A 230,686-nucleotide genomic window follows, 5' to 3' on the forward strand; every position below is an offset into this window, starting at 1 on the left:
GTTCGCCGTCGCCGGCCAACGCTTCACGCCAGCGGCGCGGCATGTCGGCGATGGCCTCCGAAGCACCGGTCAACGCACCGTGCAGCGCGTATTTGGCGCCGCCGTGGATGATCCCTTGGGACTTCACAGTCTGCCCGCCGCCGAGGCTGGCGCTTTCCACCAGCACGGTCGAAAAACCCTGACGGCGCAGACGCGCATTCAGCCAGAGGCCGGCGACACCAGCGCCGACAATCAGAACGTCGGTGGAAATAACGGATGGCATGCAGCGACCTCGGGGCTTAGAGAAGCCGCAAGTTTCAAGCTTCAAGCCGCAAGCTGCAACCCGGCGCTGGAAAATCAGCTCTGCTTGCAGCTCGGGGCTTGATGCTTGTCGCTGCTTTTAATGGCCGGCAGTTTTCGAGAACAGCTGGATAACGACGACGCCCAGCACAATCAACGCCATCCCCAGCATCGCCGGCACATCCAGCTTCTGCCCGTAAATGAACAGCGCCGCGACGCTGACCATCACAATCCCCATCCCGGCCCAAACGGCGTAAGCGACGCCGACCGGCACCGTGCGTACCACCAGCGTCAGCATCCAGAACGCAATCGCGTAACCGACGATGACCAGCACCAACGGCAGCGGCGTACTGAAGCCTTTGACGGCTTTCATCGACACAGTGGCGATCACTTCGGCGCAGATGGCGATGGCCAGATAGGCGTAGGCGTTCATGGTTCATACCCTCAAGTGAAACGTTGCTTTCTGAGGCGGCATTCTAGAGATTCCTCAGATGGGGTAAAGTCATTACCTATCTGATTTGAAGATGGGTTGGTGGGTCAGCATGCAATGGAATCTGGAGCAACTTCGGCTGTTCGTCGGCGTTGCCGAGCAGCGTTCGTTTTCAGCGGTGGCACGCCAGCAGCGCAAGGCGCAGTCGGCAATCAGCAGTGCGATCGCCATGCTTGAGGATGATCTGGGCGTCAGCCTGTTCGAGCGTAGCAGTGGCCGTCAGCCGACTCTCACTGAAGCGGGGGAGGCGTTGCTGGAGGAGGCGCGGGAGGTGTTGCGCCAATGTGAGCGCCTCAACGGTCGGGCCATGGCAATGATGCGCGGCGAGGAAGCGCAGTTGCGCGTGGCCCAGGATGAGGCAATGCCGTATCAGGCGCTGGTGGAAAGTTTCGGCGCACTGGCCGAGCAGTTCCCCAGTCTTGAAGTGCAACTGACCAGCGCCGCCCAAGGCGAAGTCGCGCGCAAACTGGTGGAGCGCCGCGCCGATCTTGGCCTGCTGTTCTATCACGACGAAATCCCCGAAGCGCTGGAGCGACGCGTGCTCGGCAGCGTGGAAATGGTCACGGTCTGCGGGATCAATCATCCGCTGGCGACGCAGTCCTACGTCACCTGCGAGCAACTGGCGCAGCATCGGCAACTGCTGATGTCGACGCAAACCAGCGTCTACCCCGGCAACGAACCGGCCAGCCCGCAAGTGTGGCGCGCCGACAGCTTCTACGTGATGGCCGAATGGCTGGTGCGTGATCTCGGTTGGGCGTGGCTGCCCCGGCATGTGGTGCAATATTCGGCGTATCAAGGGCTGATGGTCGAACTCGACAGCGAATGGACACCGCCGGCGCTGGTGGTCGAACTGGTCTGGCGCCGCGACGAGCCCCTCGGCCCGGCCGCGAGGTGGCTGGCCGAACGTTTTGCCGTGCACTTGCGGGCGATCGGCGACAAAAGTCGATAAACTCCGCCGCCATGAATAGAACTCTCTACACCGCGCTGTTTTATCTGGGGCTGCCATTGGTGGCGATTCGGCTGTGGCTGCGGGCGCGCAAGGCGCCGGCATACGCCAAGCGCATTGGCGAACGTTTCTCCTACGGGATGCCGGCGCTGCAACCGGGTGGCATCTGGGTGCATGCGGTATCTGTTGGCGAGAGCATCGCCGCCGCGCCAATGATCCGTGCTTTGCTGCAACGTTATCCACAACTGCCGATCACCGTGACCTGCATGACCCCGACCGGTTCGGAGCGGATTCAGGCGTTGTTCGCCAACGAGCCGCGCATCCAGCATTGCTACCTGCCATATGACTTGCCATGTGCAGCGGCGCGCTTTCTGGATCGCGCGCAACCGAAGCTCGCGGTGATCATGGAAACCGAACTGTGGCCCAACCACATTCACCAGTGCGCCAAGCGCGGCATTCCGGTGGCGTTGGCCAACGGGCGTTTGTCCGAGCGCTCCGCCAAAGGCTATGGCCGCTTCAGCAAACTCACCGCGCCGATGCTTGCCGAGATGAGCCTGTTCGCCGTGCAGACCGAAGCCGAAGCCCAGCGTTTCCGCGATCTCGGTGCGCGACCGGAAACGGTCGAGGTCACCGGTTCGATCAAATTCGACCTGACCATCGACCCGCAATTGCTGCAACGCGCCGCCGAGTTGCGTGGTCAGTGGCAAGCGCAGGAGCGCCCGGTGTGGATCGCCGCCAGCACCCATGAAGGTGAAGACGAAGTGGTGCTCAGCGCCCATCGTCGCTTGCTGGCCAATCACCCTGACGCGCTGCTGATTCTGGTGCCGCGTCATCCCGAGCGTTTCAATTCGGTGTTCGAGCTGTGCCAGCGCGAAGGCTTCGCCACGGTGCGGCGTTCGACCGGGGTCAATGTCGATGCGCAGACTTCAGTCCTGCTCGGCGACACCATGGGCGAATTACTGTTTCTCTACGCCCTGGCGGACAGCGCATTTGTCGGCGGCAGCCTGGTGCCTAACGGCGGGCACAACCTGCTGGAGCCGGCCGCGCTGGCCAAACCGGTGATCTGCGGCCCACACCTGTTCAACTTCCTCGACATTGCCGCGCAGTTGCGTGAAGCCGGGGCGTTGGCGGAAGTGGACGATGCCGAAGGGTTGGCGGTGGAAGTGCAGCGGCTATTCGAGTTGCCGCGTGATGCACAGCGCATGGCCGAGGCCGGGCTGGCGGTGATGCGCCGTAATCAGGGCGCGTTGCAGCGGTTGCTGGATGGCTTGGCGCGGCTGATCAAATAAAGCAAAAAGATCGTCCGATCGCGGCCCGAGCCTTCGGCAGCGCCTACATTGGAATGCATTTTCCTGTAGGAGCTGCCGAAGGCTCGGGCCGCGATCGGACGATCTTTTGCTTTTAAGGCCGGGCCTTGAGCTGAGCTTCGGCTGCCTTGGCCAAATCCGGCGGGAGGAAATCCTTGTCCGGGTTGTAGTCGGCCTTCAGATAACGCCGCAGATCTTCCAGATCCCCCGGGTTCAACGTCCCCGCCGCCTGCTTCAAACGCAGGTTGTCGAGAATGTAGTCATACCGCGTGTTGTTGTAGTTGCGCACCGAGGTGTACAGCTGACGCTGCGCATCGAGTACGTCGACGATATTGCGCGTACCGACCTGATAACCGATCTCCGTTGCTTCCACTGCACTCTGGTTGGAGATGATCGATTGTTTGCGCGCCTGGACCTGCTCGACGTCGGTGTTCACCGCGCGATGCAGGTTGCGGGTGTTCTCGACGATCTGCCGACGCAGGGATTCGCGCTGCTGCTCGCTCTGATCCAGCTGCGCATAGGACTGACGCACTTGCGAACTGGTCAGCCCGCCGCTGTAGATCGGCACGCTCAGTTGCAGGCCCACGGTGGTCTGTTCAACGTTGCCACCGTAAGGCGCGCCGAACGAATTCGGGTTGCCGAAGCCGAGGGCGTCGTTGTCACCCTTTTCGTATTTAGCTACGGCATCGAGGGTCGGCAAGTGACCGGCCTTGCGCTGTTTCAAGGTCTCTTCCGCCGAGCTGACGGCGTAGTTACTGGCCAACAAATTCAGGTTCTGACGCGCCGCCGTATCAACCCAGGATTTAGCATCGTTCGGCGCCGGCGGCAGAATCGGCAGCGAGTGGACGATGCCCTGAATCGAGTTGTACTGACGGTTGGTCAGGGTGATCAGCGCTTCGAACGCATCATCAACCTGACGCTGGGCAACGATACGGTTGGCCCGTGCGGTGTCGTAACTGGCTTGCGATTGCAGAACATCGGTCTTGTCCGACAGGCCGACATCGAAGCGCTCGTTGGATTGGTCGAGCTGGCGCTTGAACGCGGCTTCTTCGGCCTTGGTCGAGGCCAGGTTGTCCTGGCTGCGCAGCACGTTGAAATAGCTTTCGGCCGATTGCAGGATCAGGTTCTGTTCGGTCGCCGAGAGTTGCAGCGCTGCCTGTTCGTTGACGTCCTTGGCGGCCTGATACTGGAACCAGCGATCGGCACGGAACAACGGTTGGGCGAGGGTCGCCTGATACGAGTGAGCGCTGCGATTGGCAATGGCTGAAGGCTGATCGATCGAAGTGCGCACATTGGCGGTTTCGGCGCCGCCCGACAGGTTTGGCAGCAAACCCGCGCGGGCCTGTGGCACCACTTCTTTCTGCGCGCCGTACTGGGCACGGGCGGCGGCCAGATCGGCATTGTTGTCGACCGCTTCCTGATAGACGCTGACCAGATCGGTTTTGGTCGACAAGGGCGCTTCGGCTGCCCAGGCCATTGCGTTGGACGCACAAGACACGGCAAGAGCCAGTGAGAGTTTGCGCAGCATGAGGCGATCCCTAGCATTAATATTATGGAAGTAATCCGGGCGCCAAAGGTACGGCGCAGGCCCCGCAGCGTCAAGGCGTGGCAGGGCAAAGCGAGTGTAGTTGCGCAATCGGTTCACAACAATCGGCCAAGCCCCTGTATTTGCGCCATTCATCATGGTGATTGCTGCGGTGTTGGCGTTCTTTGCCAGTTGTGTCTAGACTGGCCGGGTTCTTGTCGGGGTGCCTTGCTATGAGGCTGAGATCGAATAATTTCGGATCCCGTTGAACCTGATCAGGTTAGCGCCTGCGTAGGGAACAAGATTTCTCGTCACCCGGCGAGTCCTCTTGTGCTTCGTCCGGGAAATTGTTCGACAATCGAAAGCTCGACGACGATGCACAGCACCAGCCATGGTGCGTCCGTGCCTTTCAGGTTCTGCTCCGACAATCCACTGCCTGGATGCTGTCTGGAGAGCCCGTGATGACTACTACAAAATCAAAAAACGCGATCAACCTGAGTGACTCGGCCAAGGTCGACGAGCAATCGGTCAAGCCGTTCACCCGTTCGCAAAAAGTCTACGTTCAGGGCTCCCGCCCGGACATCCGCGTGCCGATGCGCGAAATCACCCTCGACGTGACGCCGACCGACTTCGGCGGCGAAATCAACGCGCCGGTCACCGTCTACGACACCTCGGGTCCGTACACCGATCCGAACGTGATCATCGATGTGCGCAAAGGTCTGGCCGATGTGCGTTCGGCGTGGATCGACGACCGTGGCGACACCGAGCGTCTGACGGGGCTGAGTTCCAACTTCGGCCGTGAGCGCCTCGCCGACCCGGAACTGACCAAACTGCGCTTTGCCCACGTCAACAACCCGCGCCGCGCCAAGGCCGGTGGCAACGTCACGCAAATGCATTACGCGCGTCAGGGCATCATCACGCCCGAGATGGAATTCGTCGCCATCCGCGAAAACATGAAGCTCGAAGTGGCCCGCGCCGCCGGCTTGCTGGATCAGCAGCACCCGGGTCATAGCTTCGGCGCCAGCGTGCCGAGAATCATCACCCCTGAATTCGTGCGTGAAGAAATCGCCCGTGGCCGCGCAATCATTCCGGCCAACATCAACCACACCGAACTGGAGCCGATGATCATCGGCCGTAACTTCCTCGTGAAGATCAACGGCAACATCGGCAACAGCGCGCTGGGTTCGTCCATCGAAGAAGAAGTGGCGAAACTGACCTGGGGCATCCGCTGGGGCGCGGACAACATCATGGACTTGTCCACTGGCAAACACATTCACGAAACCCGCGAGTGGATCATCCGTAACTCGCCAGTGCCGATCGGCACGGTGCCGATCTATCAAGCCCTGGAAAAAGTCGGCGGCGCGGCCGAAGACCTGACGTGGGAGCTGTTCCGCGACACGCTGATCGAGCAAGCGGAGCAGGGCGTCGACTACTTCACCATCCACGCCGGCGTGTTGCTGCGCTACGTGCCGCTGACCGCCAAACGCGTGACCGGTATCGTTTCCCGTGGTGGTTCGATCATGGCCAAGTGGTGCCTGGCGCATCACAAAGAGAACTTCGCCTACACGCATTTCGAAGAAATCTGCGAAATCATGAAAGCCTACGACGTCAGCTTCTCGCTGGGCGATGGCTTGCGTCCGGGTTCGATTGCCGACGCCAACGATGCCGCCCAATTCGGTGAGTTGGAAACCCTTGGCGAACTGACCAAGATCGCCTGGAAGCACGACGTGCAAACCATGATCGAAGGCCCGGGCCACGTGCCGATGCAGTTGATCAAAGAGAACATGGACAAGCAGCTGGAGTGCTGCGACGAGGCGCCGTTCTACACCCTCGGCCCGCTGACCACCGACATCGCACCGGGCTACGACCACATCACCTCCGGCATCGGTGCGGCGATGATCGGCTGGTTCGGTTGCGCCATGCTCTGCTACGTGACGCCGAAGGAACACTTGGGCCTGCCGAACAAGGATGACGTGAAGACCGGGATCATTACCTACAAGATCGCCGCGCACGCCGCGGACTTGGCCAAAGGACACCCGGGTGCACAGATTCGCGACAACGCCTTGAGCAAGGCGCGTTTCGAATTCCGTTGGGAAGACCAGTTCAACCTCGGTCTCGACCCGGACACTGCCCGTTCGTATCACGATGAAACCCTGCCGAAGGATTCGGCCAAGGTCGCGCATTTCTGTTCGATGTGCGGGCCGAAATTCTGCTCGATGAAGATCACCCAGGAAGTCCGCGAATACGCGGCCAACCAGCGGATCGAAGCGGTCGACGTGGACGTCGCCAAAGGCCTGGCAGAACAGGCCGAGCGGTTCAAGAAGGAAGGCAGTCAGCTTTATAAAAAAGTGTAAGCGGCAAGCTGCAAGCTGCAAGATAAAAGCAGATGCGAAACCTGCTTTTTCTTGCAGCTTGTGGCTTGCAACTTGTAGCTATCACTCCTGTGAGATCAACACCCTTGAGCATTCAACCCAGCACTTACTCCCCCGACCTCGCCGTGCCCGCCGACAAGCGTGTGTTTGGCGGTCGCGATCTGTTTTCCCTGTGGTTCTCCCTCGGCATCGGCCTGATGGTCCTGCAGACCGGCGCATTGCTTGCGCCGGGTCTGGGCCTGTCCGGTTCGTTGCTGGCGATTTTCCTCGGCACGCTGGTGGGCGTGCTGCTGCTGGCCGCCGTCGGCGTGATCGGCAGCGACACCGGCCTGTCGTCGATGGCCGCGCTGAAACTCAGCCTCGGCAGTAAAGGCGCGAGCCTGCCGGCGTTGCTCAACCTGCTGCAACTGATCGGTTGGGGCTCGTTCGAAATCATCGTCATGCGCGATGCCGCCAGCCTGCTCGGCACCCGTGCGTTCAGCGAAGGATCGCTGTGGTCGAACCCGATGTTGTGGACGCTGTTTTTCGGTGCGCTGGCGACGTTGCTCGCCGTTAGCGGCCCGTTGACTTTCGTGCGGCAGATCCTGCGCAAGTGGGGCATCTGGCTGCTGTTGGCCGCCTGCCTCTGGCTGACCTGGAACCTGTTCGCCAAAGCCGATCTGGCCGATCTCTGGTCGCGTGCCGGTGACGGTTCGATGCCGTTCGCCGTGGGCTTCGACATTGCCATCGCGATGCCGCTGTCGTGGCTGCCGCTGATCGCCGATTACTCGCGATTCGGCAAGCGTGCAAAGAACGTTTTCGGTGGCACTGCGGTCGGTTTCTTCATCGGCAACTTCTGGCTGATGAGCCTTGGCGTCGCTTACACCCTGGCCTTCGCGCCGAGCGGTGAAGTCAATGCATTGCTGCTGGCATTGGCCGGGGCCGGTCTGGGCATTCCGCTGTTGCTGATTCTGCTGGATGAGTCGGAGAACGCTTTCGCTGACATTCATTCGGCAGCGGTTTCGAGCGGGATTCTGCTGCGCCTGAAAGTCGAGCACCTGGCCTTGGCCATCGGCGTGATCTGCACGCTGATCGCACTGCTGGCGCCGTTGGCGCAGTATCAGAATTTCCTGCTGCTGATCGGTTCGGTGTTTGCGCCGCTGTTCGGCGTGGTGCTGGTGGATCACTTCATTCTGCGCAAGCGCAGCGCTCAGGTCGCGTCAGCCGCATTGCGCTGGCCGGCGTTGTTGGCGTGGCTGGGTGGCGTGAGCACTTACCACTTGCTGGCGAATCTGTATCCGGATGTCGGTGCAACCCTGCCGGCGCTGGTGCTGGCAGGGCTGTTGCAGCTAGTGCTGGGCCGGGCTTTCAGTTACGGCCGGGAAACAGCTCAGGCTTGAGAATGCCGTTCAGACGCGGGTAAGGAATCTTCAGTTCGACGTGGCCCAGCGCGTAAGGCGCAATGGTGGTCACGTCGTACTTGAGGATCACGCCGCCATAGGTCAGCGCCACGTTGGGGGTCTTCACGAACGGCCAGTTCGCCACGAACTCAGGCTCCTGATCGAGCTTGGTGCTGATCAACCAGCTGTTGTGCGCGACCTGCGCTGCCTTCCAGAAAGCGTCTTCCTGACCCGGCACCAGCATGTCGGACAGGTTCAGCACCTTGTGCTGCTGGCGCGAATAGTTGATGAAACCGCGACCCGGTGTGCCATGGGCGCCGCCGGTATCCAGGTAACTCGACACCTCGATGATCACCAAGCCGTCATGCTGCTCACGTACTTTCGCTTGCAGATAGCTGCTGTTGCGCGGGCCGGCAGTGGCCAGGAATTGATCGCGATAGGCCGCCAGAGTCGGCGCTACCGGGGCGTTTTTCTCGGTGCGGGTCATTTGCAACAGACGTTTTTCGATGATGCCGTCCAGTGCAGGTTCAGCCGGGAAGCGCAGGGTGTCGATGTTCACCAGCGGGCAATCGGGGTTGGAGCAGCCCGGTTTCAGTTGCTCTGATGCATCGCGGGTGGTTTCCAGCGGTGTGCGGTAGTTGGGCTGGAACAGGCTGGCGCACGCGCCCAGGGTCAGGGCGATGGCGGCCACGGAGGCAATTTTGAAAAGCGACATGGGCGTCCTTTCGAAAGCAAGGGAAGGCAAAAAGTTACCGCTTCGACTCTCAACGAAGCAGTCAGTTCGCCACTAAGCTAATTAGAGTGGGTTTCGCCGCCACCGTCCATCCCGCTGACGGTAAAGGGGCTGCATCAAACCATTCCGGCGCGTTAGGATGGCGCGAAGTCGAGGTTGCCAATCACGCAAAGCAACTTCGTAATGGACGTGCTGTAAAGAGGAAGCTTATGACTGATTTTGCCAACGCCATTCCGACCGCCGTCGATATCGTGCGGCGCGAAAAATGCTATGAGGGCTTTTACAAGCTCGACCGTGTTCACCTGCGCCATGAATTGTTCGCCGGTGGCATGAGCCGCGAAATCAACCGTGAAATCTTCGTGCGCCACGATGCCGTGTGCGTGCTGCCTTACGATCCGCAGCGCGACGAAGTGGTGTTGATCGAACAGTTTCGCATCGGCGCGATGGGCAAGACTGACAATCCGTGGCTGGTCGAACTGGTCGCTGGTCTGATCGACAAGGATGAGCAACCGGAAGAAGTTGCTCACCGCGAGGCGCAGGAGGAAGCTGGGCTGGACATCAAGGCCTTGTGGCCGATGACCAAGTATTTCCCGTCGCCGGGCGGCAGCAACGAGTTCGTGCATTTGTACCTGGGGCGTTGCAGCACCGACGGCGTTGGCGGCCTGCATGGCCTGGAAGAAGAGGCAGAAGATATCCGCGTCACGGTCTGGGCCTTTGAAGATGCCTTGCAGGCCGTCCGTGATGGACGCATTGCCAATGCGGCGAGCATCATCGCTCTGCAGTGGCTGGCGCTGAACCGCGCCGAAGTGAGGGGGTTATGGTCGTAAACAAGTTGCGCGATCGCTATCGAGTCGACCTCGTGGGGCTGCAAGCCGCCTGCGAGGCCAACTACGCGCGCCTGATGCGACTGGTGCCGGACATGCGCAACGAGCCCGAGGCACGGCGCATCGCCGTGACTCAGGGCGAGCAGATGCTCGGCGTGCTGGCCCTCGAAGTGCTGCAAACCTGTCCGTACACCACCACGTTGCAGGTACGTCAGGAGCACAGCCTGCCTTGGCTGCCGGTGCCGCAACTGGAAGTGCAGGTCTATCACGACGCACGCATGGCCGAAGTGGTCAGCGCCGAACATGCACGACGCTTTCGCGGCATCTATCCTTACCCGAACGCAGCCATGCACCAGCCGGATGAAAAGGCTCAGCTCAATCTGTTCCTGGGGGAATGGCTGAGCCATTGCCTGGCGTTGGGGCACGAGTACGAAGTCGTACGCTAGTTGTGAACTGCGTCCGGTTCGGCGGTTTCCTCTTTTACTGATCCCCCAGCATAATTGCGGCACTTGATCGATTCCGTGCTTTTGCCTTGGGAGAACGCCTTGCCGAGCGTATCCACGTTGACCTCCGCCGATCCGGCGTTGCTGGTGCAGTTGTCCGACAGCCATCTGTTCGCCGAAGCGGACGGCGCGCTGCTGGGCATGAATACCCGCGACAGCCTGCAAAAGGTCATCGAACTGGTGCTGGGGCAGCAGCCGCAGATCGACCTGATTCTGGCCACCGGCGATATTTCCCAGGACGGCACGCTGCAGTCGTACCAGCAGTTTCGCCAGATGAGCGCGCAGATCGATGCCCCAGCGCGGTGGATTCCCGGTAATCACGACGAACCGTTGATCATGGCCCAGGCCGCCGTGCAGAGCACGCTGCTGGAGCCGGTGGTCGATATCGGTAACTGGCGGGTGACGATGCTGGATTCGGCCGTGCCGGGTTCGGTGCCGGGGTATCTGCAGGACGATCAACTGCAACTGTTGGCGCGTTCGCTGAGCGAAGCGCCGGAACGCCATCATCTGGTGTGCTTCCATCATCATCCGGTGTCGATCGGCTGCGCGTGGATGGAGCCGATTGGCTTGCGCAATCCAGAAGCGTTTTTCGACGTGCTGGATCGTTTTCCACAGGCCCGCGCGGTGTTGTGGGGGCATGTGCATCAGGAAATCGACCGCGAGCGCAATGGCGTGCGCTTGATGGCCTCGCCGTCGACTTGCATTCAGTTCGAGCCGGGGAGTGAGGACTTCAAGGTCGGTGAGCAGGCGCCGGGGTATCGCTGGTTGCGGTTGATGCCGGATGGGCGGCTGGAAACCGGGGTTGAGCGTGTCACCGGTTTCGCCTTCACCGTCGATTACGGCTCCAACGGTTATTGAAAATCCGCGTAGGAGCTGCCGGAGGCTGCGATCTTTTGATCCTGTTTTTTAAAATCAAAAGATCGCAGCCTCCGGCAGCTCCTACAGGATGCAGGCAGGCATCATTTGGATGGCCCTTCCTGCCCTGACTCCCTGTAAACTCCGCTATCTTTGGCCGACACTCAGGGAGCTCAAATGTCCGGTTCGATCCTCTATATCCACGGTTTCAACAGCGCCCCGGCCTCAAAAAAGGCCTGTCAGCTGGTAACGGTGATGGAGCAACTGGGTTTGAGCGACAAACTGCGTGTTCCGGCCCTGCACCATCACCCGCGCGAAGCCATCGGTCAGTTGGAGCAAGCGATTGCCGAACTGGGCCGGCCGCTGCTGGTGGGAAGCTCCCTCGGCGGCTACTATGCGACTCACCTGGCCGAGCGCCATGGCCTGAAAGCCCTGCTGGTCAACCCGGCGGTCAGCCCGCACCGGATGTTCGACGGCTATCTGGGCACGCGGAAAAACCTGTATACCGATGAAACCTGGGAGTTGACCCACGACCACGTCACGGCCCTGGCCGAACTGGAAGTGCCGGCGCCGCAGGATGCCCAGCGCTATCAGGTATGGTTGCAGACCGGCGATGAAACACTGGATTATCGCCTCGCCCAGCAGTATTACCGCGCCTGTGCCTTGCGCATTCAGGCCGGCGGCGACCACAGTTTCCAAGGCTTTGCCGGGCAATTGCCGGCGTTGCTGAGTTTTGCCGGCATTGGTGCCGATGTGTATCAGGCAATCGATTTCACCGCACTGTGAAGTCTTGCCCCTATTTCATGAATGACTGACGACGAGACCCTATGGCCACTCCCAGCGCTAGCTCTTATAACGCCGACGCCATCGAAGTCCTCTCGGGCCTCGACCCGGTGCGCAAACGCCCCGGCATGTACACCGACACCAGTCGGCCGAACCACCTCGCCCAGGAAGTCATCGACAACAGCGTCGACGAAGTCTTGGCCGGCCACGCCAAATCGGTACAGGTCATCCTGCACGCCGACCACTCGCTGGAAGTCAGCGACGACGGCCGTGGCATGCCGGTCGACATCCACCCGGAAGAGGGCGTTTCGGGCGTCGAACTGATCCTCACCAAGCTCCATGCGGGCGGCAAGTTTTCCAACAAGAACTACCAGTTCTCCGGCGGTCTGCACGGTGTGGGTATTTCCGTGGTCAACGCCTTGTCGACCGAAGTGCGCGTACGCGTAAAGCGTGACGGCAACGAATATCAGATGACCTTCAACGACGGCTTCAAAGCCTCGGAGCTGGAAATCGTCGGCACGGTCGGCAAGCGCAACACCGGCACCAGCGTGTACTTCGCGCCGGATCCGAAATACTTCGACTCACCAAAATTCTCCATCAGTCGCCTGAAGCACGTACTCAAGGCCAAGGCTGTGTTGTGCCCGGGCCTGCTGGTCAGCTTCGAAGACAAAGGCACCGGCGAGAAAGTCGAGTGGCATTACGAAGACGGCCTGCGCTCCTATCTGGTCGACGCCGTCAGCGAATTCGAACGCCTGCCGAACGAGCCGTTCTGCGGCGCTTTCGCCGGTAATAAAGAGGCGGTCGACTGGGCGCTGCTGTGGTTGCCGGAAGGTGGCGACGCAGTGCAGGAAAGCTACGTCAACCTGATCCCGACGGCGCAGGGCGGTACTCACGTCAATGGTTTGCGTCAGGGTTTGCTCGACGCGATGCGCGAGTTCTGCGAGTTCCGCAGTCTGCTGCCGCGTGGCGTGAAGCTGGCGCCGGAAGACGTCTGGGAGCGTATCGCGTTCGTCCTGTCGATGAAAATGCAGGAACCGCAATTCTCCGGCCAGACCAAAGAGCGACTGTCGTCCCGTGAAGCGGCGGCGTTCGTCTCCGGTGTGGTCAAGGACGCCTTCAGCCTGTGGCTTAACGCCAACCCGGAAACCGGTCTGGCCCTGGCCGAACTGGCGATCAACAACGCCGGTCGTCGTCTCAAGGCGAGCAAAAAGGTCGAGCGCAAACGCGTCACTCAGGGCCCAGCGTTGCCGGGCAAACTGGCGGACTGCGCCGGGCAGGACCCGATGCGTTCCGAGCTGTTCCTGGTCGAGGGTGATTCCGCTGGTGGTTCCGCCAAACAAGCTCGGGACAAGGAATTCCAGGCGATCCTGCCGTTGCGCGGCAAGATCCTCAACACTTGGGAAGTCGACGGCAGTGAAGTCCTGGCCAGTCAGGAAGTGCACAACATTGCCGTGGCCATCGGTGTCGATCCGGGCGCGGCGGACATGAGCCAGCTGCGCTACGGCAAGATCTGCATCCTCGCCGACGCCGACTCCGACGGTCTGCACATTGCGACATTGCTCTGCGCCTTGTTCGTCCAGCATTTCCGCCCGTTGGTGGATGCCGGTCACGTTTATGTCGCCATGCCGCCGCTGTACCGCATCGACTTGGGCAAAGAGATCTACTACGCCCTCGACGAAGCCGAGCGCGACGGCATTCTCGACCGTTTGGTCGCCGAGAAGAAACGCGGCAAACCACAGGTCACCCGATTCAAAGGTCTGGGTGAAATGAACCCGCCACAGCTGCGCGAAACCACCATGGACCCGAACACCCGGCGTCTGGTGCAACTGACGCTGGGCGAAGACTTCGCGCAAACCTCGGAAATGATGGACATGCTGCTGGCGAAGAAACGCGCCCCTGACCGCAAGAGCTGGCTGGAATCCAAAGGCAACCTCGCCGAGGTGCTGGCCTGATGCGGTTTGGCTGGGCCTTGGCGGGTGCTTTGCTGCTGAGTTCGATGGGTGTGTCGGCGGAACCGTTGCAGGAATTGCGTGTGCTGTCCGAGCATCCGGTCGAGGGCATGCGCGGCGGCAACCTGTCGGGGCTGGCCTTGTGTGGCGGCGAGTTGTGGACGGTGTCGGACCGCGATGATGATCAGATCTACCGGCTCAATATCGCCGATCAGGTCTGGCAGGCCGAAGCCTTGCACATCGACGTGCCACTGGTGCCGGACACCGGTTTGCCATGGGGCTTGCGTTCGCGCAACTGGGCCGCGTCGTTCGTGCGCGGTGGCGATCTGGATTTCGAAGGCATCAGCTGCGACAGCGCCGGCAATCGTTACATCGTCAGCGAAGGCCATGCGGCAGTCTTGCAAGTGCCCGTCAGCGGCCCGGCCAACTGGCTGAAAATCTCGCCGATGATGGTGCGCGAAGCGCGGGCCAGCGGCATGCTCCTGCATTTCAATGCGATCTTCGAAGGCCTGGCGATCAACCCGGCGGGCGATCAAATGTGGTTGGCCGCTGAACGGCAAAGCCGCGGTTTGTTGCTGATCAAGCGCCAGCAGACGGTGTGGGATTGCGACGGTCGCTGCGTGCTGCTCAGTGAGGGCGGCAAAGAGATGCAACCGCCGCAGTTCCCCCACGCCAAAGCGGTCGATAAGGACTTTTCCGACATTTCGTTGTTCAACGGCAAACTGTTTACCCTGGAACGCAACGCCTTCCAGATTTGCCGGCGCGATGCGCAGACCTCCAAGGTCGAGCATTGCTGGTCGTACGCTGCCGAACTGCTACAGGCCAACCGCCGTTACGCGCAGAACTACGGGTTGGAAGAGGCATTGATCGTTGACGCTGAAGGCGCGTGGATCGGCGTCGACAACAATTTTGGCCCGCGCGCCGACGGTGAGGTTCGCCCGATCGTCTGGCGCTTCGCCTCGCCTGACGGTGGCTGGAGCGCCAAGCCGTGAGCCAGCAACCTCCAGGCAAACGCGCCGGCCGGGTGCTGATGATACTGGCCTGGTGCGCGGCGCTGTTTCTGGCCACGCGGTTTTTCGGCCAGTGGGAGCAGCGTCAGCAGAATCCGAACGTGGTGGTCAGTTCGGAGCAGGGCGAAGGTTTTATCGAAGTGAAGCTGGCCGGCAACGCCCAAGGGCATTTTGTCGCCAGCGGCCAGATCAACGGCGAGCCGGTGGAGTTCATGCTCGACACCGGCGCCACTGACGTGGCGATCCCGGCGGATCTGGCCAAGCGGTTGAAGCTGGAAGAAGGTTTCGGTGTGACCCTGAGCACGGCCAACGGCCTGAGCCAAGGCTATCGAACCAAAATTGCCCGCCTGCAACTGGGCGACATCGTGCTGCGGGATGTCCGCGCACTGGTGGCGCCGGGGTTGCATGGCGATCAGGTGCTGCTCGGCATGAGCGCCCTGAACAAACTTGAATTTACTCAGCGCGGTGGCACCATGCTGCTGCGCCAGACAACGAACCGATGAGGCCCGCATGAGCGACATCCTTGCAGACAGCTTAGACGGCGTAGAACGCCGGTCGCTGGCTGACTTCACCGAAAATGCCTACCTCAACTACTCCATGTACGTGATCATGGACCGTGCTCTACCGCATATCGGCGACGGCCTGAAACCGGTGCAGCGTCGCATCATTTATGCGATGAGCGAGTTGGGCCTGGACGCCGATTCCAAGCACAAGAAATCGGCGCGTACCGTCGGTGACGTGCTCGGCAAGTTCCACCCGCACGGCGACTCGGCGTGCTACGAAGCGATGGTGCTGATGGCCCAGCCGTTCAGCTATCGCTACACGCTGGTCGACGGCCAGGGCAACTGGGGTGCGCCGGACGATCCGAAGTCCTTCGCCGCCATGCGTTACACCGAAGCACGCCTGTCGCGTTATTCCGAAGTGCTGCTCAGCGAGCTGGGCCAAGGCACTGCCGACTGGGGCCCGAACTTCGACGGCACCCTGCAGGAGCCGCTGGTGCTGCCGGCGCGCCTGCCGAACATTCTGCTCAACGGCACCACTGGCATCGCCGTGGGCATGGCCACCGACGTGCCGCCGCATAACCTGCGTGAAGTGGCGACCGCTTGCGTGCGTTTGCTCGATGAGCCGAAAGCCACGGTCGAGCAGCTCTGCGAACACATTCAGGGCCCGGACTATCCGACCGAAGCGGAAATCATCACGCCGCGCGCCGACTTGCTGAAAATGTACGAAACCGGCAAGGGCTCGGTGCGCATGCGCGCCGTGTATCACGTTGAGGACGGTGACATCATCGTCACCGCGCTGCCGCATCAGGTGTCCGGCGCCAAGGTGCTGGAGCAGATCGCCGCGCTGATGCAGGCGAAACCGTCGAAAGCCCCGCAGATCGCTGACCTGCGTGACGAATCCGACCACGAAAACCCGTGCCGCATCGTGATCATCCCGGTCAACAGCCGCGTCGATCACGACGCGCTGATGCAGCACTTGTTCGCCAGCACCGAGCTGGAGTCGACCTACCGGGTCAACGTCAACATCATCGGTCTGGACGGCAAGCCGCAGCTGAAAAACCTCCGCGCCTTGCTGGTCGAGTGGCTGGAATTCCGCGTGCAGACTGTGCGCCGCCGCCTGCAATTCCGCCTCGATAAGGTTGAGCGTCGGCTGCACCTGTTGGACGGTTTGTTGATCGCTTACCTCAACCTCGATGAAGTGATTCACATCATCCGTACCGAGGAACACCCGAAAGCCAAGCTGATCGAGCGTTTCGCCCTTAGCGAGATTCAGGCCGATTACATCCTCGACACCCGCCTGCGTCAGTTGGCGCGACTGGAAGAGATGAAGCTGCGCGACGAGCAGGACGAATTGCTCAAGGAACAAGCCAAGCTGCAAGCGCTGCTGGGCAGCGAAGCCAAGCTGAAGAAGCTGGTGCGTACCGAACTGATCAAAGATGCCGAAACCTATGGCGATGATCGTCGTTCGCCGATCGTTGAACGTGCCGAAGCCAAAGCGCTGACCGAACACGATCTGCTGCCGAACGAGAAAGTCACCGTCGTGCTGTCGGAAAAAGGCTGGATCCGTTCGGCCAAGGGCCACGACATCGACGCCACCGGCCTGTCGTACAAGGCAGGCGACGGCTTCAAAACCTCGGCGGCGGGGCGTTCCAACCAGTCTGCTGTGGTGATTGACTCCACTGGCCGCAGCTATTCGGTCGCCGCGCACACCTTGCCGTCGGCCCGTGGCCAGGGCGAACCGTTGACCGGTCGTCTGACCCCACCGCCGGGTGCGACGTTTGAATGCGTGCTGATGCCGGAAGACGACGCGCTGTATGTGATAGCCTCGGACGCCGGTTACGGTTTCGTCGTCAAAGGTGAAGACCTGCAAGCCAAGAACAAGGCCGGCAAGGCTTTGTTGAGTCTGCCGAACAACGCGAAGGTGATTGCCCCGCGTCCTGTGACTGATCGAGAGAATGATTTGCTTGCCGCCGTGACAAGCGAGGGGCGTATGCTGGTCTTCAATATCAGCGATTTGCCGCAGTTGGCGAAGGGCAAGGGCAACAAGATCATCGGTGTTCCGGGTGACCGAGTCGCCAGCCGTGAAGAGTTTGTCACGGACATAGCGGTTATCCCGGCGGGCGCCACGCTGATCCTGCAAGCGGGTAAACGCCCTTATAAACTGAAGGCCGAAGACCTCGAACACTACAAAGGTGAGCGCGGTCGACGTGGTAACAAGCTTCCACGTGGCTTTCAGCGGGTCGATGCGCTGCTCGTCGAAAACCTCAATTAAGCGTCCTAGAGCGCTCGATCTACGATTTAACGCGTAGATCGACGCTTTGGCGCTGGAGTCGGAACGCATATTCACGGATGATATGGCCTTTCCAAGCGCCGGCGTGGCCGAGCGTTCTTCATAATTATTGAGTATTTTCACTGTGGTCAGCCTTGTGGCGGCCACCTGGACGGGATGATGACTGCGCTGCGCCTTCCACTTATTTTGTTACTCGCTGGCGTTCTTGGCCTGGCGGGTTGCAGTGTTCACCAGCCGGTGTCGCTGTATCAACTGGACAGCGGAAGTCCGGTTCAGCCTGCGCAAAGCGCGGGCATGGCGGTTTTGTTGGGCCCGGTGGTCGTAGCCGACTACCTGCAACGTGAAACCCTGCTGCAACGTCAACCGGACGGTAGTCTGCAAGCGGCGACCGATGGTCGTTGGGCTGGTAGCCTTTCGTCGGATATTGATCAGTTGCTGATGCGTCAGGTGGCTGGCCACCTGGATAGCCAACGTGTGGTGCTGGCACCGGCCACGACCGGGTTTACTCCGGATGTGCAGGTGCTGCTGACCATTACACGTCTGGATTCCGGTGCGAAACAACCGGCGATTCTCGACGCGCAGTGGCGTTTGATCGACCGTCGTGGTCAGGTGCGCGATAACCGTATCGTCCATCTGCAAGAGCTGCATGCCGGCAGCACGGCTTCGCAGGTACAGGCGCAAGGGATTCTGTTGCAGCGTCTGGCCGAGCAATTGTCCGTGGCACTCAAGCCGCTGGCCAATCAGCCGCCAGTAGCCGAAGCACCGCGCAAACAGGCCGCGAAACCAGCAGCGCCAGCGGCAGAAGCCGAGAAGCAGCCGAAGATTCCGATGGCGTCGCCGATTCGTACAGATATGGAAGTGTTCCGCTTCTAAGCCAGGATCGAGTTAAACAGAGCCCGCCTTGTGCGGGCTTTGTTGTGTCTGGGCTTCCAGATCTTCGTCGTCAGAGCTGCCCTCATCGCGGGCAAGCCCGCTCCCACAGGGTCTTCGGCTGTCTGCTCTTTTGTGGGCTCCCACGACCACTGTGGGAGCGGGCTTGCCCGGGATGGGGCCAGTGTGGTCCACAAAAAAAGCCCGCAGACAATCACTCGTCTGCGGGCTTCTTCACATCAGGCCTAAAACTTAAGCCCGGCGCTCATGCATCCGCGCCAATTGCCGTTCCAGCATTGACGGATAAGGCTCCATCAACCGCTCTACGCAGCAAGCGCCTTCAGGGCTGGCGATCGGGCGGATTCGCGCACGTTGGCGGATCAGCGTGTCGTCGCTGATCTTGCGCTCGACCAGCAGCAGGTTGCGGCTGTGTTGCGACAGGGCCAGTGCATCCTGCGCCGAGTCGGTCAGCAGCAGATCAATCTGGCTCAGGCCAAACAGTTCGTCACCCAAAGTCAGACCCAACTGCAATTGCAGGGTGATGCCGCTGTCGGCGACTTCGATCTGCAATTGATGCCCCAGCGCCCGCAGCAGCTCACCACAGCAGATCGCATTGGTCAGGTAATCGTCGCCGCTGTCTTCGGTGTGGAACAGCATCAGCGTGCTGCCGTCGTTCAGGGTTTCAATTTCGCCCTGATACAGCGAGGCGGCCTGATCGAGGCAATCGCGATAACGCTCCAACAACTCTTCCAGACGCGCACGCGGCAGGCGGCGCAGTTGTTCCTGCGAACCCAATTGCACCGCCAGCACCGCGCTGTGTTGCGGCACGCTTGGCGTGGCCTTGCGGGTTACCGGTTGCGGCGCGTTATCGAGCGATTCGTCGCGCAGATCGGCAAAGGCGTCGTCATCATCATCGTCTTCAACGGTGCTGACCACGTGGCGAGGCGCCGGTTTCTGCGCGGCCAGCGGACGGCTTTCGTCAAAGCTCGGATCACGCAAGTTGCGCACCTCGAACTCTGGCTCGTCGTCCTCTTCCTCTTCGAACTCGGGTTCCGGCTCAGGCATTGGCGCGGGTTCCGGGGCGAAGTCGGCGTGCAGCTGCCGCGCCAGATCGCCGATCTCGTCCTGACGATCGGTGCCCGGCGTATGTTCATCGATATGGCGCAGCCAGACGCGCAATTGCAGCAGCGGCGTCGACAGGTAGCGGCCCATGCGCAGGCTCAGGGCCAAGGAAAGCGCCAGCAGAATCCCGCTGAGAATGCCCATGCTTTGCAGGCTGATGGTCATCGGCTGCTGGAACTGATCCATGTCCAGACTGATGCGCAGTTGCCCGGCGGTCACGTCCTGGAAAGTGATCTTGCTCTCGTACATGCCTTCGGCTTCGCCCAGCAGGCTGTGCTTGGGGCGCTGACCGGACTCGGCGAGGATGCGGTTATCCACGCTGTAGATCGCCGCGTGGGCGACCAGTTTGTTCTTGGTCAGGTTGTTGAGCAGCACGTTGAGGCTGAGGATGTCGTTGGACACCAACAGCTCCGTGGCCGAGGTTGCGGTCTGCGTGGTCAGGCTTTCGCCCAGCGCATCGGCCTGCTGGTGCATGGCCTGCTTGAACTGCAGGCCCATCACGCAGGCATAGATCACCAGGGCCAGAGCGACCAGGATCACGTTATGGCTGGCAATGCGCAATGCAATCGGTACACGGCGATGACGCAGTGCACGGAAGATCAGCAGGAAGAAGTTATCGGTTTTAACTGGCGTGGGCCGGTTCACTGAGCTCGGCTCTTTTGTCCGTGAAGTTGACGCGCAGTATAGCGACAGGCCCTAGACCGGCAAAGCGCTCGCGGTGCCCGATGGTCACTGAAAGTGGGTAGAATGCGGTTTTTTTCCAGTTGCGGGGGTGCGCGTTGCGCGAAATCGTCCTGATTAACATCACGGGAGTCGACCGTCCGGGTCTGACGGCAGCCATTACCGGCGTTCTGGCACAAGGTGGTGTGAACATCCTCGACATCGGTCAGGCGGTGATCCACGACACCCTGTCGTTCGGCATCCTGGTGGAAATTCCCGACACCGAGCAGGGCAAGTCCGTACTCAAGGACATCCTGTTCAAGGGCTACGAGCTCGACCAGCAGGTGCGCTTCACCCCGGTGTCCGAAGAGGATTACCAGCAATGGGTGGGCAATCAGGGCAAGAAACGCCACATCGTCACCCTGCTGACCCGCAAAGTGACCGCCGGCCAGTTGCAGGCAGTGAGTTCGATTACCGCCAAATACGGTCTGAACATCGACCACATCGACCGTCTGTCGGGTCGCATGCCGCTGGACACGCCGGCCGACAAGGGCAAGGGCTGCATCGAATTCTCCGTGCGTGGCGAAGCAGCAGATCCGCAGGCGCTGCGTGCAGAATTCCTCAGCGTCGCCCAAGAGCTGAACGTCGACATCGCCTTCCAGGAAGATTCGCTGTTCCGCCGCAATCGTCGTCTGGCGGTGTTCGACATGGACTCGACGCTGATCGAAGCCGAAGTCATCGACGAATTGGCCAAGGCTGCCGGCGTTGGCGAGCAGGTGTCCGAAATCACTGAGCGGGCGATGGCCGGCGAACTGGACTTCCGCGCCAGCTTCAAAGAGCGTCTGGCCTTGCTCAAAGGTCTGGACGTCAGCGTGCTGGATTCGATTGGCGCCTCGCTGCGTCTGACCGAAGGCGCCGAAACGCTGTTCGCCGAGCTCAAGCGTCTGGGCTACAAGACCGCGATTCTGTCCGGTGGGTTCACCTATTTCGCCAAGCAATTGCAGGCCAAACTCGGCATCGACTACGTGTTCGCCAATGAACTGGAAGTGGTCGACGGCAAGTGCACCGGCGTGGCAATCGAGCCGATTGTCGATGCGCAGCGTAAGGCTGACCTGTTGAAAGAACTGGCGCACAAGGAAGGTTTGCGTCTGGAGCAGACCATTGCCGTGGGCGATGGCGCGAACGATCTGCCGATGCTGGCGATTGCCGGGTTGGGCGTGGCGTTCCGTGCCAAGCCGTTGGTCAAGCAGTCGGCGAAGCAGGCGATCTCGACGCTGGGTCTGGATGGGGTGCTGTATTTGCTGGGCTTCCGTGATCGTGATGGGCAGTTGTAAATAAAGATCAAAAGATCGCAGCCTTCGGCAGCTCCTACAGAGGAATATGCATTTCCCTGTAGGAGCTGCCGAAGGCTGCGATCTTTTGCTTTATAGCGATTTCCACAGCGAATCAAAATCCTCCTCGCTCCCGCCATTTTGCGCGGTCTCCAGCGAGCGGTAAGCAAACTGATTGAAACTGTGGGTGCTCGCCACCCGCCGATCCAGCCCGGCGCGGTGCTCCTCGCCTTGGGTATTGATCAGCACTTTATTGCCTTCCTGAAACGGCAATCGCGGTGCGAGCAACGTGGCGGGAAGATCAATCGCACTGATTTCCGGCAGTAACAACCCGCGTAAATACTGACTGTGATCGTCACGCGAGCGCACCAGTTGCAGGCCGCACGGCTGGGCATGGGGCGCCACCAGTTCGACGCCCATTTGTGTGCCGCCGCCGCGCACCTGACGAATCCAGCGGATCACCGCAATGCTCCAGCCCAGACTGGCGCTGTCCTGAATCCCGAGCATTTCCCCGGCCTGCAGTTCGGCAGGCACCTCATTTGGCCATGCCAGGCAATAACCACCGGGGCTGTGATTGATCACCGGCAAGGCATAGGTCGGGTAATGCGGTGCGCTGTCGGTGCTGCTTTCGTCATCGACCAAGTGGTCGTACTGGATTTCCTCGTAGGGCAAGAATTCATCGGCGTTGTTCTGTGGCGCGGCATCGAAGGCTTGGCTCCAGCTGTCTTTCTCGCCTTTGGCCACCGCACTGCTGAAATTCGCCGCACGGGCGCCGGGGTGTTTGAGCATATCGCTGAAACTGCGCTCGCCGCCGAGGTAGAAGTGCAGGGCGCTCATGCCGACGCACACGGTCAGATGGCCCTGGCCCACGGTGCGCTGGAAACTGCGTTCAGCCGCCTCGCCCCACGTCGCGTGCAAGTGTTGCAGGGTGTCGAAGCTGAGCCCCGTCGGAATCGGCAAAGGCGTCGAGGTGTCCTGATGCAGCAAGTGCGCTTCGAGGGTGTTTACCAGCGGTTGCGGATCGAAGCCGAGCAATCCGGCCTGCTGCTCGCTGCGAAACATGTTGCGATATCGCGGCCCGGCATCGATTTCTGCGCTGACCGCAAACAAGCCAGCGTCTGCACGCGCAGGGTGCAGTTTGAGCAGGGCACTCCACGGTTCAAGCACTTCGGCGAGGCGGGCGATCTGATTCTGCCGCAGTTGATTGCAACGAGCGCTGCCCAGCAGCAGGGCGGCGATGTAGGTTTGTTCCAGGCTCAACTCGGTGGTCAGGCTGGCCAGATCGTCATGCACCCGCCGCTGTTGCAGCTGCAACTCACACGCTGTGCGATACAGCTGATGAAGCTCCAACCACAGGTGTTCCGGCGGCGGGCTGTACAGTTGCGTGGCGCGCACGAGTTGGCCCTTCAAAGCATGGGCCGCGCGTTGCAGGGCGGTGCTGAGCAACGCTGCGCGATCCTTGCTGTATTTCGGTGCAATGCGCAGGACGATTTGTTTATAGCCGATGGCCAGATGGCTTTGCAGGGCCTGACACAGGTTGCTGATCTTGCGCGAGCGTTCGTCGAGCATGATCGCCTGATGCAGAAAGTGCCGCTCCAGATGTTGGCAGACGAAGTAAACCTCGGGCCGTAACAGCTCGAGCAGTTGCAGACGGTTGTCGCTGGGGGTGAGCAATTGATTGAGTTCGCCCAAGCCTTGGTAGAGCTGGCGGGCGGTTTCGCCGATATTGGCTTTGGGCAGGCCGGCGATCCAGCGCTTGAGGTCGCGCGGGCTGGCTTCGCAAAATGACAGGCGCGGCTGACTCGGGGTCGGGGCGCGCAGCTGTGGGGGAGAGATGGTCTGGCTCATGCCAAAAACCATAGCAGCAAAATTCGCGATCCGTCGGTATGACGCAACCTGTAGGAGCTGCCGCAGGCTGCGATCTTTTGATGTTGATTGTGAAAACCAGGATCAAAAGATCGCAGCCTTCGGCAGCTCCTACAGGGATTGCGTGTTTCTAGAATCAGGCTTTTGGCAGTGCCAGGCCTTGGCCCATCTGCACTGGCGAACCGGCGACCAGTTCTTCAGCCCACTTCACTTGATCCGGGCCAAACAGCACGATCGCGGTCGAACCCAGTTTGAAGCGGCCCAGTTCGGCGCCTTTTTCCAGATGGATCGGCGCACGCGCGGCTTCGTCGTAGCGGAAGGTTTTCAGCTCGCGCTTCGGCGGCGTGACCAGACCGGCCCACACGGTTTCGATCGAAGCAACGATCATCGCGCCGACCAACACTACAGCCATCGGTCCGCGCTCGGTGTCGAAAATGCACGCTACGCGCTCGTTGCGGGCGAACAGCTCCGGCACGTTTTCAGCGGTGGTCTGGTTGACCGAGAAGATCCGGCCCGGGATGTAGACCATTTCGCGCAGGGTGCCGGCCAGCGGCATGTGCACGCGGTGGTAGTCCTTCGGCGACAGGTAAATAGTGGCGAAGTCACCGCCCATGAACGGCGCAGCATTGGCCGCGTCACCGCCGAGCAGTTCCAGCACGCTGAAGCTATGGCCCTTGGCCTGGAACACGCGACCGTGTTCGATCGGGCCGAGCTGGCTGACCGCACCGTCGGCCGGGCTGAGGATCGCGCCCGGGGTTTGGTCCAGCGGACGTGCGCCGTCTTTCAGGGCGCGGGTGAAGAACGCATTGAAGTGCTCGTAAGCGGTCAGGTCTTCGACCAGCGCTTGCGACATGTCCACCTGGTAGCGTTTGGCGAACCATTGGGTGAAGGCATTCTTGAACCAGCGCACGCGGCACTCGGCAACACAGCCGGCCAGGCGCGACAGCAGGTGATGCGGCAGCAGGTACTGACTGAGGATAAACAGACGCTCTTTCATTAGTTGTCCTTAAAAACCTTAAATCTCTACAGGCGTGTCAGGGTGGTTGCCCCATTCGCCCCAGGAACCGGCGTAGCCCTTGACCCGCGGATAACCGAGGGACTTGGCCACCAGATAAGTGAAGCCCGACCGGTGATGGGTCTGGCAGTGGGTAATGATTTCTTTGTCCTTGGTGATCCCGAGGTCTTCGAGGATCTGCGGCATGTCCGTGCGGATGCGCAGCTGACGCGACTTGTCCATGCCCGCCGTCCATTCGAAGTTGACCGCGCCAGGGATGTGCCCGGCCTTGGCGGCCAGCACTTTCTCGCCGGAGTATTCCAGCGGTCCGCGCGCATCCCAGATTGCCAGATCGGCAGCGCCGAGACGGCTCTGCAGGTATTCGCGGGTCGCGGTCGGCTCTTCGTGCAGGGTCAACGGCAGTGGACCACCGCCGGCCGTGGGCAACTGGATCGACATCGGCATGCCATCCGCCAGCCAGGCCGGCAGACCCCCGTCTATATAGTGGTACTTGTCGTGACCGATCACGTCGAGCAGCCAGATAAAGCGTCCGGCCCAACCGCCGCCCTCATCATCGTAAACCACATAGACCGCGTCCTTGCGATGGCCCAGCTCTCCGAACAACGCTTCCAGATCGGTTTTCGCTGGCATCAGGCCCGGCGCCGGCGGCTGGCCGAGCTGGGTGCGTTTCGGGTCGACAAAGCGTGCGCCGGGAATATGGCCCTCGGTGTAACGCGCAGGACTGGTCAGGTCCACCAGAATCAGTTCGCCGGACTCCAGGCGCGGGAGCAGGTCGCTCGGTTCGATGACGAGCGGCAAGCCAGAGAAGTCAGACATGTGAGGTCTCCAGAGCACAAAGGGGAGGATTGTAGCGCAGCCTCATCGGCCACGGCTGCTAAAGCTGTGCAGGGCTTTTTCAATGCACTGCGCGGTTTTGCCAAAGGCTTGCACGGTGATGTCGGCAAACGGCCCGCCGCCCTGATCTGCGACAACGATCATGATCACCCGGCCATTGTTGACCAGTGAACGCAGGAACAGGTGTTCACCGCGAAACAGTGTGCGCAGGCTCGGCGGCAGCAGGGCGGAGAACTGGGCGTTGTTGTCCGGGTTGATGCGCACCTGCGCCTGTTGCGCGAGCAGGCGCTGCAGCACACTGCTTTGGCCGACGGCGAACGTGAGTGCCGCAGCTTCTTTTGGCAAACCATAGGTTTGCTGCACGCGCAGGCTGGATTGCGTGCGGTCGGCCATCAGGATCAGCACCCGGCGCATGCCGCTGGCGGCCAAGGCATCGCGGGCGGCGACGGTCAGGCTCATCGCATTGGTGAAGCGGCTTGGCTCGGCGAGCAGCTCGGCGCACTGCTTGCGCCATTGACCGAGGTCTTCAGCGGAGGGCGCAGCGGCGGGCAACATCCCGGCCGGCAAGCGCCGCGTGCCCCACGGCCACAGCAGCGAAACCGCCGGGTGCCACAGATCCGGCATCGCATGATAACGGGCGCTGTTGGCAGCCTGCTGGTGCAGTTGTTGCTGCACTTCATCCATCGAAATCTGTAAGTAAAGGCTGGTCAGATACTGCCAGCGCTCGCTGTGCGGACTGTCCCAGGCCTGTTGCGCCGACAGCGCCAGACCGTTGGCCAGCAGCACCGTGTTGGCCGGCTGATTGAGCCAGCGACGCAGGGTCGGATCTTCGTCGAGGCGGTTTTGCTGGCGCAGCGGATGCTCGCTGTCGCGGGCAATGCGCAGCACTTTCACCAGTTCACGCTGTTCACTGAGCAACAATTTATAGCCCTGCTGCACCCAGATCGGCAGATGCCAGGCCTCGACCAGCGCTTCTGCGATTTTCAGCAGGCGTACACCGAACAATTGCTTTTCGACCGTGCGCGCCGATTCGCCCTTGTGGATAACCCGCAACTCCCATTCTTCGAGCAACTGCGGAAAGGTCAGCGCCAATGGCCACAGCGGCGAGAGAAACAGCAGGCTGCCCCAATGAATGTCCTGCCACAGCCGCGCCAGGCGACTTGCAAAGAAACCATTGGCCTGTTGCGTCGCGTGCTGGCTGATCATTTGCAATTGGCGCAGGGCCTTGGGGATTTGCATCTGCGGTTGAGCAGGCAGGCGCGCGAGCAATTCTTCGGTGCGGGCAAGGCCCAGACGGTTGATGGCGACCTCGAGATTTTCCGCCGGCGCGGCCATGTTGCCGTGGGTGTGACGATTCGCCTCACGGATGATGCTCAAGGCCAGCGCCGGGCTGTCCTGCATCAGGTCGGCGATGTCGCGCAGAGAACTGCGGTTATCGCGGATGGCGCGGCAGACTTTGTCGTGAGCCTCTTGCGGCACGGGCAATAGAACGCCATCGAGCAGCTTTACCCAGCCGTCGAGGGTGGTCGGTTTTGCGTGTGGGACGTTCGTTTCATTAGCCATGTCTGGACGGGATCTTCACTGACTGTAGACGCGCCCGGCATGGGCTAAATTGGCTTTTCGCCTGAACTGGCTATAGTCTGGCGCAGTTTTGCCGATAAGTAGAAGAAGAGATTTTTTAACTTCCGAATATGACCTTGAACCCGACTCAGTAAGTACTTTCTACCTATGGCTAAAATTATCGGCATCATCGTCGTATTCGCGAGCGTGCTCGGCGGATACGTGCTCTCCCACGGCAAGATTGCCGCCCTGATCCAGCCCTTCGAGGTGTTGATCATCGGTGGTGCTGCACTGGGTGCTTTCCTGCAGGCCAACCCTGGCTACATGACCATGCACGTGCTCAAGAAATCCCTGAGCATGTTCAGCTCGCGCTTCAGCCACACGTTCTATCTGGAAGTGTTGGGGCTGATCTACGAGATCCTCAACAAGAGTCGCCGCGAAGGCATGATGGCCATCGAAGGCGACATCGAAGACGCCGCCGCGAGCCCGATTTTCGCCAAGTACCCGGCGGTGCTCAAGGACGAACGCATGACCGCGTTCATCTGCGATTACCTGCGCATCATGTCGTCCGGCAACATGGCTCCACACGAACTCGAAGGCCTGTTCGACATGGAGCTGTACAGCCTCAAGGAAGACCTCGAGCACCCATCTCACGCTGTGAACGGCATTGCCGACGCCATGCCCGGTTTCGGTATCGTCGCGGCGGTACTCGGTATCGTGGTGACCATGGCCTCCCTGGGTGAAGGCGATCAGAAGTCCATCGGTCTGCACGTGGGTGCGGCACTGGTAGGTACTTTCTTCGGTATTCTCGCGGCGTACGGTTTCTTCGGCCCGTTGGCGCACTCCCTGGCCCACGACGCCAAGGAAGAACTGAACGTCTACGAAGCCATCAAGGCTTCGCTGGTGGCTTCGGCTTCCGGCATGCCGCCATCGCTGGCGGTCGAGTTCGGTCGCAAGGTTCTGTACCCGGCCCACCGTCCAAGCTTTGCCGAGCTGGAACAAGCCGTTCGCGGTCGCTAAGCCATGGAAAATAATCAGCCGATTATCATCAAGCGCGTCAAGCGCATAGCCGGCGGGCATCACGGCGGGGCGTGGAAAATCGCCTTCGCCGACTTCGCCACGGCGATGATGGCGTTCTTCCTGGTGTTGTGGCTGCTGTCCACCGCGACGCCTGAGCAGAAGATCGCCATCGCCGGCTACTTCAAAGACCCGGTCGGCTTTTCCGAAAGCGGCACGCCGTACATCATCGATCTGGGCGGTACACCGACCTTGGCGCCGGAAAACACCCTCAACCCTGAGGTGAAGTCCCAGCCGCAACCGGACAAGGTCACGGTCGACACCGAACAGGTCGAAGGCATGGCCGAGCAGGTCGAGAAAGAACGTCTGGAACTGCTCCTGCAAGAACTGCAAAACAAAGTCGACGAGAACCCGCAACTGCAGAAATTCAAGGATCAGATCCTCTTCGAGATCACGCCGAACGGCTTGCGCATCCAGATCATGGACGCCGAGAACCGGCCGATGTTCGACTCCGGTTCTGCACGCCTGAAGCCGTACTTCGAAGACATCCTGCTGGCCATGGCCGACACCATCAAAGCGGTGCCGAACAAGATCAGCATCAGCGGCCACACTGACGCCAAGCCTTATATTGGCACTGGCGACTACGGCAACTGGGAGCTTTCGGCCAACCGTGCCAACGCCGCACGTCGTGCATTGGTTGCTGGCAGCTATCCGGATGCACAGGTGGCGCGGGTCGTCGGTTATGCCTCGTCGGCGCTGTTTGACCGGGAAAACCCGTTCAACCCGGTCAACCGTCGCATCGACATCGTCGTGCTGACCAAGAAAGCCCAAGCGGCCATCGAAGGTGCGCAAGGCGCCGATGCTGCGAAGCCGGCGGATCAAGGCCAGAACGGCGCCGCTCCGGCGACGCCGGTGGATCCGAACGCTCTGCCGGCGGATCAGCAACCGGTGCCTGCACACGAGTTGCGCGAACGCTTGAACCTGTTCGACGACGCCGCACCGAAACCGGCGGAACCGGGGAGTGCGGCGCCAGCGCCAGCGCCGGCTCCTGCGCCGAAGCAGTAAGAGACAAAAAAGCCGACAGTGATGTCGGCTTTTTTGTGGCTGGAATTTCACCTCGCCGATCAATTGCGTAACGTTACGAAATTGATCCGGAGCCAGGCAAGTGAGGTCTTAGAACCCTCGTCGAATCCTGCTCTTCAACTGATCATGAAACTGCTCGGCATTCCTCTTGTAAGTCCCCTTCATCGACTCACTCATCGAATCCAGCGTCATCGAGCGCTTGCTCGACACCTCTTCACGATACGCGTCGATAAAGAAATTCAGATCACTGTCCGTGCTCAGCTTCGGCCACTTGTCCAGGTACAACGGCAATTCCGCAGGGCCGGTCTTGAACGAGCAGATCCGGCGGTTGCTGATGGTTGCCTCACCAATTTCGAACGGCACCCACCACGACAAAGCGGTCCTCTCCGACACTACCGCGAGCAAGTGCGTGCACTCGGTGATGTTGCGCGTGATGACGCCGGTGATGTCGTCGGTGGTCTGCGATTCCGGGTCGAGCACATCCAGATAGGTTTTGATGTTGGCCTGTTTCAGGCGACTGTTGATCGCCATGGCCTGTATGCGATCCATATGGCGGTAGCTGATAAAGACGGGCATCAGAAGTGTCCTTTGATGGCGAGTTCGCGGTAGTAGGCGCCGAGCGCGGTGAGGCGGCAGCCGGTGGAGTTGATCGCCGCGTAATACATATGCTCGGCGTCGACCGGCTCGATCAGGCTGTGGCGATTGCACTTCTGCAGTTGCGCGAAGATCTCGCCGTGTTCAGGGTCGAAGCTGGCTTCGGTCGGCTCGTAGCTCGGGTCGAGCGGGTAGATTGATTCGGCTTCGGCGAACCATTCGGGCAGTTTGCGCAGGATCTCCTTCGGGATCAGCGGCGAGACTTCCCGCAGGGAAATGAACTGCGACACATTGGTCTTGAACACCGGACGTTGTTCCCAGGCGTCGAGCGCGTTGTCGACGAAGGAATACAGGCTGCCGGGAGTGATCTTGCCGAGGATGTTCGCCGCGCCACCGTGCAAAGCCTGTAGCAGCAGCCCGGTGAATACACCGTGTTGCGCGCCCTCCATCGCGGGCTCTTCTTTTTTGCACGCGGTCAGAATGGTCATGCCTTCGCCGACCACGCTGCTTTCACTGCGCAAAGCGCGCACCTCGCCGGCTGATCCGCTTTGGCAGCAGTCAAGAATGATGACTTTGTTTTTGATGCGGGTGGCTTTGGTGGCCCAATTGAGGATATCGCTGATGCGAATGCCATCCTTCGGGGTACGAAAGTCCTGCGGCAGCAGCATGCCTTCATCATTGTCGTTATCGAAGCCGCCATGCCCGGCGAAGTACAGGAGGGCGACGTTACAGTCGCCGGAAAACAACTCGCGGATCTGGTCCTCAAGTTTCTCCCGGCTCAGATAATCCTCAGCGGAAGTCAGCACGATGTTCTTGAAATTCGGATCGCCGTTGGCGTCGGTTTTCAACACCGAAGCCATGGCCATCGCGTCGTTGCTGCAACCACTCAGGCGCGAAATATGTTTGTAGTCGTTTATCCCGATAAACAATCCCTTGCGCATGATCAGGCCGCCGTATGCAGGCGGATCGCGCCGACGATGCTATTGGTGTTCCACGCGCATTCGGCGTGTGCGGCGTTACGCACTACCGTGGAAATGCGCTCGGCGCCGAAGGGTTTCACCGCAATGATCACCTTGCCCATGCGCTTGGCGATCTCGATTTCCTTGTTGATCCACTTGCTGTAGGTCGAGTACATGCCGGCCATGATCAGCACCGCCGAGCAGGGGCGGATCTTGTTTTCGATGGCTGCTTCAAGCTGTTTGTCGGTCAGCGCGCCCATGATCGGGTTGTGCGGCGGCACCGAAAAATTCTTGTAAGTGAAGGTCGGATGGGCGCTGAGCAGGCGCACCAGATTGTCGTGGGCGTGGGAGTAGTTCCACGAATGGCTGATGAACAAATGGTAGGTTTGCATGGGGTTCCTCGGAAGTCGCGGGCTGCGAGAGAGGAATCCAATGGTAGGCCTCTGGAGGGCGCCTACAAGGGCTGCGCGGCAAACCAGAAACGCCCTGCAAGCAGGCGCGCAAAGTCCTACAGGTAAGGCTGATGTTTAAAAGGTGAGCAGTTTTGTCAGGCGACATCCGACATCCGGCAGCACCTGGGGAAGGTGCCGCCGGCGCAGATGTTTAGTAACCGTTTTCCGGCAAACTGGCGATGATCGAGCGGTAGCTGTTCATCCGTTGCTGCTGCACGCGGCCATCTTCCAGTGCTTTGAGCAGTGCACAACCCGGTTCACGGTCGTGCTTGCAGTCGCGGAAGCGGCAGGTGCCGAGCAAATCATTGAACTCGATGAAGCCGGCTTCAACGTCGGCGCGGCTGACGTGACCGAGGCCAAATTCACGGATACCCGGGGAGTCGATCAGCTCGCCGCCGCCAGGGAAGTGGAACAGGCGCGCGGTGGTCGTGGTGTGCGTGCCCTGACCGGACAACTCGGACAGCGGCCCGACGCGGGTTTCCACTTCCGGCAGCAGGCTGTTGACCAGCGACGACTTGCCGACGCCGGACTGGCCAACGAAAACGCTGATGCGCCCGTCGAGCTGCTGTTGCAGTTGTTCCATGCCATTGCCGTGGTGCGCCGAGACTTCCAGCACCGGATAACCGAGCGTGCGGTACACCGCCAGCAGCGCATTGAGCGCCGGGGCGTTCTGCTCGTCGATCAGGTCGAATTTGTTCAACAGCAGCAACGGACGGATACCGGCATGTTCTGCCGCGACCAGATAACGGTCGATCAGGTTGGCGTGAGGCTCGGGCAGCGGCGCGAAGACGATGACAATCATGTCGACGTTGGCCGCAACGGGTTTGAGCTGGCCGCGGCTGTCCGGACGGCACAGTTCGGTGGTGCGCGGCAATTGCGCGACGATCACACCGATGCCTTGGTTGCCGGCGCGCCAGACGACCGTATCGCCGGTTACCAGCGCTGGCAGGTTGGCGCGCAAGTGGCAGCGGAAGACCTGGCCGGCCTGATCGCCGTCAACCGCCTCGACCTCGACCTGCACACCGAAGTGGGCGATCACCAGGCCGGTCTGTTCCGGGCCCAGGTCGCCGCCCTCCAGGGCTTCGACAGCCGAGGACTCGCGTTTGGCGGCGCGTGCGGCGCGCTCGCCTTGAATCTTTTCGATGCGCCAGTTTTGACGACGATTGAGTTGGCGTTTGGCCATGGGTGTTCCGTCTGAAGGATGCAGCGATTAGGTAAAACGGCCGCGAGTTTAGCACGCCCGGCCACCGGCCTAGGCTAAACTGCGCAGCATTGCCTAGGAGCCGAAATATGCAAAACCCGCAGAATCTGATCTGGATCGACCTGGAAATGACCGGTCTGGACCCGGACAACGACGTCATCATCGAAATGGCCACTATCGTCACCGACAGTGACCTCAACACCTTGGCCGAAGGTCCGGTGATCGCCATCCATCACAGCGACGAAGTCCTCGCGCGCATGGATGAGTGGAACACCCGCACCCACGGCAATTCCGGCCTGACCCAGCGCGTGCGCGAGAGCCGCATCAGCATGGCCGAAGCGGAAGCCGAAACCATTGCCTTCCTGGAAAAATGGGTGCCGAAGGGCAAGTCGCCGATCTGCGGCAACAGCATCTGCCAGGACCGTCGCTTCCTTTATACCCACATGAAAGGGCTGGAAAGCTACTTCCATTACCGTAACCTCGACGTCTCGACGCTCAAGGAACTGGCGGCACGCTGGGCACCGGACGTACGCGACAGCTTCAAGAAGGGCAGCACGCATCTGGCGCTGGACGACATTCGCGAATCCATCGCCGAGCTGCAGCATTACCGCAAGCACTTCATCAAGTTCTGATGCGATCCCTGTAGGAGCCTGCGGCAGCTCCTACAGGGATTTGTGTTTGCTGCGACGCCCTCTTTTGGTGCCGCCGCGAAATGGCTAGACTGCGCGCCTTCTTGCCTGGATCGCCACCATGTTGCTGATGCTCTATCTCGTCGCCATCACCGCTGAAGCCATGACCGGCGCACTGTCTGCCGGGCGTCGCGGCATGGACTGGTTTGGCGTGGTGCTGATCGCGTGTGTCACGGCGTTGGGCGGCGGTTCGGTGCGCGATGTGCTGCTTGGGCATTATCCGCTGACGTGGGTCAAACACCCGGAATATCTGGTGCTGACCTCGGTCGCCGCGATGTTCACCGTGTTTACCGCCCGCTGGATGCGTCACCTGCGCTCACTGTTTCTGGTGCTCGACGCGGTCGGCCTGGTGGCCTTCACCCTGATCGGCTGCATGACTGCACTGGAAATGGGCCACGGCATGCTGGTGGCCTCGGTCAGCGGCGTCATCACCGGGGTCTTCGGCGGCATCCTCCGTGACATCTTCTGCAACGACATCCCGCTGATCTTCCGCCGAGAACTGTACGCCAGCGTCTCGTTCGCGGCGGCGTGGTGCTACATGCTGTGCCTGTATCTGAACGTGCCGAGCGAGCAGGCGATTTTGATCACGCTGTTTGGCGGCTTCCTGCTGCGCTTGCTGGCGATCCGTTTCCACTGGGAAATGCCCAAGTTCGTTTACAACGATCAGCCCTGACGCGATCCCTGTGTAGGAGCTGCCGCAGGCTGCGATCTTTTGATCTTGCCCTTGAAAACAAAGAGCAAAAGATCGTCCGATCGCGGCCCGAGCCTTCGGCAGCTCTTACAGGGGTATTACGCGATTCCGTGTTGTTTCAGGGCCCATTCGACGTGTTCTTGCACCAGCTCCGACGGATAATCCCGCCGCGCCTTCAACGCTTCCAGTACCGGAATGCTCGACGGCGCGTTACCCAGTCCCACCGCCAGATTGCGCAACCAGCGCTCATACCCGGCGCGGCGCAGCGGCGAGCCTTCGGTGCTGCTGAGAAACTTGTCTTCATCCCACAAAAACAGCTCGGCCAGTTCAGCGTTGTCGAGATTGTGCCGTGGCTTGAAGTCGCTTTCGCCAGAGGGTTTGGCGAAGCGGTTCCACGGACAGCAAATCTGGCAGTCATCGCAGCCGAACACGCGGTTGCCGATCAGTGGGCGCAGGTCTTCGGGGATCGCGTTTTTCAGTTCGATGGTCAGATAGGAAATGCAGCGCCGCGCGTCCAGCACATACGGGCCGACGAAGGCGTTGGTCGGGCAGATGTCGAGACACGCGGTGCAGCGCCCGCAATGTTCAGTGCTGTGCGGCTCATCCACCGGCAGCGGCAGGTCGACGAACAGTTCGCTCAAGAAGAAATAACTGCCGGCCTTGCGGTTCAGCACCAGGGTGTTTTTGCCGATCCAGCCCAGTCCAGCCTGCTCGGCGATGGCTTTTTCCAGCACCGGCGCGCTGTCGACAAACGCACGAAAACCGAACGGGCCGATCTCGGATTGAATCTTGTCGGCCAATTGCTGCACACGTTTACGGATCAATTTGTGGTAATCGCGGCCCAAGGCATAACGCGACACGTAGGCTTTTTCCGGTTGCGCCAGACGTTTGGCCATTTCGGTATCGCCCGGCAGGTAGTCCATGCGCAGCGAGACCACGCGCAACGTGCCCGGCACCAGCTCTTCCGGGTGCGAGCGTTTGCTGCCGTGGGCGCCCATGTAATCCATTTCACCGTGGTAGCCGGCCTCGAGCCAGCGCTGCAGATGCTGCTCATGCTCGGCCAGATCCAGGCCGCTGATGCCGACTTGCTGAAAGCCCAGCTCGCGGCCCCAATCCTTGATCGATTGGGCGAGGGCGGGCAGGTCTGTGGTGATGGCGGACATGAGGCGAGAGAAACCGGAGCTGAGGTGCGTATAATTCTGCCAGACATCGGAGCCCGAAGACGCATGCCGCACACGAAAGATCAATTACCCGACGCGCTGTATGGCGCCGCACAGGTGCGCGAACTCGATGCACGGCTGATTGCCGCCGGCACGCCGGGCTTCGAGTTGATGCAGCGCGCCGCCCATGCAACGTGGCGCGCACTGGTTCGACAATGGCCGTCGGCGACCGAACTGACGGTGCTGGCCGGGCATGGCAACAATGCCGGCGACGGTTATCTGGTCGCGGCGATGGCGCAGCGAGCAGGCTGGCAGGTGCGGGTGTTGGCCGTCGGCGATCCGCAGCGTTTGCACGGCGATGCGGCGCAGGCCCATGCCGAGGCGCTGGCTGAAGGTGTTGCGGTGCAAGGTTGGCAGGCTCAAAGCGAACTGCGCGGTGTCCTTCTTGATGCCTTGCTCGGGACGGGTCTGAACGGTGAGGTTCGCGAGCCTTACCTCTTGGCGATCAACGCGATCAACGCCAGTGGTTTGCCGGTGACAGCCGTCGATATCCCTTCCGGGCTAAGCGCTGACACGGGGCAAGTGCTGGGCGCCGCCGTGCAGGCCGATCTGACCGTGACCTTTATCGGGCTGAAAATCGGTCTGTTTACCGGAGACGCGGCGGATCACGTCGGCCAACTGCTGTTTAACGATTTGCAGGCCAGCGCCGACATCTATCGTGACATTCCGGTCATCGCCCGACGGCTCAACCCGGCTAATCTTCCGAGGCTGGCGGCGCGTGCGACGACGTCGCACAAAGGCCGCTTCGGTCATGTGTTGCTGATTGGAGGCGATCACGGCTTTGGCGGGGCGATTCTGCTCAGTACGGAAACGGCTCTGCGCAGCGGCGCAGGCATGGTGTCGCTGGCGACCCGACCGGAGCATGTTCCGGCCGCACTGGCGCGAGTGCCGGAAGTCATGGCGCTCGGCACGTCATCGGCCAATCAGTTGATGGGGGTGCTGGAGAAAGTTTCCGTGCTGGTGGTCGGCCCGGGGTTGGGGCAGGCCAGCTGGGGCCGCGCGCTGTTGTCCGCCGCCGCCAATGCAGCCTTGCCGCAAGTGTGGGATGCCGACGCGTTGAACCTGTTGGCGAGAGATTTCGTCACATTGCCCAAGGATTGCGTGATCACGCCGCATCCGGGGGAAGCGGCCCGGTTGCTGGGAATCAGCACTGCCGAGGTTCAGGCGGATCGACCGGCAGCGGCGCTGGCATTGAGCAAAAAATACTCAGCGGTTGTCGTGCTTAAAGGTGCCGGCAGCCTGATCGCCCACCCCGATGACCGATTGGCTGTGTGTCATCAAGGTCATCCGGCCATGGCCACGGCCGGTCTCGGTGATGTGCTGGCCGGCTTGACCGGTGCGCTGTTGGCGCAAGGCATGGACAGTTTCGAAGCCGCTTGCCTGGCGGTCTGGCTGCACGCCAATGCGGGAATGCAGCAAGGTAAATTCGGCCGTGGGCTGGCGGCCAGTGATCTGATTCCAGCCATTCGTCAGTTGTTGGAGGAGCAAGCACCGTGTCTGAAGTAACCCTGTACCTGGCCGATGAACAGGCCATGAGCGACTTTGGTGCACGGATCGCCCGCGTGACCCAGGGCCATGGTCTGATTTTCCTTGAAGGCAACCTGGGGATGGGCAAAACCACGTTGTCGCGCGGGATCATTCGCGGGTTGGGCCACGTCGGTGCGGTAAAAAGTCCGACCTTCACTTTGGTCGAGCCCTACGAGATCGGTGACATCCGCGCCTTCCACTTTGACCTGTATCGACTGGTCGATCCCGAAGAGCTGGAGTTTCTCGGCATCCGCGACTACTTCGAAGACGACGCGATGTGTCTGATCGAATGGCCCGATAAAGGTGCAGGCTTTTTGCCAAAGCCTGACCTGACCATTACCATTAGCCCGCAAGACAGCGGGCGTTCGCTGAAAATTTTATCCCAGGGCTCGCGTGGCGAGGCCTGGTGTGCCGCTTTGGCGTTGGAATCCAATTAAATGATGGGGTTAGGTATGCGCTTTCGCGCGATGGTGGCTGCCGCTGGACTGATGTTGATGGCAGTAACTGTCAACGCTGTGGCCGATTCAAAGGTCAACAGCGTGCGCCTGTGGCGGGCGCCGGATAACACGCGACTGGTCTTCGACCTGAGCGGCCCGGTGCAGCACAGCGTTTTCACCCTGACCGCGCCGGATCGGCTGGTGATCGACATCAACGGTGCCACCCTCGGTGCACCGTTGAATGTGCAGACCGCGAACACGCCGATCACCGCGATGCGCTCAGCCCAACGCACGCCGACGGATCTGCGGGTGGTCATCGACCTGAAGAAAGCCGTCACCCCGAAAAGCTTCTCGCTGGCGCCGAACGCGCAGTACGGCAACCGCTTGGTGGTCGATCTGTTCGACAACCCGGCCGACGCCGCGCCGCCGCCTGCGCCAAGCCCGAAAGTCGCGACGGTGCCTGCTGTGCCCGTAACGCCGACCGAACCTTCGATCAAGTTGCCACCGGCCCCGGCGGGCAAACGCGACATCATTGTGGTGATCGACGCCGGTCACGGTGGCGAAGACCCGGGCGCGTCCGGCTCGCGTGGCCAGCGTGAGAAAGACGTGGTCCTGCAGATTGCCCGCGAACTGCAACGTCAGGTCAACGGCATGAAAGGCTTCCGCGCCGAATTGACCCGTACCGGCGACTACTTCATCCCGTTGCGTGGCCGTACTGAAATCGCTCGCAAGAAGGGCGCCGACCTGTTCGTTTCGATTCACGCCGATGCCGCGCCGTCTGCGGCAGCCTTCGGCGCTTCCGTGTTTGCCCTGTCTGATCGCGGCGCGACTTCCGAGACCGCCCGTTGGCTGGCCGACAGCGAAAACCGTTCTGACTTGATCGGCGGTGCCGGCAACGTCAGCCTGGATGACAAGGACCGCATGCTTGCAGGTGTGTTGCTCGACCTGTCGATGACCGCTTCGCTGACCTCCAGCCTCAACGTCGGCCAGAAAGTCCTGACCAACATCGGTCGCGTGACCCCGCTGCACAAACAGCGCGTGGAGCAGGCCGGGTTCATGGTGCTGAAATCGCCGGACATCCCGTCGATCCTGGTCGAAACCGGGTTTATCTCCAACGCCAACGAGGCGAACAAGCTCTCGGCATCGAGCCACCAGCAAGCGCTGGCGCGTTCGATCAGCAGCGGCGTGCGGCAGTTCTTCCAGCAGAACCCGCCACCGGGCACCTACATCGCCTGGCTGCGTGATTCCGGCAAGATCGCCCAAGGCCCGCGCGACCACCGTGTCGGCCCGGGTGAGACGCTGGCGATGATTGGCGTGCGCTATCAGGTGTCGCCGGCGACGTTGCGCAGCGCGAACAACCTGAAAAGCGATGAGCTGAAAGTCGGCCAGCACCTGACCATTCCTGGCACCGAACTGGCGTCCAAAGAATGAACGAAGTGCTGAACGCCGCCGCGCGCATCGAGCTGCTCAGCCCTCGGCTGGCGAACCAGATTGCCGCCGGTGAGGTGGTTGAACGCCCGGCCTCGGTGATCAAGGAGTTGCTGGAGAACAGCCTCGACTCCGGCGCCAAACGCATCGATGTCGATGTCGAGCAGGGCGGCGTCAAGCTGCTGCGCGTGCGTGATGATGGAAGCGGCATTTCCGCCGACGACTTGCCGCTGGCCTTGGCCCGTCACGCCACCAGCAAAATCCGTAACCTCGAAGACCTTGAACAGGTAATGAGCCTGGGCTTCCGTGGTGAAGCACTGGCCTCGATCAGCTCCGTAGCGCGCCTGACCCTGACCTCGCGCACCCGTGGTGCCGAGCAGGCCTGGCAGGTCGAAACCGAAGGCCGCGACATGGCGCCTCGGGTTCAGCCAGCCGCGCATCCGGTCGGCACCTCGGTGGAAGTCCGCGACCTGTTCTTCAACACCCCGGCGCGGCGCAAATTCCTCAAGACCGAAAAAACCGAATTCGATCACCTGCAAGAAGTGATCAAGCGTTTGGCGCTGGCGCGTTTCGACGTGGCGTTCCATTTGCGCCACAACGGCAAGACCATCCTCAGCCTGCACGAGGCCCATGATGATGCGGCCCGTGCCCGGCGTGTGGCGGCGATCTGCGGCTCGGGTTTCCTTGAGCAGGCGTTGCCGATCGAAATCGAGCGTAACGGCTTGCATCTTTGGGGCTGGGTGGGTCTGCCGACTTTCAACCGTAGTCAGGCGGACTTGCAGTATTTCTTTGTGAACGGCCGGGCGGTGCGCGACAAACTGGTCGCCCACGCCGTGCGTCAGGCCTACCGCGACGTACTGTTCAACGGTCGTCACCCGACTTTTGCGCTGTTTTTCGAGGTGGATCCGGCGGCGGTCGACGTCAACGTGCACCCGACCAAACACGAAGTGCGCTTCCGTGACGGGCGCATGGTGCATGACTTCCTTTACGGCACGCTGCACCGCGCGTTGGGTGATGTGCGACCGGAAGATCAGCTGGCCGGTTCGGTGACCACCGCCGTCGTCCGCCCAACCGGCCTCGATGCCGGCGAATTCGGCCCGCAAGGCGAAATGCGTCTGGCCGCCAATGCGCTGCTCGAGCAACCGCAAGCGCAACCGGCGTTCAACACCTCGTCCGGTGCCAGCGCTGGCGGCGCTTACCAGTATCAATACACGCCGCGCCCGCAATCGGCGGTGCCGCCGGCCGCTGAAGCTCAAGCGGCGTACCGCGAGTTTTTCGCGCCGCTGCCCGAGGCCAATGCCAACGCGCTCCCGGCCGGGCAGGAAGACATTCCACCGCTCGGTTATGCACTGGCGCAGCTCAAGGGCATCTACATTCTGTCCGAGAACGCCCAGGGCCTGGTGCTGGTGGACATGCATGCCGCCCACGAACGGATCATGTACGAGCGCTTGAAGATCGCCATGGCCAGCGAAGGCTTGAGCGGCCAGCCGTTGCTGGTGCCGGAATCGCTGGCGGTGAGTCAGCGCGAGGCCGATTGCGCCGAAGAGCACGCGGCGTGGTTCCAGCGTCTGGGCTTTGAATTGCAGCGGCTGGGCCCGGAAACCCTGGCGATCCGCCAGATTCCGGCCTTGTTGAAGCAGGCCGAAGCCAATCGTCTGGTCGGCGACGTACTGTCGGACTTGATGGAATACGGCACCAGCGACCGGATTCAGGCGCACCTCAACGAACTGCTCGGCACCATGGCCTGCCACGGCGCAATCCGCGCCAACCGGCGCCTGGCCTTGCCAGAAATGAACGGCCTGCTGCGTGACATGGAAAACACCGAGCGCAGCGGTCAATGCAACCATGGCCGACCGACCTGGACCCAACTGGGCCTGGACGATCTGGACAAACTGTTCCTGCGCGGTCGTTGATGAACCAGCTCCCTCCAGCGATTTTCCTGATGGGCCCGACCGCTGCGGGCAAGACCGATCTGGCCATCGAGCTGACCAAGGTGCTGCCGTGCGAGCTGATCAGTGTCGATTCGGCGCTGGTCTATCGCGGCATGGACATCGGCACCGCCAAGCCTTCGAAAGAACTGCTGGCCGAATTTCCCCACCGTTTGATCGATATTCTTGATCCGGCAGATGCTTATTCGGCTGCGGATTTCCGTCGCGATGCCCTCCAAGCCATGGCCGAAATCACCGCGCGCGGGAAAATTCCGCTGTTGGTGGGCGGCACGATGCTCTATTACAAGGCATTGGTCGAAGGTCTGGCGGACATGCCGGCGGCAGATGCGGGAGTTCGCGCACAGATCGAAGAAGAGGCTGCGCGCCTTGGCTGGCAAGCCCTGCACGATCAATTGGCCGTAATCGACCCGGTGTCCGCTGCGCGCATTCATCCGAACGATCCGCAGCGCTTGAGTCGCGCGCTGGAAGTGTATCGGGTCAGCGGTCAGAGCATGACTGCCCTGCGCGAACAACAATCTGCGCAAAGTACTGAAGCAGCCGCTTCGGGACTGCAACAATTGCCCTATACTGTCGCGAACTTGGCCATTGCCCCGGCAAATCGTCAGGTATTGCACGAGCGCATTAAACAAAGATTCACAAATATGCTGGAACAGGGGTTCATTGACGAGGTCGTAGCCCTGCGTAAAAGAAGTGACCTGCATTCCGGGTTGCCGTCTATACGTGCGGTAGGCTACCGCCAAGTCTGGGATTATCTGGATGGCACGCTGTCGTTGGCTGAAATGCAGGAGCGCGGCATCATTGCCACGCGTCAATTGGCCAAACGCCAGTTCACCTGGCTGCGCAGCTGGGAAGATATACACTGGCTGGACAGTCTTGATTGCGACAATCTGCCACGCGCCTTGAAATACCTTGGGACCATCTCCATATTGAGCTGAGTCCTTGCAATTGCCGTCTATCCTTGGGGGTGTGACGGCCAAAGCCATCTGAATTACCTATTTTTTATTATTGAATCCTTAAAGGAGTGCGGCACATGTCAAAAGGGCATTCGCTACAAGACCCTTACTTGAATACTTTACGTAAAGAGAAAGTTGGGGTTTCCATCTACCTGGTCAACGGTATCAAACTGCAAGGCACGATCGAGTCGTTCGACCAGTTCGTGATTTTGCTGAAAAACACCGTGAGCCAAATGGTTTACAAACACGCTATCTCGACAGTAGTGCCGGTTCGTCCAATTCGTCTGCCTAGCGCAACCGAATCCGAAGCAGGTGACGCTGAGCCAGGTAACGCCTGATAGGAGTCTCCTTTGTTCTTTGAGCGCCACGGTGGTGGTGAACGAGTAATCCTCGTTCACTTGGATGGACAGGACCCTGAGGCGCGCGAAGATCCGCAGGAGTTTCAGGAATTGGCTAATTCGGCGGGCGCCGAGACCGTTGCGTTTTTTAACGTGCCGCGTCATCGGCCAACCGCCAAATTCCTGATCGGCAGCGGCAAGGTCGAGGAACTGCGCGACCTGGTCAAGGCTGAAGAAGCCGATCTGGTGATTTTCAATCACATCCTCACGCCCAGTCAGGAACGTAACCTCGAACGTGTTTTCGAGTGTCGCGTGATCGACCGTACCGGTCTGATTCTCGATATTTTCGCCCAACGCGCCCGCACCCATGAAGGCAAGCTCCAGGTCGAACTGGCCCAGCTTGACCACATGAGCACCCGGCTGGTTCGCGGCTGGACTCACCTTGAACGTCAAGGCGGCGGTATCGGTATGCGCGGCCCGGGCGAAACCCAGCTCGAAACCGACCGCCGTTTGCTGCGGGTCCGCCTGCGCCAGATCAAGGGCCGGCTAGAGAAGGTGCGCAGCCAGCGCGAGCAATCGCGACGCGGTCGATCCCGCGCGGATATCCCTACCGTGTCTCTGGTGGGTTATACCAACGCCGGGAAATCCACGCTCTTCAATAACGTGACGAAATCTGACGTCTACGCGGCTGACCAATTGTTCGCCACGCTCGATCCGACCCTGCGCCGTCTCGATATTGACGACCTGGGGCCGATTGTTCTGGCCGACACGGTAGGTTTCATTCGGCACTTGCCGCACAAGCTGGTCGAGGCATTTCGGTCTACGCTCGAAGAGTCGAGCAATTCCGACCTGCTGTTGCACGTGATCGATGCGGCTGAACCGGATCGCATGTTGCAGATTGAACAGGTAATGGTGGTGCTGGGCGAGATTGGGGCCCAGGACTTGCCGATCCTCGAGGTCTATAACAAACTCGATTTGCTTGAAGGCGTTGAACCGCAAATCCAGCGCGACGAGAACGGCAAGCCCCAGCGGGTCTGGCTGTCGGCGCGTGATGGTTCGGGTCTGGAGCTGCTTGAACAAGCCATCGCCGAATTGCTCGGCAGTGATTTGTTTATCGGTACCTTGCGTTTGCCGCAACGATTCGCTCGACTGCGTGCGCAGTTCTTCGAACTCGGTGCGGTGCAGAAAGAAGAGCACGACGAAGAAGGCATCAGTTTGCTCGCCGTTCGTTTGCCCCGTGTCGAGTTGAATCGACTGGTAAGCCGCGAAGGATTGCAGCCGATGGAATTCATCGAGCAACACACTTTGCAATAAAAGCCTGAAAAAGCGGTTGTGCCGTGACGGCAGGCATTCTGTAGCATTGGTCGGCGCGCCGTGGGTGCGTCTTTGCTTTATCAGATGGAGAGCGCTATGGCTTGGAATGAGCCGGGTGGCAACTCGAATAATCAGGATCCTTGGGGTGGCAAGCGCCGCAATAACGGCGACCGCAAGGGGCCACCAGATCTCGACGAGGCCTTCCGAAAGCTGCAGGAAAGCCTGAACGGGTTGTTCGGTGGTGGTAAGAAACGTGGTGATGACGGTGGTGGTTCGGGCAAGAGCAGCGGCGGCTTCGGCGGTCTGCTCGGCATCGGCCTCGTCGTGCTGGCGGCCGTCTGGCTGTACAGCGCGGTCTACGTAGTCGACGAGCAGGAGCAGGCCGTGGTGCTGCGCTTCGGCAAGTACTACGAGACTGTCGGCCCGGGTCTGAACATCTACTTCCCGCCGATCGACAAGAAGTACATGGAAAACGTCACGCGTGAGCGTGCGTACACCAAGCAGGGCCAGATGCTGACCGAAGACGAGAACATCGTCGAAGTGCCACTGACCGTGCAGTACAAGATCAGCAACCTGCAGGATTTCGTGCTGAACGTCGATCAGCCGGAAATCAGCCTGCAACATGCAACCGACAGCGCCCTGCGCCACGTGGTGGGTTCGACCGCCATGGACCAGGTGCTGACCGAAGGTCGTGAATTGATGGCCAGCGAAATCAAGGAGCGTCTGCAACGCTTCCTCGATACCTATCGCACCGGTATCACCGTCACTCAGGTCAACGTACAGAGCGCAGCGGCACCGCGGGAAGTGCAGGAAGCCTTCGATGACGTGATCCGCGCCCGTGAAGACGAGCAGCGTTCGCGCAACCAGGCGGAAACCTACGCCAACGGCGTCGTGCCGGAAGCCCGTGGTCAGGCCCAGCGCATCCTCGAAGATGCCAACGGTTACCGCGACGAAACGGTCTCGCGCGCCAAGGGTGAGGCTGATCGCTTTACCAAACTGGTCGCCGAATATCGCAAGGCACCTGAAGTCACCCGCCAGCGTCTGTACCTGGACACCATGCAGGAAGTCTTCAGCAACACCAGCAAGGTTCTCGTGACCGGCAACAAGAACGGCCAGAGCAACCTGTTGTACCTGCCGTTGGACAAGATGATTCAGAACAATCCGGGCAGCAGCGGGCCGGTGACCGGTTCGGCCGCCGCCAGCAACAACACGGATGTCACGCCGCACGTCACTGACCTGCCGCAGTCGCGCACAAGGGAGACCCGCTGATGAGCAATAAATCGCTGATCGCCCTGATCGTTGGCGTCGTGGTGGTACTGGTTGGCTGGAACTGCTTCTACATCGTCGCTCAAACCGAGCGTGCGGTGCTGCTGCAATTCGGTCGCGTGGTTCAGGCTGATGTTCAGCCTGGCCTGCATGTGAGGGTGCCATTCGTTAACCAGGTGCGTAAATTCGACGCGCGTCTGATGACGCTGGATGCGCCGACACAGCGCTTCCTGACCCTGGAAAAGAAAGCCGTGATGGTTGATGCCTACGCCAAGTGGCGCGTGAAAGATGCCGAGCGCTTCTACACCGCAACTTCCGGCCTCAAGCAAATCGCCGACGAGCGTCTGTCCCGTCGTCTGGAATCCGGTCTGCGTGACCAGTTTGGTAAGCGCACCCTGCACGAAGTGGTGTCGGGCGAGCGTGATGCGCTGATGGCTGACATCACCGCGTCGCTGAACAAGATGGCGGAAAAAGAACTGGGTATCGAAGTGGTCGATGTTCGGGTCAAGGCCATCGATCTGCCGAAAGAAGTGAACCGCAGCGTGTTCGAACGTATGAGCACCGAGCGTGAGCGTGAAGCTCGCGAGCACCGCGCCAAGGGTAACGAGCTGGCCGAAGGCATCCGTGCCGACGCCGATCGTCAACGCCGCGTGCTGCTGGCTGAAGCCTATCGTGAATCCGAAGAGGTTCGCGGTGATGGTGATGCCCAGGCCGCTGCGATCTACTCCAAGGCCTACGGTCAGGATCAGGAGTTCTACGGTTTCTACCGTAGCCTGCGCGCCTACCGTGAAAGCTTCGCGAACAAATCCGACGTCATGGTCCTCGACCCAAGCAGCGACTTCTTCCACTACCTGGAAAAAGCCAAGCCTTGATACGACGTTGACCTGAAGCACTCCGCCCGGCGGCTAAAACCTCGGGCGGGGTGATCCTTTGGGAAAACGTGTGTATGATGCGGCAGCCGGGAAATTCCCGGCTTTTTTGCGTCTGCACGTTTGATTGCTGTTTTTGGCTGCAGACATCGGGTTGAATGACCCGAGAGTAATTCGAGGAAAGTGATGGGCGAAGCCGGTAACAGGCCTTTCGCCGCGTCGTTCATGCGCGTGCGTTTTGAACGGATCGGTCATTTTCTGCTTCACTCAAGGCTCGCCCGCAGGCTGGCCGCCCGGATCAAAGGGGAATGGCGTAATGGCAACGGTAGACCGCTGGCTGCTGCCAGATGGCATCGAAGAAGTACTGCCACCGGAAGCGGCGCGCATTGAAGTCGCGCGTCGTCAGGTGTTGGATCTGTTCCAGAGCTGGGGTTACGAGTTTGTCGTGACCCCCCATATCGAGTACCTGGAATCCCTGCTGACCGGCGCGGGCCAGGACCTGGATCTGCGTACCTTCAAGGTCATCGACCCGCAATCGGGCCGGCAGATGGGGTTCCGTGCCGACATCACGCCGCAAGTGGCGCGCATCGATGCGCACACCCTGCGCCGCGAAGGCCCGAGCCGTCTGTGCTACGCCGGCAGCGTGCTCCATGCTCAGCCGCGTGCACTGTCGTCATCGCGCAGCCCGATCCAGTTGGGCGCCGAGTTGTACGGCGACGCCAGCCCGAGCAGCGACGTTGAAGTGATCAGCCTGATGCTGGCCATGCTGCAACTGGCCGATGTGCCGGATGTGCACATGGACCTCGGTCATGTTGGTATCTACCGTGGTCTGGCGCGTGCCGCCGGTCTGTCCGGTGAAGTCGAGCAGCAGTTGTTCGACGCGTTGCAACGCAAGGCCATCGACGAGGTCATTACCTTGACCGAAGGGTTGCCGACCGACTTGTCCGGCATGCTGCGCGCGCTGGTCGATCTGTGCGGTGGCCGTGAAGTTTTGAGCGCCGCCCGCGAGCGTCTGGCCAATGCGCCGGCGCCGGTACTGGAGGCGCTGGAAGACTTGCTGGCGATCGCCGAGCGTCTGTCGGCGCGCTTCCCGGAGTTGCCGCTGTACTTCGATCTGGGCGAGCTGCGTGGCTACCACTACCACACCGGTGTGGTGTTCGCGGTGTTCGTTCCGGGCGTTGGCCAGTCTATCGCTCAGGGCGGTCGCTACGACGACATCGGCGCCGATTTTGGTCGCGCCCGTCCAGCGACAGGCTTCTCCACCGATTTGAAAACCCTGGTGACCCTGGGGCGTGCTGACATCGAGCTACCGTCTGGCGGTATCTGGATGCCTGACAGTACGGATGCGGCACTCTGGCAGCAGGTTTGTCAGTTGCGCAGTGAGGGTCAGCGTGTCGTTCAGGCTTTGCCTGGGCAACCTTTGGCCGCCGCCCGTGATGCGGACTGCGACCGGCAATTGATTCAGCAGAACGGGCTTTGGCAAGTATCGCCACTGGCTTCTTGAGTTTTCCTGCCGGCCATCGCCGGCACCAAGTTTGCGCGAATGAGGACAAGTGTTATGGGTAAGAATGTCGTAGTCCTGGGCACCCAATGGGGTGATGAGGGCAAAGGCAAGATCGTTGATCTGCTGACCGAACATGCTGCCGCCGTAGTGCGCTACCAGGGTGGCCACAACGCTGGTCACACACTGGTGATCGACGGCGAAAAAACCGTCTTGCACCTGATCCCGTCGGGCGTGCTGCGCGAAGGCGTGCAGTGCCTGATCGGCAACGGCGTGGTGGTCGCACCTGACGCCCTGCTGCGCGAGATCACCAAGCTGGAAGAGAAAGGCGTACCGGTGCGTGAGCGTCTGCGTATCAGCCCGTCCTGCCCGCTGATCCTGTCCTTCCACGTGGCGCTGGACCAGGCCCGTGAAAAAGCCCGTGGCGAGCTGAAGATCGGTACTACCGGTCGCGGCATCGGCCCGGCTTATGAAGACAAGGTTGCTCGTCGTGGCCTGCGTGTTGGCGACCTGCTGAACATGCCGCGCTTCGAAGACAAACTGCGTGAATTGGTGGATTACCACAACTTCATGCTGGTCGGTTACTACAAAGAGCCAGCCATCGAGTTCGAAAAAACCCTGGCCGAGTGCAAGGAATACGCTGAGCTGCTCAAGCCGCTGATGCTCGACGTCACTGCCGAGCTGCACGACCTGCGTCGCGCCGGCAAAGACATCATGTTCGAAGGCGCGCAGGGTTCGTTGCTCGACATCGACCACGGCACCTATCCGTACGTGACCAGCTCCAACACCACCGCTGGTGGCGTGGCGACCGGCTCGGGCGTTGGCCCGATGTTCCTCGATTACATCCTGGGCATCACCAAGGCTTACACCACTCGCGTTGGTTCCGGTCCATTCCCGACTGAGCTGTTTGACGACGTTGGCGCGCACCTGGCCAAGCAAGGTCACGAGTTCGGTGCTACCACCGGCCGTGCCCGTCGTTGCGGCTGGTTCGACGCCGTTATCCTGCGTCGCGCTATCGATGTGAACAGCATCTCGGGCATCTGCCTGACCAAGCTGGACGTACTCGACGGTCTGGAAACCATCAACATCTGCGTCGGCTACAAAGATGCCGAAGGCAACGCTGTTGCTCCGACCGACGCGGACAGCTACGTAGGCCTGCAGCCTGTGTACGAAGAAGTGCCGGGCTGGACTGAATCGACCGTGGGTGCCAAAACCCTGGAAGAGCTGCCGGCGAACGCTCGTGCCTACATCAAGCGCGTTGAAGCGTTGATCGGCGCACCGATCGACATTATTTCGACGGGCCCGGATCGCAACGAAACCATCGTTCTGCGTCACCCGTTTGCTTGATAAGTCGTTGATGTAAAAAACAAAGGCCCCTTAATTGGGGCCTTTGTCGTTTATGCCTGTTGGACGGCATGACCTTTGCTGTGATTCTTCCTACAAGAGTGCCATCAAATTAATGGCGTCAGAAGTAGAGGTATTCACAGTGTCGGCCGTTCTCTCACTGTTACAAAGCCGTTTGTTGCGCCCAGTCTTCGTTACCCTTGGTATCGCTCTTTTGGTGCAAGTGTTGGTGGCTGTTGCCCTGACCCGGAGCACCGTCACGGCGCTGGAAGCTGATCTGGCCGTGCGCCTCGGTGCTGACAGCCAGAAACTCTCCGGCGAGCTGGAGCAGGCCGGGCGGGAAGTCACGTCGAGTCTCGATAATCTGTCCTCGAGTACGCGTCAGCGCCTGACGGTCGGTTTATCAGCGCGCCTGAAGGACGAGCAGGCGCAACTGCGGGCGACGCTGGAAAAGGATTTGAAGGATTCGGCCAATGACATGGCCCAGTTGCTCGCCTCGGTGGCGCCGCGCGCCATGTGGGACAGCGACGTGCCGACCCTGTCCGAGTTCGCCCGGCGTGCCCAGCGCAATCCCAACGTGTTGTTCGTGGTGTACGACGATGCGACCGGCCAGCACCTGACCCGTTATCTCAATCGCGAAAACCCGATCAACAAGGCCTTGCTGGAAAAAGGTCAGGGCGAGCGTGCGCTGGATAAAGTGCTGGATGCGGCGAAGAACGATCCGTCGGTCTACTACCTCGAGGCTTCGATCAATCCCAACGGCGTGGAAATCGGCAAGGTGCTGATGGGTGTTTCCACGGCCTCGGTGGAAACCGATCTGGCCGCGCTGGACAAGCGCTTCTCGGCGCTGATTGCCAGCAGCGATCAACTGGTCGGCGACAGCCTTCAAGGTGCCGCGGCTGATAGCGCCAAAGCCATGCAGGCACGTCTGCAATCGGCGCAATCCACCGCCGCTGAGATGAAGGCCAATACCGCGAGCACGGTGCAAGAAGCAGCGGCGACCCTGCGCTGGAGAATCGGCATGGGCCTGGCGCTGGTCGGTTGTGGCGTGCTGCTGTTGCTCGCCGTTGTGCTCGGCCATCGCGTGGTCAATCGCCTGAAGATGCTCAACGCGGCGATGGATGATCTGGCCGCGGGCGAGGGTGATCTGACCAAGCGCGTGCAGATCAACAGCAAGGACGAGATCGGCGACATGGCCTCGGCGGTCAATCGCTTTGTCGATAAGTTGCAGCCGATCGTGCGCGAGGCCGGCGATGTCGCTCAGCGTACTGGCGTCGAGATTGGTGCGATGACCCTGCGCAACGCCGGTGCCGATGCGGCTGCCGGCATGCAGCGTGACGAGGTCGCGGAAAGCCTGCGCGCACTGTCGCAAATGGCTGATGAGGCGCAGTCGGAAAGTCACGCGATGCAGGCCGCGTTGAAGCAGGTGGTGGATATTCGCCAAGCGACTGACGAAAACACTCGCACGTCAGCCAAGGTCGGCAGCCTGATCGAAGCGCTGGCCGGGCAGGTCGATACCGGGGCGAAAGTCATTGAGCGGCTGGCGCAGCAAAGTGAACAGATTGAAGTGGTGTTGACGGTGATTCACGGGATCGCCGAACAAACCAATCTGCTGGCGCTAAACGCTGCCATTGAAGCGGCGCGTGCCGGTGAGACCGGGCGCGGGTTTGCTGTGGTGGCGGACGAAGTCCGAGCGCTGGCGAGCAAGACGCAGAGCTCCACCGGCGATATTCAGGCGCACATCGTCGCGTTGCAGCAGGGCGCGCGTGAGGCGGTCGAGGCGATCGGCCAGGCCGGGCGGCAGGCCAGCGAAGGTTTGCTGGTGTTGCGCGACAGTGCGCGGTTGCAGCAATCGGTACAGGCTTCGGTTGAGCAAGTGCATGCGGCGATTGGCCTGGCGACGCAGGCGGCTGCGCATCAGGCGCAAGGTGCGCAGGCGGTGCGTGGGCGGGTTGAGACGATTCATGCGCAGGCCGAGAAAGCGGCGCAGGCGGTGGTGGAAACCACGGCGAGTGGCAAGGTGCTGGATGGTCTGGCGGCGCAGCTGAAAGCCAGTCTGGGGCAGTTCCGGGCTTGATGTTGTCTGGTCGGGCCCCATCGCGAGCAGGCTCACTCCTACAGGGGGAACGCATTCCAATGTAGGAGTGAGCCTGCTCGCGATAGCTATTTCAGCGGCTCAAATACATCCGAGTCGTCAGCAGATAGACCGGCAACCCGGACACCAAAATCAACAACGCCGCATAAGGCGCTGCCGCCGCAAACTCGACATTCGCGGTATGCGCCCAAACCTCGGTCGCCAAAGTATTGAGCCCGGTCGGGCTCAACAACAGCGTCGCCGTCAATTCCTTCATCGCATCGAGAAACACCAGCGCAAACGCTGCGCCCAATGCCGGGAAGATGATCGGCAGCGTCACGCGACAAAACGCTGTGAACGATGAAGCGCCCAGCGTACGTGCAGCCTCTTCCAGTTGCGGCGCGGCTTTGTTCAGCGCTGTACGGATCGGCGCCTGTGCCAGCGGCAAAAACAGCAGCGCATAGGCAATCAGCAGCAGCCCCGAAGTCTGGTACAGCGCCGGCACGTAATGCAGGGCGAAATACACCAGTGTCAGCGCAATCACCAGTCCCGGCAGGGCATGCAGCAGATACGGCAAGCGCTCGGCCCAGATCGCCAATTGGCCTTTGTAGCGCACCACCAGCAAACCGACCGGCACCGCCAGCACCAAGCAGAGCGCCGCGCCGCCGAGCGACAACGCCAGCGACGACAGCAGTGCTTCGGTAATTGCTGCCACCGGGAAGGCCGCCGAAGAGCCCACCGCCAGCCAATACGCCAACATCCCCAATGGAATCCCGCTGCCGACGATCGCCAGCATCAGGCAATACAACTGACCGACTGCTGCCCAAGGCCCGAGTCGAACCTGTTCCGCACGCCGCGCCGCACCTTGTCCGGTGCGCACATGCCGACCTTTGCCGCGTACGCGCAGCTCCAGCCACAACAGCGCCAGACACAACGCCAGCAGTACGGCAGACAGCATCGCCGCGTTGGCATTGCTGAATTCCAGCTCGAATTGCTGGTAGATCGCCGTGGTGAAAGTCTGCAGGCCGATGATCGACAGCGCGCCGAATTCCACCAACATGTGCAGGGCAATCAGCAGCGAACCGGCCAAGAGCGATGGCCACAGCAGCGGCAGGGTGACGCGGAAAAACACGCCCCAGCGATTCTGCCCAAGCGTGCGCGCCGACTCTTCAAGGGAAGGATCGAGATTGCGCAGGGTCGCCGCCACTGGCAGGAAGATCAGCGGGTATTTCGACAGGCTCATCACCAGAATCGCCCCGCCAAGGCCCTCAAACTGTGAACTCAGCGAGACCCAGGTGAAGCTGCTGACAAACGCTGGCACCGCAAATGGCAGGCACAAGATTACGCCCCAGAGGCGGCGTCCCGGTAGATTGCTGCGTTCCAGCAGCCAGGCCAACGACAGGCCGACCACACCGCACGTAAGGGTTACGCCAACCATCAGCGCCAGAGTATTGCGCAGCAGGCCGAATACATACGGGCGCCACAACAAGTGCAGCGCCTCGGCCCAGCCGGCCTGCCAGGCTTTGAGGCCGACATAGGCCAGTGGCAACAGGCTCAGCACAACCAGCAAAAGCACCGGCAGCACCAGCCAGATCGACGGCCGTTTGCCTCGTGGCACGTAACCCCCGCGCACGGCGGGGGCGGATAACGATGCGGCCATCAGTTCAACCCAACTTCACGTTCCAGTTCCAGCGCTTCTTCGGCATTGCCCAGATCGGCCGGTGTTACATTCGGCGCTTCCAGCTCGCTGAACGGCTTGAGCCCGCGATCCGATTCCATGCCTTTGTGCAGCGGGTATTCGGCGGTGGTCTGAGTGATCACGCGCTGACCTTCTTCGCTGGCCATGTAGGCAAGGAATTGCTGGGCTTCTTTTCGATGTTTGCTGGATTTGAGTACGGCAGCGCTGGATACGGTGATCAAGCCGCCAACGTCACCACCAGTGAAGTAGTGCAGTTTCGAATCAAGCTTGCCTTTCTCGCGCTGCAGGGCGAACCAGTAATAGTTGTTCACCAATACAGTGGCAACTTCGCCGTTTTCCACGGCTTTGAGGGCGACCATGTTGTTGCTGTAGGTCTTGCCGAACGCGCGCAGGCCGGTCAGCCATTCTTCGGCGGCATCACGACCGTGCATTTTTATGATCGCGACAGCCTGTTCCTGGAACGCGCCGCTGGTCGGTACGAAGCCGACCTTGCCTTGCCATTGTGGATCGGAGAATTCCATCACCGATTTCGGCAGGTCTTTTTCATCGACCAGTTTCGGGTTGTAGGCAACCACGCGAACACGCGCCGTTATGCCGATCCAGGTGCCGTTACCGGCGACATATTTTTCCGGCAGAACGGCCAGAGTCGCGTCATCGGTCTTGGCCAGCAGGCCCAGTTCGCCGAGATTGTTCAGCGGTGGCGATTCTTCGGTGTAGATCACGTCGGCGGGGGAGCGGTCGCCTTCTTCGATGATCTGGCTGGCCAGCTGATTGCTGCTGCCCTTGCGCACGTTGACGTGAATGCCGGTCTTGGCTTCGAAGGCTTTGGCGATCGCGTCGCCGACTTCCTTGTGCTGGCCGTTGTAGAGAGTCAGGGAAACCGCATCGGCAGCCTGGGTGAGGGGAGTGGCGAGCGCCAGGCCGAGGAGTGTAAAGGTCAAGCCTCGGCGCAGGGTATTTCGAAACGTCATTCGCAGGGTTCCTCACTGTCGCATTGCAAAAACTTGCAACAATGATAAACGATATTGTTTCTCAAGTGCGCCTTGCGGTGGGGCTGGCGGTTTGATAGGCGGGTGTGTTTGATTTTCTGGAAGCCAGAAACGCAAAAACCCGCTTTCGCGGGTTTCTGTGAAATCCAAGGTCGTAACCTTGAATTTGAATTGGTGCCCAGAAGAAGACTCGAACTTCCACGACCTTGCGGTCACCAGCACCTGAAGCTGGCGTGTCTACCAATTTCACCATCTGGGCAATCATCGCTAGCGTTGCCGCTGTTGATGTGGCGCACTATACGGAGCGTCTTTTGATCTGTAAACCCCTGATTTAATTTTAATAAATCAGTTTTAAGAAAACCCGGGCTTAGAATGCAAAAAACCCGCTTTCGCGGGTTTTGTGTGAGTCTTGAAACTGATCTAGTCTCAAACTCGAAATTGGTGCCCAGAAGAAGACTCGAACTTCCACGACCGTAAGGTCACCAGCACCTGAAGCTGGCGTGTCTACCAATTTCACCATCTGGGCAGTATCGGCAACGCTTGTACGTCGTCGATGGCGCGCACTATACGGAGCGTGTTTTTAACTGTAAACCCCTGTCAGCAAAAAATATGATTTTTTTTACCGGCGGTGGTCAAAACGGCTTTCGGGCGTCGATACAGGCCCTCAGTTGGGCCTTATATAGTCGGAAATTTCCCGTTTCATGGCGCCTATGCCAAACTAACCCGCATATAGACAAGGTGAAAACTCTCTAATGGCCGATTGGCAGTCCCTCGATCCCGAGGCCGCTCGTGAAGCGGAAAAATATGAAAACCCTATTCCTAGCCGCGAACTGATCCTGGCGCATCTCGCCGATCGGGGTTCGCCTGCTGCCCGCGAGCAACTGGTCGAGGAGTTTGGTCTGACCACAGAAGACCAGATCGAAGCCCTGCGACGCCGCCTTCGCGCCATGGAGCGCGACGCTCAACTGATCTACACCCGTCGTGGCACGTACGCGCCGGTCGACAAGCTCGACCTGATCCTCGGTCGCATCAGCGGCCACCGTGACGGTTTCGGCTTCCTGGTGCCGGACGACGGCAGCGATGACCTGTTCATGAGCCCGGCGCAAATGCGTCTGGTGTTCGATGGTGATCGTGCACTGGCCCGTGTTTCCGGCCTCGACCGTCGCGGTCGCCGTGAAGGCGTGATCGTCGAAGTGGTTTCGCGTGCTCACGAAACCATCGTCGGTCGCTACTTCGAAGAAGGCGGCATCGGTTTTGTCGTTGCCGACAACCCGAAGATCCAGCAAGAAGTGCTGGTGACGCCGGGTCGCAACGCCAATGCGCAGATCGGTCAGTTCGTCGAGGTGAAGATCACCCATTGGCCGACGCCGCGCTTCCAGCCGCAAGGCGACGTGGTCGAAGTGGTCGGCAATTACATGGCGCCGGGCATGGAAATCGATGTGGCCCTGCGTACCTACGACATTCCGCACGTCTGGCCTGAGGCCGTTCTGAAAGAAGCGGCCAAGCTCAAGCCGGAAGTCGAAGAAAAAGACAAAGAGAAGCGCGTCGATCTGCGCCATCTGCCGTTCGTTACCATCGACGGCGAAGATGCCCGCGACTTCGACGATGCGGTTTATTGCGAAGCCAAACCGGGCAAGCTGCGCCTGTTCTCCGGCGGCTGGAAGTTGTATGTGGCGATTGCCGACGTTTCCAGCTACGTGAAAATCGGTTCGGCGCTGGACAACGAAGCGCAAGTGCGCGGCAACTCGGTGTACTTCCCCGAGCGTGTTGTGCCGATGCTTCCTGAACAGCTGTCCAACGGCCTGTGCTCGCTGAACCCGCACGTCGATCGTCTGGCCATGGTTTGCGAGATGACCATCTCCAAGTCCGGCGAAATGACCGACTACTGCTTCTATGAAGCGGTGATCCATTCCCATGCTCGTCTGACGTACAACAAAGTCAGCGCGATGCTGGAAACGCCGAAAATCACCGAGGCGCGTCAGCTTCGCGGTGAATACAACGACGTTCTGCCGCACCTCAAGCAGCTTTATGCGCTGTACAAGGTGCTGCTGGCGGCCCGTCACGTACGTGGCGCGATCGATTTCGAAACGCAGGAAACCCGAATCATCTTCGGTACCGAGCGCAAGATTGCCGAAATCCGTCCGACCACCCGCAACGACGCGCACAAGCTGATCGAAGAATGCATGCTGGCGGCCAACGTGGCCACCGCCGAATTCCTCAAGAAGCACGAAATTCCTGCGTTGTATCGCGTCCACGACGGCCCGCCACCGGAGCGTCTGGAAAAACTCCGCGCCTTCCTTGGCGAGCTCGGCCTGTCCCTGCACAAAGGCAAGGACGGCCCGTCGCCGAAGGACTACCAGGCTTTGCTGGCGAGCATCAAGGATCGCCCGGATTTCCACCTGATCCAGACCGTGATGCTGCGTTCGCTGAGCCAGGCGGTGTACAGCGCTGACAATCAGGGCCACTTCGGCCTGAATTACGAAGCCTACACCCACTTCACTTCGCCGATCCGCCGTTACCCGGACCTGCTCACGCACCGCGCGATCCGCAGCGTGATCCATTCGAAACAGGACACCCCGCACGTTCGTCGTGCCGGTGCGATGACCATTCCGAAGGCACGCATTTATCCGTACGACGAAGCGGCGCTGGAGCAACTCGGCGAGCAGTGCTCGATGAGCGAGCGCCGCGCCGACGAAGCGACCCGCGACGTGGTGAACTGGCTCAAGTGCGAGTTCATGAAAGATCGCGTGGGCGAGTCGTTCCCGGGCGTGATCACCGCCGTGACCGGTTTTGGTCTGTTCGTCGAGCTGACCGATATCTACGTCGAAGGCCTGGTGCACGTCACCGCGCTGCCGGGCGATTACTACCACTTCGATCCTGTGCATCACCGCTTGGCTGGCGAGCGCACCGGTCGTAGCTTCCGTCTCGGCGATACCGTTGAAGTGCGCGTCATGCGCGTTGACCTCGACGAGCGCAAGATCGACTTCGAGATGGCTGAAAAAACCATCAGCGCGCCGATCGGTCGCAAAAAGCGTGGCGCTGAAACTGCTGCACCTGCCGCCAAGGTTTCGGAAGAAAAGGCTCCGGCAAAAACCGCTGGTCGCCGTCCGGCCAAAGAGAAGGCTGCCGAAGCCTATCGCCCAAGCGACGCCGTGGCGAAAAACGCCGAGCTGCGCAAAAGCCGTGAAATGAAGAAAGCCCTGCTTTCCGACGCCAAAAACGGTGGTAAAGCGGCGTCCGGGGGAAAGACCGGACGGTCGGCGCCTGAAAAGGCCTCCGGCGGCAAGCCAGCCAAACCGAGCAAACACCGTAAAGGCCCGCCAAAAGCGGGTTCGGCTCCAGCCAAAAGTGGCGGGGCACGTAAACCGAAGGCGAAGTCATGAGTCAGTTGGAAAAAATCTACGGCGTTCACGCGGTAGAAGCATTGCTGCGTCACCACCCGAAACGCGTCAAGCAGATCTGGCTGGCTGAAAGCCGCAACGATCCGCGGGTGCAGACGCTGGTTGAGCTGGCCAACGAAAACCGTGTGCAGGTCGGTCAGGCCGAGCGTCGCGAAATGGACGCTTGGGTTGAAGGCGTGCACCAGGGCGTGGTCGCAGAAGTGAGCCCGAGCCAAGTCTGGGGCGAAGCGATGCTCGATGAGCTGCTCGATCGTACCGAAGGCGCGCCACTGTTGCTGGTGCTCGACGGCGTGACCGATCCGCACAACCTCGGCGCCTGCCTGCGTTCGGCGGACGCTGCCGGTGCGATGGCAGTGATCGTGCCGAAAGACAAGTCGGCCACCCTGACGCCTGTCGTGCGTAAGGTCGCTTGCGGCGCGGCGGAAGTGATTCCATTGGTGGCGGTGACCAACCTCGCTCGCACCCTGGAAAAACTCCAGCAGCGCGGTCTGTGGATTGTCGGCACGGCAGGCGAAGCCGAGGTCAGCATCTATGACCAGGACCTGACCGGCCCGACGATTCTGATCATGGGCGCCGAAGGCAAAGGCATGCGTCGCCTGACCCGCGAACACTGCGACTATCTGGTGAAACTGCCGATGGCCGGTAGCGTCAGCAGTCTCAACGTCTCGGTAGCAACCGGCGTCTGCCTGTTCGAAGCTCAGCGTCAGCGTGGTGCGAAAGCCAAGGCAAGCGCTTCGCGCAAGCCATAAGCCTATAGCTGCAAGCCTCAAGCTAAAAGCGGACCCGCTTGCAGCTTGAGGCTCGATGCTTACAGCTGCTGTTCAAATATTCACCAATTGCCTTGCACCTCTTCTGTCCCTTCTCTACAATTGCGCCCCTTGCTGTGACGGCAGGTACGCATGTGCCCCGCGCCAGCAAGTCCATAAGTGTCATTCACTCCTTGTCTGACCGTTTTTGAGCGGCAGGCTACAACCCGTAAGGAGCATTCATGCGTCATTACGAAATCATCTTTCTGGTCCACCCGGATCAGAGCGAGCAAGTCGGCGGCATGGTTGAGCGTTACACCAAGCTGATCGAAGAAGACGGCGGCAAAATCCACCGTCTGGAAGATTGGGGCCGTCGTCAACTGGCCTACGCAATCAACAATGTTCACAAGGCTCACTACGTGATGCTGAACGTTGAGTGCACTGGCAAGGCTCTGGCCGAGCTGGAAGACAACTTCCGCTACAACGATGCAGTGATCCGTAACCTGGTCATCCGTCGCGACGAAGCCGTAACTGGCCAGTCCGAGATGCTCAAGGCTGAAGAAAACCGCAGTGAGCGCCGTGAGCGTCGCGACCGTCCTGAGCACGAAGGCGCTGATAGCGCTGATAGTGATGACAGCGACAACAGCGATAACGCTGACGAGTAATCCACGGACCTTTTAAGGAGCCTATCAAATGGCACGTTTCTTCCGTCGTCGTAAATTCTGCCGCTTCACCGCTGAAGACGTGAAAGAGATCGATTACAAAGATCTCAACACTCTGAAAGCCTACGTATCCGAGACCGGCAAAATCGTTCCAAGCCGCATCACCGGTACCAAAGCTCGTTATCAGCGTCAGCTGGCCACCGCTATCAAGCGCGCCCGCTTCCTGGCCCTGCTGGCCTACACCGACAGCCACGGCCGCTGAGACCGGGCAGTCGACAAGTAGCAAAGGATTGAATGCATGCGTGCCTTAGCTGAGTTCATCATGCGAGGCCGTATGCAGGCCACTCTCGTGGTGGCCGGATGTGCAACATTGCCGTTGTTGTATTGGTTGGGTGCTGCCGCCGGGAGCCTTGTGCTGCTGCGGCGCGGATTGATGGACGCCCTAGGCGTTCTGTCACTGGGACTGCTGCCGGCCTTGATCTGGTGGCTGTATGCCGATGACCCACGGGCACTTCTGGTGCTGCTGGGGTCTTCGGGACTTGCGTTGGTTTTGCGCGCAAGTGAATCCTGGGTTCGCACGCTGCTGGTCAGCGTAGTGATTGGAGTGGTGTTTTCGGTGGTGCTCGGGGCCGCGTTTGCAGCCCAGATCGAGATGCTCGCGCAGGCCTTGATAAAGGTCATGCCGGCGCTTCTCGGTGAGACTTACAAGCAATTGTCGGTCGAAGAGCAAGCGCGTTTCGCGTCCCTGATAGCGCCAGTCCTGACCGGACTGATTGCGGCGTTGTTGCAGATCGTCAGCGTGCTGAGCCTGATTGTCGGGCGTTATTGGCAGGCGTTGTTGTACAACCCGGGTGGTTTTGGTCGCGAGTTTCGCGCCATCCGGATCCCGCTGGGGCCGGCGATGTTACTGCTGGCGTTGATGCTTCTGGGCCCGAATCTCGGTGCACAGATGGCCATGTTGACGCCGTTGTGCAGTGTACCGCTGGTGTTCGCCGGACTTGCCCTGATTCACGGGCTGGTCGGGCAGAAGCGACTGGCCGGTTTCTGGCTGGTGGGGTTGTACGTCACGCTGTTGCTGTTCATGCAGCTGATCTATCCGTTGCTCGTGGTTCTGGCCATTGTCGACAGCCTGATTGATTTTCGCGGTCGTCACGTGTCGAAAGACACCGATAACGCGAACGGTGAAGGTTAAAAGTTAAGAGGATTTCCACATGCAACTGATCCTTCTGGAAAAAATCGCCAACCTGGGCAACCTGGGCGACAAAGTAAACGTTAAGGCCGGTTACGGCCGTAACTACCTGCTGCCTTTCGGCAAAGCTACCGCTGCGACCGCTGCCAACCTGGCTGCGTTCGAAGAGCGTCGTGCTGAGCTGGAAAAAGCTGCCGCAGACCGTAAAGCATCGGCTGAAAGCCGTGCTGCCCAACTGGCCGAGCTGGAAGTGACCATCACTGCCACCGCTGGCGACGAAGGCAAGCTGTTCGGTTCGATCGGTACTCACGACATCGCTGACGCACTGACCGCTTCCGGCGTTGAAGTGCAGAAGAGCGAAGTTCGTCTGCCGAACGGCACCATCCGCAACGTGGGTGAATTCGACGTGGCTGTGCACCTGCACGCCGAAGTTGAAGCCACCGTACGCGTTGTCGTGGTAGCAGCTTAAGCAACACCTGATCGGCTGGCGGCTTGCCCGTCAGACGGTTAACATCGGGCACGATCCTGTTTACAGGTCGTGCCCTTTGTCTTTCTGAATTCCCTGCTTTTCACTAATACTCAAGTGGCCATGAACGATATTTCCGCTCCCGAGCAATACGATCTGCAAACCGCTGCCCTGAAGGTGCCGCCGCATTCCATCGAGGCCGAACAGGCTGTTCTCGGTGGTCTGATGCTGGACAACAACGCCTGGGAACGCGTGCTGGATCAAGTCTCCGATGGCGATTTCTATCGACATGACCACCGTCTGATCTTCCGTGCGATCGCCAAACTGGCCGATCAGAACTCGCCGATCGACGTCGTGACCCTTGCCGAACAACTCGACAAGGAAGGTCAGACTTCGCAAGTCGGTGGCCTCGGCTACTTGGGCGAACTGGCGAAAAACACGCCGTCCGTCGCCAACATCAAGGCCTATGCGCAGATCGTCCGCCAGCGTGCGACGTTGCGCCAACTGATCGGCATCAGCACCGAGATCGCCGACAGTGCCTTCAACCCGGAAGGTCGCACCGCCGAGGAGATCCTCGACGAAGCCGAGCGGCAGATCTTCGCAATTGCCGAAGCCCGGCCAAAAACCGGTGGCCCGGTGGGTGTGAATGATCTGCTGACCAAGGCCATTGATCGCATCGACACGCTGTTCAACACCGACAACGCCATTACCGGTCTGTCCACTGGCTACACCGACCTTGATGAAAAGACCAGTGGCCTGCAGCCGGCTGACTTGATCATCGTCGCCGGTCGTCCGTCGATGGGCAAAACCACCTTCGCGATGAACCTGGTGGAAAACGCCGTCCTGCGCAGCGACAAAGCGGTGCTGGTGTATTCCCTCGAGATGCCAGGTGAATCGCTGGTCATGCGTATGCTCTCCTCGCTGGGCCGCATCGACCAGACCAAAGTGCGTTCTGGCCAACTGGAAGACGACGACTGGCCGCGCTTGACGTCGGCGGTCAACCTGCTCAATGACCGCAAGCTGTTCATCGACGATACCGCCGGTATCAGCCCATCGGAGATGCGTGCGCGTACCCGACGTCTGGCGCGGGAACACGGTGAGATCGGTCTGATCATGATCGACTACCTGCAACTGATGCAGATTCCAGGTTCCGGCGGCGATAACCGAACGAACGAGATTTCTGAAATCTCGCGTTCCTTGAAAGCCTTGGCCAAGGAATTCAACTGCCCGGTGGTGGCGTTGTCCCAGCTCAACCGATCCCTTGAGCAGCGGCCGAACAAACGTCCGATCAACTCTGACCTCCGGGAATCCGGAGCGATCGAGCAGGACGCCGACGTGATCATGTTCGTTTACCGCGACGAGGTGTATCACCCGGAAACCGAACACAAGGGTATCGCCGAAATCATCATCGGCAAGCAGCGTAACGGCCCGATCGGTTTTATCCGCTTGGCGTTCATCGGCAAATACACCCGCTTCGAGAACCTCGCGCCGGGCAGTTACAACTTCGATGATGACGAATAACCAGACGTAGCCCGTTCGTCGGAACTGTCAGAGTTGACAGTGTCGCCATCCTTTGAGAAGGCCTGATAGTTTCTGTCAGGCAGCTCAAAGGGACTGGTCATCATGAGTGAATGTTACCGCTCGCTCTGCAAACACCTTCAACCTCTGGTCAATAGGGAGCAATTGTCGGTTCGTGCATCCGCGCTTTTGCATCCCGACCCTGTTCTCTATCAGTCCCAAGCCCTCTCGGGCGTTTCGCGAACCTTCGCCTTGACCATTCCGCAATTGCCAGCCGAATTGGCGACGGTGGTCACCCACGCCTATTTGCTCCTGCGGCTTGCCGATACGATCGAAGACGAACCTGCATTGACTCCCGGGCAGATCCGGTTTTATGAAGACGCCTTCTTGGAGGTGGTGAGCGGACGGCAAGATGCTCGTCAATTCAGTGACCAGGTGTGTGCGTTGTTAACGGAGCAGACACAAGAAACCGAGCGGGCGCTCATGCATCATTTACCGTGGCTGATGCAGGTCGACCGGCACTTGAACGCGGTTCAGCGTGAGGCGCTACTTGATTGCTTGAGAGTCATGACCCATGGAATGTCGGAGTTTCGAGTCGGACTGGGGCTTGAGGGGCTGAAAACACGGCACGATCTTGACCGCCTCTGTTACTGCGTATCGGGCGTGGTAGGTGAAATGTTGACGGAGTTTTTCATCGATTTTGATCCGTCGCTTTCAATCAAACGCGCCACCCTGCAGCGTTTGTCGGTTTCTTTCGGCGCGGCTTTGCAACTGACGAACATCCTCAAGGACCAGTGGGAAGATCGCGCCCGAGGCGTCTGTTGGTTGCCTCAGGATTTATTTGCCGAGCATGGTGTGCAGTTGTGTTCATTGAACCCGGATCAGACAGATGTGCGCTTCGACAGTGCGCTCTCGGAGCTCATTGGCACCGCTCATGCGCATCTGCGGCAGGCTTTCCAATATCTTTTGCTTATTCCGTCCACGCTTCCAGGGATACGCCGGTTTATCGCCTGGACATTGGGACTGGCATTAATGACTTTGCGTAAGGTGCACGCAAACCCGGGTTTTGGTTCAGAGTCGCAAGTCAGGGTTTCTCATGCTGAAGTTTTCTTGATCATGCGTTCGGTACGTTGCGCACAGCGGTCGGATCGAGCCTTGTCAGTACTGTTCAAGCTCGCCTCACAGGGCCTTCCGTTTACTCCGCTGAGCGCGCAGTGGCAGGAGACAGCTTGGCTCGCCAACCCATGGCCGCGCCATTCAATTCCCTTCCTTGAGCAGCCGTTGAAGTAAACCCCGCAAGAGGCGGCCGTGAACCCGCGCTGGGCGAAAGCGTTCGCCCAGCACGGGGGGTGTGTTGTTGCGCGAATTACCGAGTTGCAGCAGCGGTTTTGCCGTCACTGTTCAGGGTCGAGTGTTCGCTCAGTTCCTGGCGAGTCAGCGTTTCGCTCAGCGCTGCTTCCTTGATTGCCAGCGAGGTTTGCAATGCCTTCGCCTGCGCTTCGTATTCGGCGAGCACAAGGGTTTTATCCGCGTACGAATCGTCGAGCGCCGCCTGCTGATCTTGAAACGGCTGGCGTTGCGCTTCGAATTGCGTGCGGTATTTATGCGTGATGAAGTCCTGCCAGAACTCCCTCGACATCAATGCCTCGAACTCCTCTGGCGAGTTGTCCAGCGCTTTGACTCGGGTGTACGCGGCATCGAGGGTCGCCTGCGAGACATTGGCCATGTGCGTATACGCCACTCGTTCGGGCTGGCCGGGCAACTGCAGTCGATCCTTCAGGCCATAGCGGTAGGCGAGCCTGATTTCGACTTCCTCGCTGACAAGATGCTCATGCGCGTCGCCCCCTGCCGCACCTGGCGATTGTCTGATGCTGGCTTCGCGTTGAGCGATGTCGGCGGAAGCGATTTTATCGACCTCATGCAAACGAAACAGTCCTCTGGACAGTGCGGACAGTTGCGGGCCTTGTGCCTGATCCCGAGCCTGCACGCGAGCGTTGTAGATCATGGTTCGGGTTTCAAGATTGGCAAATGTGAATGCCGCGCGATCACAGCAGGTAGCCGCTCCCGCACGATCAAACAGCTCCCTGCGCAGACTCTCGGATTCCGGGCTGTTTTCGGTAATGCTGTCGATGACTTTCCAGACCCTGCGCTGCAGTTCCTTGTGCCCGGCCGGGTCCTGAATCAAGCGCTCCAGCGTGTTGAACAGGCCGTCGGAGCCCTGCTGACCACGCAGCAGTTGCCATTGCCGTCTACGTGTCACCAGCTCTTCTGCGGAGAGATCGGCAGTCCAGCGCATCATCGAACCGGCCGCCGTCGTTCCGCCCGGATCGGTCTGGTGCAGGTTTCTGACCATGGAAGCCCACATCGCATCTCGAATATGCGTCTGGCTAAGGGCGCTGTCGATTAAGTTGTACTGCCCGGTCAGGGCTGTTCCGGCATCCCTCAGACGGTCGCCGTATTGAGTCAGGCGGTTGCGGGTTTCGGCGGACAGTGGATTGTTATTGATGCGGGTCACGTTGTTGAGTCGCACCGAGAGCACAAGGCGCTCGTCTGGTGGGTCGATAACCGCATCGGGAATATGGGTGATCCGGTTGTTGCTCAGATCAATGGTGTCCAATGACGGCTGCTCGGCGAGGCCGGTGGGGAAGGTGTCGATGCCTGTGTTCGCCAGCGTTAGCGTACGCATATCGGGTATTTGGCTGAAGTCCGGCGCGATGCCCAGTTGTGGATTGTGTTGCAACAACAATGCTCGCAAGGTCGTTCGGGTAGACAGGACCTGGGCGCTTTCAGCTGTCAGGGAAATTTGATTGTGTTCCAGGGACAGACGAGTCATTGCGTTCATTTCACCAATCGCTGGAGGCAATTCCCGTAGTTGATTGTGCGAAAGATCCAGCCAGCGCACATGACGGAATCGGGTCAGAAAACCTTCCGGTGATGTGCTCAGATTCATGTTGCTCAGCTTTAGCGAGCCAACATGGCTGAAGTCGACGTCGATGTCCGGCAGGCTCGGAAGCCGCAAGCCGCCAAGATCCAGTTCCAGGCCAATGGGAGTCTGATCGTTGGCCAGCATTTGCGGTGTTTCACGTCGCCAGCAGGCGAGGATTCGATCACGGGCCAGCGCACGATCGTCGCGCGTCTGCGCGTTGAACTGAATCTGATTGGCGCGGATGTACCGCCCCCGATCTCCTCCGCCCGAAAAGACCCATGCATCGAGCTGACCTTTGAGCAGGTTGAACGTTTGTTCAAGACTGGCGAGGCGGGTTTGTGCGATTTCCGGGTCGAGACCGTAGATGTAGTTGCGGCAATCTTCGATGCTTTTGCCCGGATAGAGGCGCCGATAACGCTGGCCGGCCGAGCCTTCCATATCGAAATTTTCGGGATGTGCCGATTTCAGCCATGCGGGATTCGCGGCGCGGATGCGTCGCCAGTAATCATCAAATTGATTCGAATACCCGGGCGGAAAGTCGTTGCCCGTGAGCCGTGTGACATTGTTGATCCGAGCAATTTCTGCGAGTTTTTCCTGTGTGGGGTTGAGGTGGGTTTGCGGCACTTCTGTGAGCTTGTTATTGCTCAGATCGATTTTTAACCAGGTTCGGTTGGCTTGCAGTGCGCTCGGCCATTGACTGATCCCGGTATGACTCAGATCGAGCAGCGTCAGTCGGGAAAAGCGGCTGAAGTCCGGCACCGTGTCCAAAGGATTTCTCGCAAGGTTGAGGCCTTTGAGGTCTTCAAGACTGCTCAGGCTGAAAGCACTGACAGGATCGAGCCGAAGATTGTTCGAACTCAGATCAAGGGTTTTCAGCTGACTCAGCTTGCCGATGGCGGCGGGGAGCTTGTCTAGTCCGCAATGGGTAATGGCCAGGTGTTCCAGCCCGCGGAAGTTGCCGAGAAAAGTATCGGCGTTGTCCGACCATGCCGCCGATTCCAGTTCGAGTGAACGCACATGGCTGAAATCCGCCGTCAACGCCGGTAGCGTCATGCCTTCGGCGGGCAGTCGCAACCGGGCCTTGGTTTCGTGACGCCAGCAACTGGTGATGAGCAGAGCGACTTGCCTGGCCTGGTTTTTTGCCGAAGCGGATGTTGCGGGAAAGTCCTTGGCCCAGTTGAACAGGTCTATTTTCAGGGTTTTGTATTCGGCCTCCTTCAGGCTCAGGGCTCCGCCGACGTCGTCACCCAATGTCTGCAGCCAGGTTTTGATCTGGGCGTCATTGAAGGTGGGGAACAATTGACGCACTCGTGCTTCGTGTCTGTGCGGCCGGTTGAGGAGCGCCGAGAAACGATCGGCCAGACGCTGGCGGAGCGACCGTTGCGGTTCGCTGCGGCGCATCCCGCCCTGGCCTGCGACGTTGACCCCGATCCAGCCTTCTTGAGGATCCAGTGCGACAGGTTCAGATCGTCCGGGGCGCGTGGCGACGTAGACGTTGGCCTCATCCATGGCCACGGGATCGTCGCTGCGCACGATCCGCATGACGGACACTTGCGGCGATGAAGCCTCGAGATCACGCAGGACCTGATACGCATGATCATGAATGACCACGTACAGCTTGCCGTTGTGATGAATCAGACCTTCGTTGTCGGCTTCGACAGTGGTGAGGTCCAGGTCCGTGCGAAAAGCCGCCAAACGAGTTTCTGACAGCGTGAAGATAATCGACTCAAGGTCATCCCGTGGCTGCCAGAGCCCGGAATCAGGATCGCGCACCAGCACCGGGCCGGAAGGGGATTGTTCGCTTTGCAGTTTGGCCCGGTAGAGCCCGGTTTGCCGGTCTACGCCGATCTGCGCGACTGCGCCGTCGGGCAAATCGACGAACTGGCGGCCCTTGAATGTACGCAGGCCTTGGGCGTCAGCGGCCGGCAGCGAAGCCGCTGGCATGTTTTTGTAGTGTTCGAGCGGCTTGTGCGGCGTTGTCGGGAGGCGATCTGCGCTTGCCAGTTCGCGAACGGTCACTTGCGGGGCCGGTTCGATAGCGTCTGCGTCGCTAGTGACAGCCCGGGTGCCTGCCTTCGGCAGCTGATCGGCTCCCGTTACGATATTCGGTTCGATGCGAACCCGAGGCGGATCGGGTATCAAGCGAGGTGGTTGCGCCGCAGGGTCCGGTCGGATGTGGACATCAACGGTTGTGACTCCTTTGACAGGCGGTTTGCTCTTCACTTTTTTCTTCCTTGTACAGGTATCCCTTCAGCGCCCGTTGAAGGGCGATGGCAGGATGTTCGGCGTCATTGCCTGATGAATCGTGGTTTTGCCATTTCAAGCGGTCAGTTCGAATATCTTTCGTGCTGTTCTTCCGTCGAACGTTTCCCGCCAGATGGCGACGTGTGGCAGCCCGGCGTTTTCGTCCCGGCGCTGTGAGCCTAGGCCCCGGCCAGACTGCTCCAGCGTTTTCAGATGGCCGCCCCTGACCGCGAAACCCATTGCAGGGCTGTCCTTTTTGTCGTAATGGAAATGTGCCTCCCACAACGGTGTATCGGTGGCGCGGTCCTTGATGACGTATACATCGAGAAACGATTTGCTCTGGCCCTTGCCCTGAGGTTTGCGCTCAACCGTGCGGAGTGCGCTGAGTTCTGCGTGATCAAGCAGATAGTTCAGGCGCAGGATGTCCAGCACCTCGCGATTTTTATACATGCGGATCAGAGTGTTTTGGCCTTCGCGGCTCAGGCGCTCGCTGGCCGATGCCAAGCGCTCGATCAACTGTGCAACATGGGCATCGTCGGACGCGGCGTTGGTCTCGCTTAGGCCTCGGGCCAGTTGCTCAAGCCTGTCGGCCCTTGCGGCGAGAAGCTCGACAATGTTGGTGGGGTTGGCTTTTTGCTGTTCCTGTATCTGGGCCATGCGCAGGTGTTCGTCGACCTGGCTCAGCGACTGGTTGGCATCACTGATCAACTGGCCTTTGTCGGGCGTCACGCGGCCGATGGTGATCGGGCGCCATTCCCCTTGATGTTTTTCGTAGCGCTGTGCCGGCATGTGAGGTTTGTACGGATCGGGAACCTTGACCGTGACACTGCCATCGGACGCGGTTTCCGTTTCTCCCACCAATACTTTGTAGCTGCCCTGCTCACGGGTTCGGAACACCTTGCGCGGTGCAACAGGGGGCGAGTCCTTGGGCTGTTCGGGCAGAAAGTCGAAATCGATATCGTGACCGTACTCGGGCAACTGCGTGTTGCTCTCCAGCGTTTGATAGATGTCCGCGAGCTGCTTTTCGATGCGCGCCTCGAAGGACTCCAGGAGGGGAATGATCTCTTTGATGTACTGGGCTTTCTCGGCAGGTTCGGATGCCAGCAGGATCTCGAAGCGGTTTTTCTCCATGTTGATCTGTTCCAGGAAAAGCCGTAATGCCAACGGATTACCCACCCCTTTGGCATTTCTCATGTCTTCGATGGCGCGCATCGCCCTGACCGTATACAGGCCCACGCTGGGCAGCGAGTCGAGATCCCCGGTCAGCAGGTGCAGATAGCAGTGGTATTTATGAATGCGGATTTTTTCCGCGTCGGGCACATCGCCGCTGAGCATTTCAAGATCGTGATCCGCATCGCGAAAGCCTTTTTTGATCTGGTCGATCACGATTTGGCGGTCCTGCAGCACCAGCAGTTTTTTGTCCAGCAGGGCCAGTTTGTGTTTGCTGGATTCCAGAGTGTTGCTGGCAATCATGGGCGCCGCTCGCAGATCCATGGTCGCCATGAGTTTGTCCATGTAATCAACCCGCAGCATTTGCTGTTCCAACAACTCCTTTTTGTAGATGCCACCGGCTTTCAGATAAACCAGCCACTCCTTGTGCTCGATGTACATGGCGACGAAGTCGGCCTGCATGCGGATGTGCTTGCGTACATGGACCTCCAGGGCGACCAGGGCTGCGGTTCGCTCCGGGCCCTCTTCGGCAATTTTGTAGGATTGATCGCGCAGCTGATTGAAGCGCACCGTGGATTGAATGAGGTCTTCACAGGCTTTCCTGATGGGTTCGTAGCGTTGCAGCAGGAGCGTCACACCCTCGGTCGTCGAAGGGTGGCGGCGCATCCCTCCGACCAGACCGACGACAACGGAAAGCCAAAGGCCCCGTGCCCCGCGCGTGATCGTCAGGGTCTCGCCGCTGCGACTGGCGTGGTAGACATTGTGAGCGTCATGAGCCACAGGGTCTTTCGCATTGACGATGCGCCATACCCGGCGCTCGGGGGATGAGGCGTCGGCGTCCCGCATGACTTGATAGGCATGGTGTTCGATGATCGCGTAGAGCTTGCCATCGAGCCGATAAAGGTTGTCTGCGTCGAGTCGGGCACCGTAGAGGTCGATAGCAGCCCGGAAGGGTTCCAGGCGTGAGGCGCTCAATGGAAGCGTCGGGGGCGTGTCGTCATCCAGCGCGAACCAGCGTTTGCTCTGCGGATCCTGGAGAAGCACCGGGCCCGAGGCGCTCGATTCGGTTGGCAGTTTGGCGCGAAACAGGCCGCTGCGCGGATCCAGCCCGGCATGCACGATGCCGCCGGGCACATCGACAAACAGTCGACCCTTGGCGGTTCGCAGCCCCTCGCTGTCTGGCGCCGGAATCTGATGGGTGGAGGTGACCCGGTAATCCTTCAGTGGGCGCTGTGCAGGCGCGGGTACAGCGGTTGGTGACGAGAGCTCGCTGACGGTGAGAATGGGGGCTGGCGTGATGGCATCCAGGTCCGCTGCCCGTGCAACGTTTTCGGGCTGTCGAGGGGGCAGCGGCATCCGCGGGAGGTCACTATGAAGTCCGTGATCGGGGCGAACCTGCGGAGGTTCGGGCAATCGGGGCGGTGTGTGTATCTCTACGGTGACAGTTGTTTTTGGCGGTTTTACAGTCATGAGTGTTCATCCTTGAACGGTTGTCACAGGGTGCTTCCACAATTGGAAACAGACGGAATCAACGGCTCGACTGCCGTTTTTGTGCGCGAAGCACACCGTGTATCGAGCGCGCTGGGGCGGCGGGGGGAGCGTTGCTAAAAACCGACCAGTGCCGTCGGAATTGGTCAAATTTTGTGCTATATTCCGCGCCCGCGATTTTTCACTTCAACACCGGTCGTCGACATGCAAGCAGCCAAGCCGTTATTTGACTATCCAAAATATTGGGCCGAATGTTTCGGGCCAGCGCCATTCCTGCCAATGAGCAGGGAGGAGATGGATCAGCTTGGCTGGGATTCCTGCGACATCATCATTGTTACCGGTGATGCCTACGTCGATCACCCGTCGTTCGGCATGGCGATCATTGGCCGGCTGCTGGAGTCGCAAGGCTTTCGTGTCGGGATCATTGCCCAGCCAAACTGGCAGTCCAAAGACGACTTCATGAAGCTCGGCGAGCCGAACCTGTTCTTCGGCGTTGCAGCGGGCAACATGGACTCGATGATCAACCGCTACACCGCGGACAAAAAAATTCGTTCCGATGACGCGTACACGCCGGGCGGTATGGCCGGCAAGCGTCCGGACCGCGCGAGCCTGGTTTACAGCCAGCGCTGCAAAGAGGCTTACAAGCATGTGCCGATCGTCCTCGGCGGCATCGAAGCCTCGCTGCGCCGCATCGCGCACTATGACTACTGGCAGGATCGCGTGCGTAACTCGATCCTGATCGACGCCAGCGCCGACATTCTGCTGTACGGCAACGCCGAGCGCGCGATCGTCGAAGTCGCCCAGCGTCTGTCCTACGGCCACAAGATCGAAGACATCACTGACGTTCGCGGCACCGCGTTCATCCGCCGTGACACGCCGAAAGACTGGTACGAAGTCGACTCGACGCGTATCGACCGTCCGGGCAAGGTCGACAAGATCATCAACCCGTACGTGAACACCCAGGACACCCAGGCCTGTGCCATCGAGCAGGAAAAAGGTCCGGTTGAAGATCCGCAGGAAGCCAAGGTCGTACAGATCCTGGCCAGCCCGCGCATGACCCGCGACAAGACTGTGATTCGTCTGCCGTCGGTTGAAAAGGTCCGTGGCGACGCCGTTTTGTATGCTCACGCCAACCGCGTGCTGCACTTGGAAACCAACCCGGGCAACGCCCGCGCGCTGGTGCAGAAGCACGGCGAAGTCGACGTCTGGTTCAACCCGCCGCCGATTCCGATGACCACTGAAGAAATGGACTACGTGTTCGGCATGCCTTACGCCCGTGTTCCGCACCCGGCGTACGGCAAGGAGAAAATCCCGGCCTACGACATGATCCGTTTCTCGGTGAACATCATGCGTGGCTGCTTTGGCGGCTGCACCTTCTGCTCGATCACCGAGCACGAAGGCCGGATCATCCAGAACCGTTCCGAAGAGTCGATCATTCGCGAGATCGAAGAGATCCGCGACAAGGTCCCAGGCTTCACCGGCGTCATTTCCGACCTCGGCGGCCCGACCGCGAACATGTACCGCATCGCCTGCAAAACGCCGGAAATCGAATCCGCGTGCCGCAAGCCGTCCTGCGTGTTCCCGGGCATCTGCCCCAACCTGAACACCGACCACTCGTCGTTGATTCAACTGTACCGCAGCGCCCGTGCGCTGCCGGGTGTGAAGAAGATCCTGATCGCCTCCGGCCTGCGTTACGACCTCGCGGTCGAGTCGCCGGAGTATGTCAAAGAGCTGGTGACCCACCACGTCGGTGGTTACCTGAAGATCGCCCCGGAACACACCGAGGAAGGTCCGCTCAACCAGATGATGAAGCCGGGCATTGGCAGCTATGACAAGTTCAAGCGCATGTTCGAGAAGTACACCAAGGAAGCGGGCAAAGAGCAGTACCTGATTCCGTATTTCATCGCCGCCCACCCGGGCACCACCGACGAAGACATGATGAACCTCGCGCTGTGGCTCAAGGGCAATGGCTTCCGTGCTGACCAGGTGCAGGCGTTCTACCCGTCGCCGATGGCCACCGCCACCGCGATGTACCACTCGGGCAAGAACCCGCTGCGCAAGGTCACCTACAAGAGCGACGGCGTGACCATCGTCAAGAGCGAAGAGCAGCGTCGTCTGCACAAGGCGTTCTTGCGTTATCACGACCCGAAAGGCTGGCCGATGCTGCGTGAAGCGCTGATCCGCATGGGCCGTGCTGATCTGATTGGTTCGGGCAAGGATCAGTTGATCCCGACGCACCAGCCGGCGACCGACAGCTACCAGAGCGCTCGTCGCAAGAACTCGACGCCGGCCGGCAGCCATAAAGTGGCGAAGGACGGCAAAGAGAAGACCACCAAGATCCTCACCCAGCACACCGGCCTGCCGCCGCGTGCCAGTGACGGTGGTAATCCTTGGGACAAGCGTGAGCAGGCCAAGGCTGCGGCATTTGCCCGTAACCAGCAGGCGGCCAAGGAGCGTAAGGACGCTGCGAAAGGCAAAGGGCCGAAGCCGACGCGCAAGCCTGTCGTCCCACGCTAAGTTGCTTTTTAGCTGAACAGAACGCCAACCTTCGGGTTGGCGTTTTGCGTTTCAGGCCTAAGGAAATGCAGTGAGCCTGGCCCCATCGCTGGCAAGCCAGCTCCCACAGGTATCTTCAGTGGCCACCGTTCTGTGAGCGACAGAGAAATCTGTGGGAGCTGGCTTGCCAGCGATGGGGCCCGCTCAGACATTCCCATCAATCAATGTCTGCCACAAATAGAAGCAAACTCGCCAAACCATTTCCCCGCATCGCCCGATTTTGGTGCTGTACTGCGCTAAGCATTCCGGGAAAGCGCCCAAGCCTATGCATGGCATAAGTCTTGCGCGCTTTCGAATACGCTTAGGCTCGCAGGAGGCACGCCGTGTCGATTCATGTCGCATTGCATCACGTCACGCATTACCGCTACGACCGCGCTGTCGAACTCGGCCCGCAGATCGTACGCCTGCGCCCGGCCGCCCACAGCCGCACGCGGATTTTGTCGTATGCGCTGAAAGTCTCGCCCGAGCAGCATTTCATCAACTGGCAGCAGGACCCGCAGGGCAACTACCTGGCCCGGCTGGTGTTCCCCGAAAAAACCGATGAGCTGCGGATAGAGGTGGATCTGCTCGCCGAAATGGCGGTGTTCAATCCGTTCGATTTCTTCCTCGAACCCTATGCAGAGAAAATCCCCTTCGCTTACGCGGCCGATGAGCGCAAGGAGCTGGCGCCGTATCTCGAAACCCTGCCGCTGACACCGAAATTCAAAGCCTATCTGGACGCCATCGACCGAACGCCATTGCCGGCGGTGGATTTTCTCGTGGCGCTCAATCAGCGCCTCAGCGAAGACATCGGTTACCTGATCCGCATGGAACCGGGCGTGCAAACCCCGGAACACACCCTTGAACATGCCTCCGGCTCGTGCCGTGACTCGGCGTGGTTGCTGGTGCAATTGCTGCGCAACCTTGGCCTGGCCGCACGGTTTGTTTCCGGCTACCTGATTCAACTGACGGCGGATGTGAAGAGCCTCGACGGCCCGTCCGGCACCGAAGTGGATTTCACCGACCTGCACGCCTGGTGCGAGGTGTATCTGCCGGGCGCGGGCTGGATTGGCCTCGATGCCACGTCCGGGCTGTTCGCCGGTGAAGGGCATATCCCGTTGGCCTGTAGTCCCGATCCGTCCTCGGCGGCACCGATCAGTGGCATGGTCGAGCCGTGCGAAACGCAGTTCAGCCACGAAATGTCGGTGGAGCGCATCTGGGAGGCACCGCGCGTCACCAAGCCTTACACCGATGAGCAATGGCTGGCGATTCAGGCACTCGGTCGCCAGATCGACGCCGATCTGCTGGCGGATGACGTGCGCCTGACCATGGGCGGCGAGCCGACCTTCGTGTCCATTGATGACCCGGATGGCGCCGAGTGGAACACCGCCGCGTTGGGTGCGGATAAACGCCGGCTCTCCGCCGAACTGTTCCAGCGCATGCGCAAACACTACGCGCCCAAAGGGCTGGTGCATTTCGGTCAGGGCAAGTGGTACCCCGGTGAGCAACTGCCACGCTGGTCGCTCAACTGTTACTGGCGCCGCGACGGCGTGCCGATCTGGCACAACGACGCGCTGATCGCCGACGAACAGCAGGATTACGGTGCCAATGGTGAGTTGGCCGGGCGTTTTCTCGCCAGTGTCGCCGAGCGCCTGAAATTGCCTACGCGTTTTGTGTTCCCGGCCTACGAGGACAATTTCTATTACCTCTGGCGCGAGGGCACATTGCCAAGCAACGTCAGCGCCGAAGACTCGCGTCTGGAGGAGCCGCTGGAGCGCGCACGTCTGCGCAAGGTCTTCAGTCAGGGCCTGAACAAGGTGATCGGCCAAGTGCTGCCGCTGGCGCGCACCGCCAAGGGCGATCAATGGCAGAGCGGGCGCTGGTATTTGCGTGACGAGCACTGCCGCTTGGTGCCGGGGGATTCGCCGCTGGGCTATCGCTTGCCGCTGGGTTCGCAGCCGTGGGTGAAGGCGGCTGAGTATCCGTTCATTCATCCTCAGGACCCGAATCAGGATTTCCCCGAACTGTCGGATGCCACGCAGCTCAACCATCACGCCGAACCAGCGACAGCCGATGAGCGTGCACCAAAAATCGATGAATCCGCCGACTGGCTGACCCGAACCGCGTTCTGTGCCGAAGCCCGCGAGGGGCGTCTGTACCTGTTCATGCCGCCGCTGGAGCAGGTCGAGGATTATCTGGAACTGGTCGCAGCCATCGAAGCCACCGCCGAAGAACTGCATTGCCCAGTGTTGTTGGAAGGCTACGAGCCGCCCAGCGATCCGCGCCTGAGCAACTTTCGCGTGACGCCGGATCCGGGTGTCATCGAGGTCAACGTGCAGCCCTCGGCGACGTGGGACGAATTGGTCGAGCGCACCGAGTTTCTTTATGAAGAGGCGCGGCAGACGCGGCTGACTACTGAAAAATTCATGATCGACGGTCGCCACACCGGCACCGGCGGCGGTAACCATTTCGTGCTTGGCGGCGCGACACCGGCGGATTCGCCATTTCTGCGGCGCCCCGATCTGCTGCGCAGTCTGATCAGTTACTGGCACAACCATCCGTCGCTGTCGTATCTGTTTTCCGGTCTGTTTATCGGCCCGACCTCGCAGGCGCCGCGTGTCGACGAGGCGCGCAATGACTCGCTGTACGAACTGGAAATCGCCTTCGCGCAGATGCCCGAACCGGGCGAGGAATGCGCGCCGTGGCTGGTTGATCGCCTGCTGCGCAACCTGTTGATCGACGTCACCGGCAACACGCACCGGGCTGAGTTCTGCATCGACAAACTGTATTCGCCGGATGGCGCCACCGGACGTCTCGGTTTGCTCGAGCTGCGGGCGTTTGAAATGCCACCCCACGCGCGCATGAGTCTGGCCCAGCAGTTGTTGCTACGGGCGCTGGTCGCACGGTTCTGGCGTGAACCCTATGCGCCGGAAAAATTGGCGCGCTGGGGCACTGAGCTGCACGATCGTTTCTTGCTGCCGCACTTTATCGAGCAGGACTTCGCTGACGTCATCGTCGAACTGAACAGCGCCGGTTATCCGCTGCGGGCGGAATGGTTTGCCGCGCATCTGGAATTTCGCTTTCCCAAGGTCGGCGATTACGCGGTCAATGGCATCGAACTGGAGCTGCGTCAGGCGCTGGAACCGTGGCATGTGCTGGGCGAGGAGGGCGCGGTGGGTGGCACGGTGCGCTACGTCGATTCCTCGCTGGAACGCTTGCAGGTCAAGCTCAAGGGCTTGCCGCCGCAGCGCTATCTGCTGACCTGTAATGGCATCGCAGTACCGTTGCATCCGACCGGGCGCGTGGGCGAGTTCGTTGCCGGTGTGCGTTACCGCGCCTGGCAACCGGCCAACTGTCTGCAACCGACGATTGCGGTGCACGCGCCGTTGGTATTCGACTTGCTCGACACCTGGATGGGCCGTTCGCTGGGCGGTTGTCAGTACCACGTCGCCCATCCGGGCGGACGCAATTACGAGACGCTGCCGGTCAATGCCAACGAAGCCGAGAGCCGGCGTATGGCGCGTTTTTTCCGCGTCGGACACACGCCGGGGAAACTTCCTATACCGAATGTGGAAATCAGTGACGAGCTGCCGATGACAATCGATTTGCGACGTTTCTAAGTCCTGCACGACACGCGGATTTTTCGTATATCCGCGCGTCATGTGCCTGCGTTAGTCTGACCGTTCCCTGCTGTCTGCCGAGCTTTCCATGCCTGACCTGCTAGACCGCTACCCGCTTACGGCGGGCACTTACCACGAACTGCTCGACGGCAGTGGCGCGGTGCGTCCGCATTGGCGACGGCTGTTCGATCAGTTGCAGCGCAGCACGCCAGCGCAACTGGTACAGCGGCAGGCGTTGCTGGCGCGGCAGATTCAGGAAAACGGGGTCACCTATAACGTTTACGCCGATCCAAAAGGCGCGGATCGGCCGTGGGAACTGGATCTGCTGCCCCATGTGATTGCAGCGGATGAATGGCAGCAACTGTCGGCCGGGATCGCCCAGCGTGCGCGACTGCTCAATGCCGTGTTGGCGGATCTCTACGGCCCGCAGCGCTTGATCAGCGAGGGTTTGCTACCGGCGGAACTGGTGTTCGGTCACAACAATTTTCTCTGGCCGTGTCAGGGCATCGCGCCGCCGGAAGGCGCGTTCCTGCACCTTTATGCGGTGGATCTGGCGCGCACGCCGGACGGCCGCTGGTGGGTCACGGCTGATCGTACCCAGGCGCCGTCGGGCGCCGGCTATGCGCTGGAAAACCGCACCATCGTCTCCCGCGCCTTTCCCGAGTTGTACCGCGATCTGAAGGTGCAGCATCTGGCCGGGTTCTTCCGCACCTTGCAGGAAACCCTCGCGCGTCAGGCGCCGGGTGACGATGAAACGCCGCTGGTGGTGTTACTCACGCCGGGGCGCTTCAATGAAAGCTATTTCGAACATCTCTACCTCGCGCGCCAGCTCGGTTATCCCCTGGTCGAGGGCGGCGACCTGACCGTGCGGGATGCCACGGTGTACCTGAAAACCCTCAGTGGCTTGCGTCGGGTGCACGCGATCATGCGCCGGCTCGACGACGATTTCTGCGATCCGCTGGAGTTGCGCACGGACTCGGCGCTCGGCGTGCCCGGTCTGCTTGAAGCGGTGCGTCAAGGACGGGTGCTGGTCGCCAATGCGCTGGGCAGTGGCGTGCTGGAGTCGCCGGGGCTGCTGGGTTTTTTGCCGAAGATCAATCAATACCTGTTCGGCGAAGAGCTGATCCTGCCCTCCATCGCCACATGGTGGTGCGGCGAACCGCCGGTATTGGCGCAGGCGCTGGAAAAACTGCCGGAGCTGTTGATCAAACCGGCCTTTTCCTCGCAAACCTTCGCCCCCGTATTTGGCCGCGATCTGAGTGAAAAGCAGCGACAGAACCTCGTCGAGCGCATACAGGCGCGGCCTTATGCCTATGTTGCGCAAGAATTGGCTCAGCTCTCTCATGCGCCGATCTGGCAGGCGGAAAACGGCCAGCTCCAACCGCGGGCCATTGGCATGCGCATGTACGCCGTTGCCAGTGCAGATGGTTATCGAGTATTGCCCGGCGGTCTGACCCGGGTAGCCGCCGAGGCCGATGCCGAAGTGGTCTCGATGCAGCGTGGCGGCGCGAGCAAGGACACCTGGGTGCTGGGTGAGCGCCCGCCGAGCGGCGAACAGTGGAAAACCCAACGCAATGTCGGGGTGCACGACCTCGTCCGCCGCGATCCTTATCTGCCCTCGCGGGTGGTGGAAAACCTGTTCTGGTTTGGCCGCTACTGCGAACGCTGCGATGACAGTGCGCGACTGCTGCGGATCATGCTCGCACGCTATGTCGATGGTGATGACCCGCAAGCGCTGCAGGCGGCTGTCGACCTCGGCGAGCGGCTGACGTTGTTGCCGGACGAGGGCGATTTGCCGGAGCGCTTGCTGGCCGCGCTGCTCGGCGATGACTGGTCGTTCAGCCTGCGCTCAAACCTGCAACGCCTGCAGTGGGCGGCTTCGCAGGTGCGCGGCAAGCTTTCGCGGGAAAACTGGCAGGCGCTGGTCGAATTGCAGCGTGAAGCAATGGAGCTGGACACCGATGAGCCGGATTTCGGCGAGTTGCTGGATTTCCTCAACCGCCTGGTGATGTCGCTGGCGGCGCTGTCCGGTTTTGCTCTCGACGACATGACCCGCGATGAAGGCTGGCGCTTTCTGATGATTGGCCGGCGTATCGAGCGCCTGCAGTTTCTCAGCCGCAGTCTGGCGGCGTTTCTGCGCGGTGCCGGGGCGTTCGATCAGGCCGGGCTGGAATGGCTGCTGGAGCTGGGCAACAGCAGCATCACCTACCGCTCACGTTATCTGGCGGTGGCGCAATTGATTCCGGTACTCGACTTGTTGCTGCTCGACGAGCAGAACCCTCACGCGGTGTTGTTCCAGTTGAAACTGGTGACCCGCACGTTGAAGCGTTTGAACGATGATTTCGGCGTCCCACGGGAGGCCGGGCTGGCGCGATTGGTCGAACGTCTGGCGCAGTTCGATCTGGGGTGTCTGGAGAACCCGCTGTTCGGCGAGTCCAGCGTGCGTGCAGCGCTCAATGGTCTGGCGGATCTGCTGCAGGAAATCGCCGAAGCCAGCGGTCAGGTCTCGGATCGTCTGGCCCTGCGCCATTTCGCTCACGTCGATGATGTCAGCCAGCGCACGGTGTCGGTCTGATGAGCGCGCATTATCAGATCCTTCACGACACCTGTTATCACTACGACAGCCCGGTGTCGCTGGCGCAGCAGCTGGCGCATCTGTGGCCCCGCGAGTGCACGTGGCAGCGCTGCACCGAGCAGCAATTGCTGATCAGCCCGCTGCCAACCGCTCGGCGGGATGAACTGGATGTGTTTGGCAACCCGCTGACCCGACTGGCGTTCGAGCGGCCCCACGACGAGTTGCAGGTCAATGCGCGGCTGACTATTGAAGTACTCGCGCGCCCGGCGCTGGATTTCAGGCAGTCGCCGGCCTGGGAGCTGACACGGGATGCGCTGACCTACAGCAGTCAGCCGCTGTCCGCCGATCTGCTGGAAGCCTGTCGCTATCGGTTCCAGTCACCCTATGTGCATTTGAAGCGCAGCTTCGTTGAGTTTTCGCACGACTGTTTTCCGCCGGGACAGCCGTTGCTGCTCGGTGTCCAGGCTTTGATGCAAAAGATCTTCAGCGAATTCACTTTCGATGCCGAAGCGACCCAAGTGGCGACGCCGCTGGTGGAAGTGCTGGAGCGGCGGCGTGGGGTGTGTCAGGACTTCGCCCATCTGATGCTGGCGTGCGTGCGCTCCCGGGGATTGGCGGCGCGTTATATCAGTGGTTACCTGCTGACTCAGCCGCCACCGGGGCAGCCGCGTTTGATCGGTGCCGATGCATCGCATGCCTGGGTGTCGGTGTTTTGCCCGGTGCTGGGCTGGGTAGATTTCGATCCGACCAACAATGTGCAGCCAGCGCTGGAGCACATCACATTGGCGTGGGGGCGGGACTTTTCCGATGTGTCGCCGTTGCGCGGGGTGATTCTCGGTGGCGGCAACCATGACCCGGAAGTGCGGGTTACCGTGATGCCAATCAATGAGTGATAAAAGAAACCTGTGGGAGCGGGCTTGCCCGCGATGGCGGAGTATCTGTGACGACTTTGTTGACTGTGCCGCAGTCATCGCGGGCAAGCCCGCTCCCACAGGGATTTGTGCCGAATTCTGATGGGAAGGGCTGTGAGGGCCGGCAGTGAAACCGCCAGCCCCGTCACAAATCCGCAGGGTCTGATTCGATCATCAAACCCGGTGGGGCTCAGGCGTCGGGCGCCTGATCTTTCGGTGCTTCAGTTGCATCGGTTGCATCAACATCGTCTTCCGTTGCCACTTCACCCTCAGGGTTCAGTGCTGCTTCTTCAGCTGTTTGTTTCTTGCGCTGAAGCTTTTCCTCTTTCTTCTGTTCCTTTGCCAGGTCTCGTTGACGTTTGGCGAAGGAGTAATTGGGTTTGGCCATGGGCGATCCTCTAGGGTCGAAGGTGAGGTTGAGCGGCACGTATTCTGCCCTGTATCGGTGCCCGACGGTTAACCGGGTTTTTGATCAACCCACTTTGGCGTCACGGTGGGCTTCCACTGATCAAGGGCATCGAGCAGCGTTTGTGGTGATTCGCTCACCTGCAGCATGTCACGGTGTGGCGCGCGAACGAAGCCTTCGCCGACGATGTGGTCAAGAAAAGCAGTGAGTTTGCTGTAAAAACCGTTCACTTCCAGCAAACCCAGCGGTTTGCCGTGGTAGCCGAGTTGACCCCAGGTCCAGACCTCGAACAATTCTTCGAGGGTGCCGAGGCCGCCCGGCAGGGCGATGAACGCATCGCTGAGCTCAGCCATCCGCGCCTTGCGCGCATGCATGCCATCGACCACTTCCAGGCGTGTCAGGCTTTTGTGGCCGATTTCCTTGTCCATCAGGCTCTGCGGAATGATGCCGATGACTTCACCGCCAGCGGCCAGCGCAGCGTCAGCGACAATCCCCATCAAACCTACGGCGCCGCCGCCGTACACCAGCGTCAGCTTACGCTCGGCGAGGGCGCGGCCAAGGGCGATGGCGGCTTCGGTGTAAGCCGGATCGGTGCCGGCGTTGGCACCGCAAAATACACAAACGGAATTCAGAGACATGCCTTTCTCCTGAGTCGATCCGCCACAGGGTAATGGCTGGCACGCCTTGTTCCAAGGGCTAAACTTCGCGTTCTGGCGATTCAAAGGTGCCGCTGGCGCCACAGGCGTAGGCGGCGAGCAAACTGCACAACAAACCGTTAAAAAACATGACAGGCACTCCGTTTCAGTAGGTGGGCCGATCATAGGGCCGGGCGGGAATTCTGGCCGTTAGATTGTGTCGATAAGGGTCATAGCCTGAAAGTTGTATACAATTTTTGACTCAAGTCATAGGAACTTGCGAAAATTTCAGGCAGTCTTTCCACCATTCGTGTGTTTGTTAACCCTGCCTTGGAGATTCACCATGTTTTCCAAAGTTGTTGCGGTATCCCTGCTGGCGCTGGCCAGCAGCCAATTGATGGCTGCCGAGTGCAAAACCACCGTTGACTCCACTGATCAGATGTCCTTCAACACCAAGGAAATCGTGATCGACAAGAGCTGCAAAACCTTCACCGTCGAACTGACCCACTCCGGCAATCTGCCGAAGAACGTCATGGGCCATAACCTGGTGATCAGCAAAGAAGCTGACATGCAGCCAATCGCCACCGCTGGCCTGGCCGCCGGTATCGACAAAAACTACTTGCCGGAAGGTGACGCGCGGATCATCGCTCACACCAAAATCATCGGCGCCAAGGAAACCGACTCGCTGACCTTTGACGTGGCCAAGATTGCAGACGGCGGCTACGGCTTCTTCTGCTCGTTCCCGGGCCACATCTCGATGATGAAAGGCACGATTACCGTCAAGTAATCGAGTCAGGCATAAAAAAAGCGTCCCTCGGGACGCTTTTTTGTTTTCTGTAGGAGCTGCCTCAGGCTGAGATCTTTGCTCTTGATCTTCAAAGCAAGATCAGAAGATCGCAGCCTCGTTTCACTCGACAGCTCCTACAGGGGCTTTCAACTTACGGCGCAAACGGCATCACGCGTTTGTGATGGGTCTTGTTGTAGGTCGCGACGATGATGTCGAACGCTTCCTGACGTACCGGCTCGCCATGCAGGAACGCGTCGATCTCGGCATAGGTGACGCCGTGGGATGCCTCGTCCGGTTTGCCCGGCGACAGGTCTTCCAGATCCGCCGTCGGCACCTTCTCGACCAACGATTCCGGCGCACCAAAGCTGCGGGCAATCGCGCGCACCTGATTTTTCACCAGACCGCTGAGCGGGGCCAGATCGCAGGCCCCGTCGCCAAACTTGGTGAAGAAGCCCATCACCGCTTCCGCCGCGTGATCCGTGCCGATCACCAGCCCCTGCGCCGCGCCGGCGATGGTGTACTGGGCGACCATACGCATCCGCGCCTTGGTATTGCCGAGCACGAAATCTACTGACACGGCGTGCTTGCCTTCGAACGCGGCGACTTCACTGGCCAGCGACTTCACTGCCGGGCCGATGTTGACGGTATGGCGTTCGTCCGGGGCGATGAAATCTACCGAGGCCTGCGCATCGTGCTCGTCGAACTGGGTTTCGTACGGCAGGCGCACGGCGATGAACTTGTAACTGTCGTCGCCGGTTTGATCGCGCAGCTCACGCATCGCGCGCTGGGCCAAAAGGCCTGCGGTCAGCGAATCAACGCCACCGCTGATGCCCAGCACCAGCGTCTTGAGCCCGGAATTGACCAGGCAATCCTGAATAAAGGAAACGCGCCGGGCGACTTCGGCCTGCAGGGCCTGGTAGTCGGCGAACGGCGGTTGCACCTTGAGCTGTTCAGCAATCTCACGCTGTACGGCTTGCATGAATTCACTCCTTGCTAGATAGACTGGAATCGGCAGGAACCTGGAAAACATGTCGCAAGTAGGCGACGAAATTCGGGTCTTTGCAGTGGGACTTGCCTGGCTCGTCGGAGATCTTCGCCACCGGTTGGCCGTTGCAGGCGGTCATTTTAAGCACGATGCTCATCGGTTCGACACCCGGAATGTCACAGGTGAGGTTGGTGCCGATGCCGAAGCTGACGTTGATCCGACCGTGCAGCGCGCGGAAGATCTCCAGCGATTTGGGCAGGGTCAGGCTGTCGGAGAACACCAGCGTCTTGCTCATCGGGTCGATGCCGAGCTTGTGGTAGTGCGCGATGCATTTTTCGCCCCATACCACCGGATCGCCGGAGTCGTGGCGCAGACCGTCGAACAGTTTGGCGAAGAACAGATCGAAATCGCCGAGGAAAGCGTCGGTGGTGATGCAGTCCGTCAAGGCAATCCCCAACAAGCCGCGGTATTCGCGGACCCAGCAATCGAGCGCAGCAATCTGGCTGTCGATCAACCGTGGGCCGAGCTGTTGATGGGCCATGATCCACTCATGGGCCATGGTGCCCAGCGGTTTCATATCGAGTTCGCGGGACAGATGCACGTTGCTGGTGCCGACAAAGCGACCGGGGAAATCGTGCTTGAGCACGTTCACCACTTCTTCCTGCACGCGGTAGGAAAACCTGCGTCGTGTGCCGAAATCGGCTACTTGCAGTTGCGACAATTCGTCAGCGGAAGCGTTGGCGGTCAGCCAGTCGAATTTGCGGTAGAGCTGCTCGCGGGCCTGTTCGAGCACGGTTTCTCGGTAGCGATAGCGGTTGCGCACTTCGCTGACGATCGCCAGTAGCGGCACTTCGTAGAGGATCACATGCAGCCACGGCCCGCGCAGGCGGATGAACAGCTCGCCGTTCTCGATGCCGGTGTGCACGTAGCGCAGGTTGAAGCGGAACAGGCCGAGGAAACGCAGGAAATCCGGTTTGAGGAAGCTGATGCGCTCAAGGAAACTCAACTGATCGGCGCTCAGGCTCAGTTCCGCCAGACGCTCGATCTGGTAGCGGATCTCGGCCAGATACGGGCGCAGATCCTCGCTGTTACGGCAACGAAACTCCCATTCGACTTCAACGTTGGGGTAGTTGTGCAGCACCGCCTGCATCATCGTCAGTTTGTAGAAGTCGGTGTCGAGCAGGTTCTGCACGATGCGATCGGCAAACACACTCTCGCTCATAACGGGGTCTCCAGGTGCGCCGCGCCGTGGCGCGGTCTCAATCAATGGCGCTAGTGGCGCATATCAGCGGTGGGGATTACCAGTAATTTCTGCTGTGCTTTTGTAGGAGCTGCCGCAGGCTGCGATCTTTTGATGTTGGTTTTGAAGATCAAAAGATCGCAGCCTTCGGCAGCTCCTACAGGGGATTGTCGATCTGCTCGAGCATCCATTTGACGAAGTCGCGCACCTTCGGCACTTCCGCCGCATGCTCCGGGTACGCCAGGTAATAGGCGTCGCTGCTCGGCATTGCATGCTGCCAGGGAATGACCAGTTTGCCGTCGGCCAATTCCTCTTCCACCAGAAACCGTGGCAACAGTGCGACACCACAGCCGACCTGCGCGGCGCGAATGCACATATAAAAGGTTTCGAAGCGTGGGCCGTGGTAGCTGTGTTCGGTCTGGTAGCCCTGACTGTCGAACCAGTCGTGCCACGCCTGTGGGCGCGAGGCATTTTGCAGCAGGACCAGCTCGGTGAGCTGCGTCGGATCAGTAAACGGGGTGTCCGGCAGACTGCCCGGCGCACACACCGGCACCAGCTCTTCGCCGAACAACTTCAGGCATTCCGTGCCGGGCCGCGAGCCCTGGCCGAAATAGAACGCCAGATCGCTGCGCCCCTGCAGCAGATCATCCGCTTCCTGTTCGTTGCACAAATCCAGATGAATCGATGGATGACGCAGGCGCCAACCCTTCAGACGTGGCACCAGCCAACGGGCGCCGAAGGTCGACGGTGTAGAAACGCGTAAGACTTCGGTCTCGCCGCCGTAGGAACGCAGGTAATGAGTCGACATTTCCACCTGCGTGAGGATTTTTCGTACTTCAACCAAGTACAAGTCCCCAGCCGGGGTCATCTGCAAGCGCCGACGCACGCGGCGGAACAACAAGTGCTGTAACAATTCTTCCAGCTGCGCGACCTGCTTGCTCACTGCGCTCTGGGTCAGGTTCAGTTCCTCGGCAGCGCGGGTGAAACTCAGGTGCCGGGTCACGGCCTCGAAGCACTGCAGGGCAGTGATCGAGGGCAAGTGGCGTTTGTTCAGCATGGCCGATCCTTTTCTTGTCTTTCTGTGCGCAGCATGAATAAACGGAATGATATCTCGCGTAAAGGTCGTTTGTTGCCTTGCCATTGTGACGCTACAACTAAAGGCCTGCCCGGTCGCGAAAAAGCGTCCGCACACATTCAGTTTTTTGCTTGAGGAGTGACCCATGGTTGCCGCATTGCTTGATCGTCTTGGTGTGAACCCGGCCCTTTATCAGAACGGCAAAGTGCCGGTGCATTCGCCCATCGACGGCAGCCGCATTGCCGCCGTCAATTGGGAGGGCCCGGCCGAAGTCGAGCAGCACATCAGTCGCGCAGATCATGCGTTCGAACAGTGGCGCAAGATCCCGGCCCCGCGTCGCGGCGAGTTGGTGCGCCAATTCGGTGAAGTATTGCGCGAATACAAGGCCGACCTTGGCGAACTGGTTTCGTGGGAGGCGGGCAAGATCACTCAGGAAGGTCTGGGTGAAGTGCAGGAGATGATCGACATCTGCGATTTCGCCGTCGGCCTGTCTCGTCAGTTGTACGGTTTGACCATTGCCTCCGAGCGTCCGGGCCACCATATGCGCGAAACCTGGCATCCGCTGGGCGTGGTCGGGGTGATCAGTGCGTTCAACTTCCCGGTCGCAGTGTGGGCGTGGAACACCACACTGGCGCTGGTCTGCGGCAACCCGGTGGTATGGAAGCCGTCGGAGAAAACCCCGCTGACCGCGCTGGCCTGTCAGGCGCTGTTTGATCGTGTGGTGAAGAATTTTACTGATGCGCCGGCGAACCTTTGCCAAGTGATCATCGGTGGCCGCGATGCCGGCGAAGCACTGGTCGATGACCCGCGGGTCGCGCTGATCAGCGCCACCGGCAGCACGCGCATGGGCCGCGAAGTGGCGCCGAAAGTCGCCGCGCGATTTGCTCGCAGCATTCTGGAGCTGGGCGGCAACAACGCGATGATCCTCGGCCCAAGCGCCGATCTCGACATGGCAGTACGCGCAATTCTGTTCAGCGCCGTCGGCACCGTCGGCCAGCGCTGCACCACGTTACGTCGCCTGATCGCTCATGAATCGGTCAAAGAAGAAATCGTCACCCGTCTCAAAGCCGCGTACTCGAAAGTCCGTATCGGCAATCCGCTGGAAGGCAATCTGGTCGGCCCACTGATCGACAAGCACAGCTTCGAAAACATGCAGGACGCGCTGGAACAGGCGTTGAGCGAGGGCGGTCGAGTGTTTGGCGGCAAGCGCCAACTCGAAGATCAGTTCCCCAATGCCTACTACGTTTCGCCGGCCATCGTTGAAATGCCGGAGCAAAGTGACGTGGTCTGCAGCGAAACCTTCGCGCCGATTCTTTACGTGGTCGGCTACAGCGATTTCCAGGAAGCGCTGCGCTTGAACAATGCAGTGCCGCAAGGCCTGTCGTCGTGCATCTTCACCACCGATGTGCGCGAGGCTGAGCAGTTCATGTCGGCAGTGGGCAGCGACTGTGGCATCGCCAACGTCAACATCGGTCCGAGCGGTGCCGAGATTGGTGGTGCGTTTGGTGGTGAGAAAGAAACCGGTGGGGGGCGTGAGTCGGGCTCGGATGCATGGCGCGGCTACATGCGTCGCCAGACCAACACCGTGAACTATTCGCTGGAGTTGCCGCTGGCGCAGGGCATTACATTCGATTAAGCAGCGGCAAGCCTCAAGACCCAAGCTACAAGCAGATCGGCTTGATGCTTGTAGCTTGGGGCTTGCAGCTGCTCCGACAGGAGCTTGGCAATGCCGTTACGCGAAGAATGTCTGTGGGAAAAGCTCACGCCGCAACGCCCGGATAACACCGCGCTCAGGGGCGAAGTCAAAGTCGATGTCTGCGTGATCGGCGCCGGGTTCACCGGGTTGTCGGCGGCACTGCATCTGTTGGAAAAAGGCAAGAGTGTCTGCGTGCTGGAAGCCCATCGCGCGGGCCATGGTGGCTCCGGACGCAACGTCGGTTTGGTCAACGCGGGTATGTGGATTCCACCGGACGAGATCGAAGCCGGTTTCGGCGAAACGGTCGGCAGTCAGCTCAATCGCATGCTCGGCGCGGCGCCGGCGTTGGTGTTCAGCCTTGTGGACAAGTACAACATCGATTGCCAGTTGCGCCGCGAAGGCACCCTGCACATGGCGCACAACGCCAAGGGCGAGGCGGATTTGCGCAGTCGTGAGCAACAATGGAAACGCCGTGGCGCACCTGTCGAGCTGTTGACCGGCAAGGCCTGCGAACAGGCCACCGGTACGCAAAAAATCGCCGCCGCATTGCTTGATCGCCGCGCCGGTACACTCAACCCGATGGCTTACGTCACCGGGCTGGCGAATGCCGTGATCGGCCTTGGCGGGCAGATGTTCGACCATTCCCCGGTTACCCGACTCGAGCGTCAGGGCGCGAAATGGTCAGTGCAAACCGAGCAGGGCTCGGTGCTCGCCGAACAAGTGGTGATCGCTTCCAACGCGTACACCGAAGGTGACTGGACCGAACTCAAACGCAACTTCTTTCCAGGTTATTACTATCAGGTCGCCTCGGTGCCACTGACCGAGGACGCCGCGCAGGAAATCCTCCCGGACGGGCAGGGCTCGTGGGACACCCGCCAAGTCCTGAGCAGCATCCGCCGCGACAAAGAAGGGCGGTTATTACTCGGCAGCCTGGGCAACGGCAATCAGAAACCGACCTGGTTTCTCAAGGCCTGGGCCGACCGCGTGCAGCAACATTACTTCCCCAATCTGAAGCCGGTCGAATGGGAATGCACCTGGACCGGGCGCATCGCGTTTACCCCCGATCACCTCATGCGCCTGTTCGAACCGGCGCCGGGGCTGGTGGCCGTCACTGGCTACAACGGTCGCGGCGTCACCACTGGCACCGTGGTCGGCAAAGCCTTCGCTGATTACTTGTGTAACGGCAATCCTCAAGCGCTGCCGATTTCTTTTGCACCGATGCAGCCCTTGGCCGGCGTGGGTTTGCGCAGTTGCCTGTACGAGGCTGGGTTCTCGCTGTATCACGCGGGCCAGTGCCTGCGCATTGTGATTTGAGTGTTGAAATATGTTGCCGGAAGCGGCGCTTTTCGATGCAGCGACTAGCCTGTAATGGTGCGGGTTGTAGCAGTCCCGCACCAGCAGTGTGCAGTTCGGTGACGCGGGCTGTTACAGGCTGGTTGCACGTCGTTTGGTGCCGCGGTTGCAATGATGGCGCAGGCGGGTTGCGCCTGAAAAAATAAATGGTTTCACCTTCCGCGGTTTAGACGGTTGCACGCCCAATGAAAATGGGAACGAAACAGTCGAAATAACAAGAAAGCAGCGACTTTTTGAAGAATAAAAAACCGATGGCACGGGCCTTGCTCTGAGGTTTCAGTGAAGTGAAGTCGCAGTGCCAACTAAAAAAACCTTGGAGCACCACCTCATGTCCCAGACGTTTTACAAGAAAGGCTTTCTGGCCCTCGCAGTGGCTACTGCGTTGGGTGTTTCTGCGTTTGCTCAGGCTGACATCAAAATCGGTGTAGCGGGTCCAATGACGGGCGCCAACGCGGCATTTGGCGAGCAGTACATGAAGGGTGCACAGGCAGCGGCTGACGCGGTCAACGCGGCAGGCGGCGTCAACGGGGAAAAAATCGTACTGGTCAAAGGCGATGACGCCTGCGAACCGAAGCAAGCGGTGACGGTCGCCAAGGACCTGGTCAACCAGAAAGTCGCCGGCGTGGTCGGTCACTTCTGCTCTTCTTCGACCATTCCAGCGTCGGAAATCTATGACGAAGCCGGCGTGATCGCGATCACCCCGGGCTCTACCAACCCGCAAGTGACCGAGCGTGGCCTCAGCGCCATGTTCCGTATGTGCGGACGTGACGACCAGCAGGGCATCGTCGCCGGCGACTACATCGTCGACGTGCTCAAAGGCAAAAAGGTTGCCGTGCTGCACGACAAGGACACCTACGGCCAGGGCCTGGCAGATGCCACCAAGGCTCAGCTTGAGAAGCGTGGCGTGAAACCGGTGCTGTACGAAGGTCTGACCCGTGGCGAGAAAGACTTCAGCGCCGTGGTCACCAAGATCCGCGCCGCCGGTGCCGACGTCGTCTACTTCGGCGGCCTGCATCCGGAAGCCGGTCCACTGGTCAAGCAACTGCGTACCGAAGGCCTGAAAGACGTGAAGTTCATGTCTGACGACGGCATCGTGACCGACGAACTGGTGACCACCGCAGGCGGCCCGCAATACGTCGACGGCGTGCTGATGACCTTCGGCGCCGACCCACGCATGCTGCCGGAAAGTAAAACTGTCGTGGATGCCTTCCGCAAAGCCGGCACCGAGCCAGAAGGCTACACCCTGTACGCCTACGCTTCGGTGCAAACCCTGGCTGCAGCGTTCAACGGCGCCAAGTCCAACAGTGGCGAGAAAGCCGCCGAATGGCTGAAAGCCAACCCGGTGAAAACCGTGATGGGCGAGAAAGCCTGGGACAAGAAGGGCGACCTGAAAGTCTCCGACTACGTGGTGTACCAGTGGGACGCGACTGGCAAATATCACCAGCTGGAAAAACAGAAGTAAGGGCTGACGCGATCAGTTGATCCCACCAATAACTGTGGGAGCGGGCTTGCCCGCGATGGCGTCAGGTCAGTCGACACACAGGTTGGCTGACCCTCCGCTATCGCTGGCAAGCCAGCTCCCACAGGGTGCGGTGGTGATCGGGTAAATCGCGCTCTGACATTGCTCCGACGTAAATCTGTATTTTCCCTAGAAGAACCGCCCACCCACAGGTGGGCAGGTTCTCACTGCGTGAGATTGCGTTATGGATGGTATTTTCCTGCAGCAACTGGTCAACGGTCTGACCCTCGGGTCGGTCTATGGCCTGATCGCCATCGGCTACACAATGGTCTACGGCATCATCGGCATGATCAACTTCGCCCACGGCGAGGTTTACATGATTTCCGCTTACCTGGCGGCAATCAGTCTGGCTCTGCTGGCTTACTTCGGTATCGAATCTTTCCCGCTGCTGATGCTCGGCACCTTGATCTTCACCATCGTCGTCACGGCGGTGTATGGCTGGGTCATCGAGCGAGTCGCTTACAAACCCCTGCGCAACTCCACCCGACTGGCCCCGCTGATCAGCGCCATCGGTATTTCCCTGATCCTGCAAAACTACGCCCAGATCAGCCAGGGCGCCCGTCAACAGGGTGTTCCAACGCTGCTCACCGGCGCCTGGCGCGTCGACATCGGCACCGGTTTCGTTCAGCTCACCTACACCAAGATCTTCATTCTGGTGGCCGCATTTGTCGGCATGGGTCTGCTGACCTACGTGATCAAGTACACCAAGCTCGGCCGCATGTGCCGCGCCACTCAGCAAGACCGCAAGATGGCCTCGATTCTCGGGATCAACACCGACCGCGTGATCTCTTACGTGTTCATTATCGGTGCAGCGATGGCGGCATTGGCTGGCGTGCTGATCACCATGAACTACGGCACGTTCGACTTCTACGCCGGCTTCGTCATCGGCATCAAAGCGTTCACTGCCGCGGTACTCGGCGGGATCGGCTCGCTGCCGGGCGCGATGCTGGGCGGGATCATCCTCGGCATCTCCGAGTCGCTGTTCTCCGGTCTGGTCAACTCCGACTACAAAGACGTGTTCAGCTTCTCGCTGCTCGTACTTGTTCTGGTCTTCCGGCCGCAGGGCCTGTTGGGCCGTCCTCTTGTGTCGAAGGTGTAAGCGATGTCTTCAACCACTAAAAAAACCATCGATATCAAAAAAAGCCTGGTTGAGGCGATTCTGGCCGGCCTGATTGCCCTGATCGTATTCGGGCCGATTGTCGGCGTCGTACTCGAGGGTTACAGCTTCAATCTTGAGCCGACACGCGTCGCATGGCTGATCGGCATTGTCATGATCGGCCGCTTTGCCATCAGCCTGTTCCTGCAAACGCCCAAGGGCCTGAAAATTCTCGATGGATTCGAAAGCACCGGTTCCGGCGTGCATGTCCTGCCCGCCGATCACAAAACTCGCCTGCGCTGGATCATCCCGCTGCTGATTGTGCTGGCTATCATCGTGCCGTTTGTTTCCAACTCCTATCTGCTGGGCGTGGTCATCCTCGGGTTGATCTACGTGTTGCTGGGACTGGGGCTGAACATCGTGGTCGGTCTTGCGGGTCTGCTCGACCTCGGTTACGTGGCGTTCTATGCCATCGGTGCCTACGGTCTGGCGCTGGGTTACCAGTATCTCGGTCTGGGTTTCTGGACGGTGCTGCCACTGGCGGCGATCACCGCGGGACTTGCCGGTTGCATCCTCGGCTTCCCGGTGTTGCGTCTGCATGGCGACTATCTGGCGATCGTGACCCTGGGCTTCGGTGAAATCATTCGCCTGATCCTCAACAACTGGTTGTCCCTGACCGGCGGCCCGAACGGCATGCCGGCACCGTTGCCGACCTTCTTCGGTCTGGAGTTCGGCAAACGGGCGAAGGATGGCGGGGTGCCGTTCCACGAGTTTTTCGGCATCGCCTACAACCCGGACGTGAAGTATTACTTCATCTACGCAGTGTTGTTCCTGGTGGTATTGGCCGTGCTGTACATCAAGCATCGTCTGGTGAAGATGCCGGTCGGTCGCGCGTGGGAAGCCCTGCGTGAAGATGAAATCGCCTGTCGTTCGATGGGCCTCAACCACGTGCTGGTCAAGCTCTCGGCGTTCACCATCGGTGCGTCGACGGCAGGTCTGGCGGGTGTGTTCTTCGCAACCTACCAGGGCTTCGTCAACCCGACCTCGTTCACCTTCTTCGAATCGGCGCTGATCCTCGCCATCGTCGTGCTCGGCGGCATGGGTTCGACCATCGGCGTGGTGATCGCAGCCTTCGTGCTGACTGTCGCCCCGGAACTGCTGCGTGGCTTCGCTGAATATCGCGTGCTGCTGTTCGGCATCCTGATGGTGTTGATGATGATCTGGCGACCACGTGGGCTGATCCGCATCAGCCGTACCGGGGTCACTCCACGCAAAGGTGCCATTCACTATGAGAGGACTGCGCCATGAGTGAAGTCGTACTCTCTGTTGAAAAACTGATGATGCATTTCGGTGGTATCAAGGCGCTGAGCGATGTCAGCCTGAAGGTCAAACGCAACTCGATCTTCGCCTTGATCGGCCCCAACGGCGCCGGCAAGACCACGGTGTTCAACTGCTTGACCGGGTTCTACAAAGCCACCGGCGGCAAGATCGAACTCAACGTGCGCGGCCAGCAGACCAATGTCATCCAGTTGCTGGGCGAATCGTTAAAGCCGACCGACTTTGTCTCGCCGAAATCCTTCCTCAGCCGCATGTACTACAAGATGTTCGGCGGTACGCATCTGGTGAACCGTGCTGGCCTGGCGCGAACCTTCCAGAACATCCGTCTGTTCAAGGAAATGTCGGTACTGGAAAACCTGCTGGTGGCGCAGCACATGTGGGTCAACCGCAACATGCTCGCCGGCATCCTCAACACCAAGGGCTATCGCAAGGCTGAAAGCGACGCGCTGGACGTCGCGTTCTACTGGCTGGAAGTGGTCGATCTGGTCGACTGCGCCAACCGTCTCGCCGGTGAACTGTCCTACGGCCAGCAGCGCCGTCTGGAGATTGCCCGGGCGATGTGTACGCGGCCGCAGATCATCTGCCTCGACGAACCGGCCGCCGGCCTCAACCCTCAGGAAACCGAAGCGCTGAGCGCGATGATCCGGCTGCTACGCGACGAGCACGATCTGACCGTGGTGCTGATCGAACACGACATGGGCATGGTTATGAGTATTTCCGACCACATCGTGGTGCTGGACCACGGCATCGTCATCGCCGAAGGCGGGCCTGAAGCGATCCGTAACGACCCGAAAGTGATTGCCGCCTATCTGGGCGCCGACGAAGAGGAGCTGGTATGACGCAACCGATCCTCGAACTCAAAGACCTCGACGTGTTCTACGGACCGATCCAGGCGCTCAAAGGGGTTTCGCTGCAGATCAACGAGGGGGAAACCGTCAGCCTGATCGGCTCCAACGGTGCCGGCAAATCGACGTTGCTGATGTCGATCTTCGGCCAGCCACGGGCGGCGGGCGGGCAGATCCTTTATCAGGGCGTCGACATCACCCAAAAGTCCTCGCACTACATCGCCTCCAATGGCATCGCGCAGTCGCCGGAAGGGCGGCGGGTGTTCCCTGACATGACCGTCGAGGAAAACCTGCTGATGGGCACTATCCCGATTGGTGACAAGTACGCCAAGGAGGACATGCAACGCATGTTTACGCTGTTCCCACGCCTGGAAGAGCGGCGCACGCAGCGGGCGATGACCATGTCCGGTGGCGAGCAGCAAATGCTCGCGATTGCGCGTGCATTGATGAGCCGGCCAAAGCTGTTGCTGCTTGATGAGCCGAGCCTCGGGTTGGCACCGATTGTGGTGAAGCAGATCTTCGCGACCCTGCGAGAGCTGGCAAAAACCGGGATGACGATTTTCCTTGTCGAGCAGAATGCCAACCATGCGCTCAAGCTGTCGGATCGGGCGTATGTGATGGTCAACGGCGAGATTCGCCTGACGGGCACCGGTAAGGAGTTGCTGGTGAACGAGGAGGTGCGTAACGCCTATCTGGGCGGGCACTGATTCTTTTACGTTATGCACAGCCCCGGCGACGCGAGTCCCGGGGTTTTTTACATCTGAAAACCACCACAACCCCTGTGAGAGCTGGCTTGCCAGCGATAGCGGTTCATCATTCAACAATGATGCCGGGGGTGACGGCCTCATCGCTGGCAAGCCAGCTCCCACAGGTTAAGCGATGACCTTAAGTGGAATTGTGGAAAACAAATTCCCCAAGCTGCCAAAGCGCGACATATAGACGCTGCAAATGGCTGTTTTTCCACAGTTTTGACTTGTCCCCGTTTGCTGTGGAGCTGGCTGTGAATAACGTGGGTGTATCTGGCTGCACGCCACGTATAACGTGGCTTGCGAAGGTGTGATTGTTTTTTGATCAGGCATTTTTACGGAGCTTGAAGTCGTCGTTGTCAACCTTTTTATCAAGGCGTCCAGCGAGATATTGAGCGGTGAGCAATCCTGTGGATAAGTCTGTGATTAAACTCTGGAAAGACTCCGCTAAGGGCCGTAATGACTGGCCTCGCGCAATCACTGTGCTGGCCGGGCAATCGTGCAAAATGCCATCTCCCGCACATCCGCTGCTTCAGGGTCAAGCAAAAAACTTTCTATTTCCGCCGCAAAGCCTTGTGTGGCGTGGCTTTGCGCGTTTCCACTTGCCCCCGGAAACTGTGGAAGGGACTGTGGATAACATGCGTGCACATGGCTACAGGCCACGGTGGCTGTGGCGTCGGCGGGGTTGGTTGTTTTTTGAACACTTTGTAGCGGTTGCCCGTAAGTGCCGGGCCGGGCATGCTGCCTGCTGATTTTCTATTCCAAGGGCTGCTCAGGCGGCCGAAGCAAGGAGAACACGATGTCCAACACCCTGTTTATCACCGGCGCAACGTCCGGATTTGGTGAAGCCTGCGCCCGCCGTTTTGCCGAGGCTGGCTGGAAACTGGTGCTGACCGGTCGTCGTGAAGAACGCCTCAACGCGCTGTGCGCAGAGCTGTCGAAGCAGACCGAAGTGCACGGCCTGGTACTCGACGTGCGTGATCGCAAGGCGATGGAGGAGGCGATTGCCAACCTGCCGCCGTCGTTCGCCAAGCTGCGCGGGCTGATCAACAACGCCGGTCTGGCGCTGGGCGTCGATCCTGCGCCGAAATGCGATCTGGACGACTGGGACACCATGGTCGATACCAACGTCAAAGGCCTGATGTACGCCACGCGCTTGCTGCTACCGCGCCTGATCGCCCATGGCCGTGGCGCCGGCATCGTCAACCTCGGCTCCATCGCCGGCAACTATCCGTACCCGGGCAGCCATGTGTATGGCGCGACCAAAGCATTCGTTAAACAGTTTTCGCTGAACCTGCGTTGCGACCTGCAGGGCACCGGCGTGCGGGTCAGCAACATCGAGCCAGGGCTGTGCGAGAGCGAGTTCTCGCTGGTGCGTTTTGCCGGCGATCAGGAACGCTACAACGCGACCTACGCCGGAGCTGAGCCGATCCAGCCGCAGGACATCGCCGAGACGATTTTCTGGGTGATGAATGCGCCGGCACATATCAACATCAACAGCCTGGAACTGATGCCGGTGAGCCAGACTTGGGCGGGTTTTGCCATCGAGCGTAACAAGGCCTGATACCGCGTCACGGCCAATCGCTGGCAAGCCAGCTCCCACAAGTACCGAGTCGCTCACAAGATTCGTGTGCACCGATAACCCTGTGGGAGCTGGCTTGCCAGCGAAGAGGCCAGAACAGGCAAAAAATGGCGATAAGGTAAACTCCCCTCGCAACAACCCAACCGCACCCCGCGGTTTTCAAGGTTTTCGAGGAGTCAAAGTGAGTAACCGAGGTGAGCAGGCACTGCTCAAACAATCGACCATTCTGATGTTCGCCGTGGCGATCGCCGGGATCGTCACCGGTTTTGTTTCTGGTTCGCAATCCATCCTGTTCGATGGTTTTTTCTCGCTGATCGCCACCTTCATCAAAGTCCTGATGCTGATCACTGCCAAGTTGATCGCCAAGGAAAGCAATCACCGCTTCCAGTTCGGCTTCTGGCATCTGGAACCGATGGTGCTGTTGATCGAAGGCAGTTTCCTGCTGCTGATCGCGATCTATGCGTTTCTCAACGGCGTGTTTGGCATCATCAACGGTGGGCGCGAGATCGAGCTGGGGCTGGTGATCATCTACGCAGCGGTGTTTACCGTTGTTGAATTCGCCTATTTCTTTTACGTGCGTCGGCGTAACCGCAAGCTCAAGTCGAGCCTGATCCAGTTCGATAACATCAGTTGGCTGGTGGACGCTATGTTGTCCGTGGGCCTGTTGATCAGTTTCCTTGCGGCGCTGCTACTCAAGTCTCAGGGCTATGGCGAGTGGGCGGCCTATGTCGATCCGTTGATCCTGATCGTGCTGGCACTGACCATGCTGCCGCCGGCGTTCAAGATTCTTGGCCCGGCGCTACGCGATGTGCTCGGCATTGCCCCGGACACCCTGGATGACCAGGTGCGCCAAGTGATGGATGCGGCGAAGGTCGAGCATGGTTTTGATGACTACGTGTCGTACGTGCAGAAGCACGGGCGCGCGCGGTTTATCGAGATACATGTGGTGTTGCCGGCGGACTATGCGCTGAGCCATGTCGGGCAGCTGGATGCCTTGCGCGAAGAGATTTCGTCGAAGCTGGGCAAGGCGGATGCGGCGCGGTGGTTGACCATCAGCTTTACCGGGGACAAGAAGTGGATTGCCTGAAGACCGTGTAACGGCTAAAAATCGCTAGCAGGGCTAGCTCCCACAGGGGAATCCATTTCAAATGTGGGAGCTAGCCCTGCTAGCGATGGCGGTCGAGCAATCAGCGAAGATATTCCGCCAGGCCGTGGTAGCAAGTCGCCAAGTGATAAGGCGTGGTCGAAGGCATGTCCTTGCGACTGACTTCCCCCAACTCATCCCGACACTCGTGCCAGCCACCGGCATGCAGAAACCGCTGCTGCAACGCCTGCAGTTGACGCAACACCACCGCTTCACTGCCCTGACGCAAGGTCAGCGCGCGCAGATATTCCGCCTGAGCCCAGATCCGTTGGGTCGAATCCCGTGGGCGTCCGTTGGTTTCCAGATCAAGCATCGCGCGCACCGCGCCAGATGGCTGCACCACACCGTATTGCTCGGTGAACGCAAATGCCCGATCCAGCGCCGCGTGAAGTTTCGAGCCGCGCAGCAGCGCAGACGATTCGAGCAGGAAGTACCACTCGAACTGATGCCCCGGCTCATACCAGTTATCCACAGCCCCGAGCGGCTTCTCCATCAAAACGCCATATTGGGGATCGACGAACTGCTTGTGCATGGCTGTGCATAACTCGAGCAGCGCCTTCTGCGTCTGAGCATCTTCACGCACTGCCAAAGTGGCGAGGAACGCTTCGGCCAAGTGCATCAACGGGTTCTGCAGCGGTCCGGTTTCGAGGGTTATCCAGTCGCGATTCAGGCACGCTTCGTACAGGCCATCGCCGGTGGCGAAGCGCCGACCAATGATTTCCAGTGCAGCATTCAGGGTCGACTCGACCAGCGGATCACCGGATTTTGCCCAGTAATGCGCGCAGGCAAACAGGATAAATGCGTGGGTGTAGAGATCCTTGCGCTGATCCAGCGGCTTGCCCTGCGCATCGATGCTGTAGAACCAGCCGCCATGCACGGCATCGTGGAAATGCCGTTGCAAGGAGCGGAACAGCGCCGCGGCGCGGACATCAGCGTTATCCACAACCCCGATCAGGCTGGAAAACAGGTACAGCTGCCGCGCGCAGGCCATCGCCCGATAGCGCTGCGGTGGCAGCGGCTGATGCGCAGCGTCCAGCGCCTCGTAGGGTAGCGCCATGTCAGCGTTCCAGCCCGGGCCTTGCCAGAGGGGCACGATCACGTTGACGAAGTGCTGCTGCACATCGCGAAACAGGGCGGTCAATTCAGGCAGGGCGGTGGAGCGGGAAGCGTGGGGCATGGGCGGACGTCGTCACGGGCAGGGGCGATTGCGCGACATGGTAGCAGAGCGGCGGCCTTTAGAGACGCGGTGTCTGTCAGACCGCTATCGCCAGCAGGGCTGGCTCCCACAGTGGATTTGCGCCCAACACAAAACCTGTGGGAGCTAGCCCTGCTAGCGATGAGGCCGGAACAGGCGATAAAGATCAGCCTGCCAGCAACCAGGCACCGGTCACCGCCGACGCCGCACCGGCCAATCGCACCAAAGGCGCAGCAGCCTGAGGCAGGAAGCGCACCACCGCATAACCTGCGGCATGCAACGCAGCGGTCGCGGCGACAAAACCAGCCGCATACGCCCAAGGACTGCTCATCTCCGGCAATTCCAGCCCATGCGCTACACCGTGGAACAGCGCAAACACCGCCGTCGCCACCACTGCCATCACCAACGGCGGACGCACCACCAAGGCCACCGCCAGACCCAACGCCAGTACCGACGCGGCAATCCCGCTTTCCAGTGCCGGCAATTCCAGCCCTTCAAAACCGAGCATGCCGCCGATCAGCATGGTGCCGACAAACGTGCACGGCAGCGCCCAGCGTGCCGCGCCCCGTTGCTGCGCCGCCCACAACCCGACTGCCAACATCGCCAGCAAATGGTCGAGGCCGCCGATCGGGTGGCTGATGCCGGCGATCAAACCACTGTCGCCGTGGCCCGGATGAGCGAAGGCCAGCGCCGGGGTCAGCAGCAGCGCCACGGCGCCGAAAATGCGTTTGAGTGTCATGAATAAGCTTCCTTGTTGATAAGTGAATCAGGCTGCGGTCAGCAGGCCCTGGCGTTCGATGAAGGCGATGATGGCTTCAAGACCCTGACCGGTTTTCTGGTTGCTGAAGACGAACGGCTTGCCGTTGCGCATGCGTTTTGTGTCGCTGTCCATCATTTCCAGCGACGCACCCACCAGCGGCGCCAAGTCGATTTTGTTGATCACCAGCAGATCCGACTTGCAGATCCCCGGACCGCCCTTGCGCGGCAGTTTGTCGCCAGCGGAAACGTCAATCACGTAGATGGTCAGGTCGGACAGTTCCGGGCTGAAGGTCGCCGAGAGGTTGTCGCCGCCGGACTCCACCAGAATCAGATCGAGCCCCGGAAAACGCCGGTTGAGTTGATCGACCGCTTCAAGGTTGATCGACGCGTCTTCGCGGATCGCCGTGTGCGGGCAGCCGCCGGTTTCCACGCCGATGATCCGCTCCGGCGCGAGGGCTTCGTTACGCACGAGAAAATCGGCGTCTTCGCGGGTGTAGATATCATTGGTGACCACGGCGAGGTTGTAGCGCTCGCGCAGGGCTAGGCACAGCGCCAGGGTCAACGCGGTTTTGCCGGAACCGACCGGGCCGCCGATGCCGACGCGCAGAGGTTGTGTGTTCATGAATGTTTCTCCTAGGAGCGAAAGAGGCGGCTGTACTGGCGCTCGTGGGCCATGCACGCCAGGGACAGGCCGAACGCGGCGCTGCCCATGTGTTCGGGTTCGATTCGGGTCGCGTCCTGCTGGGCTTGTTGCAGCAGCGGCAGCAGTTCGCTGGTCAGGCGTTGGGCTGCTTGTTGGCCGAGCGGCAGGGTTTTCATCAATACCGCGAGCTGGTTTTCCAACCAGCTCCACAGCCACGCGGCGAGGGCGTCCTGTGGGGTGATGCCCCAGGCGCGCGCGGCCAACGCCCAGCACAGGGCCAGATGCGGTTCGCTGCATCGTTCGAGAAAGCTTCGGGCGGGCGCGTCGAGTTCCGGCAAACCGTTGAGCAATTGCTGCAACGAATAGCCCATCTGCCGGCTCTCCAGATGCAACTCGCGGGTTTCACGGCTGGCGCGGTGGCTTTCGCAGAGGCTCGACAGTTCGGCCCATTGTTCATCGGCGGCGGCCTGGCAATGGGCGAGCAGCAGCGGCGCTTCAAAACGCGAAAGATTGAGCAGCAACTGATCGCTGATCCAGCGCCGAGCGCTGTCCGGGTTGTGCACGCGGCCGTTATCCACCGCCATTTCCAGGCCTTGCGAATAGCTGTAGCCACCAATCGGCAATTGCGGACTGGCTAGGCGCAGCAGCGCCCAGGCGGGATTCACAGGCGTACGCCGAACTGATGGAGTTTTGGCGCGTAATTGAAGTCTTCGTCGCCGTGTCGTGAATGGTGATGGCCGCCGCCATAGGCGCCGTGTTCCGGCTGGAACGGTGCTTCGATGGCTTCGACTTGTGCGCCGAGCTGTTCGAGCATGGCTTTGAGCACGTAATCGTCGAGCAGACGCAGCCAGCCATCGCCGACTTGCAGGGCAACGTGACGGTTGCCCAAGTGATACGCGGCGCGAGTCAGTTCGAAGGCATTGGCGCAGGTGACGTGCAGCAGTTGCTCAGGGCGGGCGCAGACACGGACGATGCGGCCGTCTTCGGCCTGCAGGCATTCGCCGTCGAACAGTGGCGGCTGACCACGCTCCAAAAACAACCCGACGTCTTCGCCCTCGGCACTGAAACAGCGCAAACGGCTTTTGCTCCGCGCTTCGAAGGTCAGGTGCAACTCGGCGGCCCAGACGGGTTGAGGGTCGGTTCTGCGGTGAATCACCAGCATCGGAAAGCTTCCAGCTATGGACAATACTCTGGCTAGAGCAAGGGCCTTGCCAATCGGACGAGATGTAGGAAATCCCTGTCGGAGCGTGGTGGATGTTTCAAGATGCTGCGCAAATATGGAAGGTTTTGGTGCGTGAAGATTTTTTAATGCACCAATTTGCAGCGGGCAAAAAAAGATCGCAGCCTTCGGCAGCTCCTACATGAAACGCAATCTCTGTAGGAGCTGCCGAAGGCTGCGATCTTTTGATCTTTACTCAGTACTGCCCAGGCCCTGCCAATGCTTCAGGCCAATAAAGATAAAGCGCAGTTGCTGGGTGATCTTCACTTGCGGGGTCAGATGCTCCGGAAGCGCTTCGGCAGGCGGATCGATGATGTCGGGGAGGGTGGCGAATACCGATTTGACGATCAGGTCAGCCATCACGCTCAGGCCTGCGGCATCCAGATGCTGCAGCTTGGGCATCATCGTCAGGTCGGAAGCGAGGTCGGAACTGATGTCCTCGCGCAGCCGCCCGATGGCCTGACGCACCGGCAGCGAGCCACCGTACTGCTCGCGGGCGAGAAACAGAAATTGCGAGCGGTTGGCGCTGACCACGTCGAGGAAGATCCGCACCGACGCATCGATGATGCCGCCCATGACGAATTCGTTGTGCCGCACCAGGCGGATGGTCTCGCGGAAGGTCTGGCCGACTTCACTGACCAGCACCAGGCCCAGCTCATCCATGTCGGCGAAGTGGCGGTAGAAACCGGTGGGCACGATGCCGGCGGTTTTCGTCACTTCGCGCAGGCTCAGGCTGCCGAATCCTCGGCCGCTTTCCATCAAGTGGCGGGCAGCGTCCATCAGGGCGTTGCGGGTCTGTTGCTTCTGTTCGGCGCGGGGCAGCATCGCAGGGTGTGTTCTTCGGCAGGACAAGCGCCGCACTCTAGCAAATCAGCTTTGTCGGCGTCGAACGGGAGGGCATGCAGCGGAAGATTTCAGCGAGGTTTAAAAGTCAAAAGCCCAATCCGGTGATTGGGCTTTTTTTCGAGGCCGCCATGGGCTTAGCTCAGTTTGCTGTTGCGTTCGATCACACGGTCACCACCACCTTCGGCGAGTGCTTGACCCAGTGGGGTTTTGTCGAAGCCGTCATCAGCCAGGGTTTGACCTTGTGGAGTGCGGTCGCCGCCGTCGGAAGCCAGGGTTTGGCCCTGTGGAGTGCGGTCGCCGCCGTCGGAAGCCAGGGTTTGGCCCTGTGGAGTGCGGTCGCCGCCGTCGGAAGCCAGGGTTTGGCCTTGTGGAGTGCGTTCGGTGCCGTCGGATGCCAGGGCTTGGCCTTGTGGTGTGCGATCGGAACCGTCTTGAACCAGACCTTTCTCTTCGAGGCGATCACGGCCACCTTCGGCTACGGTTTGGCTGAACACCGATTGGCTGGATTTCACTTGCGGAGTGGCTTGGTCAGCAGCAGGCAGGGCAAAAGCAGTGCTGGCTAGCATCGACAGGGTAAGGCTGAGCAGTAATTGGCGTTTCATGATGGTTGCTCCTTGGGAGGGCGATAAAGTGGGTACGAGGGCAATGCTACTCTCGATAAGTCGATATAAAAGTTCATAAACGCAATGGTAATAATCAACAGAATTGATTGTTCTGCCGGGAGGCTCTAGATCGCGCCTTTCAGAGCCTCGGTTTTGCACCGAGGTGGGTAGTTTCGACCCACTCGCGCCTCGCAACCGTGCGGGTCGCGGTAACGTCGCTCGACTGACTGGTCAGCTTTCACGCAGGTTTTTGCGCCTTAATCGGTTTTTCGGTTAAACCTGCGGGCCTTTTGCCAGTCACAGACTTCATAGGGGCTGCTTTAGCCCGCCGTTTCAGCCGTGCGCCGCGATGACAGGGCGCACGTGATCAGGAGCTTTGTGCATGACGCGCACTGGAAAAATCTTCAGTTGGACCTTCGCCATCCTCGTGCTGCTACTGGCCGTGCTGGTCTTGATCATCGTGTTCTTCGACTGGAACCGGATCAAACCGCCGATCAACGCCAAAGTCTCGGAAGAATTGCATCGACCGTTTGCCATCAACGGCAACCTCGCGGTGATCTGGCAGCGCGAGCCGGACGAGGGCGGCTGGCGTGCCTGGGTGCCATGGCCGCATGTGGTCGCCGAGGACCTGAGCCTGGGTAATCCGGACTGGTCAAAAAAACCGCAGATGGTCACGCTAAAACGTGTCGAGTTGCGCATTTCGCCGCTGGCTTTGCTGGCGCAACGGGTGGTGATTCCACGCATTGACCTGACGGAGCCGAATGCAGATCTGCAGCGCTTGGCCGATGGCCGCGCGAACTGGACGTTCAAATTCGATCCGAAAGACCCGAATGCCGAACCGTCGAGCTGGGTGGTCGACATTGGCGCCATCGGTTTCGACAAGGGCCACGTCACCCTCGATGATCAAACGCTGAAAACCAATCTCGATTTGCTGATTGATCCGCTGGGCAAGCCGATTCCATACAGCGATATCGTCGGTGACAAAGCGGCGAAAACTGCGCAGGACAAGGGTGGTGCACCGCAGGATTACGCGTTCGCCTTGAAGGTCAAAGGCCAATACCACGGCCAGAATCTCACCGGCCAAGGCAAGATCGGCGGGCTGCTGGCGCTGCAGGACGCAAGCAAGCCATTCCCGTTGCAGGCTCAGGCGAAGATCGGCGACACCAGCATCGAACTGGCCGGCACGTTGACCGACCCGCTGAATCTTGGTGCACTCGATCTGCGCCTGAAACTGGCTGGCGCCAGCCTCGGCAACCTCTATCCGTTAACCGGTGTGACCCTTCCGGACACGCCGCCGTACTCCACCGACGGCCATCTGATCGCCAAGCTGCATGACGCCGGCGGCGCGAAATTCACCTATGAGCAATTCAACGGCAAGATCGGCAGCAGTGATATCCATGGCGACCTGACTTACGTCGCCAGCCAGCCACGGCCAAAACTCAGCGGCGCGTTGCTCTCCAATCAACTGTTGTTCGCCGACCTCGCACCGCTGATCGGCGCCGACTCCAACGACAAGCAAAAGGCGCGCGGAGGCGAGAGCAAGCAGCCGGCGGACAAAGTCCTTCCCGTCGAGGAGTTCAAGACCGACCGCTGGCGTGCGATGGACGCTGACGTCGAATTTACCGGCAAGCGCATCGTGCATAGCGAGAAGCTGCCGTTCAATGACCTCTATACCCACCTGAAACTCAACGACGGCGAACTGAGTCTGGAGCCGCTACGCTTCGGCGTGGCTGGCGGCAATCTTGACGCGCAGATTCGTCTCAATGGACGCACGGAGCCGCTGGAAGGCCGGGCCAAACTGACCGCGCGTCGCTTCAAACTCAAAGAGTTGTTCCCCACTTTCGAGCCGATGAAAACCAGCTTCGGCGAACTCAACGGTGACGCGGATATCAACGGTCGCGGCAATTCGGTCGCCAAGTTGCTCGGCGGTGCTAACGGCAAACTGAAGATGTTGATCAATGACGGTGCAATCAGTCGCGAACTGATGGAGCTGGCCGGGCTCAACGTCGGCAACTACGTGGTCGGCAAGATCTTTGGTGACAAGGAAGTGAAGATCAATTGCGCAGCGGCGGATTTCGACATCAAGACCGGTCTGGCGACCACGCAGCTGTTTGTCTTCGATACCGAGAACGCGATCATCTACATCGACGGCACGGCAAACATGGCCACCGAACAGCTGGATCTGACGGTGACGCCGGAATCGAAGGGCTGGCGTTTGATCTCCCTGCGCTCGCCGCTGTACGTGCGCGGCAAGTTCATCAAACCGGATGCGGGTGTGAAGGCTGTGCCGCTGATGCTGCGCGGGGCGGGGATGGTTGCACTGGGCGTGATTGCAGCGCCGGCGGCGGGGCTGTTGGCGCTGGTCGCGCCGAGTGGCGGTGAGCCGAATCAGTGTGCACCGTTGCTTGAGCAGATGAAGGCGGGCAAGGCGCCAGTGACCGTAAAACCTACTAAATAATCGGTTCCCGGTCGTTCCCACGTTCTGCGTGGGAACGCCTCAACGGTCGCTCCGCGCTTGGCATAAAAAAGGCACGCAGAGCGTGCCGGGCTGCATTCCCACGCAGAGCGTGGGAACGATCAGTCATCAGGTATCAGAGGTCGTTCAGGATGTCAGCCATGTCATCGGCATGCTCTTCTTCCTGGGCCAGAATATCTTCGAAGATCCGACGGGTCGTCGGGTCTTTCTCGCCGATGTACTGGATGATTTCACGATAGCTGTCGATGGCGATTCGCTCGGCCACCAAGTCTTCGTAGACCATTTCTTTGAGGGTGTTGCCGGCCACGTATTGCGCGTGGGACATTTTCGACAGCAGGTCGGGGTTGAACTCCGGCTCGCCACCCAATTGCACAATGCGCTCGGCCAGACGGTCGGCGTGCTGGGCTTCCTGAGTGGCATGTTCGAGAAACTCTTCGGCAGCCACGTGGGCTTTCACGCCATTGGCCATGAAGTAGTGGCGCTTGTAGCGCAACACGCAGACCAGTTCAGTGGCCAGCGATTCGTTCAGCAAGCGCAGCACCTCTTCACGGTCGGCGCTGTAGCCCTCGGTGACGGCGCCGTTCTCGACGTGTTGGCGCGCACGATCGCGCAGGGTTTGAACATCTGACAGATGCAGGTCGTCGCTCATTTTAATCTCCAGGAGGCTAATCCGATGGGCGCCACGTTCTGCGGACGTAGTCGCTACCCAAGTTGTGAGTCCTGAGCGAAGCAAAAAGTTTTATCGGTTTTACCCCGGCCTGGCGGGTGATGCCTCAGGCCCGATTGCTCAGCCTCGCCCGGGCGTTCTTTTGCGTGTTTATGGCAGGGGTGGTGGGCCTGAAGTAGGCTGGTGGTCGAGTTGTCATCATCAGGGAGGATGCTTGGCGGGCGTTTTGCACGCCTTGTCTCCACTCACCGACCACAAGGATGTTTGCCCATGTCGACGCGTTATCCACTCGTTCTGGTGCCGGGCATGCTCGGGTTTATCCGGTTGGTGCTCTATCCGTATTGGTACGGAATCATCAAGGCATTGCGTCGTGGTGGTGCAACGGTGATTGCCGTGCAGGTTTCGCCGCTCAACTCGACTGAAGTGCGCGGCGAGCAATTGCTGGCGCAGATTGACGAGATCTTGCGGGAGACTGGTGCGGCCAAGGTCAACCTGTTCGGCCACAGCCAGGGTTCGTTGACGGCGCGTTATGCAGCGGCGAAACGGCCGGATCTGGTCGCTTCAGTCACGTCAGTGGCCGGCCCTAATCATGGATCGGAACTCGCCGACTATCTGCAAAGACACTATCCGGCGGACAGTGCCAAGGGCCGTCTGCTTGAGGCGTTGCTGCGTTTTGTCGGATGGCTGATGGCGTTACTCGAGACCGGTTATCACGGGCCGAAATTGCCGGTGGATATTCACGCCTCGCATCAATCGCTGACGACCGAAGGTGTGGCGCTGTTTAATCAGCGTTATCCACAGGGGCTGCCTGAAACGTGGGGTGGCCAGGGACCGGAGGAGGTCAACGGCGTACGCTATTACTCGTGGTCGGGTACGTTGCAACCGGGCAAGACTGATCGTGGCGGCAATCTGTTTGACGGGACCAATCGCAGCTGCCGGTTGTTCGCGAAAACTTTTGTGCGTGAGCCGGGGCAGTGCGACGGCATGGTCGGGCGCTACAGCTCCCATCTGGGCACGGTGATTGGCGATGACTATCCGTTGGATCACTTCGACATTGTTAACCAGTCGTTGGGCCTGGTCGGCAAAGGGGCGGATCCGGTGCAGCTGTTTGTCGAGCATGCGGCGCGATTAGAAGCTGCCGGGGTTTAACAGTCAGACCGCGTTATCGTTCATCGCTGGCAAGCCAGCTCCCACAGTGGAACGCATTTCAACAGAAGGAACGCGGTCACCTGTGGGAGCTGGCTTGCCAGCGATGGCCCCCGATCAGGCAACGCTGATCCGGCGGCCAAGCACGGTGGTCCAACGCTCAGACAGAATCACCCCACCCAACGTCAACAACCCCCCGACCAGGTGATACATCGCCAACTGCTCCTTCAACACCACTGCGGCAATCAGCGCGGTAATCAGCGGCAGCAAGTTAAAGAACAATGTCGTCCGGCTAGGCCCCAGACGCTGCACCGCCTGCATCCACGCCAGCGGCGCAACCATCGAGGCCAACAGGCACGCATACAACACCAGCGGAATGTTCTGCAGGGTCAAACCGGTTTTCGGTGAAGCGGCATACAGCGGAAACAACACGACAATCGCCACCAGCACCTGCAAATACAGCAAAACCAATGGCGGTAAACGCAGCTGCCATTTCTTCAACAACGTGCTGTAAATCGCATAGGCGAGGGTCGCGATCAGCATCATCGCGTCGCCCATGTTCACCCCGTGTTGCAACAGCGCGCCGAGGCTGCCGGACGACACCACCACCAGCACGCCGGCGAACGACAGCACGGCGCCAATCAGTGCCCCAGCCGTCAGACGCTGACCTAGGCTGATGATCGCCATGGCCAGCGACATCAACGGCATCAGCGACAGAATGATGCCCATGTTTGTCGCCGTGGTCAGGGTGGCGGCGAAGTAGGCGAGGCTCTGATACACCGCCATGCCGAGCACGCCGAGGACGAAAATCTTGCCTAGGTTCGGACGGATCTGCGGCCAGTGCGCGATCACCGCTCTGAGCATGAACGGCGTGAACAGCAGGCCGGCGAGCAGCCAGCGGTAGAAACCAATCTCGGCCGGGAAGATTGCCCCGACCGCCAGTTTGTTGATCACGGTATTGCCGGCCCAGATAAAAATCGCCAGCAGCGGAAAAGCGTATTGCATGCGTTGAAACCAGTACGTTGATGAAGCGCAATTATCCCTTGTCTGGATGCAGGCCTATACTTCGAACCGGACAACCTGCCTCTGAAACCGGACAGCATGAACAGTAAACACATCGATCTGCTGGATTTCAGCGAGCTGCCGTCGGCGGTGTATTTCCGCTATGCCGATTTCAACGCCCATGAATTTGCTGCGCCGCACCGGCATCCGTGGGGCACGCTGGAATATGCCGCCCACGGTGTGCTGCATATGGATGTCGACGGCAGCCGATTCATGTCCCCGCCGCAATACGCGGTGTGGGTGCCGCCGCAGGTCGAGCACAGTTTCTACAGCCATCAACCGGTCAACTATCGCGCGGTGTGTCTGGATTCCAAGGTCTGCGTCGATTTGCCCCGGCGTGCGTGCACCTTGGCGATCAGCGACATTCTCAAGGCGATTCTCAAGGACTTCGCCGCCCGCGATGTAAAGATCCCCGAACTGGACGCTGACCAGCGCCTGGCGCAGGTTCTGGTTGATCAATTGCAACAGGCACCGGTGCACGAGTGTTATCTGCCGTACGCCAGCAGTCCGGGTTTGCTGGCGATTCTCGAAGCCTTGCAGGCCGAGCCGGGCAACAATCAGCCATTGGCGCATTGGGCCCTGCAAGTGCATGTCAGTGAACGCACGTTGGCGCGGCAATTCGTCCGTGAGCTGGGGATGAGTTTCGGTGAGTGGCGTCAGCGTCTGCGTTATCTCGCCGCGATCGAGGCGCTGGAAACCTCGCGCAGCGTGCAGGAAATTGCTTTCGATCTTGGCTACAGCAGCGGCTCGGCGTTTATCGCCATGTTTGCGCGGCAGGCCGGCTGCACGCCGGAGCAGTACCGGCGTAGTCACCTGGACGGCAGGAAGGTGTAACAAGCTTTGACTACACTCCAGCAGAGGCCGCCCCCATCGGTGCGGCGACAAGGAGAAAACTCCATGAAGATGTTGCGTGTGCCTTTGTTGATGATTGGTTTGCTCCTGTGTTCCCAGGGTTTCGCCGCCACGGCGCAACAGAACAAAATGACCACCTGCAATGCCGATGCGACCGCCAAGAGTCTGAAGGGCGATGAACGCAAAACCTTCATGAGCACCTGCCTCAAGGCAACGCCAGCGGCCAACGACGGCAAGGCTCTGACCCCGCAGCAGGAAAAAATGAAAACCTGCAATGCCGACGCGAAAACCAAGGCGCTGACCGGCGATGCGCGCAAGACCTTCATGAGTGATTGCCTGAAGAAAAAATAATCATCTGAATCTGTGGTGGCTGGGCTGGCCTCATCGCGGGCAAGCCCGCTCCCACAGGGATTTCGGCTGTTCACTGAGTTTGTGTTCCACACTTGACCTGTGGGAGCTGGCTTGCCAGCGATGGGGCCTGAAAGGTTGGCCTCCATATTCCTAGTGCTCCCCCCGGAACGCTGGCAGACTGCCAATCCTTTTACGCCGTTCGTTTTGAGGCTGTATGCCAACGTTTTCTGAGCGTCATGTAGTGTTCTGGGTCAGTTGCATCATTATTTTCGGCGGATTGCTGCTGGTGCTGCCGTTGCGCTTGTTACCAAGTCTGTTGGCCGGACTGTTGGTTTATGAACTGGTCAACATGCTCACCCCGCAACTGCAACGGCTGATCGAAGGCCGCCGCGCCCGCTGGCTGGCGGTCGCGTTGCTGGGCACGCTGGTGGTGAGTGTGCTGGCGCTGATTTTCGCCGGGGCGATCAGCTTCTTGCTGCATGAGGCGGAAAATCCCGGCGCTTCGCTGGACAAATTCATGGGTGTGGTTGACCGCGCGCGCGGGCAATTGCCGCCGTTCATCGATGCCTATTTACCGGCCAGCGCTGCCGAGTTTCGTGTCGCGATTGGCGAATGGATGAGCAAACACCTGTCCGACCTGCAACTGGTCGGCAAGGACGCGGCGCACATGTTCGTGACGTTGCTGATCGGCATGGTGCTTGGCGCGATCATCGCCCTGCAGCGCGTGCCCGACGTGACCAAACGCAAACCGCTGGCGGCGGCGCTGTTTGATCGTCTGCACCTGTTGGTGCAAGCCTTCCGCAACATCGTTTTCGCGCAGATCAAGATTTCCCTGCTCAACACCTTCTTCACCGGGATCTTCCTCGCGGTGGTCCTGCCGATGTTCGGCATCAAGCTGCCGCTGACCAAAACCCTGATCGTGCTGACTTTCCTGCTCGGCCTGCTGCCGGTGATCGGCAACCTGATGTCGAACACGCTGATCACTATCGTCGGTCTGTCGCTGTCGATCTGGGTGGCGATTGCTGCGCTGGGTTACCTGATCTTTATCCACAAGCTGGAATACTTCCTCAACGCGCGGATTGTCGGCGGGCAGATCAGTGCCAAGTCGTGGGAGTTGCTGCTGGCGATGCTGGTGTTCGAGGCCGCGTTCGGTTTGCCGGGGGTGGTGGCGGGGCCGATTTATTACGCGTACTTGAAGAGTGAGTTGAAGCTGGGCGGGATGGTGTAACAGAGGGGGCAGTGTTGCCTGATCTAATGCTATCGCTGGCAAGCCAGCTCCCACAGGTCATGCGCCGCTTCTGAAAGTGGCGTTAATCCTGTGGGAGCTGGCTTGCCAGCGATAGGGGCAACTCGATATCAGATCAGTTCATGGCGCCGTAGCGCTTCATGGCTTCAATCGCCAAGCCGCTACCAATGCTGCCGAAGATATTCCCTTCAACATGCCGCGCATTCGGCAGCATCGCCGAGACGCTGTTGCGCAGCGCCGGAATCCCGCTCGAACCGCCGGTGAAGAACACCGTATCAACCTGATCCACCGCCACACCGGCATCGTTCAACAGCTGCGTGACGCTGCCGCGCACGCGCTCCAGCAGCGCATCGATTGCCGATTCAAACAGCGCCCGGCTCAGTTCCACGCTCAAACCAGCTTCGATTCGATCCAGCGGCACATGGCGGCTGTCGGTGTGGGTCAGCTGGATCTTGGTTTCTTCGACTTCCATCGCCAGCCAGTGCCCGGCGCGCTGTTCGATCAACTTGAACAAGCGATCGATGCCGCCGGTGTCTTCGATGTCGTAGCGCATGCTGCCCAGCGCCAGGCTGGATTTCTGCGAGTACACCGAGTTGATGGTGTGCCAGGTCGCCAGGTTCATGTGGTGGCTGGTCGGCATGTAGGCGCCGCTCTTCATGCGGCTGCCGTAACCGAACAGCGGCATCAGGCCTTGCAGGCTCAGCTGTTTGTCGAAGTCGGTCCCGCCGATGTGCACGCCGCCGGTGGCGAGAATGTCATCGTGACGGTTGTCGTAACCACGCCGCTCCGGCGACAGGCGCACCAGCGAGAAGTCGGAGGTACCACCGCCGATGTCGACGATCAGTACCAGCTCTTCTTTCTCGATGGTCGACTCGTAATCGAAGGCTGCTGCAATCGGTTCGTACTGGAAGGACACTTCCTTGAAGCCGATCTTCTTGGCCACGTCGACCAAGGTGTCTTCGGCTTCCTGATCCGCGAGCGGATCGTCATCGACGAAGAACACCGGACGACCGAGTACCACTTGTTCGAATTCCCGACCGGCGGCGGTCTCGGCGCGAGTTTTCAGCTGACCGATGAACAGACCGAGCAAGTCCTTGAACGGCATCGCGGTGCCGAGAACGCTGGTGTCGTGCTTGATGAGCTTGGAACCGAGCAGGCTTTTCAGCGAGCGCATCAGCCGGCCTTCGTAGCCTTCCAGGTACTCGTGCAGCGCCAGACGACCGTAAACCGGGCGGCGCTCCTCGATGTTGAAGAAGACCACCGACGGCAGGGTGATCTTGTCGTCTTCCAGCGCGATCATTGTTTCCATGCCGGGGCGCAGCCAGCCGACGGTGGAGTTGGATGTGCCGAAGTCGATGCCGCAGGCACGGGCTGGAGAGGCGTCTTTCATGTCTTTCGGTTCCGGTCAAAAAAACGGCCGCGCAGTGTATGTCAGTGCGCGCCAGAATCGAAGGCCGGTCATCAGCTATTTCGCGACTAGACTGCTTGAAAGTCGCAGCTTTGCCCCAAACTTGCTGGCATGGGCCGGCAGAACCACCGGCGGTCGCAAGAACCGTCGTCCACTGCCGATAAACTTCTGCTGCGCCACCCGGTCACAACCTTGAGATCGGTCAACCCGGCACGCGCGAATCGGCGCATGCTGGCATCGGCGCGAAATCGATAACGGATGGTGATTCCTTCAATGGACTTCAAAGACTATTACAAGATACTCGGCGTGGAGCCGACAGCAGACGACAAGGCGATCAAAGCGGCCTATCGCAAGCTGGCGCGCAAATACCACCCCGATGTCAGCAAGGAAAAAGACGCCGAGTCCAAATTCAAGGACGCGTCGGAAGCCTATGAAGCGCTGAAAAGTGCCGACAAACGTGCGGAATACGACGAGCTGCGCCGTTATGGCCAGCACGGTCAGCCGTTCCAGGGGCCACCGGGCTGGCAGAGCCGTGGCGGCTTTGGCGGCGGCGGTCAGGACACCGGCGATTTCTCGGACTTCTTCAGTTCGATCTTCGGCAATCGCGGCCCCGGTTTCGGTGGCGGCGAAGGTCGGCAACAACGCAGTGCAGGGCGCCGAGGGCAAGACGTGGAAATGGAACTGCCGATCTTCCTCGAGGAGACGCTCGCTAACGAATCGAAGAAAGTCACCTTCCAGGTGCCGCAATACAACGCCAACGGTCAGCACGTCAGCAACACCACCAAAAGCCTCAACGTGAAGATTCCGGCAGGCGTGACCGACGGCGAGCGTATCCGCCTCAAGGGCCAAGGCGCACCGGGCGTCGGTGGCGGGGCGAATGGCGATCTGTACCTGACCATTCGTTTCGCGCCGCACCCGAAATTCGATGTCGAAGGCGACAACCTGATCATCACGCTGCCGCTGGCACCGTGGGAGCTGGCGCTGGGCACCGAAGTGGCGGTGCCGACGCTGACCGGCAAGATCAACCTCAAGGTCCCGGCCGGCAGCCAGAACGGTCAGCGCATGCGCGCCAAAGGCCATGGCTTGAAAAACAAGGCCGGCGAGCGCGGTTACCTGTTTGTGCAACTTAAAGCGGTGATGCCGAAAGCGGCCGACGACGAGGTCAAGGCGCTGTGGCAGGAACTGGCAAAGAAAGCCGCGTTCAACCCGCGAGAGAACTTCTGAATCCGACGACGGAGTAGCCCATCATGAGCAGCCCCCTGATCGTTCAACTGGACCTGGCAGAATTCTGTGAGGCGGCCGATTTGTCGGACGTCTACGTGATCGAAATCGTCGAACACGGCATCCTCGAACCTCAGGGCGCGCAGCCCCGGGAATGGCGGTTCACCGATTACGAATTGGCCCTGGCCAAGCGTGCGGCGAAGTTACGGCATGACCTGGAGCTGGAGTGGGAAGGGGTTGCGCTGGCGCTGGATCTGCTGGAAGAGGTGCGCGAGTTGCGTGCCGAAAACCGCATGTTGCGGCAGCGGTTGGGGCGGTTGGTGGTTGAGTAGGTCAGTCTGATGTTTTCCCGGTTGGCTGATCTGACCTCATCGCTGGCAAGCCAGCTCCCACAAGGTTTTGAGTTGGAACATGGATTTCAGTTCGACTCAGAAACTGTGGGAGCTGGCTTGCCAGCGATGAACGAAAACGCGGTGTAACTGGTAAACAAACAAAAGGCCCCGAAGGGCCTTTTTTTGTGGTCAGAACAGAAAGTACCGCTGCGCCATCGGTAACGTTTCCGCCGGCTCGCACCACAGCAACACACCGTCAGCCTTGACCTGATACGTCTGCGGATCAACATCGATGTTCGGCAGATAGTCGTTGTGGATCAGGTCGGTTTTCTGCACATCCCGGCATCCCTTCACCACGCCGATTTTCTTCTTCAACCCCAACGCTTCCGGCAACCCGGCCTCCTGCGCCGCCTGGCTGATAAAGGTCAGGCTGGTGGCGTGCAGCGAGCCACCGTAACTGGCGAACATCGGGCGGTAGTGCACCGGTTGCGGCGTTGGAATCGAGGCGTTGGCATCGCCCATCAAGCTTGCGGCAATCGCGCCGCCCTTGAGGATCAGCGTCGGTTTCACACCGAAAAACGCCGGGCGCCAGAGCACCAGATCCGCCCACTTGCCGACTTCGATCGAACCGACTTCATGGCTGATGCCATGGGTGATCGCCGGGTTGATCGTGTATTTGGCGATGTAGCGTTTGGCGCGGAAGTTGTCGTTGCCTTCGCCGTCCTGCGGCAGCGGGCCGCGCTGCTTTTTCATCTTGTCGGCGGTCTGCCAGGTGCGCGTGATGACTTCGCCGACGCGGCCCATGGCCTGGCTGTCGGAGCTGATCATCGAGAACGCGCCGAGGTCGTGGAGGATGTCTTCGGCAGCAATCGTTTCGCGGCGGATGCGGCTTTCAGCGAAGGCGACGTCTTCGGCGATGCTTGGGTCGAGGTGGTGGCAGACCATCAGCATGTCGAGGTGTTCGTCGATGGTGTTACGCGTGAACGGCCGCGTCGGGTTGGTCGAACTCGGCAGCACGTTAGGAAAGCCGCAGGCTTTGATAATGTCCGGTGCGTGACCACCACCAGCACCTTCGGTGTGATAGGTGTGAATGGTGCGGCCCTTGAACGCGCCGAGGGTGGTTTCGACGAAACCGGACTCGTTGAGGGTGTCGGTGTGGATCGCTACCTGCACGTCGAACTGATCGGCAACGCTCAGGCAGTTGTCGATGCTTGCCGGGGTGGTGCCCCAGTCTTCGTGCAGCTTGAGGCCGATGGCGCCGGCCTTGACCTGTTCGATCAATGGCTCCGGCAGGCTGGCGTTGCCTTTGCCGGTGAGGCCGATGTTCATCGGGAACGCATCGGCGGCCTGGAGCATGCGCGCCAGATGCCACGGGCCCGAAGTGCAGGTGGTGGCGTTGGTGCCGGTGGCCGGGCCGGTGCCGCCGCCAATCATGGTGGTGACGCCGCTCATCAGCGCTTCTTCGATCTGCTGCGGGCAGATGAAGTGGATGTGCGTGTCGATGCCGCCAGCGGTGAGGATCATGCCTTCGCCGGCGATCACTTCGGTGCCGGCGCCGATGGCGATGGTGACGTTGGGTTGCACGTCCGGGTTGCCGGCCTTGCCGATGGCGGCGATGCGCCCGTCCTTGAGGCCGACGTCGGCTTTGACGATGCCCCAGTGGTCGATGATCAGCGCGTTGGTGATCAGCGTGTCGACCACTTCGGCGGCGAGCAACTGACTCTGGCCCTGGCCATCGCGGATGACTTTGCCGCCACCGAATTTCACTTCTTCGCCGTAAGTGGTGAAGTCTTTTTCGACTTCGATCCACAGCTCAGTGTCGGCCAGGCGCACCTTGTCGCCGACGGTGGGGCCGAACATGTCGGCGTAGGCTTGTCTGGAGATTTTCATGTGTCTGCCTTAGTTGATCGTTCCCACGCTCTGCGTGGGAATGCCGCCATGGACGCTTTGCGTCCGCCGTTATGTGACGCGGAGCGTCACGGGATGCATTCCCACGCAGAGCGTGGGAACGATCAGTTAGTCGAGGTCACCCATGATTCTTCCGGCAAACCCGAACACCCGGCGATGCCCGGCGTAATCGACCAGCTCGACCTCACGGCTCTGCCCCGGCTCAAAACGCACCGCGGTGCCCGCCGGAATATTCAGGCGCATGCCCCGGCTGGCGGCGCGATCGAAGGCCAGCGCGTCGTTGGTTTCAAAAAAGTGATAGTGCGAACCGACCTGAATCGGCCGGTCGCCACTGTTGGCGACTTTCAGGCTGATGGTGCGGCGGCCGACGTTGAGCTCGATGTCGCCGGGCTGGATCTGGTACTCGCCAGGAATCATCACTGGGCTCCTTGCAGAATCTTGTAATAGAGGGCGGTCGGGCGATACGTGCCGTTCGGGTCGCAGGCGTAATCAGGAATTGCGCCGGCGCGGATGTAACCCAACGCTTTGTAGAAATCCTCAGCCGGCGAACCCGCTTCGGTGTCGAGGTAGAGCATGCCGCGCTTGTGATGGCGGGCCTCCAGCTCCAGCGCGCTCATCAATTGCTGACCGAGGCCACGGCGACGGGCGTGTTCGCGCACCAGCAGTTTTTGCACTTCGGCGCGATTCAGGCCGTTGGCTTTCTGGCACAACCCCAGTTGCACACTGGCCAACACTTGCTCGTCCTTGACCACCACCCAGAGCAGCACGCTGCCTCTGTTCACATTGTCCTGAACGTCATCGAAATAGGCGTGAGCCTGCGCCGCATCGAGATCGGCCATGAAGCCGACGCTGGCGCCGTAACCCACGGCATCAAGCAACAGGTCGATCAGGCCCTGACGATAGTGGGCAAAACTTTCAGCATTGACGCGGCGCAACTGGGCGGCGTTCATCGTGTCACTCCTTGTTGGCGTCAGGCGGCTCCGCGCCAGGATTGAGGGTCAGTTGCATGAAAGTCAGGTCGAGCCAGCGGCCAAACTTGGTGCCGACTTGCGGCATCTGCCCGGTGATGCTGAAACCAGCGCGTTCGTGCAGACGAATCGAGGCGGCATTACCGCTTTCGATGGCGGCGACCATGATGTGTTTGCCGCAGGTCTTCGCCCGTTCGATCAGCGCCGTCATCAGTTGCGGGCCGAGGCCGTTGCCGCGTTGGTCGCTACGTACGTAAACCGAGTGTTCGACGGTGTGGCGGAAACCGTCGAAGGGCCGCCAGTCACCGAACGAAGCGTAGCCGAGCACGCTGTTCTCGCCGTCGACGATCACCAGAATCGGATAGGCCTGAGCCTGACGTGCGCTGAACCACGCCTGACGGTTGCCGAGGTCGACGGCCTGTTCATTCCAGATCGCCGTGGTGTTGAGCACCGCGTCGTTGTAGATGTCGCGGATCGCCGGCAGGTCGGCGTGAACGGCATCGCGAATGGAGTAAGTCATGGCGCGGCCTCAGACGATCGGTTGGTGGACGGTGACCAGTTTGGTGCCGTCGGGGAACGTCGCTTCGACCTGGATCTCCGGGATCATTTCCGCGATGCCTTCCATCACTTGTTCGCGGCTGAGCAGGGTGGTGCCGAAGTGCATCAGCTCGGCCACGGTCTGGCCGTCACGGGCACCTTCGAGCAGCGCGGCGGAGATGTAGGCCATGGCTTCCGGGTAATTGAGTTTCACGCCGCGCGCCAACCGCCGCTCGGCGACGAGGCCGGCGGTGAAGATCAGCAGCTTGTCTTTTTCGCGTGGGGTCAGGTCCATTGTGGGAATCCAATATCGGCAGTTAAAAATAATGTCGTACACCCTGTAGGAGCTGCCGCAGGCTGCGATCTTTTGATCTTGATCTTTAAAAACAAAATCAAAAGATCGCAGCCTGCGGCAGCTCCTACAGGTGAATGCATTTCAGGTGTTCCAGATTCGCGGTGGCTGGGCTTCGCGGCCCAGCAGCACCGGGCGTAGCAAGCGCCATAAATCGATGAGCCAGGCTCTTGCGAGCAATGCTTCAGACGCCAGGCAGCGGGCTACCAGAAGCCCCGGCAATTGAGTCAAATCCCCGCGCACTTCATGGCCCAGCGAGCGGCAACGCTCCAACAACTCAGCATCAATCTCGCCGGTGACCAACAACGTGGCAAACACCGGATTGCCATCCAGCCCGATCGGCGAATCCAGCAAACCGTCACCGCCGACAATGCGCTGGCGCTCATGCCAGAGCAATTGACCGTCACGACGAATATCCAGATGCGCCTGAAAATGCCCGCGATCAAAACGCTCGCCGCTGGCCGGGCGACCCAACGCGACCACGTCCCAATAGAACAGCCGCGCATCGCCTTCAAGATCAATCGATGTCGTCAGCTCAGCCTGCGCGGCGCTGTAGACGATGGTTTCCTGCGGCAGCCATTCCAGCGTCGCGCCGGCCGCCACTTTCAAGTCGAGCTTTTGATAAGCCGGCCCGCCGGCGCGATACCACTTGGCCGCGCCGGGGCTGGTGATCTGCGCCCAAGCGCCAGGTTCGACGCGGGCGCTGATGTCCAGTCGATCACCGCCGGCAATCCCGCCCGGCGGGTGGACGATGATGTGCTGGCAGACCTCGGGGCCTTCGGCGTACAGGTGCTTTTGCACGCGCAGCGGGCCGAGGTGCCGGCGCATGACCGGGCGCGTGCAATCGCCGAAACGGGCGTAAGCGAGTTCCAGCTCGGCGTGCCAGCTCGGGGTAAACAGGGCAGGTGAAACAGTCGAATTCATGGTTTGTAATTATCGTTAGGAAGCTACAGATTAGTTCGTTGTACTAGATCGTTACCAGCCCGCGTACACCCTCGGCCTCCATATTTTCACCGCGACCCTGCTGGACGATCTCGCCCCGGGACATCACCAGATACTGATCGGCCAGTTCTGCGGCGAAATCGTAGAACTGCTCGACCAGCAAAATCGCCATGTCGCCGCGCTCCGCGAGTTTCTTGATCACCGCGCCGATCTCCTTGATCACTGACGGCTGAATGCCTTCGGTGGGTTCATCAAGAATCAGCAAACGCGGGCGGCTGGCCAAGGCGCGGCCAATCGCCAACTGCTGTTGCTGACCGCCGGACAGATCGCCGCCGCGACGCTGCTTCATTTGTAGCAGCACCGGGAACAATTCATAAATGAAACTTGGCACTTCTTTGGCTTCACTGCCGGGAAAGCGCGACAGGCCCATCAACAGATTCTCTTCCACGGTCAGGCGCCCGAAGATCTCGCGACCCTGCGGCACATAGGCGATCCCGGCGTGAACGCGCTGATGCGGCTTGAACGTGGTGATCGGTTTGCCTTCCCAGTTCACCGCGCCTTCTTTGGCCGGCAGCAAGCCCATCAGGCATTTGAGCAGGGTGGTCTTGCCGACGCCGTTACGGCCGAGCAGGCAGGTGACTTCGCCGACCTTCACGTCGAAAGACAGGCCACGCAGGATGTGGCTACCGCCGTAGTACTGGTGCAGCTTGTCGACTTGCAGCATGTTCAAAATCTCCCTCGATGATCGTTCCCACGCTCTGCGTGGGAACGCATCCCGTGACGCTCTGCGTCACATAACGGCGGACGCAGAGCGTCCATGGCGGCATTCCCACGCAGAGCGTGGGAACGATCTAGGTCTTCATCGGCCGAGATAGACCTCGATCACGCGCTCGTTTTCCTGCACCTGCTCCAGCGAGCCCTCCGCCAAAACGCTGCCCTGATGCAACACCGTCACATGGTCGGCAATCGAGCCGACGAAGCCCATGTCATGCTCCACCACCATCAGCGAATGCTTGCCCGCCAGGCTCTTGAACAGTTCAGCGGTGAACTCGGTTTCCGCATCGGTCATGCCCGCCACCGGCTCGTCGAGCAACAGCAATTGCGGGTCCTGCATGAGCAACATGCCGATCTCGAGAAACTGCTTCTGACCGTGGGACAACAACCCCGCCGGGCGATTGACCGACGTGGTCAGGCGAATCGTTTCCAGCACTTCGCTGATCCGGTCCTTCTGCTCACCACTCAGTCGTGCGCGCAAACTGGCCCACACCGACTTGTCGGTTTTCTGCGCCAGTTCGAGGTTTTCAAACACGCTGAGAGCCTCGAACACAGTCGGCTTTTGAAACTTGCGACCGATGCCGGCCTGAGCGATTTGCACTTCACTCATCTGCGTCAGGTCCAGGGATTCGCCGAACCACGCCTTGCCGTGACTGGGCCGGGTCTTGCCGGTGATCACGTCCATCAGCGTGGTTTTGCCCGCGCCGTTGGGGCCGATGATGCAGCGCAGTTCGCCGACGCCGATGTACAGATTCAGATTGTTCAGTGCGCGAAAGCCATCGAAGCTGACGCTGATGTCTTCCAGCGTGAGGATGGTGCCGTGACGGGTGTCGAGGCCCGGGCCAACGCGTTGGCCGAGGCCGATGGAGTCGCGGCTGGTGCCGGCGTCCTTGTTCGGCTCCACGGGAAAGAAGGCCGGTTCCAGCATGAATTCAGCGCTCGCCGTGACTCTCATTGTTCACCTCGTTTCTTCAGCAGACCGATCACGCCTTTGGGCAAGTACAGCGTCACGACGATGAACAGCGCGCCGAGGAAGAACAGCCAGTATTCCGGGAAGGCCACGGTGAACCAGCTCTTCATGCCGTTGACCACCCCGGCACCGAGCAACGGGCCGATCAGCGTGCCGCGACCGCCAAGAGCCACCCAGACTGCGGCTTCAATCGAGTTGGTCGGCGACATTTCGCTCGGGTTGATGATCCCGACTTGCGGCACGTACAACGCACCGGCCAAGCCACACAACACCGCGCTCAACACCCAGACAAACAGCTTGAAACCGCGCGGGTCGTAGCCGCAGAACATCAAGCGGTTTTCCGCATCGCGCAACGCGGTCAGCACGCGACCGAACTTGCTCTGCGCCAGGCGCCAGCCAATGAACAGGCTCGCCACCAGCAACAACACCGTGGCCAGAAACAGCACTGCGCGAGTGCCCGGTTCAGTGATGCCGAAACCGAGAATCGTGCGGAAATTGGTGAAGCCGTTGTTGCCGCCAAACCCGGTCTCGTTACGGAAAAACAGGAGCATGCCGGCGAAGGTCAGGGCCTGGGTCATGATCGAGAAATACACGCCTTTGATCCGCGAGCGGAAGGCGAAGAAACCGAACACCAGCGCCAGCAACCCCGGCGCCAACACCACCAGACACATGGCCCAGACGAAGCTGTTGGTGCCGGTCCAGTACCACGGCAATTCGCTCCACGACAGGAAGGTCATGAACGCCGGCAGACCATCACCGGCAGCTTGACGCATCAGGTACATGCCCATCGCATAACCGCCGAGGGCGAAGAACAATCCGTGGCCCAGCGACAGCAAACCGGCGTAACCCCAGACCAGATCCAGCGCCAGCGCGACGATGGCATAGCAGAGGATTTTGCCGACCAGGGTCAGCGTGTACGCCGAGACCGACAGGGCATTTTCCGCCGGCAACAGTGACAGCAGCGGCAGGGCGATCAGCAGCGCGAGGACCACTGCGCCGACCGCAATCGTGACCTTCGGCCCGGCCTTTCGTGTAGCGGTAACAAGCAGAGGCTGGTTCATCAGTCGATCACCCGTCCTTTCAGTGCGAAGAGGCCTTGCGGACGTTTCTGGATAAACAGAATGATCAGCGCGAGGATCAGGATCTTGCCGAGCACCGCACCGATCTGCGGTTCGAGAATCTTGTTGGCGATGCCCAGGCCGAATGCCGCGAGCACGCTACCGGCGAGTTGCCCGACGCCGCCGAGCACCACGACAAGGAACGAGTCGATGATGTAGCTCTGGCCAAGATCCGGGCCGACGTTGCCGATCTGGCTCAGCGCCACACCGCCGAGGCCGGCGATGCCCGAGCCGAGGCCGAAGGCGAGCATGTCCACGCGCCCGGTCGGCACGCCGCAGCAGGCGGCCATGTTGCGATTCTGGGTGACGGCGCGGACGTTGAGGCCCAAACGCGTTTTATTCAGCAGCAGCCACGTCAGCACGACGACGAACAAGGCGAACGCAATGATCACGATGCGGTTGTACGGCAGCACCAGATTCGGCAGCACTTGAATGCCGCCCGACAGCCACGCCGGGTTGGCGACTTCAACGTTCTGCGCGCCGAACAACAGGCGCACCAGTTGAATCAGCATCAGGCTGATGCCCCACGTTGCGAGCAAGGTTTCCAGCGGGCGGCCGTAGAGGTGACGAATCACCGTGCGCTCCAGCGCCATGCCGATTGCGGCCGTGACAAAGAACGCCACCGGCAGCGCGATCAGCGGGTAGAACTCAATCGCTTGCGGTGCGTAGCGCTGGAACATCAACTGCACCACGTACGTCGAGTAGGCACCGAGCATGAGCATCTCGCCGTGGGCCATGTTGATCACGCCGAGCAGGCCGAAGGTGATCGCCAGACCGAGCGCCGCAAGCAACAGAATCGAACCGAGGGACATGCCGCTGAAGGCCTGACCGAGGATCTCGCCGATCAGCAGTTTGCGTTTGACTTGGGCGAGGCTGGTTTCGGCGGCGGTGCGCACCGTGGCATCGGTTTCGACGCCGGGTTCGAGCAAACCTTCAAGGCGTGTCCGCGCTAGTGGATCGCCGGTTTCGCCAAGCAATCGCACGGCGGCGAGGCGCACGGCTGGGTCGGTGTCGACCAGTTGCAGATTGGCCAGCGCCAGACTCAGGGCGGCATGAACGCTTTCATCTTTTTCACCAGCGAGTTGCTGGTCGAGGAATTTCAGCTGCGCGGGTTTCGCGCTTTTCTGCAATTGCTGCGCGGCAGTCAGACGGATTTTGGCGTCGGCGGCGAGCAATTGGTGGCTGGCCATGGCAGTGTCGATCAGGCCCCGCAGGCGATTGTTCAGGCGCAGGGTTTTGGGTTGGCCGTCGATGGTCAATTCGCCTTGTTGCAGGGCGTTGATCAATTCGATACGGGCCGGGTCGGGCTGCGCAGCCCAGGTTTCGAGGAGTTTGGCCTGTTGCACGGGATTGGCCGCGACGAAATCTTCGGCGTCGCCGGCGTGGGCGAGCATCGGCAGCAAGAGTGCGATGGCACAGATGAATCGGTAGAGGGCAGTGGGCATAGGTAGGGCCTTGCTTGTTGATCGTTCCCACGCTCCGCGTGGGAATGCCTCACCGGACGCTTCGCGTCCACTTTTGGACGCAGAGCGTCCTCAGCTGCATTCCCACGCGGAGCGTGGGAACGATCAGGTTGAGCGGGATAACTCAGTTGCTCTTCACCGCATAATCCGGCTTCTTGTCGTTGCCCTGAATGAACGGGCTCCAAGGTTGCGCGCGGATCGGCCCTTCGGTCTGCCACACGACGTTGAACTGACCGTCCGCCTGGATCTCGCCGATCATCACCGGTTTGTGCAGGTGGTGGTTGGTCTTGTCCATGGTCAGCGTGTAGCCGGACGGCGCGGCAAACGTCTGCCCGGCCAGCGCTTCGCGGACTTTGTCGACGTCGGTGGATTTGGCTTTTTCAGCCGCTTGCGCCCACATGTGGATGCCGACGTAGGTGGCTTCCATCGGGTCGTTGGTCACGGCTTTGTCGGCGCCCGGCAGGTTGTGTTTCTTCGCGTAGGCCTTCCAGTCATCGACGAACTTTTTGTTCTGCGGGTTCTCGACGGATTCGAAGTAGTTCCACGCCGCGAGGTTGCCCACCAGCGGTTTGGTGTCGATGCCGCGCAGTTCTTCTTCGCCGACCGAGAACGCTACAACCGGTACGTCGGTGGCTTTCAGGCCCTGATTGGCCAGCTCTTTGTAGAACGGCACGTTGGAGTCGCCGTTGACGGTCGAGATGACGGCAGTCTTGCCACCGGCGGAGAATTTTTTGATGTTGGCAACGATGGTTTGATAGTCGCTGTGACCGAACGGCGTGTAGACCTCTTCGATGTCCTTGTCGGCGACACCTTTGGAGTGCAGGAACGAGCGCAGGATCTTGTTGGTGGTGCGCGGGTAGACGTAATCGGTGCCGAGCAGGAAGTAGCGCTTGGCGCTGCCGCCTTCTTCGCTCATCAGATATTCCACCGCCGGGATCGCTTGCTGGTTCGGCGCGGCGCCGGTGTAGAACACGTTTGGCGACATCTCTTCGCCTTCGTATTGCACCGGGTAGAACAGCAATCCGTTGAGCTCTTCGAACACCGGCAACACCGATTTACGCGACACCGACGTCCAGCAGCCGAACACCACGGCAACCTTGTCCTGAGTCAGCAACTGCCGGCCCTTTTCGGCGAACAGCGGCCAGTTCGATGCCGGGTCAACCACTACCGGTTCGAGCATCTTGCCGTTGACGCCGCCCTTGGCGTTGATCTCGTCGATGGTCATCAGCGCCATGTCTTTGAGCGACGTTTCGGAGATCGCCATGGTGCCGGACAACGAATGCAGAATCCCGACCTTGATGGTCTCGGCGGCCTGGACAGTCCAGGTCATGCCCATCGCGGCAATCGATGCCGTAAGTGTGAAAGCCTTGATCAAACTGCGACGCTTCATTGTGCGATCTCCATGAACATTTGAAGTTTTTTTGGTTGGCAGATGCGGACGACTGAAGGGGCTTTAGCAAGGGCTGTGCCTAAGGCGCAACAAGCCCGGTCTGGAGCGGTGGCGCGAGCCTTCTGCGGTCACCGCCGCACCAAGGTTGGGCGCTTTGCACGGGCATGGGCGCGTCGGTGCACTCGCGTGGGGCTTGCTCGTGAGGTGAAAGCAAAAGCGATAACTATGTACCGCCAGCGAGGCGCACGGAGTGTTCAGTCTAGGGGCTCGCCTTACCCCCTGAAACTGCACAAGGAAGCAACTCAATGGATCAATTTTCCTGGCCTGTCACGGTGAGCGTCGGGCCCGCGCTGAGCCGCAACTTTCTCTCGGCGGATGACGCCGCTCGCCATGCCCATGAGCAAGTCGGCCAGCGCCGTGAGCGCCGTTATGCCAGCTGCATTTTCCAACGCTCCGACGGTCGATTCGTCGTCAGCGAACCTGTAGCGATGACCCAGGGCACCCTGGATAACCGGCTTCTGTATGGGAAGGATGCGCAGGGCAAACCGCAATTACCCAAAGAACACACCCTGCACAGTCTGTTCTATTCCCATGTGGCACTGTCGATGCTCGACGTGCAGACCGTCGCCGAGCGCCGCTGGAATCGTGATGATGCGGCGACCAGCCTGTTCATGTTCAGTGTGGAGCAGTTGCGTTTTCTGCTGGACGAGCAAATCACCGCGTATGTGTCCGGGGCTGAGGACAGCCTGCTGATGTTCAAGCCCGACGCTGAAAAAATGGCATCGCTGCGTGAACAGCTGGGCACCGAGCAGCTGCCCGGGCCCCTTGCCGAAAGCCTTAAAAGCGGCGCGCTCAAGCCTGGACGGCTGGTGACCCAGGCAGCCGCGGCAGGGACGCTGGAAGTGGTGGTCAGCAACGGCAAGTGGCGGCCGCGAGGCACGCTGCCCGCGCATACCATCGTCGCTCACGCGTGGGAGCGCACAGTGCCGGAGCGAGTCGCCTATGGGGCGATTTTCTCGTCGGCGGACGAGGCTGCGCAGGATTGTTATTTGCGCGATACCGCGTCCCACGATCAAGACCGGACATGGTTTGGATTCATCCTCAAGCAAAAAGGCGAAGCGCACTACATCGCCACCGAGCTGGTCCCCGTGAATGGCGATCGGGATGTGTTGTATGCCCTGGCCAGCCTGTTTCCCGCCGGCAACGTCGCGCGTGGCTATCGCTTTCCCGAGTCCTTCGCCATTCATTCTTATTTTTATGCACGCCCACGGGTGAGGCATGCTGAAGGCACTTCGAAGAACTGGCTGGCGGATAATTTCATCGTGCCCCAGGACCTCTACCTGTCGGTCTACTACTCAAAGAAATACCCACAGGTCGAAACCGGTGCATCGCTCAGTACTTACATTGCGCCCAAGGATGGCTCCCTGCTCAAGTACACGCCGCGCGCCAACACCCGACTGTTCGACAACGACATGCCGCTGCTAGGACTGGAGACGATTCAGGCGAACCTTGCCTCGGGCAAAGTGACCCCCACTGACTTTGTCAGGGTGGTCGCCAACAGCGGTGAGTTGAGTGTGCTGCGCACCAGCCTGTGCTGGGATCGCAATGGGCCGATCGATCGCTATTGGTTCCCCGGCCGGCATTTTCAGCGCCTGGCCCTGGGGCCGGCGTTTGTCAGCGCCGATGATGCGGCCATACACGCGCGCCAGCACCTGCCCTCAGCTGTCGGCCGTGCCTTTGGCGGGCTGATCTTGCGACGCGTCGACGGCTTGTTCGTGGCCACTGTCCCCATCGCCGTGTTCGAAGAAGATTTTTCCATCGATTTCATTTTTCCGGACTCCAGTGTCAGTCAGGGAGCGTTTCCGGAGGGCTGCACCATCGTTGGCCGTTATCGTTCCCGAGTGGCCCGGGAGCTGCCGATTCTGCTGAACGCCGGCGATAAACAGGTGTACCTGAACATGCTGTCGACGGAAGTGGTGTGCTCATCCTTCCTCTGGGAATCCAAGCGCCTGGACGAGTATCTGTTCTGCCCCGACGGCGCCATCATCCGCTACCGGGCGAACGCCGGGGATCAATTCGTCACCGGGTTGCTGGCCAAGGTGGGGCTCGACTCTTTCAATGGACTGAGGCCTGCGCCGATCAAGCGCAAGATCTACGAAGGTTGGCTGTTGCCACGCGACTGGGTCAACAAGTTGCTGGGCAGCGGCAAACTGGACGTCGTGGTGGGCAGCAAGCTGTGGGGCGCCTCCGGGCCCGTGAGCAAATTTGCGCCTTTCCCGCCGGTGATCGCCAACGCAGAGGCCACTCGCGATCCAGTCTGCGGCCCGGTGTTTGCACAGGAAGCGGCCGCCGCCGGGTATGTTCACGAACAGGGCGAACGCGGCGGAGCCTTGCAGTTCGGCGCGATTCTGGGCGATAGCCGCAGACACCGCTATCTGGCCAACCTGCCCGTCGTGGTCGAAGATGAAAACCTGGCGCTGACGAAGATTTTTGCGCAGGGCTCCATGCCGGCCCGTTTCGCGCTGCAGGCGCTGTACCTGTACGCCCCGGCACACTCGGCCGGCATTGCCGATCACGATTACCGACACTTCTTCTCGCCACTGGACGTGTGCCGGGCGCACGCCCTCGTCAACTCGGCGCAAGGCTTCAAACCGATCTATTTTTCCTGTGCCGATGGGGCCTTGCTGCGCTACGAAATGGCGCCTTTCGACCCTGATCTGCCGCTGGATAATTTCGGTCAGATCAAGCTCGTGGCCAATCCCTTCGCCTCAATGGCCAGAGCCCAGGATGATTGGCAGCGTGTTCTCAAAGGCAGCTTCGAACTTCGGCGTTACATTCGCCGTATGGCCAGGGCCGGGAAGCTGGAAGTGCTGGTGCCCAGCGCATTCTGGTCACGCAAGGGTGCAGTCGGTAGCGACTGGGCGCCACGCATGAAGGATCTTTCGCCTGACGAACACTGGGCGAACAAACCGGAACTGGCTTTGGGGCCCATTTTTCATCATGCCGACGATGCCGCCCGCCATGCACAGTTTCGCGCCGGCAGTGCCTATGAGCAGCAGACGGTTTATGAGAGCGCGATTCTGAGCTCGACAGGAACCCCTGCCTATGTCGCGCTGGAGCCGCTGGCGGAAGACGATTCGCTGCGATCGCTGGCGCGCATTTTCCGCACAATGAAAGACTCGGACACGACGGTCAGAAACAAACCGCCGAGGTTTCCCGACGGCTATACGCTGATTGCCGGACATCAGCTGTACGCCTCCGGCAACAGCACGCTGAGTGCGGACCCGGAAAAGGTGTACGCCAACTACGCGTCGCCAGCGATGGTGTTCGCCCACACGTTCGCCTTGAAAGGCAAAGGATTCGACATCAAGTCACACTATTACTCGACGCCGCACGGTGCGCTGATCAAATACACGCCTTACTACTCCGAGGCCGAGCGGCTCTTGCTGTCGACGCCGGCTGTCGAGTTTGTCGGCGGGCAGTGGAAAACGGTGCTGTCGCCCGGCGCGTTTATCTCGCAATTGTCCAACATTGGCGATTTACGCGTGCTGAAGGCGGCGTACTACTGGAACCAGGAAGGTCGTCTTGGCGCGGATTGGCGAGCGTCGCGACAACAGGGGCCGGCGAAAAGCTATAGAACCTCGAGGGACGAGTTGTAATCGCCGGCTCTGTTTATTCAAGCGTTGCTTGATACAGACAGGCTCGGGATCAGCAATTGATCCCGAACCTGTCTGACGTCGGTCAAGCGGATGCGTTCGCCGCAACCGATCGGGAAAGTACCAAGCGGTCCAGCAGCCACACCACCACCAGCGAAGCCCCCACCAGCGGGAACACCACGGCCAGGGCGAGCATGATCAGCACGCCGGTTTTCCACTTCGGCAGATCATGACGCAGGGCTGGCACGCCGAACTTGCCTTGTGGCCGACGCTTCCACCAGATCACCACGCCGCTGACGGCACTGAGCAGAATCATCAGGCAGATCAGCAGCACGACGATCTGATTGAAGGTGCCAAACATCTTGCCTTCGTGGAGCATCACGCCGATTTCCGTGGCACGGGCAACGGTGCCGTAGTGCTCGAAACGCACGTCGGCGAGGACTTTGCCGGTGTACTGATCGACATGCAGCGTGGCGTCGTTGCGCGGGTCATCGGCGAATACGGCAATGGTGAATACGCCGGTGGCGGTGGTCGGCAGGGTGATGCTGTAACCCGGTTCGACCTTGCGCTCGGTGGCGATGTTCTGCACGTCCTGCAGGCTGATAACCGGCGCGGCAGGGCCGGCGTTGGCGCCGCCATGGGCCATGTGTTCGGCGTGATCGCCGGACATCGGCATCGGCGTGTTTTCCATCGCCCATGGCACGGTCTGACGGGTGGCGCTGTTGAGGCTGCGCGCTTCGACGTCAGAGGTCGGGACGTTGTCCCACATCGCCGCCGGGAACACGTTCCACACCTGCGCATATTGCTTGCCCCAAAAACCGGTCCAGGTCATGCCGCTGAGCAACATCACCAGCAGCAACGTCGCGCCCCAGAACCCGGTCACCGCATGCAGATCCCGCCACAACACACGACCGCGACTGTTTAGCCGTGGCCACAAAATGCCAGCGGCCTGACCGCGCGGCCACCACAGGAAAACCCCGGACACCACCAGCACCACGCCCCAACCGGCGGCCATTTCGATGAGCCGATCACCGACGGTGCCGATCATCAGTTGCCGTGAATGGCGCGGGCGATGGCCTGCAGATTCTGCTTGGCATCCTGTTCGCCAAGGATGTCGCCGTGGTAGGGATCGACGAACACGTTGAGTTCGTGGCCGGCGTTAGTCACGACGAATTGCGCGCTGCGTTCGGCGTTGACCGGCGGCAGGTACTGGGTGATCTGGCCTTGTGGATAAGCGCTTTTCACCCGTTGCAGCAAGTCATCGGCCGGCACCGTGTGATGGCCGGCCGGGACATTGAGCAGGCTGCTGTACATCAGTGAATCGAGCTGCGGCTTGAACAGGTAGATGATGCCGGTCAGGGCCAGCATCACCATGAACGGGGCGACGAACAGGCCGGCGTAAAAATGCCAACGCCAGGCCAGATTGTAGAAATTCGGTTTGGGCTGTTTCATCACGTGTGCTCCGCTGGGCGAATTTTTTAGATCAAGAGATCGCAGCCTTCGGCAGCTCCTACAGGGGTACATGCGGGCTGCGATCTTTTGACTTTTCTTGTTAGAAACTCATATCCACTTTGGTCCAGAGCGTGCGCCCCGGTTCGTTGATCGCTTGCGGGTCGTTGGCCGGGTAGCCGAATCCGGCGTTGCCCGCCAGGTTCAGGTGTTCGGCGTAAGCCTTGCCGAACAGGTTGTCGACGCCGCTGCTGACCTTCCAGTGCTTGTTGATCCGATAGGCGCCGTTGAGTGAGAACACGCCGAAGCCCGAACTCTTGTCGTAATCCTTGCCGACCACGTTGCCCTTGTTCTGGTCGATACGGTTTTGCGCGGCAACCACCCTCCACAGTGCGCCGGCGCTCCAGTTGTCTTTGGTATAGGTCAGACCGAAGCGTGCATCCAGCGGCGGCATTTGCGGCAGGGCCGAACCGTCGCTGCTGTTCTTGCCCCAGGCGTAGGCCAGGGTCGCATCGGTCTTCCAGTTGTCGGTGAGTTGATACGCGGCACCGAGTTCACCGCCCATGATTCGCGCGTCGATGTTCTCGGCGCGGGAGGTGCTCATGCCCATCATTCCCGGGGTGTAGTCGAAGAGGATGTAATCACGCACCACGCCGACGTAACCCGAGGCCCAGGCTTCGAGGTCGGCGCTCTTGTAGTTCGCGCCAAAATCGAACTGGGTAGTCTTTTCCGGTTTGATCGAATCGAACGCATTGACCGAACCGACCGGGCCGTTGCTTGCCGAGAACAGCTCCCAGTAATCCGGGAAGCGTTGCGCGTGACCGAGGCCGGCGTAGAGCGTGGTCGGGCTGTCGGCGAGGTCATGCTCGTAGCGCACGAAGCCGCTTGGCAGGGTGTCGGCGCGGGTGTCGTCGGCGGTCGGGTTGGCGCGGGTCATCATTCCCGAGTCGGTGGTCTGCCGGTAATCCTTGGCCGAAGCGCGGTCAACGCGGGCACCGGTGATCAACCGGTCACGGTCAGCGGCGTACCAGGTCATCTCGCTAAACACACCGTAGTTATGGAAATCGGCGTCCTTGCTGTAGGGCAGATCCTTGTAGGTATCGATGCCCATCGAACTGCGCTCACGGTGTTCGTTGGTTTGTGCGTCGAGGCCGGTGATCAACTGAATATCGGCCCAGCGCCAGGTCGCCTTGACCCGCGCGCCGAGGGTGCGGCGGTCGACATTGGACGCCATGGGCCCGGCCATCATGCCGGTGCCGGACGGCGTGCGCAGGGTGTAGTTGTCCATCACGTGGTCGGCGTAGTTGTAGTAGACCTGCGCTTCGAGCTTCTCCAGCACGTCAGTGATGTTGGATTTTTCGAAACGCAAGCCGAGGCTTTCACGCAGGAACTGCGAGCCGTCCATGCCGCGCCCGGCGTAGCGTGCTTCACCGTCGCCCTTGCCGGCGGTGAGTTCGATCAGGGTGTCGGCGTCCGGGGTCCAGCCGACGGCGACGTCACCGTTCCACTTGTCGTAGCGCGAGGCGACGATGTCGTTGTTGCCGTCGCGGTAATCGTCGGAATGCGCGGTGTTGCCGATCACCCGCACATAGCCCAACGGGCCACCGGCAGCGGCGTCGACGACCTTATCGAAACGTCCGTGGGAGGCGGCCAGCACGCTGGCGTTCACACGAGTACCGAGTTCGCCGAAGCTCTCCGGTTCACGATCAAACAACACCGTACCGGCCGATGCACCAGGGCCGTAAAGCACGGTCTGCGGGCCTTTGATCACGGTGAGTTTGTCGTAGGTCTCCGGCGAGATGTACGAGGTCGGCGCGTCCATCCGGCCCGGACAGGCGCCGAGCATCATGCTGCCGTTGGTGAGAATGTTCAGACGCGAGCCGAACATGCCGCGCAGCACCGGATCACCGTTGGTGCCGCCATTGCGTACCAGCGCGAAACCGGGAATGGTCTTCAGATAATCGCCGCCGTCGCTGGCCGGCACCGGTTGGCGCGGATCCTTGGGATTGGTGACGATGGTCAGTGGCGAGCTCGGTGCAATCGCCGTGATCACCGTCGGGCTCAATTCCTGGTCGTGGCCGACGTGATCATCGGCCAGCACCAGCGGGGACAGCAGGACGCCGCAAAGGACGGCGGTAGCGTGCCTGAAACGAATCCGTGATTCGTTCAAAGCGAAGGACGCCGGGGCAGCACCCGAGCGTGGAACAGCAGCAAACCTGGACATGACAATTTCCATCAAACAGTCGTAAACGACACGGCCGGCAGCCTGAAGCTGTCTTCTCAACCGTGTGCAATCAAAGGTGCATGTTTACGCGGCGATGGGCGGGGCGCGGCTGCGGGCGCCGGGGAAAAAGGTCTGCCGGGCATGGCCCAGACGCGGGGAGGGCGGAGTGAAGGTGTTCTGCGGAGGGATATTGAAAGCGACGAAATCGCCACCGCCGGTCAGCGCCGGGCAATTGAACAGCAGGCTGCAGTAGCCGCATTTTTCCCACAGCACGTGGTGCGAGGATTGTGGCGGGCAGTGTTCGGCGCTCGGTTTCGCGTCATGCCCCGAGTGATCCATACCGGGCATGTCCATCGACATGTCCATGCTCATCGGCATCGAAGTCGAGGCGTGTTGATCCATCGGCATCGACTGAGAAATCAGTGGGCCGATGAAGATCATCAACATGGCGAACAGGGCGATCCAGCTGCCGCGAGTCAGTGTTTGAGTCTGACGGCGTTGCCGGAAGGGCCTGGCGCTCAGCGGGCGCATGGGCGGAGTCTGCCGCAGGGCTTACTGAGCGTGTGCGTGAGTCTGTGTGGTTTCCGGGGGCTTTTTCTGCACCGAAACTTCGACGGTGACGTCGCCGGCCTTCTCGAAATGCATCGTCAGCGGGAAGCGTTTGCCATCGCTGAGCAGACTGCGATCGGTCGGGTTGAGCAGCATCACGTGATAGGCCATCGGCGCAAACGTCACGTTGCCGCCAGCCGGAATCTCCACGCTCGGCACTTGCTGCATTTTCATCAGATCGCCCTGCATGACGTGTTCGTGCAGCTGCGCTTCTGGAGCAATCGGCGAGTCGACGCTGAGCAGGCGGTCATCCGTATTGCCGGCGTTGTGAATGATGAAATAGGCGGCGACCGTCGGCGCATTCGGTGGCAGTTCCTGCGACCACGGATGAGCGATTTCCAGTTCGCCGGCCTTGTATTCATGGGCATGGGCAAAGCACGCCGGCAACAGCAGCGCAGCGACGACGATGAGTTTGTTCAACATGGCAGTTCTCCAGAACGATTTGAAACGCAGGTCAATTGCGCGAACAAATCAAACCAGAGGGGAGGCACGGGGATTGAGACTCGGCCATTGCTGGCGCGGGGTAGGGGTTTGCAGTGAAAGCGGCGCGACGCTGCGATTGCTTTCGTAGCGGGCGAAATACAGCTGCGGCGAATGCCCCGGCAACGCCACCAATGGCGCTGAGCCTGAGCAACACCAGCAATGCTGCATGTTCGAATGCGTGTCTTTGAGCGGAGTTTTTTGATCGGTGGCGCCAATGTTGATCGCCACCATTTTCGTCCCGCTACCGGTGCAGAAACTGCTCCAGAGCAATTGCTCGGCCGGTGAACTGGCCGCCTGCGCCATCGCCCCGGTCATCGGCATGGCGAGCATGTTGAACAGCACTGCAAAGCAGGCGATCCAGGCAATTGCTAGCCGTTGTCGGTTCATGGGACAGATCCATTGGGTGGGCGATCAGGCGCGGGCTATTTAGCCTGATCAGGGCCGATAAGTAAAAAAGCGTCGTGCGGTTTGGTGTCGCAGCGCTTCCTGCAAGAGCTTGAGAAGCCTGCGCCCCAGCTCGATTTCGCCGTTATAAATGAGTGTAGCGGCTTCAATTCGCATTGCCTGAGCGAAATTCGGGTCGTTTTCTATTCGTGCGCGAATGGTCTGCTTGACGTCTCGAAGTGCTACCCGGTTGAGCTGCCCATCGCCGGAGTCTTCGATCTCACAGGATGTGCAAACTTTGCCGACGTCTTCGCGAGCAGGCTCGCTCCCACAGTGGTCGGTGGCGAACACGTAGTCTGTGTACGTCGCGAACCTTGTGGAAGCGGCGGTGCGACGATTCGACTTGCTCGCGAAGGCGTCCGTGAGAACTGCGCTTGTTTTTAGATAAGGTTAAGGGGCGCAAGGGCCATGAGAATTTCGTCGACCGAGGCAAACTCCCGATCAACTTCTGGCAACCCCGGCCGCTTCAACACCAGCACCGGAATCCCACGCTCGCGCGCCACTTCCAGCTTCGACTCGGTGGCGGTGCTGCCGCTGTTCTTGCTGATCAGCACATCGATATGCCGCCGTTCGAACAGTGCGCGCTCATCCTCCAAGAGAAACGGCCCACGGGCGCCGATCACTTCGCAGCGTTCGTTGCCGGGATAGACGTCGAGGGCGCGCAGGGTCCAGAACTGGTCCTGAGGGATTTCATCGAGGTGCTGCAGTGGTTCGCGGCCGAGGGTGAACAGCGGTCGGCGAAACGGCTTGAGCGCGGTGATCAGCTCAGCCCAGTCGCTGACTTCGCGCCAGTCATCACCGGGCTGCGGCTGCCAGGCCGGACGGCGCAGGGCCCAGCAGGGGATGCCGGCCAGTCGCGCAGCGGTCGCGGCGTTCTGGCTGATTTGCGCGGCATACGGATGCGTGGCATCCAGCAGCAGACCGATGTCTTCGTCGCGGATGAACTGCGCCAGACCTTCGGCGCCACCGTAACCACCGACACGCACCTGACAGGTCAGATCTGTCGGCACCCGGCCCACACCGGCGAGGCTGTAGACATGTTGCGGCCCAAGAGTGCGGGCAATCGCCAGCGCTTCCGTCACGCCGCCCAGCAGCAGAATCCGCTTCATGCAAAACCTCCGGCCTGTCCGACGATGCCACCCTGACGATCAATCGCAAACACCTCGACCTGCACCTGAGCTGGCACCACGCTGCGGGCGAACTCCAAGGCATGGCGACAGACTTCATCTCCAAGTGCGATCCCCGCCGCACTGGCCATTGCCAACGCCTGCTGACTGGTATTGGCCTCGCGAATGCCTTGCTGCAAGGCCTCATCGGCGCCAATCGCGGCGGCCCACTCCGCCAGTTGCGGCAAATCGATACTCGAATGCCGCGAATGCAGATCCATGTGCCCAGCCGCCAGTTTGCTGATCTTGCCGAAGCCGCCGCACAGGCTGAGCTTATCCACAGGCACTTTGCGTAAATGCTTGAGCACCGCGCCGACGAAATCGCCCATCTCGATCAGGGCGATTTCCGGCAGGTTGTAGACCCGACGCATGGTGTCTTCGCTGGCGTTGCCGGTGCAGGCGGCAATGTGCAGATAACCGTTGGTCTTGGCGACGTCGATGCCCTGATGAATCGAGGCGATGTATGCCGCGCAAGAGAAGGGCCGGACGATGCCGCTGGTGCCGAGGATCGACAAGCCACCGAGAATGCCCAGACGCGGATTCATGGTTTTCAACGCCAGCGCTTCGCCGCCCTCAACGTTGACCGTCACGTCGAAGCCGCCGCCATAACCGGTTTCGGCGGCAAGCAGCGTCAGGTGATCGCTGATCATTTTACGCGGCACCGGATTGATCGCCGGCTCACCGACGCCGAGCACCAGTCCCGGTCGGGTCACGGTGCCAACGCCGGCGCCGGCATTGAATCGAATCCCCGGTTCGGCCAGCAGCCGAACCCGCGAGTAGAGCAGGGCACCGTGGGTGACGTCGGGATCGTCGCCCGCATCCTTGATTGTCCCGGCCTCGGCGCCGTCGCTGGTGAGGCGGCAGAATTCCAGGCGCATCTGCACCTGTTTGCCTTTGGGCAGAACGATCTGCACGGCATCCGCCGACTGCCCACCGAGCAACAGACGCGCGGCGGCAAGGCTGGTGGCGGTGGCGCAGCTGCCGGTGGTCAGGCCGCTGCGTAACGGCGCGGGTTGTTCGGCGGTTTCGTCACGCATCGAGGGGTTTGACCAGATCGAGCAGGGTGATCGGCAACGCCTGGCGCCAGGTGTCGAACTCGCCGAGCGGCTGCGCCTGAGCGACATGGATGCGCGTCAGCTCGCCACCGTAACGTTCACGCCAGCTCATCAGGGTGACTTCGCTTTGCAGGGTCACTGCGTTGGCGACCAGACGGCCGCCGGGTTTGAGGTGTTCCCAACAAGTTTCGAAGACGCCCTCACGCGTGACGCCGCCGCCGATGAAAATCGCGTCGGGGCGTTCCAGTCCGGTCAGAGCTTGCGGCGCCTTGCCGCGAATCAATTGCAGGCCGGGTACGCCCAAGGTGTCGCGGTTGTGTTCGATCAACTGCTGACGACCGTTATCGGCTTCGATGGCCAAGGTGCGACAACTCGGGTGCGCGCGCATCCATTCGATGCCGATCGAGCCGCTGCCGGCGCCGACGTCCCAGAGCAGTTCGCCGGGGGTTGGCGCGAGGCGGGCGAGGGTGATGGCGCGCACATCGCGTTTGGTCAGTTGGCCGTCATGCCGGAAGGCTGAATCGGGCAGGCCGGCGAGACGCGTGAGTCCGGCAGTGCCGGTATCAGCCAGGCATTCGAGGGCGATGACGTTGAGGTCGGCTGTCGGCGCATCGTTCCAGGCGTTGGCGGTGCTGTCGATGCGCCGCTCGGCGTCGCCGCCCAGGTGCTCCAGAACAGTCATCCGGCTCGAACCAAACCCACGTTCGCGCAACAATTGCGCGACCGCCGCCGGGCTCTGGCCGTCGTTGCTCAGCACCAACAGACGCACCCCGCTGAACAGCTGCGCATTGAGCGCCGCCAGCGGTCGGGCGACCAGCGACAGCGTCACTACGTCCTGCAACGGCCAGCCGAGGCGCGCTGCGGCCAGCGAACAGGACGACGGCGCGGGCAGGATCAGCATCTCTTCGCTCGGCAACTGCCGTGCAAGGCTGGCGCCGACGCCATAGAACATCGGGTCACCACTGGCCAGCACGCACACCGCTTCGCCGCGCCGCTCCAGCACCGGCGCGAGGGAAAACGGGCTGGGCCACAACTGGCGTTCACCGCGAATGCACACCGGCAGCAAATCCAGTTGGCGCTGGCCACCGACGACCCGCGAGGCGTTCATCAAGGCGCGCCGGGCGTTTTTGCCCAGGCCCTTGAAGCCGTCTTCACCGATTCCCACTACCGTCAGCCAGGGTGACATCTATATTCCTCTAAACAGGCCGTTCCGACGGGCAGACTTTTCATGCCACCGGACAAAGCAGGCATAATACCGCGCCTTCGCCCGCGAAGCGCCTTTCCCACGCAGCCGGTCAGCCCCTTGAACGAACGCCCGATGTCCATCGCCTTACGCCCCTCGGCCTGTCCGGGGTTGTTGCGTATCGTCCAGGCGCTGGATGGCGGCATTTGTCGGATCAAACTCAATGGCGGATCGCTCAGTGCCGATCAGGCCGATGCGGTGGCCGATGCCGCCGAACAGTTTGCGGGCGGGGCCATTGAAGCGACCAACCGCGCCAATCTGCAGATTCGCGGGATCGGTGAGCAATCCGCTGAACTGATCGAGAGTCTGCTGGCGGCCGGTCTTGGCCCGCGCACCGCCGCCGGTGACGACGTGCGCAACCTGATGCTCAGCCCGACTGCGGGAGTCGACCGGCAGATGCGCTTCGACACCCGCCCTCTTGCCGCGCAGGTCCTCGAGACGTTGCAAAGCCACCCGCGTTTTCACGAGTTGAGTGCCAAGTTCGCTGTGCAACTGGATGGCGGCGAGGCTTTGGCGATGCTCGAGCACCCGCATGACTTATGGTTGTCGGCGTTTGAACGCGACGGCGAAACCTTGCTGGCGTTCGGTCTGGCCGGATGCCCGAGGGACCGTGCCGCTGGCGCAGTGACCTTGGAAAACAGTCACGCGCTGGTGGTTGCGGTGCTGGAGTTGTTCCTTGATCTGGCTCGGCCGGAACAAACGCGGATGCGCCATGTGCTCGACGAACTGCCGATGCTGGCGTTTCTCGAGCAGCTCAGGGCCCGGGTGCCGATCAAAGCAGTCAGCGCCTGGACGCGCACGTCGACAGCAAACGATTTGCACATCGGTGCTCACCCGCAAAACAGCTCAGGCCGGGTGTACATCGGTGCAGTTCCAGCGCTGGGGCGTCTCGATCCTTCAAGGCTGCGCGGCGTTGCGCAACTGGCGCGCCAGTTCGGTGATGCAACGCTGCGCTTCACGCCCTGGCAAAGTCTGCTGCTGCCGAATGTCAAAGAGACCGACGCCAGCGCCGTCCTCAAGGGCTTTGAACGACTGAACCTGCTGAGTCGCGCGAGGGAGCCACTGGCACACCTGATCGCCTGTACCGGTTCCGCCGGGTGCGCCAAGGGATTGGCCGATACCAAACAGGACGCCCGTCATCTGGCGACGTTGCTGCCCTCGGCACTCGACGTGCACCTCTCCGGTTGCCGACGTTCCTGCGCCGCTGCCCACTGTGCCTCGACGACCTTGCTGGCGGTCAGTCCCGGTCATTACGACCTCTATTATCGCGATGCAACGCAGCCGGGTTTCGGCGCGTTGCACGCACGCAACCTTACTATTGAAGCGGCCGCGACCTTGCTCGCCGGCCGCGCTCGGAGCCCCATCGATGCTTGATTACATCCGCGACGGTCAGGAGATCTATCGCAACTCCTTCGCGATCATTCGCAGCGAGGCCAATCTGGCGCGCATCCCGGCCGATCTGGAAAAACTCGCGGTGCGGGTAATCCACGCCTGCGGCATGGTCGAGGCGATCGACGGTCTGCAATTCTCCGACGGCGCGGGCAAGGCCGGGCGCGATGCGCTGGCGGCTGGTGCGCCGATCCTCTGTGATGCGCGGATGGTCTCCGAAGGCGTGACCCGCGCACGCCTGCCAGCCAACAACGAAGTGATTTGCACCCTGCGCGATGACAGCGTGCCAGAGCTGGCGCGTGAACTGGGCAACACACGCTCGGCCGCAGCGCTGGAGCTGTGGCGTCCGCACCTGGAAGGCAGCGTGGTGGTGATCGGCAACGCGCCGACTGCACTGTTTTATCTGCTGGAAATGCTCGACGCCGGTGCCCCGAAACCAGCGCTGATTCTCGGCTTCCCGGTGGGCTTCGTCGGCGCGGCCGAATCGAAAGCCGCGCTCGCCGCTGACAGCCGTGGCGTGCCGTTCGTGATCATGCAGGGCCGCCTCGGCGGTAGCGCGATGGCCGCCGCTGCGGTCAATGCCCTCGCCACGGAGATCGAATGATGCAGGCCAAAGGACGTTTGATCGGCCTGGGCGTCGGCCCCGGTGATCCGGAACTGATTACCGTCAAGGCCCTGCGCCTGCTGCGCGAATCGCCGGTGGTGGCGTACTTCGTCGCCAAGGGCAAGAAAGGCAATGCATTCGGCATCATCGAAGCGCATTTGCAGGACGCGCAAAACCTGTTGCCGCTGGTGTACCCGGTAACCACAGAAGTGCTGCCGGCGCCGCTCTCGTATGAGCAAGTCATCAGCGACTTCTACGATGAAGCCGCCGAAACCGTGGCCGCGCATCTGGATGCCGGTCGCGACGTGGCGGTGATCTGTGAAGGCGATCCGTTCTTTTACGGTTCCTACATGTACCTGCATGACCGCCTCGCCACACGTTATGAAGCGCAAGTAGTGCCGGGCGTCTGCTCGATGCTTGGTGGTGCTTCGGTGCTGGGCGCGCCGCTGGTGTATCGCAACCAGAGCCTGTCGGTGCTGTCCGGCGTGTTGCCGCACGAAGAATTGAAGCGCCGTCTCGCCGATGCCGATGCGGCGGTGATCATGAAGCTGGGGCGCAACTTCCCCAAGGTGCGGCAGGTGCTGGAAGAACTCGGTCTGGCCGAGCGGGCCCTGTACGTCGAGCGCGCGACCATGGCCAATCAGAAGATTGTGCCGATGGATCAGGTCGAGCCGATGTCCTCGCCGTACTTCTCGCTGATTATCGTGCCGGGCGAACGGTGGCAGGGCTGATGACTCAATCCACACCCGCCATCGTCATTCTCGGCCAGAGCGCGCTGGCCACGGCTCGGCGCATTCAGCAGGTCTATCCGGCGGCGCAGATCCATGGTCTTGCCGGCCGGGTTGAAGGCGCCGATCTTGCTTACCCGGAATTCGGTAAAACCCTGCGTGAACTGTATCAACAGGACATGCCGATCATTGCCCTGTGTGCGGCGGGCATTGTCATCCGCACATTGGCGCCGTTGCTGATCGAGAAGGGCGCGGAGCCTGCGGTGCTCGCCGTTGCCGAAGACGGCAGCGCCGTGGTGCCGCTGTTGGGCGGGCTGGGCGGGGTGAACGTCATGGCGCGCAAGATCGCTGACGCGCTGCAAGTGTCGGCGGCCATCACCACCAGTGGCGAATTGCGTTTCGGCACCTGTCTGCTCAATCCACCCAGCGGCTATGCGCTGGCGGACCTGGAGCAGGGCAAGCGCTTTGTCTCCGATCTGTTGGCCGGGCACAGCGTGCGCATCGAAGGCGCGGCGCCATGGCTGGATCAGGCGCAGTTGCCAGAAGATCCGCAGGCGCAGCACTCGATTCATGTCAGCAGCGCTGAACGTGAAGTCAGCGCCAACGAATTGCTGATCTATCCGCGCAGCGTTGCGGTGGCGGTCAGTGCAGAAATCGTGGATCTGCCAAACGCCGTTCGCGCAGCGTTGCAGCAGGCGAAAGTCGCGCAGCAATCGCTCGCCTGTCTGCTCGCTGCTGACCGTGACATGGCCTCGGCGAGCCTGCGCGAGGCCGCGCTTGAACTGGGCGTGCCACTGAGATTTGTGGCAGCGCCAAGTGACCTCGAAGCTCTGGCGACAGTGGCCGTACCGGCGGCGAAGATCGTCCGCGCGAACAGCCTGGCCATTGCGATTGCCGAGCAGCCGCTGGACGTTGCGAGCATCGGTCGGCCACGCGGGCGTCTCGCAGTGATCGGCCTCGGCCCCGGCGCTGCCGAGCTGATGGTGCCCGCCGTCAAAGCCGAATTGGCTCGCTGCACCGACGTGCTCGGCTATGAAACCTACGTGCGCATGGCCGGCCCGTTCCGCGACGATCAAGTGCAGCACTGCACCGACAACCGCGAAGAGATGCAACGCGCCCGCCATGCCTTCCGGCTGGCGGCCGAGGGGCGTTCGGTGATCGTGGTGTCGTCCGGTGACCCCGGCGTGTTCGCCATGGCCGCAGCGGTGCTCGAAGCGCTGCACGAATCGGACGATCCGGCCTGGCACAGTGTCGATCTGGAAATCCTGCCGGGTGTTTCCGCTTCGCTCGCCACCGCCGCTCAGGCCGGTGCGCCGCTGGGTCATGACTTCTGCGTGATGTCGCTGTCGGACAACCTCAAACCGTGGTCGATCATCGAGAAACGCCTCGATCTAGCCGCCGAAGCGGATCTGGCGCTGGCGTTCTACAATCCGATCTCCCGCGCCCGTCCGTGGCAACTGGGGCGCGCGCTGGAAATCGTCGCGCAGCATCGCCAGCCGCAAACACCAGTAGTTCTGGGGCGCGACATCGGTCGGCCCGGGCAAACGTTGCGCACTACGACATTGGGCGCATTGACCCCGGATCAGGTGGACATGCGCACAATGGTGTTGATCGGATCGTCCACTACTTGCACGTTCCCTAGAGCCGCCGGCGGGGATTGGGTCTACACGCCGCGCTGGTATGGCGAAAAACCGGTTTCCTGATGTTCAGCGGCCCGTCGGGCCGCTTCCCTCTTGCTTTGGGATGCAAACTTCCCACTTGTTGTGCAGTTGCAAGTCAGACGTGTGTCGATGGCGGGTCGGTGCTCGATACAATCTGAATATGAGCGCGCGTATCTGCTTGAGATCTTTAAAACCTGGTGATCCAGATCAAAGCTAAGCGCTGTTAAATAAGTTGATCTTCTGCTCCGTTGGAGTTTCTGGGCGGTAACGGAATCTGCGCCAAAAATACTTGAGTAACTGTTGATGTTGTTTCGCTGTATTTTTTCTGGTTCGGACTAATATTGTTTTGTGCGTATTTTTTTACTTGGTAAGGGCTGTAATTATTTATAACTTATTCGTGCCGGGTTTGGTTTGACTGGCGTGTCGGTCTTTGGTTAATTTGAGTCTCCACATTAAGTGGTGCATGTTAATTATATCAAGGAAGTTAATTATGAATACTGAAGTTAAAGTTGCATTTGATCGCGTTGCACAGGAGCTTTACTTTAAAGATGTCGGGCTAGAACTGGCTCAGCGACCTAAAATGCGCTCTGGTCTGTTTTCTGTTTCCGAGCCCAAGCGTGTGGGTAGTTCGTCCGGTGATATTATTGGCGACGGTGTTGTTGTCTACGAAGAAACATTGAGCGCACAGCAGCGCCAAGACGCGGGCGACAGTTTGTTGTTTGCTGAAATGCGCGCAGATGCTGTCTGCAACAAAAACCGGAAGGATCGGGAAAAATGGTATGCCGAGTATGATCGTGCGCTGCTGAATTGCGGCTTCCGTCTAAAAGATCTGACCTTTACCGATTTTAAAAGCAAGGAAACAAAGCTGACGGTCAACAAGGCAATTCTACAAATTCTTCAAACGATCGCAGGCCCTAATCCAGCCAAGATTATGAATATGATGTCGATAGCTTTCGGCACGCTTAAGGAGGATGAAGAGGGCCTGAAGTTGATTGAACGAAAGTCTAGCGAGAATAATGGCGGTACCTTCAAAGGTGTCCCTTGCATCCTCGATGGCGGTGAATTGACAGTGTTGATGGCTTGCCTGGACCTGAAGAGCAAAAACACCTTGGTCAATGGCTTCTGGGGTGAATACAACGCAGAAGAACTGAAAATCTATCGTGCGGCAGGAGCTCGAGTCATCAATCAGGATGCCTTTGGTTATGTGCGTGATCGAGTGCGTGGTTATATTTACGGTAGTCAGGATGACTATTTCAAGAATCTTTGATTTTTGAGCTTTGGGGGTCTGCCGCGCGGACCCCTTTTGATTGATTTTGGTAAGTAAGGAGTTTTTTTTGAATTACATGGAAGATATTTGTCCACAAATGATTAACTCAAGCGGCGGCTACGCGCTTGGCGGTGTTTCAGTCGTCGGTGATTGTCTGGTTTCATTCTCTCGCGAAGTAACCCCTCAGGATCGCCAGGATATTGAAGATTCACTTCTTTACGCGGAACTGGAAGCGAACGCGAAATATGACCGAAAAAAAGATGGTCAGAAATGGTTTCTCGAATTTTGCACTGTTCTGGTGAGTATAAATTTTGCCCCCCGTAGCCTAGTACCTCGCACGCGGAAGGTTATTAATAGTACACAGGAGCTACGAGAAAACATCATTGAAATCGTTGGCAAAGAGAGCCCTCGATTGGCGGAGTTTACAAGGCAGACATATGAGGCGCTGAAATTGAATGATTTGGCGAAGGATTTTTTCAAGGGTGATCTTGTAGATGGTCTGGCGGGTATCGTGAGAAATGCGCCTTGTGAAGTCGTCGAACCGGACACTGTTTCGGTTTTTCTATGCGCTATACATTACAAAGCGGTTGCAACGTATCTGGATTATTTTTTCTGGGAGGATATAACGCGAACGCTGGAGATCGTTTCTGATGGCGGGCAGTACGTATTTGATCGTAAGAGGTTCAATGTCTACCGAGAGCCCGTGCGAAGAAAAATCGCAGCTCATGTAGATAAGTACATGAGACTCGCATAAATCAAACGATACTTTTCTGTTGTTTCAATGAATCAAATAACCCTTGATGCCGGTAAATATAATCTGCGCCGCCAATGCGCAAACAAACAGTCCCATCAGCCGGCTGACAATCTGCAAGCCCTGATCGCCCAGAATCCGTTCTATGCGATTCGACAGATACAACACCACGCCAACGGTGAAGCTGGCGAGCGCAATACTCATGATTGCGGTGATCTTGTCGTCCCAGTGCGGCTGGCTGACACCCATTACCAAGAGCGCACCGATAGTGCCGGGGCCAACCGTAATCGGGATGGTCAGCGGCACAATGGTCACGTCTTGCTGCACGTTGTCGGCCTGTACCGCTGATTTGCCTTGTGCCATGCCCAGCGCCGAGATGAACAACACGCTGCCTGCACCGATCCGGAACGCGTCAACCGTAATACCGAAGACGTCGAAGATCACCCGCCCGAACAAATACAGCAAGACACTGGAGATCAGCGTGGCGATGGCGACTTTCCAGGCCAGACGCCGTTGTTCCTTGCGTGAATAACCGCGGGTGAGGGTAATGAAGCACGACAACACGAAGAACGGGCTGTAAAGCACCAGCATCTTCAGGTAAACGCTGAACAACACATGGAGCATGGTGCAGGCTCACTGGCGAGAAAAGTCGTGGAGGAGTCTATCAGGCGCTTGCGGGTCTGTCGGTCACGACGGTTGCGTTGTGGCGCGGATCTGCTGATCACGTTGCGCCACCCAGTGCTCGATCAACTCGCGCAGTTGCGACAGTTCCACCGGTTTGGCCATGTGTCCGTCCATGCCGGCCTGGCGTGCGCGTTCCTTGTGTTCGGCAAGGATGTGCGCGGTCAGTGCGACGATCGGTGTACGAATGCGCTGGTTGCTGACTTCCCACGCACGCAATTGCTGCGTTGCGGAAAAGCCATCGAGGATCGGCATTTCGCAATCCATCAACACCAGATCGTAGCGCTGGGCCTTCATCGCTTGCAGCGCTTCTTCGCCGTTGCTGGCGGTGTCCGGCTGCAGGTTGAGCTTGCCGAGCATGCCGCGAATCACTTTGGTCGAAATCGTGTTGTCTTCGGCGACGAGGATGCGGAAATCGCTCGGCACTTTCGCGGCCGTGGCCGGGGTCACCACTTGCGGCTGGAACACCACCTGGCCTTTGTTGCGCTGGTTGAGTTCGTCGGCGAGGGTGGTCTTGAGGGTATAACCGGCCACCGGTTTGGCCAGAATCCGTTTGATACCCGAGTTGCGCGCGATGATCTTGCTCGGCGCGTTGCTGATGCCGGTAAGCATGATCAGCAGGATGTCGTGGTTCAGGCTCGGGTCTTCCTTGATCTTGGCCGCGAGCTGCATGCCGGTCATGCCGGGCATGTTCTGATCGAGCAGCACCACATCAAAGTAATCACGCAGATGCGCCTTGGTACGCAGCAACGCCAGCGCCTCCTTGCCCGAAGGCACAGCGCTGACATTCAGCCCCCACGCACTGCATTGCTGGACCAGCACTTTGCGGCAGGTGTCGTTGTCATCGACCACCAAAACCCGCGCGCCTTGCAGCGGACCGTCGAGGTCTGAGGTCGGATGTTCGAGGCGATCCGGGTCCAGCGGCAAGGTCAGCCACAGTGTGCTGCCCTGGGTAGCACCGCTCTTGATACCGAACTCGCCTTGCATCAGGCGGATCAGTTGCCGTGCAATCACCAGCCCGAGATTCCCACCCAAGCGGTTGGCCGACAGGAAGTGCTTGCTGTGCAGTTCGGCGTGCATCAACGCGTCACGCTCTTCCTGCTCCATCGGTGCACCGCTGTCCTGCACAGCGATGCGCAGGCGCGGTTTGCTGCTGCGCTCGTCGAGAGCAACGACGATCAGCACTTCACCTTCGTCGGTTTTTTTCAGGGCGTTTTCCAGCAGGCTCAACAGCGTCTGGCGCAGGCGTGTCGGATCGCCGCTGATGACCCGTGGGACTTGCGGCTGGATGAAGCTGATCAGTTCGACGTTTTGCTGTTCAGCCTTGGCGCGGTAGATGCTCAGGCAGTCATCGATCAGGGCGTTAAGGTCGAACTGCACATCATCCAGTTCGATCTGCCCGGATTCGAGCTTGGAGATGTCGAGGATCTCATTGATCAACGTCAGCAATTCATTGCCGGCGCTATGGATGGTTTGTACGTAGTCGCGCTGTTTGACCGACAGTGGCGTGCCCAGCAACAGCTCGGTCATGCCCAGCACGCCGTTCATCGGCGTGCGGATTTCGTGGCTGATCTTGGCGAGGAATTCGGCTTTGGCGTTGATCTCGGCGTTGCTCGCGGCGAGGTCGCGGCTGACGCTGAAACGGCTTTCGGTGATGCTGCGCTGACGCTCGCCCAGCGCAATGCTCATGAGCAGGCCACTGATGCAGACGAACACCATCAGCGTCATGATCAAGCCCTGTGGCGACACGAGGGTCAGGCCCAGCAGCGCGGGCAGGATGATCAGCGTGCCGATGTTGAACACCACCATGGCGGCCACGAAAAGCCGCGCCGGGCGGTAGCCTTTCTGCCAGTGATAGAACGCGACGAACAACATGCTCAGGCCGGCCAGTGCTACCAGCGCATAGGTAATGATGTTCAGCGGCAAGGTGTTGACGAACAACAACAGCAGGCTGCAGGTGACGATGAACAGGATGTCGCCCAGCAACAGTTTGTTCAGCGGGTGCGGGCCGAGCGGGGCGAAGAATCGATAGGCGAACATCAACCCGGCCGGAGCCGTCATCAGCAACGCCAGATAGGCGCCGGGAGTCTGGATCGCGTGCCAGTTCGGCAACCACGGGCCGACGAGGTTGAGCAGCAGCAACAGGCTCAACCCGAGCAGGCCCTCGCAAAGCGCCAGCCACAGGCTGCTGCGCGAGCGGGAATAGGCGTAGCGCACCAGGTTGTGCAGCAGCAGCATGCCGAGGCAGCCGAACAACAGGCCGAAGAGTAGCGTCTGATTGTGGTTGGCCGCACTCATGACGGCTGATTGCAGGGTCACGTGCGGGCGCAGTTGATGGTCGGAGACCATGCGCAGATAGACATCGAGGGGTTTGTCGCTCAAGGGCAACGGCAGCATGAAGTCGCTGCTTGGCAGTGGCCGTTCGGCCTGAGGCTGGTCGGTGCCGGTGTTGCGTTGCTCGATCAGCTTGTCGCCGTCGAGCACGTAGAGATTGAGCTGTGACAGGTCCGGGGCGAAGATCCGCAGCACTTGCTCGTGCTTGCCGGGCGCCAGTCTGAAGCGCAGCCACAAGGCGCCATCGGGCTCGGCAGCCGTGAGGCGCTCAAGGTCGATGGGACTGAATTGATTGGTGTAGCGAGCCGAGCGGATATCGCTCAGTTGCAGACTGCCTTGGTCGTCAAGCAATACAGACCAGCCACTGCCTTGCGCGGCCTGGGCCGGGAGCATGCAGAGCAAGGTCAGCAATGTGACGGTGAAGCTTATGGCAATCCTGAGCCAGCGCACGGCGAAATCCCTTCGTAGGTTGATGCCAGAATATAACGATGCGCGGCGGCGGAACAGCCCGGCGAGGAAGGGTATCCCTCGCCGGACTTGATGCACAGCTTATTCCTGGGTTTCGCCACGTTCACGGGCAATGGCGCGGTAGCCAATGTCCTTGCGGTAGAAGCTGCCTTCCCAGTCGATGGCCGCCGCCAGCTTGTACGCTTGCTGCTGAGCTTCACCGACGCTTGCGCCCATTGCAGTGGCGCAGAGTACGCGACCACCGGCAGTGACGACCTGGCCATCTTGCAGCGCAGTACCGGCGTGGAAGACTTTGCCTTCCAGCTTCGCTGCCGCGTCCAGACCGTTGATCGCCGCGCCTTTGGCGTAGTCGCCCGGGTAACCGCCAGCGGCCAGCACGATGCCGACGCTCGGGCGTGGATCCCACTGCGCTTCGACCTTGTCCAGCGCCTGCGCCAGAGCAGCTTCAACCAACAGCACCAGGCTCGACTGCAGACGCAGCATCACCGGTTGGGTTTCCGGATCGCCGAAGCGGCAGTTGAATTCGATAACCTTAGGGTTACCGGCCTTGTCGATCATCAGACCGGCGTAGAGGAAACCGGTGTAGACGTTGCCTTCTTCGGCCATGCCGCGCACGGTCGGCCAGATCACCAGATCCATCACGCGCTTGTGTACGTCGGCGGTGACCACCGGGGCAGGGGAGTAAGCACCCATGCCGCCAGTGTTCGGGCCGCTGTCGCCGTCGCCAACACGTTTGTGGTCCTGGCTGGTGGCCATCGGCAGCACATTCTTGCCGTCGACCATAACGATGAACGACGCTTCTTCGCCGTCGAGGAACTCTTCGATCACTACGCGCGACCCAGCGTCACCGAAAGAGTTGCCGGCGAGCATGTCGCGTACGGCGTCTTCGGCTTCAGCCAGGGTCATGGCAACGATCACGCCTTTACCGGCGGCCAAGCCATCGGCCTTGATCACGATCGGAGCGCCCTTCTCACGCAGATAAGCCAGGGCCGGCTCGATCTCGGTGAAGTTCTGGTAGTCGGCGGTCGGAATCTTGTGGCGCGCGAGGAAATCCTTGGTGAAGGCTTTCGAGCCTTCCAGCTGCGCAGCACCGGCGGTCGGACCGAAGCAATCCAGGCCACGGGTGCGGAACAGGTCGACGACGCCAGCCACCAGCGGCACTTCCGGGCCGACGATGGTCAGGGAAACGTTTTTCTCGGCGAAGTCGGCCAGTTGCTCAAGAGCCAGCACGTCGATGGCGACGTTCTCGCACTTGGCTTCGATGGCGGTGCCAGCGTTGCCCGGAGCGACGAACACCTTCTGTACGCGCGGATCCTGAGCCACTTTCCAGGCCAGGGCGTGTTCACGGCCACCGCTGCCAATGATCAAAACATTCATTTCAAAAACCTCGGATGACGCTAATTCTGTTGAGCGCCGCAGGGCGCTTTTCTGTGGGAGCTGGCTTGCCAGCGATGCAGGCGACTCGGTTCATCAGTTGGACCGAGGAGATGCTATCGCTGGCAAGCCAGCTCCCACAGTGGATCGTGTGATTAGTGGCGGAAGTGGCGCATGCCAGTGAAGACCATGGCGATGCCGGCTTCGTCGGCTGCAGCAATCACTTCAGCATCACGCATCGAGCCGCCCGGCTGGATCACTGCGGTGATACCGACCTTGGCCGCGTTATCCAGACCGTCGCGGAATGGGAAGAACGCGTCCGAGGCCATCACCGAACCTGCAACTTGCAGACCGGCGTGCTCAGCCTTGATCGCGGCAATACGCGCCGAGTTTACGCGGCTCATCTGGCCAGCGCCGACACCGATGGTCTGACGGTTCTTGGCGTAGACGATGGCGTTGGACTTAACGTACTTGGCGACTTTCCAGGCGAAGATCAGGTCGTGGATTTCCTGTTCGGTCGGGGCGCGCTTGGTCACGACTTTCAGGTCATCGGCGCTGATCATGCCGATGTCACGGCTCTGTACCAGCAGACCGCCGTTGACGCGCTTGTAGTCCCACGCAGCAGCGCGGTCAGCCGACCACTCGCCGCAGGCCAGCAGGCGCACGTTGGCTTTCGCCGCAACAATCGCGCGGGCTTCTTCGCTGACGCTTGGAGCGATGATCACTTCAACGAACTGGCGCTCGACGATCGCTTTGGCGGTCTCGGCATCCAGTTCACGGTTGAAGGCGATAATGCCGCCGAACGCCGACTCGGTGTCGGTGGCGTAAGCCAGTTCGTACGCCTGACGAATGCCGCCTTCAGCGTCCGGACTTACAGCCACGCCGCACGGGTTGGCGTGCTTGACGATGACGCAGGCTGGCTTGACGAAGCTCTTCACGCATTCCAGCGCGGCGTCGGTATCGGCCACATTGTTGTACGACAGCTCTTTGCCTTGCAGTTGGGTCGCGGTGGCGATGCCGACTTCGGCAGGCTTGGCTTCCACGTAGAACGCTGCACTCTGGTGCGGGTTCTCGCCGTAGCGCATTTCCTGAGCCTTGATGAACTGGCTGTTGAAGGTGCGCGGGAATTCGCTGCGGCCTTCAGTGCTCAGGGTCTCGGCAGTCTGATTCACGGTGCCCATGTAGTTGGCGATCATGCCGTCGTAGGCCGCAGTGTGTTCGAACGCCTTGAGCATCAGGTCGAAGCGCTGAGCGTAGGTCAGGCCGCCGGCTTTCAGGCCTTCGAGGACGCTGGCGTAATCGCCGGCATTCACCACGATCGCTACGTCTTTATGGTTTTTCGCTGCTGAACGGACCATGGTCGGGCCGCCGATATCGATGTTTTCGATGGCGGTCGGCAGGTCGCAGCCTGGCTTGTTGATGGTGGCTTCGAACGGGTAGAGGTTGACGGCAACCAGATCGATCGGCTTGATGCCGTGCTCGCTCATGATCGCGTCGTCGGTACCGCGACGACCGAGGATGCCGCCGTGGATTTTCGGGTGCAGGGTTTTCACCCGACCGTCCATCATTTCGGCGAAACCGGTGTAATCCGCGACTTCCACTGCGGCAACACCGTTGTCGCGCAGCAGCTTGAACGTCCCGCCGGTGGAGAGGATCTCGACGCCCAGAGCTTCAAGCTCCTTGGCGAATTCGAGGATCCCGGTCTTGTCGGAAACGCTGATCAAGGCGCGGCGGATCGGCAGGCGGGTAGTCTGGTCGGTCATCTCAATTTCCATCAAAAGCAAAGGAAGTCAGCAAAAAAGGCGACCGTTTTTTACGCGGGCGCCTTTCTGGTTTGATTGAATGCTTACAGCAGATCGTACTGCTTGAGTTTCTTGCGCAGCGTGCCGCGGTTAAGTCCCAGCAGCTCACTGGCCTTGGTCTGGTTGCCCTTGACGTAGTTCATCACGCTTTCGAGCAGGGGAGCCTCGACTTCGGAGAGCACCAGGTTGTACACATCCGTGACGGACGCGCCCTCAAGGTGGGCGAAATAATTGTGCAGCGCCTTCTCGACACTCCCGCGAAGGGTCTGACCTTCTTCGCTCGGGGTATTGAGGTGCTGTTTCAAATTCACGTTGTCGCTCACGGGTGCTGTTCCACTCACTAAAGTCTCGGTCATCATCGTCATGCGGCCACCCCTTCTTCGTCCCCTGTCAGGCTCTTGTAACGCTCGGCGAAGAACTCCCGAACGTTGGCGCATTGTGTTTCCGTACCATCCAAACGATTGAAGTGGGCGCGAAACTCCTTGGCGCCCGGCAAGGTTGCGAGATACCAGCCCACATGCTTTCGAGCAATGCGCACGCCCATCACGTCCCCATAGAAAGCGTGAAGTGCAGCCAGATGCTCTAGCAGAATGTGTTCCACCTCGATCAGTTCCGGTGCCGGCAATTTCTCGCCTGTGCGCAGGTAATGATCGATCTCGCGAAAAATCCATGGCCGCCCTTGGGCGGCGCGGCCTACCAACAGGCCATCGGCACCGGTCGCGTCGAGCACGTAACGGGCCTTCTCTGGCGAATCGATATCGCCATTGGCAAACACCGGAATCGACACCGCCTGCTTGATCGCGGCAATCGTGTCGTACTCGGCTTCGCCCTTGTACAGATCGGCGCGAGTGCGGCCATGCACTGCCAGCGCGGTGATCCCGGCCTGCTCGGCGATCTTCGCCACGGTCAGCCCGTTCTTGTTGTCGCGATCCCAACCGGTGCGGATCTTCAGGGTCACCGGCACATCAACTGCCGCCACGACGGCGTGCAGGATCTCGGTGACCAGTGCTTCGTCCTTCAACAACGCGGAGCCGGCAGCCTTGTTACAGACCTTCTTCGCCGGGCAACCCATGTTGATATCAATAATCTGTGCGCCGAACTCAACGTTGGCCCGGGCCGCATCCGCGAGCATCTGTGCATCGCCACCGGCAATCTGTACCGAGCGCGGCTCGGGATCGCCTTCGTGGATCATGCGCAGGCGCGACTTGCGGGTGTTCCACAAGCTCATGTCGCTGGTGACCATTTCCGAGACTACGAGCCCTGCGCCCAAACGCTTGCACAGCTGACGAAAGGGCTGATCGGTGACGCCCGCCATCGGGGCGAGGATCAAGCCGTTCTGCAATGTATATGGGCCGATGCGTACCGCCGACATAGGACTTCCCTGAAGTGGGGCCGGATCATGAGAGTTCGAAAAAGGGTTGGCATGATACCCGCTCTCGATGACTGGATAAAGGCTGAATTGAACAAAATCTGAACAGTTATTCTGTTATTGCCAGTGGTTTGGTTGCACCACGTGCAGTCAGAAATCTGCCGTCAATCGGGAAACGGTGAAGCGATTCACTCGGGCGAATGAAAACTCAGGCTGTAATTCACCGCTTTCGGGCCTGGATCGAGGATATCCAGCGCGATGTGGATCGGCGTCTGCGGCGGCATTTCCGCCATGCCTTCAAGATCGCCATTGAGGTATTCGCCGGGTTTGAAGCGACGACTGGCGATCAAGTGGCCGTTGAGGTCGGCAAAGCGCAGTTCCAGCAAGGGAAACGGCTGGGAGAACGTCGCACGGTTATAAATGATCGCATCGACCACCAGCGCACCGCTGAATTCAGGGTGACTGCGCACGACCAGATTGCTGCTCTTGATCCGCGCGATGTCGACCTTGGACGGCACTGTGCAGCCGATCTGCGGGCAAAGTTGCTGGAACCAGGGCCGGTATTGATCCTGGCGCGCCAGTTCCTCGAAATGATAGGCAACATATTGGCCTCCCAGACCGGCGGCGGCGATGAGTACCAGCAACAGCCAAAGCAGGCGTCGACCCCAAGGGGAGCGACGCTTCTGCCAATCAAGTTGCAGTGGATCGTCAGTCAGATCCCGAAGCGCTTCGGCCCGCACGCTGGTTTCTGCGCGTTCGCGTTTTTTACGCAGCGGCGCGATCGACGGGAGAGCGTCGTCATCACTTTCGTCGCTGGCCGCAAAGCGTTCGCGGCGAGCGTTCGGGTCGATCGGGTCGTGCAGGCGCAGTTGCGGAATGGCCGGCTCGTCATCCAGATCCACCGGTTCCAGCGAAAGCGAGGGTTCGGTGCGCTCGGATTTGACCGGTTCGATGTCGGCGACTTCTGGCTCGTCTGCCTCGGGCTTGGCCGTGTGCTCATCGGCGCGTTCGCTGAACAGGCTGTCGCGCCAGACGGTTTCGTCCGGCTCCGGGCTGTCGCGGCGTGCGCTCAGGGAATCTTCGCGTTGACGACCGAATTCGGTGGTCGGCTGGATTTCCCGTTGTTCGAGGCGAGCGAGTTCCTCGTCCAGATCAAGACTGTCGAGGTCCAGCTCCGAGGCGCTCCATTGCTTTTGGCTGATGGCGCGCGGCACAGCTGGTTCGACGACGGGCGGCGGCTCGATAACGGGAGCAGCCTCGATGATCGGTAGTGGCTCAACAATCGATGGCGCAACCGGCGTCACCGCGTCCTTGCCGGCGTGTTGTTCCAGCAGCTGTTTGGCCGCGTTGAACACTTGCAGGCAGGAGCCGCAGCGAACCACCCCGCGGGCCACGCTCAATTGAGCATGGCTGACACGGAAACTGGTTTGGCAATGCGGGCACTGGGTGACGAAGCTGTCGGTCATGCGGCGATCCGGATTATGCAGGCGGACATATTAGCGCCGACGGCCGGTGATGCGCACCCAGCCATCGCGATTGGCGATCGGATCGAGATCGAAGTCCTGCGCGTAAGCGGCGGCGACTTCATCACCTTGCTCGGCAAGAATGCCCGACAGCGCCAGACGCCCGCCGGACTTGACCAGCCCGGACAGTTGCGGCGCCAGCGAAACCAGCGGGCCGGCCAGAATGTTGGCGACCAGCACGTCGGCTTGGACCTGCGGCAGATCTTCCGGCAGGTACAGCGGGAACAGCTCGTCGGCGATGTTGTTGCGCCCGGCGTTGTCGCGCGAGGCTTCCAGCGCCTGCACGTCGATGTCGGTGCCGACGGCTTCTTTGGCGCCGAGCAGCAGGGCGGCAATCGCGAGAATCCCCGAGCCGCAGCCGAAATCCAGCACGTTGCAGTCTTTCAGGTCTTGGCCGTCGAGCCATTCCAGGCACAACGCGGTAGTCGGGTGCGTGCCGGTGCCAAAGGCCAGGCCCGGATCCAGCAGCAGATTGACTGCATCAGGCTCAGGCGCGGCGTGCCAGCTCGGCACGATCCACAAGCGCTGACCGAAACGCATCGGTTCAAAACCGTCCATCCAGCTGCGTTCCCAATCCTGATCTTCGATGACTTCGCTGTGATGCTCGGGCAGCGGGCTGCCGGTCAGCAGTTCCAGGTGGGCCAGAACCGGTGCCGGTTCAGTGCCGCCTTCGAACAGCGCCAGCAAATGGGTGTGCGCCCACAGCGGCGTGGTGTTGAGTTCCGGTTCGAAGATCGGCTGATCTTCGGCGTCCATGAAGGTCACCGACACGGCGCCCACTTCAAGGAAAGCGTCTTCGTAGGTTTCGGCTTGTTCCGGGCTGATGGCGAGACGTACTTGCAGCCAAGGCATGGCGGGCACCTTTGAAAAAATATTGATTGCAGCCTAGCGGCCTGCGAGAAGCGCGCAAGTTTACGCGAGCGCGCGGCAGAACACGAACATGGTTGAAGATCAAAAGATCGCAGCCTTCGGCAGCTCCTACACTGAAATGCGATCCCCTGTAGGAGCTGCCGAAGGCTGCGATCTTTTGATTTTCTTTACTGCAGAAACAACAAAGCCGCCCGAAGGCGGCTTTGTCTGGTGCGGGCTGAAGCTTAGTGCTTCTCGCCAGCCAGCTTGTGCTCGAGGTAGTGAATGTTCACACCGCCCTTGCAGAAGCCTTCGTCACGAACCAGATCACGGTGCAGCGGGATGTTGGTCTTGATCCCGTCAACCACGATTTCGTCCAAGGCATTGCGCATGCGTGCCATGGCTTCGTCGCGGGTCGCGCCGTAAGTGATCAGCTTGCCGATCAGCGAGTCGTAGTTCGGCGGAACGGCATAACCGCTGTACAGGTGCGAATCGACGCGAACGCCGTTGCCGCCTGGCGCGTGGAAATGCTTGACCGTACCCGGGCTCGGCATGAAGGTTTTCGGGTCTTCAGCGTTGATCCGGCATTCCAGCGAGTGACCGCGGATCACCACGTCATCCTGCGTGAACGACAGCTTGTTGCCAGCGGCGATGCTGAGCATCTCCTTGACGATGTCGATACCGGTGACCATTTCCGAAACCGGGTGCTCCACCTGAACACGGGTGTTCATTTCGATGAAGTAGAAACGACCGTTCTCGTACAGGAACTCGAAAGTGCCCGCGCCGCGGTAACCGATGTCGATGCACGCCTTGACGCAACGAGCCAGGACTTCCTGACGCGCTTTCTCGTCGATGCCCGGTGCCGGCGCTTCTTCGAGAACCTTCTGGTGACGACGTTGCAGCGAGCAATCGCGGTCGCCCAGATGGATGGCGTGGCCCTGACCGTCGGACAGAACCTGCACTTCGACGTGACGCGGGTTGGTCAGGAATTTTTCCAGATACACCATCGGGTTGCCGAACGCCGCGCCAGCTTCGGTGCGGGTCAGTTTGGCGAAGGCGATCAGGTCTTCTTCCTTGTGCACCACGCGCATGCCGCGACCACCACCGCCGCCAGCGGCTTTGATGATCACCGGGTAGCCGACTTCACGACCGATGCGCAATGCCGTTTCTTCGTCTTCCGGCAGTGGGCCGTCGGAACCTGGAACGGTCGGTACGCCCGCTTCGATCATCGCGTGCTTGGCCGATACCTTGTCGCCCATCAGGCGAATGGTGTCGGCTTTCGGGCCGATGAAAGCGAAGCCGGAGTTCTCGACCTGCTCGGCAAAATCGGCGTTTTCCGCGAGGAAACCGTAGCCTGGGTGGATGGCGGTGGCGCCAGTCACTTCAGCAGCAGCGATGATGGCCGGGATGTGCAGGTAGGACTGAGCGGCAGACGCCGGGCCGATGCAGACGGATTCGTCTGCCAGACCCAGGTGCATCAGCTCTTTGTCGGCCTTGGAGTAAACGGCGACGGTCTTGATGCCCATCTCTTTGCAGGCACGCAGAATCCGCAGGGCGATCTCACCGCGGTTAGCGATCAGAACTTTTTCCAACTTCGCAGTCATCAAAGGCTCTCCGCAGTTCAAACGATGGTGAACAGCGGTTGGTCGTACTCAACCGGCTGGCCGTCTTCGACGAGGATGGACTCGATCACACCGCTGGTTTCAGCTTCGATGTGGTTCATCATCTTCATGGCTTCGACGATGCACAGAGTGTCGCCTTTCTTCACGGTCTGGCCGACTTCAACGAAGGCTGGCGAGGCTGGCGAAGATTTACGGTAGAACGTGCCGACCATCGGCGAACGGGCTACGGTGCCGTTCAGCACTGGAGCAGCAGCGGCAGCCGGGGCTGCAGCAGCAACCGGAGCAGCAACAGGCGCAGCGGCCGGTGCTTGCATCGGAGCCGGCGCGTAGTACTGCTGAGCCGGGGTCTTGCTGTGACGGCTGATGCGTACGGACTCTTCGCCTTCCTTGATCTCGAGCTCGTCGATGCCGGACTCTTCCAGCAATTCGATCAATTTCTTAACTTTACGGATATCCATGAATCATCAACTCCCAAGGGTCGGTCAGGGGCGTTTAACGCTTGTAAATCAAGTCGTTGCCTGTGTTTCAAGCTGTTCTAGCGCAGCCTCCAGGGCCAGTCGGTAACCGCTGGCGCCAAGGCCGCAGATCACTCCCACCGCTACGTCGGAGAAGTAAGAGTGATGGCGGAAAGGTTCACGTTTGTGCACGTTGGACAAATGCACTTCGATGAATGGGATGCTCACTCCCAGCAACGCGTCACGTAATGCGACGCTTGTGTGCGTAAAAGCTGCTGGATTGATCAGAATGAAATCGACGCCTTCGCCACGTGCGGCGTGGATGCGGTCGATCAATTCGTACTCGGCATTGCTTTGCAGATACAGCAGATGATGGCCGGCTTCACGGGCGCGACGTTCCAGATCCTGATTGATCTGCGCCAGGGTCGTTGAACCATAAGTACCGGGTTCGCGGGTGCCGAGCAGGTTCAGGTTGGGGCCGTGCAGCACCAGTAGGGTTGCCATCTGCGTTGTCCTTGTTATGGGTGAGCAATGTTCAGAACCCGGCGACTATGCCGCAAAGACTTTGTGACTGTCCAGTTCTATGCAATAGCCAGCACGATGGGCGATGTTTGCGTGAAATATTTGACCAAGTGATTTGATCCGGTCATTCCGCAAGATATGTGGTGATACGAATGACGCAATCGCGAGCAGGCTCACTCCTACAGTTGGAATGCGTTCCCTTGTAGGAGTGAGCCTGCTCGCGATAGCGGTCTATCAGACGCGAAAGGCCTGAACGGCGGTATGCAATTGCCCGCCCAATGCCAGCAGATTCTCACCTTGTTCACGCCCTCGACCGATCCTCACCAGGTTATCCCCACCCAACTGATGAATTCGCTCGCTGTGATCGCGAATCTCGCTGACCGCGCCGCTCTGCTGTGCCGTCACGTCGGCGATGCGGATCGCCGTGTCGGAAATGGTCTGGATCGCGCCGACAATTTTATCCAGCGCGCCATCCGCCGCTTGTGCCTGATTGGCTGTCGCTTCGGCATGTTCAACCTGCGCGCGCATGCCTTCGACGGATTGCCGGGCGGCGGTTTGCAGGCCGGCAATCAACGTTTGAATCTCCGCCGTCGCCCCGGCAGTCCGCTGCGCCAGCGAACGCACTTCCTCAGCGACCACAGCAAAACCACGACCCATTTCCCCGGCGCGGGCCGCTTCAATCGCCGCGTTCAGGGCCAGCAGGTTGGTCTGGTCGGCAATCGAGCGAATCACCGTCAACACACCGCCAATGGTTGCCGACTCTTCGGCCAGATGTTCGATCATCTGCGCGTTGCCCTGAACTTCGCCGACCAACGCGTGCAGCCCGGTCAAGCTTTGGCCGATCACGGTCTGGCCGTGCTCAACGGCCAAACCTGCATGACGGCTGGCGTCGGCAGCCTGCTGCGCATCGCCGGCCACTTGCTGAATGGTCGCTTCCAGTTCGCCGAGGGAATCGCGGATCAGCGCGGTGTCGCCGGCCTGATGTTCGGCGCCGCTGTGCAAGTCGTTGCTCAGTTCGGCCAGGGTGCGACTGCTGCCCGCGACTTGTTCGGCATTGCCACGAATGGTCCCGACCAGATCGACCAGATAGGCGCGCAAGCGGTTCAACGAGGCTTCGATGTCGTGCAATTCACGATTGGTTTTGCCCAAATGAATATCGCAGCTGAAGTCGCCTTCGGCCCAGGTCGACAGGGCCGGCGCGAGGTTGGTCAGGGTGCGCGAGAGTCGGCGCTGCAGGGTGTCGATGAGCAGCGCAATCAGCAGAATCAGACCGATCATCACGCCCTGTATCAGGCGTACTTCGCCTTGAATCTGCCCGTGCTGGGCGCGTACCACCGGCTCAAGACCGGCGATGGCCTGCTGCACGGCGGCGATTTTCTGGTGAGTCGCTGTGCTGAGGTCTGCGCGTTTCTGGATCTGATCGCGAGTGCGTGCCAGCTCCGCCGGGTAGCGCCCGAGCAGACTGTTCAGTTCGCGTTTGAAGCTGACACCGGCATCTTCGGCGGCGGTTTTTTCGGTGTTCTCGATACCCATCATTGCGGCGAAATCATCACTGCCCGACTCGCTGCTGGCAACCACGCCAAGCAAGGGCAGGGCATCGATCACCTGCGCCTGTGCGCGAATATTGCTGACCTCTCGCTCGACGTCGGCGGCCAGTTCACTGCGTCCGCTGCTGACCAATTTGTCTCGCGCCAGCGACAGTTTGCCCAAGTGCTGAGAGGCGACAAGCAGCGGCGTCATATAAGCCGCGTTGCCGCTGGCGTAGGTGCTGAGCTGATCGAGACTGGCGCTCAATTCGCGCTCGGCCTGCAACAGCAAGGCTTGCGGATCACCGGCCAGTTTGCCGGCCGCGAGCAGGTCGGTTTTGCTGAATTCATCCAGGCTCGTCAGGCTCGGGCGCAGGGTGTCGGCCAGCGCGGGCGGCAATGCACTGAGGTCTTTCTGCAACGCTTCGATGGACTGGCTGGCGCTGCTCAGGCGCAGGGCATCGCCGCTGGCGAGGTAATCCTCGACGTTGCGTGCGACCTCGTTCTGAAATTGCTGCGACAACCCCAGATAGCGTTCCATCAACAGGTACGGGCGTTCGAGGGCTTTTTGCGACCACCACAGCGTGGCGCCGAGTGCGAGGCACACGGCGACCAGCAGCAGCGTATTGAGATTGGTGAGCAACTTCAGGCGCATGACGGCTACCAACGGCAGAAATGGTAAGCGCCTGAATTTATTGCGGTTCTGTTACAGGGTTATGACCGAATCAGTGGATTCCGATGAAAAAGTGGCACTTTGCTTTGATTCCCGCGCCGACTGCACGCGATTACGTCCGGCGCCCTTGGCACGGTACAGCGCCTCGTCGGCCTGACTGGCCATCATCAGGCTGTCGCAGTCGTCGTGCATTTCCACCACGCCGGCACTGAAGGTGCACCACAAATCCTGTGGCTGCGCCGGGTAATGAATTTCGGCGAAGCGCTGGCGGATTTCATCGAGGACTTTGTGCGCGGCTTCTATATCCGTGTCAGGCATGACGATGGCGAACTCTTCGCCGCCATATCGGCCAATGAAATCGGTCTTGCGCAGACGCTGTTTGAGAAACAGCGCCAGGCTCTTGATCACCCGGTCGCCCATCGGGTGGCCGTGGCTGTCGTTGACCCGTTTGAAGTGGTCGATGTCGAGCATCGCAAAACTCAGCGGCTTGTTCTCGCGGCGCGCACGGAACGAGCAGTCTTCGAGCAGTTGCAGAATGTGCGTGTGGTTATACAAACCGGTGAGGCTGTCGCGGACCATCCGAGCTTTCAGATTACGTGCGCGGGCGGCGCGGTTGCGCACGGTGGTGATCAGGTGGCGCGGCTTGATCGGCTTGGTCAGAAAGTCATCGCCGCCCTCGCTCATCGCGTCGAGCTGCTTGTCCAGATCGTCCTCTGCCGACAGATAGATGATCGGCACGCTGACATAACGGTCGTTGTGGCGAATCACCTTGGCCAGTTCTGTGCCGGTGCAGGCCGGCATGTACATGTCGAGGATGATCAGGTCGGGCTGGAAATCCGCCAGTTCGGCCATCGCCTGAATCGGTTCGATCAAGGTGCGGGTGACGATGCCGGCGCTGTTGAGCAGGCGTTCGGTGTGCAAGGCCTGCGCACGCGAGTCGTCGATGATCAGCACTTTATAAGGTTCGTACTGGGCGACGCAGGTGAGGACTTCGATCTTCTCCAGCAGGCTCGACGCTTCGAGGGTGCCGGTGAGAAATTCCTGACCACCGGCGCGCACGGCGGCGAGACGGGTCGGGGTGTCGGTTTCATGCAGGCTGAAAAACAGCAGCGGCAGCGGTTCGTCCAGGCCGACCTGGGCTTCGGCGGCGAGCTTCAGGCCGATGCCGGCGCCGCTGAAATCCACGTCCATGACGATCGCCGCAGGCAGGCGCTCGACCATCGACGAACGAAATGCTGAAACACTGTCCAGCGCCTGCGCGCTCAACCCGAAGAATTCCAGCTGCTTGGCCAGCCGCTCGGCACGGTCGTGATCCTGCAACATCACGTAAATCGGTTTGCGCAGCGGCGGCAGGAAGGTCTGATCGAGTTGATCGCCATGGCGCAGACCGGTGCGCGACAGACGCTGCATCAAACGATTGAGGTCGGTGATCAGCCCGCTGCTGAGGCGGCCGCGATTGGCGTCCACCGCTTCCAGCGACTGACCGATGTGCCGCGCGAGTTGCGTGTGTTCCGGCTGTTCGAAACGCTCGGCGAAACGCAGCAGGCGCAAGTTGGCCTCGCTCAGTTCGGCGAGATCGACGGTGGACCACTCACTGCGTTGCAGGCGCTGCCATATCTCAAGAATCTGACGTGCCTGATGAATTACCCGCTGGGCAAAGTGGTGCTTGAGACGCTCACGGCTGGGGTCTTCTGGCTCGGTCATATCCTGACTACTAGTTAGGCTGCATGCTGAGATCGACTGGTGGCTCTATGCTAGCACCTCTTTTCCCTTACACGAATGTCGTACGTCAATAATCTGCAGTGCGACACAATTCAGTTTCTGACCGAGCGGTTTTGTTTTCGACCTGTTCGTCGGTGAAGTCCCGGTGCAGCGGGGGTTTTAAGTAAGGAGGGTGGATTTCTAACAGTTTTTTTGCCTCGGCTTTCACCTGCGTGCTGGATGAGCTTTTCGAGTGTTTTCAATGTCTTGCCCGGATCGGCAAGCGCGTCGGCATCAGGGAAACCCTGAGCTCAATGCGAAGCGTCATTCGCCCATACGATTTGCGGCTTATCTTTACTCGCGGGTGCCCGGCCTTGGCACGTTGTTGTATGGTTGTGGTCGAACCGTTGAACCCAAGTGATTGAAAGGATATCGCCATGCTGGACTGGAAAAACCGCGCGGGCAGCGCGCCTGAACGTGCCGCTGAACCCAAGTCGGCCACCCGCAGCTATGTTGGCGGAGTGCTGTTCAGCCGTGCTTTGGCCACGCTGATCGGCCTCTATCTGCTGGTGACCATCGGCCTTGGCTGGTACTGGAGCCAGGAGCCGGCGCTGTTTCCGGTCGCACAAAACGCGCAAGTGGCTGCCGAGAAAGAAGGCAAGCAGATGGTGATTGGCTACACCACGGTCGAAACCCTGAAGACCGTTGCCGGCACGCTGCTCAACAAGCCGGGCGGCTACATTTCCAACGACCGCTTCCCGCCAGGCCTGTGGATGGACAACACGCCGAGCTGGGAATACGGCGTGCTGGTGCAGGTGCGTGACCTGACCCGCGCCTTGCGCAAAGACTTCGCCCGTTCGCAGTCGCAGTCGGCGGAAGATGCCGATCTGGCCAAAGCCGAACCGCGTTTCAACTTCGACAACAAGAGCTGGATCCTGCCGTCCAGTGAGTCGGAGTACCAGGAAGGCATCAATTCCCTGAGCCGCTATCAGGCGCGTCTGTCCGACCCTACTCAAAAGAACGCGCTGTTCTATGCCCGCGCCGACAACCTGAACAACTGGCTCGGCGATGTTGGCACCCGTCTCGGTTCGCTGTCGCAACGTTTGTCGGCCAGTGTTGGCCGGGTCAAACTCAACACTGCACTGAAAACCGAAGTCCCGGCCATCGGCGAAGTGCCGCAGGTTGACGAAGAAGTCGTCGAGACTCCGTGGATGCAGATCGACAACGTGTTCTACGAAGCACGCGGTCAGGCCTGGGCGCTGTCGCATCTGCTGCGCGCCATCGAAGTCGACTTCGCCGACGTACTGGCGAAGAAGAACGCCACGGTCAGCGTGCGTCAGATCATCCGCGAACTGGAAGCCTCGCAGGAACCGGTCTGGAGTCCTATGATTCTTAACGGCAGCGGCTTCGGCGTGCTGGCCAACCACTCGCTGGTCATGGCCAATTATATTTCCCGAGCCAACGCTGCTGTGATCGATTTGCGTCAACTGCTCAATCAGGGCTGATTCATGAGTCAGAACGCCAAAGAGGCGGCCCATCGCGCCGCCTCCGATGCTGAACAGATCGCTTGGGTCGACGAACAGGACAACCTGCTCGGTGCTCTTGTGCGTGCCGATCTGCGCGAGCGCGGGCTGATCGGACGCGGCACCTACATCATGCTGTTCAATTCCGCCGGTGACCTCTGCGTGCATCGGCGCACCTTGAGCAAGGCGATTTATCCCGGTTACTGGGACGTCGCGGCGGGCGGTATGGTGCAGGCCGACGAAAGCTACGCCGAGTCGGCGGCCCGTGAGCTGGAAGAAGAGCTGGGTGTCAGCGGCGTCGAGTTGACTGCCCACGACCATTTCTACTTCGAAGACACCGGCAACCGACTGTGGTGTTCGGCGTTTTCCGCAGTGTGGGACGGCCCACTGAAACTGCAGCCGGAAGAGGTGCTGGAGGCGCGGTTCATTCCGGTCGAGCAGGTCATGCGGGAAATTGCGCAAAAGCCTTATTGCCCGGACTCTCTGGCCGCGCTCAAGCGCTATCTCAAGGCGCAGCAAAGCGACGTCGCAAAGAACACATAAATTGGCGCTGATTGGCACTTAGCAATCGGGATTTTTGCCGTTACACTGCGCGACCTTTTCAAGCTGTGCCGAATAGTTTGAGGTTGGCCTGCTGACCCACCGTAGGAGCTGCCGAAGGCTGCGATCTTTTGATCTTGTTTTTCAAGAGCAGGATCAAAAGATCGCAGCCTTCGGCAGCTCCTACAGTTCAGCAGTCTCGTCGCCAAATTCCGGCGCAGTAGCGCTGCCCCTGCCTGAGTGGGGCTTCGCGGTCGCTGACCTTGCCCAAGGTTGCGATCAGTCTTTGTCCTCCCAAGAGGATTGCCGGTGGCCAAAAAAGCCGCATCCTTCGCCGCCCTTGGTGGCCTGGTATTTTCCACCGACGCAGGTCGTCATTGCCCGGAATGCAGTAAGCCGGTGGACGCCTGTATCTGCAAACAAACCGTGATCCCGGCCGGCGACGGCATCGCCCGCGTGCGTCGCGAGAGCAAGGGCCGTGGCGGCAAGACGGTGACCACCATCACCGGCGTGCCACTGGCCGAAGATGCGCTCAAAGAGTTGGCGACGACGTTGAAGAAACGTTGCGGCACTGGCGGGGCGTTGAAAGACGGCATCATCGAAATCCAGGGCGATCATGTCGAGCTACTCTTGGCTGAGCTGATCAAGCACGGTTTCAAAGCGAAGAAGTCCGGCGGCTAGCAGCCTCTGTGAAATCCATCTGCGGCTTGATCCGGCTCTGTAACACTGCAGATCCGGCGTCGTCTCCATGGTTTTCACAGAGCCTGTTCATGACCGGTTTCTAAACTCCACGCGGTCAGCGCGGTCTACCGCCGCGCTGACGAACCGTCATTTTCATTCTTTAGACTGCGCCGGCCTGAGATCAGGCGACGCACTATGACTTCTTTATAGGGGACTTCGATGTCCGTACGACGCACACGCAAAGACGATGGCAGCCAATGGACAGTTGCGGACAGCCGCAGTGTTTACGGGATTCGCCATTGGGGGGCCGGGTATTTCGCGATCAATGAAGCCGGTCGCGTCGAAGTTCGTCCGAACGGCCCGAGCAGCTCGCCTATCGACCTGTTCGAGCAAGTCGACCAACTGCGCAAAAGCGGTTTGTCCTTGCCGTTGCTGGTTCGTTTCCCTGACATCCTGCAAGACCGCGTTCGCCAGTTGACCGGTGCCTTCGATGCCAACATCGAGCGCCTGGAATACCAGAGCAAATACACCGCGCTGTACCCGATCAAGGTTAACCAGCAAGAAGCGGTGATCGAAAACATCATCGCCACACAGGACGTCTCCATCGGTCTGGAAGCCGGCTCCAAGCCTGAGCTGCTGGCCGTGCTGGCGCTGGCGCCGAAGGGCGGCACCATCGTCTGCAACGGTTACAAGGACCGCGAGTTCATCCGTCTGGCGCTGATGGGCCAGAAGCTCGGCCACAATGTGTTCATCGTGATCGAGAAAGAATCCGAAGTCGCTCTGGTGATCGAAGAAGCCGCCTCGCTCAAGGTCAAGCCACAGGTCGGCCTGCGCGTGCGTCTGTCGTCGCTGGCCTCGTCGAAGTGGGCGGACACCGGTGGCGAGAAATCCAAATTCGGTCTGTCGGCGGCGCAGTTGCTGTCGGTGGTCGAGCGCTTCCGCGCGGCCGGTCTGGATCAGGGCATTCGTCTGCTGCACTTCCACATGGGTTCGCAGATTGCCAACCTTGCTGACTATCAGCACGGTTTCAAAGAAGCCATTCGTTACTACGGCGAGCTGCGCAACCTCGGTCTGCCGGTCGATCACATCGATGTTGGCGGCGGTCTGGGTGTCGATTACGACGGCACGCACTCGCGCAACGCCAGCTCGATCAACTACGACATGGACGATTACGCCGGTGTCGTGGTCGGCATGCTCAAGGAATTCTGCGACGCGCAGAGCCTGCCGCATCCGCACATCTTCTCCGAAAGCGGCCGCTCGCTGACCGCGCACCACGCCATGCTGGTGGTGCAGGTGACTGACGTCGAGAAGCACAACGACGAAATCCCGCAGATCGAGAATAAAGAAGCGCTGCCGGAAACCGTGCAGTGGCTGGTCGACCTGCTCGGTCCGACCGACATCGAAATGGTCACCGAAACCTACTGGCGCGCCACCCACTACATGAGCGACGTCGCTGCACAGTACGCCGACGGCAAGCTGACCCTGGCCGAAAAGGCCTTGGCCGAGCAATGCTATTTCGCCGTGTGCCGTCGTCTGCACAACTCGCTGAAAGCGCGTCAGCGTTCGCATCGTCAGGTGCTCGACGAGCTCAACGACAAACTGGCCGACAAGTACATCTGCAACTTCTCGGTGTTCCAGAGCCTGCCGGACACCTGGGCGATCGATCAGGTCCTGCCGATCATCCCGCTGCATCGTCTCGACGAAGAGCCGCTGCGCCGCGCGGTGCTGCAGGATCTGACCTGCGACTCCGATGGCAAGATCAACCAGTACGTCGACGAGCAGAGCATCGAAACCAGCCTGCCGGTACACGGTTTGAATGAAGGCGAAGATTATCTGCTGGGCGTGTTTCTGGTCGGCGCCTATCAGGAAATCCTCGGCGACATGCACAACCTGTTCGGTGACACTGACTCGGTGAACATCTACCAGAACGCCGATGGCAGTGTGTACCACGCTGGCATCGAGACCCACGACACCATCGAAGACATGCTGCGTTACGTGCACTTGTCGCCGGAAGAACTGATGACCCACTACCGCGACAAGTGCGCCAGTGCCCGCATCAGTGCCAGCGAGCGCACGCAGTTCCTCGATGCCTTGCGTCTGGGCCTGACCCGTTCCTCCTACCTGTCTTCCTGACATCAGGATGCCTGCCCATCGGGTTGTCTGAAATTTTCCCGCAAGCTGCGGAAATTTCGGATGACTCGGTGGGATCCTTCCCAAAATCCACGCGAAATACTGGTCGCCCCTGGCCAGCAAAGTCATTCGGTCTGCTTTTCGCGTAGGTCATTTCCTAAGTTGTAGTTGCGCTCTCTACTCAGCCATGGCTCTCGGCGAGAATCCCCGACCGCCCCTCCTGTAGAGATTCCGCCAATGTTCGATCCCACCAACGAGTCGTCGTTTCGTCTCGATGTAGCGGGTCTGCCCGACCCCTTCGAAGTCCTGGCCTTTACCGGTAACGAGGCTCTGAGCGAACCGTTCGCGTTTGAAATCGATGTCGTGATCGAAGATCCGCAACTGGACCTTGCCAGCTTGTTGTACCGATCGGCGTTCCTGTGTTTTGGCGCCTCGCAAGAGGGGGTGCACGGCCAGTTGCAGAGCCTGATCCAGTATGAACATGGCAGCGGCTCGCGGTTGTGCCGGGTGCAGCTCGGGCCCCGACTGAGCTGTCTGGCGTTGCGCTTCAGTCAACGCATCTTCAGCGGTCGAACCGTGGTGCAGATCCTTGAGCAGGTGCTCAAGGAGCACGGCATCATCGCTGGCCAACGCCGCTTCGACGGTTGCGCCGAACACCTGCCCCGGACCTTTTGCACTCAGTACCAGGAATCGGATCTGCAGTTTCTCCAGCGCTTGTGCGTGCAGGCGCATATCCACTATCACTTCGAACACCGTCGCGATGGTCATTGCCTGGTGTTTGGCGATGACCCTGCCGGTTTGCCGAAGACGGCAGTGGCACGGTTTGCCATGGCTGATGAAGACGCCGTGCCGGCTGTTCGGCAATGGCAATTACAAGCCAACGTAGCGAACGCCGAGACGACGCAAACGCTGCGGACCGCTGAAGGTCAGACCGATCTGGCGCGGCTGCGCAGTGGTCAATGGCTGCCCCTGACCGGTCACCCTTTCGCCGAGTGCAATCGGCGCTGGTTGCTGACCCGAGTCGAACATCATGCCGATCAACTTCAGGAGCCTGCGTACAGCAACCGTATCTTTGCGCTTGAACAAGCTTCGGAGTGGGTGGTGGATGCGCCACCAAGGCGACGCATGCACAGTCTGCAACGGGCCTGGGTTGTAGCGGTCGACGAGCCGCGCCCGGATCGCTCGCGTCCGGTCGCCGTGCAATTCGACTGGCTGTACCAAGGCGAAGGCGCCGCCCCCAGCCATTGCTGGCTGGCGTTGACGCCGGCACTGGCGGATACGCCGATCGCGACACTGGGCGAAGGTGTCGAAGTGGTGGTGAGTTTCCTTGAAGGGGATCCGGATCAGCCAGTCATCAGTGGCGTCCTGCAACGTCCCGCCGCCGTGGCCGACCCCGAGGAGGCGCTGCCGTTGCCGGCAACACCGATGCCGCTGAATGAGGGCACGCAGCGCCTGTTGCAATCGGCCGAACCGTTGCTGCTGTTATGCCTGATACCCGGGGGCGGCAGTTTTGCTCACTGTGCGCAAACGGTGTGCACCTGCCGATTGGTCACCGCCCTTGAACAGAGTGGCGGACGATGAGCGGCCCGGGGCGCGATGCCCCTGCGCAGTGGCTGCTGCTCGACAGCGTGGAGACCTCTCTGGCCATGCGTACGCTGCGTCAGGGATTCTCCGGCGTGCAATGGTTCTGGCTGTTTGACGCTACCGAGTTTCAGTCGTCGCGTGAGCTCGGGCCGCTGTTGATCAGGCTGCAAGGTTGCCCGGCGTTGATCGCGCTGTGTCAGCGCGATCCGCAGACCTGGCGCGGTCTGTTGCTGCAAAGTCCGGCGCCGGCGGATGAACTGCTCGCGCATTTGCGCCGCATGCTCACGGTTTCCTTCGGCCTCAGCCACCGCGCGTTGCTGAGTTACTACAACCGCCAGACCGCCAGCTATTTTTTCGATGCCTGCGATGCCCGCGAACTGAGCCGCTGGCTCGGGCCTATCCAGCAACTGCAGTGGTTTGGCGGCACCTGGGCGGACCGTGCGATCGGCAGTGAAGGCTGGCAGCAGCTGCGCAATCCACGCTTGGCCGTTGCCCCGCTGGGCATTGAAGAATCCCTCAGTCGTCGGCAGCGCGAACGCCTGCAAAGCTGTCTGCTGGAACAACATGCCTACCGCTGGAGTCAATCGCTCAACGTCGCTTATCCACTGCTATGGCGGCACGTCCAGCAGGGTCTGGTGCTGGGATTCACTGATCGCAGCGTGCTCGATGACTGGCTATGGCTACGCTTGCAGCATCCGCGGGAGGTGTTGCCGCCGCTGCCGGAAGGGCTGACTCAGCACGAGCGACTCGAGCATCTGCGTCGACACTGGCAGCAGGATCATCACTAAGACAGGACGGATATGGCACGTACCTACCGAGCATGGTTCGGCGCAATGATCAGCGCACTGGTGTTGCTGGCACTTGGCGGTTGTTCGCCGGTGAAGCTGCTCAACGCCCTGACCCCGGAGGCGTCTTTCACCCGGACCGCGGGCATTGCCTATGGTGAAGATCCGCGGCAGAAGCTGGACGTGTATGTCCCCCGGCATCCGCTCGCAGACGCGCCGGTGGTGGTGTTCTTTTACGGTGGCAGCTGGAACAGTGGCCAGCGCGAGGATTACACCTTCGTCGGCGAGGCCCTCGCGTCGCAGGGCATTGTCGCGGTGATTGCCGATTATCGGCTGTATCCGCAGGTGCGTTATCCATTGTTTCTGGAGGACGGCGCGCAGGCAGTGGCGTGGACCCGGGCGCACATTCGCCAGTTTTCCGGCAACCCGCAGCGCCTGTATCTGATGGGCCACAGTTCTGGCGCCTACAACGCGGCCATGCTGGCGCTGGACGCGCGATGGCTCGTGCCGGTGGGGATGTCGCCCCAGGATTTGAGTGGCTGGATCGGATTGGCCGGGCCTTACGACTTCCTGCCAATCGAAAACCCCGATGTGCGTCCGGTGTTTTTCTGGCCCGACTCACCACCGCAATCGCAGCCGATCCATCATGTCACTCGCGGCGCACCGCCTGCGTTGCTGATCGCCGCGACCGAGGATGATCTGGTCAACCCGACACGCAATACCGGCGGCCTCGCCAGCAAGCTGCGCGAAGCCGGGGTGCCGGTGCAGGATCTGTATTACTCGCGACCTAGCCACATCACTTTGGTGGCGACGCTGTCGCGACCATTGCGCCGGTTGGCGCCGGTGCTTGAGCAAGTCGTCGGGTTCATCAAGCACACGCCCGGTCAGTGAGCGCCGCCGCTGAACCAGCCATCGTTGCGTTTGAGCCACCAGGCCATTGCTCCGAGCGTCAGGCTGCGCAAAACCATGAACAGCAGAAACGTTATCCACAGGCCGTGATTGCCCAAAACTTGCAGCGCCCAGGCAAACGGCAGCAGCAGGACGACGGTCAGCAGCATGCCATTGCGCATTTCCCGAGCGCGGGTGGCGCCGATGAACAGGCCGTCGAGCAGGTAACTCCACACCGCAATCAACGGCAGCACGGCGAGGTAGGGCAGGTAGATGAACGCGGTCTCGCGCACGCTCTGGATATCCGTTTGCATCTCGATGAACAGGTGTCCGCCCAGCAGAAACAGCGCGGCAAACCCCACGCTGGCGATCAGTGACCAGCCACCGGCCACCACCAGAGAGCGGCGCAGCGCCAGCCGATCACGGGCGCCGATGGCGTGGCCACACAATGCTTCAACGGCGTGCGCCAGTCCGTCCAGTGCGTGGGCCGTGAGAAGCAAACCGTTGAGCAGCAGCGCATTGGCGGCGACCGTCGCATCACCCAGCCGTGCGCCTTGCACGGTGATCATGAAAAATACCGACTGCAGCGCCAGGCTGCGAATGAAGATGTCGCGGTTGACCGCCAGCAACGGTCGCCAGCTCTGCCAGACTTTCAGTGCAGCCCAGACGATGTGCCCCGGATACGCGCGCAAAGCCTTGCGAGTGAGCAGCAGGCCGAGGAGGGCACCACTCCACTCGGCAATCACCGAGGCCCGGGCTGAACCGACCACGCCCCAATCCAGGCCGATGACGAACCACAGGTTGAGGACGATGTTGATCAAATTGGTGGTCAGCAGAATCGCCAGCGGCGCCCGGGCGTTTTGCGTGCCGAGGAACCAGCCGACCAATGCGTAACTGGCCAGCGCTGCCGGCAGACCGAACAGCCGTGTGTGAATAAAATCGCGGGTGAGCTGATCGAGTTCCGCCGACGGCTGCATGAAGTGCAGCGCGATCCCGCTCAACGGTACGCCGAGGGTGCCCAGCACCAGCGCCAGCCCCATCGCCAGCAACAGGCCCTGCAGAAGAATTTGCCGCAACGCCGCACCGTCGCTGCGCCCGGCGGCTTGTGCAGCGAAGCCGGTGGTACCCATGCGCAGAAAACCCATGGCCCAAGCGAGAAAGGTGTACAGGCTGGCGCCGACCGCCACCGCCCCCAATTGATGGGCGTGGGGCAAATGGCCGATGACGGTGCTGTCGACCAGCGCCACCAGCGGCACGGAGATATTGGAAAGAATCATCGGCGCGGCCAGCGCCCAGACCTTGCGGTGAGTCGGGCGGTCGCGCCAGTCGGCGGTCAGGTTGGACATGCGGGCTCCTTGGGGGAGCGGCATTGTAGCGATTAACGCTATCCCCTGTAGGCCTTCGCCTGCTCGCGATAGCGTCGGTCCAGTCACAACAGCGTCGAATGACACTCCGCTATCGCGAGCAGGCGAAGGCCTACAAGGTTTTGTCTCAGTGAATAATCCAGCTCAGCAACCACAACCCCAGCAACAACCAGATGATCCCGGCAATGATCGAAGCGTTCATGAACGCCCGAATCGCCGACCACAACAGCATTAACCCGACGATCAGCGCGATGATGCTGATGATCGACGTGTCCATGCCCAGCGTCTTTGCCAGCCCGTCGACGAAGTTGCCGCCAGCATTGCTCAAAATATTGAAAAGCCCACTCAGGCCATCGACGATAAAGCGGATGACCGACCCGAGCGCCTGTCCGAGCCATTCGAAAAAGCTTTCTACCTGCATGTGTTCATCCTGATGAAAGAGCTGAGCCTTGGGCCACAACGCAGGTGGCCGAGTTCCCTGCCACGAGTATGGCCCAATGCAGCGCCGAACGTAAAACCTGTAGGAGCTGCCGCAGGCTGCGATCTTTTGATGTTGTTTTTCAAAGATCAAGATCAAAAGATCGCAGCCTGCGGCAGCTCCTACATGGGCCTTGCCTTCAGCGGGTATCCGCTTGAAGCTATACGCCTTCAGGAGAACCCGATGAACCTTGTTGAACTGACCGAGCGCCTGCACGCCATTCGCGATCGCAATGACTGGCGGCAATTTCACAGCCCGAAAAACCTCGCAATGGCCGCCAGCGTCGAAATGTCCGAGCTGGTGGAAATTTTCCAGTGGCTGAGCGAAGACCAGTCGCGCCAGTTGCCCGCTGACAAACTCGCCCACGCCGGGCAGGAAGTCGGCGATATCGTGCTGTACCTGTTGCTGCTGTGCAGCGAGTTGGGGTTGGACATGAATGAAGTGGTGCGTGCCAAGCTCGCCGACAGCGAACGGCGGTTCAGCTGATGAGCGACCGGCATTTCGATCAGTTGGCGACGCGTTTCGCCGAAAAAATCTACGGTGGCGCCAAAGGCGCGATCCGCCTCGCGGTGTTGCAGGCCGACCTTGCCGAAGCCCTGCCGGATCGCCCGTTGCGGGTGCTCGACATCGGCGGTGGTCTCGGCCACATGTCGCTGTGGCTGGCCGAACGTGGCCACGACGTGACCTTCACCGAACCGGCGGAACCGATGCTCGAAGGTGCCCGCCAGCGTTTCGCCGAAGCCGGGCAGACCGCGACGTTTATTCAGGCGCCGTGGCAGGAATTGCTCGGGCAACTCACCGAACCTTACGACCTGGTGATCTGCCACGCGGTGCTCGAATGGCTCGCCGAACCCCACGCGATCCTGCCGGTGCTGCATCAACTGACCAAGCCCGGTGGCTGGTTGTCGCTGGCGTTCTACAACCGCGACGCGCTGATCTACCGCAACCTGCTCAAAGGCCATTTCAAGAAAATGCGCAAGAACGACATGGCCGGTGAAAAGCAGAGCCTGACCCCGCAACAGCCCCTCGATCCTCGGGAATTGGCAACGCAACTCCACGGCTTGTGGCAGGTCGAAACCCAGAGTGGGATTCGGGTTTTTCACGACTACATGCCGGTGGAATTCCAGGCCCGCGCCGAACTCGTCGATTTGCTCGAGATGGAGCTCGCTCACCGTCGCCACCCAAGCTTCGCCGGGCTTGGGCGTTACTTGCACTGGATCTGTCGGCCGATCTGATCGGAGCGCGAAATGAAAGCTCAATCCGGGTTATTGCTGATCTGTCTGGGGTTGGCCGCCTGCCAGGGCAGCAACCCTTACGTGGCGCAGTCGCGGCCCTTGCCTCCGGCACCGCCGCAAGCGGCCAAGACCTTTGATCGCAGCGCCTACCCGGCGCCGCCACGCGATTACGGGCGTTACCGCAGTTGGGCCTGGCTCAACGGGCAGTTGCCGCCGGGCACCGCGTGGGCGGATTCAGCGCAAGTCGCCGAAGCCGTGAGCAATGCGCTGGATCAGCGCGGCCTGCGCCCGTTGCACGACAATCGTCCGGCCGACCTGTTGGTCAGCGCTCGTCTGAGTCTGCAAACCCGCTTGCGTCAGGTTCAGGACGATTACGGTTACTACGGCGGCGGATACGGTGGCTATGATCGTTATGGCCGCGGCGTCGGCATGTACAACAGTGTGCCGGTGGTGCGCACGTATTCGGAGCAGGTCGTGGTCGTGCAGGTCGATCTGTTCGACGCCGGCACCGGCCAACCGGTGTGGAGTGCCAGCGCTGAAACCGGCGCCAAGGGCAATCAGATCGATGGCACGGATGCGATTCGCGAGGCTGTGGAAAAGGCCATGTCGGCGTATCCTCCCAGTTAGCTTCCGGCAAATGAGAAGCTCTAGCAGGTTCATGTCTTCAACCGGAGAAAAACCATGTTCCGCCGTCTCGTATTACTGACCATGGCCGTGCTGCTCAGTGCTTGCGCCGCCAACCAGGTCAATCATGACTTCGACGCCAGCCGCGACTTTGCCGCTTATCGCAGCTGGAGCTGGAAAGACCCCGCCCTGCAATATCGCCCCGATGACCCACGGATCAAAAGCGACCTGACCGAGCAACGCATCCGTCAGGCCGTCACCGATCAGCTCGATCAACGCGGCTTGCGCCCGGCGGCGGCGGGGGCCAAGGGTGATTTGAGTGTGCAGACTTACCTGATCGTCGAGGATCGTCAGCAGCAAGTGACGACCAATTACGGCGGCGGTTGGGGCGGCCCGTGGAATGGCTACTGGGGCGCGCCGATGTACAACGAAACGCGCAACATCACCTACAAGGTTGCGACCATCCAGATCGACCTGCTCGACGGCAAGGACGGCAAACTGGTGTGGCGCGGCAGCGACGAGCAGATGCTCGCCAGCAAACCGAATCCAGAAGATCGCAGCAATGCCATCCGCGAGACGGTCGCCCGCATCCTCACCAACTATCCACCGCGCTGAAATACAAATCCTGAGGACGCCTCGGTCACTGTGGGAGCCGGGCTTGCCCGCGATGACGGCGGCACATCCAACATTGATGTGTCAGACAGTCCGCCATCGCGGGCAAGCCCGCTCCCACAGGTTTTGAGTTGTTCAGAAAATGTGTGTTGATGGCTGGCGCGTTGCCAGCAGCTTCACTGAGCCCGTCTACACTCAACTGCACCAATGGAGGTAACGGCAAAGGAGTGCGCCATGTCGCCTCGCTCGCATTTCAACGGCCCGGCGCGGCAACGCGGGGCGATCGGCCTGATGGCGGCGCTGACCCTCGGTCTTGCGCTGGTGTGCATGGTGCTGGTGGTCGACAGCGGTCGCCTGTACATGGAACAACGGCGCTTGCAGCGGGTGGTCGATGTCGCCGCGCTCGAGGCGGTCTCGCGCAGCGGGGATTGTCTGACCGGCCTCAGCGCTGCGGCTTATGCCACTGCCAGTGCGGCGCGCAACGGTTTTGCCGTGGCAGCGGATACGACCCTCACCGTCACCTGTGGCACCGTGCAGCCGGGTGCAAACAATCTGCGCGCCTTCACGATGGATGCGAGCAAAAAAGCAGCAATCAGCGTCGTCGCCACACGCGTGGTACCCACCAGTGTGGCTGCCGCTCTGTATGCGCTGTTCCAGCCGGGCAGGGTGTCGCCAACGACACGTCTGCACGCAAGGGCGGTCGGCACTTCGGCCATTCTGCCGCCGCTGGCGCAACTGACCATTGGCACTACCGCGCTGACGGTCGACGCGAGCAAGTCGGCGGCGTTGAATGCGCTGTGGGGCGGCTTGCTCGGTGGCAGCCTCAACCTCAGCGTTGCCGGTTGGCAAGGCCTGGTCGATACCAATATCAGTCTGCTCGGCTATCTGAACCAACTGGCGCTCGATCTGCACGTGGACGCCGGCAACTACACGCAGGTGTTGAGCCAGAGTATTCAGGTCAACCAACTGCTCGACACCGCCATCACCGTATTGACCAAGGGCGGCACCACCACCAGTGTCGCGGTCAGTGGACTGGTCGGATTGAAAGCCATCGTCGGCAACACCTCGGTGGTGCTCGGGCAATTGCTGCAACTGCAGACCGGCGCCACCTCGGCCGCGCTCAATGCCAATCTGCAAGTGTTCCAGTTGCTCGAAGCCGTCGTGCAACTGGCCAACAGTCAGAACGCCCTGACGGCCAGCGTGCCGCTGAGCATTCCCGGGCTGGTCAACGGCTCGGTGAAAGTCAAAGTGATCCAGCCGCCGCAGTTGTCGGCGGTCGGCAACCCGGCGCTGGCCAAGGCTGACCCGATGGGCGCCAACCGCATCTACGTGAAAACCGCGCAGGTACGCACATTGATTTCGCTGAATCTGCCGGTGCTGGGCAACGTGTCCGGGCTCGCCAACGCCATCGTCAGTACGCCCTTGGTGGGCGGTCTGACCGACACTCTCAACAACCTGTTGCACTTGAACATTGCCGGCACACTGAACTCGTTGTTCTGCGCCCTGGGTGGCACCTGTCAGCGCACCAATCTGCAGATTCTGCCCACTTCCAGCATCGACATCTTGCTGGAGGCCGCCGCGGCCGACAGCCACGTCACCGATTTCAACTGTGTCAGCGATGCGAGCAAAAGCCTGACCACCCAGACCAACTCCTCATTGGTCAAGCTCAAGGTCGGCAAGATCGACGCCGCCAATGCTTTCTCCTCTTCGGCCGATGTCACCGTACAGCCGCTGGCATTGATTGATGTTGGCGTCATCACCTGCACCATTCCGTTGCTCGGGCTGGGCTCGGCGACGTGTGATCAGAGCACGCGCAAACCGTTTTATGGCGGCGGTCTGGGGGTGAAGGTTGATACCTCCGTGGCGAGCATGCAAAACATTCACACCTACAACCAGCCACCGGAAATCAAGCAAACGCCAATGACCTACAGCTTCGGCACACAAAGCGTGGTCAACAGTTTGAAAGGCACGTTGAGCGGGGTTCAGGTGCAGGCCTACAAACCCACCGGCTCAAGCCTGTTGGGTGGCTTGCTCACGACCACGGCGGACGTGCTGGCGGGCGTCAACAGCACGCTCGGCGTGGTTATCGACAACCTGCTCAGCCCGGTGCTTGACCCGATACTCGATGGCTTGCTGGCCAACCTCGGCATCACCCTGAACAAGGTTGATGTCGGCGCTAACCTCAGTTGCAAGCCACCCGGGCAACCGATGCTGGCGATCTAATCGGGCAGCGCAATCGGCAGTTCGATGCAGAACCGCGCGCCCTCATCACCGTTGCGCACGCTCAGGCGTCCGCCCATGTTTTCGACGATGCCGTAACTCACCGACAAGCCCAGACCGGTGCCGACACCGACCGGTTTGGTGGTGAAAAACGGCTCGAAAATCCGCTCCAGCAAACGTGGGTCAATGCCGCCGCCGTTGTCCTCGACCCACAGCCGCACCACGTGCTCGTCGCACTCGGCGTGCAGCGCAATCCACGGCTGAAAGTCGCGATCGGCTTCGCGTTTGCTGAGCAGCGCATCGCGGGCATTGACCATCAGGTTGATCAGAACTTGTTCGAGCTGATCGACGTAGCCGCGCACCTGAACCTGGAAGTCCGCTTCTTTGATCCGCAATTCCACGCCTTTGCCGCGCAAGCCTTCCGACAGCAGCGACAGCGTGCCCTCGATCGCCTCCAGCGGATTGAACGGATGTTGTTCGATTTCCGAGCGCCGCCCGAACACGCGCATGTGATCCACCACTCGGGCCGCCCGTTGCACCTGCGCATCGATGCGTTTGAGTTTGTCGGTCAGGTAGTCGATCTGCACATCGCCGTTGCTCAAGCGCTTGAGCACATTGACGATGGCCATGCGCATCACGTTCAGCGGTTGATTGATCTCATGGGCAAGCCCCGTGGCCATTTCGCCGAGGGTGGCCATTTTTGCGCTTTGCGTCAGTTGCTGCTGCGAGCGCCGCACTTCGGTGTTGTCGCGGCCCACCGCTTGTACCTCGACCAGCGTGCCGTGCTCATCGAACACGCCGCGATCGGACCAGACCCACCAGGCGTGTTCACGGCCGGGCAGACGCAGATTGATTTCGGCGGTGCTGACAGGCATTTCCGGCGTCAGTTGCGCCAGGCGCTGCACGAAAGCTTCGCGCTGTTCATCCGACATCCAACTGCCCAGATTCACCCCGGGCAATTGCTCGGGGGCGCACTCGAGATACATCGCCAGTGGCCGGTTGCCGAAGGTCAAAGTCAGGTCGGGACGGTAACGACAAATCATCGCGGGCGAGTCTTCCACCAGAATCCGGTAGCGCTCTTCACTGACCTTGATCTGTTCGGCGGCGAGGGTCGCATCCGTCACGTCGAGCCACAGACCGACGGCCTCCACCGGTAAGCCGAGATCGTCGCGCAGCAATTTGGCCTCATCGAGCAGCCAGTGCACATTGCCTTGGCGGTCGAGCACCCGATAGCGTGCGCTCACCGAACCTTCGCGCAGCAATTGCCGGGTACGTTCGAAATAGCGCGGGCGGTCTTCCGGGTGCACGTGTTCAACCAGGCGACCGTCGTCACAATCGACGAGAGTCCAGCCTAAAAGCGCTTGCAGGCTGGCGCTGAAAAAACTTGGTTGCAGCGCGCCTGCCACGTAGCGCTGCACGTAGATCACTGCCGGTGAACTGGCGATCAGATTGTCCAGCCGCGCATGGGCGGCGGCGGCCTGTTGTTGCTGATTCTTGATGTCGCTGATGTCGAGCATGAACCCCACCAGTCGACGCTGGGCACCGATGCCCAAAGACTGACCTTGCAAGCGATACCACAATGGCAACGTTTGCTCGGCGGTTTGCCAGCGCACGCACACTTCCAGAGGCGCGCCTTCATCCTGCAAAGTTTGCAGGCGACTGCGCAGCTCATCGCGGTCGGCGGGATGCACCTGATTGAGCCAGTCCTGAACCGGCAATTGCGTTGTCGCCAAGCCGAGACTGTGCGCCAGTGTCGGCGCCAGTTGCACTTGGTTGCTGTCGCTGAATACTTCCCACCAACCGGTGCCGAGCAGCGCTTGCAGGGTGTCCAGGCGTTCCAGTTGCTGCTGATGACGATGCTCACGCAGCCTTTCCAGTAACGGCGCGGCCACGGCGGCGGCGAGTAGAAGCCAGTCATGATCACTGAGGTCAGGCGCCAGTTGCTGCACGTTATAGTCGGCGCACACCAGCCAGGCAGCCACACCCTGCGCATCGCGATAGGGCACGGCAAAACCTTCGTTCAGACCGAAAATGGCGCTCAGGCGCGGCTGCTCGCGGGCCAGCAAACGCTGGGGCGACGCACCGTCGAGACTGTCGAGCCCGGTGCCCAGATGTTGCTGTTCTCGCCACAGGCGCGGCGCATTCAATGCCGTGTAGTGCTGATGAATCTGCCAGCCCAGGCCTTGCTCATCGAGCAGCGCCACGGCCAGACACGGGATATGCAAGTGCTGGCTAAGCCGTTGCAGTTGCTCGCCCAGCGCATCAGGCAGGCGGGCCAGGCTGCAAAGGCGCAGCTGGTCGCGAATCTGCGTGGCGAGCAACTGCGCTTGTTCGCGGCTGCGCGCCTGGCGTCGCTCACCGAGTAAGTCGCCGATGTCGAGCAGTTGCAGAAGCCAGCCGCCGTCGTGCGCCTGCACCCAACCGCGCAAGTGCAGAGGCGGACCGGCCTGGCTGAAAAAATCGAGGTCGAGCATTTGGCCTTGCCAGTCGGCCGGTTGGCCTTCGACGCTCAGGCTGCTGTGCGGCAGCAAATACGTCAGCAAATGCGCGGGTTGCGCCCCCGACAGCTGCGCGGCCAACACATGGCGTAACGGCCCGCTCAGATGATTGACGTAACCGTCGCCGTCCAGATACAGCTGCAGACCCACGCTTTGCACCACCGCCGATTGCTGAGTCGGGGAAGCGCCGAGAGGTCGATTGAGCAGGCGGCCGAACAGCTTGTCACCGGAACTCAAAATTGCAGGCTCGACGAGGCGCGCAGTGTGGCGGGCAGACGCGGTACCGTGCCGACGCCGGGCAGCACCAGAAACGGCAACGCCTGATTCAATTTGCTTGTGGGGTAATTGATGGTCACCGTCAGCACGCCGCCGGTATAGGTGATGGTGCTGTCAGTGGCAGCATTGAAATTCAGCGCGGCGGGCAGCCAGGCCAATTGCCGGCCGAGTTCGGTCCGCGCGGTCGTGGTAATGGCGGTCGAATAATTCGCTGAGGCAGGATCCAGCGCCACGCTGCGGCGTACGGCTTCGGCGGTGGACTCGTTGAATGATTGCATCAACAACAGCGGCAAGCTGTAGCTGACCAAGCCATAAAACACGGCGAAAAAGATCACGAACACCAAGGCGAATTCGATGGCGACAGCGCCTTTTTGTTTACGGGGGAGGCCGGATTTCATGAGTGCGTCTACCCTGACATTCACTACGTAATATCAGCATAGAATCATTCAGCCAAAACGGACGTTTTTTACCGCATGCACTGCTTTGTTCTTCTGATCTGGCTGACGCTGTGCGCGGCGCAGGATGCTCGACAGCGGCATATCGCCAATGTGCTGACCCTGGGTGTCGGTGGGCTGGCGGCGGGGTATCTGTTGGTCACTGGCCACACCTGGCTGGGTGCCGAAGCGGTGCAGGGTGGCTGGGCGTTTTTACTGGCGCTGTTGTTGACGCTGCCCGGTTACTGGCTGAAGCGTTTCGGCGCTGGCGATGTGAAACTAATGACAGCTTTAGCCCTTGCGACGGACGGTATCCACCTGCTCGGCGCGTTCATCGGCGCGGCGCTCGTCAGTGCCTTGTGGATCGTAACTGTGCCAAAACTCTGGCTGTATATGAGTCAACGGCTTAGGGAACATCTTCGATATCTAGCCCCTGAAATGTCAAAAAAGCTGCCATTTGCACCATTCGTGCTGATGGGGACAATCCTGACGTTGGTTTGGATCCATTAGTCGCCCCATGCCACTAGTCCTATGTACATAGTCGGAAAGTGGGTCTACTTTCAAATCAGCGTTATTACAGGAACGGTCAGCCTTTGACCTGGGCATGGAGTGGCAAGTGAACAAGCTTACGTCTGCTGTGAAAGTTCTGGTTGTCGACGATCAGCCGTTGATCGTTGAAGAACTCTGCGAATTTATCGAGAGCAGCGGCTACCGTTGCGTGCCGTGCGAATCGAGCCAACAGGCGATCGAGCAATTCAGCCAGGATCCCGCCATCGGTCTGGTGCTGTGCGACCTGCACATGCCCGACATGGATGGCATTCAGCTCGTCCAGGAACTGCAACGGCTGGCAGGCAAACAGCGGATGTTCGAAGCCATCATGCTGACCGGGCGTGCCGACAAGCAGGACGTGATCAAAGCGTTGCGTGCCGGGATCGCCGACTACTACCAGAAACCGGTGGATCTGGACGAACTGCTTGAAGGGCTGCGCCGCCAGGAAGCGGTATTGGCGGAGCGCCAGAAAACCCTGCAACTCGGCCACCTGAATCAGAAGCTGCAATACCTCTCAGAGTCGATCGACGATCTTTATCAGGACCTGGACAAAGTCCGCCGTGGTCCCGAACCCGCCAGTGAAGAAGCGCAAGGCGAGGGCGAAGGTGTAGAGATCCCGGCGATCTTCAATCAGCTGTCGCCACGCCAGCTCGACGTTGCGCGGTTGGTGGGCAAAGGCCAGACCAACTACCAGATCGCCTGCGAACTGGGGATTACCGAGAACACGGTCAAACTCTACGTGTCGCAAGTGCTGCGCCTGACCCACATGCATAACCGCACCCAACTGGCCCTGGCGTTATCGCCAAGCAACTCGGGCATGCGTCAACGGGTGACTGCGCACTGAACGCCCTTGACCCCGGCCACCGCCGGGGTACAAAACCTCAACCGCTGTGCGCCTTGGACTTGGGAAACAGGTTGTCGAGGGTTTCCAGCAATCGGTCGTAATAGATCGGCTTGCGGAACAGGTCCAGCACCTGCAGGCGCAGCATATCGCTGACATCCTCCAAGTCTGCATGCCCGGACGTCACGATCACTGGCAGATGCTGACGCGCAGTGTGTTCACGCAGGCGCTTGATCAGCGACATTCCGCTTTCTTCCGGCATGCGCAGATCGGTAATCACCAGGGCGATATCGGGATGGCGAGTCAGGTGGTGCAAGGCGAGTTTCACTGATGTTGCGGTATGACAGGTGAAGCCTTCGCCCTCCAGCAACTCCGCCAGCTCCAGCAGTGCGTCCTCCTCATCGTCGACGAGGAGCAACTGCTGGCGAGAAGTGTGTGGAGAGTTCATAGGCAACACCTGCAATGGACTGAGTGCTGACGTTAGAACCCAATGGCCGCATTGACAAGTTATCGGTCCGATCAGGGAGTGGGTGTGAGTGCGGTCTGGATCGCAGTCAGTATCGCGGTGACCTGGGTGCCGATGCCGTTACCGAAGGCTGCAATCACCAGCGCGACAAGACCGACGACCAGCGCATATTCAATGGCTGATGCACCTTCGGTGTCTTTGGCCAGACCTTTGAAGAAATCGATTTCGGCTTTGAATTTTTTAACCAATTGGGAATACGACATGAGGATTCTCCTTGAGCACGCCAGGTGTTGCGCGTTCGCAACATGATTTCCCTGTGCCAGCATCAGCATTGTCGGCATTCCCCGCGCCTACAACTGTAAGAACGAATTAACCCGAAAGTAGTAGTTGGTCCAATTACAGTAAAAAACCATGTTTGGCGCTTTAGCCTCCTACTTTCGTTGGATATTTAACCGCTGTTAATGGCGTTTTGTTCGCGCTGGACTACCGTCAAATAGCGAAATAGTTACTTGTTCATTGCTGCCTGATTGCGAATTTATCTCGTTGAAAGTGACGGGTCATTGCATAAGAAAGAACGCGCAGCGGGAAAGGGAGAGCCGTCATGAACAGTCGCGTCACTCTGGGCCTGGCCGGCTTGTTTTTGCTGGGCGCCATCATTGCCGGGTATTGGGGGCTGACCTTGAGTCGTCAGCCGGCCGTCGAACCGGTCGCAGCACCCGTTGCCGTCACCCCGGACGTAACGCCTGCAATGCCTGCGCAACCTGTTGAAGATCCGACTCGTCAACCCGTGGTGGTATTGCTGCGCGACATCGCGCCGTTCGTGAAAATCACTGCAGCCGATGTCGCCGTGGAAAAACTGCGCACTGCCCCCGTTGGCAGCCTGGCGAATGTCGATCAAGTCATCGGTCGTACGCCGTGGCGCCCGTTGAGCGCCGGCAGTTGGCTGAACGAAGAAAGCTTCGAACCGGGCAGCCAACTGGCACGGATGATCCGTCCCGGTGAGCGCGCACTGGCGGTGTCCGTTGATGAAGTGGTCAACGTCGGCGGGCAAGTGGCACCGGGCGATTACGTCGATGTGCTGCTGTTTTTGCGCAAGGACGAAAACAATCCACAGCCGTCAGCGCAGTTGGTCGTGCCGGCGGTGCGCGTGCTGGGTGTCGGCAGCCAGATGGGCCTGACCAACGATGGTCAACCCGCCAGCCCCGCGCGCAGCGACGATGAACGACTCAAGCAGGAACAACAGCGCATGGCCGCACGCAGCGTGGTGCTGGCGGTGCCCGAAGCGTTGCTCAGCCGTTTGATGCTGGCCTCGGGTGCCGGTGTCTTGCGCCTGGCGGTTCGCAGCGCCGACGAGCAGCAACTGGCGAAATACTGGGCCGGCGAAAACGACGTCGCCACGCAGCTCGATACGCCGCGTCGCGCGTTGCTCGAGTTCAGCCAGTTATCACTTTCGCCCGCGCCCAAACCACTCGCCGTAGCCGGGCAACCGACGGCGCGCAAAGCGACCGTGGAAGTCATTCGCGGTGCTGAAAACGCTCAACCCACTCCCTGATTCGAGCAAGGACGCCTTTACATGCGCAAATGCTTCACGCCCCTGTTCAACGGTTTGCTCCGGGCCTCGCTGCTGAGCGTTGCTTCGATCGGCAGCGCCGTCGCAGCCGCCAGCAACTGCGCTGCGCTCGGTTCGTTGCCGGCGACACTGGAAGTCGGCGAAGGCCTACAGCAGGCGCTGCAATCACCGGTGCCCATCACTCGGGTGGCGGTGGGCGATCCGAAAATCGCCGACGTGCGTGTCACCAGTGATCAAGGCGTGCTGCTCACGGGCGTTGCGCCGGGCGCCACCACATTGATGATCTGGAGTGCCTGCGCCAGCGCGCCGCGCCAGAGCATGGTGTTCGTGCAGGGCAAGGCAAGTGCGGCGATGACGGTCTCGTTGCCTGCCACCGACGATCCGACGTTGCCTTCGCAGGTGCAGACCGACATTCGCTTTGTCGAAGTCAGTCGCACCAAATTGAAGGAGGCCGGCACGCAGATCTTCGGCAAGGGCTCGAATAACTTTCTCTTCGGTGCTCCGGGTACGGTGCCCGGCACGGGCGTGACGCCCGGCGTCGTGCCTTTGCGCAACATCGATCCGCGCATCGCCGTGCCGAGCATCCCGTTGGTTAACGACGCGTTCAACATTGTCTGGGGCGGCGGCAGCAGTAAATTCCTCGGCATCGTCAATGCGCTGGAGGGCAGCGGTTTCGCCTACACCCTGGCGCGGCCGAGCCTGGTGGCGTTGAGCGGGCAGAGCGCGAGCTTCCTCGCTGGCGGGGAAATTCCGATCCCGGTACCGAGCGCCAACAGCAACAGCTACTCCATCGAGTACAAAGAGTTCGGTATCCGTCTTACTCTGACACCGACCGTCGTTGGCCGCGACCGCATTGCTCTCAAGGTCGCGCCGGAAGTCAGCGAGCTGGACTACAACAATGGCGTGACCATTGGCGGCACCACTGTTCCGGCCTTCACTATCCGCCGCACCGACACCAGCATCTCTTTGGCCGATGGCGAAAGCTTTGTGATCAGCGGCTTGATCAGCACGCAAAATGCGTCCCAAGTGAACAAGTTTCCCGGCCTTGGCGACATCCCGATCATCGGTGCGTTTTTCCGCAACTCGTCGATCAACCGCGAAGAACGCGAATTGCTGATGATCGTCACTCCGCACCTGGTGCAGCCGCTGGCCGCCAACGCGCCATTGCCGTCGCTGCCGGGTGAAAAACTGCGCAATTACGACCCGAACTGGTATCGCCTGTACTTCCTTGAAAACGGCAACTTCGATAAACGCAGCGGGTTATCGCAATGAGCCAGAGCCTCAGCCAGACCTTCCTCGCCATCACCCGCAACGATACCGATCTTGAGTGGTTGCAAGGTGCGCTCGCGCCGCTCGGTCAGGTGGTCAGCGCCGGTGGCGGCAGCCTCGACGAGTTGCTCGCGCTGGTCGACGTGACCTTCGCCAGCCTGGTGTTCGTCGGGCTTGATCGCGATCATCTGGTCGCGCAGAGCGCCCTGATCGAAGGCGTGCTCGAAGCCAAACCGATGCTCGCCATCGTCGCGCTCGGCGACGGCATGGACAATCAACTTGTACTCAACGCGATGCGCGCCGGTGCGCGAGATTTCGTCGCTTACGGCTCGCGCTCCAGTGAGGTCGCCGGGCTGGTGCGGCGCTTGAGCAAACGCCTGCCAGCGGTGACGCCGAACACTCAACTCGGCGGACTGACCGTGCTCTATGGCGTGCAAAGCAACGCCGACGGCGCGCTGTTGGCCAACCACATGGCGCTGGTGGTGCAGAAGAGCGGCCAGCAGACGTTGCTGCTCGATCTGGGCTTGCCCCGTGGCGACAGCCTGGCCTTGCTTGGCCTGGAAAGCTCGTTCCATTTCGGCGACGCGCTGCGCCACTTGCGGCGTCTTGATGCAACGCTGATCGACAGTGCATTCACCAGTGCCGAAGCGGGCCTGCGCATCCTCGCTTACGCCAGCTCTGACGAGCCGCTGGAGCGCACCAGCGCCGCCGAGTTGTACATGTTGCTCAGCGCCTTGCGCCAACACTTCCAGCACATCGTCGTCAACCTCACCGGGCAGCCCGACAGCGAAGCGCTGCGCACGTTCGTCAGCCATTGCGACAAGCTGCTCTGGTACACCGATCAGAACGTGCTCGACTGCCGGCGCAATCTTGCCGTGCTCAATTTGTGGCGCGAGAAGGGCATGAAGCTTGATCACGGTCGATTGCTGATTGACCGCTATCTGCGCAACGTCGCACCGGATTCCGACACCCTCGGCAAGACCTTCGGCCTGGAAGTAATTGCCGTGCTCGCCTACAGCCCGGAGATTCGCCTCAACGCGAAAAACCAGGGCGTGACCCTGTTCGAACTGGCCCCGCGCGAAGCCATCAGCCAAAGCCTGCGCACCCTCGGCGAACGCCTGGCAAAACGTTCCGAAGGCCTGGCCAAACCCAAGGCTAACTGGTTCAACCGCTTGCGAGGCACCTCATGAGCAGCGAACAACTGTTCGGTGGCCCGCAGCGCCACGCGAGCGGCAACACCGACCACGATGGCCTGAAACTGGTGCTGCACCGCTACATCATCGACGCCATTGAAGAGTCCGGGAAAAACCTGCTCGAGGGCTCGCGGCAGGTGCTCTCGCAATTTGTCATCGACAAAGTCGCCGAGTACATCGCACGGCTGCACCTGGCGATTTCCCGTTATGAAATGGAGCGTCTGGCCGAAGAGATCGTCGACGAACTGACCGGTTTCGGCCCGCTCGAAGTGTTGCTGCGCGACAGCGCCGTGACCGAGATTTTGGTCAACGGCCCCCACCGGGTATTTATCGAACGCGATGGCGTGCTGCACTTGAGCGACCTGCGCTTTATCGATGCGCACCACGTCGAACGGGTCATGCAGCGCATTCTCGCGCCACTGGGGCGACGTCTCGACGAATCGTCGCCGATGGTCGATGCACGCCTGCCGGATGGCAGCCGGGTCAACGCGATCATCCCGCCGATCGCCCTCGACGGGCCGTGCCTATCGATCCGAAAATTTCGCAAGGACATGCTCAAAAGCAGCGACCTGATGGCGATGCAAACCATCGATCAGGCGATCTACAACTTCATCGAAGAAGCGGTGGGCAAGCGCTGCAACATTCTGATCAGCGGCGGCACCGGCACCGGCAAGACCACGTTGCTGAACATTCTCAGCCAGTTGATCAACCCCCATGAGCGACTGGTGACCATCGAAGACGTCGCCGAACTGCAGCTCGGCCATCCGCACGTTGTGCGCCTGGAAACCCGTCCGCCGAATGCCGAGGGCCACGGCGAAGTGAAGGCCAGCGACCTGATCCGCAACGCCCTGCGCATGCGCCCCGACCGGATCATCCTCGGTGAGATTCGTGGCGTCGAAGTGGTCGATGTGCTGACCGCCATGAACACCGGCCACGACGGCTCGATGAGCACCGTACACGCCAACAACGCGCAAGACGCTTTGCTGCGTCTGGAAACCCTCGTCGGCCTCACTGGCCGCACCATCGCCGAACGCACGCTGCGCCAGATGATCTGCGCCGCCCTCGACGTGGTGATTCAACTGACGCGTATGCCCGATGGTCGTCGCTGCGTCAGCGAAGTGGTGGAAGTGGTCGGCGTACGCGACGACGTCTACGTGACCAATACCTTGTTTCGCCTCGACCGGCGCACAGGCTTCGGCTTCCTGCGCGAAGCGGTCAACCCGGCGGGCGACAAGCTGCGTCGCGAACCGACGCTTGCGCACTGAGGGCCACGGCATGCTCAAACCGCTGCTGCTGATCGTGATTTGCCTGACGCTGCTGGGGTTGTCACTGCGCCTGTTCTACAACGGCTGGCGTCAGGGCGGTGCCGAGCGCGTGATCGATCGGTTGAATCAAGGACAGCCGCAACTGGCGGTGGACGCGCCACGCTGGGTCGGCCTTGAGCGAGCGTTTTTACGTGCCGGGCTCGGTCGGCCTACAGACCGGATCGGCTTGTGGTTGATGTTGTGGGCGTTCGGCGTGCTGATCGGATTTGCGCTCGCCGGGGTGATCGGTTTGCTGGTGCTGCTCGTGGTGCCGCCGCTGGCTTTGCGCCTGTTTGTCAGTTGGCGCTATCAACGTCGGCTGCGGCGGATGATCGAACAATTGCCGCAACTGCTCGATTACACCGTGCGCAGTTTGAAGTCCGGACGCACCCTCGCCGATGCCGTATTGGGTGGCATCGAGACCAGCGAAGATCCCTTGAAAAACGCCATGGGCCGGGTGCAGCGCAATGTGCAGTTGGGCGTGAGTCTGCCGGATGCGGTGTCGGATCTGGCCGAGCTGTACGAACGTGATGAGTTTCGCCTGTTCGCCCTCGGCCTCAAGGTCAATCACCGTTACGGCGGCAACGCCAGCGAGCTGCTGGAAAACCTCATCAAGATGATTCGCGAGCGCGATCAGGCCTCGCGCCAATTGCGCGCCATGACTGGCGAAACCCGTCTCACCGCGTGGGTCCTGGGTTTGCTGCCGATTGCCATGGCCGGGTATTTCCTGATGGCCAATCCGATTTACCTGGTCGCCATGTGGCACGACCCCTCCGGGCAGCGGATGCTGGCCACGGCGTTCGGCATGCAGGTGATCGGCAGTCTGTTGCTCTGGCGGATGTTGCGCAGCCTATGACCACGCCCTTGATGATCAGCGCGCTGCTTCTGCTCGGCGCCGCCGCGTTACTCCTCACCAGCCTGCTGGAGCAGCGCCGGCGGGCGCGACAGATCAGTCGTCGACTGGAGGGCGACCTGATCCGCGAGAACCGTTTCGGCAACCTGCTGCAAGTGCTCGGCGACAGCAAGGTCGGTCAGCACAGCGTCAAACTCGACAACGAAACCCAGTCGCTGCTCAACCGCCTCGGTTGGCGCAGTGCGCGTCAACGTTCATTGTTTGCCGCGTGCCAGATCGGCTCGCCACTGTTGCTGCTGGCGCTGACGCTGCTACTGCAATCGGTGTTTTTTCCTGCCGTGGAAAAACAGTGGATCGCGCCGTTGTTCGCCCTCGGCGTCGGCTATCTGTTGCCCAAACGCCTGCTGGTGATCGCCGTAACGCGTCGGCAAAAACAACTGGCCAGCGAGATCGGTACGTTCATTCCGCTGCTGCGCATTCTTTTCGAATCCGGCATGGCCGTGGAGCAGGCGTTGCGTGTGCTCAGTCATGAAGGTCAGGCGCTGTTGCCGGTGCTGACGTACGAATTGCGCCTGGTGCTGAGCCGCGTCGACTCCGGTCTGGAGCTGGGCGAAGAACTGAACAAGGCCACGCAGTTATTGGCGGTGGATGAGTTCACCGACACCTGCGTGATTCTTCAGCAGTTGCTGTATCAGGGCGGCGGGGCGATGAAGTCGCTGCTGGCGCTCAAGCAATTGCTCGATGACCGGCGCCTGACGCGCCTGCAGGAATACATTTCCAAGATGTCCGCAAAAATGTCCGTCGTGATGATGCTGTTTCTCTTCCCGGCGTTATTGATTGTCCTGGCCGGCCCGGGCTTCACTGCCCTGGCGAAGGCGCTGGGAGCCTAGAGGGATCGTGATGAAAGCAATGATTGCAGGTGCCTGTTTTCTGCTGCTCGGCGGTTGTGCCAACACCGGGCAAACGCCGTGGGATGCGCTGACCAATTCTGCCAGCTGCGCCAAGTTGAGCTCCGATCAACAACTATCGCTGAACCTGGCCGACGACATGGCCAACGACGGCAAACTGCACGCCAGCCTCGCCAACCTGCAAAGCCTGCCGGACAACATTGCCGACGTGCGCCTGCGCAAGGCCAAGGTTTATCGCTTGCTCGGTCGCAGCGAGGCCGAGCCGCTGTATCGCAGCCTGCTCGGTTCGTGTCTGGCGGCGGAGGCGGAACACGGTTTGGGGCAGCTCGCCGCCGCGAAATCCGACTACGGTCAGGCGCAGGCGCATTTGCAGCGCGCCGCGCGTCTGGCGCCCACTGACGAAAAAATCCGCAATGACCTCGGTGTGGTTTACCTCAATCAGTTGCGTCTTGAAGATGCGCGCTTCGAGTTTCTCACCGCCATGGAGCTCAAGCAGAGTGATCAACTGGCGGCGCTGAACCTGGTGACGTTGTTGTTGTATCAGGATGACTGGAATCGTGCGGCTGAGCTGGTTAGTCGTCTTGGCCTTAGCCCGGCGCAATTCAGCGAGGCGCAGGGGCGGGCGGAGAAACTCAAGCTGCCGAACCGGTCCACTGTCGCCGTTACGGCGATGCTCAAGTAGGGGGCGCGATGATGAAAGCCATTTTTGTCTGTCTTGGTTTGTTCGCGGTGCCGTTGATCAGCCATGCCATTGATGCTGGTCCGGCTTCGGCTCAGCAGCAGGAAACCGAGGGTTGGTTGCAATTGCAGGCGCGTAACAAGGTTGCTTCGCCGACTCTGCAGACGTTGACTCCGGCGGAACGGGAGTTGGTCATGCAGCGGTGGTTGAAAAGTTATCAGCATGAGATTCCGGAGTTTTTTGATCAGGAGCAGGGGGGGAAGGTTGATAGTGGTTCTGGGGGGGGTGGTTGATTTTCTGTAGGAGCTGCTGAAGGCTGCGATCTTTTGATCTTTTGATCTTTTGATCTTTTGATCTTTTGATCTTTTGAGAGGGGGATTGAGTACATATCCGTTGCTGCGGTTACGGCGGCTCAGGGTTCCGCCCTTACGGCGGGTCACTTTTTCCAGACGCCGAAAAAGTAACCAAAAAGGCTTGCTCCTACGTCCGGCCCGCTCGCTGGGGCTCGGGGTTCCTTCGCTCCGGGATTGATCCGGGCGCATCGCCTCCGGTTTGCTTCGCTGCACCTCCTCTCGATGTGTTCGACTTCGTCGAACGGTCGCTGCGCTCCCACCCCCGGATCAATCCCTCCACTCAGCCTTCCGAAGTCGCCCGTGGATCAAGATCAAAAGCGAGGCGAGCTGACACTCGGCCTATTGGCTGACTTCACTCAATCCCTGTGGGAGCTGGCTTGCCAGCGATGGCGGCCTGACAGCCGACCATGCTTTGACTGAATGCACCCGGTCTAATAGTGGGAGCCAGCCCTGCTGGCGATGAGGCCTGACAGCCGACCATGCATTCGACTGAATGCACTCGGTCTAATTGTGGGAGCCAGCCCTGCTGGCGATGAGGCCTGACAGCCGACCATGCTTTGACTGAATGCACTCGGTTTAATTGTGGGAGCCAGCCTGCTGGCGATGGGGCCTGACAGCCGACCATGCTTCGACTGAATGCACTCAGTCTAATTGTGGGAGCCAGCCTGCTGGCGATGGGGCTGACAGCCGACCATTCTTCAACTGATTGCACTCGGTCTAATTGTGGGAGCCAGCCTGCTGGCGATGGGGCTGACAGCCGACCATGCTTCGACTGAATGCACTCAGTCTAATTGTGGGAGCCAGCCTGCTGGCGATGGGGCTGACAGCCGACCATTCTTCAGCTGAGTGCACTCGGTCTAATTGTGGGAGCCAGCCCTGCTGGCGATGCGGCCTGACAGCCGACCATTCTTCAACTGATTGCACTCGGTCTAATTGTGGGAGCCAGCCCTGCCAGCGATGGCGGCCTAACAGCCGACCATGCATTCGACTGAATGCACTCGGTTTGGTTGTGGGAGCCAGCCCTGCTGGCGATGAGGCCTGACAGCCGACCATGCTTCGACTGAATGCACTCGGCCTAATTGTGGGAGCCAGCCTGCTGGCGATGAGGCCTGACAGCCGACCATTCTTCGACTGAATGCACTCGGTTTAATTGTGGGAGCTAGCCCTGCTGGCGATGAGGCCAGTCCATCGATCCGATGACTTGAGCCTGTTTAATTCTGTGTCAAACAAGCAGAACCTTCCCACAAGGTTTTCAGGTTGTCCGTCAGACGTGCGTTCTCTAGCCTTGGGGTTGTCGCTGAATGCTCAGCGGCCAGGTGTGGAAACCTGAAATTCAAGTAGATGCATTGCACCACCACCGTAATCGTTGTCGGCGACTTCTTTCGTCTGCAAACTGTGTCGCGGCGGCTGTGCGTGGGCAGGCTTCGGTCTGGCCGGTTGCCTACTTATCGGTATTTCCACCCTGCGCATAGCTGCCACCTTTTGTTGTGTGGAAACGACAAGAGATGGCTTCCACAGCCAAGTAGGAGTTTTTAATGGACAAGCTAATTCCCGACCCGCCCCCCGAAACCAGCACCCCGCTCGAAGACGCCATGCGCATCGACGATCAACTCAAAAACCGCGAGGCCATCAAGCGCGCTCTCGACTTTTACCTTTGCCCCAAACCTGCAAAACCTTACCAGCCCAGTACGATGTTCCTCGTGCAGCCGAACATCGACACCGAAAGTTTGCTGGCTCATGCCTGTGAGTCGCTGGCGTCGGCCAACGTCATGGCCAGTGATTTTGCCGACCAGCTCAGCCGGCCGCAGCGCAACACGGCGCTGGCGATTCAGCAAATTGTGATGCTTGCCGAGCTGGCGGTGAGCCGGGCGCTGGACCGGATTGATCCGCAAACCTGAGCCTCTGTCAATTGCCTGGATAAGGACGCCGTCGGTCAAGCGGATGCCATCATTTTGACTTTTAAGTGGTGTCAAAATGATGGCTCGTGTACATTCCCCGCGCCCGAACCAGGCCAACTGGAGGGTCGGTAGGGATGCCAGTTGAATGTGAGCCCTGCTGAAACTGTTTCATAAAGTTTTAGAAGGGAATCTCGCTTGAATACCGCACGCTTGCGCCAATCGTTGCTGGCGCTCTCTATTGCTGCTGCGACGCTGCACACCTCTGCCGCTGTGGCCGCCGACCTGAACTACGATCTCAGCGGCGGACCGCTGAACAGTAACCTGCAGACCTGGGGCCTGATCGAGCTTAGCGGCAACGGAACGATGGCTCCCGGGGCGCCGTCTACGTTCACCTATGGCGCTCAGTTCGCGGGACTGACGGCCACCCAGTTGCGCAACAACGGTGCTATCCGCATTGAGGGTGCCAACCATGGTGTGGGTATCAACCTGGGTTCCTCGGGCGCCGTGCCAAGCAAAATTACCAATAACCTGATTAACGCTGGCTCGATTTCGGTTCACGGATTGAGCGGTTCCGGCGATTCCACCGGTATTGGCGATACCGGCAGCACGATAGGTGGGGCGATCTCAAACACTGGTGTTATCGACGTCAGTGGCGAGCGCGCCAGCGGCGTCATGCTGGTGCACACCACCTTAGGCGGAATCAACAACAGCGGCACGATCAGCGCCAGCGGTGCCGATGCGCTGGGCGTGTTTCTCGACGGCGCGACGCTGACAAACCCGATCAACAACAGTGGCACGATCCGCGCCAGCGGCAGCAATGCCGAAGCTGTGACGCTGGAAGGTGTGAAGTTCACCCCCAGTGGCTGGCTGTACAACAGCGGTACGATCTCCGGTGAGTCCATCGGTATTCACGTCAGTGGCCAGACGGCGGGCAGCGGTCTGTCGAGGATTTATCAGCTGACGGGCTCGATCGAGGGCGGTACGGCGGCGATTCAGGTTGATGACGGGCAAACGTATTTCGACTTCTTCGGCGGTACGGTCAAGGGCGATATGCTTGGTTTGGCTGGCGTGCTGGTCGATGGCGATGCGACGTTCGACGGTTCGACCATCAGGTCCGGTTACGTCACCATTGAAGAAGGCACGCTGACGCTGGTGCGCCCGCACACCACGATCATCGGCGACTTCGACATGGAAGAAGCCAACTCGGTACTGGAGTTGTATCTGGGCAATGACACCAACCCCGCGCTGCCGGTGTTGAAAGTCACCGGGACCACCGACATTGCACCCGGCGCGCAACTGCGTTTGCTGGCGCGCTCCAGCGACTTTCGGGTGACCCCCGGCGGCACACGCTACACCTTGATCAGCTCGGGCAATCTGGTCGGCGGGAGCAATCTGACCATCACCTCGAGCTCTGCGCTGCTCGACGTGAAGAGTTTCGGCGTCGACGGCAATGACATCACTTCCGTGGTCACGACCAAGTCCGATGAGACGTTGGCAGCCAATACGCTGGCGGCGGGCGGTAGCCGTAACGCAGCGACGGCGGTGGGGCGTCTGGCCAGCGTGATGTCGCGCATCGACGAGCAGGATCCGGTGTTCCAGGCGTTCGCCAATGCTGGCAGTGATGTCGAACTGGCGCGCCTGTCCGAGGTGCTCAGCCCGGACGTCAGCCGTGGCGTGTTGCATGCCGCAACCAACAGCCAGACGCTGGTTTCCGGTGTCATCAACGGGCGCTCGGCACGCGCTCGGACGCAGTCGGGATCGAATGAAAAAGGTGTCTGGCTGCAAGCCTTGAGCAGTGATGCCAACCAGGACGAGCGCCGTGGCGTGAGCGGTTATGACGCCGACAGCCACGGGATCGCGGTGGGTGCCGACGGCCAGTTGAACGCCGATACGACCCTGGGCCTGGCCTACAGCTACCTCGACACCGACGTGAAATCCGATCTGGGCAGCAAGACCCAGGTCACCGGGCATGCGCTGACCCTGTACAGCAATTGGCTGCACGACAATTGGTTCGTCGATTCTTCGCTGATGTATGGCTGGAACGACAACGAGTCGAAACGCTACATCGCCGGGACACGCGCCAAGGCCCATTACGACAGTGATGTTTTCGGCGTGAGCGCGCTGGCCGGTTACAGCTGGCATTTGACGCCGGCGGTGGTCCTTGAGCCGCAGGTCGGTGCCCGTTATGCCAACGTCGGCATGGATGCGTATCGCGAGAAGGGCAGTTCGGCGTCGTTGAATGTCGGCAGCCAGCGTTACGAAGTCGGTGAAATGGGCGTGGGTGCACGTCTGGCCGCTGCGTTTGCGGTCGGCACCGGCAGTCTTGAGCCGGAAGCGAAAGTCATGGCATGGCACGACTTTATCGGCGACAAGGTCGGCACCACGTCATCGTTCGTTCTGGGCAGTGATTCGTTCACCAGCCGTGGCACCACGCCCGTGCGTGACAGCTATGAACTGGGTCTGGGCGCCAATTACCGCATGGGCGCCTGGAGTGTTGGTGGATCGTACAACTACGTCACGGCCAGCGGCTTCGATTCCGACGGGTTCTCGGCAAAAGTGCGTTACAGCTTCTAAGCGGTGTAGGAGCTGCCGAAGGCTGCGATCTGTTGATTTGGCTTTTAAAAAAACAACATCAAAAGATCACAGCCTGCGGCAGCTCCTACACGTGGACGGTTTTAGAGTTGATAGCTGAAACTGATGCTATACCGCGCTCGACGATTGAACGTATCGAACGCTTCATCCGACATCGCCTTCGCCGCCTCCAATGCAATGTTGTAGTACTTGGCATCGCCGAAACGCAGACCGATCGCCGCCGACGACAGGCTGTTGGCTTGTACCGGCAATTCGTTGAACCAACTGCGCGAGCGGTCCAGCACAAAGTACGGTTGCAGGATGCGCACCCAGTTGCCGTCGCGATTGAAGCTGTAGTTGACCTCGTAAGCCACCCCCCATCCCTTGTCGCCGGATGCCTGATCGTCAGGATAGCCGCGACCGAAGTTCTGCCCGCCGAATACCGCGCGTTCGCTGTCGGGCAAGGTGTCGTCGCTCCAGTACAACGCCGCCGATAACACGCCCTGCCAGTTGTCGAGGAATTTGTTGCTCTGCACCCCGGACAGGCGCACGCGGAAGAAGTCGAGGTCGATGGCGCTGTTGTTGGTTTTTGCGCCCATGCTGTCGACGCCCTGGTACACACCGCCACTCAAAATCCGCAGTTGTCGGGCATCAGCCTTGCGCCAGTCGCTTTCGAACGCGAGGGCGCGTATGTCGGTGCGCTCTTCGACGCTCAACGGGTAGCCGACCACCTTGTAGCGGGTTTTGTCGTTGACCGCGTAAAGGCGTGAGCCGGCGGTGAGCAGTTCGTTGGAGGCAGCAATCAGCGGCAAGGTGAAACCGATCGAATAGCGGTCGTTCTCGCGATGGGGTTTGAGTTCCAGACCGTTGTCGAGGAACAGGCTGGTGCCCGGGTCGGCGCGGTAGCGCGAAGCGGACAGGGCCAGTTGTGCACCTTCGCTGTTGATGAACTGGTTGTAGTCCAGGCGGTAGTAATGCTCTTGATCATCGCCCGGCGGGAACAGGCCGCTGAGAGTCAATTGCTCACCCATCGACGTCTGCGAATTGCTGCTGACACCGAGCAAGGCCTGGGTGCCGTTGCGGTTGTCTTCGGTGGTGCTCAGGGTGCTGGTGAACGGTTTGCGACTGGCTTCGGCGACCAGTGTGGTCGCGCCGTCGGTGGTGCCCGGCGGCGGTACCTGCGCCTGAATCGTCACGCCGGGGATGCGCGTCATCAGCGTGGTGTAGCGCTCGAACGTCTTGCGGGTCAGCGGACGTTCGGCCTGGATTTTCGCGGCCAACTCATCGATCAGGCCTTTGACGCGGCCGATGTCGCCCTGCATTTGCACGTCGCGCACGTAACCTTCCACCAACACCACCCGTGCCACGCCGTCGTCGAAATTCTGTTGCGGCAGGAACGCGTACGACAGCAGATAGCCGTCCTGCTGATAGCGCCGGGTGATATTGCGCGTGGCTTCGATCAGCTCGGCGAGGCTGGTCTCATGGCCGATCAGCGGTTTGTAATTCTCCGCCAGTTCGGTCAGCGGGTAGATCGTGCCGCCTTCGATCTGCACGGTTTTCAGATTGACCTTGGTGCTCATCATCAATGGCTGCGCAGCAGTCGCACCGGCATCCGGTACTTGCACCGGCGCGGCACTCGGGCGATAGGCATCGGCCGGCAAGTTGGGCACAGGCAGGTTGCGGATGGTTTCGTTACTGTTGAGAAAGCTGGGCAGGGTGTCGGCGAGAGCAGCGGAACTGAGGCTGAGGAACAGCAAAGACGCCATAACGCGCATAGGACACTCCATGGTCAGGTCACAGCTTGAGGCTGTTTTTTCCTAAGAAAAAAGCGGAAGACTCGTGGGAATCTTCCGCCCTCAACCAAGCGTAGGCGCTGTAGGTAAGGCCGTCGAATCGGCCAGGTGCAATTTAGCGTTTGTTGCCTCCCAGAGCGCCGGTCAGACCGCCGACGATACCGCCCAATCCGCCGCCCACACCACCGGTGGCGCCCCCGCTGGCACCGCCGTTGACCAGGCCGCCGACTGCAGCGACGGTACCGCCGACGTTGTTGACCAGGCCACCGACCGCCGTGGTCACTGGATTGTTGGTGGCGGCGATGGTGTTGCCGATGCCGCTGACTGCCGCGCCGACCTGGCCAGTAAGGCCGGCTACTGGCGAACCGAGACCGGTAGCGGCACCCAGTTGTTGAGTCACGTTGGTGACGCCGCTGGTAACCGGGTTCAGCGCTGTGCCCAAAGTGGCGCCCACGCTGGCCAGTGGTGAGGTCGTAGCCGTGATCGGTGAGCCCGAGCCGCCCAGCACAGTGTTCAGCGAAGCAACGGTATTACCCAGGCCACCAGCGGTAACGCCACCGGCGCTGACCACACCATTGCTGCTACCGGCATTCAGACCTGCGCCGACATTGACCACTGCGCCGCCCACGGTTTGCAGCAGGCCAGTGCCGCCGAGGCCACCACCGAGGCCACCACCGAGGCCACCGCCAATACCGCCGGAGCCAGTGCCGGAACCGGTGCCGTTGGACACCAGCCCGCCGGCCTTGCCAACCGCGGTCCCGGTATTGCTCAGCGCGCCGCCGAGGGTGTTAGTCAGCGCATTGCCGTTGCCTGCATCGGTAACTTTGTCGCCCACGCCGTTAACGGTATCGCCGACTTTCTGGATCACGCCTTTAAGCGGATCGCCCAGACCGGTCGCGCTGCCGATTTTGTCGGTGGTGCTTTCGACCATCGCAATCACCGGCACCAGATTTTTGCCGAGCTGATTGGTCAGTTGGCTGGTCGGGCCATTGGTCAGCGTGGTGTCGAGGGTGTTGCCGAGCATGGTGACTTTCTCGCCAACGCCATCCAGCAGCGGCGCGACTTTTGTCACCACGCCACCGACCACTGGCACGCTGCCGGTGGCGGTCGCCAGTTTGCCGCTGAGGTCGGACACGCCGTTGCCAACATCCGTGACCACCCCGCCCACCGAAGCGACGGTGGTGGTCAGACCATTAGGGTCGGTGGCCAGTTTGCCGATGCCGTCGGCCACGCCGTCACCCAATGTGCTTACGGCATTGCCAGCGGTGTTGGCCACGCTTTGCACAACGCCACCGACCACGGGAACGGTGCTCAACGAGTCGCCAATCTGACCGACGCCATCGCCCACGCCGGCGACGGTAGTGCCGACATCCTGCACCAGCGTTGTGGTCACCAGCGGCGTCGTTGTCGGATTGGTCGGGTTGGTTGGATCAGTAGGATCTGTCGGGTTGGTTGGATTGGTCGGATCGGTTGGATTGGTACCGCCAGTACCACCGGTTCCGCCTGTTCCGCCAGTGCCGGCGGTATCACCTGTGCCGCCAGTACCACCGGTGCCACCCGTTCCAGCGGTGTCGCTGGACGGCGAAGAGCTGCCGGAACTGCTGTGATGGCCGCCACCGCCGCTGCTGCAGCCAGCGAGGCCAAGAGAGAAAATCAATGCCAGAGCGATTGCCGATTTGCACCACACGTCTTGAGTTTTCATGATCGAGATTCCTTGCACCTGTCACAACGTTCGTTGCCTTCGATGGCTCACCGATCTGTCGCCGGTGATGCCTCGTCCGTGGCTGTAATTTCAGTCGGTGCGCGGATTTCAACCATTCTCAAGTTGGTATTAACGCCTTTATATATAAGCGCCTGTGCACTGCGTAATGACTAATACCGAGGATATAGACGGGCAAAAAAAGGCCTTGAAAATCAAGGCCTGGGGTTTTTCGCAAAGGGCGAGGAACGCGCGGAAAACTTAAGTGATATATACACAATTTAAGGGTGTTCGCCGGTCCCCCGGAGCGTCAGGCAATCGGTTGCCACTGACCTGCCATGTGTTCCAGGTCTCCCGCGCCCATCAACTGCAACTCGCCACTGGAGCCCGCTGCGCTGGCCAATAACCTGACCTCGCTGGGCAGGCGCACGGGTTTGCGAAAATGCACGGCGATTTCCAGATTGGCCTTGGGCAACTGATCCGCCAGCGCTGCCAGCGTGCGTGCCTTGTTCCACAAACCATGGGCGATGGCGGTGGGGAAGCCGAACAGTTTTGCGCTCGCCGCACTCAAGTGAATCGGGTTGTAGTCGCCGGACACCTTGGCATATTGCCGGCCAATGTCGGCCGGAGCGTGCCATTGCGCCACTTCCGTCAGCGCCTGACTCGGCCGCCACTCCTGCTCGAGCGCCTCGCCTTCGAGTTTCACCCCGCGACAGAGCATCTGGCTTTCTGCCTCCCACAGCGGCCCGAGTTGATCATCGAACGTGGTCAACAAATCAAACGTCGCACCTTTGGGATGCGGCTGCAGGTTGTGTACCCGCACACTGACTTGCGCGCGGCTGATCCCGCCCATCGGCCGTAACACGCGGATGCGATTGCTCAGGTGAATCAGCCCCAGCAACGGAAACGGGAAGTCGTTGGCCGTGAGCAACTGCATCTGCAAGGCAAAGGCGAGGATGTGTGGATAAGTCGGTGGCAGCAGGCCGTCATCGGCAAATCCGCAGACCTTGCGATACGCCGCCAGACGTTGGCCATCGACCTCGACCCAGCAACGCAAACCGCTGTCGGGCAGTTGTGTGCCGGTGATTTTGCGTCGCGTCGCCGCCCGCACGTAGAGCCCCGGCAAACTCGGTTCGCGATCCAGTGTGTGCCATTCAATGCTCATGCCTTAGGCCCCCAGAACACTTTGTCCACAGACCCGCAGCGCCTGCCCGGTGAAGGCGCCGGTGCCCGGTTGTGCCAGCCACGCGACGGCTTCGGCGACGTCTTGTGGCAAGCCGCCCTGGCCCAGCGAACTCATGCGCCGCCCGGCTTCACGCAGGCCAAACGGGATGTGCGCGGTCATCTGCGTTTCGATAAAACCCGGGGCCACGGCGTTGATGCTGATGCCGCGTTCGAGCAGCGTCGGCGCCCACGCTTGCGCCAGACCGATCAATCCAGCCTTGCTCGCCGCGTAGTTGGTTTGTCCACGATTACCGGCGATACCGCTGATCGAGGCGAGCAGCACCACCCGTGCGTTATCGCGCAGCGTGCCGCTGTCGAGCAGGGCTTTGGTCAGCACTTGCGGGGCGTTGAGGTTCACCGCCAGCACCGCGTCCCAGAATTCCGGGGTCATATTGGCCAAGGTCTTGTCGCGGGTGATGCCGGCGTTGTGCACCAGAATGTCGAGGCCATCAGGCAACTGTTCGATCAGTTGACTGGCGGCGTCTTCGGCGCAGATATCAAGGGTGATGCTGCGGCCACCGAGGCGGGAGGCGAGGGCGTCGAGATCGCTTTTCGCCGGTGGCACGTCGAGCAGGATCACCTCGGCGCCGTCGCGCGCCAGGGTTTCCGCAATGGAAGCGCCGATGCCTCGCGCCGCGCCCGTGACCAACGCCTTGCGCCCGGCCAGTGGTCGCGTCCAGTCCGTTACCGGTGTCGCACAGGCGGTCAAGCGAATCACCTGGCCGGAGACGAAGGCGCTTTTCGGTGAGAGGAAAAACCGTAGCGGTCCTTCCAATTGATCTTCGGCTCCTTCGCCGACGTAGATCAATTGCAACGTGCCGCCGCTGCGCAATTCCTTGGCCAGTGAACGGGAAAAACCTTCCAGCGCTCGCTGGGCACTGGCGGCGAACGGCTCGCGCAGGGTTTCCGGGGCGCGTCCAAGAATCACCAGGTGCGCACTGGATTCGAGGTTTTTCATCAACGGCTGGAAAAATTCACGCAGTTGCTTGAGCTGGTCGGTGTGCTGCAACTCACTGGCGTCGAACACCACGGCTTTGAGTTTCGGGCCATGGCCGGGAATCCACTCGGTGGCGCTTGCAGGCTGATCGCCGTAGCGATAAATGCCGTCGGTCAAGCGGTTGGCGAAGCTGCTGATGCGCTCGGCCAGCGGACCGCCGCCGATCAGCAGCGCACCCTCCACCGGACGCAGACGCCCGGCCTGCCAGCGTTCCAGCCGCACCGGCGACGGCAGGCCCAGTGCCCCGACCAGACGATGGCCGATGGACGAGTTGGCGAAGTCGATATAGCGGTCAGACATGGAACGCTCTCCAGAAGTTGGGGTTCAAAGTGTGGACTATCGACGGCAATCAATCGTTCGATCCACGCAATACGGCCTACGCTAGAACAGCAGAGTAGACCACCGACCCTGTGGGAGCTCGCTTGCCAGCGATGGCGGAGTGTCAGCCACTGCAGAGGCTGAATGTGCCGGCCCTATCGCTGGCAAGCCAGCTCCCACAGGGATCTCAATGAATCCGGATCAACAAGGAGTTATGCATGAGTCAGCTGCGCCGCGTCGCGATCATTGGCGGTAACCGTATTCCTTTCGCCCGTTCCAACGGGCCGTACGCCACGGCCAGCAATCAGGCGATGCTCACCGCCGCCCTAGAAGGTTTGATCGAACGCTACAACCTGCACGGCCAGCGCATCGGTGAAGTGGTGGCCGGTGCAGTGCTTAAATTGTCACGGGATATGAACCTGACCCGCGAATGCGTGCTCGGCTCGCGTTTGTCGCCATCGACGCCTGCGTACGATATCCAGCAAGCCTGCGGCACCGGTCTTGAAGCGGCGATCCTGGTGGCGAACAAAATCGCCCTCGGCCAGATCGACAGCGGCATTGCCGGCGGCGTCGACACCACTTCCGACGCGCCGATCAGCGTCAGCGAAGGCCTGCGCCGAATCCTCCTGCAAGCCAACCGTGGCAAAACCACCGCTGACAAACTGAAAACTTTTCTGCAGCTACGGCCAAAACACTTGATCCCCGAATTCCCGCGCAACGGCGAACCGCGAACCGGCCTGTCGATGGGGCAGCACTGCGAGCTGATGGCGCAGACCTGGAACATTCCCCGCGAAGATCAGGATCAGCTCGCGCTTGAGAGTCATCACAAACTGGCAGCGTCCTATGCCGAGGGTTGGCATAACGATCTGATGACGCCGTTTCTCGGCCTGACCCGCGACAACAACCTGCGCGCTGACCTGACTTTGGAAAAGCTCGCCTCGCTGAAACCGGCCTTTGAGAAAAGCGCCAAAGGCACGCTCACGGCAGGCAACTCCACACCGCTGACCGATGGCGCCTCGGTGGTGCTGCTGGGCAGTGAAGAGTGGGCGAAGGAACGAGGCCTGCCGATCCTCGCGTATTTGCGCGATGGCGAAGCGGCAGCAGTGGATTTCGTCAACGGTGCCGAGGGCCTGTTGATGGCGCCGGTGTATGCCGTACCACGCTTGCTGGCGCGCAACGGACTGACCTTGCAGGACTTCGACTACTACGAAATTCACGAAGCGTTCGCCGCGCAAGTGCTGTGCACGTTGAAAGCCTGGGAGGATCCGGAATATTGCAAAACCCGCTTGGGCCTCGACGCGCCGCTGGGCTCGATTGACCGCAGCCGCCTCAATGTAAAGGGCAGTTCGCTGGCGGCGGGGCATCCGTTTGCCGCGACTGGCGGGCGGATCGTGGCGAACATGGCCAAGCTTCTCGATGCCGCAGGCAAAGGGCGAGGCCTGATCTCGATCTGCGCCGCCGGCGGTCAAGGCGTCACCGCTATCATCGAGCGCTGACCGTATCTCCTGTGGGAGCTGGCTTGCCAGCGATAGGGCCGGCACATCCATCCTCTGCAGTGGCTGACACTCCGCTATCGCTGGCAAGCCAGCTCCCACAGGTTTACTGGCGTAATGGCAAAGCAGATGTCAGATTCTGTCGCAAATGCCCTCGACGGCCGATAACGCTAAGTGACCCGGGCTCGGCTATGATTCGCAACGGTCGATTTTTTTCGGCACAGTGTATGCATTCATAGGGTTCACAGGTCGGCAACCCCTCCCCGTGGTGCGAGGATTGCCGTATAACGAGTGACATTCGCGTGTTTGGTAATAAAGGACCCACAATAAAAGCTGATGAAGACTCCAAAACGCATTGAACCCCTGATCGAGGACGGTCTGGTCGACGAAGTGCTGCGCCCACTGATGAGTGGCAAAGAAGCAGCTGTTTATGTAGTGCGCTGCGGTAATCAGTTACGTTGCGCGAAGGTCTACAAGGAGGCGAACAAACGCAGTTTCCGCCAGGCGGCCGAGTATCAGGAAGGCCGCAAGGTTCGCAACAGCCGACAGGCGCGGGCGATGGCCAAAGGCTCCAAGTTCGGTCGCAAAGAGACCGAGGATGCCTGGCAGAACGCCGAAGTGGCGGCGCTGTTTCGGTTGGCCGGTGCCGGTGTACGAGTGCCCAAGCCGTACGACTTCCTCGACGGCGTGCTGTTGATGGAGTTGGTCGCCGATGAATTCGGCGACGCGGCGCCGCGTCTGAACGACGTGGTGCTGGAGCCGGATCAGGCGCGCGAGTATCACGCGTTTCTGATTTCGCAGATCGTGCTGATGTTGTGTACCGGTCTGGTGCACGGTGACCTCTCCGAGTTCAACGTGCTGCTGACACCGACCGGCCCGGTCATCATCGACCTGCCGCAAGCAGTCGACGCTGCCGGCAACAACCACGCGTTCAGCATGCTTGAGCGTGACGTTGGCAACATGGCTTCGTATTTCGGTCGCTTCGCGCCGGAGTTGAAGCAGACCAAGTACGCGAAAGAAATGTGGGCGCTGTACGAAGCCGGCACCTTGCACCCGGCCAGCGTGCTGACCGGCGAGTTCGATGATCCGGAAGACCTCGCCGATGTTGGCGGGGTGTTGCGCGAGATCGAAGCGGCGCGCCTCGACGAAGAGCGCAAGCAGGCGATCCGTGCGGCAGACGACGAGCCCAAAGGCAAGTCCGACGAACCACCGCCACCACCGTGGATGCAGTGATCGCTTGATGAGAAACCCGGCTTCGGCCGGGTTTTTTGTGCCCTGCAGTTCTCCAGAAATCACCAAAAAAACCTGTGGGAGCTGGCTTGCCAGCGAAAGGGCCATTACAGCCAACACATCTTCTCAGGCTGAACCACCGCTATCGCTGGCAAGCCAGCTCCCACAGGGGTAGTGGTGTTGCTGAAAGTTGTGTGGGAATCTGACCGGCCTCCGCACACTCAAGGATTGAATGTGAGCACCCCGCGCAACACGCACCTGATCGTCACCGCCCGATTGATCTCCGATTTCGGCGCTTTCCTCAACATGGTCGCGCTCGCCACTTACGTCTACCTGCTGAGCAACAGCGCCATGAGCGTCGGGATTTTTCTTGCCAGCCGTGTGGGCGGAGGGATTGTTGCCAGCCTGATCGGCACCGCGTTTTACCGCCGCTGGGGTGGGCGCCTGCCGTTGATTGCCTTCGATCTGCTGCGCGCCAGCCTGCTCGGTTTGCTGCTGGTCGTGCCCGTCGGACAGCAGGCGATTTTCTTGCCCGTGGTTGCTTTCGGCCTGGGCTTGGGCAATTCGATGTTCGCCATTGGCCTCAACAGTCAGTTACCGCGTTTAATCCCCGCCGAGCAATTGCTCAGGGCCAACGCCTGGATCACCTCGGCCTCTTCCGCCGCCATGGTGGGGGGCAGTCTGGTTTCCGGTTTGCTGGTGGCCGCTTTTGGTTTCGAGACGGTGTTCGTCCTGAATGCGCTGACCTACCTGTTGGCGGCCGTGCTGATCGTGCCGCTGCGTTTCGAAAAAAACAGCGTCGACGAAAAAACTGATCGCAGCGAATGGTCAGCCTTGATGCACTGCCTGCGCAGTGCGCCGGTGATTGCTGCGATGCTGGCGGTGAGCATGGGCGACACCCTCGGCAGCGCGGCGCACAACGTCGGTTTTCCGATCATCTCGAAATTGCTCTCGCCGGATTCAGCGAGCACCACATTGGGCCTGATGCTCGCGGTGTGGGCCAGCGGCAAATTGCTCGGAGCGCGAATCGCCAGCCGCCTGAAGGGCTCGGACAACGTTCATCTGGAGCGCCTATTCTTTTTCGGTGTGGCGCTGATGTCCTGCGGCTTCATCCTGATGTTTCAGCAGCACAGCCTTTTCGGTTTGCTGCTGTTTTCGCTGCCGGCAGGGCTGGGCGACGGTTTTTCCGAAGTCGGCCTGATGTCACGTCTGCAGCGAGAACCGGAATCTTTGCGCCTGCCGATCTTCAGTTTTCTGACGCTGCTGCAAATGACCGGGTTGGGTGTCGGTATGCTGATCGCCGCGCCGTTCTACGCCTGGTGGACACCGGGTGCCGTGGTCATGCTGTTCCACGGCATTCCCCTCGGCACTTTGCTCGCGGTGAAGCTGTTGGCCCTCAGACGCGGGCGGGTTGCGCGCAGCAGCCCGACGCCAGTTCCTTGAGGATCGGACAGTCGGGGCGATGGTCGCCGTTGCAGTGTTCGACCAGGTCTTGCAGGGTGTCGCGCAGCTCTCCGAGTTCGCGAATCTTTTGATTCAACTCGTCGATGTGCTGGCGCGCCAACGCCTTCACATCGGCGCTGGCGCGCTGGCGATCCTGCCAGAGGGTCAGCAGTTTGCCGACCTCTTCCAGCGAAAAGCCCAGATCCCGCGAGCGCTTGATGAACGCCAGCGTGTGCAGGTCGTCATCGCCGTAGACCCGATAACCGCTGTCGGTGCGATGGGCCGCTTTGAGCAGGCCGATCGATTCGTAGTAGCGGATCATTTTCGCGCTCAGGCCGCTGTGTTTGGCCGCTTGACCGATGTTCATCGGTGCACCTCCAGATCCTTGGGTTTCCAGGTTTTCAACAGTAGCGCATTGCTCACCACGCTGACGCTCGACAGCGCCATCGCCGCGCCGGCCAGCACCGGGTTAAGAAAGCCGAACGCTGCCAGCGGAATGCCGATCAGGTTGTAGACGAAGGCCCAGAACAGGTTCTGGCGGATCTTCGCATAGGTCTTGAGACTGATCTCCAGCGCCGCCGGCACCAACCGTGGATCGCCGCGCATCAGAGTGATGCCCGCCGCGTGCATGGCGACGTCGGTGCCGCCGCCCATGGCAATGCCGATGTCGGCAGCGGCAAGGGCCGGGGCGTCGTTGATGCCGTCACCGACCATGGCGACCACGCCGGTTTTTTTCAGCTCGGCGACGGTCGCAGCTTTGTCGGCGGGCAGCACTTCGGCGTGGACATTACGGATGCCCAGCGCCTCGGCGACCACCCGAGCGCTGCCACGGTTGTCACCGGTCAGCAGGTGGCTGTGGATATCGCGCGCGGCAAGTTGCTGCACAGCTTCCAGTGCGCCAGGTTTCAAAGTGTCGCCGAAGGCGAACAAGCCGAGCACGCGCGGTTCAGGGCTTTGCTCGATCAGCCACGACAGGGTGCGACCCTCGGTTTCCCAGGCTGTGGCAGATTCGGCGAGGTCACCGGCGCTCAAGCCGCTCTCCTCGAGCATCCGCCGATTGCCCAGTGCAAAGCGTCGGCCGTCAAGATTGCCGGCGATGCCGCGCCCGGTCAGGGATTGGCTGTCGCTGACATCCGGGACGGTCAGTTCACGTTCGGCTGCAGCATCCAGCACCGCTTTGGCCAGCGGATGTTCGCTGCCACGTTGCAACGCTCCCGCCAGTTTCAGCAGATTGTGTTCATCACCATCGACGGCTCTGAAATGGGCGATACGCGGGGTGCCGGAGGTCAGCGTGCCGGTCTTGTCGAACACCACGCTGCTGACTTCATGGGCACGTTCCAGCGCTTCGGCGTCCTTGATCAGAATGCCGTGGCGCGCCGCGACACCGGTGCCGGCCATGATTGCGGTGGGCGTCGCCAGACCCAGTGCACACGGGCAGGCGATGACCAGAACCGCGACGGCATTGATCAGCGCGGTTTCCAGCGGCGCGCCGTACAGCCACCAACCGATCAGCGTCGCCAGAGCAATCAGCAATACGGTCGGCACGAAGATCTGGCTGACTTTATCCACCAGTTTCTGGATCGGTGCCTTGGCGGCTTGAGCGTCTTCGACCAGGCGAATGATCCGCGCCAATACCGTTTCCGCGCCGAGCGCTTGAGTGCGCACCAGCAAGCGACCTTCACCATTGATCGCACCACCGGTGACCTTGTCCCCCGGTTGTTTCGGCACTGGTAGGCTTTCGCCACTGATCAGCGCTTCATCGGCGTGGCTCTGGCCTTCGATGACTTCGCCGTCCACCGGAAAGCGTTCGCCGGGTTTCACCAGCACCACATCGTCGAGGCGCAGGGCGCTGATGGCGACATTCTGCTCGCGACCGTCGATGACTTGAATCGCCCGCTCCGGACGCAATGCTTCGAGGGCGCGGATGGCACTGGCGGTTTGGCGTTTGGCGCGACTCTCCAGGTATTTGCCGAGCAGCACCAGAGCGATGACCACCGCCGATGCTTCGAAATACAGATGCGGCATACGCCCGGCGGCGGTGGCCCATTCATAAAGGCTCAAGCCATAACCGGCGCTGGTGCCAAGGGCGACGAGCAAGTCCATGTTGCCGGCGCCGGCACGCACCGCTTTCCATGCGGCGACATAGAAACGTGCACCGAAAATGAATTGCACCGGCGTGGCGAGTGCAAATTGCGCCCAGGCCGGGAGCATCCAGTGGATGCCGAACGGTTGCAGCAACATCGGCGCCACCAGCGGCAGGGCGAGTGCAATCGCGCAGATCAGCGCCCAACGTTCATGCGTGAGTTTCTGTTGCTGGGTATCGGTTTGCGGATGTTCGGCTTGCCAGACGCTGGCGGAGTAGCCGGCCTTGTTGACGGTGTCGAGCAGGGTTTGTGAATTGACCTGACCGAGCAATTCGAGGTGCGCGCGCTCGTTGGCCAGGTTGACGCTGACGCTTTTCACGCCGGGGACTTTGTTCAGGGCGCGCTCGACGCGACCGACGCAGGAGGCGCAGGTCATGCCTTCGATGTTCAGTTCGAAAGTTTGCTGCGGCACGCTGTAACCGGCGCGCTCAACCGCGTCCATCAAAGCCGCAAGACTGTCGACCGGCGCCTGCACTCGGGCCTGCTCGGTGGCGAGATTGACGCTGACGGCACTGGCGCCGCTGACTTTGCTCAAGGCCCGCTCGACACGCCCGGCACAACTGGCGCAGGTCATGCCGGCAATCGGCAGGTCGAAGGTGATGGAATCTGACATCGGTCGTACTCCCTGTAGTGGATGCCTACAAGGATCAACCTTGCCATGCGGGCAAGGTCAAGCGCCAATCTTCCTACCGTGATCGTTCCCACGCTCTGCGTGGGAATACCTCTTGTGACGCTCTGCGTCACGCTTCGGGACGCAGAGCGTCCATGGCTGCATTCCCACGCAGAGCGTGGGAACGATCTCTACTTACTTAATATTCGAGATCGGCGCGTTTCAGATAGACGCCTTCCGAATTCATCGCCAACCGATACTTCAAAACATCACCGGCACGCAATTTGATCTCCTGCGAGCCCGGCGCAAGCATCCCCGGATTGCACCCGGCGACTTGTCCCGGCAACAACTTCAGGCGCAGTGATACTGTGCCCGGTGGCAGGTTGAAGGAAATGCTTTGCTCCTGCAGCAACCGCGCCGAGAGCTGATCCTGGATGTACACGCCGATCTCGCAGGAGGTCGACACTTCCAGACGCTCGCGGGAAATGATCAGCACCGCGTAATCCTCACCGGCGGCTTGCACTTGAGGGACGGCGGCAAAGAGACTGAGAAAGCCAAACAGGCTGAAAGCTGACCAGCGCATGGCTGAATCTCCTGAATCGAGTCATTGATGTACGCAGCTTGGCCGAGCGCGGCGCCGATTGCCAGCCCGGCAGTTTATTCAAGAACTTGACCTTGCCATCGTGGCAAGCTCGAGACTGTCGGCAACCTCACTCAAAGGAGTCTTCCCATGCAAGTGTTCAACGTTCAAGGCATGTCCTGCGGTCACTGCGTCAAAGCCATCACCAACGCCGTGCAGGCCAAGGATCCGGCGGCCAGCGTGCGGGTCGATCTGGCGGCGAAAGAGGTCGGCGTCGAAAGCGCGCTGAGCGCCGAACAGGTGATCGAAGTCATCAGCGAAGAAGGCTATGCCGTCAAGCTCGTCTGATTTTTTTAGTTAGCGAGCTATCGGAATGTTCAAGGCGTCCGGGCACGGCTAAACTGTCGGGCTGCCGACTTGCCTGACTGGATGCCTGATGAACTTCCGTACCATTCTGATTCTCGGTGCCTTGACCGCCTTCGGGCCCTTGGCAATCGACTTCTACTTACCCGCATTTCCCTCGATGGCGCTGGCGTTCGGCACTGATGAGAAACATGTGCAGATGACGCTGGCGGCGTATTTCGCCGGCCTGTCCATCGGCCAATTGGCGTATGGCCCGGTGGCGGATCGCTTTGGTCGGCGCGTCCCGCTGCTGGTGGGCCTGACGCTGTTCACCCTGGCATCGCTGGCCTGCGCTTATGCGCCGAACCTCGAATGGCTGATCGGCGCGCGCTTCGTGCAGGCGTTGGGCGGTTGTGCGGGCATGGTGATTTCCCGGGCGGTGGTCAGCGACAAGTGCGATGCGGTCGGTTCGGCAAAAGTCTTCTCGCAGTTGATGCTGGTGATGGGCCTGGCGCCGATTCTGGCGCCGATGCTTGGCGGTTTGCTGGTCAACACCACCGGTTGGCAGTCGATCTTTCTGGTGCTGACCGGTTTCAGTGCCCTGGCCGCCCTCGCGGTTGCCCTCGGTCTGCCGGAAAGCATGCCAGCGAGCATGCCTCGCCAACCGTTGTCCGGTGCTTTTCGCCAGTACGCGCGCCTGCTGAGTGATCGCGTCTACCTCGGCCATGCCCTGACCGGTGGTATCGCCATCGCCGGGATGTTCGCCTACATCGCCGGTTCGCCGTTCATCTTCATCAAGCTGTACGGCGTGCCCGCCGAGCATTTCGGCTGGTTGTTCGGCACCAACGCGGCGGGTTTCATTCTGGTGGCGCAGGTCAATGCGCGACTGTTGGCCAAGCGTGGCCCGGCGTTCCTGCTGGCGCGTGCGGTGTGGGTTTATCTGGCGGCGGGGCTGACGCTGCTCGCAGTCAGCGCCATGCACACCGAATCCCTGTGGCCACTGCTGATTCCGCTGTTCATCTGTGTGTCCAGCCTCGGTTGCATCAGCCCCAACGCCGCAGCCTGCGCAATGAACGGGCAGGGCGGCCGCGCCGGCAGTGCTTCGGCGTTGCTCGGTTGCATGCAGTTCAGCGTCGCCGCTGGCGCTTCAGCGCTGGTGGGGGTGTTGCACGACGGCACGGCTGTACCGATGGCGATCGTCATCAGTATTTGCGGTGTACTGGTGGTGTGCGTCGCGATGCTCACCCGCCGTCTGCAGAACGCGCGGGCGCTGGCGCAAGCCCAGGCCGAGGCGTGAATCCTCAGCCGGCAGCGCGCTGCTGGCTGCGGTCGGGAAACGGGTGGGGCGCGCAAATTCGTGCTTCGAGGGTGCGGGTGAAGGCCAGTGCTTCGGCTTCACTGCGAAATGTCACGGCGTGTTGGTCCAGACGAACCTGCCATTGAGACTTTGCCACTTCTTTTATCAGGATCTTCATTGCTGACCTCCCTTGCGTAAAAGATGTATCGCAGAGGCTTCGATTGTAGTCCTGAATACGATCGCAATTGTGACAAGGGTCAACTGTCGGACTGACGGCAAAAAGCCCTCGCAGCCCTTGTAAGCGCTGCCGAGGGCTTCGTTTTTTCGATCTTAGAAACCTTCTAAAACAATTTTCCCCTTGGCTTTGCCACTTTCCAGCAGCTCATGAGCGCGGCGCAGGTTGGCGGCATTGATAACGCCGAAATGCTCACCCACCGTCGTCTTCAACGTCCCCGCATCAATCAGCTCAGCCACACGATTGAGCAGGTTGTGCTGCTCGATCATGTCCGGCGTTTCGAACAGCGAGCGGGTGTACATGAACTCCCAGTGCAACGACAGGCTCTTGCGCTTGAGCTTGGAAACGTCCAGTGATTTCGGATCGTCGATCAGCGCCAGTTTGCCTTGTGGCGCCAGGGCTTCGACCAATTGATCCATGTGCTGGTCGGTCTGGGTCAGGCTGGCAACGTGGGTCACGTGGTTGATGCCTGCGCGTTTCAGTTCTTCGCTCAGTGGCTGGCTGTGGTTGATCACCAGGTCGGCACCCAGTTCTTTTACCCAGTCACGAGTCTGCTCGCGGGACGCAGTGCCGATCACTTTCAAACCGGTCAACTGCCTGGCCAGTTGCGTCAAAATTGAACCCACGCCACCCGCCGCGCCGACGATCAGCAGGCTTTGCTCTTGATCGGTTTTGCCTTCGCGAATTTGCAGGCGTTCGAACAACAGCTCCCAAGCGGTGATCGCGGTCAGCGGCAGCGCGGCGGCTTCGGCGAAATCAAGCGACTTGGGCATATGGCCGACGATGCGTTCATCGACCACGTGCAGCTCACTATTGCCGCCAGCACGGGCTATGGAGCCGGCGTAGAAGACTTTGTCGCCAGCCTTGAACAGCGTCACGTCGCTGCCGACAGCCTTGACCACACCGGCAACGTCCCAGCCCAGCACTTTCGCCGCGCCGTTTTCCGGTGCCACGTTCTGCCGCACTTTGGTGTCGACCGGGTTGACCGAGATGGCTTTGACTTCCACCAGCAGGTCGCGCGGGCCGGCGACCGGCTCCGGCAGTTCGATGTCTTGCAGGGATTTGGCGTCGCTGATCGGCAGGGAAGCGTAATAGGCGATGGCTTTCATGAAGGGCTCCGTACAGTTAATAGAAGAAGGGCTCAGGCAATCGCGCCGAGGCGTTTGAGCTGGAAGTGTTCGATGGTGTGGCCGGCACTGGCCTGGAAGTGCTGAAAATGCGCGCTGGCGTTGTGCGCTTCGAGTACCGCTTCGCTGGCCCAGTGTTCAATCACGTAGAAAACCTGCGGGTCGGCGAGGTCGCGGTGCAAGTCGTACTGGCTGCAGCCGGCTTCGGCGCGGCTCGGCTCAACCAGGGCGCGCAGGCCCTGTTCGAGTAGATCCTGTTGGCCGGGTTTGGCGACCAGTGTGGCAATGGCGGTGAATGGCTGGGACATGCTCGGCTCCAGAGCAGCGGGATGAATGCGATGGAGCGATGATTGGCTATTTCTCTGCAAGATAAAACCGGCTAAAAGAGCAGTCTCTTTCAATATTTTTTTGATAATCGAGGCTGAAGATGTTGCGTTTCGATGACTTGCAGTTGTTTGTCCGGGCGGCAGATCTGGGCAGTCTGTCGGCGGCGGCGCGGGTGATGGACATGTCCGCAGCGGTGGCCAGTGCGGCGTTGAAGCGCATCGAACAGCAGCTCGGCGCACGCTTGCTTGCTCGCTCGACCCGCAGCCTGCGCCTGACCGCCGAGGGCGAAGGCTTTCTCGAATACGCGCGGGCGGCGCTGAGCAATCTGGATGAAGGCCGGCGCTTGCTCGCCAGCGGGCAGGATCAGGTCAGTGGCGTTTTGCAGCTGTCCGCGCCTTCGGACTTCGGCCGTAACCTGTTGCTGCCCTGGCTCGACGAGTTCCAGCGCGAACACCCGAAGCTGACCGTGCGGCTGTTGCTCGGCGACCGCATTGCCGACCTGTTCCGCCAGCCGGTGGACATCGCCTTGCGCTATGGCGAGCCGGAAGATTCGAGCCTGGTCGCCTTGCCCATCGCCCCGCACAACCGTCGCGTGCTGTGCGCCTCCCCGGCGTATCTGGCCCGGCACGGCGAACCGCGTCAGCTCGAACAACTGGCCCAGCACAACTGCCTGCTGTACATGCTCGGCAGCCGGGTTCATGACCATTGGAGTTTTCACGATGGCAAACGGGAAGTCGGGCTGACCGTTAGTGGAGACCGTTTCAGTGATGATGCCGACGTCGTGCGTCTGTGGGCAGTCGCCGGCGCCGGGATTGCCTACAAGTCGTGGCTGGATGTGGGCGCCGATGTGCTCGCCGGGCGTCTCAAAGTGCTGCTGCCGGAGTTGCTGTGTGAGCGTGCTCCGCTGAATTTGTTGTGCGCCCATCGCGCACAATTGAGTAAGCCGGTGAACCTTCTAAGGGAAATGCTCGCCAGCCGATGCGCTGAATTGAGTAGTCAATTTCCCGCTTTTTCGGAAGTTGATCATTAGTCGCAGCTAAATAGCGAAATTTCTGTCAGGAACAATCACCACCTGCGCAGGCCCCGGCGCGGGACGCGGGGGCTAACCCGCTTATACTAGCGCCCGCCTCAGACCTGCACCGACCCCCGGCCCGGAGACTCTTGCACCGCGCCACCCAGTATTCGAGTGACGGTCGCGCGACTGCTACGGGTTCTGCGCCGGAGCAGGCTGCGTCAGTGGCCTGCCTTGCCCCGGTTCATGGCGATTTTCGCGTCTTGGCCGATGACTCATTAGCGGCCAAGATGTCTCCGAGCAGTAGACGATACGATTCAACAGGGAGTGAACACATGGAACATGCACCTTGCATCAGCCAGATCGCCACGTTGCTGGCCGACCCCAAGCGCAGCGCGATGATGTGGGCGTTGATGGATGGCTCGGCCCGGCAAACCGAAGAGCTGGCGCTGCTGGCAGGACTCTCGCCATCGTCGGCCAGTGCCCATCTTGGGCGTTTGTCCGCGGGCGGTCTGTTGAAGATCGAAATTCGCGGTCGCAAACGTTTCTTTCGCCTGGCCGCTCCCGAAATCGGTGCCGCCATCGAGGCGCTGGCCAGTGCAACCATTGCCAGCGCTCCCCGGGAAGTGCCTGAGGTCTTCAAGCGCAGCACCCCGATTGCCAAGTCCCAGGCTGCGCCGTCGTCGTTGCTGCGTGCACGTTTCTGCGATGACCATTTGGGCGGCACCCTCGCTGCCGACCTCTACCAGCGTCTGCTGGATGCCGGCTGGATCGAGCAGCTCGAGCAACGCGTGGTGGTGACCTACAAGGGTTCCACACAACTGGCCAAGCGTGGAGTGTTCATCCAGGCCCTGGCCCACCGTAATGTGCAGGTGGCGTGCGCTTGTCCGGACTGGAGCGAGAGACGTCCGCACTTGGGCGGAACACTCGGGGCGGCGTTGCTACAGCTGTTCATGCAATCGGGCTGGCTGTCGTTGCCCAACGATTCCCGCGCGCTGCAATTAACCGCCACCGGGCAGCGGGAAATCCATCGTTTTGCCAAGGAAACCGAGCTGGAAATGGCGTTGTAGAGAGGTCGTCGTGCAGGCTTTGCTGATTGACGTCGTCCACGAATGCAAGCAGGTCGCAATCAGTACGACCTTCGAATGACCATCGCGCACACTCGATCCGGGGATTTTTCCAGATGGGGGAGCACGGCATGGACACTCAACGCTTTAGCGCGGCAGAACGACTGGAACGTCTGCCAGTCAGCGGTTATCACCGGGTCATTTTCATCATCATCGCCTTGGCGTTTTTCTTCGACTCCATGGATCTGGCGATGATGACGTTCCTGCTGGGCTCGATCAAAGCCGAATTCGGCCTGAGCAGTGCCCAGGCCGGATTGCTCGCCAGCTCGAGCTTTTTCGGCATGGTCCTGGGAGCGTCGCTGTCGGGAATGCTCGCCGATCGTTTCGGGCGCAAACCGGTGTTCCAGTGGAGCATCGTGTTGTGGGGGCTGGCCAGTTACCTGTGCTCGACGGCGCAGACGGTCGAGACGCTGACGCTGTTCCGGATTCTCTTGGGGATCGGCATGGGCATGGAGTTTCCGATTGCCCAGTCGATGCTCTCGGAACTGATTCCGGCGCAACGGCGCGGGCGCTATATCGCCTTGATGGACGGTTTTTGGCCGTTGGGTTTTGTCGCGGCGGGCGTGCTGTCGTACTTTCTGCTGCCGCTGATTGGCTGGCGCGACATCTTCCTTGTCCTCGCGGTGCCGGCGGTGTTTGTGCTGGCGATCCGTTTTTTCATTCCCGAGTCACCACGCTGGCTCGAACAGGCCGGACGCGAGGAGGCGGCGGACAAAGTGTTGAACGGCATCGAAACGCGGGTGCGTGTTTCGTTAGGCGGCGCAGCATTGCCGCAACCGATTCGTCTGCCGCGCACGGTGACGCCACCGGGCAACTTCTTCTCGGCGCTCAAGCAGATCTGGTCGCCGCAATATCGCCAGCGTACGACGATGATCTGGAGTTTGTGGTTCTTCGCCTTGCTCGGCTTCTACGGGCTGACGTCCTGGCTGAGTGCGCTACTGCAACAGTCGGGTTTTGCCGTGACGCAGTCGGTGTATTACACGGTGCTGATTTCGCTGGGCGGGATTCCCGGGTTTCTCATGGCCGCGTGGCTGGTCGAGCGCTGGGGGCGCAAACCGGTGTGCATCGTCACGTTGCTCGGCGGTGGGGTGATGGCGTTTCTCTACGGCCAGAGCGCGGTGTTCGGCGGCAACGTAGCGCTGCTGATCAGCACCGGATTGTTGATGCAGTTTTTCCTGTTCGGTATGTGGGCGGTGCTTTACACCTACACGCCGGAGTTGTATCCGACTTCCGCGCGCGCAACCGGCTCGGGGTTTGCCTCGGCGATTGGCCGCGTCGGTTCATTGCTCGGGCCGTTGGTGACCGGGCTGGTGTTCCCGATAACCGGGCAGGGCGGGGTGTTTGCGCTGGGCGCGGCGTGTTTTGCGATTGCGGCGGGGGTGGTGTGGTTGTTCGGGATGGAGACGCGGGGGAAAACCCTCGAGGAACTGACTGAAACCCAATCCATCGGCTAACACCGATCTAATGTAGGGGTGAGCCTGCTCGCGATAGCGGAGTGTCAGATACAAATGTTTCAACTGACACTCCGCTATCGCGAGCAGGCTCACTCCTACAAGGGTTTTGCGGTTTTGCTTACGGTTTTACCAGGCGCGCATCCAGGCTGTTCTGCGCCAGGCGCTTGGCCTGATCCTGGGTCATGCCCAAATGCTCGTACAGCGCATGGAAGTTCTCGGTCACATAACCACCGAAGTACGCCGGGTCATCGGAGTTCACCGTGACCTTCACGCCACGCTCGAGCATGTCGAGAATGTTGTGCTGCGACATGTGATCGAACACGCAAAGCTTGGTGTTCGACAGCGGGCACACGGTCAGCGGGATCTGCTCGTCGATGATTCGCTGCATCAGGCGCTCGTCTTCGATGGCGCGCACGCCATGGTCGATACGCTGAATTTTCAGCAGGTCGATGGCTTCCCAAATGTACTCCGGCGGGCCTTCTTCGCCGGCGTGGGCAACGGTCAGGAAGCCTTCGTGGCGGGCACGATCAAACACACGCTGGAACTTGCTCGGCGGGTGGCCCATCTCGGAACTGTCCAGACCGACAGCGACAAACGCGTCACGGAACGGCAGCGCTTGATCAAGGGTTTTCTCGGCTTCTTCTTCGCTCAAGTGGCGCAGGAAACTGAGGATCAAACCGCTGGTGATACCCAGTTGCTGTTCGCCATCCTTCAGCGCGGCGGCGATGCCATTGAGCACCACTTCAAACGGGATGCCCCGATCGGTGTGAGTCTGCGGGTCGAAGAACGGTTCGGTGTGAATCACGTTCTGCGCCTTGCAGCGCAACAGGTACGCCCAGGTCAGGTCGTAGAAGTCCTGCGAAGTGCGCAGTACATCAGCGCCTTGGTAATACAGGTCGAGGAATTCCTGCAGATTGTTGAAAGCGTACGCCTTGCGCAGGGTTTCCACGTCGTTCCACGGCAGGGCGATCTTGTTGCGTTCAGCCAGGGCGAACAGCAGCTCGGGCTCCAGCGAGCCTTCCAGGTGCAGGTGCAGTTCAGCCTTGGGCAAGGCGTTGAGCCAGTCGTACATATTCTTTTCTCATCAGGTGCAATGACGGCATTCTACAGATGCGCGCCGAAACAATTGGCAAAACCTGACCAAGCGATCCATCAAACGGCTTCCTGCTCGCGGCGATAAGCGTAGGTATCGGCGAAGCGCGACAGCAGGAATTCGGCGCAAGTGGTCGTCGGATATTTCGCTGGATGCTGTGCGTCCTGACAACCGGGCAGGCATTCGATGCGGGTGTCCGGGTGCGGTTCGGCGAAGAACGGCATCGAGTAGCGATCCACTCCGAGCGGACTGATGACGCGGTGCGGGGTCGAGCGATAACGGTCGTTACTCCAGCGCGCCATCATGTCGCCGAGATTGACCACGAACGTGCCATCGATCGGTGGCGCGTTGATCCATTCACCTTTGACGTTCTTCACTTGCAAGCCGCCGGCGCTGTCCTGATAGAGCAGGGTGATGCAGCCGTAATCGGTGTGCGCGCCGGCGCCTTGTTGCTCGGCGCAGCTGGCGGTGTGGCGCGGTGGATAATGGATCATGCGCAGCACGCTGACCGGATCCACGAAGCGGCTGTCGAAGAAATCACGTTCGATGTTCAGCGCGATGGTCATCGCGCGCAGCAGGGTCTGCGCGAGGGCCTGCATGTCGAGGTAATGCTGTTCCATCAAGTCCGCCCAACCCGTTAGTGACGGATGCCGGTTAGGACCGCGCAACGGTTTTTCCGCGAGCACATCGGGGTGGACGGCCGGCAGGTGCAGGCCCATGTCGAAGGTTTCTTTGAGGTCGCTGGGTTTGCTCGGGTCGAGTTGCTCGGTGGCGATGGCGCCGTAGCCGCGATGGTGGCGGGTCTGGGTGATGTCGATCTGGAGTTTTTCCTCTGCTGGCAGAGCAAAAAAACGTTGCGTGTGATCGAGCACGGCGTCGATGCGCTGCGGCGAAATCGGGTGACCCTTGATGTAGAAGAAGCCCCATTCACGGCAGGCGTGGTCGATCTGCTCGGCCACGGCGGGCCAGGCGTTTTCGTCGTTGGAATAGAGGGGGCTGATGTCGATGATTGGAAGCTGATCCATACAGTTGTCCTGAAGAAACGTTAACTTGAGAACACTGAAAACCCCTGTGGGAGCTGGCTTGCCAGCGATGAGGCCATCACATTCAATATCAATGCAGCCTGTCAGACCGCTATCGCTGGCAAGCCAGCTCCCACAGGAACGGTGTGTTTTGCGGAGGATTACTTCGGCATCTCCGCCTTCATCCCTTCAACGTAATAGTTCATCGACGCCAGTTCCGCGTTGGTTGCGCTCACGCCCGCCGGGATTTTCTCGACGCCGGCCTGATCCTTGATCGGTCCGGTGAACGGTTGGAAGGCGCCACTCTTGATGTCGGCAATGATCTGCTCGGCTTCGGCTTTCACCGGTGCCGGCACCAGATCGCTGATCGGCAGTTCAACCGTGCCTTCCTTCAGCCCGCCCCAGTAATCCTGGGATTTCCAGGTGTGATCGATCACGCTCTGCGTCGCTTGAATGTAATGCGGCGCCCAGTCGTTGACGATCGAGGTCAGCACCGCTTTCGGGCCGAAGTGCGCCATGTCCGAGGCGTAACCCACCGCGTAGACGCCGCGACGTTCAGCGGCCTGAATCGGTGCCGGACTGTCGGTGTGCTGGAATACCACGTCGACGCCCTGATCGATCAGCGCGTTGGCCGCGTCGGCTTCCTTGCCCGGATCGAACCACGAGTTGACCCACACCACTTTGATCTCGGTGCCAGGGTTGTACTTGTTCAACGCCAGTTGAATCGAGTTGATGTCGCGGATCACCTCGGGAATCGGGAACGAAGCGACGTAACCGATCTTTTTGGTCTTGGTCATTTTGGCCGCGAGGAAGCCGCCGACGTAGCGACCCTCGTAGGTGCGCGCCAGATAGGTGCCAAGGTTCTTGTCCTGTTTGTAGCCGGTGGCGTGTTCGAACGTCACTTTTGGAAATTGCTTGGCGACTTTCAGCGTCGGGTTCATGTAGCCGAAGGAGGTGGTGAAGATCAGGTCGTACTTGTCCTTGGCCATGTTGCGGATCACCCGTTCGGCGTCAGCACCTTCGGCGACGTTCTCGACGTAGTTGGTGGTGATCTGATTGCCGAATTTCTCGGCGAGTGCCTTGCGCCCCTGTTCATGCTGATACGTCCAGCCGTGGTCACCGATCGGGCCGATGTAGACGAAACCGACCTTCAGCGGATCGGCAGCGCTGGCGCTCAGGCTGATCCCCAGACCGAGGGCGGCGCACAGCAGTTTGTGCAGCGGACGTATTTGCATGAATTGGAGCTCCATTTTGTTGTGTGTGGTCAGGGCCAATGCAAATTGCTGACCAACAGGACAACAAACAAAAAAGATCGCAGCCTTCGGCAGCTCCTACATGGGAATGCACAACCTGTAGGAGCTGCCGAAGGCTGCGATCTTTTCAGCGCCAGAACCAACGCAGTGCAACTCAACGGATTCACGCCATCGCTTGGTGCGCTAAGGTGTAACGAAACGTTAGCGCCGCTCCGCAGTCAGTAGCTCATTCGCACTCTTCGGCAAAAAGGCCCGCCATGTTCCCGATTCTCAAGCAAGAAAGCTTTCTGCTACTGGCCGTCATCGCCGCGTGCGTCGCCTATCCGTTGGAACACTGGATGCTGCACAGCGGCCAGATCGTCGCGCTGACTGCCGGCCTGGTGCTGATCGCTTTCATCGTCGCCGCCTCGATGCGCGTCGCCCACCACGCTGAATTGCTCGCCGAAAAGGTCGGCGACCCGTACGGCACGATGATCCTCACACTGGCGGCCGTGCTGGTCGAAGTGGTGATTCTGGCAATCATGATGAGCAACGAAGCATCGCCCACGCTGGTGCGTGACACGATCTATTCGGCGGTGATGCTCGACATCAACGGCATCCTCGGCCTCGCCGCGCTAATGGGCGGGATCAAGCACGGCGAACAGTCCTACAACGACGATTCCGCGCGCAGCTACAGCGTGATGATCCTCACCGCCATGGGCGTGTCGATGGTGGTGCCGGAGTTTATTCCCGAGGCCAACTGGAAGATTTATTCAGCGTTCACCATCGGCGCGATGGTCGTTCTTTACGCGTTGTTTCTGCGCATGCAAGTCGGCCCGCACAGTTACTTTTTCAGCTACAGCTACCCCGACAAACGCCGCAAGAAAGAACCGCAGGACGCGCAGGCGAAAGCACCGAGCATCGGCCTGTCGATCGGCATTCTGGTGTTTGGCATTGTGGTGATCGGCGCACTGGCCGAAGTGATGTCGAAGACTCTCGATCTGGGCCTGGAAGGCACGGGCGCACCGCCAGTGATCACGGCGATTCTGGTGGCGGCGATTTCCGCAGCGCCGGAGATTCTGACTGCGTTGCGTGCAGCCTTGGCCAACCGCATGCAGTCGGTGGTGAACATTGCGATGGGCGCGTCACTGTCGACGGTGATTCTGACGGTGCCGGTGATGGAAGCGATGGCGCTGTACACGGGGCAGCCTTTTCAAATGGCGATGACCCCGGTGCAGACGGTGATGATTTTCCTGACGTTGATCGTCAGCGCGATCAACCTCAATGACGGCGAAACCAATGCCATCGAAGGCATGACCCACTTCGTACTGTTTGCGACGTTCCTCATGTTGTCGCTGCTGGGCCTTTAGGCCTACCACAAAACACTGTGGGAGCTAGCCCTGCTAGCGATGCGATATATCAGCAACATTTCTGTTGACTGACACATCGCAATCGCCAGCAGGGCTAGCTCCCACAGGTTTCATCAGTGGTGGATCAGGTGCCGGCGATCAACTGGCGAGCCGCCTGACTGTGATCGGCGATCAGGCCTTTCAAGTCGAGGCCTTCCACCTGGCCGTCAACCACGCGCCACTTGCCACCAATCATCACCCGATCCGCACGATCCGCGCCGCACAACAGCAGCGCCGAAATCGGATCGTGACTGCCGGAGAAGCGCAGCTCATCGAGCTTGAACAACGCCAGATCCGCCTGCTTGCCCACGGCAATCTCGCCAATATCGGTACGACCCAACAAGCTCGCCGAACCCTTGGTCGCCCAGCCCAGCACGCGCTCCGGGGTGATCTTCTCGGCGCCGTAACGCAGACGCTGGATGTACAGCGCCTGACGCGCTTCGAGAATCATGTTCGACGCATCGTTGGACGCCGAACCGTCGACGCCCAGACCAAACAACGCACCGGCGTCAGTCAGATCGATACTCGGGCAGATGCCGGAAGCCAAGCGCATGTTGGAGCTCGGGCAATGGCAAATACCGGTGCCCGCCTCGCCGAGACGCGCGATTTCGTCCGGGTTGAAGTGGATGCCGTGAGCCAGCCACGTACGTGGACCGAGCCAGCCGACGCTGTCGAGATAATCGACGGTGCGCAGGCCGAAACGCTGCAGGCAGAAGTCTTCTTCATCGAGGGTTTCGGCGAGGTGAGTGTGCAGGCGCACGTCGAGTTTGTTCGCCAGTTCAGCACTGGCCGACATGATTTCCGGGGTCACCGAGAACGGCGAGCACGGCGCCAATGCGATCTGGATCTGCGCGCCGTCGCCGCGTTCGTGGTACTCGTGAATCAGGCGCTGACTGTCGTCGAGAATTACCTGACCTTCCTGCACGGTCTGCTGCGGCGGCAGGCCGCCGTCCTTTTCGCCGAGGCTCATCGAGCCGCGAGTGAGCATGGCGCGCATGCCCAGTTCGCGGACGCTTTCGACTTGCACGTCGATGGCGTTTTCCAGACCGTCCGGGAACAGGTAGTGATGGTCGGCAGCAGTGGTGCAACCCGACAACAGCAGTTCGGCCAAGGCAACTTTGGTCGCGAGCGCGAGTTTCTCAGGCGTCAAACGCGCCCAGACCGGGTACAGGGTTTTCAGCCACGGGAACAACGGCTGATTGACCACCGGCGCCCAGGCACGGGTGAGGGTTTGATAGAAATGGTGGTGGGTGTTGATCAGGCCCGGCAGGATCACATGCTCGCGGGCATCGAACACTGCATTGCACGGCGCCGACGGTTGTTGACCGGCAGCGAGCACTTCGACGATGACACCGTCTTGCACGACAAGGCCGCCACGGGCATCGAGCTCGTTGGAGGTGAAAATGGCGAGGGGGTTTTTTAACCAGGTACGGGTCGCGGGCATGTTGCCGGCTCCTCTGAAAATTGGGTTCAGGGTTGCCAGCTCAGTGATGCCCTGTCTGCTGATCCAGGGTCGCCGCGGGGACGAGGTGCGCAGTTTCAAACAAAAGCGCTTTCCGGGCAAGCCCAACCCGACCGAACAACATCACACCGTCCCTGTGGGAGCTAGCCCTGCTAGCGATGACGGTGTGTCAGATCAAAAATAAGATGACTGACACACCGCTATCGCTAGCAGGGCTAGTTCCCACAGGGGATCATCAGTTACCAGGGAATCGTTTCACCCTTGTAGTTGATGAAGTGATGCCCACCCTTGCTGGCATACGCATTCACCTGATCCACCAGCCCACGGGTGCTGGTTTCCACGTCCAGGTCCGCACCTTCGCCACCCATGTCGGTCTTCACCCAGCCCGGATGGAGCGACAACACCGTCAGCTTCTGCTCGCCCAATTGCGTGACAAAACTGTTGGTCATTGAATTCAGCGCTGCCTTGCTCGCCTTGTACAACGCCAGTTCCGGCGCGTCCGGCACCGTCACGCTACCGAGCCCGGAACTCATGAACGCGAGCACGCCGCTGCCGTCACGGATCTGCCCGGCAAAGCGTTGGGCCAGATTGATCGGCGCCACGGCGTTGGTGAAAAACAGCTGACCGACTTCGGCCAGTGTCGCGCCGCCCGGGGTCTGATCGGCCGGGCCTTTGACCCCGGCGTTGACGAACAGCAGGTCGAAGGTTTCGCCCTTGAGCTGTTGGCTCAGCGCGATCACCGCTTGCTGATCGTCCATGTCGAGCTTCTCGATCCGCACCTTGCCCAGCGCTTGCAGCGCCTCGGCGTTTTGCGGATTGCGCACGGTGGCGGTGACCTGCCAGCCGTCGGCCAGCAGGGTTTTCACCAGGCCGAGGCCAAGGCCCCGGGAGGCGCCGATGATCAGTGCGTTTTTTGCAGACATGAGGGGCTTCCTTGATGAATGAGGATCATGGATTTAATGGACAGGCTTGACCGAGCCGAAGTTGCAGCTCCTGACGCAGCACGTCGAGTTCGCCCATGCGGGTTTCGATCAGTTGCAGTTTGTCGCGCAGCAATTGCGCCACGGCGTTGTCCGGATCGGGGGCGTTCCACAACGCGGCGACGCTGTCGCCAATCTCGCCGAGGGTAAATCCCAAGCGCTGCGCGGTTTTTATGTAGAGCACCAGCTGCACCATCTCCAGCGGATAGTCGCGATAACCGTTGGCACTGCGCTGCGCCGCGATCAGCCCGCGCTGCTCATAGAAACGCAACGTGTCACGGCTGACTGCGCTGGCCTGGGCTAATTCACCGATGCGCATGGCGGCTCTCAAAAGGGCTATTGACCCTGGAGCATACTCCAGGCTTTACCGTGCTTGCTCCCTGAATTTCTGGAGCAAGGATGATGTGGACTTCAACACAGTATCGCAACGTGGTGCGCGGCAGTGCCTGGTATGACCTGGTCGTTACAGCAGCGTTTGCCACGCCGTGGAGTTTTGCGCTTGTGCACGGGTTGTTGAGCGCACTGAATTTGCCAGGCGAACTGCCGGCGTTTCAGCCTGTGCATATGTTGATGGCGAATCTATTGGGTTCGGTGGTGTGCGTATGGGCGGTGCTGCGGATTCGTGATCCGCAGGCGCTTTATGGACGGTATGACGCGGTGGCCAGATTTCTGTTTGCGGCTTGGCAGGCGTATGCCTTGTTGCATGGCGCCAGTTCGATATTGCTGGTTTTCCTGGTCTTCGAACTGGCGTGGGGCATTGCTCAGGTGTTGCCTGTGAGGGCGTCATCGCTGGCAAGCCAGCTCCCACAGTGTTTGTGTCGTGCACAAAATTTGTGATCACCACTAAACCTGTGGGAGCTGGCTTGCCAGCGATAGGGCCATTGAAATCACCGCACTAATGCCCGGCCTGCCAAGGCTGCCCCAACGAAACCGGTGCATACAACCGCGTACGCAGCGCATCCCGCGACAACAGCACCAACACCACAATGGTCGCCACGTACGGCAGCATCGCCAGCAAACTCGACGGAATCGCCAGCCCCAACCCCTGCGCCACCAGGTGCAGGATGCTGGCGAGGCCAAACAGATACGCCCCAAGCAACAACCGCCACACGCGCCAACTGGCAAATACCACCAGCGCCAGCGCGATCCAGCCGCGCCCGGCGGTCATGTTTTCCGCCCACATCGGCGTGTAGGCCAGCGACAGATACGCCCCGGCCAACCCGGCCATCGCCCCGCCAAACAGCACTGCCAACGTGCGCACGGTCAACACCGGCAAGCCCATCGCACTGGCCGCATCCGGGTTCTCACCCACGGCCTGAATGATCAACCCGACACGACTCTTGATGATTACCCACGCCACCAGCGCAAACAGCGCGAACGACAGATACACCAGCAAATCCTGCGCGAACAACATCCGCCCGATCAGCGGAATCTCACTCAGATAAGGAATCGCCAGCGGCTCAAAACCGGCCAGCGGTTTGCCTACCCAGGCCGCGCCGACAAAGGTCGACAGCCCGACACCAAAAATCGTCAGGGCCAAACCGGTTGCCACTTGATTGGCGTTGAACACCAGCGCCACCAAGGCAAACAGCGACGACAGCAGCATGCCTGCGAGCATCGCCAACAACACGCCGAGCCACAGGTTGCCGCTGTTCAGCGCAACGATAAAACCGATCACCGCGCCAAACAGCATCATCCCTTCCTGCCCGAGGTTGAGCACGCCGCTCTTCTCGCAGATCAGTTCACCCAACGCCACCAGCAACAGCGGCGTGCCGCAACGCACCATGGCGTAGAAAATATTGCTCAACAGATCGATATCCATCACAGCGCTCCGGCGGTTACGGCAGTGGTCGAAGTGCGCTTCGCCCAGCGCAGGTTCAGGCGTGGCCGATAGAGGATCAGCACGTCACAGGCGAGCAGGAAAAACAGCATCATTCCCTGAAACAACTGGGTGATCGCTTGTGGCAGATTCAGGCTCATTTGTGCGCTCTCGCCACCGATGTACAGCAGTGCCATCAACAGGCTGGAGAACAAAATCCCGATCGGATTCAGTCGCCCGAGGAACGCCACGGTGATCGCCGCATAGCCATAACCCGGCGACACCTGCGGCACCAATTGGCCAATCGGCCCGGTCACTTCGCAGACGCCCGCAAGCCCGGCCAAGCCGCCGCTGATCAACAGCGCCAGCCAGATCAGCCGCTTCTCGCGAAAGCCGACAAACCCTGCCGCTCGCTTGTCCAAGCCAAGCACTTTGATCTGGAAACCGACGAAGCTTTTCTGCAACAACACCCACACCGCCACCAGTGCGAGCAAGGCGAAATACACGCCGGCATGCACGCGGCCATCCTCCATCAACAACGGCAAACGACTGGCGTCGCCGAACATCGCCGACTCGGGAAAGTTGAACCCAGCGGGATCTTTCAACGGCCCGTGTACGCAGAACAACAACAGGTTCAGCGCGATGTAATTGAGCATGATGCTGGTGAGGATTTCGTTGGCATTGAAGCGGGTGCGCAACCACGCGGTGAGTCCGGCCCATGCCGCACCAGCGAGGGTGCCGGTGAGCAGAATCAACGCCAGCGCCCAACGGCTTTGCATGTCGATGATGTTCACCGCCAACGCGCTGCCGACGAGTGCGCCAAGGAGCAATTGACCTTCGGCGCCGATGTTCCAGATCCGCGCCTGATACGCCACCGCCAGGCCCAATGCACAGAGCAAAATCGGCAGTGTTTTCACCAGCAATTCGGAGACGCCGTACAGGTCGCTGACTGGCGCGATCAGCAACGTGTGCAACGTTTGCAGCGGATCATGGCCGAGGGCGATGAACAGCAGCGAACCGCAGCCAAGCGTCAGCGCCGCCGCCAATAACGGCGAACACCACAACATCAATCGCGATTGCTGGCCGCGGGACTCGAGGGAAAGCAGCATGTTTTGAAACTCCGTTAAACCTTGACGGCTGAAGGTGGATTGTCGAACTGTCCGGCCATCCAGCCGCCGACATCGCTGAGTTGTGTGCCGCCGGTGGCGTGCAACGCCGACAGACGTCCGCCGCACAAGGCGCCGAGGCGGTCGCTGATCTGGAACAGTTCATCGAGGTCTTCGGAAATCACCAGAATCGCCGCGCCGGCATCGCGTAGCGCGATCAAGGCCCGGTGAATGGTCGCGGCGGCACCGACGTCAACGCCCCAGGTCGGGTGCGCGGCGATCAGCAGTTTTGGTTGCTGGAGGATTTCCCGACCGAGGATGAATTTCTGCAGGTTGCCGCCGGACAGGCTGCGTGCGGCGGTCTGCGTATTCGGAGTTTTCACGCCGAAGCGCTGGATGATTTGCTGGGCGAGAGCTTCGACTTTGCCGCGTTCGATCAGGCCGTGGCTGACCAAGCCTTGCTGGAAAGCGCTGAGCAGGGCGTTGTCCGCCAGACTCAACTCCGGCACCGCGCCGTGGCCGAGGCGTTCGGCGGGCACGAACGCCAGGCCCCGTTTGCGTCGTGCGTCCGGGCGTAAATCGCCGACGTCCTGCTCAGCGAATCGAATGGTGGCCGCTTCGGCCCGAGGCAAGGTTTGTTCGCCGCTGAGCAGGGCGAGCAATTCATCCTGACCGTTGCCGGCAACGCCAGCGATGCCAACGATTTCACCGCTGCGCACTTCCAGGTCGATGCCTGCAAGCGAGCAGCCGAACGGGTCCGGGTTAGCCCAACTCAAACCGCTGACCTGCAAAAATGCCGCGCCGCCGCTGACCTTCGGATAATCACCGATCAACGCCGCCGCTTCGCCGACCATCAATTGCGCCAGTTGCTGATCCGAACACTGCGCCGGCACGCAATGCCCGGCCACGCGTCCGCCACGCAAAACCGTGGCGCTGTGACACAACGCCCGGACTTCACCGAGCTTGTGGCTGATAAACAGAATGCTGCAGCCCTCGGCGGCGAGGCGGCGCAGGGTGATGAACAACTCGTCGGCCTCCTGCGGCGTCAGCACCGAGGTCGGTTCATCGAGAATCAGCAGACGGATGTCCTGCATCAGGCAGCGAATGATTTCCACCCGTTGCCGCTCGCCAATCGACAGGCTGTGGACAAGTCGTTCCGGCTCCAGCGCCATGCCATAACGGCGCGACACTTCGCGAATCTTTGGTTCCAGTTGTTTCGGCGTGCCTGCCGCCGCGCCCATCGCCAAGGCAATGTTCTGCGCCACGCTGAGGGTTTCGAACAGCGAGAAATGCTGGAACACCATGCCGATCCCCAACTGCCGCGCCTGCGCCGGGTTGCGGATATTGACCCGTTGACCTTGCCAGAGCATCTCACCTGAATCGGCCTGGGTGACGCCGTAGATGATCTTCATCAAGGTACTTTTGCCCGCACCGTTTTCGCCGAGCAGGGCGTGGATTTCTCCGGGAGCGATGGTCAGGTCGATGGCGTCGTTGGCCAGACAACCGGGGTAGCGTTTGCTGATATGGCGCATTTGCAGGCGCGGGGTTGCAGGAGCAATGGGCATGACAGGCTCGACTTGCTTGGAGTTGTGCCTGTGGATAAAGCAATTTCCTGGCCATTGAGTCAGGAACCCGAGCGGACGGCGGTTGCCGGTGGCTGGCGCAGAGCGTTCTGTTGCAAATCGAGCGCAGGCACAGCACCAAATCAGCGCAAAGCCGTTGATCGGGCTCCAGTTTTGCCCGCTATTGACTGATCAAAAAACGAGCAACCGTCCGGGAGCTAGGCCGTACCTGCGACAGAGGCGGTCATGAACGGCTTATCCACAGGTTGTTCCACAGTTATTGTGCGCAAGCTGAAAGACCGGGCATAAGCACTGAGGTGCTTTCTTCTAATGGTGCTAAACGTAGCTAACTGTTTGTTTCTAATTGGGATTTACATTTCGTCGGGCGAATTGAACGAAAAGTGAACAAACCGCGCAAAGCCGCGTGACAGAAGGGTTACAGCGTTATGTGCTCAGGTTATCCACAGTCGGGTGCACAGCAGATGTGGGCAAGTCTGGGGAGTTGGGGAAAAGGGTGATGCCCTAAAAGATCGCAGCCTTCGGCAACTCCTACAGGGGCACGCATTTTAAATGTAGGGGCTGCGGAACGCTGCGACCTTTTGATCTTTTATCGTTGCAGCAAAATCCGTCCCCGACTCAGATCAGCAAGCTGCGTCTGCAAGACATCAATCTGCGCTTCGCCTACGGCCAACTGCAATTCAACGCCGTTCGCCGTGAAGTTTTCTTCAATAACCAATCCGCCGAGATCGGCCACCCGCAACTTCACCAGCGCCAGTTCGGCAAACCCGCAAGCGCAACTCAACGGCACCCGGCTGATCAGCTCAACCTTCGCTGCCGTCTGCAAACATTTGTTCGCCCCACCGCCATACGCCCGGGCCAAACCACCGGTGCCCAGTTGAATGCCGCCGTACCAGCGAATCACCAGCACCGCGACCTGATCGCAATCCTGCGCTTCAATCGCCGCCAGAATCGGTCGCCCAGCGGTGCCGCCCGGTTCGCCATCGTCGTTGCTGCGATATTGATCGCCGAGTTTCCACGCCCAGCAATTGTGCGAGGCGTTCAGATCGCTGTGCTGTTCGAAGAACGCCTGCGCGTCGGCAGGGCTGCCGATCGGCGTGGCGAAGGTGATAAAGCGGCTTTTGCGAATCTCTTCGCGGTACTCGCAAAAACCGCTGAGGGTGAAAGGCATAAACGTCTTATACAGAAGGAGTGAGGCCGCAGCCTTTGAGGATAATGCGGATCAGGTTGTTGCCGGCGTCTTCCATGTCCTGCTTGGTCAACTTGCTGCGACCGCTGACGCGACAGATCTGCGTGGCGAAGTCGGCGTAATGCTGGGTGCTGCCCCACAACAGGAAGATCAGGTGCACCGGATCGACCGCGTCCATTTTGCCCGCATCGATCCAAGCCTGAAACACCGCCGCACGGCCAGTGAACCAGGCGCGGTAATCCTGATTGAAATATTCGGTGAGACATTCGCCGCCGCTGATCACTTCCATCGCAAAGATCCGCGAAGCTTGCGGCTGGCGACGGGAGAATTCCATCTTGGCGCGGATGTAGCGGGTCAGCGCTTCGGCTGGATCGTCCTCGGCGGTGAGGGTGTTGAAGGTGCTGTCCCACAGCTCAATGATGTTGCTCAGCACTGCCACGTACAAACCGAGTTTGTTGGTGAAGTAGTAATGCAGGTTCGCCTTGGGCAACCCCGCATTCTGCGCGATGGTGTTCATGCTGGTGCCTTTGTATCCGTGACGGGCGAACTCGTCTTCGGCGGCTTTGAGGATGGTCTCTTCGTTTTTCTGACGAATGCGGCTGGCGGGTTTGCCGCCGTGGGCTGGGACTTCAAAGGTCATAGGCACTTCCGGGTTTGTCTGTGGGTGCAACCAGTTGCGTTGATAGCGCACCCACAGGCATCCGACAAGTCCTTGCGCGATAAAACCGTTACGCCTGTTCGATCTTGTTCAGCGGCGCGGGTACTTCAGCGGCCTCGGTTTTCGACTCCGGCAGTAACAGGCACAGGATGATCGCGGTCAGACCGCCGCTGGTGATCGCCGAGTCGAACAGGTTCTGCACCAGTTTCGGCAGCAGGTGCAGCAGGTTCGGTTGCGCAGCGATGCCCAGGCCCACGCCGAACGAAGTGGCAATGATCAACATGCTGCGCCGATCCAGCGGCGACTGCGCGAGGATGCGCACGCCGGCAGCGGCCACCGCGCCGAACATCACCAGGGTTGCGCCGCCGAGTACCGGTTTCGGAATCTGTTGCAGCACCGCGCCGATCATCGGGAACATGCCGAGACAAAACAGGATTGCACCGATGTACAAGCCAACGTAGCGGCTGGCAACGCCGGTCAACTGGATCACGCCGTTGTTCTGCGCAAACGTGGTGTTGGGGAAGGCGCTGAAGGTCGCCGCGATCATGCAGCTCACGCCATCACCGAGCACGCCACCGCGCAGACGGCTTATATAAGAAGGGCCGCTGATGGGTTGGCGGGCGAGCATGCAATTGGCAGTGAGGTCGCCGACGGTTTCGATGGTGCTGATCAGATAAATCAGCGCGACCGGCAGGAAAGCCGTCCAGTCGAAGCTGAAGCCAAACTTGAACGGCGTAGGAAAACTCACCAGCGGCAAGTCAGGCAATGGCTGCGGCACCAGTTTCCCACTGAACCACGCGGCCAGACTGCCGAGCACCAGACCTATGATGATCGCCGACAAACGCACCCACGGCGTGTTCGAGCGGTTGAGCAAAATGATCGTCAGCAACACAAACACGCCGAGCGCCAGATTGCCCGGCGCACCGAAGTCCGGCGCATTGAAACCGCCGCCCAGATCAGTGATGCCGACCTTGATCAGGCTGATGCCGATCAGGGTGATGACGATACCGGTCACCAGCGGCGTAACGACTCGACGCAATTGGCCGATGAAACGGCTGAGGACGATCTGCACCAACGCGCCGAAAAAGCACACACCGAAAATCATCGCGAGAATGTCTTCCGGGCTACCGCCGCGTTGCTTGACCAAAAAACCAGCCGACAGCACCGCACCGAGAAAGGCGAAACTGGTGCCTTGCAGACAAATCATTCCTGCGCCAATCCCGAACGGCCGCCGCGCTTGGATAAACGTACCGACACCGGAAACCATCAACGCCATGCTGATCAGATACGGCAAATAGGCGGTCAGCCCGAGCGCCGAGCCAATCACCAATGGCGGGGTGATGATGCCGACGAAACTGGCGAGCACGTGTTGCAACGCCGCGAGCGTGGCGGCAAGCGGTTTGGGGCGGTCGTTGAGGCCGTAGATCAGGTCGCTGGACGGTGCGGAATCTGGCTGCATGGCTTAGGGCTTCTTGTTGAAGGATCGGGGTTGATCCTGCTTTGCAAAAAGCTGTCCACTTGCTCAGGTTATGGAGTGATTTAGTCAACAAGGCCCAACACAGCCGGGCCTGTCAGGATTTTTCAGCGCGTCGCCGCCAGGCTCTCCAGAAAGCTTTCCAGCACCAAATGAGGGCGGCGACCCTTGCGCGTGACCGATGCGAGGCTTAGGTCGTAGAAACGCGTTTGCGATTTAAGCGCACGCAAGCGACCTTGTTGCACCCAAAGGCTGGCGTAGTGATCCGGCAAATATCCAATGTAACGCCCGGTCAAAATCAGAAACGCCATGCCTTCCCGGTCGGAAGCGCTGGCCGTGCAATTGAGCGCTTGGTAATGCGCCTGGATATCCGCTGGCAAACGAAACGTCGGCGCAATCGCGTCCTGACTGTTTAAACGCTCGTCATCGAGTTGTTTGTCATCGACATAAAACAACGGATGACCCACCGCGCAGTAAAGCAGCGAACGTTCGCTGTACAGCGGCTGATATTCCAGTCCCGACAACGCACTGGCCTGTGGCACCACGCCGACATGCAGACGCCCATCGAGCACGCCTTGCTCGACTTCGTTCGGCGCAATCATGCGGATCTGGATTTGCACATCCGGCCCGCGCTCTTTCAACTGGGCGAGGGCATGGGTGATGCGCATGTGGGGCAGGGTGACGAGGTTGTCGGTCAGGCCAATGATCAACTCGCCTCGCAAATGCTGGTGCAGGCCGTTGACCTCGGTGCGAAAGCTTTCCAGTGCACTTAGCAGTTGCAGCGCCGATTGATACACCTCGCGACCTTCCTCGGTCAGCGAAAACCCGGCGCGCCCGCGCTGGCATAAACGCAAACCGAGGCGTTGTTCCAGATCGCTCATCTGCTGGCTGATCGCCGAGCGCCCGATGCCGAGCACGGTTTCCGCCGCTGAAAAGCCGCCACATTCGACCACGCTGCGAAAAATCCGCAGCAGGCGAATATCAAAGTCACTGACCTGGGCCAGCGGATCGGGACGGCGGCTGCTCATCTTATTGTTCTCATTGTTTAGCGGAGTTCTAACTGAAGGTTAGAAGAGTTGAATTTCACCGACTTTATCCGCGTGGCAATTTAGCTGCAACAACGCTTTTTATCTCCCTGACGCTTATGCCCTGCGAGGTTTTGCCCGATGAACATGCCTGAAAACGCTCAGTCGCCACTGGCCAGCCAATTGAAGCTGGACGCGCACTGGATGCCGTACACCGCCAACCGTAACTTCCAGCGCGATCCGCGTTTGATCGTTGGCGCCGAAGGCAGCTGGCTGATCGACGACAAGGGCCGCCGGGTATACGACTCGCTGTCTGGCCTGTGGACGTGCGGCGCTGGCCACACCCGCAAGGAAATTCAGGAAGCGGTCTCCAAGCAGTTGGGCACCCTCGATTACTCGCCGGGCTTCCAGTACGGTCACCCGTTGTCGTTCCAGCTGGCCGAGAAAATCACCGAGCTGACTCCGGGCAATCTCAACCACGTGTTCTTCACTGACTCGGGTTCCGAGTGCGCCGACACTGCGGTGAAAATGGTGCGTGCCTACTGGCGCCTGAAAGGTCAGGCGACCAAAACCAAAATGATCGGTCGTGCCCGTGGCTACCACGGCGTGAACATCGCCGGCACCAGCCTCGGCGGCGTCAACGGCAACCGCAAACTGTTCGGTCAGGCGATGATGGATGTCGATCACCTGCCGCACACGTTGCTGGCGAGCAATGCCTTCTCCCGCGGCATGCCGGAGCAGGGCGGTATCGCTTTGGCCGATGAGTTGCTGAAGTTGATCGAGCTGCACGATGCCTCGAACATCGCCGCCGTCTTCGTTGAACCTATGGCCGGTTCCGCTGGCGTGCTGGTTCCGCCGCAGGGTTACCTGAAGCACCTGCGCGAGATCTGCGATCAGCACAACATCCTGCTGGTGTTCGACGAAGTGATCACCGGTTTCGGCCGCACCGGCAACATGTTCGGCGCCGACACCTTTGGCGTGACCCCGGATCTGATGTGCATCGCCAAGCAAGTCACCAACGGCGCGATCCCGATGGGCGCGGTGATTGCCAGTTCCGAGATCTACCAGACCTTCATGAATCAGCCGACGCCGGAATACGCCGTGGAATTCCCACACGGCTACACCTACTCGGCGCACCCGGTGGCCTGCGCCGCTGGCCTGGCGGCACTCGACCTGCTGCAAAAGGAAAACCTGGTGCAGAGCGTCGCCGAAGTCGCGCCGCATTTCGAAAACGCGCTGCATGGTCTGAAAGGTTCGAAGAACGTTATCGACATTCGTAACTTCGGTCTTGCCGGCGCGATCCAGATTGCCCCGCGTGACGGTGACGCGATCGTGCGTCCTTTCGAAGCGGGCATGGCCCTGTGGAAAGCCGGGTTCTACGTGCGCTTCGGCGGCGACACCCTGCAGTTCGGCCCAACCTTCAACAGCAAGCCGCAAGACCTCGATCGTCTGTTCGACGCGGTCGGCGAAGTGCTGAACAAGCTCGACTGATTTTTCCCTCTATATATAAGTACAAACAGTCGGCGCCCCTCGCGGGCGTCTGCGGACAAGAATTCAGGAGTTTTCGATGAGCGTTATCCCGCATTTGATCAATGGCGAACTGGTGACCGAGAACGGTCGCGCGGTTGATGTGTTCAACCCGTCCACCGGTCAGGCGATCCACAAGCTGCCACTGGCCAGCCAGGCAACCATCCAGAAAGCCATCGATGCCGCAAAGGCCGCGTTCCCTGCCTGGCGCAACACGCCACCGGCCAAACGCGCGCAGGTGATGTTCCGCTTCAAGCAACTGCTGGAGCAGAACGAAGCGCGTATCTCGCAATTGATCAGCGAAGAACACGGCAAGACCCTGGAAGACGCCGCCGGTGAATTGAAGCGCGGTATCGAGAACGTCGAGTTCGCCTGTGCAGCCCCGGAAATCCTCAAGGGCGAGTACAGCCGCAACGTCGGCCCGAACATCGACGCATGGTCGGACTTCCAGCCGCTGGGCATCGTGGCCGGTATCACCCCGTTCAACTTTCCGGCCATGGTCCCGCTGTGGATGTACCCGCTAGCGATCGTCTGCGGCAACTGCTTCATCCTCAAACCGTCCGAGCGTGATCCAAGCTCGACACTGCTGATTGCTCAGTTGCTGCTGGAAGCCGGTCTTCCGAAAGGCGTGATGAGCGTAGTGCACGGTGACAAGACTGCCGTTGACGCGTTGATCGAAGCGCCGGAAGTCAAAGCGCTGAGCTTCGTTGGCTCGACGCCAATTGCTGAATACATCTATGCAGAAGGCACCAAGCGCGGCAAACGCGTTCAGGCACTGGGCGGCGCGAAGAACCACGCGGTGCTGATGCCGGATGCCGATCTGGATAACGCTGTCAGCGCACTGATGGGCGCGGCGTACGGTTCGTGCGGCGAGCGCTGCATGGCGATTTCTGTTGCCGTGTGTGTTGGCGACCAGGTGGCCGATGCGCTGGTGGCGAAACTGGTTCCACAGATTCAGGCGCTGAAAATCGGTGCCGGCACTTCGTGCGGTCTGGACATGGGCCCACTGGTGACTGGTCAGGCGCGCGACAAAGTCAGCGGTTACGTTGATGACGGCGTGACGGCGGGCGCGACCTTGGTGGTCGATGGTCGTGGTTTCAGCGTCGCCGGTCATGAAGAAGGCTTCTTCCTCGGTGGCTGCCTGTTCGACAACGTCACCCCGGAGATGCGCATCTATAAAGAAGAGATCTTCGGCCCGGTACTGTGCATCGTCCGTGTGAACAGCCTGGAAGAGGCTATGCAACTGATCAACGATCACGAATACGGCAACGGCACCTGCATCTTCACCCGTGACGGTGAAGCGGCACGTCTGTTCTGCGATGAGATCGAAGTCGGCATGGTGGGTGTCAATGTGCCGCTTCCGGTGCCGGTGGCTTACCACAGCTTCGGCGGTTGGAAGCGTTCGCTGTTCGGTGACCTGCACGCCTATGGTCCGGACGGTGTGCGTTTCTATACCCGTCGCAAGGCGATCACTCAGCGCTGGCCGCAGCGTGCGAGCCACGAGGCTTCGCAGTTCGCATTCCCTAGCCTTTAAGTAGAAGGGCAGGACAAAGAAGGCCGACCCCTTGGGGTCGGCCTTCGTGTTTTCGGGGTTTTTTGACCGATGTGACAGATTTATGAAAATAGGTGTTGACGGCAGATCTCAGGTGTCTATAATTCGCCCCACTTCCGGCGCAGTCGAAACGGAAAACTCCTTGAGATTCAATGAGTTATGTAGGTTTCGGCAGCAGGTTGCTTCAGTTCATCGAAGCCAAAAGGAAGTTGAAAAAGAGGTGTTGACAGCAGCGTGTAACGCTGTAGAATTCGCCTCCCGCTGCAGAGAGATCTGAAGCGCAAGTGGTTGAAGTTGTTGAAGAATTCTTCGAAAACTTCTGAAGATAATCACTTGACAGCAAATGAGGCTGCTGTAGAATGCGCGCCTCGGTTGAGACGAAAGATCTTAACCAACCGCTCTTTAACAACTGAATCAAGCAATTCGTGTGGGTGCTTGTGGGGTCAGACTGATAGTCAACAAGATTATCAGCATCACAAGTTACTCCGCGAGAAATCAAAGATGTAACCAACGATTGCTGAGCCAAGTTTAGGGTTTCTTAAAAACCCAAAGATGTTTGAACTGAAGAGTTTGATCATGGCTCAGATTGAACGCTGGCGGCAGGCCTAACACATGCAAGTCGAGCGGATGACAGGAGCTTGCTCCTGAATTCAGCGGCGGACGGGTGAGTAATGCCTAGGAATCTGCCTGGTAGTGGGGGACAACGTTTCGAAAGGAACGCTAATACCGCATACGTCCTACGGGAGAAAGCAGGGGACCTTCGGGCCTTGCGCTATCAGATGAGCCTAGGTCGGATTAGCTAGTTGGTGAGGTAATGGCTCACCAAGGCGACGATCCGTAACTGGTCTGAGAGGATGATCAGTCACACTGGAACTGAGACACGGTCCAGACTCCTACGGGAGGCAGCAGTGGGGAATATTGGACAATGGGCGAAAGCCTGATCCAGCCATGCCGCGTGTGTGAAGAAGGTCTTCGGATTGTAAAGCACTTTAAGTTGGGAGGAAGGGTTGTAGATTAATACTCTGCAATTTTGACGTTACCGACAGAATAAGCACCGGCTAACTCTGTGCCAGCAGCCGCGGTAATACAGAGGGTGCAAGCGTTAATCGGAATTACTGGGCGTAAAGCGCGCGTAGGTGGTTCGTTAAGTTGAATGTGAAATCCCCGGGCTCAACCTGGGAACTGCATCCAAAACTGGCGAGCTAGAGTATGGTAGAGGGTGGTGGAATTTCCTGTGTAGCGGTGAAATGCGTAGATATAGGAAGGAACACCAGTGGCGAAGGCGACCACCTGGACTGATACTGACACTGAGGTGCGAAAGCGTGGGGAGCAAACAGGATTAGATACCCTGGTAGTCCACGCCGTAAACGATGTCAACTAGCCGTTGGGAGCCTTGAGCTCTTAGTGGCGCAGCTAACGCATTAAGTTGACCGCCTGGGGAGTACGGCCGCAAGGTTAAAACTCAAATGAATTGACGGGGGCCCGCACAAGCGGTGGAGCATGTGGTTTAATTCGAAGCAACGCGAAGAACCTTACCAGGCCTTGACATCCAATGAACTTTCCAGAGATGGATTGGTGCCTTCGGGAACATTGAGACAGGTGCTGCATGGCTGTCGTCAGCTCGTGTCGTGAGATGTTGGGTTAAGTCCCGTAACGAGCGCAACCCTTGTCCTTAGTTACCAGCACGTAATGGTGGGCACTCTAAGGAGACTGCCGGTGACAAACCGGAGGAAGGTGGGGATGACGTCAAGTCATCATGGCCCTTACGGCCTGGGCTACACACGTGCTACAATGGTCGGTACAAAGGGTTGCCAAGCCGCGAGGTGGAGCTAATCCCATAAAACCGATCGTAGTCCGGATCGCAGTCTGCAACTCGACTGCGTGAAGTCGGAATCGCTAGTAATCGTGAATCAGAATGTCACGGTGAATACGTTCCCGGGCCTTGTACACACCGCCCGTCACACCATGGGAGTGGGTTGCACCAGAAGTAGCTAGTCTAACCTTCGGGAGGACGGTTACCACGGTGTGATTCATGACTGGGGTGAAGTCGTAACAAGGTAGCCGTAGGGGAACCTGCGGCTGGATCACCTCCTTAATCGACGACATCAGCTGCTCCATAAGTTCCCACACGAATTGCTTGATTCATTGAAGAAGACGAAAGAAGCAGCCCGAAATTGGGTCTGTAGCTCAGTTGGTTAGAGCGCACC

Annotated in this window: 196 protein-coding genes, 3 tRNA genes, 1 rRNA gene, 1 pseudogene and 1 riboswitch (2 of these 202 only partly in view); of the genes and pseudogenes, 104 read left to right on the forward strand and 97 right to left on the reverse strand. The window is 60.3% G+C overall.

Going from position 1 to position 230,686, the window contains the following annotated elements:
• Window positions 1–262 carry the 5' end (the start) of an NAD(P)/FAD-dependent oxidoreductase gene (locus AC3Y64_RS02505; RefSeq protein ID WP_489986331.1) on the reverse strand. It extends 914 nt beyond the left edge of the window, so only the first 262 of its 1,176 coding nucleotides appear in the window; its start codon is at window positions 260–262; its stop codon lies beyond the left edge, outside the window.
• A gap of 117 nt (window positions 263–379) precedes the next feature.
• Window positions 380–712 carry a DMT family transporter gene (locus AC3Y64_RS02510; RefSeq protein ID WP_064585673.1) on the reverse strand — a complete coding sequence of 111 codons (333 nt, stop codon included), beginning with the start codon at window positions 710–712 and terminating at the stop codon, window positions 380–382.
• A gap of 109 nt (window positions 713–821) precedes the next feature.
• Between AC3Y64_RS02510 and AC3Y64_RS02515 the strand changes: the two genes are divergently transcribed.
• Window positions 822–1,718 (forward strand): LysR family transcriptional regulator, encoded by an 897-nt coding sequence (locus AC3Y64_RS02515; protein WP_489986332.1) that lies wholly within the window; start codon window positions 822–824, stop codon window positions 1,716–1,718.
• A gap of 11 nt (window positions 1,719–1,729) precedes the next feature.
• Entirely contained in the window at window positions 1,730–3,004 is a 1,275-nt protein-coding gene (gene waaA / locus AC3Y64_RS02520) for a lipid IV(A) 3-deoxy-D-manno-octulosonic acid transferase (RefSeq protein ID WP_489986333.1), read from the forward strand.
• 112 nt (window positions 3,005–3,116) lie between these two features.
• Here the strand turns inward: waaA and AC3Y64_RS02525 are convergent, their stop codons facing one another.
• The gene (locus tag AC3Y64_RS02525) at window positions 3,117–4,550 is read right to left on the reverse strand and encodes a TolC family outer membrane protein (RefSeq protein WP_158959147.1); all 1,434 of its coding nucleotides are present in this window, start codon (window positions 4,548–4,550) and stop codon (window positions 3,117–3,119) included.
• A gap of 206 nt (window positions 4,551–4,756) precedes the next feature.
• A riboswitch (TPP riboswitch) is annotated at window positions 4,757–4,862 on the forward strand.
• 146 nt (window positions 4,863–5,008) lie between these two features.
• Between AC3Y64_RS02525 and thiC the strand changes: the two genes are divergently transcribed.
• Both thiC and cytX read left to right on the forward strand, forming a co-directional pair.
• Window positions 5,009–6,901: a phosphomethylpyrimidine synthase ThiC gene (gene thiC, locus AC3Y64_RS02530; protein ID WP_489986334.1), complete on the forward strand. Its 1,893-nt coding sequence runs from the start codon at window positions 5,009–5,011 to the stop codon at window positions 6,899–6,901.
• Window positions 6,902–7,005: 104 nt separating this feature from the next.
• Window positions 7,006–8,298 carry a putative hydroxymethylpyrimidine transporter CytX gene (gene cytX, locus AC3Y64_RS02535; protein WP_108224379.1) on the forward strand — a complete coding sequence of 431 codons (1,293 nt, stop codon included), beginning with the start codon at window positions 7,006–7,008 and terminating at the stop codon, window positions 8,296–8,298.
• On the opposite strand, the gene AC3Y64_RS02540 is transcribed toward cytX, so the two are convergent.
• Window positions 8,267–9,013 (reverse strand): RsiV family protein, encoded by a 747-nt coding sequence (locus tag AC3Y64_RS02540; RefSeq protein WP_489986335.1) that lies wholly within the window; start codon window positions 9,011–9,013, stop codon window positions 8,267–8,269. The genes cytX and AC3Y64_RS02540 overlap by 32 nt on opposite strands.
• A gap of 227 nt (window positions 9,014–9,240) precedes the next feature.
• On the opposite strand from AC3Y64_RS02540, the gene AC3Y64_RS02545 reads away from it, so the two are divergent.
• The 9 genes from AC3Y64_RS02545 (at window position 9,241) to AC3Y64_RS02585 (ending at window position 18,621) form a co-directional block, all read left to right on the forward strand.
• Window positions 9,241–9,858, forward strand: a complete 618-nt coding sequence (locus AC3Y64_RS02545) for an NUDIX domain-containing protein (protein WP_158959151.1) — start codon at window positions 9,241–9,243, stop codon at window positions 9,856–9,858.
• Entirely contained in the window at window positions 9,849–10,301 is a 453-nt protein-coding gene (locus tag AC3Y64_RS02550; protein ID WP_034151669.1) for a DUF1249 domain-containing protein, read from the forward strand. The genes AC3Y64_RS02545 and AC3Y64_RS02550 overlap by 10 nt, the downstream gene beginning before the upstream one ends.
• Window positions 10,302–10,400: 99 nt before the next feature.
• A complete protein-coding gene (cpdA, locus tag AC3Y64_RS02555; protein ID WP_489986336.1) occupies window positions 10,401–11,216 on the forward strand; it encodes a 3',5'-cyclic-AMP phosphodiesterase in 816 nt (271 codons plus the stop codon).
• 174 nt (window positions 11,217–11,390) lie between these two features.
• Window positions 11,391–11,999 (forward strand): YqiA/YcfP family alpha/beta fold hydrolase, encoded by a 609-nt coding sequence (locus tag AC3Y64_RS02560; RefSeq protein ID WP_489986337.1) that lies wholly within the window; start codon window positions 11,391–11,393, stop codon window positions 11,997–11,999.
• Between the two features lie 41 nt (window positions 12,000–12,040).
• Window positions 12,041–13,948 carry a DNA topoisomerase IV subunit B gene (gene parE, locus AC3Y64_RS02565; protein ID WP_489986338.1) on the forward strand — a complete coding sequence of 636 codons (1,908 nt, stop codon included), beginning with the start codon at window positions 12,041–12,043 and terminating at the stop codon, window positions 13,946–13,948.
• The gene (locus AC3Y64_RS02570) at window positions 13,948–14,937 is read left to right on the forward strand and encodes an esterase-like activity of phytase family protein (RefSeq protein WP_489986339.1); all 990 of its coding nucleotides are present in this window, start codon (window positions 13,948–13,950) and stop codon (window positions 14,935–14,937) included. The genes parE and AC3Y64_RS02570 overlap by 1 nt, the downstream gene beginning before the upstream one ends.
• Complete coding sequence (locus AC3Y64_RS02575; protein ID WP_053116749.1) at window positions 14,934–15,458, forward strand: retropepsin-like aspartic protease family protein; 525 nt, start codon at window positions 14,934–14,936, stop codon at window positions 15,456–15,458. The genes AC3Y64_RS02570 and AC3Y64_RS02575 overlap by 4 nt, the downstream gene beginning before the upstream one ends.
• 7 nt (window positions 15,459–15,465) lie before the next feature.
• Window positions 15,466–17,730 (forward strand): DNA topoisomerase IV subunit A, encoded by a 2,265-nt coding sequence (gene parC / locus AC3Y64_RS02580; protein WP_489986340.1) that lies wholly within the window; start codon window positions 15,466–15,468, stop codon window positions 17,728–17,730.
• A gap of 177 nt (window positions 17,731–17,907) precedes the next feature.
• On the forward strand, window positions 17,908–18,621 hold the full coding sequence (locus AC3Y64_RS02585; RefSeq protein ID WP_158959157.1) for a PqiC family protein: 714 nt from the start codon (window positions 17,908–17,910) through the stop codon (window positions 18,619–18,621).
• A gap of 249 nt (window positions 18,622–18,870) precedes the next feature.
• On the opposite strand, the gene AC3Y64_RS02590 is transcribed toward AC3Y64_RS02585, so the two are convergent.
• On the reverse strand, window positions 18,871–20,385 hold the full coding sequence (locus tag AC3Y64_RS02590) for an AhpA/YtjB family protein (RefSeq protein ID WP_489986341.1): 1,515 nt from the start codon (window positions 20,383–20,385) through the stop codon (window positions 18,871–18,873).
• Between the two features lie 134 nt (window positions 20,386–20,519).
• On the opposite strand from AC3Y64_RS02590, the gene serB reads away from it, so the two are divergent.
• Window positions 20,520–21,734, forward strand: coding sequence for a phosphoserine phosphatase SerB (gene serB / locus AC3Y64_RS02595; RefSeq protein ID WP_158959860.1), 1,215 nt, complete (start codon window positions 20,520–20,522; stop codon window positions 21,732–21,734).
• A 90-nt stretch (window positions 21,735–21,824) separates the two neighbouring features.
• Here the strand turns inward: serB and AC3Y64_RS02600 are convergent, their stop codons facing one another.
• The 4 genes from AC3Y64_RS02600 to AC3Y64_RS02615 form a co-directional block, all read right to left on the reverse strand.
• Entirely contained in the window at window positions 21,825–23,579 is a 1,755-nt protein-coding gene (locus AC3Y64_RS02600) for a cyclic-di-GMP receptor FimW-related protein (RefSeq protein WP_489986342.1), read from the reverse strand.
• 154 nt (window positions 23,580–23,733) lie between these two features.
• Entirely contained in the window at window positions 23,734–24,594 is an 861-nt protein-coding gene (gene asd, locus AC3Y64_RS02605) for an archaetidylserine decarboxylase (protein ID WP_122661074.1), read from the reverse strand.
• Window positions 24,595–24,612: 18 nt separating this feature from the next.
• On the reverse strand, window positions 24,613–25,428 hold the full coding sequence (gene rhdA / locus AC3Y64_RS02610; protein ID WP_489986343.1) for a thiosulfate sulfurtransferase: 816 nt from the start codon (window positions 25,426–25,428) through the stop codon (window positions 24,613–24,615).
• A 42-nt stretch (window positions 25,429–25,470) separates the two neighbouring features.
• Window positions 25,471–27,009, reverse strand: a complete 1,539-nt coding sequence (locus AC3Y64_RS02615) for an HDOD domain-containing protein (RefSeq protein ID WP_489986344.1) — start codon at window positions 27,007–27,009, stop codon at window positions 25,471–25,473.
• Window positions 27,010–27,174: 165 nt separating this feature from the next.
• Here AC3Y64_RS02615 and motA point away from each other — a divergent pair, with 165 nt between their 5' ends.
• Entirely contained in the window at window positions 27,175–28,026 is an 852-nt protein-coding gene (gene motA / locus AC3Y64_RS02620; protein WP_007915795.1) for a flagellar motor stator protein MotA, read from the forward strand.
• Between the two features lie 3 nt (window positions 28,027–28,029).
• Entirely contained in the window at window positions 28,030–29,088 is a 1,059-nt protein-coding gene (gene motB, locus AC3Y64_RS02625) for a flagellar motor protein MotB (RefSeq protein WP_489986345.1), read from the forward strand.
• 108 nt (window positions 29,089–29,196) lie between these two features.
• Here motB and AC3Y64_RS02630 read toward each other — a convergent pair whose 3' ends face one another.
• From AC3Y64_RS02630 to rsgA, 4 genes are all read right to left on the reverse strand, one after another.
• Complete coding sequence (locus AC3Y64_RS02630; protein WP_489986346.1) at window positions 29,197–29,682, reverse strand: toll/interleukin-1 receptor domain-containing protein; 486 nt, start codon at window positions 29,680–29,682, stop codon at window positions 29,197–29,199.
• A complete protein-coding gene (locus AC3Y64_RS02635) occupies window positions 29,682–30,641 on the reverse strand; it encodes a caspase family protein (RefSeq protein WP_489986347.1) in 960 nt (319 codons plus the stop codon). The genes AC3Y64_RS02630 and AC3Y64_RS02635 overlap by 1 nt, the downstream gene beginning before the upstream one ends.
• Before the next feature lie 2 nt (window positions 30,642–30,643).
• Window positions 30,644–31,051 (reverse strand): TIR domain-containing protein, encoded by a 408-nt coding sequence (locus tag AC3Y64_RS02640; protein ID WP_489986348.1) that lies wholly within the window; start codon window positions 31,049–31,051, stop codon window positions 30,644–30,646.
• A 211-nt stretch (window positions 31,052–31,262) separates the two neighbouring features.
• Complete coding sequence (rsgA, locus tag AC3Y64_RS02645; RefSeq protein WP_016985702.1) at window positions 31,263–32,294, reverse strand: small ribosomal subunit biogenesis GTPase RsgA; 1,032 nt, start codon at window positions 32,292–32,294, stop codon at window positions 31,263–31,265.
• Window positions 32,295–32,401: 107 nt separating this feature from the next.
• On the opposite strand from rsgA, the gene orn reads away from it, so the two are divergent.
• Both orn and AC3Y64_RS02655 read left to right on the forward strand, forming a co-directional pair.
• Entirely contained in the window at window positions 32,402–32,944 is a 543-nt protein-coding gene (gene orn, locus AC3Y64_RS02650; RefSeq protein ID WP_489986349.1) for an oligoribonuclease, read from the forward strand.
• Window positions 32,945–33,062: 118 nt separating this feature from the next.
• Window positions 33,063–33,674, forward strand: a complete 612-nt coding sequence (locus AC3Y64_RS02655) for a trimeric intracellular cation channel family protein (protein WP_064388618.1) — start codon at window positions 33,063–33,065, stop codon at window positions 33,672–33,674.
• Between the two features lie 116 nt (window positions 33,675–33,790).
• On the opposite strand, the gene queG is transcribed toward AC3Y64_RS02655, so the two are convergent.
• Window positions 33,791–34,855 carry a tRNA epoxyqueuosine(34) reductase QueG gene (queG, locus tag AC3Y64_RS02660; protein ID WP_489986350.1) on the reverse strand — a complete coding sequence of 355 codons (1,065 nt, stop codon included), beginning with the start codon at window positions 34,853–34,855 and terminating at the stop codon, window positions 33,791–33,793.
• Between the two features lie 63 nt (window positions 34,856–34,918).
• Here queG and AC3Y64_RS02665 point away from each other — a divergent pair, with 63 nt between their 5' ends.
• The 12 genes from AC3Y64_RS02665 to AC3Y64_RS02720 all read left to right on the forward strand — a co-directional run bounded on the left by AC3Y64_RS02665 (window position 34,919) and on the right by AC3Y64_RS02720 (window position 49,915).
• Window positions 34,919–36,418 (forward strand): NAD(P)H-hydrate dehydratase, encoded by a 1,500-nt coding sequence (locus AC3Y64_RS02665; RefSeq protein ID WP_489986351.1) that lies wholly within the window; start codon window positions 34,919–34,921, stop codon window positions 36,416–36,418.
• Complete coding sequence (gene tsaE, locus AC3Y64_RS02670; protein ID WP_007915806.1) at window positions 36,406–36,876, forward strand: tRNA (adenosine(37)-N6)-threonylcarbamoyltransferase complex ATPase subunit type 1 TsaE; 471 nt, start codon at window positions 36,406–36,408, stop codon at window positions 36,874–36,876. Before AC3Y64_RS02665 ends, tsaE begins: the two co-directional genes overlap by 13 nt.
• Complete coding sequence (locus AC3Y64_RS02675) at window positions 36,877–38,307, forward strand: N-acetylmuramoyl-L-alanine amidase (protein ID WP_064388625.1); 1,431 nt, start codon at window positions 36,877–36,879, stop codon at window positions 38,305–38,307. It begins immediately after the preceding gene.
• Between the two features lie 8 nt (window positions 38,308–38,315).
• Window positions 38,316–40,217, forward strand: coding sequence for a DNA mismatch repair endonuclease MutL (mutL, locus tag AC3Y64_RS02680; protein ID WP_489987917.1), 1,902 nt, complete (start codon window positions 38,316–38,318; stop codon window positions 40,215–40,217).
• Complete coding sequence (miaA, locus tag AC3Y64_RS02685) at window positions 40,217–41,188, forward strand: tRNA (adenosine(37)-N6)-dimethylallyltransferase MiaA (protein WP_489986352.1); 972 nt, start codon at window positions 40,217–40,219, stop codon at window positions 41,186–41,188. The genes mutL and miaA overlap by 1 nt, the downstream gene beginning before the upstream one ends.
• A gap of 95 nt (window positions 41,189–41,283) precedes the next feature.
• Window positions 41,284–41,544, forward strand: coding sequence for an RNA chaperone Hfq (hfq, locus tag AC3Y64_RS02690; protein ID WP_007902656.1), 261 nt, complete (start codon window positions 41,284–41,286; stop codon window positions 41,542–41,544).
• 12 nt (window positions 41,545–41,556) lie between these two features.
• A complete protein-coding gene (gene hflX, locus AC3Y64_RS02695) occupies window positions 41,557–42,858 on the forward strand; it encodes a ribosome rescue GTPase HflX (RefSeq protein WP_122593812.1) in 1,302 nt (433 codons plus the stop codon).
• Window positions 42,859–42,954: 96 nt separating this feature from the next.
• Complete coding sequence (gene hflK / locus AC3Y64_RS02700; RefSeq protein WP_158959834.1) at window positions 42,955–44,127, forward strand: FtsH protease activity modulator HflK; 1,173 nt, start codon at window positions 42,955–42,957, stop codon at window positions 44,125–44,127.
• Window positions 44,127–44,996 (forward strand): protease modulator HflC, encoded by an 870-nt coding sequence (gene hflC, locus AC3Y64_RS02705; RefSeq protein WP_122593810.1) that lies wholly within the window; start codon window positions 44,127–44,129, stop codon window positions 44,994–44,996. Before hflK ends, hflC begins: the two co-directional genes overlap by 1 nt.
• A gap of 313 nt (window positions 44,997–45,309) precedes the next feature.
• Window positions 45,310–46,497, forward strand: coding sequence for an ATP phosphoribosyltransferase regulatory subunit (locus tag AC3Y64_RS02710; RefSeq protein ID WP_489986353.1), 1,188 nt, complete (start codon window positions 45,310–45,312; stop codon window positions 46,495–46,497).
• 54 nt (window positions 46,498–46,551) lie between these two features.
• Window positions 46,552–47,841: an adenylosuccinate synthase gene (locus AC3Y64_RS02715; protein WP_105705879.1), complete on the forward strand. Its 1,290-nt coding sequence runs from the start codon at window positions 46,552–46,554 to the stop codon at window positions 47,839–47,841.
• A gap of 139 nt (window positions 47,842–47,980) precedes the next feature.
• Window positions 47,981–49,915, forward strand: coding sequence for a methyl-accepting chemotaxis protein (locus tag AC3Y64_RS02720; RefSeq protein ID WP_489986354.1), 1,935 nt, complete (start codon window positions 47,981–47,983; stop codon window positions 49,913–49,915).
• 91 nt (window positions 49,916–50,006) lie between these two features.
• On the opposite strand, the gene AC3Y64_RS02725 is transcribed toward AC3Y64_RS02720, so the two are convergent.
• The 4 genes from AC3Y64_RS02725 to AC3Y64_RS02740 form a co-directional block, all read right to left on the reverse strand.
• A complete protein-coding gene (locus AC3Y64_RS02725) occupies window positions 50,007–51,572 on the reverse strand; it encodes an ABC transporter permease (protein ID WP_489986355.1) in 1,566 nt (521 codons plus the stop codon).
• Window positions 51,572–52,582, reverse strand: a complete 1,011-nt coding sequence (locus AC3Y64_RS02730) for an extracellular solute-binding protein (RefSeq protein WP_489986356.1) — start codon at window positions 52,580–52,582, stop codon at window positions 51,572–51,574. The genes AC3Y64_RS02725 and AC3Y64_RS02730 overlap by 1 nt, the downstream gene beginning before the upstream one ends.
• A 190-nt stretch (window positions 52,583–52,772) precedes the next feature.
• Window positions 52,773–52,859: transfer RNA gene (locus AC3Y64_RS02735), tRNA-Leu, on the reverse strand.
• A gap of 180 nt (window positions 52,860–53,039) precedes the next feature.
• A tRNA-Leu gene (locus AC3Y64_RS02740) sits at window positions 53,040–53,126 on the reverse strand.
• Window positions 53,127–53,352: 226 nt separating this feature from the next.
• On the opposite strand from AC3Y64_RS02740, the gene rnr reads away from it, so the two are divergent.
• The 8 genes from rnr to AC3Y64_RS02780 all read left to right on the forward strand — a co-directional run bounded on the left by rnr (window position 53,353) and on the right by AC3Y64_RS02780 (window position 61,872).
• Window positions 53,353–55,983, forward strand: a complete 2,631-nt coding sequence (gene rnr / locus AC3Y64_RS02745) for a ribonuclease R (RefSeq protein WP_331693749.1) — start codon at window positions 53,353–53,355, stop codon at window positions 55,981–55,983.
• On the forward strand, window positions 55,980–56,750 hold the full coding sequence (gene rlmB, locus AC3Y64_RS02750; RefSeq protein ID WP_489986357.1) for a 23S rRNA (guanosine(2251)-2'-O)-methyltransferase RlmB: 771 nt from the start codon (window positions 55,980–55,982) through the stop codon (window positions 56,748–56,750). Before rnr ends, rlmB begins: the two co-directional genes overlap by 4 nt.
• A 239-nt stretch (window positions 56,751–56,989) precedes the next feature.
• Window positions 56,990–57,412, forward strand: a complete 423-nt coding sequence (rpsF, locus tag AC3Y64_RS02755; protein WP_038360383.1) for a 30S ribosomal protein S6 — start codon at window positions 56,990–56,992, stop codon at window positions 57,410–57,412.
• A 28-nt stretch (window positions 57,413–57,440) separates the two neighbouring features.
• On the forward strand, window positions 57,441–57,671 hold the full coding sequence (gene rpsR, locus AC3Y64_RS02760; RefSeq protein ID WP_002551829.1) for a 30S ribosomal protein S18: 231 nt from the start codon (window positions 57,441–57,443) through the stop codon (window positions 57,669–57,671).
• Window positions 57,672–57,707: 36 nt separating this feature from the next.
• The gene (locus AC3Y64_RS02765) at window positions 57,708–58,601 is read left to right on the forward strand and encodes a hypothetical protein (RefSeq protein ID WP_489986358.1); all 894 of its coding nucleotides are present in this window, start codon (window positions 57,708–57,710) and stop codon (window positions 58,599–58,601) included.
• Window positions 58,602–58,620: 19 nt separating this feature from the next.
• Complete coding sequence (gene rplI / locus AC3Y64_RS02770) at window positions 58,621–59,067, forward strand: 50S ribosomal protein L9 (RefSeq protein WP_003221136.1); 447 nt, start codon at window positions 58,621–58,623, stop codon at window positions 59,065–59,067.
• Window positions 59,068–59,187: 120 nt separating this feature from the next.
• Complete coding sequence (gene dnaB, locus AC3Y64_RS02775; RefSeq protein ID WP_008078305.1) at window positions 59,188–60,585, forward strand: replicative DNA helicase; 1,398 nt, start codon at window positions 59,188–59,190, stop codon at window positions 60,583–60,585.
• A gap of 102 nt (window positions 60,586–60,687) precedes the next feature.
• Window positions 60,688–61,872 (forward strand): squalene/phytoene synthase family protein, encoded by a 1,185-nt coding sequence (locus AC3Y64_RS02780; protein WP_489986359.1) that lies wholly within the window; start codon window positions 60,688–60,690, stop codon window positions 61,870–61,872.
• Between the two features lie 76 nt (window positions 61,873–61,948).
• Here the strand turns inward: AC3Y64_RS02780 and AC3Y64_RS02785 are convergent, their stop codons facing one another.
• A complete protein-coding gene (locus tag AC3Y64_RS02785; protein ID WP_489986360.1) occupies window positions 61,949–65,731 on the reverse strand; it encodes an NEL-type E3 ubiquitin ligase domain-containing protein in 3,783 nt (1,260 codons plus the stop codon).
• A gap of 96 nt (window positions 65,732–65,827) precedes the next feature.
• Window positions 65,828–68,392 (reverse strand): hypothetical protein, encoded by a 2,565-nt coding sequence (locus AC3Y64_RS02790; RefSeq protein ID WP_489986361.1) that lies wholly within the window; start codon window positions 68,390–68,392, stop codon window positions 65,828–65,830.
• A gap of 222 nt (window positions 68,393–68,614) precedes the next feature.
• Here AC3Y64_RS02790 and AC3Y64_RS02795 point away from each other — a divergent pair, with 222 nt between their 5' ends.
• The 4 genes from AC3Y64_RS02795 to AC3Y64_RS02810 all read left to right on the forward strand — a co-directional run bounded on the left by AC3Y64_RS02795 (window position 68,615) and on the right by AC3Y64_RS02810 (window position 78,033).
• On the forward strand, window positions 68,615–70,927 hold the full coding sequence (locus tag AC3Y64_RS02795) for a YgiQ family radical SAM protein (RefSeq protein ID WP_489986362.1): 2,313 nt from the start codon (window positions 68,615–68,617) through the stop codon (window positions 70,925–70,927).
• Window positions 70,928–71,289: 362 nt separating this feature from the next.
• The gene (locus AC3Y64_RS02800) at window positions 71,290–74,565 is read left to right on the forward strand and encodes a transglutaminase family protein (RefSeq protein WP_489986363.1); all 3,276 of its coding nucleotides are present in this window, start codon (window positions 71,290–71,292) and stop codon (window positions 74,563–74,565) included.
• Window positions 74,566–74,653: 88 nt separating this feature from the next.
• A complete protein-coding gene (locus AC3Y64_RS02805; protein WP_489986364.1) occupies window positions 74,654–77,140 on the forward strand; it encodes a circularly permuted type 2 ATP-grasp protein in 2,487 nt (828 codons plus the stop codon).
• The gene (locus AC3Y64_RS02810) at window positions 77,140–78,033 is read left to right on the forward strand and encodes a transglutaminase family protein (RefSeq protein WP_489986365.1); all 894 of its coding nucleotides are present in this window, start codon (window positions 77,140–77,142) and stop codon (window positions 78,031–78,033) included. Before AC3Y64_RS02805 ends, AC3Y64_RS02810 begins: the two co-directional genes overlap by 1 nt.
• Before the next feature lie 208 nt (window positions 78,034–78,241).
• On the opposite strand, the gene AC3Y64_RS02815 is transcribed toward AC3Y64_RS02810, so the two are convergent.
• Window positions 78,242–78,439 carry a hypothetical protein gene (locus AC3Y64_RS02815; RefSeq protein WP_489986366.1) on the reverse strand — a complete coding sequence of 66 codons (198 nt, stop codon included), beginning with the start codon at window positions 78,437–78,439 and terminating at the stop codon, window positions 78,242–78,244.
• A 68-nt stretch (window positions 78,440–78,507) separates the two neighbouring features.
• Window positions 78,508–79,095, reverse strand: a complete 588-nt coding sequence (locus AC3Y64_RS02820; RefSeq protein WP_489986367.1) for a cytokinin riboside 5'-monophosphate phosphoribohydrolase — start codon at window positions 79,093–79,095, stop codon at window positions 78,508–78,510.
• A 340-nt stretch (window positions 79,096–79,435) separates the two neighbouring features.
• On the opposite strand from AC3Y64_RS02820, the gene azu reads away from it, so the two are divergent.
• Entirely contained in the window at window positions 79,436–79,879 is a 444-nt protein-coding gene (gene azu / locus AC3Y64_RS02825) for an azurin (protein ID WP_095138131.1), read from the forward strand.
• Between the two features lie 151 nt (window positions 79,880–80,030).
• Here the strand turns inward: azu and nadE are convergent, their stop codons facing one another.
• From nadE to AC3Y64_RS02840, 3 genes are all read right to left on the reverse strand, one after another.
• Window positions 80,031–80,858, reverse strand: a complete 828-nt coding sequence (gene nadE, locus AC3Y64_RS02830; RefSeq protein WP_489986368.1) for an NAD(+) synthase — start codon at window positions 80,856–80,858, stop codon at window positions 80,031–80,033.
• Window positions 80,859–80,862: 4 nt separating this feature from the next.
• The gene (pncB, locus tag AC3Y64_RS02835; protein WP_158957135.1) at window positions 80,863–82,086 is read right to left on the reverse strand and encodes a nicotinate phosphoribosyltransferase; all 1,224 of its coding nucleotides are present in this window, start codon (window positions 82,084–82,086) and stop codon (window positions 80,863–80,865) included.
• 175 nt (window positions 82,087–82,261) lie between these two features.
• Window positions 82,262–83,161: a LysR family transcriptional regulator gene (locus tag AC3Y64_RS02840; protein ID WP_489986369.1), complete on the reverse strand. Its 900-nt coding sequence runs from the start codon at window positions 83,159–83,161 to the stop codon at window positions 82,262–82,264.
• Window positions 83,162–83,324: 163 nt separating this feature from the next.
• Between AC3Y64_RS02840 and amaB the strand changes: the two genes are divergently transcribed.
• From amaB to AC3Y64_RS02885, 9 genes are all read left to right on the forward strand, one after another.
• Window positions 83,325–84,815 carry an L-piperidine-6-carboxylate dehydrogenase gene (gene amaB, locus AC3Y64_RS02845; RefSeq protein WP_489986370.1) on the forward strand — a complete coding sequence of 497 codons (1,491 nt, stop codon included), beginning with the start codon at window positions 83,325–83,327 and terminating at the stop codon, window positions 84,813–84,815.
• A gap of 90 nt (window positions 84,816–84,905) precedes the next feature.
• Window positions 84,906–86,189 carry an L-pipecolate oxidase gene (amaA, locus tag AC3Y64_RS02850; RefSeq protein ID WP_489986371.1) on the forward strand — a complete coding sequence of 428 codons (1,284 nt, stop codon included), beginning with the start codon at window positions 84,906–84,908 and terminating at the stop codon, window positions 86,187–86,189.
• Window positions 86,190–86,556: 367 nt separating this feature from the next.
• The gene (locus AC3Y64_RS02855; protein ID WP_008078283.1) at window positions 86,557–87,690 is read left to right on the forward strand and encodes an ABC transporter substrate-binding protein; all 1,134 of its coding nucleotides are present in this window, start codon (window positions 86,557–86,559) and stop codon (window positions 87,688–87,690) included.
• Between the two features lie 241 nt (window positions 87,691–87,931).
• Complete coding sequence (locus tag AC3Y64_RS02860) at window positions 87,932–88,846, forward strand: ABC transporter permease subunit (protein ID WP_008078282.1); 915 nt, start codon at window positions 87,932–87,934, stop codon at window positions 88,844–88,846.
• A 3-nt stretch (window positions 88,847–88,849) separates the two neighbouring features.
• Complete coding sequence (livM, locus tag AC3Y64_RS02865) at window positions 88,850–90,151, forward strand: high-affinity branched-chain amino acid ABC transporter permease LivM (RefSeq protein WP_158960853.1); 1,302 nt, start codon at window positions 88,850–88,852, stop codon at window positions 90,149–90,151.
• Window positions 90,148–91,020, forward strand: coding sequence for an ABC transporter ATP-binding protein (locus tag AC3Y64_RS02870; RefSeq protein ID WP_489986372.1), 873 nt, complete (start codon window positions 90,148–90,150; stop codon window positions 91,018–91,020). Before livM ends, AC3Y64_RS02870 begins: the two co-directional genes overlap by 4 nt.
• Complete coding sequence (locus AC3Y64_RS02875) at window positions 91,017–91,733, forward strand: ABC transporter ATP-binding protein (protein WP_158960855.1); 717 nt, start codon at window positions 91,017–91,019, stop codon at window positions 91,731–91,733. The genes AC3Y64_RS02870 and AC3Y64_RS02875 overlap by 4 nt, the downstream gene beginning before the upstream one ends.
• Before the next feature lie 838 nt (window positions 91,734–92,571).
• Window positions 92,572–93,336 (forward strand): SDR family oxidoreductase, encoded by a 765-nt coding sequence (locus AC3Y64_RS02880; protein ID WP_007915905.1) that lies wholly within the window; start codon window positions 92,572–92,574, stop codon window positions 93,334–93,336.
• Window positions 93,337–93,535: 199 nt separating this feature from the next.
• Window positions 93,536–94,441, forward strand: coding sequence for a cation diffusion facilitator family transporter (locus AC3Y64_RS02885; protein WP_489986373.1), 906 nt, complete (start codon window positions 93,536–93,538; stop codon window positions 94,439–94,441).
• Window positions 94,442–94,541: 100 nt separating this feature from the next.
• Here AC3Y64_RS02885 and AC3Y64_RS02890 read toward each other — a convergent pair whose 3' ends face one another.
• The 7 genes from AC3Y64_RS02890 to AC3Y64_RS02920 all read right to left on the reverse strand — a co-directional run bounded on the left by AC3Y64_RS02890 (window position 94,542) and on the right by AC3Y64_RS02920 (window position 99,762).
• Window positions 94,542–95,675 (reverse strand): AGE family epimerase/isomerase, encoded by a 1,134-nt coding sequence (locus AC3Y64_RS02890; RefSeq protein ID WP_489986374.1) that lies wholly within the window; start codon window positions 95,673–95,675, stop codon window positions 94,542–94,544.
• 184 nt (window positions 95,676–95,859) lie between these two features.
• On the reverse strand, window positions 95,860–96,432 hold the full coding sequence (locus AC3Y64_RS02895; RefSeq protein ID WP_489986375.1) for a HupE/UreJ family protein: 573 nt from the start codon (window positions 96,430–96,432) through the stop codon (window positions 95,860–95,862).
• A 27-nt stretch (window positions 96,433–96,459) separates the two neighbouring features.
• Window positions 96,460–97,074 carry an urease accessory protein UreG gene (gene ureG / locus AC3Y64_RS02900; RefSeq protein ID WP_053116815.1) on the reverse strand — a complete coding sequence of 205 codons (615 nt, stop codon included), beginning with the start codon at window positions 97,072–97,074 and terminating at the stop codon, window positions 96,460–96,462.
• An 11-nt stretch (window positions 97,075–97,085) separates the two neighbouring features.
• The gene (locus tag AC3Y64_RS02905) at window positions 97,086–97,760 is read right to left on the reverse strand and encodes an urease accessory protein UreF (protein WP_489986376.1); all 675 of its coding nucleotides are present in this window, start codon (window positions 97,758–97,760) and stop codon (window positions 97,086–97,088) included.
• The gene (ureE, locus tag AC3Y64_RS02910) at window positions 97,757–98,257 is read right to left on the reverse strand and encodes an urease accessory protein UreE (RefSeq protein WP_158957009.1); all 501 of its coding nucleotides are present in this window, start codon (window positions 98,255–98,257) and stop codon (window positions 97,757–97,759) included. Before ureE ends, AC3Y64_RS02905 begins: the two co-directional genes overlap by 4 nt.
• A gap of 249 nt (window positions 98,258–98,506) precedes the next feature.
• Window positions 98,507–99,139, reverse strand: coding sequence for a TetR family transcriptional regulator (locus tag AC3Y64_RS02915; RefSeq protein WP_489986377.1), 633 nt, complete (start codon window positions 99,137–99,139; stop codon window positions 98,507–98,509).
• A gap of 155 nt (window positions 99,140–99,294) precedes the next feature.
• The gene (locus AC3Y64_RS02920; RefSeq protein WP_489986378.1) at window positions 99,295–99,762 is read right to left on the reverse strand and encodes a hypothetical protein; all 468 of its coding nucleotides are present in this window, start codon (window positions 99,760–99,762) and stop codon (window positions 99,295–99,297) included.
• A 382-nt stretch (window positions 99,763–100,144) separates the two neighbouring features.
• On the opposite strand from AC3Y64_RS02920, the gene AC3Y64_RS02925 reads away from it, so the two are divergent.
• Complete coding sequence (locus AC3Y64_RS02925; RefSeq protein ID WP_489986379.1) at window positions 100,145–102,220, forward strand: AsmA family protein; 2,076 nt, start codon at window positions 100,145–100,147, stop codon at window positions 102,218–102,220.
• A gap of 133 nt (window positions 102,221–102,353) precedes the next feature.
• Here AC3Y64_RS02925 and AC3Y64_RS02930 read toward each other — a convergent pair whose 3' ends face one another.
• Window positions 102,354–102,887, reverse strand: a complete 534-nt coding sequence (locus AC3Y64_RS02930) for a ferritin-like domain-containing protein (protein WP_034151608.1) — start codon at window positions 102,885–102,887, stop codon at window positions 102,354–102,356.
• Window positions 102,888–103,175: 288 nt separating this feature from the next.
• Between AC3Y64_RS02930 and AC3Y64_RS02935 the strand changes: the two genes are divergently transcribed.
• Complete coding sequence (locus AC3Y64_RS02935; protein WP_489986380.1) at window positions 103,176–104,054, forward strand: esterase/lipase family protein; 879 nt, start codon at window positions 103,176–103,178, stop codon at window positions 104,052–104,054.
• Between the two features lie 114 nt (window positions 104,055–104,168).
• Here AC3Y64_RS02935 and AC3Y64_RS02940 read toward each other — a convergent pair whose 3' ends face one another.
• Complete coding sequence (locus AC3Y64_RS02940; RefSeq protein WP_489986381.1) at window positions 104,169–105,056, reverse strand: DMT family transporter; 888 nt, start codon at window positions 105,054–105,056, stop codon at window positions 104,169–104,171.
• Window positions 105,057–105,152: 96 nt separating this feature from the next.
• Between AC3Y64_RS02940 and AC3Y64_RS02945 the strand changes: the two genes are divergently transcribed.
• From AC3Y64_RS02945 to AC3Y64_RS02955, 3 genes are all read left to right on the forward strand, one after another.
• Window positions 105,153–105,947, forward strand: a complete 795-nt coding sequence (locus tag AC3Y64_RS02945) for an AraC family transcriptional regulator (protein WP_489986382.1) — start codon at window positions 105,153–105,155, stop codon at window positions 105,945–105,947.
• Window positions 105,948–106,010: 63 nt separating this feature from the next.
• Window positions 106,011–106,316 carry a PsiF family protein gene (locus AC3Y64_RS02950; protein WP_489986383.1) on the forward strand — a complete coding sequence of 102 codons (306 nt, stop codon included), beginning with the start codon at window positions 106,011–106,013 and terminating at the stop codon, window positions 106,314–106,316.
• A 214-nt stretch (window positions 106,317–106,530) separates the two neighbouring features.
• Window positions 106,531–107,544, forward strand: a complete 1,014-nt coding sequence (locus AC3Y64_RS02955; RefSeq protein WP_489986384.1) for an AI-2E family transporter — start codon at window positions 106,531–106,533, stop codon at window positions 107,542–107,544.
• Between the two features lie 133 nt (window positions 107,545–107,677).
• Here AC3Y64_RS02955 and AC3Y64_RS02960 read toward each other — a convergent pair whose 3' ends face one another.
• A complete protein-coding gene (locus tag AC3Y64_RS02960; protein WP_489986385.1) occupies window positions 107,678–108,952 on the reverse strand; it encodes an Hsp70 family protein in 1,275 nt (424 codons plus the stop codon).
• Between the two features lie 291 nt (window positions 108,953–109,243).
• On the opposite strand from AC3Y64_RS02960, the gene AC3Y64_RS02965 reads away from it, so the two are divergent.
• Window positions 109,244–110,194, forward strand: a complete 951-nt coding sequence (locus tag AC3Y64_RS02965) for a DnaJ C-terminal domain-containing protein (RefSeq protein ID WP_489986386.1) — start codon at window positions 109,244–109,246, stop codon at window positions 110,192–110,194.
• A 23-nt stretch (window positions 110,195–110,217) separates the two neighbouring features.
• Window positions 110,218–110,523: a chaperone modulator CbpM gene (locus AC3Y64_RS02970; protein WP_489986387.1), complete on the forward strand. Its 306-nt coding sequence runs from the start codon at window positions 110,218–110,220 to the stop codon at window positions 110,521–110,523.
• A 189-nt stretch (window positions 110,524–110,712) separates the two neighbouring features.
• Here the strand turns inward: AC3Y64_RS02970 and ureC are convergent, their stop codons facing one another.
• From ureC to urtA, 11 genes are all read right to left on the reverse strand, one after another.
• The gene (gene ureC, locus AC3Y64_RS02975) at window positions 110,713–112,413 is read right to left on the reverse strand and encodes an urease subunit alpha (protein ID WP_064388701.1); all 1,701 of its coding nucleotides are present in this window, start codon (window positions 112,411–112,413) and stop codon (window positions 110,713–110,715) included.
• 126 nt (window positions 112,414–112,539) lie between these two features.
• Complete coding sequence (locus AC3Y64_RS02980; RefSeq protein ID WP_489986388.1) at window positions 112,540–112,848, reverse strand: urease subunit beta; 309 nt, start codon at window positions 112,846–112,848, stop codon at window positions 112,540–112,542.
• Window positions 112,848–113,381: a GNAT family N-acetyltransferase gene (locus tag AC3Y64_RS02985; RefSeq protein WP_489986389.1), complete on the reverse strand. Its 534-nt coding sequence runs from the start codon at window positions 113,379–113,381 to the stop codon at window positions 112,848–112,850. Before AC3Y64_RS02985 ends, AC3Y64_RS02980 begins: the two co-directional genes overlap by 1 nt.
• A gap of 4 nt (window positions 113,382–113,385) precedes the next feature.
• Window positions 113,386–113,919 carry a GNAT family N-acetyltransferase gene (locus AC3Y64_RS02990; RefSeq protein WP_158954541.1) on the reverse strand — a complete coding sequence of 178 codons (534 nt, stop codon included), beginning with the start codon at window positions 113,917–113,919 and terminating at the stop codon, window positions 113,386–113,388.
• Window positions 113,920–113,928: 9 nt separating this feature from the next.
• Window positions 113,929–114,231, reverse strand: a complete 303-nt coding sequence (gene ureA / locus AC3Y64_RS02995; protein WP_016984788.1) for an urease subunit gamma — start codon at window positions 114,229–114,231, stop codon at window positions 113,929–113,931.
• A 141-nt stretch (window positions 114,232–114,372) separates the two neighbouring features.
• On the reverse strand, window positions 114,373–115,212 hold the full coding sequence (locus AC3Y64_RS03000; protein WP_489986390.1) for an urease accessory protein UreD: 840 nt from the start codon (window positions 115,210–115,212) through the stop codon (window positions 114,373–114,375).
• A 43-nt stretch (window positions 115,213–115,255) separates the two neighbouring features.
• Complete coding sequence (gene urtE / locus AC3Y64_RS03005; protein ID WP_038360486.1) at window positions 115,256–115,954, reverse strand: urea ABC transporter ATP-binding subunit UrtE; 699 nt, start codon at window positions 115,952–115,954, stop codon at window positions 115,256–115,258.
• A 135-nt stretch (window positions 115,955–116,089) separates the two neighbouring features.
• Complete coding sequence (urtD, locus tag AC3Y64_RS03010; protein ID WP_489986391.1) at window positions 116,090–116,959, reverse strand: urea ABC transporter ATP-binding protein UrtD; 870 nt, start codon at window positions 116,957–116,959, stop codon at window positions 116,090–116,092.
• On the reverse strand, window positions 116,956–118,035 hold the full coding sequence (gene urtC / locus AC3Y64_RS03015) for an urea ABC transporter permease subunit UrtC (protein ID WP_489986392.1): 1,080 nt from the start codon (window positions 118,033–118,035) through the stop codon (window positions 116,956–116,958). Before urtC ends, urtD begins: the two co-directional genes overlap by 4 nt.
• Entirely contained in the window at window positions 118,035–119,537 is a 1,503-nt protein-coding gene (gene urtB / locus AC3Y64_RS03020) for an urea ABC transporter permease subunit UrtB (RefSeq protein WP_489986393.1), read from the reverse strand. The genes urtC and urtB overlap by 1 nt, the downstream gene beginning before the upstream one ends.
• A 142-nt stretch (window positions 119,538–119,679) precedes the next feature.
• Complete coding sequence (urtA, locus tag AC3Y64_RS03025) at window positions 119,680–120,945, reverse strand: urea ABC transporter substrate-binding protein (protein WP_489986394.1); 1,266 nt, start codon at window positions 120,943–120,945, stop codon at window positions 119,680–119,682.
• Between the two features lie 305 nt (window positions 120,946–121,250).
• Between urtA and AC3Y64_RS03030 the strand changes: the two genes are divergently transcribed.
• Complete coding sequence (locus AC3Y64_RS03030; RefSeq protein ID WP_489986395.1) at window positions 121,251–124,604, forward strand: hypothetical protein; 3,354 nt, start codon at window positions 121,251–121,253, stop codon at window positions 124,602–124,604.
• Window positions 124,605–124,686: 82 nt separating this feature from the next.
• Here AC3Y64_RS03030 and AC3Y64_RS03035 read toward each other — a convergent pair.
• The 9 genes and pseudogenes from AC3Y64_RS03035 to cbiE all read right to left on the reverse strand — a co-directional run bounded on the left by AC3Y64_RS03035 (window position 124,687) and on the right by cbiE (window position 133,217).
• A pseudogene (locus AC3Y64_RS03035) lies at window positions 124,687–126,053 on the reverse strand (PepSY-associated TM helix domain-containing protein).
• A 100-nt stretch (window positions 126,054–126,153) separates the two neighbouring features.
• The gene (locus tag AC3Y64_RS03040; protein WP_489986396.1) at window positions 126,154–128,274 is read right to left on the reverse strand and encodes a TonB-dependent copper receptor; all 2,121 of its coding nucleotides are present in this window, start codon (window positions 128,272–128,274) and stop codon (window positions 126,154–126,156) included.
• A gap of 84 nt (window positions 128,275–128,358) precedes the next feature.
• Window positions 128,359–128,805 (reverse strand): DUF2946 domain-containing protein, encoded by a 447-nt coding sequence (locus AC3Y64_RS03045; protein ID WP_489986397.1) that lies wholly within the window; start codon window positions 128,803–128,805, stop codon window positions 128,359–128,361.
• Window positions 128,806–128,826: 21 nt separating this feature from the next.
• Window positions 128,827–129,306 carry a copper chaperone PCu(A)C gene (locus AC3Y64_RS03050; protein WP_489986398.1) on the reverse strand — a complete coding sequence of 160 codons (480 nt, stop codon included), beginning with the start codon at window positions 129,304–129,306 and terminating at the stop codon, window positions 128,827–128,829.
• A 48-nt stretch (window positions 129,307–129,354) separates the two neighbouring features.
• A complete protein-coding gene (locus tag AC3Y64_RS03055) occupies window positions 129,355–129,753 on the reverse strand; it encodes a DUF2946 domain-containing protein (protein WP_489986399.1) in 399 nt (132 codons plus the stop codon).
• A gap of 48 nt (window positions 129,754–129,801) precedes the next feature.
• Window positions 129,802–130,101, reverse strand: coding sequence for a hypothetical protein (locus AC3Y64_RS03060; protein ID WP_489986400.1), 300 nt, complete (start codon window positions 130,099–130,101; stop codon window positions 129,802–129,804).
• Window positions 130,102–130,190: 89 nt separating this feature from the next.
• On the reverse strand, window positions 130,191–130,919 hold the full coding sequence (locus AC3Y64_RS03065) for a cobalt-precorrin-6A reductase (RefSeq protein ID WP_489986401.1): 729 nt from the start codon (window positions 130,917–130,919) through the stop codon (window positions 130,191–130,193).
• Entirely contained in the window at window positions 130,916–132,013 is a 1,098-nt protein-coding gene (locus AC3Y64_RS03070) for a cobalt-precorrin-5B (C(1))-methyltransferase (RefSeq protein WP_489986402.1), read from the reverse strand. The genes AC3Y64_RS03065 and AC3Y64_RS03070 overlap by 4 nt, the downstream gene beginning before the upstream one ends.
• Complete coding sequence (gene cbiE / locus AC3Y64_RS03075) at window positions 132,006–133,217, reverse strand: precorrin-6y C5,15-methyltransferase (decarboxylating) subunit CbiE (RefSeq protein ID WP_489986403.1); 1,212 nt, start codon at window positions 133,215–133,217, stop codon at window positions 132,006–132,008. The genes AC3Y64_RS03070 and cbiE overlap by 8 nt, the downstream gene beginning before the upstream one ends.
• 132 nt (window positions 133,218–133,349) lie before the next feature.
• Here cbiE and cobG point away from each other — a divergent pair, with 132 nt between their 5' ends.
• The 6 genes from cobG (at window position 133,350) to AC3Y64_RS03105 (ending at window position 139,677) form a co-directional block, all read left to right on the forward strand.
• A complete protein-coding gene (gene cobG, locus AC3Y64_RS03080; RefSeq protein WP_489986404.1) occupies window positions 133,350–134,648 on the forward strand; it encodes a precorrin-3B synthase in 1,299 nt (432 codons plus the stop codon).
• Window positions 134,641–135,267 (forward strand): precorrin-8X methylmutase, encoded by a 627-nt coding sequence (locus AC3Y64_RS03085; RefSeq protein WP_489986405.1) that lies wholly within the window; start codon window positions 134,641–134,643, stop codon window positions 135,265–135,267. Before cobG ends, AC3Y64_RS03085 begins: the two co-directional genes overlap by 8 nt.
• Window positions 135,264–135,998 carry a precorrin-2 C(20)-methyltransferase gene (locus tag AC3Y64_RS03090; RefSeq protein WP_371925612.1) on the forward strand — a complete coding sequence of 245 codons (735 nt, stop codon included), beginning with the start codon at window positions 135,264–135,266 and terminating at the stop codon, window positions 135,996–135,998. The genes AC3Y64_RS03085 and AC3Y64_RS03090 overlap by 4 nt, the downstream gene beginning before the upstream one ends.
• On the forward strand, window positions 135,998–137,698 hold the full coding sequence (gene cobJ, locus AC3Y64_RS03095) for a precorrin-3B C(17)-methyltransferase (protein ID WP_489986406.1): 1,701 nt from the start codon (window positions 135,998–136,000) through the stop codon (window positions 137,696–137,698). Before AC3Y64_RS03090 ends, cobJ begins: the two co-directional genes overlap by 1 nt.
• Window positions 137,699–138,146: 448 nt before the next feature.
• On the forward strand, window positions 138,147–138,923 hold the full coding sequence (locus AC3Y64_RS03100; protein WP_489986407.1) for a hypothetical protein: 777 nt from the start codon (window positions 138,147–138,149) through the stop codon (window positions 138,921–138,923).
• 67 nt (window positions 138,924–138,990) lie between these two features.
• Window positions 138,991–139,677 (forward strand): hypothetical protein, encoded by a 687-nt coding sequence (locus AC3Y64_RS03105; RefSeq protein WP_489986408.1) that lies wholly within the window; start codon window positions 138,991–138,993, stop codon window positions 139,675–139,677.
• A 24-nt stretch (window positions 139,678–139,701) separates the two neighbouring features.
• Here the strand turns inward: AC3Y64_RS03105 and AC3Y64_RS03110 are convergent, their stop codons facing one another.
• From AC3Y64_RS03110 to gcbA, 13 genes are all read right to left on the reverse strand, one after another.
• Complete coding sequence (locus tag AC3Y64_RS03110; RefSeq protein ID WP_489986409.1) at window positions 139,702–140,298, reverse strand: MarC family protein; 597 nt, start codon at window positions 140,296–140,298, stop codon at window positions 139,702–139,704.
• 63 nt (window positions 140,299–140,361) lie between these two features.
• Complete coding sequence (locus AC3Y64_RS03115) at window positions 140,362–143,139, reverse strand: hybrid sensor histidine kinase/response regulator (protein ID WP_489986410.1); 2,778 nt, start codon at window positions 143,137–143,139, stop codon at window positions 140,362–140,364.
• A 99-nt stretch (window positions 143,140–143,238) separates the two neighbouring features.
• Entirely contained in the window at window positions 143,239–144,534 is a 1,296-nt protein-coding gene (purD, locus tag AC3Y64_RS03120) for a phosphoribosylamine--glycine ligase (protein WP_489986411.1), read from the reverse strand.
• Window positions 144,535–144,686: 152 nt separating this feature from the next.
• Window positions 144,687–146,294: a bifunctional phosphoribosylaminoimidazolecarboxamide formyltransferase/IMP cyclohydrolase gene (purH, locus tag AC3Y64_RS03125; protein ID WP_489986412.1), complete on the reverse strand. Its 1,608-nt coding sequence runs from the start codon at window positions 146,292–146,294 to the stop codon at window positions 144,687–144,689.
• Between the two features lie 83 nt (window positions 146,295–146,377).
• Window positions 146,378–146,698, reverse strand: a complete 321-nt coding sequence (gene fis, locus AC3Y64_RS03130; RefSeq protein ID WP_003221275.1) for a DNA-binding transcriptional regulator Fis — start codon at window positions 146,696–146,698, stop codon at window positions 146,378–146,380.
• Window positions 146,695–147,705 carry a tRNA dihydrouridine synthase DusB gene (gene dusB / locus AC3Y64_RS03135; protein ID WP_489986413.1) on the reverse strand — a complete coding sequence of 337 codons (1,011 nt, stop codon included), beginning with the start codon at window positions 147,703–147,705 and terminating at the stop codon, window positions 146,695–146,697. Before dusB ends, fis begins: the two co-directional genes overlap by 4 nt.
• Before the next feature lie 185 nt (window positions 147,706–147,890).
• A complete protein-coding gene (locus tag AC3Y64_RS03140) occupies window positions 147,891–149,168 on the reverse strand; it encodes a DUF3426 domain-containing protein (RefSeq protein WP_489986414.1) in 1,278 nt (425 codons plus the stop codon).
• Window positions 149,169–149,198: 30 nt separating this feature from the next.
• On the reverse strand, window positions 149,199–150,077 hold the full coding sequence (prmA, locus tag AC3Y64_RS03145; protein WP_007914600.1) for a 50S ribosomal protein L11 methyltransferase: 879 nt from the start codon (window positions 150,075–150,077) through the stop codon (window positions 149,199–149,201).
• Window positions 150,078–150,319: 242 nt separating this feature from the next.
• Window positions 150,320–151,678 carry an acetyl-CoA carboxylase biotin carboxylase subunit gene (gene accC, locus AC3Y64_RS03150; protein WP_064388761.1) on the reverse strand — a complete coding sequence of 453 codons (1,359 nt, stop codon included), beginning with the start codon at window positions 151,676–151,678 and terminating at the stop codon, window positions 150,320–150,322.
• Window positions 151,679–151,695: 17 nt separating this feature from the next.
• Entirely contained in the window at window positions 151,696–152,154 is a 459-nt protein-coding gene (gene accB / locus AC3Y64_RS03155; RefSeq protein ID WP_158960838.1) for an acetyl-CoA carboxylase biotin carboxyl carrier protein, read from the reverse strand.
• A 48-nt stretch (window positions 152,155–152,202) separates the two neighbouring features.
• A complete protein-coding gene (gene aroQ / locus AC3Y64_RS03160; RefSeq protein WP_007914604.1) occupies window positions 152,203–152,655 on the reverse strand; it encodes a type II 3-dehydroquinate dehydratase in 453 nt (150 codons plus the stop codon).
• Between the two features lie 252 nt (window positions 152,656–152,907).
• Complete coding sequence (locus AC3Y64_RS03165; RefSeq protein WP_489986415.1) at window positions 152,908–154,854, reverse strand: methyl-accepting chemotaxis protein; 1,947 nt, start codon at window positions 154,852–154,854, stop codon at window positions 152,908–152,910.
• Between the two features lie 51 nt (window positions 154,855–154,905).
• Window positions 154,906–156,576 (reverse strand): diguanylate cyclase GcbA, encoded by a 1,671-nt coding sequence (gcbA, locus tag AC3Y64_RS03170; RefSeq protein ID WP_489986416.1) that lies wholly within the window; start codon window positions 156,574–156,576, stop codon window positions 154,906–154,908.
• Window positions 156,577–157,010: 434 nt separating this feature from the next.
• Here gcbA and AC3Y64_RS03175 point away from each other — a divergent pair, with 434 nt between their 5' ends.
• The 7 genes from AC3Y64_RS03175 (at window position 157,011) to AC3Y64_RS03205 (ending at window position 164,707) form a co-directional block, all read left to right on the forward strand.
• Window positions 157,011–158,078 carry a DUF2333 family protein gene (locus AC3Y64_RS03175; protein WP_064388778.1) on the forward strand — a complete coding sequence of 356 codons (1,068 nt, stop codon included), beginning with the start codon at window positions 157,011–157,013 and terminating at the stop codon, window positions 158,076–158,078.
• Window positions 158,079–158,081: 3 nt separating this feature from the next.
• On the forward strand, window positions 158,082–158,639 hold the full coding sequence (locus AC3Y64_RS03180) for an NUDIX hydrolase (RefSeq protein WP_489986417.1): 558 nt from the start codon (window positions 158,082–158,084) through the stop codon (window positions 158,637–158,639).
• A gap of 306 nt (window positions 158,640–158,945) precedes the next feature.
• Entirely contained in the window at window positions 158,946–159,317 is a 372-nt protein-coding gene (locus AC3Y64_RS03185) for a translation initiation factor Sui1 (protein WP_007914613.1), read from the forward strand.
• A gap of 219 nt (window positions 159,318–159,536) precedes the next feature.
• Entirely contained in the window at window positions 159,537–161,450 is a 1,914-nt protein-coding gene (speA, locus tag AC3Y64_RS03190; protein ID WP_489986418.1) for an arginine decarboxylase, read from the forward strand.
• Between the two features lie 234 nt (window positions 161,451–161,684).
• Entirely contained in the window at window positions 161,685–163,028 is a 1,344-nt protein-coding gene (locus tag AC3Y64_RS03195) for a contractile injection system protein, VgrG/Pvc8 family (protein ID WP_489986419.1), read from the forward strand.
• The gene (locus AC3Y64_RS03200; protein ID WP_489986420.1) at window positions 163,025–163,819 is read left to right on the forward strand and encodes a DUF4123 domain-containing protein; all 795 of its coding nucleotides are present in this window, start codon (window positions 163,025–163,027) and stop codon (window positions 163,817–163,819) included. Before AC3Y64_RS03195 ends, AC3Y64_RS03200 begins: the two co-directional genes overlap by 4 nt.
• Window positions 163,820–163,831: 12 nt before the next feature.
• On the forward strand, window positions 163,832–164,707 hold the full coding sequence (locus tag AC3Y64_RS03205; protein WP_489986421.1) for an alpha/beta hydrolase: 876 nt from the start codon (window positions 163,832–163,834) through the stop codon (window positions 164,705–164,707).
• Here the strand turns inward: AC3Y64_RS03205 and AC3Y64_RS03210 are convergent.
• Both AC3Y64_RS03210 and AC3Y64_RS03215 read right to left on the reverse strand, forming a co-directional pair.
• Window positions 164,701–166,050 carry an MATE family efflux transporter gene (locus tag AC3Y64_RS03210; RefSeq protein ID WP_489986422.1) on the reverse strand — a complete coding sequence of 450 codons (1,350 nt, stop codon included), beginning with the start codon at window positions 166,048–166,050 and terminating at the stop codon, window positions 164,701–164,703. The genes AC3Y64_RS03205 and AC3Y64_RS03210 overlap by 7 nt on opposite strands.
• Before the next feature lie 145 nt (window positions 166,051–166,195).
• A complete protein-coding gene (locus AC3Y64_RS03215) occupies window positions 166,196–166,489 on the reverse strand; it encodes a hypothetical protein (RefSeq protein WP_007914623.1) in 294 nt (97 codons plus the stop codon).
• 240 nt (window positions 166,490–166,729) lie between these two features.
• Between AC3Y64_RS03215 and AC3Y64_RS03220 the strand changes: the two genes are divergently transcribed.
• The 5 genes from AC3Y64_RS03220 to AC3Y64_RS03240 all read left to right on the forward strand — a co-directional run bounded on the left by AC3Y64_RS03220 (window position 166,730) and on the right by AC3Y64_RS03240 (window position 171,240).
• Window positions 166,730–167,032, forward strand: a complete 303-nt coding sequence (locus AC3Y64_RS03220; RefSeq protein WP_053116915.1) for a MazG-like family protein — start codon at window positions 166,730–166,732, stop codon at window positions 167,030–167,032.
• Window positions 167,032–167,781, forward strand: coding sequence for a methyltransferase (locus AC3Y64_RS03225; protein WP_489986423.1), 750 nt, complete (start codon window positions 167,032–167,034; stop codon window positions 167,779–167,781). Before AC3Y64_RS03220 ends, AC3Y64_RS03225 begins: the two co-directional genes overlap by 1 nt.
• Window positions 167,782–167,793: 12 nt before the next feature.
• Window positions 167,794–168,408: a DUF4136 domain-containing protein gene (locus AC3Y64_RS03230; RefSeq protein WP_489986424.1), complete on the forward strand. Its 615-nt coding sequence runs from the start codon at window positions 167,794–167,796 to the stop codon at window positions 168,406–168,408.
• A gap of 54 nt (window positions 168,409–168,462) precedes the next feature.
• The gene (locus tag AC3Y64_RS03235) at window positions 168,463–169,020 is read left to right on the forward strand and encodes a DUF4136 domain-containing protein (RefSeq protein WP_158959750.1); all 558 of its coding nucleotides are present in this window, start codon (window positions 168,463–168,465) and stop codon (window positions 169,018–169,020) included.
• Between the two features lie 231 nt (window positions 169,021–169,251).
• Window positions 169,252–171,240 (forward strand): pilus assembly protein TadG-related protein, encoded by a 1,989-nt coding sequence (locus AC3Y64_RS03240; RefSeq protein WP_489986425.1) that lies wholly within the window; start codon window positions 169,252–169,254, stop codon window positions 171,238–171,240.
• Here AC3Y64_RS03240 and AC3Y64_RS03245 read toward each other — a convergent pair.
• Together AC3Y64_RS03245 and AC3Y64_RS03250 are read right to left on the reverse strand one after the other, a co-directional pair.
• Window positions 171,237–173,972, reverse strand: a complete 2,736-nt coding sequence (locus tag AC3Y64_RS03245) for a PAS domain-containing sensor histidine kinase (RefSeq protein ID WP_489986426.1) — start codon at window positions 173,970–173,972, stop codon at window positions 171,237–171,239. The genes AC3Y64_RS03240 and AC3Y64_RS03245 overlap by 4 nt on opposite strands.
• Window positions 173,969–174,409 carry a TadE/TadG family type IV pilus assembly protein gene (locus tag AC3Y64_RS03250; protein ID WP_158959747.1) on the reverse strand — a complete coding sequence of 147 codons (441 nt, stop codon included), beginning with the start codon at window positions 174,407–174,409 and terminating at the stop codon, window positions 173,969–173,971. The genes AC3Y64_RS03245 and AC3Y64_RS03250 overlap by 4 nt, the downstream gene beginning before the upstream one ends.
• Window positions 174,410–174,484: 75 nt before the next feature.
• Between AC3Y64_RS03250 and AC3Y64_RS03255 the strand changes: the two genes are divergently transcribed.
• Together AC3Y64_RS03255 and AC3Y64_RS03260 are read left to right on the forward strand one after the other, a co-directional pair.
• On the forward strand, window positions 174,485–174,955 hold the full coding sequence (locus AC3Y64_RS03255; RefSeq protein WP_489986427.1) for a prepilin peptidase: 471 nt from the start codon (window positions 174,485–174,487) through the stop codon (window positions 174,953–174,955).
• Between the two features lie 106 nt (window positions 174,956–175,061).
• Window positions 175,062–175,838: a response regulator transcription factor gene (locus AC3Y64_RS03260; protein WP_489986428.1), complete on the forward strand. Its 777-nt coding sequence runs from the start codon at window positions 175,062–175,064 to the stop codon at window positions 175,836–175,838.
• Between the two features lie 37 nt (window positions 175,839–175,875).
• On the opposite strand, the gene AC3Y64_RS03265 is transcribed toward AC3Y64_RS03260, so the two are convergent.
• Both AC3Y64_RS03265 and AC3Y64_RS03270 read right to left on the reverse strand, forming a co-directional pair.
• A complete protein-coding gene (locus AC3Y64_RS03265; protein ID WP_489986429.1) occupies window positions 175,876–176,283 on the reverse strand; it encodes a response regulator in 408 nt (135 codons plus the stop codon).
• Between the two features lie 71 nt (window positions 176,284–176,354).
• Entirely contained in the window at window positions 176,355–176,564 is a 210-nt protein-coding gene (locus AC3Y64_RS03270; protein WP_489986430.1) for a Flp family type IVb pilin, read from the reverse strand.
• A 338-nt stretch (window positions 176,565–176,902) separates the two neighbouring features.
• Here AC3Y64_RS03270 and cpaB point away from each other — a divergent pair, with 338 nt between their 5' ends.
• The 10 genes from cpaB (at window position 176,903) to AC3Y64_RS03320 (ending at window position 188,902) form a co-directional block, all read left to right on the forward strand.
• Window positions 176,903–177,853, forward strand: a complete 951-nt coding sequence (cpaB, locus tag AC3Y64_RS03275; RefSeq protein ID WP_489986431.1) for a Flp pilus assembly protein CpaB — start codon at window positions 176,903–176,905, stop codon at window positions 177,851–177,853.
• Window positions 177,854–177,874: 21 nt separating this feature from the next.
• Window positions 177,875–179,143, forward strand: a complete 1,269-nt coding sequence (locus AC3Y64_RS03280; protein ID WP_489986432.1) for a type II and III secretion system protein family protein — start codon at window positions 177,875–177,877, stop codon at window positions 179,141–179,143.
• A complete protein-coding gene (locus AC3Y64_RS03285) occupies window positions 179,140–180,330 on the forward strand; it encodes a CpaE/TadZ family protein (RefSeq protein ID WP_064388814.1) in 1,191 nt (396 codons plus the stop codon). The genes AC3Y64_RS03280 and AC3Y64_RS03285 overlap by 4 nt, the downstream gene beginning before the upstream one ends.
• Entirely contained in the window at window positions 180,327–181,598 is a 1,272-nt protein-coding gene (locus tag AC3Y64_RS03290; RefSeq protein WP_489986433.1) for a TadA family conjugal transfer-associated ATPase, read from the forward strand. Before AC3Y64_RS03285 ends, AC3Y64_RS03290 begins: the two co-directional genes overlap by 4 nt.
• A gap of 10 nt (window positions 181,599–181,608) precedes the next feature.
• Window positions 181,609–182,493: a type II secretion system F family protein gene (locus tag AC3Y64_RS03295; protein WP_489987918.1), complete on the forward strand. Its 885-nt coding sequence runs from the start codon at window positions 181,609–181,611 to the stop codon at window positions 182,491–182,493.
• On the forward strand, window positions 182,490–183,380 hold the full coding sequence (locus tag AC3Y64_RS03300; protein WP_064388817.1) for a type II secretion system F family protein: 891 nt from the start codon (window positions 182,490–182,492) through the stop codon (window positions 183,378–183,380). The genes AC3Y64_RS03295 and AC3Y64_RS03300 overlap by 4 nt, the downstream gene beginning before the upstream one ends.
• Before the next feature lie 10 nt (window positions 183,381–183,390).
• A complete protein-coding gene (locus AC3Y64_RS03305) occupies window positions 183,391–184,080 on the forward strand; it encodes a hypothetical protein (protein WP_489986434.1) in 690 nt (229 codons plus the stop codon).
• Between the two features lie 11 nt (window positions 184,081–184,091).
• Window positions 184,092–184,370: a DUF3613 domain-containing protein gene (locus tag AC3Y64_RS03310; protein WP_489986435.1), complete on the forward strand. Its 279-nt coding sequence runs from the start codon at window positions 184,092–184,094 to the stop codon at window positions 184,368–184,370.
• Between the two features lie 1,595 nt (window positions 184,371–185,965).
• A complete protein-coding gene (locus tag AC3Y64_RS03315) occupies window positions 185,966–186,328 on the forward strand; it encodes a DUF6124 family protein (protein WP_489986436.1) in 363 nt (120 codons plus the stop codon).
• Window positions 186,329–186,523: 195 nt separating this feature from the next.
• On the forward strand, window positions 186,524–188,902 hold the full coding sequence (locus AC3Y64_RS03320) for an autotransporter family protein (protein ID WP_489986437.1): 2,379 nt from the start codon (window positions 186,524–186,526) through the stop codon (window positions 188,900–188,902).
• Window positions 188,903–189,003: 101 nt separating this feature from the next.
• On the opposite strand, the gene AC3Y64_RS03325 is transcribed toward AC3Y64_RS03320, so the two are convergent.
• The 4 genes from AC3Y64_RS03325 to AC3Y64_RS03340 form a co-directional block, all read right to left on the reverse strand.
• A complete protein-coding gene (locus AC3Y64_RS03325) occupies window positions 189,004–190,674 on the reverse strand; it encodes a ShlB/FhaC/HecB family hemolysin secretion/activation protein (RefSeq protein WP_489986438.1) in 1,671 nt (556 codons plus the stop codon).
• 133 nt (window positions 190,675–190,807) lie between these two features.
• The gene (locus tag AC3Y64_RS03330; protein ID WP_489986439.1) at window positions 190,808–192,394 is read right to left on the reverse strand and encodes a collagen-like triple helix repeat-containing protein; all 1,587 of its coding nucleotides are present in this window, start codon (window positions 192,392–192,394) and stop codon (window positions 190,808–190,810) included.
• Window positions 192,395–192,701: 307 nt separating this feature from the next.
• Entirely contained in the window at window positions 192,702–193,556 is an 855-nt protein-coding gene (locus tag AC3Y64_RS03335; protein WP_489986440.1) for a MaoC family dehydratase, read from the reverse strand.
• 3 nt (window positions 193,557–193,559) lie between these two features.
• Complete coding sequence (locus tag AC3Y64_RS03340; RefSeq protein WP_489986441.1) at window positions 193,560–194,912, reverse strand: 3-oxoacyl-ACP reductase; 1,353 nt, start codon at window positions 194,910–194,912, stop codon at window positions 193,560–193,562.
• Window positions 194,913–195,148: 236 nt separating this feature from the next.
• Between AC3Y64_RS03340 and AC3Y64_RS03345 the strand changes: the two genes are divergently transcribed.
• The 3 genes from AC3Y64_RS03345 to AC3Y64_RS03355 all read left to right on the forward strand — a co-directional run bounded on the left by AC3Y64_RS03345 (window position 195,149) and on the right by AC3Y64_RS03355 (window position 199,096).
• Window positions 195,149–196,426 (forward strand): acetyl-CoA C-acetyltransferase, encoded by a 1,278-nt coding sequence (locus tag AC3Y64_RS03345; RefSeq protein ID WP_489986442.1) that lies wholly within the window; start codon window positions 195,149–195,151, stop codon window positions 196,424–196,426.
• A 333-nt stretch (window positions 196,427–196,759) separates the two neighbouring features.
• On the forward strand, window positions 196,760–197,656 hold the full coding sequence (locus AC3Y64_RS03350; protein WP_122593621.1) for a PA4780 family RIO1-like protein kinase: 897 nt from the start codon (window positions 196,760–196,762) through the stop codon (window positions 197,654–197,656).
• 231 nt (window positions 197,657–197,887) lie between these two features.
• Window positions 197,888–199,096 carry an MFS transporter gene (locus tag AC3Y64_RS03355; RefSeq protein WP_489986443.1) on the forward strand — a complete coding sequence of 403 codons (1,209 nt, stop codon included), beginning with the start codon at window positions 197,888–197,890 and terminating at the stop codon, window positions 199,094–199,096.
• Here AC3Y64_RS03355 and cueR read toward each other — a convergent pair.
• The 3 genes from cueR to AC3Y64_RS03370 all read right to left on the reverse strand — a co-directional run bounded on the left by cueR (window position 199,050) and on the right by AC3Y64_RS03370 (window position 202,433).
• Window positions 199,050–199,463 carry a Cu(I)-responsive transcriptional regulator gene (gene cueR, locus AC3Y64_RS03360; RefSeq protein WP_064387762.1) on the reverse strand — a complete coding sequence of 138 codons (414 nt, stop codon included), beginning with the start codon at window positions 199,461–199,463 and terminating at the stop codon, window positions 199,050–199,052. The two genes, AC3Y64_RS03355 and cueR, sit on opposite strands and share 47 nt — an antisense overlap.
• Complete coding sequence (locus AC3Y64_RS03365; RefSeq protein WP_489986444.1) at window positions 199,460–201,853, reverse strand: heavy metal translocating P-type ATPase; 2,394 nt, start codon at window positions 201,851–201,853, stop codon at window positions 199,460–199,462. Before AC3Y64_RS03365 ends, cueR begins: the two co-directional genes overlap by 4 nt.
• Before the next feature lie 196 nt (window positions 201,854–202,049).
• On the reverse strand, window positions 202,050–202,433 hold the full coding sequence (locus AC3Y64_RS03370) for a hypothetical protein (RefSeq protein WP_158959362.1): 384 nt from the start codon (window positions 202,431–202,433) through the stop codon (window positions 202,050–202,052).
• Window positions 202,434–202,580: 147 nt separating this feature from the next.
• Between AC3Y64_RS03370 and AC3Y64_RS03375 the strand changes: the two genes are divergently transcribed.
• A complete protein-coding gene (locus AC3Y64_RS03375; protein WP_034154772.1) occupies window positions 202,581–202,778 on the forward strand; it encodes a cation transporter in 198 nt (65 codons plus the stop codon).
• Between the two features lie 88 nt (window positions 202,779–202,866).
• Window positions 202,867–204,069: a multidrug effflux MFS transporter gene (locus tag AC3Y64_RS03380; protein WP_489986445.1), complete on the forward strand. Its 1,203-nt coding sequence runs from the start codon at window positions 202,867–202,869 to the stop codon at window positions 204,067–204,069.
• 4 nt (window positions 204,070–204,073) lie between these two features.
• On the opposite strand, the gene AC3Y64_RS03385 is transcribed toward AC3Y64_RS03380, so the two are convergent.
• The 3 genes from AC3Y64_RS03385 to AC3Y64_RS03395 all read right to left on the reverse strand — a co-directional run bounded on the left by AC3Y64_RS03385 (window position 204,074) and on the right by AC3Y64_RS03395 (window position 205,739).
• Entirely contained in the window at window positions 204,074–204,247 is a 174-nt protein-coding gene (locus AC3Y64_RS03385) for a hypothetical protein (RefSeq protein ID WP_167394872.1), read from the reverse strand.
• 152 nt (window positions 204,248–204,399) lie between these two features.
• Window positions 204,400–205,413, reverse strand: coding sequence for a zinc-binding alcohol dehydrogenase family protein (locus AC3Y64_RS03390; protein WP_489986446.1), 1,014 nt, complete (start codon window positions 205,411–205,413; stop codon window positions 204,400–204,402).
• 32 nt (window positions 205,414–205,445) lie between these two features.
• Window positions 205,446–205,739, reverse strand: a complete 294-nt coding sequence (locus AC3Y64_RS03395) for a putative quinol monooxygenase (protein ID WP_489986447.1) — start codon at window positions 205,737–205,739, stop codon at window positions 205,446–205,448.
• Between the two features lie 119 nt (window positions 205,740–205,858).
• Between AC3Y64_RS03395 and AC3Y64_RS03400 the strand changes: the two genes are divergently transcribed.
• From AC3Y64_RS03400 to AC3Y64_RS03410, 3 genes are all read left to right on the forward strand, one after another.
• The gene (locus AC3Y64_RS03400) at window positions 205,859–206,788 is read left to right on the forward strand and encodes a LysR family transcriptional regulator (protein ID WP_489986448.1); all 930 of its coding nucleotides are present in this window, start codon (window positions 205,859–205,861) and stop codon (window positions 206,786–206,788) included.
• A 317-nt stretch (window positions 206,789–207,105) separates the two neighbouring features.
• Window positions 207,106–207,840, forward strand: a complete 735-nt coding sequence (locus tag AC3Y64_RS03405) for an ArsR/SmtB family transcription factor (protein WP_489986449.1) — start codon at window positions 207,106–207,108, stop codon at window positions 207,838–207,840.
• A gap of 128 nt (window positions 207,841–207,968) precedes the next feature.
• Entirely contained in the window at window positions 207,969–209,351 is a 1,383-nt protein-coding gene (locus AC3Y64_RS03410) for an MFS transporter (RefSeq protein ID WP_489986450.1), read from the forward strand.
• A gap of 118 nt (window positions 209,352–209,469) precedes the next feature.
• On the opposite strand, the gene AC3Y64_RS03415 is transcribed toward AC3Y64_RS03410, so the two are convergent.
• From AC3Y64_RS03415 to AC3Y64_RS03425, 3 genes are all read right to left on the reverse strand, one after another.
• Window positions 209,470–210,423, reverse strand: coding sequence for an adenosine deaminase (locus tag AC3Y64_RS03415; protein WP_042557518.1), 954 nt, complete (start codon window positions 210,421–210,423; stop codon window positions 209,470–209,472).
• An 80-nt stretch (window positions 210,424–210,503) separates the two neighbouring features.
• Window positions 210,504–211,469 carry a 2-oxoglutarate and iron-dependent oxygenase domain-containing protein gene (locus AC3Y64_RS03420; protein ID WP_489986451.1) on the reverse strand — a complete coding sequence of 322 codons (966 nt, stop codon included), beginning with the start codon at window positions 211,467–211,469 and terminating at the stop codon, window positions 210,504–210,506.
• Between the two features lie 158 nt (window positions 211,470–211,627).
• A complete protein-coding gene (locus AC3Y64_RS03425; RefSeq protein ID WP_105709456.1) occupies window positions 211,628–212,701 on the reverse strand; it encodes a BMP family ABC transporter substrate-binding protein in 1,074 nt (357 codons plus the stop codon).
• Between the two features lie 275 nt (window positions 212,702–212,976).
• On the opposite strand from AC3Y64_RS03425, the gene AC3Y64_RS03430 reads away from it, so the two are divergent.
• Window positions 212,977–214,068: a calcium:cation antiporter gene (locus AC3Y64_RS03430; protein WP_489986452.1), complete on the forward strand. Its 1,092-nt coding sequence runs from the start codon at window positions 212,977–212,979 to the stop codon at window positions 214,066–214,068.
• Window positions 214,069–214,192: 124 nt separating this feature from the next.
• Here AC3Y64_RS03430 and AC3Y64_RS03435 read toward each other — a convergent pair whose 3' ends face one another.
• From AC3Y64_RS03435 to AC3Y64_RS03445, 3 genes are all read right to left on the reverse strand, one after another.
• Window positions 214,193–215,551, reverse strand: a complete 1,359-nt coding sequence (locus AC3Y64_RS03435) for an 8-oxoguanine deaminase (protein WP_034154761.1) — start codon at window positions 215,549–215,551, stop codon at window positions 214,193–214,195.
• A gap of 257 nt (window positions 215,552–215,808) precedes the next feature.
• On the reverse strand, window positions 215,809–216,492 hold the full coding sequence (locus tag AC3Y64_RS03440; RefSeq protein ID WP_489986453.1) for an SDR family oxidoreductase: 684 nt from the start codon (window positions 216,490–216,492) through the stop codon (window positions 215,809–215,811).
• 25 nt (window positions 216,493–216,517) lie between these two features.
• Window positions 216,518–216,868, reverse strand: a complete 351-nt coding sequence (locus AC3Y64_RS03445) for a MerR family transcriptional regulator (protein WP_489986454.1) — start codon at window positions 216,866–216,868, stop codon at window positions 216,518–216,520.
• A gap of 83 nt (window positions 216,869–216,951) precedes the next feature.
• On the opposite strand from AC3Y64_RS03445, the gene AC3Y64_RS03450 reads away from it, so the two are divergent.
• Window positions 216,952–217,386: a hypothetical protein gene (locus tag AC3Y64_RS03450; RefSeq protein ID WP_489986455.1), complete on the forward strand. Its 435-nt coding sequence runs from the start codon at window positions 216,952–216,954 to the stop codon at window positions 217,384–217,386.
• 58 nt (window positions 217,387–217,444) lie between these two features.
• Here AC3Y64_RS03450 and AC3Y64_RS03455 read toward each other — a convergent pair whose 3' ends face one another.
• The 7 genes from AC3Y64_RS03455 to AC3Y64_RS03485 form a co-directional block, all read right to left on the reverse strand.
• Window positions 217,445–218,371, reverse strand: coding sequence for an ABC transporter permease (locus tag AC3Y64_RS03455; protein WP_064118442.1), 927 nt, complete (start codon window positions 218,369–218,371; stop codon window positions 217,445–217,447).
• Window positions 218,371–219,477, reverse strand: a complete 1,107-nt coding sequence (locus AC3Y64_RS03460) for an ABC transporter permease (protein ID WP_489986456.1) — start codon at window positions 219,475–219,477, stop codon at window positions 218,371–218,373. The genes AC3Y64_RS03455 and AC3Y64_RS03460 overlap by 1 nt, the downstream gene beginning before the upstream one ends.
• 14 nt (window positions 219,478–219,491) lie before the next feature.
• The gene (locus AC3Y64_RS03465; protein ID WP_489986457.1) at window positions 219,492–221,039 is read right to left on the reverse strand and encodes an ABC transporter ATP-binding protein; all 1,548 of its coding nucleotides are present in this window, start codon (window positions 221,037–221,039) and stop codon (window positions 219,492–219,494) included.
• A 604-nt stretch (window positions 221,040–221,643) separates the two neighbouring features.
• Complete coding sequence (locus tag AC3Y64_RS03470) at window positions 221,644–222,225, reverse strand: IMPACT family protein (protein WP_489986458.1); 582 nt, start codon at window positions 222,223–222,225, stop codon at window positions 221,644–221,646.
• Between the two features lie 7 nt (window positions 222,226–222,232).
• Window positions 222,233–222,883: a TetR/AcrR family transcriptional regulator gene (locus AC3Y64_RS03475; RefSeq protein WP_158959276.1), complete on the reverse strand. Its 651-nt coding sequence runs from the start codon at window positions 222,881–222,883 to the stop codon at window positions 222,233–222,235.
• 88 nt (window positions 222,884–222,971) lie between these two features.
• Complete coding sequence (locus AC3Y64_RS03480; protein WP_158959275.1) at window positions 222,972–224,360, reverse strand: uracil-xanthine permease family protein; 1,389 nt, start codon at window positions 224,358–224,360, stop codon at window positions 222,972–222,974.
• 122 nt (window positions 224,361–224,482) lie between these two features.
• Entirely contained in the window at window positions 224,483–225,403 is a 921-nt protein-coding gene (locus AC3Y64_RS03485) for a LysR family transcriptional regulator (protein ID WP_064387741.1), read from the reverse strand.
• A gap of 138 nt (window positions 225,404–225,541) precedes the next feature.
• Here AC3Y64_RS03485 and aptA point away from each other — a divergent pair, with 138 nt between their 5' ends.
• The 4 genes from aptA to AC3Y64_RS03505 all read left to right on the forward strand — a co-directional run.
• Window positions 225,542–226,891 carry an omega-aminotransferase AptA gene (aptA, locus tag AC3Y64_RS03490; RefSeq protein WP_489986459.1) on the forward strand — a complete coding sequence of 450 codons (1,350 nt, stop codon included), beginning with the start codon at window positions 225,542–225,544 and terminating at the stop codon, window positions 226,889–226,891.
• A gap of 76 nt (window positions 226,892–226,967) precedes the next feature.
• On the forward strand, window positions 226,968–228,461 hold the full coding sequence (locus AC3Y64_RS03495; RefSeq protein WP_016987353.1) for a CoA-acylating methylmalonate-semialdehyde dehydrogenase: 1,494 nt from the start codon (window positions 226,968–226,970) through the stop codon (window positions 228,459–228,461).
• Window positions 228,462–229,037: 576 nt separating this feature from the next.
• A 16S ribosomal RNA gene (locus AC3Y64_RS03500) occupies window positions 229,038–230,574 on the forward strand.
• 81 nt (window positions 230,575–230,655) lie between these two features.
• A tRNA-Ile gene (locus AC3Y64_RS03505) sits at window positions 230,656–230,686 on the forward strand (it continues 46 nt past the right edge of the window).

It is taken from the genome of Pseudomonas sp. 4CAES_32.4 (genome assembly GCF_058136335.1).

Bases quoted from the DNA above. Each gene is read 5' to 3' on its own strand.
- AC3Y64_RS03250 (WP_158959747.1), bottom strand. From the start codon at position 174,409: ATGAAATCCGGCCTCCCCCGTAAACAAAAAGGCGCTGTCGCCATCGAA.
- AC3Y64_RS03000 (WP_489986390.1), bottom strand. From the start codon at position 115,212: ATGAATTCGACTGTTTCACCTGCCCTGTTTACCCCGAGCTGGCACGCC.
- motB (WP_489986345.1), top strand. From the start codon at position 28,030: ATGGAAAATAATCAGCCGATTATCATCAAGCGCGTCAAGCGCATAGCC.
- rnr (WP_331693749.1), top strand. From the start codon at position 53,353: ATGGCCGATTGGCAGTCCCTCGATCCCGAGGCCGCTCGTGAAGCGGAA.
- AC3Y64_RS02525 (WP_158959147.1), bottom strand. From the start codon at position 4,550: ATGCTGCGCAAACTCTCACTGGCTCTTGCCGTGTCTTGTGCGTCCAAC.
- AC3Y64_RS03460 (WP_489986456.1), bottom strand. From the start codon at position 219,477: ATGCTGCTTTCCCTCGAGTCCCGCGGCCAGCAATCGCGATTGATGTTG.
- AC3Y64_RS03345 (WP_489986442.1), top strand. From the start codon at position 195,149: ATGAGTCAGCTGCGCCGCGTCGCGATCATTGGCGGTAACCGTATTCCT.
- AC3Y64_RS02815 (WP_489986366.1), bottom strand. From the start codon at position 78,439: ATGGCCAAACCCAATTACTCCTTCGCCAAACGTCAACGAGACCTGGCA.
- ureC (WP_064388701.1), bottom strand. From the start codon at position 112,413: ATGAAAATCTCCAGACAAGCCTACGCCGACATGTTCGGCCCCACCGTC.
- AC3Y64_RS02970 (WP_489986387.1), top strand. From the start codon at position 110,218: ATGAGCAGCCCCCTGATCGTTCAACTGGACCTGGCAGAATTCTGTGAG.
- AC3Y64_RS02980 (WP_489986388.1), bottom strand. From the start codon at position 112,848: ATGATTCCTGGCGAGTACCAGATCCAGCCCGGCGACATCGAGCTCAAC.
- AC3Y64_RS03110 (WP_489986409.1), bottom strand. From the start codon at position 140,298: ATGCTCCATGTGTTGTTCAGCGTTTACCTGAAGATGCTGGTGCTTTAC.
- AC3Y64_RS03140 (WP_489986414.1), bottom strand. From the start codon at position 149,168: ATGACCGACAGCTTCGTCACCCAGTGCCCGCATTGCCAAACCAGTTTC.
- AC3Y64_RS02950 (WP_489986383.1), top strand. From the start codon at position 106,011: ATGAAGATGTTGCGTGTGCCTTTGTTGATGATTGGTTTGCTCCTGTGT.
- AC3Y64_RS03315 (WP_489986436.1), top strand. From the start codon at position 185,966: ATGGACAAGCTAATTCCCGACCCGCCCCCCGAAACCAGCACCCCGCTC.
- AC3Y64_RS02790 (WP_489986361.1), bottom strand. From the start codon at position 68,392: ATGACTGTAAAACCGCCAAAAACAACTGTCACCGTAGAGATACACACA.
- AC3Y64_RS02715 (WP_105705879.1), top strand. From the start codon at position 46,552: ATGGGTAAGAATGTCGTAGTCCTGGGCACCCAATGGGGTGATGAGGGC.
- AC3Y64_RS02860 (WP_008078282.1), top strand. From the start codon at position 87,932: ATGGATGGTATTTTCCTGCAGCAACTGGTCAACGGTCTGACCCTCGGG.
- AC3Y64_RS03375 (WP_034154772.1), top strand. From the start codon at position 202,581: ATGCAAGTGTTCAACGTTCAAGGCATGTCCTGCGGTCACTGCGTCAAA.
- ureE (WP_158957009.1), bottom strand. From the start codon at position 98,257: ATGCTGGTGATTCACCGCAGAACCGACCCTCAACCCGTCTGGGCCGCC.
- parE (WP_489986338.1), top strand. From the start codon at position 12,041: ATGGCCACTCCCAGCGCTAGCTCTTATAACGCCGACGCCATCGAAGTC.
- rpsF (WP_038360383.1), top strand. From the start codon at position 56,990: ATGCGTCATTACGAAATCATCTTTCTGGTCCACCCGGATCAGAGCGAG.
- aroQ (WP_007914604.1), bottom strand. From the start codon at position 152,655: ATGGCAACCCTACTGGTGCTGCACGGCCCCAACCTGAACCTGCTCGGC.
- AC3Y64_RS03240 (WP_489986425.1), top strand. From the start codon at position 169,252: ATGTCGCCTCGCTCGCATTTCAACGGCCCGGCGCGGCAACGCGGGGCG.
- AC3Y64_RS03230 (WP_489986424.1), top strand. From the start codon at position 167,794: ATGAAAGCTCAATCCGGGTTATTGCTGATCTGTCTGGGGTTGGCCGCC.
- AC3Y64_RS02930 (WP_034151608.1), bottom strand. From the start codon at position 102,887: ATGAGCGACGACCTGCATCTGTCAGATGTTCAAACCCTGCGCGATCGT.
- AC3Y64_RS03290 (WP_489986433.1), top strand. From the start codon at position 180,327: ATGAGCAGCGAACAACTGTTCGGTGGCCCGCAGCGCCACGCGAGCGGC.
- motA (WP_007915795.1), top strand. From the start codon at position 27,175: ATGGCTAAAATTATCGGCATCATCGTCGTATTCGCGAGCGTGCTCGGC.
- AC3Y64_RS03200 (WP_489986420.1), top strand. From the start codon at position 163,025: ATGAGCGGCCCGGGGCGCGATGCCCCTGCGCAGTGGCTGCTGCTCGAC.
- rsgA (WP_016985702.1), bottom strand. From the start codon at position 32,294: ATGGCCAAACGCCAACTCAATCGTCGTCAAAACTGGCGCATCGAAAAG.
- cobJ (WP_489986406.1), top strand. From the start codon at position 135,998: ATGACTCAATCCACACCCGCCATCGTCATTCTCGGCCAGAGCGCGCTG.
- urtD (WP_489986391.1), bottom strand. From the start codon at position 116,959: ATGAGAGTCACGGCGAGCGCTGAATTCATGCTGGAACCGGCCTTCTTT.
- rplI (WP_003221136.1), top strand. From the start codon at position 58,621: ATGCAACTGATCCTTCTGGAAAAAATCGCCAACCTGGGCAACCTGGGC.
- AC3Y64_RS03495 (WP_016987353.1), top strand. From the start codon at position 226,968: ATGAGCGTTATCCCGCATTTGATCAATGGCGAACTGGTGACCGAGAAC.
- AC3Y64_RS02915 (WP_489986377.1), bottom strand. From the start codon at position 99,139: ATGCTGCCCCGCGCCGAACAGAAGCAACAGACCCGCAACGCCCTGATG.
- AC3Y64_RS02615 (WP_489986344.1), bottom strand. From the start codon at position 27,009: ATGGCTAATGAAACGAACGTCCCACACGCAAAACCGACCACCCTCGAC.
- AC3Y64_RS02810 (WP_489986365.1), top strand. From the start codon at position 77,140: ATGAGCGCGCATTATCAGATCCTTCACGACACCTGTTATCACTACGAC.
- AC3Y64_RS03030 (WP_489986395.1), top strand. From the start codon at position 121,251: ATGGATCAATTTTCCTGGCCTGTCACGGTGAGCGTCGGGCCCGCGCTG.
- AC3Y64_RS03175 (WP_064388778.1), top strand. From the start codon at position 157,011: ATGCTGGACTGGAAAAACCGCGCGGGCAGCGCGCCTGAACGTGCCGCT.
- AC3Y64_RS03270 (WP_489986430.1), bottom strand. From the start codon at position 176,564: ATGTCGTATTCCCAATTGGTTAAAAAATTCAAAGCCGAAATCGATTTC.
- AC3Y64_RS02730 (WP_489986356.1), bottom strand. From the start codon at position 52,582: ATGACGTTTCGAAATACCCTGCGCCGAGGCTTGACCTTTACACTCCTC.
- AC3Y64_RS02725 (WP_489986355.1), bottom strand. From the start codon at position 51,572: ATGGCCGCATCGTTATCCGCCCCCGCCGTGCGCGGGGGTTACGTGCCA.
- AC3Y64_RS02600 (WP_489986342.1), bottom strand. From the start codon at position 23,579: ATGAGCCAGACCATCTCTCCCCCACAGCTGCGCGCCCCGACCCCGAGT.
- AC3Y64_RS02820 (WP_489986367.1), bottom strand. From the start codon at position 79,095: ATGTCTCTGAATTCCGTTTGTGTATTTTGCGGTGCCAACGCCGGCACC.
- AC3Y64_RS02985 (WP_489986389.1), bottom strand. From the start codon at position 113,381: ATGAACGCCGCCCAGTTGCGCCGCGTCAATGCTGAAAGTTTTGCCCAC.
- AC3Y64_RS03310 (WP_489986435.1), top strand. From the start codon at position 184,092: ATGAAAGCCATTTTTGTCTGTCTTGGTTTGTTCGCGGTGCCGTTGATC.
- AC3Y64_RS02955 (WP_489986384.1), top strand. From the start codon at position 106,531: ATGCCAACGTTTTCTGAGCGTCATGTAGTGTTCTGGGTCAGTTGCATC.
- AC3Y64_RS03085 (WP_489986405.1), top strand. From the start codon at position 134,641: ATGCTTGATTACATCCGCGACGGTCAGGAGATCTATCGCAACTCCTTC.
- AC3Y64_RS03400 (WP_489986448.1), top strand. From the start codon at position 205,859: ATGTTGCGTTTCGATGACTTGCAGTTGTTTGTCCGGGCGGCAGATCTG.
- orn (WP_489986349.1), top strand. From the start codon at position 32,402: ATGCAAAACCCGCAGAATCTGATCTGGATCGACCTGGAAATGACCGGT.
- dnaB (WP_008078305.1), top strand. From the start codon at position 59,188: ATGAACGATATTTCCGCTCCCGAGCAATACGATCTGCAAACCGCTGCC.
- fis (WP_003221275.1), bottom strand. From the start codon at position 146,698: ATGACGATGATGACCGAGACTTTAGTGAGTGGAACAGCACCCGTGAGC.
- livM (WP_158960853.1), top strand. From the start codon at position 88,850: ATGTCTTCAACCACTAAAAAAACCATCGATATCAAAAAAAGCCTGGTT.
- AC3Y64_RS03100 (WP_489986407.1), top strand. From the start codon at position 138,147: ATGAATACTGAAGTTAAAGTTGCATTTGATCGCGTTGCACAGGAGCTT.
- AC3Y64_RS02840 (WP_489986369.1), bottom strand. From the start codon at position 83,161: ATGCTGAACAAACGCCACTTGCCCTCGATCACTGCCCTGCAGTGCTTC.
- AC3Y64_RS02880 (WP_007915905.1), top strand. From the start codon at position 92,572: ATGTCCAACACCCTGTTTATCACCGGCGCAACGTCCGGATTTGGTGAA.
- AC3Y64_RS03305 (WP_489986434.1), top strand. From the start codon at position 183,391: ATGAAAGCAATGATTGCAGGTGCCTGTTTTCTGCTGCTCGGCGGTTGT.
- miaA (WP_489986352.1), top strand. From the start codon at position 40,217: ATGAACCAGCTCCCTCCAGCGATTTTCCTGATGGGCCCGACCGCTGCG.
- AC3Y64_RS02545 (WP_158959151.1), top strand. From the start codon at position 9,241: ATGACTGATTTTGCCAACGCCATTCCGACCGCCGTCGATATCGTGCGG.
- AC3Y64_RS02875 (WP_158960855.1), top strand. From the start codon at position 91,017: ATGACGCAACCGATCCTCGAACTCAAAGACCTCGACGTGTTCTACGGA.
- AC3Y64_RS02855 (WP_008078283.1), top strand. From the start codon at position 86,557: ATGTCCCAGACGTTTTACAAGAAAGGCTTTCTGGCCCTCGCAGTGGCT.
- AC3Y64_RS02990 (WP_158954541.1), bottom strand. From the start codon at position 113,919: ATGACTTACTCCATTCGCGATGCCGTTCACGCCGACCTGCCGGCGATC.
- AC3Y64_RS03295 (WP_489987918.1), top strand. From the start codon at position 181,609: ATGCTCAAACCGCTGCTGCTGATCGTGATTTGCCTGACGCTGCTGGGG.
- AC3Y64_RS03340 (WP_489986441.1), bottom strand. From the start codon at position 194,912: ATGTCTGACCGCTATATCGACTTCGCCAACTCGTCCATCGGCCATCGT.
- queG (WP_489986350.1), bottom strand. From the start codon at position 34,855: ATGTCCGCCATCACCACAGACCTGCCCGCCCTCGCCCAATCGATCAAG.
- AC3Y64_RS02870 (WP_489986372.1), top strand. From the start codon at position 90,148: ATGAGTGAAGTCGTACTCTCTGTTGAAAAACTGATGATGCATTTCGGT.
- AC3Y64_RS02635 (WP_489986347.1), bottom strand. From the start codon at position 30,641: ATGCGCAAGGGATTGTTTATCGGGATAAACGACTACAAACATATTTCG.
- AC3Y64_RS02640 (WP_489986348.1), bottom strand. From the start codon at position 31,051: ATGCAAACCTACCATTTGTTCATCAGCCATTCGTGGAACTACTCCCAC.
- AC3Y64_RS03415 (WP_042557518.1), bottom strand. From the start codon at position 210,423: ATGTACGACTGGCTCAACGCCTTGCCCAAGGCTGAACTGCACCTGCAC.
- AC3Y64_RS02945 (WP_489986382.1), top strand. From the start codon at position 105,153: ATGAACAGTAAACACATCGATCTGCTGGATTTCAGCGAGCTGCCGTCG.
- AC3Y64_RS03455 (WP_064118442.1), bottom strand. From the start codon at position 218,371: ATGGATATCGATCTGTTGAGCAATATTTTCTACGCCATGGTGCGTTGC.
- AC3Y64_RS02655 (WP_064388618.1), top strand. From the start codon at position 33,063: ATGTTGCTGATGCTCTATCTCGTCGCCATCACCGCTGAAGCCATGACC.
- waaA (WP_489986333.1), top strand. From the start codon at position 1,730: ATGAATAGAACTCTCTACACCGCGCTGTTTTATCTGGGGCTGCCATTG.
- AC3Y64_RS03070 (WP_489986402.1), bottom strand. From the start codon at position 132,013: ATGCGTGACGAAACCGCCGAACAACCCGCGCCGTTACGCAGCGGCCTG.
- AC3Y64_RS03235 (WP_158959750.1), top strand. From the start codon at position 168,463: ATGTTCCGCCGTCTCGTATTACTGACCATGGCCGTGCTGCTCAGTGCT.
- nadE (WP_489986368.1), bottom strand. From the start codon at position 80,858: ATGCAAGCCGTACAGCGTGAGATTGCTGAACAGCTCAAGGTGCAACCG.
- AC3Y64_RS02515 (WP_489986332.1), top strand. From the start codon at position 822: ATGCAATGGAATCTGGAGCAACTTCGGCTGTTCGTCGGCGTTGCCGAG.
- AC3Y64_RS02540 (WP_489986335.1), bottom strand. From the start codon at position 9,013: ATGTCGCTTTTCAAAATTGCCTCCGTGGCCGCCATCGCCCTGACCCTG.
- hflK (WP_158959834.1), top strand. From the start codon at position 42,955: ATGGCTTGGAATGAGCCGGGTGGCAACTCGAATAATCAGGATCCTTGG.
- AC3Y64_RS03480 (WP_158959275.1), bottom strand. From the start codon at position 224,360: ATGCAGCCAGATTCCGCACCGTCCAGCGACCTGATCTACGGCCTCAAC.
- AC3Y64_RS02935 (WP_489986380.1), top strand. From the start codon at position 103,176: ATGTCGACGCGTTATCCACTCGTTCTGGTGCCGGGCATGCTCGGGTTT.
- parC (WP_489986340.1), top strand. From the start codon at position 15,466: ATGAGCGACATCCTTGCAGACAGCTTAGACGGCGTAGAACGCCGGTCG.
- AC3Y64_RS02960 (WP_489986385.1), bottom strand. From the start codon at position 108,952: ATGAAAGACGCCTCTCCAGCCCGTGCCTGCGGCATCGACTTCGGCACA.
- AC3Y64_RS02920 (WP_489986378.1), bottom strand. From the start codon at position 99,762: ATGAAACGCCAATTACTGCTCAGCCTTACCCTGTCGATGCTAGCCAGC.
- AC3Y64_RS03330 (WP_489986439.1), bottom strand. From the start codon at position 192,394: ATGAAAACTCAAGACGTGTGGTGCAAATCGGCAATCGCTCTGGCATTG.
- ureG (WP_053116815.1), bottom strand. From the start codon at position 97,074: ATGAACACACAACCTCTGCGCGTCGGCATCGGCGGCCCGGTCGGTTCC.
- AC3Y64_RS03090 (WP_371925612.1), top strand. From the start codon at position 135,264: ATGATGCAGGCCAAAGGACGTTTGATCGGCCTGGGCGTCGGCCCCGGT.
- cueR (WP_064387762.1), bottom strand. From the start codon at position 199,463: ATGAACATCGGTCAAGCGGCCAAACACAGCGGCCTGAGCGCGAAAATG.
- AC3Y64_RS03370 (WP_158959362.1), bottom strand. From the start codon at position 202,433: ATGCGCTGGTCAGCTTTCAGCCTGTTTGGCTTTCTCAGTCTCTTTGCC.
- AC3Y64_RS03465 (WP_489986457.1), bottom strand. From the start codon at position 221,039: ATGCCCATTGCTCCTGCAACCCCGCGCCTGCAAATGCGCCATATCAGC.
- rpsR (WP_002551829.1), top strand. From the start codon at position 57,441: ATGGCACGTTTCTTCCGTCGTCGTAAATTCTGCCGCTTCACCGCTGAA.
- AC3Y64_RS03485 (WP_064387741.1), bottom strand. From the start codon at position 225,403: ATGAGCAGCCGCCGTCCCGATCCGCTGGCCCAGGTCAGTGACTTTGAT.
- AC3Y64_RS03335 (WP_489986440.1), bottom strand. From the start codon at position 193,556: ATGAGCATTGAATGGCACACACTGGATCGCGAACCGAGTTTGCCGGGG.
- AC3Y64_RS03050 (WP_489986398.1), bottom strand. From the start codon at position 129,306: ATGTTGAACAAACTCATCGTCGTCGCTGCGCTGCTGTTGCCGGCGTGC.
- amaB (WP_489986370.1), top strand. From the start codon at position 83,325: ATGGTTGCCGCATTGCTTGATCGTCTTGGTGTGAACCCGGCCCTTTAT.
- AC3Y64_RS03380 (WP_489986445.1), top strand. From the start codon at position 202,867: ATGAACTTCCGTACCATTCTGATTCTCGGTGCCTTGACCGCCTTCGGG.
- AC3Y64_RS03215 (WP_007914623.1), bottom strand. From the start codon at position 166,489: ATGCAGGTAGAAAGCTTTTTCGAATGGCTCGGACAGGCGCTCGGGTCG.
- accC (WP_064388761.1), bottom strand. From the start codon at position 151,678: ATGACTGCGAAGTTGGAAAAAGTTCTGATCGCTAACCGCGGTGAGATC.
- cbiE (WP_489986403.1), bottom strand. From the start codon at position 133,217: ATGTCACCCTGGCTGACGGTAGTGGGAATCGGTGAAGACGGCTTCAAG.
- AC3Y64_RS03195 (WP_489986419.1), top strand. From the start codon at position 161,685: ATGTTCGATCCCACCAACGAGTCGTCGTTTCGTCTCGATGTAGCGGGT.
- gcbA (WP_489986416.1), bottom strand. From the start codon at position 156,576: ATGACCGAGCCAGAAGACCCCAGCCGTGAGCGTCTCAAGCACCACTTT.
- AC3Y64_RS03435 (WP_034154761.1), bottom strand. From the start codon at position 215,551: ATGCCCGCGACCCGTACCTGGTTAAAAAACCCCCTCGCCATTTTCACC.
- AC3Y64_RS03405 (WP_489986449.1), top strand. From the start codon at position 207,106: ATGGAACATGCACCTTGCATCAGCCAGATCGCCACGTTGCTGGCCGAC.
- purD (WP_489986411.1), bottom strand. From the start codon at position 144,534: ATGAATGTTTTGATCATTGGCAGCGGTGGCCGTGAACACGCCCTGGCC.
- AC3Y64_RS03045 (WP_489986397.1), bottom strand. From the start codon at position 128,805: ATGCGCCCGCTGAGCGCCAGGCCCTTCCGGCAACGCCGTCAGACTCAA.
- AC3Y64_RS03445 (WP_489986454.1), bottom strand. From the start codon at position 216,868: ATGCGCATCGGTGAATTAGCCCAGGCCAGCGCAGTCAGCCGTGACACG.
- AC3Y64_RS03420 (WP_489986451.1), bottom strand. From the start codon at position 211,469: ATGGATCAGCTTCCAATCATCGACATCAGCCCCCTCTATTCCAACGAC.
- AC3Y64_RS03210 (WP_489986422.1), bottom strand. From the start codon at position 166,050: ATGTCCAACCTGACCGCCGACTGGCGCGACCGCCCGACTCACCGCAAG.
- hfq (WP_007902656.1), top strand. From the start codon at position 41,284: ATGTCAAAAGGGCATTCGCTACAAGACCCTTACTTGAATACTTTACGT.
- aptA (WP_489986459.1), top strand. From the start codon at position 225,542: ATGAACATGCCTGAAAACGCTCAGTCGCCACTGGCCAGCCAATTGAAG.
- AC3Y64_RS03285 (WP_064388814.1), top strand. From the start codon at position 179,140: ATGAGCCAGAGCCTCAGCCAGACCTTCCTCGCCATCACCCGCAACGAT.
- AC3Y64_RS02560 (WP_489986337.1), top strand. From the start codon at position 11,391: ATGTCCGGTTCGATCCTCTATATCCACGGTTTCAACAGCGCCCCGGCC.
- AC3Y64_RS03205 (WP_489986421.1), top strand. From the start codon at position 163,832: ATGGCACGTACCTACCGAGCATGGTTCGGCGCAATGATCAGCGCACTG.
- speA (WP_489986418.1), top strand. From the start codon at position 159,537: ATGTCCGTACGACGCACACGCAAAGACGATGGCAGCCAATGGACAGTT.
- AC3Y64_RS02765 (WP_489986358.1), top strand. From the start codon at position 57,708: ATGCGTGCCTTAGCTGAGTTCATCATGCGAGGCCGTATGCAGGCCACT.
- AC3Y64_RS02550 (WP_034151669.1), top strand. From the start codon at position 9,849: ATGGTCGTAAACAAGTTGCGCGATCGCTATCGAGTCGACCTCGTGGGG.
- AC3Y64_RS03300 (WP_064388817.1), top strand. From the start codon at position 182,490: ATGACCACGCCCTTGATGATCAGCGCGCTGCTTCTGCTCGGCGCCGCC.
- AC3Y64_RS02630 (WP_489986346.1), bottom strand. From the start codon at position 29,682: ATGCCCGTCTTTATCAGCTACCGCCATATGGATCGCATACAGGCCATG.
- thiC (WP_489986334.1), top strand. From the start codon at position 5,009: ATGACTACTACAAAATCAAAAAACGCGATCAACCTGAGTGACTCGGCC.
- AC3Y64_RS02675 (WP_064388625.1), top strand. From the start codon at position 36,877: ATGATGGGGTTAGGTATGCGCTTTCGCGCGATGGTGGCTGCCGCTGGA.
- AC3Y64_RS03390 (WP_489986446.1), bottom strand. From the start codon at position 205,413: ATGAAAGCCATCGCCTATTACGCTTCCCTGCCGATCAGCGACGCCAAA.
- AC3Y64_RS03165 (WP_489986415.1), bottom strand. From the start codon at position 154,854: ATGCGCCTGAAGTTGCTCACCAATCTCAATACGCTGCTGCTGGTCGCC.
- pncB (WP_158957135.1), bottom strand. From the start codon at position 82,086: ATGAGCGAGAGTGTGTTTGCCGATCGCATCGTGCAGAACCTGCTCGAC.
- asd (WP_122661074.1), bottom strand. From the start codon at position 24,594: ATGAAAGAGCGTCTGTTTATCCTCAGTCAGTACCTGCTGCCGCATCAC.
- azu (WP_095138131.1), top strand. From the start codon at position 79,436: ATGTTTTCCAAAGTTGTTGCGGTATCCCTGCTGGCGCTGGCCAGCAGC.
- AC3Y64_RS02890 (WP_489986374.1), bottom strand. From the start codon at position 95,675: ATGCCCCACGCTTCCCGCTCCACCGCCCTGCCTGAATTGACCGCCCTG.
- AC3Y64_RS03425 (WP_105709456.1), bottom strand. From the start codon at position 212,701: ATGCAAATACGTCCGCTGCACAAACTGCTGTGCGCCGCCCTCGGTCTG.
- accB (WP_158960838.1), bottom strand. From the start codon at position 152,154: ATGGATATCCGTAAAGTTAAGAAATTGATCGAATTGCTGGAAGAGTCC.
- AC3Y64_RS02510 (WP_064585673.1), bottom strand. From the start codon at position 712: ATGAACGCCTACGCCTATCTGGCCATCGCCATCTGCGCCGAAGTGATC.
- AC3Y64_RS03450 (WP_489986455.1), top strand. From the start codon at position 216,952: ATGTGGACTTCAACACAGTATCGCAACGTGGTGCGCGGCAGTGCCTGG.
- AC3Y64_RS03065 (WP_489986401.1), bottom strand. From the start codon at position 130,919: ATGAAGCGGATTCTGCTGCTGGGCGGCGTGACGGAAGCGCTGGCGATT.
- AC3Y64_RS03220 (WP_053116915.1), top strand. From the start codon at position 166,730: ATGAACCTTGTTGAACTGACCGAGCGCCTGCACGCCATTCGCGATCGC.
- AC3Y64_RS03410 (WP_489986450.1), top strand. From the start codon at position 207,969: ATGGACACTCAACGCTTTAGCGCGGCAGAACGACTGGAACGTCTGCCA.
- AC3Y64_RS03365 (WP_489986444.1), bottom strand. From the start codon at position 201,853: ATGTCAGATTCCATCACCTTCGACCTGCCGATTGCCGGCATGACCTGC.
- AC3Y64_RS03265 (WP_489986429.1), bottom strand. From the start codon at position 176,283: ATGAACTCTCCACACACTTCTCGCCAGCAGTTGCTCCTCGTCGACGAT.
- urtE (WP_038360486.1), bottom strand. From the start codon at position 115,954: ATGCTGCAAGTCGACAAGCTGCACCAGTACTACGGCGGTAGCCACATC.
- AC3Y64_RS02925 (WP_489986379.1), top strand. From the start codon at position 100,145: ATGACGCGCACTGGAAAAATCTTCAGTTGGACCTTCGCCATCCTCGTG.
- prmA (WP_007914600.1), bottom strand. From the start codon at position 150,077: ATGCCTTGGCTGCAAGTACGTCTCGCCATCAGCCCGGAACAAGCCGAA.
- rhdA (WP_489986343.1), bottom strand. From the start codon at position 25,428: ATGTCTGACTTCTCTGGCTTGCCGCTCGTCATCGAACCGAGCGACCTG.
- AC3Y64_RS02795 (WP_489986362.1), top strand. From the start codon at position 68,615: ATGCAAGCAGCCAAGCCGTTATTTGACTATCCAAAATATTGGGCCGAA.
- AC3Y64_RS03430 (WP_489986452.1), top strand. From the start codon at position 212,977: ATGTTCCCGATTCTCAAGCAAGAAAGCTTTCTGCTACTGGCCGTCATC.
- AC3Y64_RS02585 (WP_158959157.1), top strand. From the start codon at position 17,908: ATGACTGCGCTGCGCCTTCCACTTATTTTGTTACTCGCTGGCGTTCTT.
- AC3Y64_RS03475 (WP_158959276.1), bottom strand. From the start codon at position 222,883: ATGACCTTTGAAGTCCCAGCCCACGGCGGCAAACCCGCCAGCCGCATT.
- AC3Y64_RS02895 (WP_489986375.1), bottom strand. From the start codon at position 96,432: ATGACACTCAAACGCATTTTCGGCGCCGTGGCGCTGCTGCTGACCCCG.
- AC3Y64_RS03055 (WP_489986399.1), bottom strand. From the start codon at position 129,753: ATGAACCGACAACGGCTAGCAATTGCCTGGATCGCCTGCTTTGCAGTG.
- cobG (WP_489986404.1), top strand. From the start codon at position 133,350: ATGTCCATCGCCTTACGCCCCTCGGCCTGTCCGGGGTTGTTGCGTATC.
- AC3Y64_RS02780 (WP_489986359.1), top strand. From the start codon at position 60,688: ATGAGTGAATGTTACCGCTCGCTCTGCAAACACCTTCAACCTCTGGTC.
- AC3Y64_RS03280 (WP_489986432.1), top strand. From the start codon at position 177,875: ATGCGCAAATGCTTCACGCCCCTGTTCAACGGTTTGCTCCGGGCCTCG.
- AC3Y64_RS03225 (WP_489986423.1), top strand. From the start codon at position 167,032: ATGAGCGACCGGCATTTCGATCAGTTGGCGACGCGTTTCGCCGAAAAA.
- AC3Y64_RS03350 (WP_122593621.1), top strand. From the start codon at position 196,760: ATGAAGACTCCAAAACGCATTGAACCCCTGATCGAGGACGGTCTGGTC.
- AC3Y64_RS02805 (WP_489986364.1), top strand. From the start codon at position 74,654: ATGCCTGACCTGCTAGACCGCTACCCGCTTACGGCGGGCACTTACCAC.
- ureA (WP_016984788.1), bottom strand. From the start codon at position 114,231: ATGGACCTGACCCCACGCGAAAAAGACAAGCTGCTGATCTTCACCGCC.
- AC3Y64_RS03385 (WP_167394872.1), bottom strand. From the start codon at position 204,247: ATGAAGATCCTGATAAAAGAAGTGGCAAAGTCTCAATGGCAGGTTCGT.
- AC3Y64_RS03470 (WP_489986458.1), bottom strand. From the start codon at position 222,225: ATGCCTTTCACCCTCAGCGGTTTTTGCGAGTACCGCGAAGAGATTCGC.
- purH (WP_489986412.1), bottom strand. From the start codon at position 146,294: ATGACCGACCAGACTACCCGCCTGCCGATCCGCCGCGCCTTGATCAGC.
- rlmB (WP_489986357.1), top strand. From the start codon at position 55,980: ATGAGTCAGTTGGAAAAAATCTACGGCGTTCACGCGGTAGAAGCATTG.
- hflC (WP_122593810.1), top strand. From the start codon at position 44,127: ATGAGCAATAAATCGCTGATCGCCCTGATCGTTGGCGTCGTGGTGGTA.
- AC3Y64_RS02940 (WP_489986381.1), bottom strand. From the start codon at position 105,056: ATGCAATACGCTTTTCCGCTGCTGGCGATTTTTATCTGGGCCGGCAAT.
- AC3Y64_RS03255 (WP_489986427.1), top strand. From the start codon at position 174,485: ATGCACTGCTTTGTTCTTCTGATCTGGCTGACGCTGTGCGCGGCGCAG.
- urtC (WP_489986392.1), bottom strand. From the start codon at position 118,035: ATGAACCAGCCTCTGCTTGTTACCGCTACACGAAAGGCCGGGCCGAAG.
- AC3Y64_RS03180 (WP_489986417.1), top strand. From the start codon at position 158,082: ATGAGTCAGAACGCCAAAGAGGCGGCCCATCGCGCCGCCTCCGATGCT.
- AC3Y64_RS03325 (WP_489986438.1), bottom strand. From the start codon at position 190,674: ATGCGCGTTATGGCGTCTTTGCTGTTCCTCAGCCTCAGTTCCGCTGCT.
- dusB (WP_489986413.1), bottom strand. From the start codon at position 147,705: ATGTCGGCGGTACGCATCGGCCCATATACATTGCAGAACGGCTTGATC.
- urtB (WP_489986393.1), bottom strand. From the start codon at position 119,537: ATGCCCACTGCCCTCTACCGATTCATCTGTGCCATCGCACTCTTGCTG.
- AC3Y64_RS02710 (WP_489986353.1), top strand. From the start codon at position 45,310: ATGGCAACGGTAGACCGCTGGCTGCTGCCAGATGGCATCGAAGAAGTA.
- AC3Y64_RS02570 (WP_489986339.1), top strand. From the start codon at position 13,948: ATGCGGTTTGGCTGGGCCTTGGCGGGTGCTTTGCTGCTGAGTTCGATG.
- AC3Y64_RS03040 (WP_489986396.1), bottom strand. From the start codon at position 128,274: ATGTCCAGGTTTGCTGCTGTTCCACGCTCGGGTGCTGCCCCGGCGTCC.
- AC3Y64_RS02665 (WP_489986351.1), top strand. From the start codon at position 34,919: ATGCCGCACACGAAAGATCAATTACCCGACGCGCTGTATGGCGCCGCA.
- AC3Y64_RS02965 (WP_489986386.1), top strand. From the start codon at position 109,244: ATGGACTTCAAAGACTATTACAAGATACTCGGCGTGGAGCCGACAGCA.
- amaA (WP_489986371.1), top strand. From the start codon at position 84,906: ATGCCGTTACGCGAAGAATGTCTGTGGGAAAAGCTCACGCCGCAACGC.
- urtA (WP_489986394.1), bottom strand. From the start codon at position 120,945: ATGAAGCGTCGCAGTTTGATCAAGGCTTTCACACTTACGGCATCGATT.
- cpaB (WP_489986431.1), top strand. From the start codon at position 176,903: ATGAACAGTCGCGTCACTCTGGGCCTGGCCGGCTTGTTTTTGCTGGGC.
- AC3Y64_RS03440 (WP_489986453.1), bottom strand. From the start codon at position 216,492: ATGTCTGCAAAAAACGCACTGATCATCGGCGCCTCCCGGGGCCTTGGC.
- AC3Y64_RS03395 (WP_489986447.1), bottom strand. From the start codon at position 205,739: ATGTCCCAGCCATTCACCGCCATTGCCACACTGGTCGCCAAACCCGGC.